This window comes from Microbacterium oxydans (assembly GCF_006540085.1).
GTDB classification, from domain to species: domain Bacteria; phylum Actinomycetota; class Actinomycetes; order Actinomycetales; family Microbacteriaceae; genus Microbacterium; species Microbacterium oxydans.
Genome location: NZ_BJOG01000004.1, coordinates 54,033 through 282,582, shown reverse-complemented (window position 1 = coordinate 282,582; position 228,550 = coordinate 54,033). Strand labels below are relative to the sequence as shown.

The 228,550-nt window shown below is 67.4% G+C and carries 219 protein-coding genes and 3 tRNA genes (2 of these 222 only partly in view); 65 read left to right on the top strand and 157 right to left on the bottom strand.

Translation table 11 applies throughout. From position 1 onward, the window contains the following. Positions 1-1,007, bottom strand: the 5' portion of a protein-coding gene (locus MOX01_RS09295; protein ID WP_141369379.1) for a glycoside hydrolase family 1 protein. It extends 355 nt beyond the left edge of the window; the window shows 1,007 of its 1,362 coding nt (coding positions 1-1,007); it begins with the start codon at positions 1,005-1,007; its stop codon lies beyond the left edge, outside the window. A 222-nt stretch (positions 1,008-1,229) separates the two neighbouring features. On the opposite strand from MOX01_RS09295, the gene rpsT reads away from it, so the two are divergent. Next, a complete protein-coding gene (gene rpsT / locus MOX01_RS09290; RefSeq protein WP_017830351.1) occupies positions 1,230-1,490 on the top strand; it encodes a 30S ribosomal protein S20 in 261 nt (86 codons plus the stop codon). Between the two features lie 80 nt (positions 1,491-1,570). Here the strand turns inward: rpsT and holA are convergent, their stop codons facing one another. The 5 genes from holA to MOX01_RS09265 form a co-directional block, all read right to left on the bottom strand. Continuing rightward, positions 1,571-2,608 carry a DNA polymerase III subunit delta gene (holA, locus tag MOX01_RS09285; RefSeq protein ID WP_046749211.1) on the bottom strand — a complete coding sequence of 346 codons (1,038 nt, stop codon included), beginning with the start codon at positions 2,606-2,608 and terminating at the stop codon, positions 1,571-1,573. Between the two features lie 39 nt (positions 2,609-2,647). After that, complete coding sequence (locus tag MOX01_RS09280) at positions 2,648-4,945, bottom strand: ComEC/Rec2 family competence protein (RefSeq protein ID WP_230977905.1); 2,298 nt, start codon at positions 4,943-4,945, stop codon at positions 2,648-2,650. Between the two features lie 26 nt (positions 4,946-4,971). Continuing rightward, entirely contained in the window at positions 4,972-5,604 is a 633-nt protein-coding gene (locus tag MOX01_RS09275; RefSeq protein WP_058631395.1) for a ComEA family DNA-binding protein, read from the bottom strand. A 95-nt stretch (positions 5,605-5,699) separates the two neighbouring features. Then, entirely contained in the window at positions 5,700-8,276 is a 2,577-nt protein-coding gene (leuS, locus tag MOX01_RS09270) for a leucine--tRNA ligase (protein WP_058631417.1), read from the bottom strand. Positions 8,277-8,310: 34 nt separating this feature from the next. Continuing rightward, on the bottom strand, positions 8,311-9,636 hold the full coding sequence (locus MOX01_RS09265) for an anthranilate synthase component I family protein (RefSeq protein ID WP_230977906.1): 1,326 nt from the start codon (positions 9,634-9,636) through the stop codon (positions 8,311-8,313). A gap of 41 nt (positions 9,637-9,677) precedes the next feature. Between MOX01_RS09265 and MOX01_RS09260 the strand changes: the two genes are divergently transcribed. The 3 genes from MOX01_RS09260 to MOX01_RS09250 are packed head-to-tail and all read left to right on the top strand — an operon-like array spanning position 9,678 to position 12,244. Continuing rightward, positions 9,678-10,349, top strand: a complete 672-nt coding sequence (locus MOX01_RS09260; RefSeq protein ID WP_046749215.1) for a DedA family protein — start codon at positions 9,678-9,680, stop codon at positions 10,347-10,349. A 4-nt stretch (positions 10,350-10,353) separates the two neighbouring features. Next, a complete protein-coding gene (locus tag MOX01_RS09255) occupies positions 10,354-11,379 on the top strand; it encodes an App1 family protein phosphatidate phosphatase (RefSeq protein ID WP_141369375.1) in 1,026 nt (341 codons plus the stop codon). Between the two features lies 1 nt (position 11,380). Beyond that, positions 11,381-12,244, top strand: coding sequence for a 3-methyladenine DNA glycosylase (locus MOX01_RS09250; RefSeq protein WP_141369374.1), 864 nt, complete (start codon positions 11,381-11,383; stop codon positions 12,242-12,244). Between the two features lie 3 nt (positions 12,245-12,247). Here MOX01_RS09250 and MOX01_RS09245 read toward each other — a convergent pair whose 3' ends face one another. The 4 genes from MOX01_RS09245 to MOX01_RS09230 are packed head-to-tail and all read right to left on the bottom strand — an operon-like array spanning position 12,248 to position 15,484. Further along, positions 12,248-13,459, bottom strand: coding sequence for a glycoside hydrolase family 3 N-terminal domain-containing protein (locus tag MOX01_RS09245; protein WP_230977907.1), 1,212 nt, complete (start codon positions 13,457-13,459; stop codon positions 12,248-12,250). Positions 13,460-13,483: 24 nt separating this feature from the next. Then, on the bottom strand, positions 13,484-14,140 hold the full coding sequence (locus MOX01_RS09240) for an SDR family oxidoreductase (RefSeq protein WP_046749219.1): 657 nt from the start codon (positions 14,138-14,140) through the stop codon (positions 13,484-13,486). 28 nt (positions 14,141-14,168) lie between these two features. Beyond that, complete coding sequence (locus tag MOX01_RS09235; RefSeq protein ID WP_061015872.1) at positions 14,169-14,696, bottom strand: hypothetical protein; 528 nt, start codon at positions 14,694-14,696, stop codon at positions 14,169-14,171. Beyond that, positions 14,693-15,484 carry a hypothetical protein gene (locus MOX01_RS09230; RefSeq protein WP_141369372.1) on the bottom strand — a complete coding sequence of 264 codons (792 nt, stop codon included), beginning with the start codon at positions 15,482-15,484 and terminating at the stop codon, positions 14,693-14,695. Before MOX01_RS09230 ends, MOX01_RS09235 begins: the two co-directional genes overlap by 4 nt. A 124-nt stretch (positions 15,485-15,608) precedes the next feature. On the opposite strand from MOX01_RS09230, the gene MOX01_RS09225 reads away from it, so the two are divergent. Next, a complete protein-coding gene (locus MOX01_RS09225) occupies positions 15,609-16,631 on the top strand; it encodes a DUF2804 domain-containing protein (protein ID WP_141369370.1) in 1,023 nt (340 codons plus the stop codon). On the opposite strand, the gene MOX01_RS09220 is transcribed toward MOX01_RS09225, so the two are convergent. Next, positions 16,618-17,688 carry an NAD(P)-binding domain-containing protein gene (locus MOX01_RS09220; protein ID WP_141369368.1) on the bottom strand — a complete coding sequence of 357 codons (1,071 nt, stop codon included), beginning with the start codon at positions 17,686-17,688 and terminating at the stop codon, positions 16,618-16,620. The genes MOX01_RS09225 and MOX01_RS09220 overlap by 14 nt on opposite strands. A 160-nt stretch (positions 17,689-17,848) precedes the next feature. Here MOX01_RS09220 and MOX01_RS09215 point away from each other — a divergent pair. Beyond that, positions 17,849-17,921 (top strand) — tRNA-Ala (locus MOX01_RS09215). Between the two features lie 214 nt (positions 17,922-18,135). Here MOX01_RS09215 and MOX01_RS09210 read toward each other — a convergent pair. Further along, positions 18,136-18,534 carry a hypothetical protein gene (locus tag MOX01_RS09210; protein ID WP_141369366.1) on the bottom strand — a complete coding sequence of 133 codons (399 nt, stop codon included), beginning with the start codon at positions 18,532-18,534 and terminating at the stop codon, positions 18,136-18,138. A 286-nt stretch (positions 18,535-18,820) separates the two neighbouring features. Between MOX01_RS09210 and MOX01_RS09205 the strand changes: the two genes are divergently transcribed. The 5 genes from MOX01_RS09205 to MOX01_RS09185 all read left to right on the top strand — a co-directional run bounded on the left by MOX01_RS09205 (position 18,821) and on the right by MOX01_RS09185 (position 21,742). Then, positions 18,821-19,459 (top strand): acyl-ACP--UDP-N-acetylglucosamine O-acyltransferase family protein, encoded by a 639-nt coding sequence (locus MOX01_RS09205; RefSeq protein ID WP_141369364.1) that lies wholly within the window; start codon positions 18,821-18,823, stop codon positions 19,457-19,459. A 97-nt stretch (positions 19,460-19,556) separates the two neighbouring features. Continuing rightward, positions 19,557-19,739 carry a hypothetical protein gene (locus MOX01_RS09200; protein WP_046749225.1) on the top strand — a complete coding sequence of 61 codons (183 nt, stop codon included), beginning with the start codon at positions 19,557-19,559 and terminating at the stop codon, positions 19,737-19,739. Between the two features lie 82 nt (positions 19,740-19,821). Continuing rightward, complete coding sequence (locus MOX01_RS09195) at positions 19,822-20,301, top strand: DUF6153 family protein (RefSeq protein WP_230977908.1); 480 nt, start codon at positions 19,822-19,824, stop codon at positions 20,299-20,301. Between the two features lie 102 nt (positions 20,302-20,403). Then, the gene (locus tag MOX01_RS09190) at positions 20,404-20,997 is read left to right on the top strand and encodes a DUF305 domain-containing protein (protein WP_230977909.1); all 594 of its coding nucleotides are present in this window, start codon (positions 20,404-20,406) and stop codon (positions 20,995-20,997) included. A 70-nt stretch (positions 20,998-21,067) separates the two neighbouring features. After that, complete coding sequence (locus MOX01_RS09185; protein ID WP_230977910.1) at positions 21,068-21,742, top strand: CueP family metal-binding protein; 675 nt, start codon at positions 21,068-21,070, stop codon at positions 21,740-21,742. A gap of 103 nt (positions 21,743-21,845) precedes the next feature. On the opposite strand, the gene MOX01_RS09180 is transcribed toward MOX01_RS09185, so the two are convergent. From MOX01_RS09180 to MOX01_RS09145, 8 genes are all read right to left on the bottom strand, one after another. After that, positions 21,846-22,130, bottom strand: a complete 285-nt coding sequence (locus MOX01_RS09180) for a hypothetical protein (protein WP_046749229.1) — start codon at positions 22,128-22,130, stop codon at positions 21,846-21,848. Positions 22,131-22,229: 99 nt separating this feature from the next. After that, positions 22,230-23,264 (bottom strand): Lrp/AsnC family transcriptional regulator, encoded by a 1,035-nt coding sequence (locus MOX01_RS09175; RefSeq protein WP_058631419.1) that lies wholly within the window; start codon positions 23,262-23,264, stop codon positions 22,230-22,232. Further along, entirely contained in the window at positions 23,261-24,160 is a 900-nt protein-coding gene (locus MOX01_RS09170; protein ID WP_061015862.1) for an alpha/beta fold hydrolase, read from the bottom strand. The genes MOX01_RS09175 and MOX01_RS09170 overlap by 4 nt, the downstream gene beginning before the upstream one ends. 28 nt (positions 24,161-24,188) lie before the next feature. After that, on the bottom strand, positions 24,189-25,367 hold the full coding sequence (locus tag MOX01_RS09165) for a M24 family metallopeptidase (protein ID WP_046749231.1): 1,179 nt from the start codon (positions 25,365-25,367) through the stop codon (positions 24,189-24,191). A gap of 9 nt (positions 25,368-25,376) precedes the next feature. Then, entirely contained in the window at positions 25,377-26,276 is a 900-nt protein-coding gene (locus tag MOX01_RS09160) for an ABC transporter permease (RefSeq protein WP_174799766.1), read from the bottom strand. After that, positions 26,273-27,235: an ABC transporter permease gene (locus MOX01_RS09155; RefSeq protein WP_141369362.1), complete on the bottom strand. Its 963-nt coding sequence runs from the start codon at positions 27,233-27,235 to the stop codon at positions 26,273-26,275. Before MOX01_RS09155 ends, MOX01_RS09160 begins: the two co-directional genes overlap by 4 nt. Before the next feature lie 32 nt (positions 27,236-27,267). Beyond that, positions 27,268-28,887 carry an ABC transporter substrate-binding protein gene (locus MOX01_RS09150; RefSeq protein WP_061015860.1) on the bottom strand — a complete coding sequence of 540 codons (1,620 nt, stop codon included), beginning with the start codon at positions 28,885-28,887 and terminating at the stop codon, positions 27,268-27,270. Further along, entirely contained in the window at positions 28,887-30,092 is a 1,206-nt protein-coding gene (locus MOX01_RS09145) for a dipeptidase (protein ID WP_046749234.1), read from the bottom strand. The genes MOX01_RS09150 and MOX01_RS09145 overlap by 1 nt, the downstream gene beginning before the upstream one ends. A 169-nt stretch (positions 30,093-30,261) precedes the next feature. Between MOX01_RS09145 and MOX01_RS09140 the strand changes: the two genes are divergently transcribed. Further along, positions 30,262-31,917: a dipeptide ABC transporter ATP-binding protein gene (locus tag MOX01_RS09140; protein WP_170224185.1), complete on the top strand. Its 1,656-nt coding sequence runs from the start codon at positions 30,262-30,264 to the stop codon at positions 31,915-31,917. Between the two features lie 18 nt (positions 31,918-31,935). Here the strand turns inward: MOX01_RS09140 and MOX01_RS09135 are convergent, their stop codons facing one another. The 10 genes from MOX01_RS09135 to rplU form a co-directional block, all read right to left on the bottom strand. Then, a complete protein-coding gene (locus MOX01_RS09135) occupies positions 31,936-32,625 on the bottom strand; it encodes an SDR family oxidoreductase (protein ID WP_141369358.1) in 690 nt (229 codons plus the stop codon). 1 nt (position 32,626) lies between these two features. Further along, a complete protein-coding gene (gene rsfS / locus MOX01_RS09130) occupies positions 32,627-33,010 on the bottom strand; it encodes a ribosome silencing factor (protein WP_046749236.1) in 384 nt (127 codons plus the stop codon). Then, on the bottom strand, positions 33,010-34,173 hold the full coding sequence (locus tag MOX01_RS09125) for a hypothetical protein (RefSeq protein WP_141369356.1): 1,164 nt from the start codon (positions 34,171-34,173) through the stop codon (positions 33,010-33,012). The genes rsfS and MOX01_RS09125 overlap by 1 nt, the downstream gene beginning before the upstream one ends. Beyond that, positions 34,170-34,775, bottom strand: coding sequence for a nicotinate-nucleotide adenylyltransferase (nadD, locus tag MOX01_RS09120; protein ID WP_021198523.1), 606 nt, complete (start codon positions 34,773-34,775; stop codon positions 34,170-34,172). Before nadD ends, MOX01_RS09125 begins: the two co-directional genes overlap by 4 nt. 6 nt (positions 34,776-34,781) lie before the next feature. After that, positions 34,782-35,006, bottom strand: coding sequence for a hypothetical protein (locus tag MOX01_RS09115; protein WP_021198522.1), 225 nt, complete (start codon positions 35,004-35,006; stop codon positions 34,782-34,784). 65 nt (positions 35,007-35,071) lie between these two features. Next, positions 35,072-36,325 (bottom strand): glutamate-5-semialdehyde dehydrogenase, encoded by a 1,254-nt coding sequence (locus tag MOX01_RS09110; RefSeq protein WP_141369354.1) that lies wholly within the window; start codon positions 36,323-36,325, stop codon positions 35,072-35,074. Between the two features lie 9 nt (positions 36,326-36,334). Further along, positions 36,335-37,120, bottom strand: coding sequence for a glutamate 5-kinase (gene proB / locus MOX01_RS09105; RefSeq protein ID WP_046749239.1), 786 nt, complete (start codon positions 37,118-37,120; stop codon positions 36,335-36,337). Continuing rightward, complete coding sequence (gene obgE, locus MOX01_RS09100; RefSeq protein ID WP_046749240.1) at positions 37,117-38,616, bottom strand: GTPase ObgE; 1,500 nt, start codon at positions 38,614-38,616, stop codon at positions 37,117-37,119. The genes proB and obgE overlap by 4 nt, the downstream gene beginning before the upstream one ends. A gap of 101 nt (positions 38,617-38,717) precedes the next feature. Continuing rightward, positions 38,718-38,975 (bottom strand): 50S ribosomal protein L27, encoded by a 258-nt coding sequence (gene rpmA / locus MOX01_RS09095; RefSeq protein WP_028501603.1) that lies wholly within the window; start codon positions 38,973-38,975, stop codon positions 38,718-38,720. Positions 38,976-38,993: 18 nt separating this feature from the next. Then, a complete protein-coding gene (gene rplU, locus MOX01_RS09090; protein ID WP_028501602.1) occupies positions 38,994-39,302 on the bottom strand; it encodes a 50S ribosomal protein L21 in 309 nt (102 codons plus the stop codon). A gap of 246 nt (positions 39,303-39,548) precedes the next feature. Between rplU and MOX01_RS09085 the strand changes: the two genes are divergently transcribed. Then, positions 39,549-39,815 (top strand): DUF4031 domain-containing protein, encoded by a 267-nt coding sequence (locus tag MOX01_RS09085; protein ID WP_113681811.1) that lies wholly within the window; start codon positions 39,549-39,551, stop codon positions 39,813-39,815. Here the strand turns inward: MOX01_RS09085 and MOX01_RS09080 are convergent. Beyond that, a complete protein-coding gene (locus MOX01_RS09080; RefSeq protein WP_230977912.1) occupies positions 39,780-42,386 on the bottom strand; it encodes an Rne/Rng family ribonuclease in 2,607 nt (868 codons plus the stop codon). The genes MOX01_RS09085 and MOX01_RS09080 overlap by 36 nt on opposite strands. A 283-nt stretch (positions 42,387-42,669) precedes the next feature. Between MOX01_RS09080 and MOX01_RS09075 the strand changes: the two genes are divergently transcribed. Next, on the top strand, positions 42,670-43,287 hold the full coding sequence (locus MOX01_RS09075) for a vitamin K epoxide reductase family protein (RefSeq protein WP_046749244.1): 618 nt from the start codon (positions 42,670-42,672) through the stop codon (positions 43,285-43,287). A 68-nt stretch (positions 43,288-43,355) separates the two neighbouring features. Here MOX01_RS09075 and ndk read toward each other — a convergent pair whose 3' ends face one another. The 4 genes from ndk to ileS are packed head-to-tail and all read right to left on the bottom strand — an operon-like array spanning position 43,356 to position 48,940. Next, complete coding sequence (gene ndk, locus MOX01_RS09070) at positions 43,356-43,772, bottom strand: nucleoside-diphosphate kinase (protein ID WP_141369352.1); 417 nt, start codon at positions 43,770-43,772, stop codon at positions 43,356-43,358. A 1-nt stretch (position 43,773) separates the two neighbouring features. Next, complete coding sequence (locus MOX01_RS09065; RefSeq protein ID WP_230977913.1) at positions 43,774-44,205, bottom strand: DUF4233 domain-containing protein; 432 nt, start codon at positions 44,203-44,205, stop codon at positions 43,774-43,776. Further along, entirely contained in the window at positions 44,202-45,554 is a 1,353-nt protein-coding gene (locus MOX01_RS09060) for a bifunctional folylpolyglutamate synthase/dihydrofolate synthase (RefSeq protein ID WP_141369348.1), read from the bottom strand. The genes MOX01_RS09065 and MOX01_RS09060 overlap by 4 nt, the downstream gene beginning before the upstream one ends. Continuing rightward, entirely contained in the window at positions 45,551-48,940 is a 3,390-nt protein-coding gene (gene ileS / locus MOX01_RS09055; RefSeq protein WP_141369346.1) for an isoleucine--tRNA ligase, read from the bottom strand. Before ileS ends, MOX01_RS09060 begins: the two co-directional genes overlap by 4 nt. Positions 48,941-49,250: 310 nt before the next feature. Here ileS and MOX01_RS09045 point away from each other — a divergent pair, with 310 nt between their 5' ends. Next, positions 49,251-49,901, top strand: a complete 651-nt coding sequence (locus MOX01_RS09045; RefSeq protein ID WP_141369342.1) for a pentapeptide repeat-containing protein — start codon at positions 49,251-49,253, stop codon at positions 49,899-49,901. On the opposite strand, the gene MOX01_RS09040 is transcribed toward MOX01_RS09045, so the two are convergent. From MOX01_RS09040 to MOX01_RS09025, 4 genes are read right to left on the bottom strand one after another with little or no spacing between them, the layout of a single operon-like run. Beyond that, positions 49,891-51,399 (bottom strand): ATP-binding cassette domain-containing protein, encoded by a 1,509-nt coding sequence (locus MOX01_RS09040; RefSeq protein ID WP_141369340.1) that lies wholly within the window; start codon positions 51,397-51,399, stop codon positions 49,891-49,893. The genes MOX01_RS09045 and MOX01_RS09040 overlap by 11 nt on opposite strands. Beyond that, positions 51,396-52,208 carry an ABC transporter permease gene (locus tag MOX01_RS09035; RefSeq protein WP_046749250.1) on the bottom strand — a complete coding sequence of 271 codons (813 nt, stop codon included), beginning with the start codon at positions 52,206-52,208 and terminating at the stop codon, positions 51,396-51,398. The genes MOX01_RS09040 and MOX01_RS09035 overlap by 4 nt, the downstream gene beginning before the upstream one ends. Continuing rightward, complete coding sequence (locus MOX01_RS09030) at positions 52,205-53,152, bottom strand: ABC transporter permease (RefSeq protein WP_127012100.1); 948 nt, start codon at positions 53,150-53,152, stop codon at positions 52,205-52,207. Before MOX01_RS09030 ends, MOX01_RS09035 begins: the two co-directional genes overlap by 4 nt. A 25-nt stretch (positions 53,153-53,177) precedes the next feature. After that, on the bottom strand, positions 53,178-54,788 hold the full coding sequence (locus MOX01_RS09025) for an ABC transporter substrate-binding protein (RefSeq protein WP_061016398.1): 1,611 nt from the start codon (positions 54,786-54,788) through the stop codon (positions 53,178-53,180). Positions 54,789-54,958: 170 nt separating this feature from the next. Here MOX01_RS09025 and valS point away from each other — a divergent pair, with 170 nt between their 5' ends. Both valS and MOX01_RS09015 read left to right on the top strand, forming a co-directional pair. Continuing rightward, a complete protein-coding gene (gene valS, locus MOX01_RS09020) occupies positions 54,959-57,574 on the top strand; it encodes a valine--tRNA ligase (RefSeq protein WP_141369338.1) in 2,616 nt (871 codons plus the stop codon). After that, complete coding sequence (locus MOX01_RS09015) at positions 57,574-57,789, top strand: hypothetical protein (protein ID WP_046749254.1); 216 nt, start codon at positions 57,574-57,576, stop codon at positions 57,787-57,789. The genes valS and MOX01_RS09015 overlap by 1 nt, the downstream gene beginning before the upstream one ends. An 82-nt stretch (positions 57,790-57,871) precedes the next feature. Here MOX01_RS09015 and MOX01_RS09010 read toward each other — a convergent pair whose 3' ends face one another. From MOX01_RS09010 to tdh, 4 genes are read right to left on the bottom strand one after another with little or no spacing between them, the layout of a single operon-like run. Next, positions 57,872-58,090: a hypothetical protein gene (locus tag MOX01_RS09010; RefSeq protein ID WP_058632262.1), complete on the bottom strand. Its 219-nt coding sequence runs from the start codon at positions 58,088-58,090 to the stop codon at positions 57,872-57,874. Beyond that, entirely contained in the window at positions 58,087-58,704 is a 618-nt protein-coding gene (locus tag MOX01_RS09005; RefSeq protein WP_046749256.1) for an ArsR/SmtB family transcription factor, read from the bottom strand. Before MOX01_RS09005 ends, MOX01_RS09010 begins: the two co-directional genes overlap by 4 nt. Positions 58,705-58,758: 54 nt before the next feature. Continuing rightward, complete coding sequence (locus tag MOX01_RS09000; protein ID WP_141369336.1) at positions 58,759-59,937, bottom strand: glycine C-acetyltransferase; 1,179 nt, start codon at positions 59,935-59,937, stop codon at positions 58,759-58,761. Next, entirely contained in the window at positions 59,937-60,980 is a 1,044-nt protein-coding gene (gene tdh / locus MOX01_RS08995) for an L-threonine 3-dehydrogenase (RefSeq protein ID WP_141369334.1), read from the bottom strand. The genes MOX01_RS09000 and tdh overlap by 1 nt, the downstream gene beginning before the upstream one ends. A 99-nt stretch (positions 60,981-61,079) precedes the next feature. Here tdh and MOX01_RS08990 point away from each other — a divergent pair, with 99 nt between their 5' ends. The 3 genes from MOX01_RS08990 to MOX01_RS08980 are packed head-to-tail and all read left to right on the top strand — an operon-like array spanning position 61,080 to position 64,597. Further along, entirely contained in the window at positions 61,080-61,997 is a 918-nt protein-coding gene (locus MOX01_RS08990; RefSeq protein WP_046749259.1) for a LysR family transcriptional regulator, read from the top strand. Positions 61,998-62,028: 31 nt separating this feature from the next. Continuing rightward, positions 62,029-64,080, top strand: a complete 2,052-nt coding sequence (locus MOX01_RS08985; protein WP_141369332.1) for a M3 family metallopeptidase — start codon at positions 62,029-62,031, stop codon at positions 64,078-64,080. 19 nt (positions 64,081-64,099) lie between these two features. Continuing rightward, a complete protein-coding gene (locus tag MOX01_RS08980) occupies positions 64,100-64,597 on the top strand; it encodes a GyrI-like domain-containing protein (RefSeq protein ID WP_141369330.1) in 498 nt (165 codons plus the stop codon). Positions 64,598-64,630: 33 nt separating this feature from the next. Here the strand turns inward: MOX01_RS08980 and MOX01_RS08975 are convergent, their stop codons facing one another. The 11 genes from MOX01_RS08975 to MOX01_RS08925 all read right to left on the bottom strand — a co-directional run bounded on the left by MOX01_RS08975 (position 64,631) and on the right by MOX01_RS08925 (position 74,544). Next, on the bottom strand, positions 64,631-65,167 hold the full coding sequence (locus MOX01_RS08975) for an NUDIX hydrolase (RefSeq protein ID WP_141369328.1): 537 nt from the start codon (positions 65,165-65,167) through the stop codon (positions 64,631-64,633). Next, a complete protein-coding gene (clpX, locus tag MOX01_RS08970; protein ID WP_046749262.1) occupies positions 65,164-66,432 on the bottom strand; it encodes an ATP-dependent Clp protease ATP-binding subunit ClpX in 1,269 nt (422 codons plus the stop codon). The genes MOX01_RS08975 and clpX overlap by 4 nt, the downstream gene beginning before the upstream one ends. Positions 66,433-66,608: 176 nt before the next feature. Next, positions 66,609-67,460, bottom strand: a complete 852-nt coding sequence (locus MOX01_RS08965; protein WP_046749263.1) for an aldehyde dehydrogenase family protein — start codon at positions 67,458-67,460, stop codon at positions 66,609-66,611. Then, complete coding sequence (locus tag MOX01_RS08960; protein WP_058632256.1) at positions 67,457-68,899, bottom strand: aldehyde dehydrogenase family protein; 1,443 nt, start codon at positions 68,897-68,899, stop codon at positions 67,457-67,459. Before MOX01_RS08960 ends, MOX01_RS08965 begins: the two co-directional genes overlap by 4 nt. Positions 68,900-68,912: 13 nt before the next feature. Next, positions 68,913-69,914, bottom strand: a complete 1,002-nt coding sequence (gene deoC, locus MOX01_RS08955; RefSeq protein ID WP_141369326.1) for a deoxyribose-phosphate aldolase — start codon at positions 69,912-69,914, stop codon at positions 68,913-68,915. After that, on the bottom strand, positions 69,911-70,846 hold the full coding sequence (locus MOX01_RS08950; RefSeq protein WP_230977914.1) for a sugar-binding transcriptional regulator: 936 nt from the start codon (positions 70,844-70,846) through the stop codon (positions 69,911-69,913). Before MOX01_RS08950 ends, deoC begins: the two co-directional genes overlap by 4 nt. 148 nt (positions 70,847-70,994) lie before the next feature. Further along, positions 70,995-71,636 (bottom strand): ATP-dependent Clp protease proteolytic subunit, encoded by a 642-nt coding sequence (locus MOX01_RS08945; RefSeq protein ID WP_046749265.1) that lies wholly within the window; start codon positions 71,634-71,636, stop codon positions 70,995-70,997. A gap of 20 nt (positions 71,637-71,656) precedes the next feature. Beyond that, on the bottom strand, positions 71,657-72,253 hold the full coding sequence (locus tag MOX01_RS08940) for an ATP-dependent Clp protease proteolytic subunit (protein ID WP_017830295.1): 597 nt from the start codon (positions 72,251-72,253) through the stop codon (positions 71,657-71,659). Positions 72,254-72,334: 81 nt separating this feature from the next. Then, positions 72,335-72,829, bottom strand: a complete 495-nt coding sequence (locus tag MOX01_RS08935) for a tetratricopeptide repeat protein (RefSeq protein WP_058632255.1) — start codon at positions 72,827-72,829, stop codon at positions 72,335-72,337. Between the two features lie 72 nt (positions 72,830-72,901). Then, the gene (gene tig, locus MOX01_RS08930) at positions 72,902-74,407 is read right to left on the bottom strand and encodes a trigger factor (RefSeq protein WP_058632254.1); all 1,506 of its coding nucleotides are present in this window, start codon (positions 74,405-74,407) and stop codon (positions 72,902-72,904) included. Between the two features lie 63 nt (positions 74,408-74,470). Beyond that, positions 74,471-74,544, bottom strand: a tRNA-Pro gene (locus MOX01_RS08925). 109 nt (positions 74,545-74,653) lie between these two features. Between MOX01_RS08925 and MOX01_RS08920 the strand changes: the two genes are divergently transcribed. Both MOX01_RS08920 and MOX01_RS08915 read left to right on the top strand, forming a co-directional pair. Then, positions 74,654-74,727, top strand: a tRNA-Gly gene (locus MOX01_RS08920). A 109-nt stretch (positions 74,728-74,836) separates the two neighbouring features. Beyond that, positions 74,837-76,039 carry a hypothetical protein gene (locus tag MOX01_RS08915; RefSeq protein ID WP_141369324.1) on the top strand — a complete coding sequence of 401 codons (1,203 nt, stop codon included), beginning with the start codon at positions 74,837-74,839 and terminating at the stop codon, positions 76,037-76,039. A 67-nt stretch (positions 76,040-76,106) separates the two neighbouring features. Here the strand turns inward: MOX01_RS08915 and MOX01_RS08910 are convergent, their stop codons facing one another. The 16 genes from MOX01_RS08910 to MOX01_RS08835 form a co-directional block, all read right to left on the bottom strand. Beyond that, entirely contained in the window at positions 76,107-76,460 is a 354-nt protein-coding gene (locus tag MOX01_RS08910) for an RNA polymerase-binding protein RbpA (RefSeq protein WP_017830291.1), read from the bottom strand. Further along, on the bottom strand, positions 76,460-76,708 hold the full coding sequence (gene secG / locus MOX01_RS08905) for a preprotein translocase subunit SecG (protein WP_017202783.1): 249 nt from the start codon (positions 76,706-76,708) through the stop codon (positions 76,460-76,462). The genes MOX01_RS08910 and secG overlap by 1 nt, the downstream gene beginning before the upstream one ends. Positions 76,709-76,789: 81 nt before the next feature. Beyond that, positions 76,790-77,581 (bottom strand): triose-phosphate isomerase, encoded by a 792-nt coding sequence (gene tpiA, locus MOX01_RS08900; RefSeq protein WP_046749268.1) that lies wholly within the window; start codon positions 77,579-77,581, stop codon positions 76,790-76,792. After that, positions 77,572-78,786, bottom strand: a complete 1,215-nt coding sequence (locus MOX01_RS08895) for a phosphoglycerate kinase (RefSeq protein ID WP_141369322.1) — start codon at positions 78,784-78,786, stop codon at positions 77,572-77,574. The genes tpiA and MOX01_RS08895 overlap by 10 nt, the downstream gene beginning before the upstream one ends. A gap of 10 nt (positions 78,787-78,796) precedes the next feature. After that, positions 78,797-79,807: a type I glyceraldehyde-3-phosphate dehydrogenase gene (gene gap, locus MOX01_RS08890; RefSeq protein WP_046749270.1), complete on the bottom strand. Its 1,011-nt coding sequence runs from the start codon at positions 79,805-79,807 to the stop codon at positions 78,797-78,799. Between the two features lie 115 nt (positions 79,808-79,922). Continuing rightward, positions 79,923-80,549 (bottom strand): superoxide dismutase, encoded by a 627-nt coding sequence (locus tag MOX01_RS08885; RefSeq protein WP_025105027.1) that lies wholly within the window; start codon positions 80,547-80,549, stop codon positions 79,923-79,925. Between the two features lie 185 nt (positions 80,550-80,734). Continuing rightward, complete coding sequence (gene whiA / locus MOX01_RS08880) at positions 80,735-81,712, bottom strand: DNA-binding protein WhiA (protein WP_017830285.1); 978 nt, start codon at positions 81,710-81,712, stop codon at positions 80,735-80,737. A gap of 67 nt (positions 81,713-81,779) precedes the next feature. Continuing rightward, positions 81,780-82,652 (bottom strand): RNase adapter RapZ, encoded by an 873-nt coding sequence (gene rapZ, locus MOX01_RS08875; RefSeq protein ID WP_141369320.1) that lies wholly within the window; start codon positions 82,650-82,652, stop codon positions 81,780-81,782. Positions 82,653-82,686: 34 nt separating this feature from the next. Beyond that, positions 82,687-84,591 carry an excinuclease ABC subunit UvrC gene (gene uvrC, locus MOX01_RS08870; RefSeq protein ID WP_141369318.1) on the bottom strand — a complete coding sequence of 635 codons (1,905 nt, stop codon included), beginning with the start codon at positions 84,589-84,591 and terminating at the stop codon, positions 82,687-82,689. Continuing rightward, the gene (uvrA, locus tag MOX01_RS08865; RefSeq protein WP_113680975.1) at positions 84,591-87,479 is read right to left on the bottom strand and encodes an excinuclease ABC subunit UvrA; all 2,889 of its coding nucleotides are present in this window, start codon (positions 87,477-87,479) and stop codon (positions 84,591-84,593) included. Before uvrA ends, uvrC begins: the two co-directional genes overlap by 1 nt. A 9-nt stretch (positions 87,480-87,488) precedes the next feature. After that, on the bottom strand, positions 87,489-88,085 hold the full coding sequence (locus MOX01_RS08860; RefSeq protein ID WP_141369316.1) for a hypothetical protein: 597 nt from the start codon (positions 88,083-88,085) through the stop codon (positions 87,489-87,491). Then, a complete protein-coding gene (locus MOX01_RS08855) occupies positions 88,082-89,395 on the bottom strand; it encodes a DUF58 domain-containing protein (protein WP_230977915.1) in 1,314 nt (437 codons plus the stop codon). Before MOX01_RS08855 ends, MOX01_RS08860 begins: the two co-directional genes overlap by 4 nt. After that, positions 89,392-90,363: an AAA family ATPase gene (locus MOX01_RS08850; protein WP_141369314.1), complete on the bottom strand. Its 972-nt coding sequence runs from the start codon at positions 90,361-90,363 to the stop codon at positions 89,392-89,394. Before MOX01_RS08850 ends, MOX01_RS08855 begins: the two co-directional genes overlap by 4 nt. Then, positions 90,360-90,833: a YeaH/YhbH family protein gene (locus MOX01_RS08845; protein WP_227750954.1), complete on the bottom strand. Its 474-nt coding sequence runs from the start codon at positions 90,831-90,833 to the stop codon at positions 90,360-90,362. The genes MOX01_RS08850 and MOX01_RS08845 overlap by 4 nt, the downstream gene beginning before the upstream one ends. Next, entirely contained in the window at positions 90,830-91,585 is a 756-nt protein-coding gene (locus MOX01_RS08840) for a DUF4129 domain-containing protein (protein WP_141369310.1), read from the bottom strand. The genes MOX01_RS08845 and MOX01_RS08840 overlap by 4 nt, the downstream gene beginning before the upstream one ends. Positions 91,586-91,656: 71 nt before the next feature. Continuing rightward, entirely contained in the window at positions 91,657-92,100 is a 444-nt protein-coding gene (locus MOX01_RS08835) for a MarR family winged helix-turn-helix transcriptional regulator (RefSeq protein ID WP_058632243.1), read from the bottom strand. Between the two features lie 45 nt (positions 92,101-92,145). Between MOX01_RS08835 and MOX01_RS08830 the strand changes: the two genes are divergently transcribed. Next, a complete protein-coding gene (locus MOX01_RS08830) occupies positions 92,146-92,388 on the top strand; it encodes a hypothetical protein (RefSeq protein ID WP_105724504.1) in 243 nt (80 codons plus the stop codon). Between the two features lie 55 nt (positions 92,389-92,443). Here MOX01_RS08830 and MOX01_RS08825 read toward each other — a convergent pair whose 3' ends face one another. The 12 genes from MOX01_RS08825 to rpsA form a co-directional block, all read right to left on the bottom strand. Further along, positions 92,444-92,794, bottom strand: coding sequence for a TfoX/Sxy family protein (locus MOX01_RS08825; protein ID WP_218867902.1), 351 nt, complete (start codon positions 92,792-92,794; stop codon positions 92,444-92,446). Between the two features lie 13 nt (positions 92,795-92,807). Then, entirely contained in the window at positions 92,808-94,880 is a 2,073-nt protein-coding gene (gene uvrB, locus MOX01_RS08820) for an excinuclease ABC subunit UvrB (RefSeq protein WP_046749425.1), read from the bottom strand. A 47-nt stretch (positions 94,881-94,927) separates the two neighbouring features. Next, positions 94,928-95,719 carry a GNAT family N-acetyltransferase gene (locus MOX01_RS08815; RefSeq protein ID WP_141369308.1) on the bottom strand — a complete coding sequence of 264 codons (792 nt, stop codon included), beginning with the start codon at positions 95,717-95,719 and terminating at the stop codon, positions 94,928-94,930. Positions 95,720-95,731: 12 nt separating this feature from the next. Next, complete coding sequence (locus MOX01_RS08810) at positions 95,732-96,949, bottom strand: MFS transporter (protein ID WP_141369306.1); 1,218 nt, start codon at positions 96,947-96,949, stop codon at positions 95,732-95,734. Next, complete coding sequence (coaE, locus tag MOX01_RS08805; RefSeq protein ID WP_058632240.1) at positions 96,946-97,545, bottom strand: dephospho-CoA kinase; 600 nt, start codon at positions 97,543-97,545, stop codon at positions 96,946-96,948. The genes MOX01_RS08810 and coaE overlap by 4 nt, the downstream gene beginning before the upstream one ends. 31 nt (positions 97,546-97,576) lie before the next feature. After that, complete coding sequence (locus MOX01_RS08800) at positions 97,577-98,164, bottom strand: CoA-binding protein (protein WP_141369304.1); 588 nt, start codon at positions 98,162-98,164, stop codon at positions 97,577-97,579. Next, on the bottom strand, positions 98,161-99,465 hold the full coding sequence (locus MOX01_RS08795; RefSeq protein ID WP_141369302.1) for an O-acetylhomoserine aminocarboxypropyltransferase/cysteine synthase family protein: 1,305 nt from the start codon (positions 99,463-99,465) through the stop codon (positions 98,161-98,163). Before MOX01_RS08795 ends, MOX01_RS08800 begins: the two co-directional genes overlap by 4 nt. Before the next feature lie 25 nt (positions 99,466-99,490). Further along, positions 99,491-101,491: an acetate--CoA ligase gene (acs, locus tag MOX01_RS08790; protein ID WP_371861850.1), complete on the bottom strand. Its 2,001-nt coding sequence runs from the start codon at positions 101,489-101,491 to the stop codon at positions 99,491-99,493. Further along, positions 101,488-102,348 (bottom strand): ABC transporter permease, encoded by an 861-nt coding sequence (locus tag MOX01_RS08785; protein ID WP_046749286.1) that lies wholly within the window; start codon positions 102,346-102,348, stop codon positions 101,488-101,490. The genes acs and MOX01_RS08785 overlap by 4 nt, the downstream gene beginning before the upstream one ends. Further along, complete coding sequence (locus MOX01_RS08780) at positions 102,345-103,385, bottom strand: aliphatic sulfonate ABC transporter substrate-binding protein (RefSeq protein ID WP_141369298.1); 1,041 nt, start codon at positions 103,383-103,385, stop codon at positions 102,345-102,347. Before MOX01_RS08780 ends, MOX01_RS08785 begins: the two co-directional genes overlap by 4 nt. Continuing rightward, the gene (locus MOX01_RS08775) at positions 103,382-104,230 is read right to left on the bottom strand and encodes an ABC transporter ATP-binding protein (protein ID WP_046749288.1); all 849 of its coding nucleotides are present in this window, start codon (positions 104,228-104,230) and stop codon (positions 103,382-103,384) included. Before MOX01_RS08775 ends, MOX01_RS08780 begins: the two co-directional genes overlap by 4 nt. Before the next feature lie 142 nt (positions 104,231-104,372). Continuing rightward, positions 104,373-105,827, bottom strand: coding sequence for a 30S ribosomal protein S1 (rpsA, locus tag MOX01_RS08770; protein WP_046749289.1), 1,455 nt, complete (start codon positions 105,825-105,827; stop codon positions 104,373-104,375). A 239-nt stretch (positions 105,828-106,066) separates the two neighbouring features. On the opposite strand from rpsA, the gene MOX01_RS08765 reads away from it, so the two are divergent. Both MOX01_RS08765 and MOX01_RS08760 read left to right on the top strand, forming a co-directional pair. Continuing rightward, a complete protein-coding gene (locus MOX01_RS08765; RefSeq protein ID WP_141369297.1) occupies positions 106,067-106,624 on the top strand; it encodes a hypothetical protein in 558 nt (185 codons plus the stop codon). 197 nt (positions 106,625-106,821) lie between these two features. Beyond that, positions 106,822-107,421 carry a hypothetical protein gene (locus tag MOX01_RS08760; RefSeq protein ID WP_230977919.1) on the top strand — a complete coding sequence of 200 codons (600 nt, stop codon included), beginning with the start codon at positions 106,822-106,824 and terminating at the stop codon, positions 107,419-107,421. A gap of 18 nt (positions 107,422-107,439) precedes the next feature. Here the strand turns inward: MOX01_RS08760 and MOX01_RS08755 are convergent, their stop codons facing one another. After that, positions 107,440-108,165, bottom strand: a complete 726-nt coding sequence (locus MOX01_RS08755; protein ID WP_141369295.1) for a hypothetical protein — start codon at positions 108,163-108,165, stop codon at positions 107,440-107,442. Between the two features lie 107 nt (positions 108,166-108,272). Here MOX01_RS08755 and MOX01_RS08750 point away from each other — a divergent pair, with 107 nt between their 5' ends. Then, complete coding sequence (locus tag MOX01_RS08750; RefSeq protein ID WP_058632820.1) at positions 108,273-109,208, top strand: 5'-3' exonuclease; 936 nt, start codon at positions 108,273-108,275, stop codon at positions 109,206-109,208. Between the two features lie 21 nt (positions 109,209-109,229). Here MOX01_RS08750 and MOX01_RS08745 read toward each other — a convergent pair whose 3' ends face one another. Together MOX01_RS08745 and trpD are read right to left on the bottom strand one after the other, a co-directional pair. Further along, a complete protein-coding gene (locus MOX01_RS08745) occupies positions 109,230-110,216 on the bottom strand; it encodes a PHP domain-containing protein (protein WP_174799765.1) in 987 nt (328 codons plus the stop codon). A 2-nt stretch (positions 110,217-110,218) separates the two neighbouring features. Further along, positions 110,219-111,289 carry an anthranilate phosphoribosyltransferase gene (gene trpD, locus MOX01_RS08740; protein ID WP_046749293.1) on the bottom strand — a complete coding sequence of 357 codons (1,071 nt, stop codon included), beginning with the start codon at positions 111,287-111,289 and terminating at the stop codon, positions 110,219-110,221. 192 nt (positions 111,290-111,481) lie between these two features. Between trpD and ctaE the strand changes: the two genes are divergently transcribed. The 7 genes from ctaE to MOX01_RS08705 all read left to right on the top strand — a co-directional run bounded on the left by ctaE (position 111,482) and on the right by MOX01_RS08705 (position 117,445). Further along, entirely contained in the window at positions 111,482-112,135 is a 654-nt protein-coding gene (gene ctaE, locus MOX01_RS08735) for an aa3-type cytochrome oxidase subunit III (protein ID WP_031206006.1), read from the top strand. A gap of 20 nt (positions 112,136-112,155) precedes the next feature. Continuing rightward, positions 112,156-112,959 carry a cytochrome bc1 complex diheme cytochrome c subunit gene (gene qcrC, locus MOX01_RS08730; RefSeq protein ID WP_058632814.1) on the top strand — a complete coding sequence of 268 codons (804 nt, stop codon included), beginning with the start codon at positions 112,156-112,158 and terminating at the stop codon, positions 112,957-112,959. A gap of 36 nt (positions 112,960-112,995) precedes the next feature. Then, positions 112,996-114,072 (top strand): cytochrome bc1 complex Rieske iron-sulfur subunit, encoded by a 1,077-nt coding sequence (gene qcrA, locus MOX01_RS08725; protein ID WP_046749295.1) that lies wholly within the window; start codon positions 112,996-112,998, stop codon positions 114,070-114,072. After that, entirely contained in the window at positions 114,069-115,880 is a 1,812-nt protein-coding gene (gene qcrB / locus MOX01_RS08720; protein WP_058632813.1) for a cytochrome bc1 complex cytochrome b subunit, read from the top strand. Before qcrA ends, qcrB begins: the two co-directional genes overlap by 4 nt. Before the next feature lie 79 nt (positions 115,881-115,959). Then, complete coding sequence (locus tag MOX01_RS08715; RefSeq protein WP_046749297.1) at positions 115,960-116,364, top strand: RidA family protein; 405 nt, start codon at positions 115,960-115,962, stop codon at positions 116,362-116,364. Between the two features lie 30 nt (positions 116,365-116,394). Then, complete coding sequence (locus MOX01_RS08710; protein ID WP_141369651.1) at positions 116,395-116,910, top strand: GNAT family N-acetyltransferase; 516 nt, start codon at positions 116,395-116,397, stop codon at positions 116,908-116,910. A 115-nt stretch (positions 116,911-117,025) separates the two neighbouring features. Further along, on the top strand, positions 117,026-117,445 hold the full coding sequence (locus MOX01_RS08705; RefSeq protein ID WP_141369293.1) for a rhodanese-like domain-containing protein: 420 nt from the start codon (positions 117,026-117,028) through the stop codon (positions 117,443-117,445). 68 nt (positions 117,446-117,513) lie between these two features. On the opposite strand, the gene ctaF is transcribed toward MOX01_RS08705, so the two are convergent. From ctaF to MOX01_RS08680, 5 genes are all read right to left on the bottom strand, one after another. Further along, positions 117,514-117,948 (bottom strand): aa3-type cytochrome oxidase subunit IV, encoded by a 435-nt coding sequence (gene ctaF / locus MOX01_RS08700; protein ID WP_046749300.1) that lies wholly within the window; start codon positions 117,946-117,948, stop codon positions 117,514-117,516. 3 nt (positions 117,949-117,951) lie between these two features. Then, entirely contained in the window at positions 117,952-119,685 is a 1,734-nt protein-coding gene (ctaD, locus tag MOX01_RS08695) for an aa3-type cytochrome oxidase subunit I (protein ID WP_171011008.1), read from the bottom strand. A 3-nt stretch (positions 119,686-119,688) separates the two neighbouring features. Continuing rightward, entirely contained in the window at positions 119,689-120,591 is a 903-nt protein-coding gene (gene ctaC / locus MOX01_RS08690) for an aa3-type cytochrome oxidase subunit II (RefSeq protein ID WP_046749301.1), read from the bottom strand. A gap of 139 nt (positions 120,592-120,730) precedes the next feature. After that, positions 120,731-121,093, bottom strand: coding sequence for an iron-sulfur cluster insertion protein ErpA (erpA, locus tag MOX01_RS08685; RefSeq protein WP_017830247.1), 363 nt, complete (start codon positions 121,091-121,093; stop codon positions 120,731-120,733). A 61-nt stretch (positions 121,094-121,154) separates the two neighbouring features. Beyond that, positions 121,155-122,567, bottom strand: coding sequence for a dipeptidase (locus MOX01_RS08680; protein ID WP_141369291.1), 1,413 nt, complete (start codon positions 122,565-122,567; stop codon positions 121,155-121,157). Between the two features lie 46 nt (positions 122,568-122,613). Here MOX01_RS08680 and MOX01_RS08675 point away from each other — a divergent pair, with 46 nt between their 5' ends. Continuing rightward, positions 122,614-123,186 carry a DUF3043 domain-containing protein gene (locus MOX01_RS08675; protein WP_141369289.1) on the top strand — a complete coding sequence of 191 codons (573 nt, stop codon included), beginning with the start codon at positions 122,614-122,616 and terminating at the stop codon, positions 123,184-123,186. Here MOX01_RS08675 and MOX01_RS08670 read toward each other — a convergent pair. From MOX01_RS08670 to MOX01_RS08540, 27 genes are all read right to left on the bottom strand, one after another. Continuing rightward, complete coding sequence (locus tag MOX01_RS08670; protein ID WP_141369287.1) at positions 123,161-124,198, bottom strand: quinone-dependent dihydroorotate dehydrogenase; 1,038 nt, start codon at positions 124,196-124,198, stop codon at positions 123,161-123,163. The genes MOX01_RS08675 and MOX01_RS08670 overlap by 26 nt on opposite strands. 10 nt (positions 124,199-124,208) lie before the next feature. Then, a complete protein-coding gene (nrdR, locus tag MOX01_RS08665) occupies positions 124,209-124,679 on the bottom strand; it encodes a transcriptional regulator NrdR (protein WP_046749305.1) in 471 nt (156 codons plus the stop codon). 10 nt (positions 124,680-124,689) lie between these two features. Next, entirely contained in the window at positions 124,690-125,994 is a 1,305-nt protein-coding gene (gene hisD, locus MOX01_RS08660) for a histidinol dehydrogenase (RefSeq protein ID WP_141369286.1), read from the bottom strand. A 2-nt stretch (positions 125,995-125,996) separates the two neighbouring features. Continuing rightward, on the bottom strand, positions 125,997-127,226 hold the full coding sequence (locus MOX01_RS08655; protein ID WP_141369284.1) for a hypothetical protein: 1,230 nt from the start codon (positions 127,224-127,226) through the stop codon (positions 125,997-125,999). A 72-nt stretch (positions 127,227-127,298) separates the two neighbouring features. Next, complete coding sequence (dnaE, locus tag MOX01_RS08650; RefSeq protein WP_058632806.1) at positions 127,299-130,817, bottom strand: DNA polymerase III subunit alpha; 3,519 nt, start codon at positions 130,815-130,817, stop codon at positions 127,299-127,301. Between the two features lie 63 nt (positions 130,818-130,880). Beyond that, the gene (locus tag MOX01_RS08645) at positions 130,881-132,011 is read right to left on the bottom strand and encodes a hypothetical protein (RefSeq protein ID WP_141369282.1); all 1,131 of its coding nucleotides are present in this window, start codon (positions 132,009-132,011) and stop codon (positions 130,881-130,883) included. Beyond that, complete coding sequence (locus MOX01_RS08640) at positions 132,004-132,591, bottom strand: RNA polymerase sigma factor (protein ID WP_141369280.1); 588 nt, start codon at positions 132,589-132,591, stop codon at positions 132,004-132,006. The genes MOX01_RS08645 and MOX01_RS08640 overlap by 8 nt, the downstream gene beginning before the upstream one ends. Positions 132,592-132,622: 31 nt before the next feature. Further along, positions 132,623-133,222: a GNAT family N-acetyltransferase gene (locus MOX01_RS08635; RefSeq protein ID WP_141369278.1), complete on the bottom strand. Its 600-nt coding sequence runs from the start codon at positions 133,220-133,222 to the stop codon at positions 132,623-132,625. 50 nt (positions 133,223-133,272) lie between these two features. Continuing rightward, positions 133,273-134,193 (bottom strand): RluA family pseudouridine synthase, encoded by a 921-nt coding sequence (locus MOX01_RS08630; RefSeq protein WP_046749314.1) that lies wholly within the window; start codon positions 134,191-134,193, stop codon positions 133,273-133,275. A gap of 2 nt (positions 134,194-134,195) precedes the next feature. Beyond that, positions 134,196-134,870, bottom strand: a complete 675-nt coding sequence (lspA, locus tag MOX01_RS08625; protein WP_082682713.1) for a signal peptidase II — start codon at positions 134,868-134,870, stop codon at positions 134,196-134,198. A gap of 9 nt (positions 134,871-134,879) precedes the next feature. Next, complete coding sequence (locus MOX01_RS08620) at positions 134,880-135,470, bottom strand: DivIVA domain-containing protein (protein WP_058632802.1); 591 nt, start codon at positions 135,468-135,470, stop codon at positions 134,880-134,882. 181 nt (positions 135,471-135,651) lie between these two features. After that, the gene (locus MOX01_RS08615) at positions 135,652-135,951 is read right to left on the bottom strand and encodes a YggT family protein (protein WP_046749317.1); all 300 of its coding nucleotides are present in this window, start codon (positions 135,949-135,951) and stop codon (positions 135,652-135,654) included. Positions 135,952-135,954: 3 nt separating this feature from the next. Continuing rightward, entirely contained in the window at positions 135,955-136,428 is a 474-nt protein-coding gene (locus MOX01_RS08610; protein ID WP_046749318.1) for a cell division protein SepF, read from the bottom strand. 43 nt (positions 136,429-136,471) lie between these two features. Continuing rightward, positions 136,472-137,179 carry a YggS family pyridoxal phosphate-dependent enzyme gene (locus MOX01_RS08605; RefSeq protein ID WP_082682712.1) on the bottom strand — a complete coding sequence of 236 codons (708 nt, stop codon included), beginning with the start codon at positions 137,177-137,179 and terminating at the stop codon, positions 136,472-136,474. Then, complete coding sequence (ftsZ, locus tag MOX01_RS08600; protein ID WP_046749319.1) at positions 137,176-138,318, bottom strand: cell division protein FtsZ; 1,143 nt, start codon at positions 138,316-138,318, stop codon at positions 137,176-137,178. Before ftsZ ends, MOX01_RS08605 begins: the two co-directional genes overlap by 4 nt. A 164-nt stretch (positions 138,319-138,482) precedes the next feature. Next, a complete protein-coding gene (locus tag MOX01_RS08595; RefSeq protein ID WP_141369276.1) occupies positions 138,483-139,415 on the bottom strand; it encodes a cell division protein FtsQ/DivIB in 933 nt (310 codons plus the stop codon). Positions 139,416-139,418: 3 nt separating this feature from the next. Continuing rightward, a complete protein-coding gene (gene murC / locus MOX01_RS08590) occupies positions 139,419-140,819 on the bottom strand; it encodes a UDP-N-acetylmuramate--L-alanine ligase (RefSeq protein ID WP_058632800.1) in 1,401 nt (466 codons plus the stop codon). Positions 140,820-140,858: 39 nt separating this feature from the next. Next, the gene (locus tag MOX01_RS08585; protein WP_141369274.1) at positions 140,859-141,935 is read right to left on the bottom strand and encodes a UDP-N-acetylglucosamine--N-acetylmuramyl-(pentapeptide) pyrophosphoryl-undecaprenol N-acetylglucosamine transferase; all 1,077 of its coding nucleotides are present in this window, start codon (positions 141,933-141,935) and stop codon (positions 140,859-140,861) included. Beyond that, on the bottom strand, positions 141,932-143,137 hold the full coding sequence (gene ftsW / locus MOX01_RS08580; protein WP_046749429.1) for a putative lipid II flippase FtsW: 1,206 nt from the start codon (positions 143,135-143,137) through the stop codon (positions 141,932-141,934). Before ftsW ends, MOX01_RS08585 begins: the two co-directional genes overlap by 4 nt. Beyond that, positions 143,106-144,641 carry a UDP-N-acetylmuramoyl-L-alanine--D-glutamate ligase gene (gene murD / locus MOX01_RS08575; RefSeq protein ID WP_141369272.1) on the bottom strand — a complete coding sequence of 512 codons (1,536 nt, stop codon included), beginning with the start codon at positions 144,639-144,641 and terminating at the stop codon, positions 143,106-143,108. Before murD ends, ftsW begins: the two co-directional genes overlap by 32 nt. Next, on the bottom strand, positions 144,631-145,737 hold the full coding sequence (mraY, locus tag MOX01_RS08570) for a phospho-N-acetylmuramoyl-pentapeptide-transferase (protein WP_046749324.1): 1,107 nt from the start codon (positions 145,735-145,737) through the stop codon (positions 144,631-144,633). The genes murD and mraY overlap by 11 nt, the downstream gene beginning before the upstream one ends. Then, positions 145,734-147,146: a UDP-N-acetylmuramoyl-tripeptide--D-alanyl-D-alanine ligase gene (locus MOX01_RS08565; RefSeq protein WP_141369270.1), complete on the bottom strand. Its 1,413-nt coding sequence runs from the start codon at positions 147,144-147,146 to the stop codon at positions 145,734-145,736. Before MOX01_RS08565 ends, mraY begins: the two co-directional genes overlap by 4 nt. A gap of 27 nt (positions 147,147-147,173) precedes the next feature. After that, positions 147,174-148,943 (bottom strand): peptidoglycan D,D-transpeptidase FtsI family protein, encoded by a 1,770-nt coding sequence (locus MOX01_RS08560; protein ID WP_058632795.1) that lies wholly within the window; start codon positions 148,941-148,943, stop codon positions 147,174-147,176. Between the two features lie 25 nt (positions 148,944-148,968). Continuing rightward, positions 148,969-149,535 carry a cell division protein FtsL gene (gene ftsL / locus MOX01_RS08555; protein WP_046749327.1) on the bottom strand — a complete coding sequence of 189 codons (567 nt, stop codon included), beginning with the start codon at positions 149,533-149,535 and terminating at the stop codon, positions 148,969-148,971. Continuing rightward, a complete protein-coding gene (rsmH, locus tag MOX01_RS08550; protein ID WP_046749328.1) occupies positions 149,532-150,470 on the bottom strand; it encodes a 16S rRNA (cytosine(1402)-N(4))-methyltransferase RsmH in 939 nt (312 codons plus the stop codon). Before rsmH ends, ftsL begins: the two co-directional genes overlap by 4 nt. Before the next feature lie 102 nt (positions 150,471-150,572). Continuing rightward, entirely contained in the window at positions 150,573-151,004 is a 432-nt protein-coding gene (gene mraZ / locus MOX01_RS08545; RefSeq protein ID WP_017830220.1) for a division/cell wall cluster transcriptional repressor MraZ, read from the bottom strand. Positions 151,005-151,269: 265 nt separating this feature from the next. Continuing rightward, positions 151,270-151,644 (bottom strand): SCO2097 family morphological protein, encoded by a 375-nt coding sequence (locus MOX01_RS08540; RefSeq protein ID WP_046749329.1) that lies wholly within the window; start codon positions 151,642-151,644, stop codon positions 151,270-151,272. Positions 151,645-151,741: 97 nt separating this feature from the next. Here MOX01_RS08540 and MOX01_RS08535 point away from each other — a divergent pair, with 97 nt between their 5' ends. Then, positions 151,742-152,830, top strand: coding sequence for a polyprenyl synthetase family protein (locus MOX01_RS08535; RefSeq protein ID WP_230977921.1), 1,089 nt, complete (start codon positions 151,742-151,744; stop codon positions 152,828-152,830). A gap of 4 nt (positions 152,831-152,834) precedes the next feature. On the opposite strand, the gene MOX01_RS08530 is transcribed toward MOX01_RS08535, so the two are convergent. Further along, positions 152,835-153,197: an Rv2175c family DNA-binding protein gene (locus MOX01_RS08530; protein ID WP_371861849.1), complete on the bottom strand. Its 363-nt coding sequence runs from the start codon at positions 153,195-153,197 to the stop codon at positions 152,835-152,837. A gap of 122 nt (positions 153,198-153,319) precedes the next feature. Here MOX01_RS08530 and MOX01_RS08525 point away from each other — a divergent pair, with 122 nt between their 5' ends. Further along, a complete protein-coding gene (locus MOX01_RS08525; protein ID WP_141369268.1) occupies positions 153,320-154,546 on the top strand; it encodes a LysM peptidoglycan-binding domain-containing protein in 1,227 nt (408 codons plus the stop codon). Positions 154,547-154,624: 78 nt separating this feature from the next. Continuing rightward, complete coding sequence (pknB, locus tag MOX01_RS08520) at positions 154,625-156,571, top strand: Stk1 family PASTA domain-containing Ser/Thr kinase (RefSeq protein WP_141369266.1); 1,947 nt, start codon at positions 154,625-154,627, stop codon at positions 156,569-156,571. Positions 156,572-156,681: 110 nt separating this feature from the next. Here the strand turns inward: pknB and MOX01_RS08515 are convergent, their stop codons facing one another. Continuing rightward, complete coding sequence (locus tag MOX01_RS08515) at positions 156,682-158,022, bottom strand: class II 3-deoxy-7-phosphoheptulonate synthase (protein ID WP_046749332.1); 1,341 nt, start codon at positions 158,020-158,022, stop codon at positions 156,682-156,684. Between the two features lie 47 nt (positions 158,023-158,069). After that, positions 158,070-158,759 (bottom strand): lysophospholipid acyltransferase family protein, encoded by a 690-nt coding sequence (locus tag MOX01_RS08510; protein ID WP_046749333.1) that lies wholly within the window; start codon positions 158,757-158,759, stop codon positions 158,070-158,072. A 151-nt stretch (positions 158,760-158,910) separates the two neighbouring features. Here MOX01_RS08510 and MOX01_RS08505 point away from each other — a divergent pair, with 151 nt between their 5' ends. Then, positions 158,911-160,743 carry an AMP-dependent synthetase/ligase gene (locus MOX01_RS08505; protein ID WP_058632789.1) on the top strand — a complete coding sequence of 611 codons (1,833 nt, stop codon included), beginning with the start codon at positions 158,911-158,913 and terminating at the stop codon, positions 160,741-160,743. Positions 160,744-160,798: 55 nt separating this feature from the next. Here the strand turns inward: MOX01_RS08505 and def are convergent, their stop codons facing one another. The 3 genes from def to MOX01_RS08490 all read right to left on the bottom strand — a co-directional run bounded on the left by def (position 160,799) and on the right by MOX01_RS08490 (position 166,454). After that, positions 160,799-161,290 (bottom strand): peptide deformylase, encoded by a 492-nt coding sequence (gene def / locus MOX01_RS08500; RefSeq protein ID WP_046749335.1) that lies wholly within the window; start codon positions 161,288-161,290, stop codon positions 160,799-160,801. Next, entirely contained in the window at positions 161,290-162,981 is a 1,692-nt protein-coding gene (locus MOX01_RS08495) for a MinD/ParA family ATP-binding protein (protein WP_141369264.1), read from the bottom strand. The genes def and MOX01_RS08495 overlap by 1 nt, the downstream gene beginning before the upstream one ends. 65 nt (positions 162,982-163,046) lie before the next feature. After that, positions 163,047-166,454: a pyruvate carboxylase gene (locus MOX01_RS08490; protein WP_058632787.1), complete on the bottom strand. Its 3,408-nt coding sequence runs from the start codon at positions 166,452-166,454 to the stop codon at positions 163,047-163,049. A gap of 93 nt (positions 166,455-166,547) precedes the next feature. On the opposite strand from MOX01_RS08490, the gene MOX01_RS08485 reads away from it, so the two are divergent. Beyond that, on the top strand, positions 166,548-167,360 hold the full coding sequence (locus MOX01_RS08485) for a ParA family protein (RefSeq protein ID WP_046749338.1): 813 nt from the start codon (positions 166,548-166,550) through the stop codon (positions 167,358-167,360). A gap of 75 nt (positions 167,361-167,435) precedes the next feature. On the opposite strand, the gene MOX01_RS08480 is transcribed toward MOX01_RS08485, so the two are convergent. From MOX01_RS08480 to MOX01_RS08470, 3 genes are all read right to left on the bottom strand, one after another. Further along, positions 167,436-167,981 carry a MerR family transcriptional regulator gene (locus MOX01_RS08480; protein WP_046749339.1) on the bottom strand — a complete coding sequence of 182 codons (546 nt, stop codon included), beginning with the start codon at positions 167,979-167,981 and terminating at the stop codon, positions 167,436-167,438. A 99-nt stretch (positions 167,982-168,080) separates the two neighbouring features. After that, positions 168,081-168,767 carry a transcriptional regulator FtsR gene (gene ftsR / locus MOX01_RS08475; RefSeq protein WP_046749340.1) on the bottom strand — a complete coding sequence of 229 codons (687 nt, stop codon included), beginning with the start codon at positions 168,765-168,767 and terminating at the stop codon, positions 168,081-168,083. After that, entirely contained in the window at positions 168,767-169,252 is a 486-nt protein-coding gene (locus MOX01_RS08470) for an FHA domain-containing protein (protein WP_046749341.1), read from the bottom strand. The genes ftsR and MOX01_RS08470 overlap by 1 nt, the downstream gene beginning before the upstream one ends. A 100-nt stretch (positions 169,253-169,352) precedes the next feature. Between MOX01_RS08470 and MOX01_RS08465 the strand changes: the two genes are divergently transcribed. After that, entirely contained in the window at positions 169,353-170,003 is a 651-nt protein-coding gene (locus MOX01_RS08465; RefSeq protein WP_141369262.1) for a copper resistance CopC family protein, read from the top strand. Positions 170,004-170,012: 9 nt separating this feature from the next. After that, positions 170,013-171,410 carry a dihydrolipoyl dehydrogenase gene (gene lpdA, locus MOX01_RS08460; protein ID WP_046749343.1) on the top strand — a complete coding sequence of 466 codons (1,398 nt, stop codon included), beginning with the start codon at positions 170,013-170,015 and terminating at the stop codon, positions 171,408-171,410. Positions 171,411-171,477: 67 nt separating this feature from the next. On the opposite strand, the gene MOX01_RS08455 is transcribed toward lpdA, so the two are convergent. The 6 genes from MOX01_RS08455 to MOX01_RS08430 form a co-directional block, all read right to left on the bottom strand. Continuing rightward, entirely contained in the window at positions 171,478-172,596 is a 1,119-nt protein-coding gene (locus MOX01_RS08455; protein WP_141369260.1) for an FAD-dependent oxidoreductase, read from the bottom strand. Next, complete coding sequence (locus tag MOX01_RS08450; protein ID WP_141369258.1) at positions 172,583-173,320, bottom strand: methyltransferase domain-containing protein; 738 nt, start codon at positions 173,318-173,320, stop codon at positions 172,583-172,585. Before MOX01_RS08450 ends, MOX01_RS08455 begins: the two co-directional genes overlap by 14 nt. Continuing rightward, a complete protein-coding gene (locus MOX01_RS08445) occupies positions 173,317-174,477 on the bottom strand; it encodes a type III polyketide synthase (RefSeq protein WP_046749346.1) in 1,161 nt (386 codons plus the stop codon). The genes MOX01_RS08450 and MOX01_RS08445 overlap by 4 nt, the downstream gene beginning before the upstream one ends. 62 nt (positions 174,478-174,539) lie before the next feature. After that, positions 174,540-175,154, bottom strand: coding sequence for a CYTH domain-containing protein (locus MOX01_RS08440; protein WP_141369256.1), 615 nt, complete (start codon positions 175,152-175,154; stop codon positions 174,540-174,542). Continuing rightward, positions 175,147-175,359 (bottom strand): hypothetical protein, encoded by a 213-nt coding sequence (locus MOX01_RS08435; protein WP_046749348.1) that lies wholly within the window; start codon positions 175,357-175,359, stop codon positions 175,147-175,149. The genes MOX01_RS08440 and MOX01_RS08435 overlap by 8 nt, the downstream gene beginning before the upstream one ends. A 49-nt stretch (positions 175,360-175,408) precedes the next feature. Continuing rightward, the gene (locus MOX01_RS08430) at positions 175,409-175,879 is read right to left on the bottom strand and encodes a prepilin peptidase (RefSeq protein ID WP_127012057.1); all 471 of its coding nucleotides are present in this window, start codon (positions 175,877-175,879) and stop codon (positions 175,409-175,411) included. A gap of 127 nt (positions 175,880-176,006) precedes the next feature. Between MOX01_RS08430 and imuA' the strand changes: the two genes are divergently transcribed. Genes imuA' through MOX01_RS08415 form a run of 3 tightly spaced genes read left to right on the top strand, consistent with a single transcriptional unit; the run spans position 176,007 to position 181,806 of the window. Next, a complete protein-coding gene (imuA', locus tag MOX01_RS08425; RefSeq protein WP_141369254.1) occupies positions 176,007-176,813 on the top strand; it encodes a DnaE2-dependent mutagenesis accessory factor ImuA' in 807 nt (268 codons plus the stop codon). Then, complete coding sequence (locus MOX01_RS08420; protein ID WP_061018618.1) at positions 176,810-178,348, top strand: DNA polymerase Y family protein; 1,539 nt, start codon at positions 176,810-176,812, stop codon at positions 178,346-178,348. The genes imuA' and MOX01_RS08420 overlap by 4 nt, the downstream gene beginning before the upstream one ends. Then, positions 178,348-181,806, top strand: a complete 3,459-nt coding sequence (locus tag MOX01_RS08415; RefSeq protein ID WP_141369252.1) for an error-prone DNA polymerase — start codon at positions 178,348-178,350, stop codon at positions 181,804-181,806. The genes MOX01_RS08420 and MOX01_RS08415 overlap by 1 nt, the downstream gene beginning before the upstream one ends. A 15-nt stretch (positions 181,807-181,821) precedes the next feature. On the opposite strand, the gene MOX01_RS08410 is transcribed toward MOX01_RS08415, so the two are convergent. Then, positions 181,822-182,205, bottom strand: coding sequence for a hypothetical protein (locus MOX01_RS08410; RefSeq protein ID WP_046749353.1), 384 nt, complete (start codon positions 182,203-182,205; stop codon positions 181,822-181,824). Between the two features lie 330 nt (positions 182,206-182,535). After that, entirely contained in the window at positions 182,536-183,138 is a 603-nt protein-coding gene (locus MOX01_RS08405) for a TetR/AcrR family transcriptional regulator C-terminal domain-containing protein (RefSeq protein ID WP_061017096.1), read from the bottom strand. A 188-nt stretch (positions 183,139-183,326) separates the two neighbouring features. Here MOX01_RS08405 and MOX01_RS08400 point away from each other — a divergent pair, with 188 nt between their 5' ends. From MOX01_RS08400 to helR, 3 genes are all read left to right on the top strand, one after another. Beyond that, positions 183,327-184,562: an MFS transporter gene (locus MOX01_RS08400; protein WP_141369250.1), complete on the top strand. Its 1,236-nt coding sequence runs from the start codon at positions 183,327-183,329 to the stop codon at positions 184,560-184,562. Beyond that, positions 184,559-186,148, top strand: coding sequence for an amidohydrolase (locus tag MOX01_RS08395; protein ID WP_141369248.1), 1,590 nt, complete (start codon positions 184,559-184,561; stop codon positions 186,146-186,148). The genes MOX01_RS08400 and MOX01_RS08395 overlap by 4 nt, the downstream gene beginning before the upstream one ends. 125 nt (positions 186,149-186,273) lie before the next feature. Continuing rightward, positions 186,274-188,418 (top strand): RNA polymerase recycling motor ATPase HelR, encoded by a 2,145-nt coding sequence (gene helR / locus MOX01_RS08390; RefSeq protein WP_141369246.1) that lies wholly within the window; start codon positions 186,274-186,276, stop codon positions 188,416-188,418. Between the two features lie 16 nt (positions 188,419-188,434). Here the strand turns inward: helR and MOX01_RS08385 are convergent, their stop codons facing one another. Both MOX01_RS08385 and MOX01_RS08380 read right to left on the bottom strand, forming a co-directional pair. Then, positions 188,435-189,259 carry an ABC transporter ATP-binding protein gene (locus MOX01_RS08385; RefSeq protein WP_141369649.1) on the bottom strand — a complete coding sequence of 275 codons (825 nt, stop codon included), beginning with the start codon at positions 189,257-189,259 and terminating at the stop codon, positions 188,435-188,437. After that, positions 189,259-189,927, bottom strand: a complete 669-nt coding sequence (locus MOX01_RS08380; protein WP_141369244.1) for a FadR/GntR family transcriptional regulator — start codon at positions 189,925-189,927, stop codon at positions 189,259-189,261. Before MOX01_RS08380 ends, MOX01_RS08385 begins: the two co-directional genes overlap by 1 nt. 167 nt (positions 189,928-190,094) lie before the next feature. Here MOX01_RS08380 and MOX01_RS08375 point away from each other — a divergent pair, with 167 nt between their 5' ends. Beyond that, positions 190,095-191,867, top strand: a complete 1,773-nt coding sequence (locus MOX01_RS08375; protein WP_211368752.1) for a 2-isopropylmalate synthase — start codon at positions 190,095-190,097, stop codon at positions 191,865-191,867. Positions 191,868-191,882: 15 nt separating this feature from the next. Here the strand turns inward: MOX01_RS08375 and MOX01_RS08370 are convergent, their stop codons facing one another. Continuing rightward, positions 191,883-192,467: an NADPH-dependent FMN reductase gene (locus tag MOX01_RS08370; RefSeq protein WP_061017084.1), complete on the bottom strand. Its 585-nt coding sequence runs from the start codon at positions 192,465-192,467 to the stop codon at positions 191,883-191,885. Positions 192,468-192,680: 213 nt separating this feature from the next. Between MOX01_RS08370 and MOX01_RS19140 the strand changes: the two genes are divergently transcribed. The 3 genes from MOX01_RS19140 to MOX01_RS08360 all read left to right on the top strand — a co-directional run bounded on the left by MOX01_RS19140 (position 192,681) and on the right by MOX01_RS08360 (position 195,155). Further along, complete coding sequence (locus MOX01_RS19140) at positions 192,681-193,175, top strand: hypothetical protein (RefSeq protein WP_170224183.1); 495 nt, start codon at positions 192,681-192,683, stop codon at positions 193,173-193,175. A gap of 104 nt (positions 193,176-193,279) precedes the next feature. Continuing rightward, complete coding sequence (locus tag MOX01_RS19135) at positions 193,280-194,188, top strand: M23 family metallopeptidase (RefSeq protein WP_170224181.1); 909 nt, start codon at positions 193,280-193,282, stop codon at positions 194,186-194,188. Between the two features lie 229 nt (positions 194,189-194,417). Continuing rightward, positions 194,418-195,155 (top strand): M23 family metallopeptidase, encoded by a 738-nt coding sequence (locus MOX01_RS08360; protein WP_170224179.1) that lies wholly within the window; start codon positions 194,418-194,420, stop codon positions 195,153-195,155. 308 nt (positions 195,156-195,463) lie between these two features. Here MOX01_RS08360 and MOX01_RS08355 read toward each other — a convergent pair whose 3' ends face one another. The 11 genes from MOX01_RS08355 to MOX01_RS08305 form a co-directional block, all read right to left on the bottom strand. Next, positions 195,464-196,255 (bottom strand): hypothetical protein, encoded by a 792-nt coding sequence (locus MOX01_RS08355; protein WP_067115804.1) that lies wholly within the window; start codon positions 196,253-196,255, stop codon positions 195,464-195,466. A gap of 110 nt (positions 196,256-196,365) precedes the next feature. Further along, complete coding sequence (locus MOX01_RS08350) at positions 196,366-196,953, bottom strand: hypothetical protein (RefSeq protein WP_067115801.1); 588 nt, start codon at positions 196,951-196,953, stop codon at positions 196,366-196,368. A gap of 163 nt (positions 196,954-197,116) precedes the next feature. Next, positions 197,117-199,570, bottom strand: coding sequence for an AAA family ATPase (locus MOX01_RS08345; protein ID WP_141369238.1), 2,454 nt, complete (start codon positions 199,568-199,570; stop codon positions 197,117-197,119). Beyond that, on the bottom strand, positions 199,567-199,746 hold the full coding sequence (locus MOX01_RS08340) for a hypothetical protein (RefSeq protein ID WP_141369236.1): 180 nt from the start codon (positions 199,744-199,746) through the stop codon (positions 199,567-199,569). The genes MOX01_RS08345 and MOX01_RS08340 overlap by 4 nt, the downstream gene beginning before the upstream one ends. A 178-nt stretch (positions 199,747-199,924) precedes the next feature. Further along, on the bottom strand, positions 199,925-201,532 hold the full coding sequence (locus MOX01_RS08335; RefSeq protein ID WP_082914220.1) for a GmrSD restriction endonuclease domain-containing protein: 1,608 nt from the start codon (positions 201,530-201,532) through the stop codon (positions 199,925-199,927). Positions 201,533-201,535: 3 nt separating this feature from the next. Beyond that, positions 201,536-202,354: a hypothetical protein gene (locus MOX01_RS08330; RefSeq protein WP_141369234.1), complete on the bottom strand. Its 819-nt coding sequence runs from the start codon at positions 202,352-202,354 to the stop codon at positions 201,536-201,538. Between the two features lie 42 nt (positions 202,355-202,396). After that, a complete protein-coding gene (locus tag MOX01_RS08325) occupies positions 202,397-203,437 on the bottom strand; it encodes a hypothetical protein (RefSeq protein ID WP_067115790.1) in 1,041 nt (346 codons plus the stop codon). Next, complete coding sequence (locus MOX01_RS08320; protein ID WP_067115787.1) at positions 203,427-205,094, bottom strand: HsdM family class I SAM-dependent methyltransferase; 1,668 nt, start codon at positions 205,092-205,094, stop codon at positions 203,427-203,429. The genes MOX01_RS08325 and MOX01_RS08320 overlap by 11 nt, the downstream gene beginning before the upstream one ends. Positions 205,095-205,277: 183 nt before the next feature. Continuing rightward, positions 205,278-206,459 carry a tyrosine-type recombinase/integrase gene (locus MOX01_RS08315; RefSeq protein ID WP_067115784.1) on the bottom strand — a complete coding sequence of 394 codons (1,182 nt, stop codon included), beginning with the start codon at positions 206,457-206,459 and terminating at the stop codon, positions 205,278-205,280. Then, the gene (locus tag MOX01_RS08310) at positions 206,452-206,700 is read right to left on the bottom strand and encodes a helix-turn-helix transcriptional regulator (protein ID WP_067115781.1); all 249 of its coding nucleotides are present in this window, start codon (positions 206,698-206,700) and stop codon (positions 206,452-206,454) included. Before MOX01_RS08310 ends, MOX01_RS08315 begins: the two co-directional genes overlap by 8 nt. 143 nt (positions 206,701-206,843) lie before the next feature. Then, complete coding sequence (locus tag MOX01_RS08305; RefSeq protein WP_067115778.1) at positions 206,844-207,218, bottom strand: sulfate permease; 375 nt, start codon at positions 207,216-207,218, stop codon at positions 206,844-206,846. A 201-nt stretch (positions 207,219-207,419) separates the two neighbouring features. Between MOX01_RS08305 and MOX01_RS08300 the strand changes: the two genes are divergently transcribed. Then, the gene (locus tag MOX01_RS08300; RefSeq protein WP_067115775.1) at positions 207,420-208,415 is read left to right on the top strand and encodes a DNA-processing protein DprA; all 996 of its coding nucleotides are present in this window, start codon (positions 207,420-207,422) and stop codon (positions 208,413-208,415) included. A gap of 57 nt (positions 208,416-208,472) precedes the next feature. Beyond that, positions 208,473-209,720, top strand: coding sequence for an AlbA family DNA-binding domain-containing protein (locus MOX01_RS08295; RefSeq protein ID WP_067115772.1), 1,248 nt, complete (start codon positions 208,473-208,475; stop codon positions 209,718-209,720). 8 nt (positions 209,721-209,728) lie between these two features. Here the strand turns inward: MOX01_RS08295 and mobF are convergent, their stop codons facing one another. Both mobF and MOX01_RS08285 read right to left on the bottom strand, forming a co-directional pair. Next, positions 209,729-213,271 carry a MobF family relaxase gene (mobF, locus tag MOX01_RS08290; RefSeq protein WP_141369232.1) on the bottom strand — a complete coding sequence of 1,181 codons (3,543 nt, stop codon included), beginning with the start codon at positions 213,269-213,271 and terminating at the stop codon, positions 209,729-209,731. Positions 213,272-213,326: 55 nt separating this feature from the next. Further along, complete coding sequence (locus MOX01_RS08285; protein ID WP_082914219.1) at positions 213,327-214,205, bottom strand: hypothetical protein; 879 nt, start codon at positions 214,203-214,205, stop codon at positions 213,327-213,329. A 516-nt stretch (positions 214,206-214,721) separates the two neighbouring features. Between MOX01_RS08285 and acuR the strand changes: the two genes are divergently transcribed. The 5 genes from acuR to MOX01_RS08260 are packed head-to-tail and all read left to right on the top strand — an operon-like array spanning position 214,722 to position 218,530. Further along, positions 214,722-215,369 carry an acrylate utilization transcriptional regulator AcuR gene (gene acuR / locus MOX01_RS08280; protein ID WP_076624041.1) on the top strand — a complete coding sequence of 216 codons (648 nt, stop codon included), beginning with the start codon at positions 214,722-214,724 and terminating at the stop codon, positions 215,367-215,369. Continuing rightward, positions 215,369-216,352 (top strand): acrylyl-CoA reductase (NADPH), encoded by a 984-nt coding sequence (gene acuI, locus MOX01_RS08275; RefSeq protein ID WP_024357659.1) that lies wholly within the window; start codon positions 215,369-215,371, stop codon positions 216,350-216,352. Before acuR ends, acuI begins: the two co-directional genes overlap by 1 nt. A gap of 37 nt (positions 216,353-216,389) precedes the next feature. Beyond that, positions 216,390-217,031 (top strand): SDR family oxidoreductase, encoded by a 642-nt coding sequence (locus tag MOX01_RS08270; protein ID WP_024357658.1) that lies wholly within the window; start codon positions 216,390-216,392, stop codon positions 217,029-217,031. 12 nt (positions 217,032-217,043) lie between these two features. Then, the gene (locus MOX01_RS08265; protein WP_024357657.1) at positions 217,044-217,997 is read left to right on the top strand and encodes a TIGR03571 family LLM class oxidoreductase; all 954 of its coding nucleotides are present in this window, start codon (positions 217,044-217,046) and stop codon (positions 217,995-217,997) included. Between the two features lie 47 nt (positions 217,998-218,044). After that, the gene (locus tag MOX01_RS08260) at positions 218,045-218,530 is read left to right on the top strand and encodes a Dps family protein (protein ID WP_024357656.1); all 486 of its coding nucleotides are present in this window, start codon (positions 218,045-218,047) and stop codon (positions 218,528-218,530) included. A gap of 77 nt (positions 218,531-218,607) precedes the next feature. On the opposite strand, the gene MOX01_RS08255 is transcribed toward MOX01_RS08260, so the two are convergent. Further along, positions 218,608-219,018 carry a RidA family protein gene (locus tag MOX01_RS08255; RefSeq protein ID WP_024357655.1) on the bottom strand — a complete coding sequence of 137 codons (411 nt, stop codon included), beginning with the start codon at positions 219,016-219,018 and terminating at the stop codon, positions 218,608-218,610. A 73-nt stretch (positions 219,019-219,091) separates the two neighbouring features. On the opposite strand from MOX01_RS08255, the gene MOX01_RS08250 reads away from it, so the two are divergent. Next, positions 219,092-219,469: a winged helix-turn-helix transcriptional regulator gene (locus tag MOX01_RS08250; protein ID WP_020622155.1), complete on the top strand. Its 378-nt coding sequence runs from the start codon at positions 219,092-219,094 to the stop codon at positions 219,467-219,469. A gap of 43 nt (positions 219,470-219,512) precedes the next feature. Here the strand turns inward: MOX01_RS08250 and MOX01_RS08245 are convergent, their stop codons facing one another. The 4 genes from MOX01_RS08245 to modA are packed head-to-tail and all read right to left on the bottom strand — an operon-like array spanning position 219,513 to position 222,378. Continuing rightward, a complete protein-coding gene (locus tag MOX01_RS08245; RefSeq protein WP_024357654.1) occupies positions 219,513-220,088 on the bottom strand; it encodes a hypothetical protein in 576 nt (191 codons plus the stop codon). Then, the gene (locus MOX01_RS08240; RefSeq protein WP_067115767.1) at positions 220,072-220,809 is read right to left on the bottom strand and encodes an ABC transporter ATP-binding protein; all 738 of its coding nucleotides are present in this window, start codon (positions 220,807-220,809) and stop codon (positions 220,072-220,074) included. The genes MOX01_RS08245 and MOX01_RS08240 overlap by 17 nt, the downstream gene beginning before the upstream one ends. Further along, a complete protein-coding gene (locus tag MOX01_RS08235) occupies positions 220,806-221,612 on the bottom strand; it encodes an ABC transporter permease (RefSeq protein WP_024357652.1) in 807 nt (268 codons plus the stop codon). The genes MOX01_RS08240 and MOX01_RS08235 overlap by 4 nt, the downstream gene beginning before the upstream one ends. Continuing rightward, positions 221,590-222,378 carry a molybdate ABC transporter substrate-binding protein gene (modA, locus tag MOX01_RS08230; RefSeq protein WP_067115765.1) on the bottom strand — a complete coding sequence of 263 codons (789 nt, stop codon included), beginning with the start codon at positions 222,376-222,378 and terminating at the stop codon, positions 221,590-221,592. Before modA ends, MOX01_RS08235 begins: the two co-directional genes overlap by 23 nt. Positions 222,379-222,551: 173 nt before the next feature. Here modA and MOX01_RS08225 point away from each other — a divergent pair, with 173 nt between their 5' ends. The 6 genes from MOX01_RS08225 to MOX01_RS08200 all read left to right on the top strand — a co-directional run bounded on the left by MOX01_RS08225 (position 222,552) and on the right by MOX01_RS08200 (position 227,519). Beyond that, positions 222,552-223,643 carry a ThiF family adenylyltransferase gene (locus tag MOX01_RS08225; RefSeq protein WP_024357650.1) on the top strand — a complete coding sequence of 364 codons (1,092 nt, stop codon included), beginning with the start codon at positions 222,552-222,554 and terminating at the stop codon, positions 223,641-223,643. Then, positions 223,573-224,835 (top strand): molybdopterin molybdotransferase MoeA, encoded by a 1,263-nt coding sequence (locus MOX01_RS08220; protein ID WP_307723497.1) that lies wholly within the window; start codon positions 223,573-223,575, stop codon positions 224,833-224,835. The genes MOX01_RS08225 and MOX01_RS08220 overlap by 71 nt, the downstream gene beginning before the upstream one ends. After that, positions 224,832-225,788 (top strand): bifunctional molybdenum cofactor biosynthesis protein MoaC/MoaB, encoded by a 957-nt coding sequence (gene moaCB, locus MOX01_RS08215; RefSeq protein WP_067115762.1) that lies wholly within the window; start codon positions 224,832-224,834, stop codon positions 225,786-225,788. The genes MOX01_RS08220 and moaCB overlap by 4 nt, the downstream gene beginning before the upstream one ends. Next, positions 225,781-226,194, top strand: a complete 414-nt coding sequence (locus MOX01_RS08210) for a molybdenum cofactor biosynthesis protein MoaE (protein ID WP_020628091.1) — start codon at positions 225,781-225,783, stop codon at positions 226,192-226,194. The genes moaCB and MOX01_RS08210 overlap by 8 nt, the downstream gene beginning before the upstream one ends. Positions 226,195-226,378: 184 nt before the next feature. Beyond that, entirely contained in the window at positions 226,379-226,882 is a 504-nt protein-coding gene (locus MOX01_RS08205; protein ID WP_024357647.1) for a redoxin domain-containing protein, read from the top strand. A 124-nt stretch (positions 226,883-227,006) separates the two neighbouring features. Next, positions 227,007-227,519 (top strand): nucleoside/nucleotide kinase family protein, encoded by a 513-nt coding sequence (locus MOX01_RS08200; RefSeq protein WP_024357646.1) that lies wholly within the window; start codon positions 227,007-227,009, stop codon positions 227,517-227,519. A 122-nt stretch (positions 227,520-227,641) separates the two neighbouring features. On the opposite strand, the gene MOX01_RS08195 is transcribed toward MOX01_RS08200, so the two are convergent. Together MOX01_RS08195 and moaA are read right to left on the bottom strand one after the other, a co-directional pair. Continuing rightward, entirely contained in the window at positions 227,642-227,878 is a 237-nt protein-coding gene (locus tag MOX01_RS08195) for a MoaD/ThiS family protein (protein WP_020625377.1), read from the bottom strand. Positions 227,879-227,880: 2 nt separating this feature from the next. Further along, positions 227,881-228,550, bottom strand: partial view of a GTP 3',8-cyclase MoaA gene (gene moaA / locus MOX01_RS08190; protein ID WP_141369645.1) — the 3' portion only. Its footprint extends 389 nt past the window's final position; only the last 670 of its 1,059 coding nucleotides appear in the window; its start codon lies beyond the right edge, outside the window; its stop codon occupies positions 227,881-227,883.

Genomic DNA, 228,550 nt, shown 5'->3' with positions numbered 1-228,550 from the left:
CGCAGTGCGCCGGGCATGATCGGCCATTCGGGACCGAATCCGGTGACCGGAACGCCGGGCGTCGGCACGATGTCGAAGGGGATCGGGCTTCCCTCTTCGGCGTTCGTGACCGTCGTCGGATTGTAGAAGTTGACGCCGTAGAAGTCGATCGAGTGGCCGATGGCTTCGAGGTCGCCTTCCTGCACGGGCATCGGGGGCAGGCCGAGTGCTTCCAGGTCGGGGTAGGTGCCGGCGAGGAGCGGCTCGCTGAAGACCCTGTTGTGGATCAGGTCGTAGATCGCCGCGGCCTCATGGTCTTCGGCGGTGTCACCCAGCGGCAGGACCCAGGTGTGGTTGTTGACCAAACCCACCGCGACAGCACCGCGATCTCGGAGCACCGCCGCTGCGCGGGCGTGCGCCAGCAGTTGATGATGGGCGGTAGGCAGGGCACCGAACAGGAGTTGCTTGCCTGGCGCCAATGCGCCGACCGCATACCCCTGGAGGGTCGTCATCGCGGGTTCGTTGAGGGTGTACCAGTTCTGCACCCGATCGCCGAGGCGATCAGCCACAAGCGCCGCATAGTCGGCGAAGCGCTCGGCGGTGTCGCGCTCGAGCCACCCGCCGTCGGCTTCGACGCTGCTCGGCATCTCCCAGTGGTACAGGGTGGGGAACGGCTGGATCCCGGCGTCGAGAAGCATATCCACGACGCGCGAGTAGTGGTCGAGCGCTGTGCTGTCTCCCGGACCCAGGCCGTCGGGCTGGACGCGAGCCCACGGGATCGAGAACCGGTATCGGTCGAGTCCGAGACCGGACGCGAGAGCGACGTCGCGTTCGGGGCGCCGGTAGCTGTCGCACGCGGGGTCGGCCATGGATCCGTCGAGGACGGCACCCGGCCTCTCGAGGAAGTCGTCCCAGATTGATCGCCCGGATGCACCGGTGGGCCGGGAGCCCTCGATCTGGAAGGCGGACGTCGCTGCGGACCAGCGGAGCCCGGAGGGCATGGGCGAACGGGAGGGCTCGAGGGTCATGTGGCTCCTAGACATCAGTGTCGGGATAATGATGATTCTGCACCCGGTACCGTCGAATCCGCGACTGAGTCTCGCGTTCTCGCCGCCGTTTCGCGTCAACGGCCCGTCTGCTGGTAGACTCGACTCTTGGCTTGCGTGTGGGTTCTTCCCTCACGACCGCTGTGCAGCAGCCCTCTTCTGCTGCCGGCATTCCGAACACTCCTGTACAGAAAGCGTCCACACGTGGCAAACATCAAGTCGCAGATCAAGCGCAACAAGACCAACGAGAAGGCTCGCGAGCGCAACAAGGCCGTGAAGAGCGAGCTCAAGACGGTCATCCGTACCACTCGTACGGCCGTCTCCGCCGGCGACAAGGCAGCCGCAGAGGCCGCCCTGAAGAAGGCCGCCGTCAAGCTCGACAAGGCCGTCAGCAAGGGTGTCCTGCACAAGAACCAGGCGTCGAACCGCAAGTCGGCTCTCGCCAAGCAGGTCGCTTCCCTCTGAACCGACGCTTCTGAGAAAGGCCCGTCCCGATATCGGGGCGGGCCTTCTTCGTGTTCGGGGTGAGCGCACCCGGCGATGGACTATTCGCCGAAAGGCTGTCGTGTGGCGATGACCGTCACCATGCGCTCCAAGGCGAAGATCGGATCGCGCGCGGCACCCTTCACCTCGCCGTCGGCTCTGGCCGTGGCCTGGATCGCCATCCCGAGCGAGCGCTCGTTCCAGCCCGCCAGATCGCGACGGGCACGGTCGACCTGCCAATCCTTCATCCCCAGGCGCTGCGCGAGTTGACGGCTCGGCTCGCGGTTGCCGGCCACGCGGGCCATGGTGCGCAGCTTCATCGCGAAGGCTGCGACCATCGGGACCGGGTCGGCCCCCGAGGAAAGTGCGTGGCGGAGGGCCATGAGCGCCTCGCCGTAGCGGCCGGCGATCGCGGTGTCGGCCACGACGAACGCCGAGACCTCGACTCGTCCGCCGTAGTACTTGGTGACGACCTCCTCGGTGATGTCGCCGTCGACATCGCCGATGAGCTGCTGGCAGGCTGCGGCCAGCTCTGTGAGGTCGTCGGCGAACGCCGAAACCAGGGCGCGCAAGGCCGGAGGAGCGATGCGCTTCTTCGCCGCGCGGAACTCACCGGCTGCGAAATCGACCCGATCGCCGTCGCGCTTGATCGCCGGGCAGGCGATCTCGATGCCGCCACCGGAACCACCGCGAAGAGCGTCGAGGAGCTTCTTGCCCCGCACGCTGGCTCCGGTGTGCCGGAGAATGACCGTCGCCCCCTCCTGCGGGTGGTCGAGGTACGACACCGCCTCCTGGATGAACGCATCCGAGCACTTCTCCACGCCGGAGACGCGCACCAGACGCGGTTCTCCGAACAGGGACGGCGACGTGAGCGACAGGAGCGTCCCTGGTGCGTAGTCGTCGGCGCGTACGTCACTGACTTCGAGCGCAGGGTCTTCGGCGCGGAGGTAGTCGCGCACACCGGCGATGGCCCGCTCGGCGCAGACCTCTTCCGGACCGGAGACCAGCACGACCGGGGCCGGGCGCGGCTCGCGCCAGGAGACCTGGGGGATCTTGGTGGGCTTCGCGCCGCCGCGGGAAGGGGTACGCGAAGCTGCCATGGAACCAGCCTACCGGCGGTCGCCGACATGGCTCCGCCGTCACGGTGGCGTCTTCTCGGTCCAGATCTGCAACTCCCCGTCATCGAGTGCGAGCAGGATGCGCCCGTGCACGTCGGTACGGAGCACGCGTGCACAGGCGTCGGTCAGAGCATCGATCGTCTCGGCGCGGGGGTGCCCGTAGTCGTTGTCCGCTCCGACGCTGAACAACGCCACGCGCGGCCGGATCCGCCCATACAGCTCTGGATCCTGATCCGCGCTGCCGTGGTGAGCCACCTTCACGACCGCGTACGGAGCGAGTCCTCCTGTCCTCTGCAGCATGCGCTGTGGTGCGGCGGAGAGATCGCCGAGGTAGAGGGAGCGCGGCACACCTCCCCCGGCGAATTCCAGCACGACGCTCGCGTCGTTGCCGGAGGGGAACGCCGGTGACCGGCGTGGCGGCCAGAGCACGCGCCAGGCGGCATCGCCGAGCATGCCGCGCCGTCCCGCCGATGCCTGCTCGACCTCGGCTCCCTCATCGGCGAGGTCGTCGATGAGGCGTCGATCGGGCGGATCAGCCATCGGACCGTGAAGGACCGTCGACACCCGCGCCTGCACAGCTGCGGTCCCGCCGACGTGATCGAGGTCGAAGTGCGTGAGCACCAGAAGATCGATGTGCTCGATGCCGAGCGACCGCAGACAGGTGGACAGCAGATCCGGATCGGGCCCCGTGTCGATCAGCGCCACCCGGCCTGCCGAGCGCACGAGCACCGCGTCGCCCTGCCCGACGTCGCACACCGCGATCGCCCAGCCATCCGGAGCCGCCGCGGTCGCCAGCGGTCCATCGAGGAGTACACGTGATCCGGCGAGCGAGAGCACCACCACGAGCACCAGTGCCGCAACCCGCCTCAACCAGCGAGAGATCCGCCCGGCTGGAGTCGCCTCCGTCGAGCTCGGGGCGCGTATGAGGACTGCGGCGATGGCCGCGCTCAGCAGAGCAACCAGGAGCGCACTGCCGAGGCCCGCCGGCACGGTGACCTGCGCGCTCGGAAGCTCCGCCGTGGTGGTGGCGGTCGTCGCGATCCAGGCAGCGGGGAGCCACGCCGAGGCCGCAAGGAGATCGGCGAGCATGGGCAGCGGTGCGGCCAGGCACGCGAGGAGTCCGATCACCGTCGCGACCGGCGCCGCGGGCGCGGCTATCAGATTCGCAGCGACTCCGACCAGGGACTGCTGCTCAGCGAACAGCGCGATGACGGGGCCGCACGCGAGCTGCGCGGCGAGCGGGACCGCCAGAGCCAGCGCGACGGGTCCTGGCACGGCTCGTCTCAACCCGTGGGCGAGAGACGGGGCGAGCAGGATCAACGCCCCCGAGGCGACGACCGACAGCGCGAATCCTGGCGTCGCCGCCAGCCACGGATCCGCGACGAGTATCCCCGTCGCGGACAGAGAGAGCACTCCCGCCCCGGCGCTCGGCCTCCCGCACAGGATGGTCAGCATCCCCGCCGCTGCCATCACCCCAGCCCGGACGACGCTCGGCTCCGGAGTCACCAGCACGACGAAACCCGCCAGGCCCGCAAGCGACAGCAGGACGCGCAGCCAACGGCCGCCCCCGCAGAGGGCCGTGAGCCAGAAGATCGCGCCGACGACGATCGCGCAGTTCGCACCGCTGACGGCGGTGAGGTGGCTGAGCCCACTCGCGCGCATGTCGTCGTTCAAGGCCGTCGTCACCGCGCGGGTGTCGCCCACCGCAAGGCCGGGCAGGAGGCCTGCTCCGGGCTCCGGCAGGCGTAGCGCCCTCTCGACGAACGTGCTCTTGATCGCGGCTGCCGCGGCGAACACACCGGATGCGGGGTCGACGATCTCGGCCTCGCTCGCGAAGATCACGAGAGCCGAGCGCTCCCCGGCCTCCGTGATCGATGACTCGCCCACCACCCGTATCCGCGCACCGAGATCGAACCCGTCGGCGGGGTCCACTCCGACGCGGACCGGGACCGTGGAAGGGGCTGCCCGGCCAGGCGGCCCGAGTGTCGTAGCCGCCGCCTCGAACCACAGCCGCCCGTCCCGTCCGAGCGATGCCGAGGAGGTGACCTCGGCCGACGACTCGATGACGCGCCCGCCCCATGCGCGGGCCTCATCCCGCGCGGGAAGAGCGAACCCGACGGACACGGCCGCACCTGCCATCGCCGACAGCACGACGATCGTGACACCGGCCTCGGCGCGCTGAGTGTTCTTGGCTCGCAGCCCGGAGCGGCTGAACACCAGCACACCTGCCGCGGCTGCCGTACACGTGCCGGCACACACCCACGCGAGTTCAGGCAACAGCACGCACAGCAGCGCGGCACCCCATACGGCTGCCGCCACAGGGAGTAAGCGCAGATCGCGCGCCCTCACACCCTGACCCCGTCGCGCAGTCCCTCGAGGAGCTTCTCGCCGATGCCGGGCACGGCCAGAAGGTCGTCGATGGAGGCGAAGCGACCGTTCTCCTCTCGCCAGGCGACGATCCGCTCCGCCAGCGCGGGTCCGATACGCGGAAGCGTCTCGAGTGCTGTCTGATCCGCCGTGTTGAGATCTATCCGCGCGTCGCCCGGTGGCGCTGCCGCCCCGCCGGGTGCATCCGTCATCGCGCCTGTCGCCGGCACGACGATCTGCTCCCCGTCTTCGACCACCCGTGCGAGGTTTACGGCGCTCAGGTCCGCATCGGTGGTCGTTCCACCGGCAGCGGCCACCGCATCGACGACTCGCGCGTCGAGATCGAGCACGTAGAGCCCCGGCCTCTCGACAGAGCCGAGCACGTGCACGTACAGCTCACCGGTCGACGAGGGCCCCGGGCTCGCACCTGCTCCGGCGCCGGTGTCCGTGCCGGTGTCCGTGAGTGACACGGTTTCGACAGGCGCAGACTGACCACGCAGAATGCCGACCCCGACGGCAGCCGACAGCACGACGAGTGCCAGCACCACCGCCGCTCCCACGCTCAGGCGCAGACGGCGCCGGTGCGGAAGAGGTGCCTGGGGAGAAGCCATCCGGCCACGCTAGGAGACAACGATCCCCCGGTGGTGCGCAGTAGACGCCCACAGTGGACAACCCGAGTGGATCCTCCTCAGTGGAGAAGAGACGATCAGCCCTTGACGACGAAGCTCACGATCTTCGGTGCGCGTACGACGACCTTGACGATCTCGCGGTCACCGATCGATCGGATCACACGCTCATCGGCCCGGGCCAGGGCCTCGAGCTCCGACTCGCCGATCCGAGCGGACACCTCGAGCTGCGCACGCACCTTGCCGCCCACCTGCACGACGGCGGTGATGGTGTCCTCGATCAGCAGTGCGGGATCGGCGGAGCGCCAGGTCACCAGCCCGACGGAAGGCTCATGGCCGAGGATCTCCCACATCTCCTCCGCGGTGTGCGGGGCGATGAGGTCGAGCATCACGGCGATCGTCTCCGCGGCCTCGCGCACGGCGGGGTCGCCGGCACCAGCGGCGCTGTCGATCGTCTTGCGCGTGACGTTCACCAGCTCCATCAGGCGCGCGACCAGCACGTTGAACTTCGTCTGCTCGACGAGCGCCGGCGCCTCGGAGAGGAGCTTGTGCGTCGCGCGGCGGAGAGCGGCGTCACCACCGTCGAAGACCACATCGACCGGGCTCGACACCTCCCCCGCGATGCGCATGGCACGCGCCAGGAACTTCTGGGCACCGGTCGTCGAGACGTCCGCCCAGTCCTTGTCGTCCTCCACAGGACCGGCGAAAGCGAGGCCGACACGCAGCGCGTCGGCACCGTGCGCGTCGAGCTCTTCCTGGAACAGCACCAGGTTGCCCTTGCTCTTGGACATCTTCTGTCCGTCGAGCAGGACCATGCCCTGGTTGATGAGATTCGAGAACGGCTCGGTGAAGTCGATCAGGCCCATGTCGAACAGGACCTTCGTGATGAAGCGCGCGTACAGCAGGTGCAGGATCGCGTGCTCCACGCCGCCGATGTACGAGTCGACCGGCGCCCAACGAGCCGCCTGAGCAGGGTCGAACGCGACGGTCTCGCTGTTCGGCGACAGGAAACGCAGGAAGTACCACGAGCTGTCGACGAACGTGTCCATCGTGTCGGGGTCGCGCAGCACGGGGTCGCCGGTCTCGGGATCGGTCGTGCGCACCCAGTTCTCCGCACCACCCAGCGGCGAGGTGCCCTTGGGCTTCAGGTCCAGCCCTTCGACACTCGGCAGCTTCACGGGGAGCTTGTCCTCGGGAACCGGGATGATCGTGCCGTCCTCGCCGTGCAGCATCGGGATCGGGGTACCCCAGAAACGCTGACGGGAGATGAGCCAATCACGCAGACGGTAGTTCTTCGCGGCACGACCGGTACCGGAAGCCTCCAGCTGCTCGATCGCACGCGCGATCGCATTGCGCTTGGAGAGCCCGTTCAGCGCACCGGAGTTGATCATCCGACCCTCACCCGTGAGCGCGATGCCGGTGGTGGCCGGACTCTGCTCCTCGAGCGCCGCACCGGTGTCGATCGGCACGCCCTCGTCATCGACCTCGATCACGGGCATCGCACCCGTGACAGGAGCCGTGGTGTCGACGACCACTTTGACCGGCAGGTCGAAGGCTCGGGCGAAATCGAGGTCGCGCTGGTCGTGCGCCGGCACGGCCATGACCGCGCCATGGCCGTAGTCGGCCAGCACGTAGTCCGCCGCCCACACCGGCAACTTCTCGCCGTTGACGGGGTTGATCGCGTAGCGCTCCAGGAAGACACCCGTCTTCGGACGGTCCGTGGACTGCCGATCGATGTCGGTCTCCTTCTGCACCTGCTCCAGATACGTCTGGAAACGCTCACGCACCTCGTCAGGCGCTCCGGCCGCGAGCTCCGCCGCCAGGTCGGAATCCGGAGCGACCACGAAGAACGTGGCCCCGTGCAGGGTGTCGGGTCGCGTCGAGAACACCGTGACCGGCTCCTCGCGCCCCTCGATGAGGAAGTCGACATCGGCTCCCACCGAGCGGCCGATCCAGTTGCGCTGCATCTGCAGCACCTTGTGCGGCCAGAAGCCCTCGAGCTGGTTCAGGTCGTCCAGCAGTCGATCCGCGTAATCCGTGATCCGGAAGTACCACTGCGTCAGCTTCTTCTTGACGACCTCGTAGCCGCAGCGCTCGCAGCGCCCGTCGACGACCTGCTCGTTCGCGAGCACCGTCTGATCGTTCGGGCACCAGTTGACGGGGCTCTTCTTGCGATACGCCAGGCCGCGCTCGTACAGCTTCAGGAACAGCCACTGGTTCCAGCGGTAGTACTCGGGGTCGGACGTGTGCAGTACGCGGCTCCAGTCGAACGAGACGCCGTACTGCTCGAATCCGACCTTCTGCTGCGCGATGTTCTGGTAGGTCCACTCACGCGGATCGGCACCCTGACGGATCGCCGCGTTCTCCGCCGGCAGACCGAAGGAGTCCCAGCCGATCGGGTTCAGCACGTTGTGTCCGCGGTGACGCCAGAACCGAGCCACGATGTCGGAGTAGAGGTAGTTCTCCGCGTGTCCCATGTGCAGGTCACCGGAGGGATACGGGAACATCGCGAGCACGTACCGACGCGGCCGGGTGTCGTCATCGCCACCCGTGAGGAACGTGCCGTTGTCCGCCCAGTACTTCTGCCACTTGTTCTGGATGGCGTGCGCCGACGGGGTCTCGTCGTCGGCAGGAGCGGTGGACAGGTTCTCAGACAACGAACGCACGACCAATCTGGTGGAAAAAGCGGGATCAGTTCAGGATATCGGAACGCCAGAGGGCAGGCATTCCGGCGCCGAGTGCGGCGAGCGGCGCCCGAGCCTTGGTCGCGACCTCGGCCACCTCGGATGTGGCGACGGACCCCCAGGTGATTCCTCCGCCGGCACCGACGATGGCCTGCTCCTCATCGATCAGGATGCTGCGGATCACCATCGCCAGGTCGAGGGCGCCGTCGACGCCGACGTATCCGAAGCACCCGGCGTACACGCCGCGTGGCCCGCCCTCCAGCTCGTGGAGGCGAGTCATCGCGGAGAGCTTCGGGGCTCCGGTCATGCTCCCCGCGGGGAAGGCCGCACCGAGCAGATCCCCGACTGTCGTCCCCTCGACCGCGACGCCGCTGACCGTGCTCACCAGCTGATGCACGGCGGGATAGCTCTCCACCACCCAGAGTCCCTCGACACGGATGCTCCCCGCCGCGCACACCTGCGAGAGGTCATTGCGCATCAGGTCGACGATCATCACGTTCTCGGCACGTTCCTTGGGATCTGCGGCCAGTTCTGCGGCGAGCGCGGCGTCTGCGACGGGCTCGGCGCCTCGGGGTCTGGTGCCCTTGATGGGTCTGGTGCGGATGATGCCGCCCGCTGCGTGGAGGAACTGCTCCGGGCTCGCACTCAAGAGGGTGCGTCCGCCGATCCGCACGAAGCCCCCGTGGTGCGCGGGGGTCGAGGTGCGGAGGCGGTCGTAGACCTCGACGGCATCATGCGTGCCGGACACAGTGAAGCGGGTGGTCAAGCACAGCTGGTAGGCGATGCCCTCGCGGATGAGCTCTCGGCAGCGTTCGATGAGTGCGATGTACTCGCGCGGGTCGTGCCGTGCTTCGGCGACGCGCGTCAGGGGCCCGGTCGCCGTGCGGAACCGATCCTGGTTCTGGCTCTCCCTCGTGTACGCGGTGACCGCCGCTTCCCAGCTCTCCAGTTCGCTCTCAGCGCTGAGCGCCCAGACCTGTCGGTGCGAATGGTCGAAGGCGATGAGTCGCTCGGCGCTCAGCCATGCCCCATCTGTCTCGTCGCCCGTAGGGGACACGGGTGCCCCTGCAGCCGCGGCGCCGCTCTCGTAGTCGAGCCAGCCCACCCAGCCCCCGGTGAACGGCGGCTGCCCCGGCGTCGGGGCTGCAACGTCGAGGCGGACGTCGCGCGGAAGCGTCGAACGCTCCCCTGTGCCGATGAAGCTCCATCCCGTCGTCGCATCCGCGCCCGCGTCGAGCCAGAAGACATCGGCGTTCCCCGTTTCGAGCATCGGGAACACCGACGACGGCTCCGTCCACTCGGGAAGGGGTCTGGCGCTCAGCAGTACAGGCACCTTGCCAGCCTAGGACCGGGCGGCTCCCGTATTCTCGTGGGGTGGACGACCTCCTGATCTGGCTCCTCGACACCGTGCAGTCGATCGACCCGGTCGCACGCACGCTCATCGCCGGGCTCGCCGTGATGCTGGAGACGAGCATCCTGATCGGTCTCATCGTCCCCGGTGACACGATCGTGATCATCGCCTCGATGGGTGTCGCCACTCCCCTGGAGGGCATCGCGATGGGCGTCGCCGTCGTGATCGGCGCCCTCATCGGCGAGAGCATCGGCTTCTGGCTGGGCCGCTGGCTCGGACCACGAATCCGCGTGTCCTGGTTGGGGCGCAAGATCGGCGAGCACAACTGGGTGCGCGCCGAGAACTACCTCGAGCGCCGAGGGGGCATCGCGATCTTCCTCTCCCGGTTCCTCCCCGTGCTGCACTCGCTCGTCCCCCTGACCGTCGGCATGAGCGAGTACCCGTACCGCAGGTTCCTGGCGTGGACGGCTCCCGCCTGCGCGCTCTGGGCAACCGCATACGTGAGCGTCACATCGCTCGCGGCCGGCAGCTTCCGCGAGCTCGTCGATCGCGTGCACTTCGCGGGATACATCTTCGTCGGCGTCATCGCACTGTTCCTGCTCCTGGCGTTCCTCGGAAAGAAGCTGCTGCAGCGCCTCGAGGCCCGTCACCTGGAGGGGCCCGAAGCGGAGGCCGACGCCGACGTGAAAGACTGAGTCAATGGCATCGGCTCCCCCAGCCCCCCGGATCCACTGGTTCGCCCGACTCGAACACCGCCTCCACGTCTGGCGTGAAGGTCGTGCGCGCCGTCGTGGTCGTGTCGCGACGATCCTGCCCTTCCCCGGCTACGGCGGCCCCGGGTGGGTGCGCGTGGTCGGACGTGTGCTGATCGTGCCCCCGCAGCGCCGCACACGTCACGGCGAGCCGGCGAGTGTACGCGGGTGGCGCAGCTTCGTCGGCATCCCCGTGGGCTTCGCATCCGTCAGCGTGCATCTCGGTGACACCACCCATCAGGTGGCGGCCGACCGCGGTGGCGTGGTGGATGCCATGATCCGCGTCGACCTCGAACCCGGCTGGCAGACCTTCACCTTCTCCGTCGAGGGGCAAGCCCCCGTGGAGGCGAGAGCGTTCATCGTCGCCGAGGAGACCACGTTCGGTGTGGTCTCCGATGTCGACGACACCGTGATGGTGACGGCGCTGCCTCGTCCGTTCATCGCGTTCTGGAACTCCTTCGTACTCGACGAGCACGCCCGACTCCCCGTACCCGGGATGGCCGTGCTCCTCGACCAGTTGCTGCGACAGCACCCCGGCGCCCCCATGGTGTATCTCTCCACCGGCGCCTGGAACGTCGCCCCCACGCTGTGGCGCTTCCTCGGTCGCCATCTCTTCCCCGCCGGCTCCATGCTCCTGACCGACTGGGGACCGACGCATGAACGCTGGTTCCGCAGCGGCCGCGAACACAAGCTGACCAACCTGCGGAGACTGGCGACCGAGTTCCCGCACGTGAAGTGGCTCCTGATCGGCGACGACGGGCAGCACGACGAGGCCATCTACAGTCAGTTCATGGACGAGTACCCCGACTCTGTCGCCGGTGTCGCCATCCGTCGCCTGCTTCCTGCCGAGGCCGTGCTCGCCGGTGGGCGCGCCGGACACGAGCCGCACTCCGAGGACACCGCCCCCTGGGTCAGCGCCGAGGACGGCGCGGGCCTTCGCGACCTGCTGGGCGAAGCCGGCATCCTGCACTGACATGCCCATCGCCCGCCAGGAGTGGCTCCTCCGCGAAGAGAAGCACCGTGAACGTGCCGACGAGCTCACCGCCGCGCACCGTGACAGGGCGACCAGGGCCGAGAAGCACCCGGTGTGGGACTTCCTCTTCACCTACTACTCGTACAAACCGGCTCAGCTGCGTCGCTGGCACCCCGGCGCCGGTGTCGAGCTCGCGGAGGCCGTCGAGCGACTCGAGTGGCGGTGGTACACGACAGGCAGCAGCGCGGACAGCGCAGTTCCCGATGCGGCGGCTTTCGGCACGGAGAAGGCAGAGCTGGCAGCGCTCATCGAGAGGATGCTCCGCCGCACGGCGTCGCGTCCCGGACAGTTCGGATGCTTCGGACTGCACGAGTGGGCCATGGTGTACCGCGCGGACGAGACCCGTCACTCGGTTCCGTTGCGCCTCGGGCGGGATGGAACCGACGCTGTGGTCGAGAACCACGACCTTCGCTGCACCCACTTCGACGCCTTCCGCTTCTTCACTCCCGAGGCCGTGCCCCGCAACCGCACCTCGTTGAGCAGGGACGAGCAGCCGCTGTTCGAGCAACCGGGCTGCCTGCACGCCGGCATGGATCTGTACAAGTGGGCCACCAAGCTGGGACCCCTCATCCCGGGTGAGCTGCTCCTCGATTCGTTCGAGCTGGCCCGAGACATCCGCCTCCTCGACATGGAGGCCGCGCCCTACGACCTCTCGCCCTGGGGCATCGTGCCCGTGCCCATCGAGACACCGGAGGGCAAGGCCGAGTACGTCCGCCGGCAGCGAGGGTTCGCAGACCGTGGTGCGGCACTCCGGTCGGCCCTGCTGGATGCCTGGCTCGGCGAGGGAGCCCGCGAGGCGGCCTGAGCGTCAGCCGACGGGCTCGCAGTCGTCGCAGGTCGCCCATCGAGCCGTCGCGGCAGCCATCTGAATGCGCAGCGCCACCACCCGCGTCGCTGCTTCTTCGAGCCTCTCGGCCGGAAGCGCGCCCGCATCGACCGCCGCCCCGATGCCTGCCGCCATCGCCCCGGCAGTCTGCGCGTCGGAACCTGCGATCATCAGCACCAGGTCGTTCCCTGCGGCGATCGCCGCCACGCCGTTCGCGACCGGATCGGCATAGGCGGGGTCTCCCGACGACAGCAGCATCCCCAGGTCATCTGTCACCGCCACCCCCGTGAAGCCGAGCTCTTCTCTGGCGATGTCGTGCCAGACCGGCGAGAGCGACGCGGGAAGCGGGTCGATCTCGGTGTAGGCGAGGTGACCGTACATGAGCAGGGAGGCCCCGGCGTCGATGCCCGCCTCGAAAGGCACGGCTTCCGTGGCACGCCATTCCTCCCGACCCATCGTGGAACTCGGGATCGCCCGGTGCGAGTCGCCGGGCGCGGCGCCGTGGCCGGGGAAGTGCTTCAGCGCCGAGGCGACGAACTGCTCCTGTGCGGTGGTCGCCGCCGCGACGCGCTCGGCGGCGGACGCGGGGTCGATTCCGAGTGCCCGGCCGTGGATGAACGAAGCGGGATCGGACGTGTAGTCCGCCACCGTGCCGAAGTTCACCGTGATCCCGGCGCGTGCCACCAGGGCGCCCCGTGCGGAGAACGCCGTCGACGTCTCCGCGACCGGGAGCCCCTTCAGCGAGGTCGAAGCGGGGAAGCCGTCGCCGTGCAGTCGGGACACGAAGCCGCCTTCCTGGTCCACGGCGATGAGCGGTGGAAGGGCGGGATCGACGGTGAGCGCGGCCGTGAGAGCCTGCAGCTCCGCTTCCGTCGCGGGGATGTTGGCGCCCATAAGGATGAATCCGCCCAGCCCCGATGCCATGTAGGCATGCAGGGCCGCCGGATCGGTTCCCGCGACGTGTCCCATGACCACCGTCGATGCCTGCTCCGCGACCGACATCTCCGCCACCCGCTCTTCAGCGCGTTCCACGAACTCCTCGGAGGAGACGCCAGACGAAGTCTCGGCCGCCGCCGCGCGTATTGGCGTGTCCGTGAAGGTGGAGGAGGCTGTGGCCGGCGTCGCTGCGCACAGCCCCGCCATCGCGGCGAGCGCCAGGGCACCCACCCCGTACCTGCGGACCCGAGACGTCATGCTCGTCGCGGTGATGCAGAGGCGTCAGCAGGACAGCGCATCGGCGATGGGGTCTGCCGAGTCGGCGTCGCCGTTGCCGAAGCGGATCGTCCGGCCGACCGTACACGGTTCCTGCAGGGATGCCGCGATCACAGCTGCGACGTCGGCACGGGAAACGGCTCCCCGCCCCTCGGGATCGATCTGGATGCGTCCGGTCGGATCGTCGAACGTGAGAGTCCCCGGAGCGAGGATCGTGCCTTCGAGGCCGGTACCGCGCAGGTGCTCGTCGGCAGCCCACTTGGCATCGGCGTAGGGGAAGAACGAGTCGTCCCGCGGGACACCGTGGTCGGCGGTGGAGCCGAGCCACGACACCATCACGTACCGCCGGACACCTGCGCGCTCCGCCGCGTCCATGGAGCGCTGCGCAGCGTCACGGTCGACGGCATAGGTGCGCTCGGGTGACCCCCCACCCGCGCCGGCCGACCAGACGACGGCATCGTGCCCGCGGATGATCTCGGCGAGCGCGTCGACGTCCATGCTCTCGACGTCGGCGACCAGGGCTCTCGCCCCACCGGCTTCGACCTCGGAGGAATGCTCCGGGTTCCGGATCACCCCCGTGACCTCGTCTCCCCGTGCGGCGAGGAGCGGCGCGAGCAGCAGGGCGATGCGGCCGTGGCCGCCGAAGACGATGATTCGCGACATACCTTCACCCTACGCGCCCTCTCCGACCTCAGCGCGGGGTCTGGTCGCTGTCGATGACGAATGCCTGCGGATGGTCGGGGAGGTAACGCACCACGATCAGCTGGCCACCGGGGATGTAGGCGTCGCGGTCCGGGTACACGGCCGGGGTGAAGAAATTGCTCTCCAGCGTGTACTCGACGCCCTCGGCTGTCGTGAACGTCACCCAGTCGCCGTCGAGGGTCGCCGCCGTCGGCCGTCCGTTGTCGTAGATGTACGCGCGGGTCACCGGAACTCCGATGAGGCTGAGGATGCCGATCACCAGGCAGGCGAGCATGAGGAAAGCCAGGATCCGCGCCCCGATGCGTACGATCGCAGCCCCGGCCCGCCCGCGCGGACGCTGATCGGGGCGCAGCAGCCCTTCCCTCTGGCGGATAGCCCGCAACTCACCACCCGGCGCGGTTCCGCCGGCGGAGAGCGCGAACAGGCCGAGGATGGAGAAACCGGCGATGAACACCATCGCGTATCCGTGCGACGCCGGGAAGTTCACGAGCCAGATGAGGGTGTCCATCGGGTTCATCGTCCCGCCTCCTTCTCGATCGTCACCGCGACCGTATGCGGGTCCTCCCGCCGGTAGTACGCCCAGACCGGAGCGCCGACCTGCAGATGCGGGATGGCCTGCGGATACACGAACACGGTGGTGTCCGCCTCCCAGGTCGCCACGCCTTCCGGTGCCATCAGCACACGGAGCGCGAGCTCGCTCTGCCCTTCGCGACGTCGCCCCGTCGGACGGACCTCGAGCACGGAGGCCGTCACCGCGGTCCCGCTCGTGCGGGCGCGCACCTGTGACGGGTCGATCAGCCCCCGTTCGATCCTCCACTGGAGCATGGCGTCACGCACCGCGGGATCGGTGAGGTCTGCGAGCACCACGGTGTCCTGGTCGATGAGGCTGTATCGCACCGGCACGGGAAGTCCGACCTGCAGGGCGGACATGTCAGAGGCGTCGACCAGCATCCGCATCTGGGCGACGAACTCTTCCCCGCTGTTCGGGGTCACGCGGATGAACAGGTCGTACTGCGGCACATCGTTGACGGTCAGACCGGTCCGGCTGACCTCGACGATCGTGCCGACACCGATCTGCGTCTCTCCGCGCACCGTCTTGCGACGCCCGAGGCCGGACAGCATGCCGCCGAAGGTCAGCAGCAGCCCCCAGGCGACGCCGATGAGGATCGGGGCGCCCAGGGTGTCCTCTCCGGCGAAGGGAAGGATCGAGTGTCGTTGATCGACTCCGAACAGGCCCTCGCCGACCCACACGACGAGCCAGGCGGAGAGCAGCAGCCAGACGACGAGGAACACGATGCGGAGCATGCTCTCAGCGTATCCAGAGTCCGATCCCCTCCCCGCCCGGAGGGTGTTCCTCGTGCGGAACACCGTCCTCTACACTCGGGGCAACGACACCGCCCCGAGGTGTCCTCCGGACAGCAGGACGACGATGCCCACACCGCTGATCGAGCGCGAGATCACCGCGCCTGTGTCTCTCACCACCCCGGACGGGGAACTGAACCGGGATGCGCTGGGATGGTCGCGCACCCCTGTCCACGACACCTCCGGCATCCCCGGGCGCGGACATTGGGGCCGCAACAAGCGGTGGGAGTACTGGAACGTGATGACACCGTCCCACATCATCGCGTTCACGGTGTCGTGCGTCGACTACATGTCGCTCCACGAGGTGTGGGTGCTCGATCGCGCGACCGGGCATGACATCGGCGCCACGGTGATCTCACCCGGGAGCCGAAGTGCGACGCTGCCTGCGTCGATCGGCGATGGGCCCGCGAGGGCGCGCACCCGTCGGATCACGGTGGACGTCGATGAGAGCTTCGACGGCACCCGCCTGCGCGGGAGTGCACCTCGCGTCTCATTCGACCTGCTCGCCGGTCGTCCCGCAGGGCATGAGGCGCTGGGGGTCGTCGTGCCGTGGCGTCGGGGCGACGACATCCCCCGGTTCCAGTACACGGTGAAAGACGTCGCCCGTCCGGCCAGCGGCACGGTGACGGTGGACGGCATCGCGCACGACGTACCCGCGGGAAGCTGGGCGGTGCTCGATCACGGTCGCGGACGCTGGCCGTACCGGGTGCAGTGGAACTGGGCGGCCGCGAGCGGGGTCGTCGACGGACGCGTGATCGGACTGCAACTCGGCGCGAAGTGGACCGACGGTTCCGGGGCGACCGAGAATGCGCTGCTCGTCGACGGGCGACTGTCGAAGATCAGCGAGGAACTCGTGTGGGACTACGACCCCGGACACTTCATGCGCCCGTGGCACGTGCACGGAGTGAAGGCCGATCTCACCTTCACACCGTTCTACGACAAGCGCTCTCGCACCAATGCCGTGGTGATCGCCAGCTCCACGGACCAGTTGTTCGGCGTCTGGTCGGGCTGGGTGCTCGACGACACCGGGAAACGGGTGCGCGTGGACGGCATCGAGGGGTTCGCTGAAGAGGTGCTCAACCGCTGGTGACGCGCGATTCTGCGGACTTCAGCGCGCGCTGCACGCCCTTCGCCGCGGAGCGACCGGCCCGATTCGCGCCGATCGTGCTCGCAGACGGCCCGTAGCCGACCAGCTGCACGCGAGGATCGCGGACGGCGGTCGTTCCGCGTCCGTTCCGGTCGAGCTGGATGCCTCCGGCAGCGCTGCGCAGATGCAATGGTGCCAGATGACCGATCGCGGGTCGGAAGCCGGTCGCCCACAGGATCGCATCGACCCGCTCGAAGCTGCCGTCGGACCAGCGCACACCGTCGGGTTCGATGCGCTCGAACAGCGGACGCCGGTCCGCGTAGGCGCCCAGACGCTCTGCTTCCCGCTCCTGCGGGCGGAGCATGAGTCCCGTGACACTGACCACGCTCTGCGGAGGAAGCCCTGCCGCGACGCGCTGCTCGACGAGCGCGACCGCTGCAGCTCCCGCCTCCGGGGTGAAGTCGTCGTCGCGCCAGACCGGCTCACGGCGTGTGACCCACAGCGTCTCGGTGATCGGGGCCAGCGCGCCGAGGAACTGCACGGCTGAGGCGCCGCCGCCCACGACCAGCACCCGCTTGCCGATGAAGTGCTCCGGTCCCGGATAGTCGACGGTGTGCAGCTGCTCTCCGACGAACGTCTCCATGCCGGGGAAATGCGGGAGGAACGGATGGGACCAGGTACCGGTCGCATTCACGATGGTGCGGGTCGTCCACTCCCCCTCCGCGGCTCGCACGGCCAGGAGACCGTCGCGGTCCTCCACCCGATCCACATGGACGGGGCGCAGCACGGGAAGTGCGTGCCTCCGCTCGTACGACGCGAAGTACGCCGGCACAGCCTCATTGGCGCGAGCACCGTCGCGGGCAGGAGGCGTGTCTCCCGGCAGCTCTGCAACGCCGTGCACGTCTCGCATCGTCAACGCGTCCCACCGATGCTGCCATGCGCCACCCGGGCGCTCGTCCGCATCGAGGACCACGTGCGAGATACCCAGCCGGGACAGGTGGAACGATGCCGAGAGACCGGCCTGTCCTGCGCCGATCACCAGACTGTCGAGGATGCTCACGCCGGATCCAACACGCGACGCCGCGTGCTTGTTCCTCCGCGCCTTCTCATCCGCGCCCTCATCCGTCGTGACGCGCCCGGGATGCCCCCACCGATTGGTGCTCCCGTCGATTCGTGTAGTACTCTTTTCAAGTTGCTCCGGCTGGTTCGGAACAGCGTCTGGGCCTGTGGCGCAGCTGGTAGCGCACCTGCATGGCATGCAGGGGGTCAGGGGTTCGAGTCCCCTCAGGTCCACGAAAAACCCCTGGTTATCCAGGGGTTTTTGCGTTTCTGAGTGGCACCTTCTCGAGGTCACTCACGACTTGCTCACGTTATTTCGATCATCTCGGTGATGACGGATGGGTCATCGCACGCGTGACCGACGCTCCCGGATGCCCAGTGGCATTCAGTGTCGATCCGGGATACATCCCCAAATCCTGCTCATCGCCCTGCTGGATTCAGCCGACGCTCACGAGGTCACCGCGTGCTGTTGAACCCGAAGGGCCGAGTGCAGGTAAAACGCGGCTATCACCAGCGCCACCACGCCGCCGACCAGCGCCAAGGTCCGATCAGGCACGCCGAAGGCACCCAATGACGAGGCGACTCCCTGGATCAAGAAGAAGGCACTGAGCAGAAGCGCACTGCCACGCGTGCTGGTCATCTTCCACCACGGACGCGGGGCATCGGATTCGCCGGCGCCCCTAAAGGTGCGCGCTGCGACGACGACGGCTGCCACGAGAGCCACGGTCGCCCACGCGAATCCGAGTTCGTAGCCGATGGCTGCGAGTGGAACCGCGGTGAGCGTGATCCCGACGACGAAGACGAGCAGGTACCCGACCTTTGCGGCCGGTGTCTTGATACGCATCATTTCCCTCCTGACTTACGGTACTGCCGTGTACGTCGTGCAGCTGCAGTAGTTGAACCCGCAGTTGTAGTACGTCACCTTGAGGCGCCACTTGTTCCAATACGCCTTCTCGACCTGGGCTGCGGGAGCGAGGTGACGAGCAGTGGCGCAGATTCTGACGTGGCGACCCGTGGGAGCCAGCTGATGAAGGTTGGGAGGTCACGAGCTGCTCCCGCTGAATAGCCGAACCTGCGGGGTTCTTCTTCGTCTCACGGGACGGTGTGACATGATCGGCACGACAGGAGGCCCGATGACGGAGACACCCCTCGCCTACACCGACCGGGTGCGTGCGGATCGCGGATATCTGACCGTGAGCGAGCTCATCGCGGACGCGCGAAACGTCTTCCTCGACCCGTACTCCACGCTGGTGTCGGCACACGTTCGCATGGGCACGGGGAACGTGTTCTTCCCGCACGTCCGATTCGACGCCGGCCCCGACTCTCTTCTCATCGGTGACCGCAATCACTTCTTCGAAGGGACCAGGATCGATGCCGGCGCCGGCGGACGGATCGACATCGGCGAGGAGAACGAGTTCGGCCCGCATGCGGTGACGCTGCTCGGCAATCGCCCCGACTCGACGGTCACCGTCGGCGACCGGGTCCGTCTTCGCGGGAAGATCGATGTCGGCGGAGCCTCTCGTCTGGGAGACGGCTGCCAGATCCTCGGCGATGTCAGCGCGATAAGCGTCGACCTCGGCGGCGGAGGCAGCTATCGAGACGTCGATCCTGATCTGCGCGGCGCCGTGCTCAAAGGCCGAGGCCACGCCAGCCGCATCGTGCTGCACCAAGGGCACGTCATCAACGGCGACGGCGATTTCGCGGCGGCCGCCATCGAACGACAGGCGGTCTACCACCCCCGTCCCGACCCCACACGCGATTCGGGTCGCTGAGGGTCGCCCCTAGCGCGCCCCTCCCCGAGCGTCAACCCGATTCTGCGTCGTCGACGCCCGTCCTACCGTGAAGCCATCTCCACGAAAGGACGCGACCATGTCGAACCCCATCATTCCTCCCCTGCCTCCGATACTCCACGATGACGAGGCCGACGTTCCGACGAAAGACGTCGACGGCGAGCGTGTCCTCGACCCCGATGCCGACGACGCGCTGGTCGACAGCGCCGAAGCGGACCGCATCGCCGCCGGGGCCGACGAAGACGACACCCACGACGACTGAGCGCCGCGGGAACCGCCCCGCCACTGCTCTCCTCGACTCCGCCGACCCCGTCGACTCCCACCGCTCCGCCTAGACTTGCCTCATGGCACCGGTGGTGGCGACGTGGTCAGGAAGAGGCTCATCGAGCGTCTTCCGCGGTGTGCTGTCCGCCGTTCTCCTCGTAGCCGCGATCATCCTCGGACTCCTGGGGATGCACACCCTGAATCTGCACGGGACGCCATCCGCCGAGGCACCGGCAGCAGTCGCGATGCCGGTGAGCGACACCGCCACGACGCCCGCTCACCATGCGGCGGCTCCGCACGGCGCGGCGCAGGCTCACCCCTCCGGGAACTCGACCAACGCCGGCGACATGTCCTGTGCAGGTTGCGGCAGTGACGACCACGCCGGCATGGCGATGATGTGCGTACTCGCTCTGCTGCTCGCACTCGCGCTGGTCATCGCTCCCAGTGCGCTCCGGGCCTGGGCAACCACCGTCTTCCGGTCCTCTCCGACCGGGGCCCTCACCTCCCGCGCGCTCCCCCAAGCCCCTTCGCTTCACGTTCTCTGCATCAGTCGCACCTGAGCGGCCGTCGAGCCCGCACCCCTCGTGCCCGGCTCCACACCACTCACCTTGCGCGCGCCGTCATCCGCGTGCGCGCGACGACTATGCGTATTGGAGAACACCATGAAGAAGATCCGTGCTGCGGTCACGACCGCACTCGCCCTGTCCACGGTCCTGCTGCTGTCCGGCTGCGCGACCGGCGACACTGACGGCTCGATGCCGGGGATGGACCACGGCTCGTCGTCGGCACCCGCCGGCGTCGACGAGGCGGACATCATGTTCACCTCGATGATGATCGTCCACCACCAGCAGGCCATCGAGATGAGCGACATCGTGCTCGCGACTCCCGGGGCCGACCCAGGCGTCACCGCTCTCGCCCAGCGGATCAAGGCCGCTCAGGGACCGGAGATCGAACAGCTCGAAGGCTGGCTCGACGAGTGGGGCGTCGGCCCCGACGATCGCGACGCGGGTGCGATGGATCACGGGAACGGGATGATGAGCGACGACGACCTCGCGGCCCTCCGCGAGGCCGACGGCGCCGAGGCCTCCCGACTGTTCCTCGAGCAGATGATCGCGCACCATGAGGGGGCCGTCGAGATGGCGCAGACCCAGGTCGACGAAGGAAGCGACCAGGAAGCGGTCGAGCTCGCCCAGACGATCATCGACGCGCAGACGGAGGAGATCCAGGAGATGAAGGACCTCCTCTCCTCTCTCTGACCCATCCCCGGGCCGGTGTCGGCGCCGCGCAGTGCGGCACCGGCCCTCCTCCGCACGAAGGAACCACGCCATGAACCTCCCCACCATGCCCGCCGTCGCCCACACGCTCCAGCGGCGTCGGCTGTCCGTCACGCTCGCCGCCCTCGCAGCCACCGGTATCGCCCTGACCGGATGCTCGGCCGGCGTGCAGACGACGCCCTCGCAGACCTCACCCTCGCAATCGGCCTCCACGCCATCGACGGACGCCGGCTCGGCGGCAGTGGCACAAGAGCTGCTCGCCGTACACGATCTGGCGGAGCTCGATGTCCGCGAGGTGATCGCACGGCTCGAGGCGACGGCCCTCGTGGATCGTCCTGATGACCTCCTCGCCTCGGTGCAACCCGACACGCTCGTGCTTCGGGACGCCGGTGGCAGGGAGGGCAGACTTCCCCTGCCCGACGACGCCGTCTACGTCTCGATCGCGCCGTTCCGCGATCAGACCCACGAGTGCCACTTCCACAGCCTCACGACGTGCGTGGGCGAGCTCGCCGACACGGAGGTCCGTGTCACCCTGACGACCGACGACGGGAGCATGGTGGTCGACGAGACCCGACGAACCCAGGACAACGGCTTCGTCGGCGTATGGGTGCCCCGCGGCCTCGAGACGACGCTGACCGTCGAGAGCCAGGGGCTGATCGGCTCCGTGCCACTGTCGACGACTTCTCCCGACGACCGCACCTGCATCACGGATCTCCAGCTGCGGTGAGCCGACCGACGACGCTCTGAGCTCGTCCTGCCGCCGCGTGGCATGAAGAAGCGCACCCCTCCGTGTACGGAGGGGTGCGCTTCTGCTGTCGACGTGCGGCCTGCTAGGTCGCGAGCAGCGGCGGCACGTGCGAGATCGAGATCGGACGCGTGGCCCTGCTCGACCCGCGCATCCTCTCGACGTCCTCCAGCACTTCGAAGGCCGTACCGTATCGGGACGCGAGGGGAAGGTCGCGAAGCCACGTGACCTCGACCTCGGTCTCGGCCAGTTCGTACACGCACGCCACCACATGGCGCGGATCGTTCGGCGAGTAACGGAGGTCGTTGATCACCCACTCCGACGCCGTGATGCGATTCAGTATGAAACGTGGATCCGGAAGTTCAGACATATGCGGGCCCTCCAGGACTCTCTCTTCCTCAAAGAGTGCGCCACGGTTCGGCTCGCGCAAAGCCCCTTGACACTGCTCGCGAAGGATGCCGCCGCGGGGTCAGGAGGCGTTGTCGGCGGCCTCGGCCGAGGCGACCTGCGCGCGCCACCAGGGTGTCTCGATGAATCCTCGCTTCATGAACACCAGTTCCATGGCCGCGTTCCATCCTCTGACTCCCTTGAGGTGCGCGATGGTCCCGGTGAGGAAGTCGTGGAGCGTCTCGGTGCTCGGCAGGATGATCTCGCAGTAGAGGGAGTTCTCCTCGAGCGCTGCGGCCAGGAAGCGCACCGAGACGTGCTGGGCGAGGGTGCGTGCCACCGAGGCGATCCGAGAGGGTTCCACCCGAAGGATGAGAAGTGTCTCGGCGCTCATGCCGAGTGCGGACGCCGGAACCATGGTCACGGTCGTCAAGCACCCGCCGTTGCGCATGCGTTCGTACCGGCGACGGACGCTGCTCTCGTTCATGTCCAGCTTGTCGCCGATCGACTGGAAGGAGGCACGACCGTTGTGTCGAAGCTCCTCGACGATCGCGCGGTCCGCGTCATCGAAGTGCGTGGGATCGCAGGTGTTCGGCGCGGGCATGTACGACTGCGGATCGCTCGCGGCTTCGGCGTGCGCGTCGTAGAGCTGCCTCCCCCAGTCGAAGCTCACCTTGTAGGTGTGCACGACCAGGTCGCTGCGCCAACGCTCGACACCCGGTATCGCCTGCAGGTCCGTGAGGACGTGCGCGTAGGTGGCGGAATCCCCCGGGATGACGACCTCGGCGAACACGTCGAACTTGCCGGTGACCAGCGTCACGAACCGCACGTAGGGCGAACCGATCAGAGCCTGCGCGACGCTCAGCTGGGAACCGGGCGTGCAGTTGATCCGGACGAAGAAGGTCTCGACATGGCCTTCACTGCCCAGCGTCGGAACGATCCCGACCCGCACCAGCCCCTCGGCGAGCAGCTGCTGTCCGCGTCGGGTGACCGTGGAGACGGCGGCTCCGGCGAACTCGGCGATCGACGTCCAACTCGCTCGGCCGTCCTGCTGCAGCGCGACGACGATCCGTCGGTCGAGGTCGCTCACTTCCCTCGTGAGATCGACGCTGCTCATCGGGTAGGCGGATACACCCGGTGCAGGAACGTGCGCACGGTCTTCGTCCACGCCTCTGCCTCCTCGATCTGCGGGGAGTGCCCCGACTTCTCGAACACCACCATCTCGGAGTCCGGGATGAGATCGGCGATCGTCTGGCTACACGATACTGGCGTGATCCAGTCCGTCCGGCCCACGGTGATGAGTGTCGGCACACCGATCTCGGGCAGGCGCGGTTTGAGGTCGTAGTTCGGGAGGTTCACCGAGAAGGCGTAGTTGTGCGCGCGATAGCGGTACGGCGTCGCCTGCACCTTGCGCTCGGTCGCTTCCGGGTCGTACACGAAGTCGTACAGGGGCAGGATCTCGCGCCAGCAGTCCTTCAGGTCCTCGTCGTCGTGGACCTGTCCGACGTCGATGCGGTCGAACTTCTCCATGTCGATCGTGACACGGTCCGAGGCGAGGGCGTTCTCACGCGCCAGGTGAGCGTTGGAGTTGTCCGGAGAGGTGTCACGCAGCACGATCGCCTGTACGTGCTCCGGGTATCGCAGTGCGTACTCCATGGCCATGAAACCGCCGTACGAGCCACCGGCGATCACGATCCTCTCCGCACCGATCCACTCCCGCAGACCGTCGATGTCCGCCGCCCACTGCTCGTGGCTGTAGGTGCCGAGGCCCTCGCTCGCTCCGCTGCCGCGCGCATCGAACACCACGACGCGGTATTCGTCGGCGAGTCGGCCGAAACTGGCTCGCGGTTCGGCGCGGGACCCGAGGCCGGGGGCTCCGTGATGGGTGATGATGACCGGAGCGCCCTCGGGACCGAGGACCTCGACGGCCAGGTGGTTCCCGTTGATCTCGACCCATTCGTGGTCACTGGTGGCTGCGGCGAACTCCGGGGATACCGGCGGGGTGGATGTCATGTTCTCTGCTTCTCTCGGATTCCGTGGGTCAGAGCGCGATCGTGCACTCGTCGAGGCTGCGCGGGAAGGTGGTCAGGGGTTCGGCGCCGGTGGCGGTCACGAGCATGCTGTCGCTGATCCGGTAGCCGGCGTGGCCCGGCACATAGATACCGGGTTCATTCGAGACGACCATTCCCGCCTCGAGCTGCGTGGCGTCTCCGTCTTCCAGCCATGGCGCCTCGTGCATGCCGAGACCGATGCCGTGCCCCTGCCGGTGCCGGATGTACTCTCCGAGTCCGGCGTCGCGGATCACATCGAGGCACAGGCGGTTGGCCTCACGGCACTCGAGCCCCGCACGGATGGTCTCGCGACCGCGCAGCTGTGCCGCGTGGATCGCGTCGTGGTACCGCCGCTGCTGCGCGGTGGGTTCGCCCAGCACGAAGGTGCGCTCCCCCTCGATGAACCGACCGCCGACCGCGCAGCCCAGGGAGAGCATGAAGGTGTCGCCGGCCTTGAGACGGTTCACCGAGGGGAGCCCGTGCGGGAAGGCGGAATTGGGCCCTGAATAGACCAGTCCCCCGGCCAGCAGTGACGCGACGACGACATTGCGGTGCTCGGCGTACATGATGCCGGTGCCGGTCGCGGTGACGTGTCGCTCGAGCTCGGCCTCGGTCGGAAGATCTCCCCCGGCCGCGACCGCCGCCTGCACCAGCTGCACGCCGGCGTCGAGCATCCGGTCGGTGACACGGGCCGCTTCACGGTGCAGCTCCACCTCCTCGGGGAACTTCACGTAGCGGGCGCGGGTGAGCAGCCCCGAGGCGACGAGATCGGCATCGGGCATCGCCTCCCTCGCCGCAGACAGGCGGGCGGACGGCATCGACGCCGCGAACCCGACCCGCCCGCGAGGTGAGACCGCACGGGCGAGCACTTCGAAGGGCGCGACGACGCCGGGATACTCGAAGAACGCGACCAGTTCCGCACGGGAAGACTGCGATTCGGCGTACTCGCGTTCCAGCTCGGGCAGCAGCATGACCACGCGGCCTCCCGCCTCGAGCCAGATCGCCACCGGACGCTCGGACGGGTGGTGGAAGAAACCGGTGAGGTACGCGATGTCCTCGGGGTGATCGGTGAGGAAGGCATCGAAACCCGCTTCGGCCATCCGCTCGCGCACCCTGGTCTGTACCCGGTCGAAGAACTCGGGCGCGAGACGCTGGTCGAACTCGGTCATCACGGACTCCTATCGGGCGAGGTGGCGCGGGTTGCGCGCGTCGTTGTAGGCGATCGAGAGCAGTGTCGCGGAGAGCACCAGGATGAGGATCGCGATCGAGGGGAAGAGCGTCAGCCACCAGGCGCTGACCATCGCACCGGCCTGCTGCGCCTCGTAGAGGATGCGCCCCCAGGACCAGGTCGTCGGGTCGCCGAGGCCGAGGAAGGCCAGTCCCGCGGCCGAGAGCACAGCCCGTGAGGCCGTCACCACCACGGAGACGACGACCACCGGGGTCACAGCGGGCAGCACGTGCTTGGTGATGATCCACACCGGAGACGTGGTCATCAGCCGCGACGCGTCGACGTAGGGCAGACCGACCACCGTGAGCGCTTGAGAACGCACGAGGCGGGTGACCTCCGGCCAGGAGAACGCGGCGACCACGAAGATGATGGTCGATGTGCTCGGCCCCACCAACGCGGCGATCAGGATCATGAGCGGCAGCACGGGGAGCGAGAGCGTCATGTCGACGATCACGCTGATGAAGCTGTCGAGCTTGCGGAAGTACGCTCCGAGGACCGCGATGATCGTGCCGAAGACGATCGCGATCAGCGAGGCCGCCACGGCCACCAGCACACTCTGCTGCGTGCCCCAGATCACCTCGGAGAACACGTCCCGCCCGAGAGCATCGGTGCCGAACCAGTGGTCACCGCTCGGCGGACGCAGTACGTCGGGTCCGTAGCTGGCCGGATACGGAGCGATCAGAGGCGCGGCGAGAGCCACGATCACGAGCAGGATCAGCAGTCCGAGGGAGATCATGCCGAGCGGGTCACGGCGGAACGCACGCCAGGTGTGGGCGCTCGCCCGCTCGCTGCCTGCAGCGGTCGGCTCACTCGGGGTCAGGGCCTCTGCGGAGGGCATCGGAGCGGTCATGAGGTCTTCACTCTCGGGTCCAGGTAGCCGTAGATGATGTCGGTGATGGTGTTCGCCACGACCACCGTGACGGCGAGCATGAGGAACGCACCCTGCAGGACGGGGAAGTCGAGCTGGGTGACTGCTTCGTAGATGCCACGGCCGATGCCGGGGTAGGCGAACACCGTCTCCGTGAGCACGGCGCCGCCGACCAGGAAGCCGAGCTGCAGTCCGATCAGGGTGGTGGTCGGGAGCAGGGCGTTGCGCAACGCATGCTTCCAGAGGATGCGGCTGCCGCGGATGCCGTTCGCCTTGGCGAGGAGGATGTAGTCCTCGCCGAGCGTCTCGATCAACGTCGATCGCATCGTCAGGACGTAGGAGCCCACCTGGATGAGCATGAGCGACACCGCCGGCAGGACGAGGTGCTGCGCGACGCTCAGATACCACTCGAAGCCGTAGGTGTTGTTGGTGTAGGCCCCACCGATCGGGAACCACCCCAGATTCCGACCGAACACGAACAGCAGCAGGATCGCGACGCTCGGCACGAACAGCGACTGCCCGGTGACTCCGAGCACCTGCACCGCCCTATCGACGAACCGTCCCTTGTGGGAAGCCGCGGCCACACCCAGCGGTACTCCGATGAGGATCGTGAGCACCAGCGCCGTGATGGTCAGCAGGAGCGTCCACGGCAACCGCTGCAGCAGGACGTCCGTGACCGGGATCGACTGTGTGAAAGAGATGCCGAGGTTCCCCTGCAGCAGCTGCCACATGTAGAGCCCGTACTGCACGATCAGGGGCTGGTCCAGACCGTACTGCTCGAGGATGGTCGCCCGGATGTCGTCCGTCATGTTCGGACTCGCCAGCGCCAGCGCCGGGTCGCCGGGAAGCAGACGCAGCAGCAGGAACGTCACGGTCACGGCGAACCAGATCGTGAGCAGACCGCGACCGGCGCGACGGAGAATGAACGATGCTCGGGACACCCGGGCGACCTTCCTCGAGATTTCGGTGGTTGTTACTCGACCGGGTGCGCGCTCGCGAGCGAGAGCGGGTTCACGATCGAGAGCAGCTCGCTCGGCTTCGCGATGAAGCCGGCCCACTCGTCGCTGGCTGCGAAGAACAGGTTCTGCGTGTACATGATGTTGTCGTAGACCTGCTCATGGACGATCTTGTTCGCCTTGCGCATGATCGAGATCTTCTCGTCCTGGTCGAAGGTGACCATTCCCTCCTCGATCAGGGCGTTGAGGTCGGGATCGTCCACGTGCGTGTAGTTGATCGCCCCGCCGGGGAGATACGACAGCGAGAAGTTCGTCACCGGGTCGTCCATGATGGCGAAGTTGCCCGCATAGATGTCGTAGTCGCCCTCGCTTGTCATGGAGAGGTAGGTGTTGCGCTCGGTGCCCTGCAGCTCGATCGTGATGCCGGCTTCTGCCGCGCTGTCCTTCACCATCTGGGCCCACTGGCTGGTGACGCTGTCCTGCAGCGAGTAGATCAGCCGGAACGAGACCGGGAACTTCCCGCTCGCGTCCGCCGCGTAGCCGGCCTTCTCCATGAGCGAGCGCGACTTCTCGGGGTCGAACTCGTACTCCTTGACCGACTTGTCGTAGTACTTCGCGAGCACCGGCATCAGCGCACTGGAGCCCGTCGAGACGGCCTGCCCTTGCAGCACGACAGTGCGGATCGCGTCGTAGTCGACGGCATGGGCGAGTGCCTGACGGACCTCGGTCTTCGCGAGGTCCGGCCTGTCCATGTTGTAGACCAGGTGGGCGTAGCCGAGCCCCGGAGCCTCGATGACCTGCAGACCGTCGGTGTTGCCGAGCTGCTCGACCTGTGCCGGCGGCAGCGCGTTCGCGATCACATCGATCTCGCCGCTCTGCAGTGCCAGGATCTCGGTGTTCACGTCCGGATACACGCGATACACGACCTCGGCGGGTCCGGGGACGCCGCCCTTGACGAGCGGGTAGTCCTCGACGCGCTTCAGCGTGTAGTGCTGACCCACCTGGAAGTCGCTCATGATGAACGGGCCCATGCCCACCCATCCCCCGTCGCTGCCGTCGTTCGCGAACTCGGCGATCGATCCCTTCGGCTCGAAGACGTGCTGCGGGACGACGACACCCCAGAACCCGATCTCCTCGACGATGGACGAGTCCGGCTGGGTGAGAGTGAGCTCGACACGGGTGTCCGACACGGCTGTCGCGGTGTCGAGGTTGCCGAGCTGTCCGTAGAACGTGCCGGGGGCCTGATCGCGCTTGACCGCGTTCAGGGTCCACGCCACGTCTTCGGCGGTGAGGGGCTCGCCGTCGCTCCAGGTGAGGTCGTCGCGGATCTCGTAGAAGCCCGTGGTGTCATCCACGTAGCCCCAATCCGTGGCCACGTGGGCTTCCTTGCTGCCGTCGTCGCTGATGCTCAGCAGGTGCGGATACATCAGGTTCGTGATCCACGAATCCGTTCTGCTGTTGCCGAGCACCGGGTTGAAGTTCACGACATCCGTCGTCGTGCCGATGCTGATCGTCTCGTCGCTCGGACCGGTGGAGCCGGACGACTCCCCCGGTTCCGGCGCGGACGGGGCGCACGCGGCGAGACCGACAGCGAGAGCCGCGGCCGCACCGAGGGCGAGGAACTTGCTGTACTTCATCAGACCCAGACCTCCTCGAGTACGCGCATGGTGTTCCCTCCGACGACGGCGCGAATCTCGTCGTCGGAGTAGTCGTGCTTCACAAGCCAGCCGATGATGTTGTAGAAGGCTTCGGCCGGGTTCTCGATGCCGTCGACGTACGGCTGCTTCTCGTAGTCGACGTTGGCGTGCGCCTGCCCTAGCGACAGGTTCGAGGAGAACGCGTCGTGAAGGCCGACGTGGTCCCCGAACAGCGTGTCCGGTCCGAAGCTCACGTGCTCCAGGCCCACCAGGTCGACGCAGTACTGGAAGTGATCCATCACCGACTCCAGCGAGTGCTTCGGGTGCTGGGGCGAGATGGTGGTGTGCGGAGCCGCCTCGATGCCGATCACACCGCCGCGCTTGGCGCACTCGATGATCGTCTCGTCGGTCTTCATGCGGTTGGTCGGCCACAGCCCACGAGCACCGGCGTGCGTGATGAAGACCGGCTTCGTCGAGTGGGCGATCACATCGAGGCACGTCTGGTCCCCGGAGTGGGAGATGTCGATCGCGATGCCGAGCTTGTTCATCCGCTCGACCGCGCGCTCGCCGAAGTATGTCAGTCCGCCGTCGCCCCGCTCCTTCAGTCCGCCTCCGAGCATGTTGGCCTCGGAGTAGGCGATGCCCATCTGACGCACGCCGAAGCCGTACAGCACGTCGAGGCGGTCGACCTCGTTCTCGATCATGGTCGACGCCTCGAGCGCGAAGATGTGCGCGACTCGGCCGGTCTCCGCCGCGTGGCGGATGTCCTTGATCGACTCGGCCTTGATCACGAAGTCCTGGTGCGCGAGGTCGGCCATGCGAACACCGAGGTCGAACAGCACGTCCTGGTACTTCCACCCTGCGTCGCTCGAGATGCAGCAGGTGCCGTCCATACCGTTGTCGAACACGGCCGTGAGTCCGGAACGGGCGAGACCCTGGTAGCCGGTGGGTTCGCGACCCTGGCGGATGTGGTCGCGTAGCTCGCCCATGTCCTCGGGGAAGACCTGCACGTGCTCGTGCAGGGAGATCACGGTCTCCTCGCGGAGCAGGCGCTCGGTGCGTTCGCGCTGCGCATCGCTCAGGCCGAGATCGTAAGCCGGGACGCGGCCGATCTGCTTGGCGTAGCGGAATTCGCGGTAGTCCTTGCCGGCTTCCAGATAGTCGTACGCGGTGTAGCCGGTGTACCGGCCAGCTTGTTCGAGCACGGATGCGCTCCTTCGGTTCGATGATGCGGGTGGCCCACTCGGTCACCAAGCGGGAGTTTCCTCGAATCTGGAGGATTTCGGCATAGATGTCAACAGCTGTGATTATTTCCAGACGAAATGTTTCCTGTTCGAAACAATTCAGAGGCTGGAAGCTGGCATGATGGCACCCATGGAGAACGCACCCGCCCCCCGGAACACCGTCGTCCTGGACGTCAAGGGACTCACCGTCACCCTCACCGGCGAAGGCCGGCGCAACCGCGTGGTCGATGGCATCGACATCACCGTGCGCCGGGGCGAGGTCTTCGCGCTGCTGGGCGAGTCCGGATCAGGAAAGTCCATGACCGCCCGCGCGATCATGGGCCTCATCGACAACGGGGATGTGGAGGCGGACACCCTGACGCTCAGCGGGACCGATCTCCTCTCCCTCTCCGCCGAACAGCACAGGCGCCTGCGGGGTGTGCACGTCAGCCTGGTCATGCAGGACGCCCTTTCCGCGTTGAATCCGGTCCTCAGCATCGGCGATCAGATCATCGATCTGATCCGTGCTCACCGCAGCATCGGCCGGAGCGCCGCCCAGGCGCGCGCGGTCGAGCTGCTGGCCCTCGTCGGTATCCCCTCCCCCGACAGGCGTGTGCACGATTACCCGCACCAGTTCTCCGGCGGCCAGCGCCAGCGCATCCTGATCGCCATGGCGATCGCGCTGGACCCTGATCTCATCATCGCGGATGAGCCGACGACCGCGCTCGATGTGACGGTGCAGGCCCAGATCCTCGATCTGCTGCTCTCCCTGCGTGATCGACTCGGAATGGGGATCCTGCTCATCACGCACGACCTCGGTGTCGTGATGGAGGTCGCGGATCAGGTCGCCGTCATGCGCACCGGTCGCATCGTCGAAACGGGATCCGCCGACGTCGTGCTCACCGAGCCGCAGCATCCGTACACGGTGCAGCTGCTGAACTCGATGCCGCGAGATGTGAGCCCGGCGGCGCAGGATGCCGACACCCCGCCGATCCTGGAGGGACGCGGCCTCGAGCGCACCTTCCGTTCGGGAAGCGGGCGCCGTGCGCACCGGGTCGCCGCGGTAGCCGACGTCGACCTCGACCTCCGCCAGGGCGAGATCCTGGCGATCGTCGGCGAGTCCGGAAGCGGCAAGTCGACTCTGGCGCGGATGCTGGTCGGGCTCGACTCCCCCGATGCGGGAACCCTGCGCTACCGCGACCAGGATGTGACGAGAGGGCGGCTCCGCGATCGGAAGATCCTGCGGCGTGGGGTGCAGATGGTGTTCCAGGACCCCTACATGTCACTCAACCCTCGGATGACCGTGCAGCAGATCATCGCCGAACCGCTCGCCGCGACGCACTCGGGAACGCCGTCGAGCAGGCGCGAGCGCGTCGCCGAGCTGCTGGAACTCGTCGGCCTCACCGCCGAGATGGGTTCGCGTTTCCCGCACCAGTTCTCCGGCGGACAGCGTCAGCGCATCGGCATCGCTCGGGCACTCGCACTCGACCCGGACGTCCTGGTGTGCGACGAACCCGTCTCTGCGCTGGATGTGTCGATCCGCGCACAGATCATCGACCTACTGTGCGAGCTGCGGGAGCGACTGGGAATGTCGATCGTCTTCATCGCGCACGATCTCTCCCTCGTGCGGCACATCGCCGACCGCGTCGCGGTCATGTACCTGGGCGAGATGGTCGAGATCGGTGAGACCGAAGACGTCTACCTTCGCGCAGAGCACCCCTACACCCGGTCGTTGCTCTCGGCCATTCCTCCCCAGACACGCGCCGACCGGGGCATGCTCGCGCGCCGCACCCGAATGAGCGCGTGAACGCGGAGCAGCGCGGAGTCAGCGCCCCGGTCGCACCGTGAGGTCGGTGATCTCCGCATCGCGTGGAAGATCGAGCGCCGTGAGGATGGTCGTGGCGACCGCGTCCGGCGTGATGAACCGCTCGGCGTCGTAGTCCTGGCCCTCCTGCTGGTGCACGCGCTCCTGCATGGGAGTGGCTGTGCGGCCGGGATAGATCGACGTCACCCGCACTCCGTGCGCGGCCTCCTCGGCGCGCAGCGCATCGGCAAGCGCACGGAGACCGTGCTTCGACGCCGCATACGCCGACCACCCGGCGTTGGCGCGGAGGCCCGCTCCCGAGTTGACGAACACGATCTGCCCCTGTGACACGCGCAGGACGGGCAGAAGCAGGCGCGTGAGCTCGGCAGGGGCGATGAGATTCACGGCGAGCTGCTGCTCCCACAGCGCGGGAGCGAGATCAGCCACATCGCCGAGGTCGACGACGCCGGCGACGTGGACGAGCGCATCGATCCGCTCGGGCAGGTGCTGCTTCGACAGCGCCCACGACAGTCGCCCCGGCTGGGAGAGGTCTCCGACGAGGACGGAAGCTCCGGGAAGCGTCTCCGCGATCTGTCTGGCACGCCCGGCATCGCGGGCGAGCGCCACGACGTCGTCGCCGCGATCCAGGAGCCGTCCAGCGAGAACAGCCCCTATGCCGGAACCCGCACCGGTGACGAGGTGCGTTGACACGTCAGCCCTGGTCGGTGGCGGCAGGCACCGCCACGTCGATCGGAACGACGGGGCAGTCCTTCCACAGACGCTCCAGCCCGTAGTACACGCGCTCCTCCTGGTGGAACACGTGCACGATCAGGTCACCGAAATCGAGCAGCACCCAGCGAGCCTCCGCCCGACCCTCTCGGCGGACGCGCTTGTGCCCGGACTCGATCAGGCGGTCTTCGATCTCGTCGGCGATCGCGGCGACATTGCGCTCGCTGTTTCCGGTGACGAGCAGGAAGATGTCGACGAGCGGAAGCGGCTCGGAGACGTTGAGTGCGACGAGATCCTCTCCGCCCTTGTCGACGGCGGCCTGTGCTGCCAGACGCAGCATCTCTTCGGCGGTTTCAGGTGATTGCATCAGAACACATTCGTGGTGATGGCGATGATGACGACGACACCGACAGCGAGGGCAAGCCCTCCGGCGACGATCGCCAGGGTGATCATCAGCCGGTTGCCCTTCTCAGGCGCCGGCGGACGGATCACCTCGCCGGCGGGCTTGATGGTGCTGACCGCCGAGCTGGCGGCGATCGGCGTAGGCGACGACGCGGGGGGAAGCTCGCCGTCGATGAGAACGGCGTCGACATCCTTGCCGTCGGTGGTTCCGAGTGCGTGGCCCTGCGAACCCATGCCCTGCGGCAGTTCATACGACCCCGTCACGAGGATCTCGCCGGTCGATGCGACGGGACCGGAGAGCGATCCCTCTCCGGGAGAGGGTGTGAAGATCAGCGCATTCGGCGCGGAGTGCTGGGAGCCGGTCGAGTCGCCGACCGTGAGCAGCTCATCGAAAGACGGGCGGAAGGGCGCGTGCGGGTCGGGAGCGTCTGCGAGCAGCCCCTCGCCGAAAGCGGAGTTGACGGTCGGGCGTGCGTCGCCGACGACCTCATCCCCGGCGTCGTCGACATCGGCGAGCACGTCGTCAGGATCCTGCTCGCCGGCGTCCTCTGCCTGGGCGGGAAGCCCGAGGGCCGCAGCCACATCGTCCTCATCGCCCGTGGACGCCGCCGTGGTCTCCAGCGGGACCTCGCCCACCGCGTCTGCGGCGACCGATGCCCGGACGGGCTCTACGGCGACGTCATCATCATCGTCGTCGTCGTCGGCATCGCCCGGCTCTTCGTTGCGGGTGAAGTCAGGAACGCCCGACACGATCTCCGCGGGCGCGGCAGCGGCGTCTGAGGGGCCCGCTTCGGCGGGCTGCTCCGCTTCCCCGTCGCCGGCAGCAGCGACGCCGTCTTCCGAGGTGCCTTCCGGTGTGACCACCGGCACGGAGGCCGTGCGGACCTTCTCGAGCTCGCGCACCTGACGACGCGTGAGCGGTGCGTCACCGTTCGCGGCGTCGACGACCGGTGCCGGTGCGACCTCCACGGGGTCGGCGGCCCGAGGCAGTGGCGGCGCGGGGGGCGCGGCTTCCGCCGCGGCGGCGGCCTCCTCGCTGGTGATGACGGGGGTCGAACCCGTCAGACGGATCTCCCGCAGCTGCTTGCGCGTCAGCGGACCCTGCTCCTGGCGATCCGATGTACTCATGCCTTGCTCCGATACAGATGATGCTTCGCTATGTACTGAACGACCCCATCAGGGACCAGATACCAGACCGGCTGATCGTCGCGAACGCGTTCACGGCAGTCCGTCGATGAGATCGACAGCGCCGGCACTTCCAGTTGGCTGACGTTGTCGCTCGGGAGGCCGTCGGTGCTCAGGACGTGTCCCGGGCGCGAGACCGCGACGAAGTGGGCCAACTCCCACAACTCATCATGGTCCCTCCAACTGAGAATTTGCGCCACGGCGTCGGCTCCGGTGATGAAGAAGAGGTCCGCATCCGGGCGATCACGCTTCAGATCGCGCAGCGTGTCGATCGTGTAGGTGGGCCCCTCACGGTCGATGTCGACCCGGCTCACGGTGAACTGCGGATTCGACGCGGTGGCGATCACCGTCATGAGGTAGCGATGCTCGCTCGGCGAGACGCCCGACTTCTGCCACGGGTGACCGGTGGGAACGAACACCACCTCGTCGAGGCCGAAGGAGTTCGCCACCTCGCTGGCTGCGACCAGGTGGCCATGGTGGATGGGGTCGAACGTGCCGCCCATCACACCTATGCGCGGGGGGCGCGTGGTCGCAGCGTCGTTCATGGGGGCCTAGTGGCCGTGTCCCGCCTCGTGGCCGTCCTTGCCGTGCTGTGCGGCCCAGGCCTCGGCCTTGGCCGAGTGGCGGTTGGCGACGTTCTTGTAGGAGAAGGTCACCAGTCCGAGGAAGGCGAACACGACCGCAGCGATGGCTCCGAAGATCACCGTTTCGAGCGCGACGTTGCCGTGGTGCTCTGTTTCGGCAGCGGCCATCGCGATCTGTGCGACGAGGTTCATCCTGACTCCGTTTCGTGGCGTGCTGTTCGGGATCCTGTGAGGTACAGCGTCCCCCAGTCTAGCCCTCAGCCGCGGGTCTGCCCCGACCCACGCGCGAGCCATTTCGTGCTGGTCAGCTCTGCGACGCCCATCGGCCCTCGAGCGTGCAGCTTCTGGGTCGAGATGCCGACCTCCGCGCCGAAGCCGAACTCGCCGCCGTCCGTAAATCGGGTGGACGTGTTCACCATCACGACGGCGGAATCCACCTCGGCCAGGAAGCGCTCCGCATTGCGCGTGTCGGTCGTGATGATCGACTCCGTGTGACCCGTGCTGTAGCGGCGGATGTGGTCGAGCGCCTCGTCCAGGGACTCCACGACCTTGATCGCGATGTCGAGGCTGAGGTACTCGGTCTTCCAGTCCTCCTCTGTGGCGGGGATCACGTTCGACATGAGGCCGACGACCATGTCATCGCCGTGGATCGCGACGCCCTCGCTCTGCAGCGCGCTGGCCACCAGCGGGATCAGACGCGGTGCCGCCTGTCGATGCACGAGCACGGTCTCCACCGCATTGCACACGCTCGGCCGCTGCACCTTGGCGTTCACGACGATGTCGCTCGCCCAGTCGTCCGGGGCGGTCTCATCCAAGAAGATGTGAACGTTGCCTGCCCCGGTCTCGATCACAGGCACGGTCGATTCGGTGACGACGGTCTCGATGAGGCCGGCACTTCCCCGCGGCACCAGGACGTCGATGAACCCTCGCCCGTGCATGAGCGCCTTCGCGCCGTCCCGGCCGAAGTCGTCAACCGTCTGGATCGCCTCGGCTGTGAGCCCTGCACTCTCCACCGCCCGCCGCATCACGTCGACGAGCACGGTGTTCGACTCACGGGCGGCGCTCCCGCCACGCAGCACGACGGCGTTGCCCGACTGCAGCGCCAGAGCGGCGATGTCGACCGTCACGTTGGGGCGGGCTTCGTAGATCGCGCCGACGACGCCGAAAGGTACGCGCACCTGCTCGAGGGCGACACCGTTGGGCATCCGGTGGCCGCCGACGACGCGCCCGACCGGGTCACCGAGAGCGGCGACCTCACGCACGGCGGCCGCCAGTGCCGCGACACGCTTCTCGTCGAGACGCAACCGATCGATGAGTGACTCCCCGATGCCCTCCGCGCGTCCGCGGGCGATGTCACGACCGTTCGCCTCGATGATCTGCACAGCGGAATCGCTCAGCGCCACAGCGATCGCTTCGAGCACTCGCGCCTTCTCATCGCTCGTGAGCGCAGCCGTGGCGCGAGAGGCCTCTTTGGCGCGCTCCAGGCGCACCTGCGGGGTCTGGTCGGTCATCCGCCCAGTTTATGAGGTGGCCGGCTCGAACCAGGTCCCTATTTCGGCGCCGGCCAGGGCCTGCGCTACGAGGTCGGCGCTGGTGACCAGCACACCGATGCCAGACGCCGCGGCAAGACGGGCGGCGGAGACCTTGGTCGCCGCTCCCCCGGTGCCCACGCTGTTGACGACGGTCGCCCCGAACTCCAGGCCGGTGAGATCGGCGTTCGGCGCGACCACGTCGATCGGCTCGGCGCCGGGATCGGTCGGAGGCTTCGTGTACAGCGACTCGATGTCGCTGAGCAGGATGAGGGCGTCCGCCTCGATCAGCTGAGCGACCAGCGCACCGAGCCGGTCGTTGTCACCGAAGCGGATCTCCTGTGTCGCGACCGTGTCGTTCTCGTTGACGATCGGAAGCGTGCGCAGGCCGAGCAGGCGCTCCATCGCGCGACGGGCGTTGGAACGCGACGTCGGGTTCTCGAGGTCACCGGTCGTCAGGAGCACCTGGCCCGCGACGATGTCGAACGGACGCAGCGACTCCTGATAGCGGTACATCAGGATGTTCTGGCCGACGGCGGCCGCGGCCTGCTGGGTCGCGAGGTCGGTCGGACGAGCATCCAGCCGCAGGAAGGGGATGCCGGACGCGATGGCACCCGACGACACCAGCACGACCTCGATCCCCCGCGCGTGCGCCGCAGCCAGGGCTTCGACGATGACGGGGATCCGCCATGAGGAGTCCCCGCTGATCGAGGACGACCCGACCTTGACGACGATGCGGGACGCGGTGGCGAGGTCCGCGCGGGTGCGTGCTGTCACTCGCCGTCCTCGCGGTACGCGGCGAGACGCTGCGTCTCCACCTCGGCGCGGGCTTCGGCCTTCGCGTCCATGCGCTCGTAGTACTGCTCACGGCGCTCGGAGGTGGTCCGGCGTGCGTTCGGAGCCAGACGCGGGTCGGTTCCGCGCGGCGCGGCCATCGCCTCGGCGGCGGACGTCATGGTGGGCTCCCAGTCGAACACGATGCTGTCGCCCTCGCCGATCACGACGGTCGACCCCTGCACGGCGCCGAGTCGGAACAGCTCGTCCTCCACTCCGAGCTTCTCGAGTCGATCCGCGAGGTAGCCCACGGCCTCCTCGTTCTGGAAGTCGGTCTGCTGCACCCAGCGGACCGGCTTCTCGCCAAGGATGCGGTACACGTTGCCGTAGGTGCCGCCCTCGACCCGGATGGTGAAGTCCTTCTTGGAACCACGCGGGCGGATCACGACGCGCTCCGGCGGTGTCTCGAGCGCCGCTTCGGCGCGGGCCTTCTCCACCAGCTCACCCAGTGCGAAGGTGAGCGGGCGCAGCCCCTCGTGCGAGACGGTGGAGATCTCGAACACGCGGAACCCACGAGCCTCGAGATCGGGGCGGACGAGGTCGGCGAGGTCGCGCGCCTCCGGCACATCGATCTTGTTCAGCGCGATGAGCTGCGGGCGCTCCAGCAGCGGAGTCTGTCCCTCGGGGACCTCGTACGCGCCGAGCTCGGCGAGGATGACGTCGAGATCGGAGATCGGATCGCGTCCCGGCTCGAGAGTCGCGCAGTCGAGCACGTGCAGCAGTGCGGAGCAGCGCTCGACGTGGCGGAGGAACTCGAGACCGAGCCCGCGGCCCTCGCTGGCGCCCTCGATGAGACCGGGCACGTCCGCGACGGTGTAGCGGAAGTCGCCCTGCTGAACGACGCCGAGGTTCGGGTGCAGGGTCGTGAAGGGGTAGTCGGCGATCTTGGGCCGCGCGGCCGAGATCGCGCCGATCAGGCTCGACTTGCCGGCGGACGGGTAGCCGACGAGAGCGATATCGGCGACCGTCTTCAGTTCGAGGACCACGTCGCCCTCGTATCCGGGCGTGCCGAGCAGGGCGAAGCCCGGTGCTTTGCGCTTGGGGGTGGCGAGAGCGGCGTTACCGAGCCCGCCCATCCCGCCCTTCGCGACGACGAACCGCTCGCCGGGGATGATCATGTCGATGAGGACTTCACCCGCGGTGTTCTTCACCACGGTGCCGACCGGCACGGGGAGCTCGAGCGTCTCACCCAGGAAGCCGGAACGGTGATCGCCCATGCCGGGACCGCCGTTGCCGGAGGACCGGTGCGGCGAGTGATGGTACGACAGCAGCGTTCCGGTCTGCGGGTCCGCCACGAGGACGACGTCTCCGCCGTCGCCGCCGTTGCCTCCATCGGGACCACCCAGCGGCTTGAACTTCTCGCGGTGCACGGAAACGCAGCCGTTGCCGCCCTTACCCGCACGAAGGTGCAGTGTGACGGTGTCGACGAACGTGACCATGTGCGGATTCCCCTGTATGTGAGTGGTGTTTCGGTGTGCAGATACACGGACGGGGCGAGCCGAAGCCCGCCCCGAACCGGATAACTAGTGTCGCGCTGTGATCACTCAGCTGCGGCGACGATGTTGACGACCTTGCGGCCGCCCTTCGCGCCGAACTGGACCGCACCGGCGGCCAGAGCGAACAGCGTGTCGTCGCCGCCACGGCCGACGTTGACGCCGGGGTGGAAGTGCGTGCCGCGCTGGCGGACGATGATCTCGCCGGCGAGGACCTGCTGACCGCCGAAGCGCTTCACGCCGAGGCGCTGAGCGTTGGAGTCACGACCGTTACGGGTTGAGCTTGCGCCCTTTTTATGTGCCATGTCCTAGTCCCCTCTGGCTTACTTGATGCCGGTGATCTTGACGCGCGTGAGCTCCTGACGGTGGCCCTGGCGCTTCTTGTAGCCGGTCTTGTTCTTGTACTTCTGGATGATGATCTTCGGGCCGCGGAGGTTGCCGATGACCTCAGCCGTGACCTTGACCTTGGCCAGCGAGTCAGCGTCGGTGGTCACCGTGGCGCCGTCGACGAGCAGCACAGCGGCCAGCTCGATCTTCTCGCCCTGGGCAGCCTTGACACGGTCGAGCTGAACGATCGTGCCGACCTCGACCTTCTCCTGCCGCCCACCGGCGCGCACTACTGCGTAAACCACTTCATACCTGTTTCGTTGGGGAGCTCGCGGCTCCGAGATCTCACGGGAAGACTGTTGCTTGCATGCACCGTGGAACGGCGGGCGCGAACGCAAGGCTCTCCGCTTCGACCGACGAGGACGACGCGGCATACGCACCAAGGGACTACTTTACCGGATGCGGGTCGGTGTCGCAAAGCGAGGTGGGTCCGTACATCGCGGCTCGCTCCAGCAGCCCCTGCCCCACCGGCGCGGACCTAGGCTGAAAGGGTGACCGTACTCGTCGACGACCCGCTCTGGCCCGCCCACGGACGCCTGTGGGCGCACCTCGTGAGCGACGAGAGCCTCGACGAGCTGCACGCGTTCGCGCGCGAGAACGACGTCGCCGCACGCGCTTTCGATCTCGACCACTACGACGTGCCGGAGGAGACCATCCCCCGGCTCGTCGCCGCCGGCGCCCAGCACGTCACGGGCAAGGAGCTGGTGCGCCGACTGATCGCCTCAGGACTCCGAGTCCGCAGCCGCGACCGGCGCTGAAGGCTCGTTGTTCACCGAGACGGGCGTGCCGGTGAGCGCCGCTGTGCTCACCCGACGACGTCCTCGCCCCTGACCCGGCGCCTTCGGCTCCGGGAGAGCGTCGAGGACGGAGTCGAGCAGCGCCTCGGCGGGAGACTTCGGGCCCTTGCGGTCGCCGCCCCGCTTCTTGCGAGCCTTCTTCGGACGATCGGCACCTGCGGGCGCTTCCGACGTGACGTCGGCCGCCTCGGCTTCCGGCGCCCCATCCGCCGCCGGAGCGATGGTGGAGGCGGCGATCTGCGCGAGGGCCGACTTCGCCCCCTCCGTGATGCTGTGGGTGACCGCGGAGGCAGCCGGAGCGCTCTGGTTCTGACCGTTCCCGTTGCCACCGCCGCCGCGCTGACGACGCCCGCTCTGCCCGTTGCCGCCGTTGCCGCCGCCGTTGTTGTTGCCGTTGGAGCGGTGCTTCACGACCGGGTCGTGGTGCACGATGACGCCGCGACCTGCGCAGACCTCGCAGGCCTCGCTGAAGGTCTCGAGCAGGCCGAGCCCCAGCTTCTTGCGCGTCATCTGCACGAGCCCGAGCGAGGTGACCTCGGCGACCTGGTGCTTGGTCCGGTCGCGGCTCAGGCATTCGATCAGGCGCCGCAGCACGAGATCGCGGTTGGACTCCAGGACCATGTCGATGAAGTCGACGACGATGATGCCGCCGATGTCACGCAGGCGCAGCTGGCGGACGATCTCCTCCGCTGCCTCGAGGTTGTTCTTGGTGACCGTCTCCTCGAGGTTTCCGCCCGAGCCGACGAACTTGCCGGTGTTGACGTCGACGACCGTCATGGCCTCGGTGCGGTCGATCACGAGCGAGCCACCAGAGGGCAGCCACACCTTGCGATCGAGAGCCTTCTCGATCTGCTCCGTGATGCGGAACGCATCGAACGGATCGGTCTCGTCCTCATACGCCTCGACGCGCTCGAGCAGGTCGGGAGCCACGCTCTCCAGGTAGGCGCGGATGGTCTGCTGCGCATCCTCACCCTGGATGAGCATCTTGGTGAAGTCCTCGTTGAAGACGTCGCGGACGATCTTCACGAGAAGGTCGGGCTCCGCGTGCAGGAGCGCGGGCGCCTGCTGGTTCTCGACCTGCTTCTGGATGTGCTCCCACTGCGAGGTGAGACGCTGCACGTCACGCGTGAGCTGGTCCTCGGTGGCACCCTCGGCCGCCGTGCGGACGATCACCCCGGAGGACTCCGGCAGCACCTCCTTGAGGATGCGCTTGAGGCGTGCCCGCTCGTTGTCGGGAAGCTTGCGGCTGATGCCGTTCATGGAACCGCCCGGCACGTAGACCAGGTAGCGGCCGGGCAGGGAGATCTGGCTGGTGAGACGAGCACCCTTGTGTCCGACCGGGTCCTTGGTGACCTGGACGAGCACGCGATCGCCGGGCTTGAGCGCCAGTTCGATGCGGCGCGGCTGGTTGCCCGTCTCGACGCCGTCCCAGTCGACCTCGCCGGAGTACAGCACGGCGTTGCGTCCACGACCGATGTCGACGAACGCGGCCTCCATGCTGGGAAGCACGTTCTGCACGCGTCCGAGGTAGACGTTGCCGATCAACGACGCGTCCTGGTTCCGGGCGACGTAGTGCTCGACCAGCACGCCGTCTTCGAGGACACCGATCTGCGTGCGGCCGTTCTTGGAGCGCACGACCATCTTGCGGTCGACGGACTCGCGACGTGCGAGGAACTCGGCCTCGGTCACGACGGGGCGACGACGACCAGCGTCACGCCCGTCCCGGCGACGCTGCTTCTTCGCCTCGAGGCGGGTGGATCCCTTGATGGCCTTCGGCTCGGTGATGTACTCGACGACGCGCTGACGCTGACGCGGCTCTTCGCGCTGGTCGTCACCCTCGGAACCGCCACGGCGGCGACGGCCGCGGCCACGACCCGCGGGCTCGTCCTGCGACTGCTCGCGCTCGGCGATCCGGTCGAAGATGCGCTCGCGCCCCGGCTGCGCGGGGAGCGGGACGATCTCAGGCGCGTAGAAGTGCAGCTGTGTGGAGACCTGCGAGACGAACACCTCGGGAAGCAGACCGAGCGACACAGCAGTCACCGGACCCGGAGCTTCGGGAGCGGCCGGAGCTTCCTCCTCGGTGACGGTCGCCTCGACGGCGGTCGTCGACTGCGCGACCGACTCCTCTGCGGTGGCTTCCTCGACGACTCCGGCTTCCGAGGGCTTCTCCGCGACGGCGGACTCCCCCTCCGGCACCTCGAGCGCCTCAGCAGCAGCCTGGGCCTCGGCAGCCGCTTCCGCGTCAGCGGCAGCTTCGGCTTCCGCCTCAGCCACGGCATCAGCGACGGAATCGGCCGCAGCAGCGGCATCGTCGGCAGCAGCCGCGGCATCGTCCGCTGCGGCGTAGCCGGCGGCGACAGCATCGGCAGCGGCGTCCTCGGCCCGTTCAGCGGCGTCGGAGTTCTCGTCACCCTCGATCGACGCCTCTGCAGGGCCGTCGACATCCGGAGCGGTGGGCTCCGTCAGCTCTCCCGCGGCGTCAGCCGGGAAGTCGAGGGTGGGGGCGTTGTTGTCATTGTTCTCATCGGCCATCTCTGGCTTACTCCCTGCACGGGACACTAGGTTCCCCGTGAAATCTCATGCGGTACCCGCGGGTTCCGCGAACTCACTCGGTCTGCGACCGGCTCATGGCTCTGATCGCGTGGGGCATTGGACCCCGAAGTCTTCTCGACGCGTGTCGCGGCAAACGCCGTTCATCGCATCACAGGCCATTATCGCACCAAGTGGGTCGGTTCGCGGTATCCCGTCGTCCGCAGCGAGTTTTGTCCGGCCTGTTCTCGCCCCATCCATAGCAGGCGCTGGGATAATCCCCAGTATGAGCGAGCAGCGCACCCGCCCCGTCGTCTACGCCGTCTGGCTGATCATCGCGAGTGTGGTGGGCTGGTTCGCCGCATTCCAGCTGACGGTCGAGAAGTTCGTCCTCGCGGCCAACCCCGACGCCGTGCTGAGCTGCAACGTCAGCGTGATGATCCAGTGCGGGAAGAACCTCGAGTCGTGGCAGGGAGAGGTCTTCGGCTTCCCCAACCCGATCCTCGGTATCGCCGGGTGGATGGCACCCCTCTTCGTCGGCGTCGCACTGCTCGCCGGCTCACGGTTCCCCCGGTGGTTCTGGCTGACCTTCGGCGCCGGCGTGACCTTCGCCTTCGGCCTCGTCTGCTGGCTGATCTGGCAGAGCATCTACGCCCCCAACCTCGGTGTGCTCTGCCCGTGGTGCATGCTCACCTGGTCCGTCACCATCCCGACCTTCTTCGCCACCATGCTGCACCTGACACGAAACGGCAGCTTCACCGGCAACGAGAAGGTGCAGGAGCGCGCGAACCGGCTGATGGCCTGGGTCCCGCTCGCCACGATCCTCGCGTACGCCGTCGTGATCCTCCTCGCTCAGCTGCGCGGCCTCGACCTCCTCGGCGAGGTCATCGGCATGATCTTCTGAGGCTGCAGCACGGAAAGAGCCCGTCCACCGAGATTCGGTGGACGGGCTCTTCGCATGTGGACGGGTTCTCAGTCGAACCAGATTCCCAGCTCGCGCGCGGCGGACTCGGGGCTGTCGGAGCCGTGCACCAGGTTCTGCTGCACCTTGAGGCCCCAGTCGCGACCGAAGTCGCCACGGATCGTGCCCGGTGCGGCGGTCGTGGGGTCGGTCGTGCCTGCGAGCGAGCGGAAGCCCTCGATCACGCGGTTGCCCGCGAGCCGGATCGCGACAGACGGGCCGGAGAGCATGAACTCGAGCAGCGGCTCGTAGAACGGCTTGCCCTCGTGCTCGGCATAGTGCTCGGCGAGCAGGTCACGGTCGGGCTCCACCAGGCGGATGTCGACGAGGCCGTAGCCCTTCGCCTCGATGCGGGCGAGGATCGCGCCGGTGAGGCCGCGAGCGACGCCATCGGGCTTGACGAGGACGAGGGTTTCTTCGGTGGCCATGTCATTCACTCTCTGTGTCTGAGATCTGCGTGGTCTGAGTCTCGGTCGAGGGCTCGACGGGGCGTCGTGCGTCCAGTCGGGCCCCTCCGATGGTCGCATACGCCCACATCCCGCCGAAAATCAGGACGACGAGCAGGATGGAGGGGACGAAGAACGCCGACAGCGCGACGAGGGCCTGGACGACCCACCCGGCGGTGAGTGCCCAGGGCTTCGCGATCATCCCCGCGATCACGATGCACGCGAGGGCGAGCACCGCCCCGGCGACGATCGCCCACCACTGCTCGACGCCATCGGGGAGCTGACGCAAGCCGAAGATCGTGAGTCCGACGAGGAAGACCACGATCGCCTCGAACCCCAGCACGACGGGTGCGAGCTTCTGCACGAGGGTGCGCGGCGGGCGCGGACGACGCGCTGGTGCGGCATCGGCGCTCATGCGCGCCACCCCGCCTTCCAGTCCTCGTCCTGCGACAGCGCGATCGCCTCTCCGGCGAGCACCACCGAGCCCGCGATGATCACCGCGCGGCGGTCGGAGGAGGCGGCCCACTCGCGCGCGGCGTCGGCGGCGTCGGCGAGAGAGTGGTGCACGGTCGCCCGCTGGCCGCTCTGCTCCACGAGATCGGCGATCGCATCAGCATCGCTCGCTCGATCCGAATCCGGAGCGGTGGCGAAGACGTGTGCAGCCCTCGGGGCCAGCTCGGCGACGATGCCCGCGGCATCCTTGTCGGCGAGCACACCGAGCACCAGACCCCACTCGTCGAAGTCGAAGCTGTCGTCCAGTGCCTGCGCGAGCGCCTTGGCGCCGTGCGGGTTGTGCGCCGCGTCGACGATCACGGTCGGCGCGATGCCGAGCAGCTGCAGTCGGCCGGGAGAAGTGCTCTCCTGCAGGCCCGCGGTGACGATGTCGGCCGCGATGCGCTGCGTGGCGCCCCCGATCAGCGACTCCACCGCGGCGACAGCGAGGGCGGCGTTGTGCCCCTGATGCGCCCCGTACAGCGGGAGGTACTCCTCGGTGTAGTCCCCCGCCAGGCCACGGATCGTGAGCAGTTGCCCACCGACCGCGAGTTTCTGCTCGGCGAGACCGAACTCCTCGCCCTCGAAGGCGATGGTGGCGTTGCGCTCCGCAGCCACCCGGCGCAGCACCTCGGCGGCCTCCGCGGGCTGCTGAGCGGACACCACGGCGGCGCCCTCCTTGATGATGCCCGCCTTGACCTCGGCGATCTCGGCGATCGTGCTGCCGAGGCGGTCGGCGTGGTCGATGTCGATCGGCGCGAACACCGCGACGTCGCCGTCGGCCGTGTTGGTGGAGTCCCATTCGCCGCCCATGCCCACCTCGAGCACGAGCACATCGATCGGAGCGTCGGCGACCGCGACGAATGCCAGCACGGTCAGCAGTTCGAAGAAGGTCAACGGAGCGTCACCGGCTGCCTCGAGCTCGGCGTCGACGATGTCCACGAACGGCTCGATCTCGTCCCACGCGTCCGCGACGGCCTCGTCGGCGATGGGCTCGCCGTCGATCATTATGCGCTCGGTGAAGCGCTCCAGGTGTGGACTCGTGAACAGCCCGGTACGCAGATCGTGCGCACGCAGAAGGCTCTCGATCATCCGGGCCGTCGACGTCTTGCCGTTGGTGCCCGTGATGTGCACGACGCGGTAGGTGCGCTGCGGGTCGTCGAGGAAGGCCAGGATCCGGGCGGTGCGCTCCTTGCGCGGCTGCACCCAGCGCTCTCCCGCTCGGCTCAGCAGCGCCTCGTAGACGGCATCCGCCCTGTCAGCAGCACTCATGCTCCCGCTCCCCTCCTGGTCACGTCGATCGTGAAGTCGCCGATGTTCGCATACGTCCCGGCGGAGATCACAGCGGAGAACTCCGGCGTCGCGCTTCCTGCACCGGCGAGGACCGCACCGTGACCGAAGATCGAGTCGCCCTGCGCGTCGATCACGAAGTACTCCTCGGCGAGGGTCTCCGCAGCGATGCCTGCCAGCTCGAACGCCGAGACCACGGCCGCGGTGTCCGCATCGTCCTGGAATCGGAGCACCAGCCGGATGCGGTCGCTCACGTCGAAGTCGGCGTTCTTGCGCGTCTCCTGCACGGCGCGGATCACATCTCGGGCGAGCCCCTCCGCCTCGAGCTCGGGGGTCGTCCTGGTGTCCAGCAGCACGAAACCCCCGCTCGGCACGATGGCCAGAGCCTCCCCCTCCGGACGGCCGGTCGTCTCGAGCACGAGCTCGTACTCCGACGGCTCCAGCGCGATGCCGCCGGCTGTGATGACACCGGCCTCCTCGCTCCAGTCGCCAGAGCGTGCGGCCTGGATCGCCTTCTGCACGTCCTTGCCCAGACGCGGACCCGCCGCGCGGGCGTTGACGCTGAGGCGGTGCGCGATGCCGTACTCCGCTGCGGTGTCATCGGCGAGCGCGACGAGTTCGACCGACTTCACGTTGAGCTCCTCGCGGAGGATGTCCTCGAACTGCCCGAGCGACGCCGCGAGAGGCGAGACCACGGTGAAGCGGGCGAGCGGAAGACGCACACGCAGCTTCTCCTTCTTCCGCAGTGCGTTGCCCACGCTCGACAGCTCGCGCACGGCGTCCATGGCGTCGCGGATCTCGTCCGCTGCGGGGAACTGCGCCTCGTCCGGCCAGTCGGTCAGGTGCACGCTGCGCCCACCGGTCAGGCCCTGCCACACGCGCTCGCTGATGAGGGGCACGAGAGGCGCTGCGACGCGGGTGAGCGTCTCGAGCACGGTGTAGAGGGTGTCGAACGCCTCACGGCTCTTCGGGTCTTCCGTCACGCCTGTCCAGAAGCGATCGCGCGAACGTCGGATGTACCAGTTCGTCAGCACCTCGGCGAAGTCACGCAACCGCGCGGACGCCGTCGTGGAGTCGAGACCCTCCAGGTCGGCACGCACCTCGCGGACGAGGTCGCCCAGACGAGCGAGGATGTAGCGATCGAGCACATCAGTGGAATCGGTGCTCCACTGCGCCTCGTAGCCGGCGGCGCCCGATGCGTTCGCGTAGGTGGCGAAGAAGTACCACGAGTTCCACAGTGGCAGCAGGAACTCGCGGACGCCGGAGCGGATGCCCTCCTCGGTGACCGCGAGGTTTCCACCACGCAGCACCGAGCTCGACATCAGGAACCAGCGCATCGCATCGGAACCGTCGCGGTCGAGCACCTCGGACACGTCGGGGTAGTTCCGCAGCGACTTCGACATCTTGTAGCCGTCGCTGCCGAGGACGATGCCGTGGCAGCTGACGCCCGTGAACGCCGGGCGGTCGAAGAGCGCGGTCGAGAGCACGTGCATCACGTAGAACCAGCCGCGGGTCTGTCCGATGTACTCGACGATGAAGTCCGCCGGGGAGTGCGAGTCGAACCACTCCTGGTTCTCGAAGGGATAGTGCACCTGGGCGTAGGGCATCGAACCGGAGTCGAACCACACGTCGAAGACGTCTTCGATGCGGCGCATCGTGCTCTTGCCGGTGGGATCGTCCGGGTTCGGACGCGTCAAGTCGTCGATGTACGGGCGGTGCAGGTCGATCTCGCCCTCAGGGTTGCGCGGAAGCGTGCCGAAGTCGCGCTCGAGGTCCTCCAGCGAGCCGTAGGTGTCGACGCGCGGGTACTCGGGGTCGTCGCTCTTCCAGACCGGGATCGGCGATCCCCAGTAGCGGTTGCGGCTGATCGACCAGTCGCGCGCGCCCTCGAGCCACTTGCCGAACTGTCCGTGCTTGACGTTCTCCGGCACCCAGGTGATCTGCTCGTTGTTGGCGAGCATGTCGTCCTTGATGTCCGTGACGCGGATGAACCAGCTCGACACCGCCTTGTAGATCAGCGGGTTCCGGCAGCGCCAGCAGTGCGGGTACGAGTGCTCGTAGCTCTGCAGGCGGATCAGACGGCCGTTCTCGCGGATCAGCCGCACGAGGGGCGTGTTCGCGTCCATCCACAGCTGGCCGGCGACATCGGTGACGTTCGGGAGGAAGCGTCCGCCGTCGTCGAGCGACAGGATCGTCGGGATCCCCGCAGCACCGGCGACCCGCTGGTCGTCCTCACCGTAGGCCGGAGCCTGGTGGACGATGCCGGTTCCATCGCTGACGGTGACGTAGTCGTCCACCAGGATGCGCCAGGCGTTCTCGGTGCCGTAGGTCTCGGTGTCGGCGTAGTAGTCGAACAGGCGGTCGTAGGTCACATCCTGCAGCTCGGCACCGCGGACCGTCGCGTCGACGGCGGCGAGCGCGTCATCGGCGCTCTCGTACCCGAGGTCCTTCGCGTATCCGCCGACGAGCTGACGGGCGAGCAGGTATCGGTGCGCCGAGGCCTCGATCGCGGCATCCGTCGTCCCTGCGGCCTGGTGCACGTCCGCTGCGCCGTTCGGGCCTGCCGGCAGTACCACGTACTCGATGTCCGGCCCCACGGCGAGCGCGAGGTTGGTCGGGAGCGTCCAGGGGGTGGTCGTCCAGGCGAGGGCGCGCACGCCGGTGAGCCCGAGCGCCTCGGCCTTGGCTCCGGTCAGCGGGAAGGTCACCGTCACGGAGGGGTCCTGACGCATCTGGTACACGTCGTCGTCCATACGCAGCTCGTGGGCGCTGAGCGGGGTCTCGTCACGCCAGCAGTACGGGAGCACCCGGTATCCCTCATAGGCGAGGCCCTTGTCGTACAGCGTCTTGAACGCCCAGAGCACGCTCTCCATGTAGCCCAGGTCGAGCGTCTTGTAGCCACGGTCGAAGTCGACCCAACGCGCCTGACGGGTGACGTAGTCCTGCCACTCGTGCGTGTAGGCCAGGACCGAGCTCTTCGCCTTCGCGTTGAAGACGTCGATGCCCATCTCCTCGATCTCGGCCTTCTCGGTGATGCCGAGCTGCTTCATCGCCTCGAGCTCGGCGGGAAGTCCGTGCGTGTCCCAGCCGAAGACGCGATCGACCTTGTGGCCGGTCATCGTCTGGAAGCGCGGGAACACGTCCTTCGCGTACCCCGTGAGCAGGTGGCCGTAGTGCGGAAGGCCGTTCGCGAAGGGCGGGCCGTCGTAGAACACCCACTCCGGCGACCCCTCGCGCTGCGCGATCGACGCGCGGAAGGTGTCATCCGCCTCCCAGAACGCGAGCACCTCCTCCTCGATCTGCGGGAAGCGAGGGCTGGGCGCGACGGAGTCGGCGGCGGGGCCGAAGGCGGAACGGGGGTAGGTCATCGTGGCTCGCAGTGGTCGTCGTGGCGGATGCTCATGCGAGGACGACCCTCACGGACCGCGGTACCACCTCGCGTGCCGCGCCCTGCGGCGCGACCACTCTCACTGCGGCTGTGACGGGCCTGCCCCGCTCGGTTCTACTGAGCGCGGCCCGAAGGTCACGCCGTTCTTCCGAGAGCTCCCCGGTGATGGCCGGATCGATGCTCGTCCCACCAGTGTACGCGTGCCCACTGCTCCCCGGCGCATGGTCCTTCCCGAATGGCGACCGCGCACGACCGCGCACGATGTCGTCGGCCCGCCCTACGCTCGGAACATGGCCCGCACCTCCGACTCCCCCGCGTCTCCCCGCGTCACGGCGCCCGATCTGCCGCCGGTGCTCGAACCGGCTCGGGCTGCCCGCAGTGCCGACCTCGTCGCCGCTCGACTCGATCTGGCCGGTACCGTCGACCTCGCCTATTCGACGGTCGAGCAGTGCGTCGTGAGCGCAGACGCCGATGCCGTCGACCTCACCGGGGCATCGGTCGTCGACGTCGACATGTCGGGGGTGCGCATCGCCTCGCTGCGCATGCGCGACGCGGGTGTGCGGCGAGTGCGGATCAACGGCGGCCGCATCGGGACCCTCGACCTCAGTGAGGCGCATGTCTCGGAGTTCGACCTGCGCGATGTGCGCATCGACTACCTCAACCTCGGTGCGGCGAAGGTCACCGATCTCGAGATCACAGGGTGCGCCATCCGCACGATCGACATGCCGCGGGCCGAGCTCACGCGAGTGCGCTTCACGTCCACATCGAGTGACGAGGTGGACTCGCGGGGCATGCGGGCGAAAGACCTCGATCTGCGCGGGCTCGACGCTCTCGGCTACCTCGACGCCAACAGCCTGCGCGGTGCCACGCTCACCTCGTTCCAGGTGCAGCAACTGGCACCCGTGCTCGCCGCAGGAATCGGCATCCTCGTCAAGGACTGACGGCGCCGCTCGCGTCGATCAGCTCTCTCGTGAACGGGTGCTGCGGTGCCGCGAACACCTCCGACGTCGGCCCCTGCTCCACGATCCGGCCGTCCTGCATCACCAGCACGTCATCCGCGACCGATCCCACGACATCCAGATCATGGGAGACGAGGATCATCGTCAGCCGGCGTTCGCGCTGCAGCCCGTCGAGCAGACGCAGCACCCGCTCCCGCACCGAGGGGTCGAGCGCGGAGACGGGTTCGTCGAGCACCAGCACGTCAGGATCTGCGGCGAGGGCACGGGCGATGGCCGCCCGCTGCCTCTGTCCGCCGGAAAGGGCACTCGGACGTCTGCCTGCCAGTGCGGGAGCCAGGCCGACCTCGGCGAGAAGTTCGACCACCCGAGCAGGGCGCGCGGTGCGGGGCACACCACCGGCCTCCAGCGCTTCCCGCAGCGATCGACCGATCGTCCAGCGCGGGTCGAAGGCGCCGAGCGGATTCTGATGCACCAACTGCACCCGTCGCGGTGCGTTCCACTCCACGGCGCCGCTGTCCGGGGCGTCGACGCCGACGATCATGCGGGCGAGAGTGGTCTTGCCCGACCCCGACTCCCCCACGATGCCGAGCGTCCGCCCATCCCTCACGACGAACGAGGCATCGACGACCGCTGGCACGGTGCCGAAGCTCCGTGACACGCCGTCGACTCTCAGCACCGATGCGGAATCCGTCGGCGTAGCGGTTCGGGGTTCGTGGATCGTCGCGGCGATGAGCTGCTTCGTATACTCGTGTCGAGGGTTCTCGAGCACCTCGGCCACCGGACCGGACTCCACGACCACGCCGCTCCGCATCACCAGGACACGATCGGCGATCCTCCGGACCGCTGCGAAGTCGTGGCTGATGAACACGAGGGCCGTCCCCGCGTCCGCGATCTCACGCAGCAGTCCGAGGATCCGCGCCTGCACGGTGGCGTCGAGCGCGGTGGTCGGCTCGTCCGCCACGAGGACGGCCGGGTTCGCGGCGAGTGCGGACGCGATGAGCGCACGCTGCCGCAGACCTCCGGAGAGTTCGTGCGGGTGCTGTCGCGCGCGGCGCTCCGGTTCGGGCATCCACACGCGCTCCAGCAGCTCCCGCACACGTGTCGCTCGCGGCGCCCGCCCCCGGACGACCCTGTGGAGGAGGAGCGGCTCGGCGATCTCCGCCTCGATGCGCCGCAGGGGATCGAGGGAGACCAGCGCGTCCTGGGAGATGAGCGCGATTCCCGATCCGCGCACGCCCCTCCACGCCCGATCGGAGAGACCGGCGGCATCCCTCCCGTCCACCACGAGCCCGTCCAGGGTGACGTCAGCGGCTGCGGGAGTCAGCCCCAGCAGGGCACGCGCCGTGAGGGACTTGCCGGCGCCGGACTCCCCCACGATCGCGACGCACTCACCGCGGTCGACGGCGAAGGACACGTCATCCACGACCTGCTTCCCGTCGAACGAGATGCGGAGTCCTCGAACCTGCAGTGCAGCGTTCATCCTGTCCTCCCGTCTGCGCGAGCCCGAAGGATTCGCCCGATGACGGTGGCCGAGACCACGGTCAGCGTGATCGCGACGCCGGGGAAGAGGGAGATCCACCAGGCCTGGCCCAGCACATTGCGGCCCCCGGCGAGCATCAATCCCCACTCGGGCGTCGGCTCTGAGGGACCCAAGCCCAGGAAGCTGAGTCCCGCGGCCGCGAGGATGCTCGAGCCGATGCCGATGGTGGCGAGCACGCTCAGCGCACCGAGCACGCCCGGCAGCACGTGCCTGCGGAAAGCGCGCCAGCGCGGGACGCCGAGGATGCGCGCGGCTTCGACGTGCTCGGTGACGCGGAGCGTCTGGGTCTGCACGCGCGCCAACCGGATGTACACCGGCAGGGCGGCCAGGGTCACCGCGATCGCGATGTTCACGGGTCCCGGTCCCAGCACGGCGACGACGACCAGCGCGACCAGGAACTCGGGGAACGCCATCAGCACGTCGTTCACCCGCATCACGGTGGTGTCGACGCCCCGCGGTGCGACCCCGGCGAGCGCGCCGATCATGAGCCCGAGGACCAGAGCCACCCCGGTGGCGAAGAGCCCGATGCCCAGCGATCTCCCCGCGCCGTGGACCACCCGCGAGTAGACGTCGCGCCCGCTCTGATCGGTGCCGAAGAAGTGCTCCGCGCCGGGCGGCAGCAGGGCGGAGCGGACATCGGTCTGCAGTGGATCGTGCGTGGCGAGGACCCCGGGCCAGAGCGCCGCGAACACGATCACGGCGCTCACCACGATGGCCGACCAGAGGAGCACAGTCTGCGCGCGCCTCATCGGGTGCTCCGGTCACGTGCTGCCCTGATACGCGGGTCGATCAGGGGGTGCACGATCTCGACCAGCAGGTTCACGGTGACGAACACCACGGCGCTCAGGAGGATGATCCCCGTGATGACCGGAAGATCGCGGTCGCTGATCGCCGCGAGCGTCACGCGTCCGAGACCGGGTCGGGCGAACACGGTCTCGACCAGCACCGCTCCGCCGAGGACGGAGCCGGTCAGATAGGCGGCGAGCGTGACGGCGGAGGCTGCGCCGTGACGCAGTCCGTGCCGGAGCGTGAACCACGAAGGACTCGCCCCACGCGCGCGCACCGTCTCAGCGAACGGCATGCGCTCGGCTTGCACGAGGCCGTCCCGAAGCACCTGACTGAGCAGCGCGGCCACCGGCAGCGCGAGCGTCACCGCCGGGAGGACGATCGTGGCGGGGTTGCGGGCTCCGGAGACCGGAAACCACCCCAGTCCGAAGGCGAAGACGCTGAGGAGGACCAGTCCGATCCAGAACACCGGAGACGAGAGCACCACCAGCTCCACCGCCGCGGCGGCCGTGCGTCCTGCATCGCCGCGTACGAGGACGGCGACCCCGACGGCGAGCACGACGGCGATCACCAGTGCGAGCGCGGAGAGCTGTACCGTCGCTCCCAGCTGGCGTCCGATCACCTCTGTGACCGGCATCCGCAGCTGGTACGACTCCCCCAGGTCCCCGCGGGCCAGCTGGCCGATGAAACCGAGGTACTGCTCCCACGGCGGCCGGTCCAGTCCCAGGTCGGCGCGGATGCCGTCCTTGACCGCCTCACTCACCTGTGCCTGAGGTCCCAGCATCACCGACACGGGATCTCCGGGGATCACTCGGAACGCGAGGAATGCGACGGTGGCGGCGCCCCACAGGACGATGACGACGGAGGCGATCAGGCCGGCGATGCGGACGAGAGCAGCCTTCACCACCCGTGCCCTCCGCTCAGCCGGCGGTTCAGCCGACGGTCACATCGTAGAACAGCGGACGGCCGTACAGGTCGTACTCGACGCCCTCGACGCGGTCGCCGACGGCCGTGATCGCCGACGGGCTGTACAGCGGCACGATGGCGGTGTGCGTGGCGTTCCACTCCTGCAGCTGGGTGTAAAGCCCGTTCCGCGTGTCCTGATCGCTCGTCGCGACGGCCTGTTCCAGCAGCGCATCGATCTCGGGGTCGCTGACCTGTGAGGCGTTCTGGAACCCGTCGGTGTGCAGGTGACTGCGCAGCAGGTCGGGGTCGACACCGGAGAAGCCCCAGTCGGTCAGGTCGAACGTCTTCGGCTCGTACTGCTCGTTGTAGGCGCCCGGTTCGAGCACCTCGCGCTCGACCTCGAAGCCGATCCCCTTGAGGTCGGACTGGATCGCGTTGGCCAGCGCGGCACGGTCGTCGGGAACCGGAGTCCAGGCGATCCAGCGCACCGAGAGGCGCTTGCCGTCCTTCATGCGGATCCCGTCGGTGTCGCGGGCCGTCCAGCCGGCCTCGTCGAGGAGCGTGTTCGCCTCATCCTGGTCGAACGGCCAGCTGCCCTCGAGGGACGCGTCGTAGCCCGGAGTCGTCGACCCGAGGATGCTCCACGCCCGCGGGAACTGCCCGAAGTAGATCTCCTCCACCGCGGCGTCGATGTCGATGCCACGGGCGAACGCCTGACGCACCTTCTCGTCGGCGAAGACTCCGTACTTCTCGTTCAGATACAGCGAGTACGGCAGACCCGGGTACTCGATGGAGTCGACCGTGATGCCGTCGCCGAGGTCCTTCGCGAGGTTCGGCGGGATGTTGCTGGCCAGGTCGGCTTCACCGCTTTCGACGACGCCCGCGCGCACAGACGCCTCCGGCTGGATCTCGACGCGCAGGGTCTCGAACTTCGGAGCCTCAGCGTCGTGCGGGCCCCAGGCGTAGTCGTCGTTGCGGGTGTAGACGATCTCCTGGTCGGGTGTGTACTCGGTGAGCTCGAACGGGCCGGTGCCGACGGTGATCCCGGGGCCGCCCGCTTTGAGCTTGTCGGCCGACTTCTCCAGCACGGCAGGCGAGTAGAAGCCGAGCTGCGGCGTGCTCGCCGCCTGCAGGAACGGCGCGTAGGGCTGCGTGAAGGTCACCTTGACGGTGTGATCGTCGACGACCTCGGTGCCGTCGTAGAAATCGGCGCCGAGCATGCTGGCTGCCTGGGCCGACGCGGTCTCGGGGTCGACGATGCGGTCGAAGTTCGCCTTGACGGCGGCAGCGTCGAACTTCTCGCCGTCGGTGAAGGTCACGTCGTCGCGGAGCGTGAAGGTGTACTCCGTGCTGTCCGGTGAGACGTCCCAGCTCTTCGCGAGCCACGGGCTGAACGATCCGTCGTCCTCCTGGAAGACCAGGGAGTCGAGCACCGCCCGCTGCACCATGCCGGAGACATCGAGCTGGCTGACCTGCGGATCCATGTGCCCTGCGGACAGATTCGCGCCCTCGATCGACCACACGAGCTCCCCGCCCTCCCCATCGGCGCCGGGCGCAGCACACGCACTGAGTACCAGCGCAGCGGCAGCGGTGAGCGCCGCGAAGGGCAGGAGACGGCGCACAGATCTTGCGGGCATGACGGTTCCTCTGGACGAGCGGGTCGGGGTCCCTCCATCCTACGGCTGATTCTTGGACGGGGTCGATCTGCGCCGGCGACCCGTCACCGTGACGCTCGGTAGACTGTTCGGCACACCCCACACTCAGGCACGCTCACACAGTGCCGCATACATCGCTCGAGGAGACCTCCATGCCTGCTTCCGAAACGGCGCAGAACCCCATTCCCGACAAGCCAGCACTCGAAGGTCTCGAAGCGAAGTGGGACGCCGCCTGGGCTGAGCAGGGCACGTACCTGTTCGACCGTCTGCGCGCCACCGAGCTCGGCCGTGAGGGCGTCTACTCGATCGACACCCCGCCGCCGACCGCCTCCGGCAGCCTCCACATCGGCCACGTGTTCTCCTACACGCACACCGACGTCAAGGCGCGGTACGAGCGCATGCGCGGCAAGACCGTGTTCTACCCGATGGGCTGGGATGACAACGGCCTGCCCACCGAGCGCCGCGTGCAGAACTACTACGGCGTGCGCTGCGACCCGTCTCTCCCCTACGACGCCGGCTTCACCCCTCCCTTCGAGGGCGGCGACAACAAGTCGAGCCGGGCTGCCGACCAGCGGCCGATCAGCCGCCGCAACTTCATCGAGCTGTGCGAGCGCCTCACGATCGAGGACGAGAAGCAGTTCGAGGCCCTGTTCCGTCAGCTCGGGTTGAGCGTCGATTGGACGCAGACCTACCGCACCATCTCCGACGACACGATCCGGCAGAGCCAGCTCGCGTTCCTCCGCAACATCGAGCGCGGCGAGGCATACCAGGCCCTCGCGCCGACGCTGTGGGACATCGACTTCCGCTCCGCGATCGCGCAGGCCGAGCTCGAGGACCGCGACCAGCAGGCCGCGTACCACACGATCGAGTTCCCCTTCGCTGACGGCTCCGGCTCCATCGCGATCGACACCACGCGCCCGGAGCTCCTCCCGGCGTGCATCGCGATCGTGACCCACCCCGAGGGGCCGCACAAGCACCTCATCGGCACCAAGGTGCGCACGCCGTACTTCGGCGCCGAGATCGAGATCCACGGCCACCACCTCGCCCAGCCCGAGAAGGGCACCGGTGCGGCGATGGTCTGCACCTTCGGCGATGTGACCGACATCATCTGGTGGCGCGAGCTGCGCACCACCGCCGGCGAGTCCCTGCCGAACATGACGGCGATCGGTCTCGACGGCCGCTTCCTCGCCGAGGCGCCGTCGATCGTCACAGACCCCGACGCGCGTTCCTGGTACGTGGAGAACGTGGCGGGCAAGACCGTCTTCAGCGCCCGCAAGGCGATCGTGGAGAAGCTGCAGGAGACCGGCGACATGACCGCCGTCGGCAAGCCCTTCCAGCACGCCGTGAAGTTCTTCGAGAAGGGCGACCGCCCGCTCGAGATCGTCTCGACCCGGCAGTGGTACATCCGCAACGGCGCCCGCGACGGCGAGCTGCGCGACCAGCTCCTCGCGCACGGAACCGAGCTGGCGTGGCACCCCGACTTCATGCGGGTCCGCTACGAGAACTGGGTCGGCGGCCTCACCGGCGACTGGCTCGTGTCCCGGCAGCGGTTCTTCGGCGTGCCGATCCCGCTCTGGTACGCGTTGGACGAGAACGGCGAGCGCGACTACGACCGGGTGCTCACCCCGGATGCGGCCGCGCTGCCCATCGACCCGACCACGGATGTCCCGGCGGGCTACACCGAGCAGCAGCGCGGGGTGCCGGGCGGGTTCGATGCCGAGGCCGACATCCTCGACACCTGGGCGACGTCCTCCCTGACCCCGCAGCTCGCGGGCGGCTGGCAGCGCGACGAGGAGCTGTGGCAGCTCACTGCTCCGTTCGATCTGCGCCCGCAGGGACAGGACATCATCCGCACCTGGCTCTTCTCGACCATGCTGCGCTCCACGCTCGAAGACGGCCGCACCCCATGGAAGAACGCCGCCATCTCCGGCTTCATCGTCGACCCCGACCGCAAGAAGATGTCGAAGTCGAAGGGCAACGTCGTCACCCCGGCCGACGTGCTCGACACCCACGGCTCTGACGCGGTGCGGTACTGGGCGGCCTCGAGCCGACTCGGCATGGACGCGGCCTTCGACCCGCAGAACCCGACCCAGGTGAAGATCGGCAGGCGTCTCGCCATCAAGGTGCTCAACGCCGCGAAGTTCGTGCTGTCGTTCCCGGTGCCCGCGGGCGCGCAGGTGACGCACGCGCTCGACGCCTCGATGCTCACGGCGCTCGACGGGGTGGTGGCCGAGGCGACCGCCGCCTTCGACCGGTACGACGCGGCCAGGGCGCTGGAGTTGACCGAGGCGTTCTTCTGGACGTTCTGCGACGACTACCTGGAGCTCGTGAAGGAGCGCGCCTACAACCAGAACGACGTGGGCCAGGCCTCGGCCGCCCTCGCGCTGCGTCTGGCGCTGTCCACGCTTCTCCGCCTGCTCGCGCCGGTGCTCTCCTTCGCCACGGAGGAGGCCTGGTCGTGGTTCGAGGCGGGCTCCGTGCACACCGCAGCGTGGCCCGAGAAGCTCGGCATCGAGGGCGACCCGGCCGTGCTGGCCGCCGCGAGCGAGGCGCTCATCGGCATCCGGCGCGCGAAGACCGAGGCGAAGGCGTCGCAGAAGACCCCGGTCTCCCGTGCCGCCATCGCCGCTCCCGCAGCGAAGGTCGAGGCCCTGCGCGCCGCGGCGGACGACCTCCGCGCGGTCGGCCGCATCGCCGAGCTCGAGATCACCGAGGCGGAGGAGTTCGCGGTCACCGCGATCGAGCTCGCCCCGGTCGAGGCCTCCTGATGCAGCTCGGCACGCGCTGGGCCGCGGGTGCACAGCCGCCCGCCTCCGTCCCCGAAGCGCTGCGTCCCGCCATCGCCGAGGTCGAGTCCCAGGGCCTCACCGGCCACTGGACCCTCACCTGGCTGGAAGGGCGTGCGATCGCCGAGCTCGACGCCGGCTGGGAGGTCCTCCAGACCGCGTCCGGTGAGGTCGTCGCCCGCCCGTTCGCCGACTGAACCGCACCCGCCATCGGGACGAGACCCTCTGATACCCGTGCGGATATCAGGGGGTCTCGTCGCGCGGCCCCGGGCCATGGCGTCAGCGGCGGGTCACTCCCCGTTGCGCGAGGGCATGGTCGACGGCACGGGGGTCCTGCCGGCGGGTCTGTTGTTCGCGCAGCAGATCGAGCGAGAGCTCACGCCGCTCCGCGCGATGTGAGATCCGATTCTCGACGTACGCCGTCAGCCGATCGGCCAGTCGGAGCAGCCGACGCTCGGTTCGCGTCGGTGCGACGAGATGGAGAGTTGCCGCGGTCATGATGCCTCCTCGTTGTCGACGGCGGGCGAGGTCGTGCGCGGGGTCGGCAGATCGAAGAGCTCGGCGCGGAGCGAAACCCGCCGCACGTCCGGCCCCTCCTGGCCCCGGTACCGCTCGATGGCGCTCTCGACGATGGCTTCGAGTTCCTCGCGGAGCGACATCGCCTGCTCCGGTGTCATGTCGAGGTGCGTGGTGATCGTGATCCCGACGTCTCGCCACGCTTCGGGGACCTCGGCCTGCGGTCGGTTCAGGTAGCTCATGAGGGTCTCGTGGCGGACGCGGAAGAACTCCGAGGTGACGATCTGCGCCGCGGCGCGGTTCGCCGGCGAGGTCATCTCATCGGGGCCGGGCACGTCGATGCGCCCCTTGGGCCGTTCCCACCATCGCTCCCTCGCCGTGCCTCGCCCCTCCACCTCTCGGATCAGGTCGTGAGCTGCAAGCGCACGCAGGTGATAGCTGGTGGATCCCGATGTCTCTCCCACGAGGGCCGCAAGGGAGCTGGCGGTCTGCGGACCTCGCGCCGCGAGGATGTCGAAGATCTTGACCCGCAGTGGGTGTGCCAGCGCCTTGAGCGCGCTGGCGTCGAGCGTCCTGACCTGCGTCTCGTTCGTCATGAATGCAAAGATACCCTTGCAAAGAGTTCTTTGCAAGCTTTTCTTTGCATGTGCTCAGTCGATTGCGTCGCGCGCGGCGACGAAGGCGCCGACGCAATACTCGATCTGCTCCGCCGTGTGCACCGCCGACAGCTGCACGCGGATCCGTGCCAGGCCGCGCGGCACGACCGGGAAGCTGAACGCGGTCACGTAGATGCCACGCGCCTGCATCTCCTGAGCGATCCGCGCCGTCTTCGCCGCGTCCCCGAACATGACGGGGACGATGGGGTGTTCGCCCGGAAGCAGATCGAAGCCCTCCGCCGTCATGCGCTCGCGGAACAGCGACGCGTTCGCACGCAGCCGCGACCGAAGGTCCGCGGACCCTTCGACGAGATCGAGGGCGGTCAGCGTGCCGGCGACGATCGCGGGGGCGAGAGTGTTCGAGAACAGGTAGGGACGAGAACGCTGACGCAGCAGAGCCACGGTCTCGGCGTGCGAGGCGACGTACCCGCCCGATGCGCCCCCGAGCGCCTTGCCGAAGGTTCCGGTGTAGATGTCGACACGATCGGCTACTCCGCAGAGCTCCGGTGTGCCACGACCGTTCTCGCCGACGAAACCGACCGCATGGGAATCGTCGACGAAGACGAGAGCGTCGTAACGGTCGGCGAGATCGCAGATCTCGGCGAGAGGCGCGATGTAGCCGTCCATCGAGAACACGCCGTCCGTCACGATCACACGGAATCGGGCGTCCGTTGCCGCCTGCAGCTGCGCCTCGAGATCGGCCATGTCCCGGTTGCGGTAACGAAGCCGCCTCGCCTTCGAGAGTCGGATGCCGTCGATGATCGAGGCGTGGTTCAGCTCATCGGAGATGATGGCGTCCTCGGGTCCGAAGAGTGTCTCGAACACTCCCCCGTTCGCGTCGAAGCACGACGAGTACAGGATGGCCTCGTCTGTGCCGAGGAAGTCGGCGAGGCGGCGCTCCAACTCGAGGTGCTGCTCTTGCGTGCCGCAGATGAAGCGCACACTCGCGAGGCCGTAGCCCCACTCCTCCAGGGCCGTCGTCGCGGCCGAGAGGATGCGCGGATCGTCGGCGAGACCGAGGTAGTTGTTCGCGCAGAAGTTCAGCACGTCAGCGCCGTCAGCGGTGATCTCGGCGTTCTGCGGCCCGCGGATACCGCGCTCGCGCTTGGTCAGGCCGGCCTCCTCGATCGCCGCCAGCTCGTCCGACACATGCTTCTGAAAGGTCCCGTACATCACAACTCCGTCCAGTCGAGGATGATCTTGCCCGTTCCCGCCGATTCGGCGGCGGCGAATCCGCGTTCCCATTCACGAGCGGGGACGACTTCGGCGATCACTCGGCCGATGGCATCCCGCAGGGGCGCACTGGTCTGCAGCATCGCCCCCATGGCGTTCCACGTCTCGAACATCTCGCGTCCGTAGATCCCCTTGATCGTGAGCATGTGGGTGACGAGCTTGCCCCAGTCGATCCCGAACCCGGCACTCGGCAGACCCAGCATCGCGATACGCCCACCGTGGTTCATGTTGTCGATCATGGCGGGGAGGGCCGATGGCGCACCGCTCATCTCGAATCCGATGTCGAAACCCTCGCGCATTCCGAGCGCCTGCTGCGCCTCCCTGATATCGCGGACCGAGACGTCGACGATTTCGTCGGCGCCCATCCGACGAGCCATCTCCAGACGCGGTGCGCTGACATCCGTCGCGGTGATGAACCGCGCCCCGGCGTGCCTGGCGACGGCGATGGCCATGAGCCCGATCGGGCCGCAGCCGGTGACGAGCACGTCTTCTCCGACGAGCGGGTACGTGAGCGCCGTGTGGACCGCGTTGCCGAGCGGATCGAAGATCGCGCCGAGCTCGGGAGTCACCTCGGCGTGGTGCACCCACACGTTCGCCGCAGGGAGCGCGAGGTACTCCGCGAACGCACCGTCCCGCTGCAGACCGAGACCGATCGTCCGGATGCACATCTGCCGGCGCCCTGCCCGGCAGTTGCGACACGTCCCGCAGACGATGTGGCCTTCACCGGAGACGCGATCACCCACGGAGATGTCGTGCACGCCGGGTCCGACCTCCACCACTTCGCCGTAGAACTCGTGACCGGGGATCAGCGGGGCGGCGATCGCCGACGCCGCCCAGTCATCCCAGCGGAGGATGTGTAGATCGGTTCCGCAGATGCCGGTGCGCAGCACCCGGATGACGACCTCGTCGGCGCCGGCCTTCGGTTCGGGACGCTCGACCAGCTCGAGCCCCGCGCCAGGCGCGCCTTTGAACAGTGCTCTCATGCGGACAGTGCCTTCATGATCTCGATCACATCGCATCCACGGTTGTAGATCAATCGGCATCGTCTGCACCGTCCATGTAGCCGCCGCTAAACTGTTCTCGTGGAACTCCATCAGTTGCAGATCCTGAGAGAGCTCGGCGCCCTCGGCAGTGTGACCGCCGTGGCCGACGCGCTCCGAGTCACTCCTTCTGCCGTCTCCCAGCAGCTCGCAACCCTGCAGCGTGGTGTGCCGACACCGCTGACCCGCAGAGTCGGGCGCACGCTCGCCCTCACACCCGCCGGCGAAGTACTGGCGACTGCCGGCGCCGAGGCGATCGACGCCATGGCGGCGGCACGACACGCCCTGGACGACTTCGAGGGTTCTGCGACGGGAGTCGTGAGCATCAGCGGGTTCCACAGCGTCGGGCAGGCGCTGTTCGGAGCACTCGTGCGGGAGCTGTCGTCCGCAGCGAACGCGCCATCGGTGCAGCTCACGGACGAGGATGTCGCGCAGACGGATTTCCCTGCGCTCACAGCACGCTACGACCTCGTGCTCGCGCACCGCATGGAGCATTCCGAACCGTGGCCCGCGCAGGGTGTGCGCAGCCTCACCCTGATCCGCGAGCCCCTGGACGTGGCGGTAGCGGCCTCACATCCGCTCGCCGGTCGTGCCAGCCTCACACCGGCCGACGTCGCAGGAGAGCGATGGGTCACCAGTCGCATCGGCTACTCCCCCGACGACGTGCTCCGTGCCGTATCGGCGGTGGCCCATCGGCCCGTCGACATCCAACACCGCATCAACGACTACGGCGCGGTGTCGGCCGTCGTGGCCGCCGGAGGGGTGATCGGGATGCTACCGCGCTTCACCTCGCGCAGCGTCGACGACCGCGACCTCGTGCGCGTCCCTCTCGAAGGTGTGAGCACGCACCGGATGATCGACGTGCTCGCGCGGCCCGAGACACTTCGTCGTCGATCGGTCCGCGTGGTCGTGGAAGCCCTTCGCGGCGTGATGACGCGCCTGAGCGAGAGCGGGTCCTGAGCACGCCCGGCGCGGTGGATAGGCTCGGAGGATGACCGACGCCACCAATCCGCTGCTGCTGCCGTCGACGCTTCCCTACGGGCTCCCCGACTACGCCGCGATTCGGCCGGAGCACTATCTCCCCGCTTTCCAGGCGGGTTTCGAGGAGCAGCTCCGCGAGATCGAGCGCATCACCGTGGTGCGCTCGATGCCCACGTTCGAGAACACCCTTGAGGCGCTGGAGCGATCCGGCGAGCTGCTGGATCGTGTCGCGCACACCTTCTACACGGTGAGTTCGGCCGATGCGACGCCCGAGATCCAGGAGATCGACGAGCAGCTCGCGCCGCTCATGGCAGCGCATGAGGATGCGATCACGCTCGACAGCCGGCTCTACTGGCGTGTACAGCAGGTGTACGAGCAGCTCGACGCGCTGAACCTCGATCCGGAGCAGCGGTACCTCGTGGAGCGCCGTCATCGCGAGATGACCTTGGCCGGTGCGGGCCTCGACGACGAAGCGAAGGCGCGGCTGACCGCCATGAACCAGAAGCTGTCGACCCTGACCAACACGTTCGAGCGCAACCTGCTGAACGACACCAACGACCTGGCCGTGGTGTTCGACACGGCCGACGAGCTCGACGGATTGAGCGCGGGAGAGCTCTCCGCTGCCGCACGTGCCGCCACGGACAGGGACTTGGACGGAAAGCTCCTGATCACCCTCCCGCTCTTCACAGGCCACCCTGCTCTGGCGCAGTTGCGCCCGCGGGAATCGAGACGTCGCATCATGGCGGCCTCGCTCGCACGCGGGTCTCGCGACAACGCGAACGACAACCGTCCGGTCCTTCTCGCGATCGTGCGTCTGCGGGCGGAGCGTGCACAGTTGCTCGGCTACGACTCGCACGCTGCCGCCGTGACCGCGGATGAGACGGCAGGAAGCCCGGAGGCGGTCGAGCGGATGCTCCGACGCCTCGCCGGACCATCCGCGCGCAACGCCCTGGCCGAACGCGCAGCTCTGCAGACGATCGTCGACGAGACCGAGCAGATCCCGTTCCCGGTCGAGGCGCACGACTGGGCCTTTTACACCGAGCGGGTGCGCACTGCACGATACGACATCGACTCCAGCGCGCTTCGGCCCTGGTTCGAAGCGGAGCGCGTGCTCCAGGATGGCGTCTTCTTCGCGGCGACGCAGCTCTACGGCGTCACGTTCTCCGAGCGCGATGACCTCGCCGCGTATCACCCCGGCGCGCGCGTCTTCGAGGTGCGCGACGCCGACGGCTCGCCGGTCGGTCTCTACGTGCTCGATCTGTACACGCGCGATTCCAAGCGCGGCGGCGCGTGGATGAATGCGATCGTCAGCCAGTCGCGACTCCGCGGCACCGCTCCGGTCGTGGTCAACAACCTGAACGTGCCGCTTCCCGGAGAAGGGGAGCCGACGCTCCTGACGCTCGACGAGGTGACCACGCTGTTCCACGAGTTCGGACACGCTCTGCACGGCCTCTTCGCGACTGTCACCTACCCACACTTCGCGGGGACGAACGTGTTCCGCGACTTCGTCGAGTTCCCGAGCCAGGTGAACGAGATGTGGATCCTGTGGCCGGAGGTCCTCGAGAACTACGCGCGTCACCACGAGACCGGCGCTCCACTCGATCCCTCGATCGTCGAGCGCCTGCGAGCGACCGAGACGTTCGATCAGGGGCACGCGACCAGCGAGTATCTGGCTGCCGCATGGTTGGACCAGGCCTGGCATCGTCTCGGCACGGATGCCGAGGTCGACGACGTCGCCGCTTTCGAGGCCGCCGCTCTGGCGGACATCGGCCTGAAAGACCCGACCGTGCCGACGCGGTACTCATCCACCTACTTCGCCCACGTGTTCGCCGGCGGCTACAGCGCGGGGTACTACTCGTACATCTGGAGCGAGGTGCTCGACGCCGACACGGTCGACTGGTTCCGAGAGAACGGTGGTCTCACCCGGGCGAACGGCGACAGATTCCGCGCACGACTCCTCGGCGTGGGAGGTTCCAAGGATCCTCTCGAGGCGTACCGCGACTTCCGGGGCCGCGATGCGGATATCGATCCGCTCCTGAAGAGGCGTGGACTGGGCGACTGAGGCGTGAGACGCTGAGCGCATGAACGCCTTTCGCGACGCCCCGTTCGGTCCTGCGGACCGCCTCGACCTCGAGTCCGTCCCCCTCGCCGTCATCCGCCACGAGGGCATCCGCCTCGCCGATCTCCCGGAGGCGTTCGACGCCGGCTACTCGGCGATCGCGCTCACCTTCGCCGGAGGCGTGCTCGTCCCGACCGGCCCGGCACTCGCGGTGTATCACGGCGATCCGATGGGCGTCTTCGACCTGGAACTCGGCTTCCCCGTGCAGACGGCACCGGCGAACCCCATCCCCACCGCGAGCGGCCGCGTCATCGTCGCTTCGACGCTGGCCTCAGGACCCGCGGTCGCGACCACGCTGTTCGGCTCCTATGAGGAACTGGGTGGCGCATGGGCCGCCCTCGTCGAGCGCGCGTCGGCGCAGGGGCTTCGTCCCGGGGGGATCTGGATCGAGATCTACGTGTCCGACCCGAGCGCTCCGGCACCAGAACTGCGTACGGACCTGATCATGCCGATCGGCTGACGAAACCCGTCACGCGCAGAGCCTCGTTCGGAGTCACCGTCCGAGCTGGTCCATGGCTTTGTACCAGGTGAGCTGGTGGTAGCTCTGCGGGAGGAGGTCGCCGAGTCCATCGAGCGACAACACATGTACGACGATCGACTCGCTGTCGTCGAGAGACTGCTCCGCGACGCGCGCACACCCGCGCGCGAGGAAATGATGCACCCGGTTCGTGTGGTTGCCGAAGTTCGCCCAGGTCGATCCGAGATCGATGAGATCGTCGGCGGCATACCCGGTCTCCTCGAGCAGCTCACGGCGCGCCGCAGCCTCCGGCGACTCACCAGGCTCTACTCCCCCGCCGATGGTGCCGACGGCCACGACGCCTGCACCGTGCCGATACTCTTCGACGACTATGGCGTCATCGTTCCGGTCGAGGGCGAGGACGGAGATCCAGTCCCCGTACTCCAGCACGTAGTACGGGGCGATCGACACACCGCTGCCATTCACGCACTCGTCGGCGTGGAGGCGGATCCGCCGGTCGGCGACGAGCGTCTCGCGCGCCACCGTCTTCCAGGGAGCCGGCTCCGCGCTCATGCGCTCTTGCGCTTGCGCTCCATCACGATGGTGGGCGGTGCGCCTTCGTCGACGGCAGCGCGGGTCACGATGACCTTCGCCACGTCCTCGGCGGAGGGGATCTCGAACATGATGGGTCCGAGCACGTCTTCCAGGATCGCCCGAAGACCGCGAGCACCGGTCTTGCGCTCGACGGCGAGGTCGGCGATGGAGCGCAGTGCCTCTTCTTCGAACTCGAGCTGCACGCCGTCGATCTCGAACATCCGCTGATACTGCTTCACCAGCGCGTTGCGCGGGCCCGTCAGGATGTCGATCAGCGCATCCTGGTCGAGCGGTGACACGTTGGTCACGACCGGCAGACGCCCGATGAACTCGGGGATCAGCCCGAACTTGTGCAGGTCTTCCGGAAGCACCTCGCTGAACAGGTCGAGGTCCTTGCCCTTGTCGTGCAGCGGAGCACCGAAGCCGATTCCATGCTTGCCGACGCGGGCCGACACGATGTCTTCGAGACCCGCGAAGGCTCCGGCGACGATGAACAGCACGTTGGACGTGTCGATCTGCAGGAACTCCTGGTGCGGGTGCTTGCGACCGCCCTGGGGCGGCACCGAGGCGACCGTGCCCTCGATGATCTTCAGGAGCGCCTGCTGGACGCCCTCGCCCGAGACGTCGCGCGTGATGGAGGGGTTCTCCGCCTTGCGGGCGATCTTGTCGACCTCGTCGATGTAGATGATGCCCTGCTCGGCGCGCTTGACGTCGTAGTCGGCGGCCTGGATGAGTTTGAGGAGGATGTTCTCGACGTCTTCGCCGACATAGCCGGCCTCGGTCAGAGCGGTGGCATCGGCAACGGCGAACGGGACGTTCAGCCGCTTCGCGAGCGTCTGTGCGAGATACGTCTTCCCACAGCCGGTCGGGCCGATGAGCAGGATGTTGCTCTTGGCGATCTCGACCTCTTCGGCCTTCTGCTCAGCGGTCTGAAGAGTGCCGTGGGCGCGAACGCGCTTGTAGTGGTTGTAGACGGCGACGGAAAGAGCGCGCTTGGCCGGCTCCTGGCCGACGACGTACTCCTCAAGGAAGGAGAAGATCTCACGCGGCTTGGGAAGCTCGAACTCGGCGACCCCGTCGGCAGACGACTCGGCCATGCGCTCTTCGATGATCTCGTTGCACAGTTCGACGCACTCGTCGCAGATGTACACACCGGGGCCGGCGATGAGCTGCTGCACCTGCTTCTGGCTCTTTCCACAGAAAGAGCATTTGAACAGGTCAGCGCTTTCACCGATGCGGGCCATGCGCGTCCTCCTAGGGGGGATCAGAGATCGTCCTTCGAGCCTAACCGCTGCTTACGACACCGGGCCGCATTGAGGGCACTCGACATCGCGCCCATTGGACGGCGAAGGGATCGACAGCCGTCTGGCGCCTTCTCCGGGCGACGGCTGCCGACCCCTTCGCGAGATCGACTGTTCGGTCAGACCATGCTCTTCGTGTGCCAGACGGTCTTCACCTCGGTGAAGGCGCCGATCCGTTCCGGCGAGGCGACGACCTCACCGGGGGTAAGCACACGCTTGAGCGTCTCCGCTGCGGCGATCTGCATGTCCACCCAATCCAAGGCGCCGGCACCCGCGAGGTCGAGGGCGTTCACGTCCTGGTGGGATGCCAGCCATGGAGCCATCTCCGCCGGCGAACCCGTCAGCACGTTGACGACGCCACCGGGGACATCGCTGGTGACGAGGACCTCGGCGAGGCTGATGGCCGAGAGCGGGTGCTGCTCACTCGCGATGACGACCACGGTGTTCCCGGCGACCAGCGCGGGAGCAACGACCGACACCAGGCCGAGCAGCGCCGAGTCCTGCGGTGCGATGATCGCGACGACGCCCGTCGGCTCCGGCACGGAGATGTTGAAGTACGGCCCGGAGACGGGGTTCGCGTTGCCCGCCACCTGGGCGTACTTGTCGCACCAGCCGGCGTACCAGACCCAGAGATCGATCGCCTCATCGACCTGCGCGGCCGCAGCGGCGGACGACACGCCCTCCTGCGCCGAGATCTCGTCGATGAACTGCGCACGGCGACCCTCGAGCACCTCTGCGACGCGGTACAACACCTGTCCGCGGTTGTAGGCGGTCGCCCCCGACCAGCCCTTCACCGCCGCGCGAGCGGCGACGACGGCGTCACGGGCATCCTTGCGAGAGCCCTTCGCGGCGTTCGCGAGGAAGGCCCCCTTGGAGGAGAGCACCTCGTACGTGCGGCCGGACTCGCTCCGCGGGAACGCTCCGCCGATCGCGAGCTTGTAGGTCTTCGGCACGGTCAGTCGCTTGCTCATGCTGCGGCTCCCTTGAGGTAGGCGGTGAGCCCCTGACGGCCGCCCTCGCGACCGTATCCGGACTCCTTGTAGCCGCCGAACGGGCTCGACGGGTCGAAGCGGTTGAAGGTGTTCGCCCAGATGACACCGGCACGCAGGCGATCGGCCACCGCGAGGATGCGCGATCCCTTGTCGGACCAGATCCCGGCCGAGAGGCCGTACGGCGTGTTGTTCGCCTTCGCGATCGCCTCGGCCGGTGTGCGGAAGGTGAGCACCGAGAGCACAGGCCCGAAGACCTCGTCGCGGGCGATGCGGTGCGACGCCTCGACGCCGGTGAAGATCGTCGGCGCGAACCAGAAGCCCTGCTCCGGGATCGCGCAGTCCGCCGTCCAGCGCTCTGCGCCCTCGGCCTCGCCGATGTCGCTCAGCTCACGGATGCGGGCGAGCTGCGCTGCGGAGTTGATCGCGCCGATGTCGGTGTTCTTGTCGAGAGGGTCGCCGAGGCGGAGGGTCGACAGGCGCGACTTGAGCCGATCGACGACCTCGTCGTGGATCGACTCCTGCACGAGCAGTCGGCTTCCGGCGCAGCAGACGTGGCCCTGGTTGAAGAAGATGCCGTTCACGATGCCTTCGACCGCCTGATCGATGGGGGCGTCGTCGAACACGATGTTCGCGGCCTTGCCGCCCAGTTCGAGCGTCAGCTTCTTCGGAGTGCCGGCGACAGCCCGGGCGATGTCCCGTCCGACACCGGTCGAACCGGTGAAGGCCACCTTGTCGACGTCGGGGTGACGCACGAGCGCAGAGCCCGTCGCTCCGGCACCCGTCACGATGTTGACGACACCGGCCGGAAGGTCGGCCTGCTGCAGGATCTCGGCGAAGATCAGCGCGGTGAGGGGCGTCGTCTCGGCCGGCTTGAGCACCACCGTGTTGCCGGCGGCGAGAGCGGGAGCGATCTTCCAGGCCAGCATCAGCAGCGGGAAGTTCCACGGGATGATCTGACCCGCGACGCCGAGAGCCCGCGGGTTCGCGCCCAGTCCCGCGTGATCGAGCTTGTCGGCCCAGCCCGCGTAGTAGAAGAACCAGGAGGCGACGAGCGGCACGTCGACGTCGCGGCTCTCCTTGATCGGCTTGCCGTTGTCGAGGCTCTCGGCGACGGCGAGCTCACGGGCGCGCTCCTGCACGAGGCGGGCGATGCGGAAGAGGTACTTCCCTCGGTCGCGACCGCTCATCTTCGACCAGGTCTTCTCGTAGGCGCGACGCGCGGCGGCGACCGCACGGTCGACGTCCTCATCACTCGCCGAAGCGATCTCGGCGATGTGCTTCTCGGTCGCCGGTGAGATGGTGTTGAACGGCGTGCCGGAGCCGTCGACGAACTCGCCGTCGATGAACAGCCCGTAGCTGTCCTTGAGGTTCAGGACCGCGGTGGACTCCGGTGCGGGAGCGTATTCCAGAAATGACATGTTCGTCTTCCCGTCAGTCGATCGTGACGTAGTCGGGGCCCGAGTAGTGGCCGGAGCTGAGCTTCTGTCGCTGCAGGAGCACGTCGTTGAGGAGGCTGGAGGCGCCGAAGCGGAAGAGGTGCGGCTGGAGCCACTCCTCGCCGACGGTCTCGGCGACGGTGACGAGATACTTCACCGCATCCTTCGACGAGCGGATGCCACCGGCCGGCTTCACACCGATCTTCTCTCCGGTGCCGCGGTACCAGTCGCGCACGGTCTCCAGCATGAGGAGCGTCGTCGGGAGGGTGGCTGCGGGCTGCACCTTGCCGGTCGAGGTCTTGATGAAGTCCCCTCCCGCCAGGATGCCCAGCCACGAGGCGCGCTTGATGTTGTCGTAGGTGTTCAGCTCGCCGGTCTCCAGGATCACCTTGAGCGAGGCGTACGAACCGTCCTCACGACGGCAGGCCTCCTTGACCTGGGCGATCTGGTCGAAGACCAGGCCGTACCGGCCGGACAGGAACGCTCCACGATCGATCACCATGTCGATCTCATCGGCGCCCGCAGCCACCGCCTCGGCGGTGTCGGCGAGCTTGATCGCAAGCGAGGAGCGTCCGCTGGGGAATGCCGTGGCGACGGCCGCGACGGAGATCAGGCCGTCATCGGGGTCACCGTGCATCCCGCCTAGCGCGGTCACCGCGTCGCCGACCATGTCACCGTACACGCAGACCGCTGCGACCCGCGGGGTCGAAGGATCCGCGGCGTCCGGATTCTTCGCCTTGGCCACGAGAGAGCGCACCTTTCCGGGAGTGTCAGCTCCCTCGAGCGTCGTGAGGTCGATCAGCTTGATGATCGTGTCGAGCGCCCACGCCTTCGAGGTGGTCTTGATCGACCGCGTGCCGAGCCCGGCAGCGCGCTGCTCCAGACCGACGGCATCCACGCCGGGAAGTCCGTGCAGGAATCGCCGGAGCGTGGCGTCGTCGGGCTCGCCGCCCAGAACGTCCACCGCCGCCCTGCGACTGAGTTCTTTGGTCGTCACTGTTCCTCCAACAATGCTCGTGCTGTGGTCTCATCGGTCACCAGAACGCCGCACAGGCCGCTGGTGACCACGGTGCGTGCGATGTCGTGCTTGGCGGGGCCCGCCGTCACGAAGATCGCACGAGCGGCTCCGCGCAGACGGTCGAGAGAGACTCCGACGGTCCGTGCATCGAGCTGCGAGTCGACGATGTTGCCCTCCGCGTCGACGTAGCGCCCGAGGACGTCGCCGACGGCGCCGCGTCGTGCGAGCTCTTCGACATCCTCCGCACTGAGGTAGCCGTTCTCGACATGGGCGGACGAGGCATCGCAGGGTCCGGCGGTGAAAAGGAACGCCTGGGCCTCGGCTGCCTCTTCGAGGACGGCGGCGACGGTGCGGTCGGACTCGATCGCCTGCTTCGTCTCCACGCGCTCGAGGATGGCCGGGCTCGGCAGCAGTGAGACTTGCCCCGAAGCGCGCTGGGCGATCGTGACGGCGAGGCCTGCTGCGCCTCCGGAGCGTCGGTTCAGGCTCACTCCCCCGTTGAGCTGCACCACGGTCACGCCGTTCGCCCAGCCGTCCGGAAGCGACTCGGCCACGGCACGGAGTGTACGGCCCCAGCTCACCCCGAGGGTGCGGGGAACGGGGCGCAGCGCGGTCAGGAAGTCGGCTGCGGCCTGAGCGACACGTTCGAGGGTGCCGTCATCGCCTTCCGGAGCCGGCACGACCACGGCATCGGTGAGGCCGAAGCGCTCGACGAGAAGCCGCTCCAGGCCGAGTCGGCGGGCGCGCGGGTGCACGATCTCGATGCGGACGATGCCGCGTTCGCGGGCCTGGGTCAGCAGACGGCCGACCTTCCAGCGCGAGATCTTGAGGAGTCCGCCGATCTCGTCCTGGGTCTTGTCCTCGTCGTAGTACAGCTCGGCGACGCGGACCATGAGCAGATCTTCTTCCACGGCTTCCTCCTTCCTCCTCCAGAGTAGGCCCTCATCAGCGTTCGCGCACCACAGTGCTCATATGCGCACTTTGTCGTCGGGTCGTGCACATCCGCCGGGCACGACGAAGGGCGCCCGTCGGATGACGGACGCCCTTCGATCGATCGGGTCAGACGCGCTTGCGCGTCGTGAGCACCTGGTCGACGATGCCGTACTCCAGCGCCTGTGCGGCGGAGAGGATGTTGTCACGATCGATGTCGCGGTTCACCTGCTCCGGGGTGCGGTTGGTATGTCCCGCGAGCGTCTCCTCCAGCCAGGTGCGCATGCGGAGGATCTCCGCGGCCTGGATCTCGATGTCGGACGCCTGGCCGTGGCCGGCCTCCCCCATCGCGGGCTGGTGGATGAGCACGCGGGCGTTCGGGAGCGCGAGACGCTTGCCCGGCGCACCGGCAGCGAGCAGCACGGCCGCAGCCGAAGCCGCCTGGCCGAGCACCACGGTCTGGATCTGCGGCGCGACGTACTGCATCGTGTCGTAGATCGCCGTCATCGCGGTGAACGAACCACCAGGCGAGTTGATGTACATCGTGATGTCGCGCTCGGCGTCCTGGCTCTCCAGAACGAGGAGCTGTGCCATCACGTCGTCGGCCGAGGCGTCGTCGACCTGCACGCCGAGGAAGATCACGCGGTCTTCGAACAGCTTGTTGTACGGGTCCTGGCGCTTGAAGCCGTAGGCGGTGCGCTCTTCGAACTGCGGCAGCACGTAGCGGCTGGAAGGCAGGTCACCGGCTGAGCGGAAGGTGGGTGTGTACATGAGCGTCCTTTCGCTTTCCGTTACTCGGTGTCCTGGTCGGTTCCGCCGCCGCCGATGACGTCGGAGGCCGATTCGCGGATGTGATCGACGAAGCCGTACTCGAGCGCTTCCTCGGCCGTGAACCAGCGGTCGCGGTCACCATCGGCGTTGATCTGCTCGACCGACTTGCCGGTCTGGGCAGCGGTGATCTCGGCGAGGCGGTTCTTCATCGACATGATGAGCTGCGCCTGCGTCTGGATGTCGCTCGACGTTCCGCCGAACCCGCCGTGGGGCTGGTGCAGCAGCACGCGTGCGTTGGGCGTGATGTACCGCTTGCCCTTGGTGCCGGCGGTCAACAGCAGCTGCCCCATGGAGGCGGCCATTCCGATGCCGACCGTGACGATGTCGTTCGGCACGAACTGCATCGTGTCGTAGATCGCCATGCCCGCGGTGATCGATCCGCCGGGCGAATTCACGTAGAGGTAGATGTCTCGCTCGGAGTCTTCTGCGGCGAGGAGAAGGATCTTCGCGCAGATCTCGTTCGCGTTCTCGTCGCGCACCTCCGACCCCAGCCAGATGATGCGGTCCTTCAGCAACCGGTCGAAGACGCTCGTTGCGAGGAGGGGTTCTGCAGCCATGTCAGCTCCTGATTCCGTGTTTCAGTGATTCGAATCTACCGGCGACAACGCAGCGCCCAGGCCGTGTTCGCCGTCGGCATATCAGGTGTCGGCGTCCGCGATCTCGTGGGCATAGGCCGTCATCGAACGGTGGTAGCGCGGCAGATGCGGGACGAGGGCGAGCAGTGCCACGGAGAGACCCTCTGCCGGGCGCCCGGCGCTGGCCAGGATGAGGGCATGCACGCAGGCGACGGCGTCGCGATAGGGGCCGTCGGGCGCGAGCTCCTCCTCGGCACGGATCACGGCGAGTGCTTCGTCGTACTCGCCGAGATTCCGGAGCGAACTGGCCATCTGGATCACGCACTGCGGACGATGCTCACCATCCAACCCCAGAGCCAGCGCGCGTCGATACAGGGCGACAGCCTCCGCCGGCCGGCCAGCGGAATCCCGTGCACCGCCGCGCTCGAACTCCGCGCGAGCGTCGTCAGGGCCGCGCTCAGCGGCGAGGGCGTCGATGCGGCTGATCGTGTCGTCACCCACCGCTTCGCCCGTCGCGTCGTCCCACACCTCGTCGATGCGCTCATCCCACGTCTTCATCGCTGCCCTCTCCTCGGATGGAAAAGAGGGCGGACGCCGCAGCACCCGCCCTCTTCACTGGATCGTGTTCGATCACTCGGCCTTGTCGGCCGCCTTCTTGGCCGGAGCCTTCTTGGCAGCAGGCTTCTTGGCCGGAGCCTTCTCGGCCGGAGCCTTCTCAGCGGCGGGCTTCTCGGCGTCGTCGGCCTCGGCGGCCTTCTTCGCCGGAGCCTTCTTGGCGGCGGGCTTCTTGGCAGGAGCCTTCTTCGCCGGCTTCTCCTCGGCTTCCGCGGAGTCCGCGTCCGCAGACTCGGCCTCGTCGTCGGTGACGATGAAGTCGGACAGATCGACGGGCTTGCCGTTGCTGTCGACGACCTTCACCTTGCCGAGCGCGATCGCGAGCGCCTTGTTCCGGGCGACCTCGCCGACGAGCGCCGGGAGCTGGTTCGAGGACTGCAGCGCCTCGACGAACTCCTGCGGGGCCATGCCGTACTGGGCAGCCGACTGGATGAGGTACTGCGAGAGCTCCTCCTGCGAGACCTGCACGTCGGCCTGCTCGGCGATCGTGTCGAGAAGAACCTGCGTGCGGAACTGCTTCTCGCTGGCCTCGGTGACCTCGGCGCGGTGCACGTCGTCCTCGAGACGGCCTTCGCCCTCGAGGTGGTTGTGCACCTCGTCCTCGATGAGCTGCGGCGGAACCGGGATCTCGATCTGCTCGAGCAGCACCTCGACGAGCTTGTCGCGTGCGGCGGAGCCCTGCGTGAACACGCCCTGCTGAGCGACGCGCTCCGCGAGGCTCTCACGGAGCTCGGCGATCGTGTCGAACTCGCTCGCGATCTGCGCGAAGTCGTCGTCGGCCTCGGGAAGCTCGCGCTCCTTGACCGCCTTGACCGTCACGGAGACCTCGGCCTCGGACCCGGCGTGGTCGCCACCGACGAGAGCGGAGCGGAACGTGGTGTCCTCACCCGCGGTGAGCGACTCGATCGCGTCGTCGATGCCCTCGAGCAGCTCGCCCGAGCCGATCTCGTAGGAGACGCCCTCGGCGCGGTCGATCTCGGCGCCGTCGATCGTGGCGACGAGGTCGAGCTCGACGAAGTCACCCTTCGCGGCAGGCCGGTCGACCGGCACGAGCGTGCCGAAGCGGGCGCGCATGTTGTCGAGCTCGGCGTCGAGCGCAGCGTCATCGGCCTCGACAGCGTCGACGGTCACGGTGATGCCGTCGTAAGAGGGCAGCTCGATGTCGGGACGGACGTCGACCTCGATGTCCACGAGCAGGTCACCCGAGAAGTCCTTCTCGTTCGGCCACTGCGTGATGTCGGCCGCCGGGCGCCCCACGACGCGCAGCTTGTGCTCGTTGGTCGCCTCGCGGAAGAACTTGTCCAGGCCTTCGTTCACGGCGTGCTCGATGACCGCGCCGCGACCGATGCGCTGGTCGATGATCGGTGCCGGGACCTTGCCCTTGCGGAAGCCGGGGATCTGGACGTCCTGAGCGATGTGCTCGTACGCGTGAGCGATGCTGGGCTTGAGGTCGTCCGGGGTGACCGTGATGGTGAGCTTGACCCGGGTCGGGGTCAGCTTCTCGACGGTGCTGTTCGCCATGCTGGTGTGTTCTCCTTGTGATTTCCGCTTCGAATCGCGGCTGTAAGGTCCGTGGGGGCCGTGTCGGGGCGACAGGAGTTGAACCTGCGACCTCCCGCTCCCAAAGCGGGCGCTCTACCAAACTGAGCTACGCCCCGGGGAATCCGCATGCGGATTCAGCCCCACCGAGTCTAACGGACAGGAGCATGCGTCAGAGTCCGGTATAGTCGATGAGTCGGTAACCGAACCTTTCGAGGCTCGGATTCCGGGGCTGTAGCTTAGTGGTAAAGCCTTAGTCTTCCAAACTAATGATGCGGGTTCGATTCCCGTCAGCCCCTCCACTCGAGAAGGCCCCCGCCATACGGCGGGGGCCTTCCGCATTTCCGGTCGCCTCGTCGAATACGCTGACAGCATCGCTGCACGCAGGCTCCGACCGGAAGGCATCATCGAATGGGTCAGTCGCCCCGCGACGGCGGGCATCAGCTTCCCGTCGTCTTCTCTTCCGGGGCCTCGTCCTCCACGCCGACACGGTCGCGTCGGAGGAGACGGCCTGGGCTCGTCATCGGCCTGCTCGGCGGCGCCGCGCTGATCGCGGCGTTGGCCATCGTCCAGGTGAGCGCGAACCTCGGTTACGACGATGCGGCGTCCCGCTACGAGAGCGCAGCACAGACGACAACGACCTCGAAGACGCAGCTCCGCGCCGACATCGCTGAACTGCGAACCGTCACCGACGCAGCGGGCCAGGTGGTTGCAGGGGGCGATCAGCCGATCTCCGTGCCCGACGAACTGCACGCGAGCTTGGCCTCTGCCGTCGAGGAGGGCACCGCTACCGCGTCAGACGCGGACGGCGTGGTCTCCGTGGCGATCGCTCCGCTGAGCGAGAAGCCCGACTGGTTCTGGGAACTGTTCGGTGCCACCTCGGAGCTCGAACAGCGACGTGACGAAGTGGAGGACCTGTCCGTCGACGTCGCCGGCGCGGCCGGCGACGTCTCGTCGGCGCACACGGCGATGACGGAGAGCGGCCTCGCAGTGATCACGACGGCCGGAGCGGCTGCGCCTGGATTCGAAGCGGCACATCTGTCGGCCCGCAACGACGCGGTGATCGCGCTACGCGACGCCGCCGCCGATGCCACCGCCGCGACGACGCTCGACGAAGGCACCGCAGCCGCCTACCTCGCCCTGCAGACCGCGGCGGCGCAGGTCGTCGCCACCGAGAGCGAAGAACTGGCGGAGAAGGCAGGCCCGCTCCTGAACTCCCGGCTCGAGATCGAAGCGTTCGCCCGCTCCCTCGCGCCCGGCGTGCTCCTGGACTTCGACTGGGCGCCGGTCGTCAGCGGCGCCGGTTACAACGGCAGCATGGGCGGCTACACGACCTGGTGGTGGGGCGAGTCGGGGCGGGCGACCATCGCGTTCTCGAACTCGGTCGCCGAGCAGTGGCCGGCCGTTCGCAGCAAGGCACTGATCGCGCACGAGGTGGGGCACGCGATCAGCGTGAGGTGCCAGAGCATGTACGACTCCTCCACGCAGGACAGCATCGAGAAGTGGGCGACGGCGTGGGCCATCAGCATGGGCTACACCGATGATGCGAACGGCGTCTGGGCGTACGGGTACCCGCCGCAGAGCTACATCGATGCGGCGGCGGGCTGCCGCTGACCGCCGCCTGATACGGAAGAAGCCGCCGCGATCGCTCGCGACGGCTTCTTCGATGTCAGCCTCGAGGTCACTGCCCCCGACGCTCGCGCAGCTGCGTGAGCGCGTCGTCGAGCAGCTGGACGGCTTCCTCGTCCGTACGGCGTTCCTTCACGTAAGCGAGGTGCGTCTTGTACGGCTCCGCCTTCGCGAGCGCAGGAGGATTCTCCTTGTCGCGACCGGCGGGGAGCCCGGACTGCGGGTGGTCGATCGTCTCCGGGATCTCCTCTTCGGGGAGACCAGCGGCGAAGTAGCGGACGGTCTCGTTGCCGAGACCATCCCAGTAGGAGACCGCGATGCGGTCGGCGTGATAGCCGTGGTCCTGCTCCCCCATGGGGCCGGAGCCCACGCGGGTGCCACGGATCGCGTTTCCACCGGTAGCCATCAGATGACCTCGAATTTCGTGATGAGGCCCAGCGCGACGATGGAGACGAACCATGTCAGAGCCAGGACGACGGTGAAGCGGTTGAGGTTCCGCTCCGCAAGCCCGGACGAGCCGACCGCAGAGGTCATGCCCCCGCCGAACATGTCGGAGAGGCCGCCACCGCGGCCCTTGTGCAGGAGGATGAGGAGGGTCAGCAGAACGCTGGTGATGCCCAGCACGACCTGCAGGACGAACTCGAGAATTGCCACGAGAAAGAGCCTTTCGCTGGGGCCGGAGCGCCCCCGTAACGGTCAAGTATACGGTGCAGCGGGGCCGAAGCCCCGCCGCACTCACACGCCGACGTGCTTCTCGAAGCGGATGATCGCGGCGAACTCGTCCACGACGAGGCTCGCCCCGCCGACGAGTGCGCCGTCGACATCGGGCTCGCGCATGAAGCTGGCGATGTTCCCCGACTTCACGGAACCTCCGTAGAGGATCCGCGTGCGCGCTGCCGCCTCGTCGCCGAGCACCTTCGCGATGACGGCGCGCAGAGCGGCGCAGACGTCTTGCGCCTGCTGAGGCGTCGCCGCCTGACCGGAGCCGATCGCCCACACGGGCTCGTACGCCACGACGATGTCCGCCTTCGGCGAGACCCCCTCGAGCGCTGCCTCCAGCTGCGACACCGGAACCGCACTGGCACCGAACTTCTCGAGGTCGCCGGCCGTCTCGCCGACGCAGATGACCGGCACCAGGCCGTGCTTGAGCGCTGCCTTGACCTTGGCGGCCACGACATCGTCACCTTCGGAGTGGTACTCACGACGCTCGGAGTGGCCGATGATCACGTACTTCGCATCGAGCTTCGCCAGGAACGCTCCCGACACCTCGCCCGTGTATGCGCCCGAGTCGTGTGCCGACACATCCTGCGCTCCGAGCGCGAACGGGATCTTGTCCGCGTCGATGAGGGTCTGCACGCTGCGAATGTCGGTGAACGGCGGGAACACCGCGACCTCGACGGATCCGTCCTCGTGCTTCGCATCCTTCAACGTCCAGTGCAGCTTCTGCACGAACGCGACCGCCTGCAGGTGGTCCAGGTTCATCTTCCAGTTTCCCGCGATCAGCGGGGTACGAGAGTTCACACCCATCCGAGGACCTCCAGCCCAGGTAGTTTCTTGCCCTCGAGGAACTCGAGGCTCGCGCCGCCACCGGTCGAGATGTGACCGAACTGGTCGTCGCTGAAGCCGAGCTGGCGCACGGCTGCAGCGGAGTCTCCCCCGCCGACGACGCTGAGGCCGTCGACCTCGGTGAGCGCTTGCGCGACGGTCTTGGTGCCCGCTGCGAAGGCAGGGAACTCGAACACGCCCATGGGGCCGTTCCAGAACACGGTCTTCGACCCGCGGATGACCTCGGCGAAGCGTGCCGCCGTCTCCGGACCGATGTCGAGCCCGATGCCGGAGGCACCGAACGGCGTCGACTCGATCGCGTCGGCCGCGGCGACCTCGTGCGCGGCGTCGGCGCCGAAGGACGCGGCCACCACGACGTCGGTGGGGAGCACGAGCTCCACGCCGCGCTCAGCCGCTTCCGCGATGTAACCGCGCACCGTGTCGAGCTGATCCTCTTCCAGAAGGCTCGAGGCGACGGCGTGCCCCTGGGCCTTGAGGAAGGTGAAGAGCATTCCGCCACCCACCAGGATCTTGTCCACGCGCGGGAGCAGGTGCGAGATGACGCCGAGCTTGTCGCTGACCTTCGAGCCGCCGAGCACGACCGCATAGGGGCGTTCGGGGTTCTCGGTCAGGCGGTCCAGCACGTCGAGTTCCGCGGCGATCAGCAGACCGGCCGCCGACGGGAGCAGCTCGGCGAGCTCGTAGACGCTGGCCTGCTTGCGATGAACGACGCCGAAACCGTCGGAGACGAGCACGTCGCCGAGTTCTGCGAGCTCGGCCGCGAAGGCACCACGCTCGGCGGCGTCCTTCGAGGTCTCCCCCGGGTTGAACCGCAGGTTCTCGATCACGACGACCCCGCCGTCCTCGAGCGATGCCACGGCCACCTTGGCGGATTCGCCGACCGTGTCGCGCGCGAACGCGACCGGGGCGCCGAGCAGCTCGGAGAGCCGCTGAGCCACCGGCTCGAGGCTGTACTGCGGGTCGGGCGCACCGTCGGGTCGGCCGAGGTGCGAGCACACCACAACACGGGCGCCCGCGTTGATGAGTGCGTTGAGGGTCGGCAACGAGGCGCGGACACGGCCATCGTCCGTGATGATCCCATCCCGCAGGGGGACGTTGAGATCACAACGGACGATGACGCGCTTGCCCTCGAGCGACCCCAGGGTGTCCAGGGTGCGCAGAGTCATGTGTCTGAGCTTAGAGGCGCTCGGCCACGTACTCGGTCAGGTCGACGAGACGGTTGGAGTAGCCCCACTCGTTGTCGTACCAGCTGGACACCTTGATCAGGTTGCCGCTCACGTTGGTGAGCGTCGAGTCGAAGATCGAGGAGTGCGGGTTGTGCACGATGTCGCTCGACACGATCGGGTCCTCGTTGTACTGGAGGTAACCCGCGAGGCGGCCGTCGGCGGCGGCCTTCTTGTAGGCCTCGTTGACCTCGTCGACCGTCAGGTTCTCACGGTCGGTGATGAGGGTGAGGTCGACGATCGAGCCGGTGGGAACCGGCACGCGGTACGACGAGCCGCTCAGCTTGCCCTGGAGCTCAGGGAGCACCTCGCCGATGGCCTTGGCCGCACCGGTCGATGCCGGGGTGATGTTGATCGCGGCGGCGCGGGCACGACGGAGGTCGCTGTGCGGGCCGTCCTGCAGGTTCTGGTCGGCGGTGTACGCGTGCGCGGTCATCATGAAACCGCGGTCGATGCCGAACGCGTCGTTGAAGACCTGAGCCAGCGGCGCGAGGCAGTTCGTGGTGCAGGACGCGTTGGAGATGATGTGGTCGGTCTCCGGGTTGTACGTGTCCTCGTTCACGCCCATGACGAACGTGCCGTCGACGCCCGTACCGGGAGCCGAGATGAGGACCTTCTTCGCACCGGCCTCGATGTGCTTCTTGGCGAGCTCGGCCTTGGTGAAGAAGCCGGTCGACTCGATCACGATGTCGACGCCCAGCTCGCCCCACGGGAGGCCTGCGGGGTCGCGCTCGGCGAACGCCTTGATGGTCTTGCCGTTGACGGTGATGCTCTCGTCGTCGTAGCTGATCTCGGCGTCGAGGACGCCGCCCACCGAGTCGTACTTCAGCAGGTGCGCCAGGGTCTTGTTGTCGGTGAGGTCGTTGACGGCGACGATCTCAAGGTCTGCTCCCTGCGCGAGAGCCGCGCGGAAGTAGTTGCGTCCGATGCGGCCGAAGCCGTTGATACCGATCTTGACAGACACTCAGGTCTCCCTGTTTCTCGTGCATCGCACGCGGCTTTCCAGCGAGCGTGAGGTGCGGGGTTTTTTGGCTGAGAGGGCGTCCCGACGAGCCGTGGCCCGTCGGGACGCGACCCGATTACGACAGTACCAGCAGGCCGTTCGTCTGCTGACGGGCGACCTCGAGGCGCTGGGCGACGTTCTCCCAGTTGGCGATGTTCCACGCGGCCTTGACGTAGTCGGCCTTCACGTTGAGGTAGTCGAGGTAGAAGGCGTGCTCCCACATGTCGAGCTGGAACAGCGGGATGGTGCCCTGCGCCGTGTTCGACTGCTGGTCGAAGAGCTGCTGGATGATGAGGCGCGAGCCGATCGAGTCCCAGCTGAGCACCGCCCAGCCGGAGCCCTGGATTCCGGTGGCCGCGGCGGTGAAGTGCGCCTGGAACTTCTCGAACGAGCCGAAGTACTCATCGATCGCGGCCTTCAGCTCGCCCTCGGGCTGACCTCCGCCGTTCGGCGACAGGTTGGTCCAGAAGATCGAGTGGTTGACGTGACCGCCGAGGTTGAAGGCGAGGTCCTTCTCGAGCTTGTTCACGTTCGCGAGGTTGCCGCTCTCGCGAGCCTCGGCGAGCTGCTCGAGAGCGGTGTTCGCGCCGGCGACGTAGGTCGCGTGGTGCTTGTCATGGTGCAGCTCCATGATCTTGCCGCTGATGTGCGGCTCGAGGGCTGCGAAGTCGTAGGGAAGGTCGGGGAGCGTGTAGGTCGCCATATCGCTTTCATCCAATCCGCGCCGCGCCGCGGCGCTTGCCGATCCTCCGCGCCGCCGATGTGCGGCGTAGAGCGGACGTGATTCATCCTACTGACGACAACGCGGCCACGGCCCCGATCCTTCCGCCGTATGACGAAGACCCGCCGTCCGGATGCCGGACGACGGGCCTTGGTCGAGGATGCGGATCAGACGTCGAGTCCGACGGGGACGGCGGCTTCCGTTCCGGGAATGCCCTCCTGCTGCGCGCGCTTGTCCGCCATCGCCAGCAGGCGACGGATGCGACCGGCGACGGCGTCCTTCGTCAGTGGCGGGTCGGCATGGTGTCCCAGCTCGTCGAGGCTGGCATCACGGTGCGCGAGACGAAGCTCGCCCGCCACCTTCAGATGATCGGGGACCTCGTCGGCCAGGATCTCGAGGGCACGCTCGACACGCGCGCACGCGGCAACGGCGGCCTGTGCGGAACGGCGCAGGTTCGCGTCGTCGAAGTTCACCAGACGGTTGACGCCGGCCCTGACCTCGCGGCGCTGGCGGAGCTCCTCCCAGGCGATCGCGGTCTTCTGCGCTCCCATCTCGTTCAGGATGGTGCGGATGGCCTCGCCTTCGCGCACGACCACGCGCGGCATACCGCGCACCTCACGGGCCTTCGCGGCCACCCCGAGTCGATGCGCGGCGCCGACGAGAGCCATGGCCGCCTCCGAGGACGGGCAGACGACCTCGAGCATGGCGGAGCGTCCTGGCTCGCTCAGGCTGCCGGCCGCGAGGAACGCGCCGCGCCACAGGCCGGCGACCTCGGCCCGGGAACCGGTGGTGAGCCGGTTGGGAAGCCCACGGACGGGCCGTCGACGCTGATCGAGCAGACCCGTCTGACGGGCCAGGGTCTCCCCCTGCGCGATCACGCGCACAGCCCAGCGTGCACCGTCGTTCGCGGTGCTCGACTGCACCTGGGCGATCTCCGGGCGCACGCCGTAGATCTCGGCGAGGTCGCGGGCGACGCGTCGTGCGAGAGTCTCGGCATCCACCTCGGCCTCCACGGCCACACGGCCGGCAATCGAATGCAGACCACCGGCGAACCGGAGGATGGCGGTCACTTCCGCGACTCGCACCGTCGGGGGTGCGTTGCGGATGCTGACCAGCTCGGCCTTGACGTCGGTGGTTAGTGCCACGACACTCCTTCACGTTCACGCGCCGGATCGCGACGCAAACGTCCAGCTTACTCGGCCGGACGGCCCGCTACTCTCGGCTCAGGTCCCGGTGACGGACGTTCACGGCCACTCCGGGGATCGCAGCGAGGCGGCGCGCCAGCTCTTCCGACATCGCCACGGAACGGTGCTTCCCGCCGGTGCAGCCGATAGCGATCGTCGAGTGGCTCTTGTTCTCGCGCTGGTATCCCTCCAGCACGGGCACCAGCGCCTTCGAATAGGAGTCCAGGAACTCCATCGCGCCTTCGCGGGAGAGGACGTACTCGCGCACGGGCTCGTCCTGTCCCGTCTGACCGCGCAGCTCCTCGTTCCAGAACGGGTTCGGCAGGAATCGCATGTCTGCCACGATGTCGACGTCGGTCGGAAGCCCGTACTTGAATCCGAAGCTCAGCAACGTGACCCGATGCCGCGCCTCGCCCTCCGCCGAGAAGATGTCGGAGACGTGCGTGGCGAGCTGGTGGATGTTGAGCATCGAGGTGTCGATCACCAGGTCCGCGCCTTCGCGGATCGGGGCGAGGCGCTCACGCTCGGTGCGGATGCCGTCGAGCAGAGTCCCCTCCCCCTGCAACGGATGCGGTCTGCGCACGGACTCGAATCGACGCACCAGCACGTCGTCCGACGCGTCGAGGAACAGCACGCGGACGGAGCCACGGGAACGCAGCGCACGCGCCACACCGGGGAAGTCGTCGAAGAGGTTGCGTCCACGGACGTCCACGACGGCGGCGACCTTGGGCAGAGCCGTGCCACCCATGTCGGTCAGATCGAGCAAAGGACGCAGGATCTGCGGGGGCAGATTGTCGACCACGTACCAGCCGAGGTCCTCGAGTGCGTTCGCCACCGTCGTCCGACCCGCGCCGGACATTCCCGTGACGATGAGGAACTCGCCCTTTTCCCCGTCAGACATCTCTCAGTGCTCCCTCTCCCCCTCGACCTCCAGCCTAGCGAGTGGAGAGGTGCGTGTAGATGTTCTGGGCGAGCACGGGACCGATCCCCTGGACCTCTTCGATCTGCCCCGGTTCTGCCGCGCGAAGAGCGGTGACCGAGCCGAAGTGCTTGAGCAGCACCTTGATGCGCGCGGCACCCAGCCCGGGAACCTCGGCGAGGACGGAGCCGATGTCGTTCCGCCGCTTCTTGCGCTGATGCGTGATCGCGAACCGGTGTGCCTCGTCGCGAAGCCGCTGCAACAGGTAGAGGGCTTCGCTCGTGCGCGGGAGGATCACCGGGAAGTCCTCGCCGGGAAGCCAGACTTCTTCGAGTCGCTTCGCTATGCCGCACACCGCGATCTCGGTGTGTCCCGCATCACGGAGCGCCCTGGCCGCCGCTTCGACCTGAGGCTGTCCGCCGTCGACCAGAAGCAGCTGCGGTGGATACGCGAAGCGGGGCTTCCGACGTGCTGTCGCCTCGCCGACGTCTTCCCCGACGACCTCGTCTGTCGTCGGGTCGATGGCCTCCGGCTCTTCGGGTCGGTCGAGGTAGGCCAAGCGACGACGGAGCACCTGATACATCGAGTCGGTGTCATCCGTGGTCTCGGCGATGTTGAACGAGCGGTACTGGTCCTTGCGGGGAAGGCCGTCCTCGAACACCACCATCGAGGCGACGACATTGGTGCCGCCGAGGTGCGAGATGTCGAAGCACTCGATCCGCAGCGGCGCTTCGTCCATCCCGAGCGCCTCCTGCAGGTCAGTGAGAGCCTGCGTGCGGGCGACGTAGTCGGTCGTGCGCCGTGTCTTGTGACGGATCAACGCCTGCTGTGCGTTCAAGGTCGCCGTGCGCATGAGATCTGCGCGTTGGCCGCGTTGAGCCACCGCGATCTCGACCTTCTTGCCGCGGCGTTCACGCAGCCACAGCTCGAGCTCCGCGGCGTCGTCGGGCAGCGTGGGCACCAGGATACGCCGCGGCACGTCCTGCGCTTCGCCGTAGGCCTGCTGGAGAACCTGCTCGACGAGTTCGCCGCTGGAGATGTCGATCTCCTTCTCGATCGTCAGAGCACGCACACCACGGACCCTGCCGCCGCGGATGACGAAGTGCTGCACCGCCGCCGCCAACTCGTCCTCGGCGATGCCGAACAGGTCGGCGTCCTCATCACTGGGGAGCACGAGTGCACTCTTGCCCAGCACAGCTTCGATGGCCGAGAGCTTGTCCCGATACCTGGCTGCGGCCTCGTAGTCCATCGCCGCCGACGCGGCCAGCATCCGCTTCGTGAGCTCGCGCGTGAAGCGCTCATCACCACCGGCCATGAAGGCGACGAAGTCGTCGACCATGGCACGGTGCTCCTCGATGCTCACCGTCATCGAGCACGGACCACCGCACTTGCCGATCTGGCCGGGGAAACACGGCCTGCCCGTCTGCATGGCGCGACGGTAGCTGGAGTCACTGCAGGTGCGGATCGGGAACGCCTTGATCATCAGGTCGATCGTCTCGTGCACGGCCCACACCTTCGGGAAAGGGCCGAAGTAGCGAGCGCCGGGGATCTTCCGGTTGCGCGTGACGATCACACGCGGTGCTTCGTCTGCGAGCGTGACAGCCATGAAGGGATAGGACTTGTCGTCCTTGTACCGCACGTTGAAGGGCGGATCGAACTCCTTGATCCACATGTACTCGAGCTGGAGCGAGTCGACATCGGTCGGGACCACCGTCCACTCGACGGACGACGCCGTCGTGACCATGCGTCGGGTCCGCTCGTGCAGGGTCCGCAGCGGCGCGAAGTAGTTCGACAGCCGCTGCCGGAGGTTCTTCGCCTTCCCCACGTAGAGCACGCGACCGGCCGAGTCGCGGAACCGGTACACGCCGGGGTCGGTGGGTATCTCTCCGGCCCGCGGCTTGTACGGCAACACGTCGGCCATCAGCTGGCCTTCCGCGCGGAGCGCCCCTCACCCAGGATCTCGGCGAGGAAGAGACCGGTGTGGCTCTCCTCGACGCGCGCGATCTGCTCCGGGGTACCCGTGGCGACGATCTGTCCGCCGCCCGAACCGCCCTCAGGGCCGAGATCGATCACCCAGTCCGCGGACTTGATCACGTCGAGGTTGTGCTCGATCACGATGACCGTGTTGCCCTTGTCGACCAGTCCGTTGAGCACTTCGAGGAGCTTGCGGACGTCTTCGAAGTGCAGACCCGTCGTCGGCTCGTCGAGCACGTAGATGCTGCGTCCATTGCTGCGTCGCTGGAGCTCGGTCGCGAGCTTGACGCGCTGCGCCTCACCACCGGACAGGGTCGTCGCCGACTGGCCGAGTCGCACGTACCCGAGCCCGACGTCGACGAGCGTCTTCATGTAGCGGTGGATCGCCTGGATCGGCTCGAAGAACTCGGCTGCCTCCTCGATCGGCATCTCGAGCACCTCGGCGATGTTCTTGCCCTTGTAGTGCACGGCGAGCGTGTCGCGGTTGTAGCGCTTGCCGTGGCAGACCTCGCAGTCGACGTACACGTCGGGCAGGAAGTTCATCTCGATCTTGATCGTGCCGTCGCCCGAGCAGGCCTCGCACCGGCCGCCCTTGACGTTGAAGCTGAAGCGTCCGGGCTGGTAACCGCGGACCTTCGCTTCGGGCGTCTCGCTGAACAGGGTGCGGATGCGGTCGAACACTCCCGTGTACGTGGCCGGGTTCGACCTCGGGGTGCGACCGATCGGGGCTTGGTCGACGTGCACGACCTTGTCGAGGTTGTCGAGTCCGGTGACCCGCGTGTGCTTGCCGGGGACGGTTCTCGCACCGTTCAGCCGCGACGCCAGCACCTGATACAGGATGTCGTTGACGAGAGACGACTTCCCGGAGCCGCTGACCCCGGTGACTGCGGTGAGGACGCCGAGCGGGAAGTCTGCGGTGACATTGCGGAGGTTGTTCGCCCGAGCGCCCACGACGCTCAGCATCCGCTTCTTGTCGATCTTCCTGCGCTTCTTCGGCATGGGGATCTCACGACGGCCGGACAGGTACTCCCCGGTCATGGATTCCGTGTCGGCGAGCAGGGCGGAGTACGGTCCGGAGTGGACCACCGCACCGCCGTTGACGCCCGCGCCGGGGCCGATGTCGACGACCCAGTCCGCTGCTTCGATCGTCTCTTCGTCGTGCTCCACCACGATCAGCGTGTTGCCGAGGTCGCGCAGCGTGAGCAGCGTCTCGATCAGACGGCGGTTGTCGCGCTGATGCAGACCGATCGACGGCTCGTCCAGGACATAGAGGACTCCGGTCAGTCCGGAGCCGATCTGCGTCGCGAGACGGATGCGCTGCGCCTCACCACCGGACAGCGACCCCGCCGAGCGGCTGAGGTTGAGGTAGGACAGACCCACCTGCAGCAGGAAATCGAGACGAAGGCGGATCTCACGCAGCACCTGAGCCGCGATCTTGGCTTCACGCTCGGTGAGTGTGAGCGTCTCCATGAAGGCACGCGCGTCGGCCAGGCTCAGGTGCGAGACCTCGGCGATCGAGTGCCCGTGCACCTGCACCGCGAGGACCTCGGGCTTGAGCCTGTCGCCGTCGCACACGGGGCACGGCACCTCGCGGAGGTACTCGCCCCAGCGGTTGCGCTGGTTGTCCGATTCGGCCTGCAGGTACTGGCGCTCGATGTAGGGCACCACACCCTCGAAGCCCGAGGTGTAGCGCATCTCGCGACCGTAGCGGTTCTTCCACTTCACGGAGACCTTGTAGTTCTCGCCACGCAGCACAGCGTTCTGCACATCGGAATGCAGTTCACGCCACGGAGTGTCCAACGAGAAGTCGAGGTCGTTCGACAGTCCCTCGAGCAGCCGCTCGTAGTACTGGAACAGCCCCTTGCCCTGCGTGGTCCACGGGATGATGACGCCCTCGCGGATCGACAGGTCTTCGTCACCGAGCATCAGGTCGACGTCGACGGACATGCGCGTGCCGAGGCCGGAGCATGCGGGGCAGGCTCCGAACGGCGCGTTGAACGAGAACGTGCGCGGTTCGATCTCGGTGAGCGTGAGAGCGTGGCCGTTCGGACAGGCGAGCTTCTCGGAGAAGGTCTGCCAGGCGTCGTCGCCCTCGCCGTCGACGTAGTTGATCTGCACCACACCGCCGGCGAGTCCCAGCGCAGTCTCGACCGAGTCGGTCACGCGTCCGAGGATGTCGTCGGATGCGACCAGGCGGTCGACCACCACGGCGATGTCGTGCTTGTAGCTCTTCTTGAGCGTGGGAGGCTCGGCCAGCTGGATCAGGTCGCCGTCGACGATCGCGCGTGAGTACCCCTTCGCGCCCAGTTCCCGGAAAAGGTCGACGAACTCGCCCTTCTTCTGCGAGACGATCGGCGCGACCACCTGATACCGCGTGCGCTCGGGGAGCTCCATGAGCTGATCCGCGATCTGCTGCACCGTCTGACGCTGGATCCGCTCGCCGCACTCAGGGCAGTGCGGGATGCCGATGCGCGCCCAGAGCAGTCGCATGTAGTCGTAGATCTCGGTGATCGTGCCGACCGTGGACCGCGGGTTGCGGTTGGTCGACTTCTGGTCGATCGAGACGGCGGGGCTCAGCCCTTCGATGAAATCGACGTCGGGCCGATCGACCTGACCGAGGAACTGGCGCGCGTACGCGCTCAGCGATTCGACATAGCGGCGCTGCCCCTCGGCGAAGATCGTGTCGAACGCGAGGCTGGACTTTCCCGATCCGGACAGACCGGTGAACACGACGAGCGAGTCGCGGGGAATGTCGATGTCGACGTTCTTGAGATTGTGGACGCGGGCACCGCGGACACTGAGTTTTCCGGGGGAGGCAACAGGGACGATGGGCACCGGACAAGTCTACGAGGGGCCACGGACATTGGCTCCGTCGTGCCGCACCGCGATGCTCTCCCCCTCCACCCGTTCGGACTCTCGGGGGTGAGCGTCCGCTCTCCGGGCGGCGTGCAGGGCCAGCAGGACTCCGACGGCGAGCGCCGCGGCGGCGAGCGGTGCGAGCGGGGTGAGGCCGTGCACGACATCCGAAGGCGCGAGCAGCCACACGCCGAACACGACGGGCTGCGCCAGCAGCTGGATGACGAGGAGACGCGCGAGACTCGACCCCAGAACGGGAAGCGCGACACGCGAGGAGATCGGGATCACCAGGCTCAACGATCCGAGCACGTGGATCGCATGCACGAGCAGCACGGCCAGAGCGGTGCGCCCCGGATCCGGGTCCGTCAGGAGAATGCCGAACACGAGGCATGCGGCTGCCAGCCAGGCGGCCAGGGAACGTGGGAGCACGACGGCGAGCGCTGCGGCGATCACGGCGACGCCCTGCCACAACGGGAAGGGGACGAGCACGAGCGCCCCTCCCCACGCGATACCCACCACCAGCAGTCGGACGACGACCCCCGGAACGGCCGCCCGCACCCGGAACGATCGGAGTCGGCGCTTCACCTCCGTACCATCCGCATCCGTTGCTGGCGAAGAGCCGCGAGCCTCATCGCGACGTCGGCATCGGAATCCGTCCATCTGACGACCTCGACGCCGGCGTGCTCGAGCTCGACGAGGATGTCGGAGCGCTCCGCCAGCAGGGTGCGCAACGCGATGCGCTGTTCACGCGTGAGTCGGCTCTCCTCCGGTGCAGGGAGGACGTCGACGGCCACCACGGCGTGGCCTGACGCCCGCCAGCGAGTGACCAGCTGAGCGGCGGCGCCGTCGAAGAACGTCGAGAGCACGAAGATGATGGAACCCGGCGGCACGACCGGCGACCGGCGATACCGGGGGTCGCCCTCACTCTGACCCGTCGCCGCGATCACGTCGCGAAGGCGGGCGAGGTGACGCGGGCCGCCGCCGGCGGGAAGGCTCCGGCCGCCGGGCGACAGTGCGTGGTACGACACGCGATCGCCGACGCCGATCGCAGCGGTCGCGATCGACAGCGCGGCTTCGCGGGCGTGGTCCAGGGAGGTGACACCCGATCGGTCGGCGTCGTCCGTTCCCCAGGATGCGACGACCGTTCCCAGGTCCTCTGCGGTGTCGATCGCGATCACCACCGATGAGTCGCTGAGGGCGGCGGTGCGTCGCACGAGCAGGTCGCCGGGTCGACGGGCGGCGCGCGCGGTCGCCCGCCAGTCGACACGACGCAGCTCGTCACCGGGGGCGAACGGATGGATGTCTCGGAAATCGCCGCCCTGTCCGGGCCGAGACCCCTCGTGGGCGCCGTGCAGGCCCGTGAGCCGTGGCGCGACCGGCAGCTGCCCGATGCGCTCCTGCCTCGGTGGCGTGTGCCACTCCAGCGCGACGCGGGGTGCCGGCTCCGACACCCAGGCGCCGTCGAGAGCCACTCCTCGGGCCGTCACGCCGAGGAGCTCGACAGGACCAGAGTGCTGCAGCCGGTTGCGCGATGTCAGGATGGAGCGCCCCGGCAACACGTCGGCGACCCCGGACCGCCGTTCCTCCTGGTCGACCGCGACCTGGAGCCAGCCGGTGTCGAGGTCGGCGCCCACCGCCCCCACCACATCCGACGAAGGGGCGGAACCCTCCGGCCGTGCCCGCAGCTCGATCGACAGCACGCCGTCGTGGGGACGGCGCAGCAGTACCCACACCGTCGCCAGTGCGAGCGGGAGACCGATACCGACCACATCGGGCCGAGAGAACACGAGGCCGGCGGCTGCGACGATCGCGGAACCCGCGAGTCCTATCGCGATCACAGGCGTCCGACTCCAGCGCACATGCGAGCGCGCCGTGACGCGGACCGACTCTGTCACCGTACCGCAGCCGCTGTCGGAGGAACCGGAGTCACCTCGACCACCGTCGCGACGAGCGAACGAGGATCCACTCCCTGGGCCCAGGCCTGCGGCGTCAGCGTGAGTCGGTGAGCGAGGACGGACCCCGCGATGCGCTTGATGTCGTCCGGTCGGACGTAGTCGCGATCATCCAGGGCGGCGAGCGCTCGGCCGAGCAGGACGTGAGCCTGTGATCCCCGAGGAGAGGCGCCGACGGCGACGTGCGCCGCGTCCCGGGTGGCCCTCGTCAGCTCGACGCAGTACCTCGCGACATCGGCATCGACGTGGATCCGTTCGACCGCCGCCTGGATCGCGAGGAGCCCTGCTCCGTCGACGACGGACTCGACGGAGGCATCCGGGCTCTGCCGTCTCACGCGGTCGAGGATGATGCGGGTCTCGTCCTCCGGCACGGGGTAGCCGACCGCGAGCCGCACCATGAAGCGGTCGAGCTGCGCCTCGGGAAGCGCGTACGTTCCCTCGTACTCGATGGGATTCGACGTGGCGATCACATGGAAGGGACGCGGCAGGGCGAAGCTGTTGCCCTCGACCGTCACCTGACGCTCCGCCATCGCCTCCAGCATCGCCGACTGCGTCTTCGGCGTAGTGCGGTTCACCTCGTCGGCAAGGAGCAATCCGGTGAAGATCGGCCCCGGCCGGAACACGAACTCGCCGGTGGCCGGTGCGTAGACGTAGGAGCCCGTGACATCCCCGGGAAGCATGTCAGGGGTGCACTGCAGACGTCGGAAGTCGAGGCCGAGCGCCGAAGCCAGGCTCCGCGCGGCGAGTGTCTTGCCGAGGCCCGGGACGTCTTCGAACAGCACATGGCCGCCAGCGAGGATCGCGGCGAGGGCGATCGTGAGAGGCTCGTCCATCCCGACGACGGCTCCACGGACGCTGTCGAGCACCCGACGCCCGGTCTCGGCGATCTGCGTGGTCTCCTGGCTGGTCATCCGGGCTCCTCCATGTCGTTGGGGATTCTGTCGATCGCATCGAGCACCATCTCGATGTCGGTGCGCTGCACTTCGCGACGGTGCAGGGCGTCCCGCACCCCCTCGCCGAGGAGTGCGTCGATGCGTGCGTGCTGTGCGGGGTCCTCGAGGTCGAGACCGTGCAGGGCGAGGCGTCTTCGCAGCACCGCCTGCACGCGACGCACGACGACGTGGCCGGCGACCCCCGTGCGGGTGTTGATCGCCCATGCCATGCGGGAGACCTCAGAGCCGTGCGAACTGCGGCTCGGCGCTTCCGGAGGCCACTCGGGTCCGACCTCGATGAACTCCTGACGACAGGCGAAGACCACCGCGAGGGCGAGGATCATCCAGGCGAGCACGAACGGCTCGGGGAACCCCAGCTGTCCGAGCAGGAGGAGGACGCCCGCGGCGCCGATGACACCGACGCTCACGACGAGGACGCGTCTCTTCATCGCCACCCCTCCTGGATGCCGCGAAGACAGTCGGCAGCTCGGGCACGATCGTCTTCGTCGGCATCGTGACCGCCGAAGCGGACGCGTTCGTAGAGGCCCAGCAGGGTGACGACGTCGTCGGTGATCCCGGCGCGTCTGCCGATGATGCGCACGGTGAACTCTGAGGGCGTCTCGTTGACACCGCGCCCCGCACCGGCATCCGCCGCGGATTCCTCCAGCCCCACCCACGCCGCGATGATGCTGTCGCCGGGTCGGGACCGGTCATCGACCGTCCGCAGCGCCTCCGCGATGCCGCGCCGGATCGTCGCCTCGTCCGGGTCGCCCCCGGCTGCAGGCACTGCGACGACGTGTGCATCCAAGGCCGACGCCGTTCGGCGCGCGAGAGGACGGTCGCGCCAGAGGCCGACGAGGTAGCGGATCAGGAGGCGGGCGCCGAAGAACACCATCGCGAGCACGGCGGCGAGGACGAGCGCGGCGAGGACGTATCCGATGATCGCGAGCAGCGGAGAGTCCTCCGGTGGATCCCTCGGAGGGGGTGCGGTCTCCGCCGGCGCCGTCGGCCCCGTGCCCTCGCCGGCCCGTGGTTCGGCATCGGCGAGCCATCCCCCGAACTGCGGAAGCCCCTGCGCCGCTGCAGCGAACATGATCGTCGCGAAGAAGCCGGCGATCGCGACGAGCGGAAGCAGCAGCATCCGTGGGCGATTCGACCTGGCAGTCTCATGCACCGGGACCGAGGGCTCGGAGCGGGACATGCCCCCACCCTAGGGGCTGCGTCTCCCCCGGACCGCCATCACCTCCGGCAGAGCCGGACGCCGACGACAGGTCAGCCGAGGTCGGGACGGCGCCCGGCGAACGGGCCCAGACCGTCGCGGAGCGCCGCGATCTCGTCGATTCCCATACCGACCGCGGCCATCACCTGGTGCGGAACCTCCACCGCGCGCTCGCGCAGCGCAGCGCCCGCCGACGTCAGAGTGATCTCGAGTCGCCGCTCGTCCTCGGTGCTTCGCTGACGCGCGACCAGCCCGTCCGCCTCGAGCCTCTTCACCAGCGGGGATGCGGTCGCGGGCTCCATGGCCAGGTCGACGGCCAGGTCATTCAGCGTGCGAGGAGCTCGTTCCCAGAGCGCCAGCATGACGAGGTACTGCGGGTGCGTCAGGCCGAGTGGCTCGAGGATCGGTCGATACAGGGCGACGACGTTGCGCGCCGCTGTCACCAGGGCGAAGCAGAGCTGGTTCTCGAGCCGGAGCAGGTCGTCGGTGGGGGTCACAAGGGAGACTATACATCTGCACTAATAGTTAGTACACTAATCAACATGGCACAGGACTCCGACCGCCCGCCCCTCCGCACTCGCATCCGCGAAGCAGGAGGACTGTACTCCTGGGTGAACACGAACCTCATCCGGTTCGCAGGACCCGCCTCCGTCGGCCCGTACGAGAAGACGCCCCCACCCAGCGCGGCCGAGCGGGCCGAACGCGCCTGCCCTCTCTGCGGGGCTCCGATGACGCAGCACGAGATCGACCGCTCCGGACCCAAGACGCTGGTGCACTGCCCCTAGGGCGAGCGGCCGTCCGCGCCCTGGCACGCGATCGTTGAGAGCGCGGGGATCCGTGTCAGCCCTGCTCCGAGCTCTCCGCCCTCGAAACGGCGGACTCTCGAGCGACATCCAGCCAGAACATGAGCGCTGTGTCGTCTTCGATCGCCGTCTGCGAAACGTCGAGCCACCCCGAACTCATGGTGCGCGCCCCCATCACTGCGCGTGCCGCGCCTGGCTCGGTGAGCAGCGCGGCGCCGTCCTCATCCGCCACACGGACCAGCAGCACTCCCCCAGGACGCGCGCCCACCAGGATGTGCCCGTCGTCGAGGAACGCTCTCGTGCCGAACATGCGCCGCTCTTCGATCTCCGTGTCTGCTCCGAGCAACGCGCGCACACGATCCGCCAGCTCGTTCCCCGCAGCGTCCATCGTTGGTCCCCGCTTACGCGTGTCCGGCGCGCTCCATGGCGCGGAGTTCCTTCTTGAGATCCTGCACCTCGTCGCGCAGACGCCCGGCGAGCTCGAACTTGAGCTCCGCCGCAGCCGCGAGCATCTGGTCGGACAGATCCTGGATGGTGGCCTCGAGCTGCTGCGCGCCCTCGGCGGCGATCCCGGTACGACGCAGGTTGGGCGTCGGCGATTTGCCCTTGCCCGTCGCGCGGCCACGACCCGACAGCATCTCCGCCGTGTCTGCACCTTCACGGGCCAGCACCTCGGTGATGTCAGCGATGCGCTTGCGGAGCGGCTGCGGATCGATGCCGTTCTCCTTGTTGTACGCGACCTGCTTCTCCCGACGTCGGTCGGTCTCCTCGATCGCCTTCGTCATGGAGTCGGTCATCTTGTCGGCATACATGTGCACTTCACCGGACACGTTTCGTGCCGCACGGCCGATGGTCTGGATCAGAGACGTACCCGAGCGCAGGAACCCCTCCTTGTCGGCGTCGAGAATCGCCACAAGGGAGACCTCTGGAAGGTCGAGGCCCTCGCGCAGGAGGTTGATACCCACGAGAACGTCGTACACGCCAGCGCGCAGCTCACTGAGCAGCTCGACGCGGCGCAGCGTGTCGACATCGGAATGCAGGTAGCGGACACGCACACCGTGCTCGCCGAGGAAGTCGGTGAGCTCCTCGGCCATCTTCTTGGTGAGAGTCGTGACAAGCACACGCTCGTCGCGCTCGACCCGCACGCGGATCTCCTCGAGCAGGTCGTCGATCTGCCCCTTCGACGGCTTCACCACGATCTCCGGGTCGACGAGGCCGGTCGGGCGGATGATCTGCTCGACGACGCCGTCGGCGATCCCCATCTCGTACTTCCCGGGAGTGGCCGAGAGGTACACCGTCTGTCCGATGCGGTTCTTGAACTCGTCCCAGCGCAGCGGACGGTTGTCCATCGCGCTCGGAAGACGGAACCCGTGGTCGACCAGCGTCCGCTTGCGGGATGCGTCGCCCTCGTACATCGCGCCGATCTGCGGCACCGTCACGTGCGACTCGTCGATCACGAGCAGGAAGTCGTCGGGGAAGAAGTCGAGCAGCGTGTGCGGAGGCTCGCCCGGCATGCGACCGTCCATGTGACGCGAGTAGTTCTCGATGCCGGAGCAGAAGCCCAGCTGCTGGAGCATCTCCAGGTCGAAGGTCGTGCGCATGCGCAGACGCTGCGCCTCGAGGAGCTTGCCCTGACGTTCGAACTCGGCGAGGCGCTCTTCCAACTCGTGTTCGATCGTGCCGATGGAGCGCTGGATGACGTCGGTACCGGCCACATAGTGCGATGCCGGGAAGATCGGCACGGCGTCGAGCTTCTCGATGACCTCGCCGGTCAGCGGATGCAGCGAGTACAGCGCCTCGATCTCGTCACCGAACAGCTCGATGCGGATGGCGTGCTCTTCGTAGACGGGGATGATCTCGATGGTGTCTCCGCGCACACGGAAGTTGCCCCGCGAGAAGTCGACATCGTTGCGGTTGTACTGCATGGCGATGAACTGACGGATGAGCGCATCGCGGTCATAGCGCTCCCCCACCTGGAGGGCGACCATGGCCCGCAGATACTCTTCCGGCGCCCCGAGTCCGTAGATGCAGGACACTGTGGAGACCACGATGACATCGCGTCGGCTCAACAGCGAGTTGGTCGTCGAATGCCGCAGTCGCTCGACTTCGGAGTTGATCGAGGAGTCCTTCTCGATGAAGGTGTCGGTCTGCGGTACGTACGCCTCCGGCTGGTAGTAGTCGTAGTACGAGACGAAGTACTCGACCGCGTTGTTGGGCATGAGCTCGCGGAACTCGTTCGCGAGCTGGGCGGCGAGGGTCTTGTTGTGCGCGAGCACGAGCGTGGGACGCTGGACCTGTTCGACCAACCAGGCCGTCGTGGCGGACTTGCCGGTACCCGTCGCGCCGAGAAGCACCACGTCTGTCTCACCGGCATTGATGCGCGCCGCCAGATCGGCGATGGCCTTCGGCTGGTCTCCGGCCGGCTCATACTCGCTGATGACCTCGAAGGGGCGGACACTGCGCGTGGGTTGCATACCTCCAGGGTATGCCGCCCCTCCGACATCGAGGCCGTCGCGCAGGATCAGCCTCGCACGGGAGTCCACACGTACGGCGTTGTCGTCGACACCTTCACCAGTCCCGACCGCTCCAGGATCGGGCGCGAGAACTCAGTGGAATCGGAGTGGAGGTAGCGGACCCCACGCGCGAGAGCCGAGCGCGCCCGCTCCGCCGTGAGAGCGCGGTAGATGCCGCGGCCTCGCCACTCCGGGAGCGTCGCACCGCCCCAGAGACCGGCGAACTCGGTGCCGGCCACCGGCTCGAGCGTCCCGGCGCTGATCACCTCGTCGTCCACGACAGCGATCCACAGCTCCGCCGAAGGGTCTTCGCGCAGGTGCACGACGAGCTCCTCCGACCTCGAACGCCAGTCGGGGTCATCGAAGACGCGGCCCTGCATCTCACCCGCCGCGAACACGTCGGCATCACTACGGCTCCGCCTGATCGTGACGTGCTCAGGAACGTCGACGTGCCGCGCGAGCGGGCGGGCCTCACCGATCATGATGGACTCCGGCTCCTCCGGCACGAAGTCGCGAGCGACAAGAGCGTCGTGCAGGCCGGGGGCACGATCGTGACCGCGGGTCTTCCACTCGACCGACCTCACCTCCGGACGCCCCGCGAAGTGGTCGGCCGCCGCGTCGACCAACAGCGCGACGTCGTCCGCATCCACGTCGCCGAGCTCGGCATACGTGACGAAGCCGCGTCCGCCGGGGAACGTCGCCATCAGGAGCGGTCCGTGCGCCACCGCGTTCGATGCCCCCGCGATCTCAGGATGTGTGCGGAGCTGACGGTCGTACGCTTCCAGGAACTGCAGCTGCATGATGAGATCCTCTCAGACGGCGGGGCGGCCGCTCTCGGCACCACGGAGAGCGGCGACCGCCGCGAGCGCGGCAGCACCGCACATCGCGACGATGACGGCGACGAACCAGCCCCAGGTCGTCGCACCGAACACGAGACCGAGCAGCCACCCGAACACACTCGACCCGGCGTAGTAGGCGAAGTAGTACAGCGAGGATGCCTGTGCCCTGCTGGCGGGGTCCGCCGCGACGGGCGTCCACCCCGAGGCGATGGCGTGCGCGCCGAAGAACCCCGCCGTGAACAGCACGAGCCCGGCCAGGACGACGCCGGCCACCGGAAGCAGCAGCAGTGCGGCACCCACGGCCATCACTCCGATCGAGGAGAGCAGGACCGGGAATCGCCCGGCCCGCGAGGCGAGCGCCCCGGCCCACGGCGACGACACCGTGCCAGCCAGGTATGCCAGGAACAGCAGGGTGACCAGCCAGGCGGGAAGGAGGAACGGTGCGGCCGAGAGATGGAACCCGAGGTAGTTGTACACCGCGACGAAGGCACCCATCAGCAGGAATCCCTGCGCGTACAGGGCCCACTGCAGAGGTGAACGCAGAGGCGCCAGGAGCTTCGCCAGGATGCCGGGCCCTCGATCGGCGCGCAGACGACCGGGGACGAATCCCCTGGCGCGGGGTGTGAGCCAGAGGAAAAGAACGGCGGCGAGCCCGCACATGACAGCGACCGAGAGGATGCCGGTCCGCCAGCCTCCCACTTCCCCGATGATCCCCGAGACGATGCGCCCGAGCAGTCCACCGACCGTGGTCCCGGCGATGTAGCTCCCCGCGGCAGCGGCGGTATGACGTACTTCGACCTCTTCGCTGAGATAGGCCAGTGCCACTGCGGGTACGGCCCCCAGCGCCATCCCCTCCGCGAATCGCAGGACCAGCAGCGCGGCGATCTCTCCGCTCAGCGGAGCGACGAGGCCGAGTCCCGTGGCGGTGAGCACCCCGGTGGCCATGGCAGGCACGCGACCGATGCGATCGGCCACCATCGACCAGGGGATGACGGCCAGCGCCAAGCCGAGCGTGGCAGCCGACACACTCAGCGCAGCCGTCGCCGGCGTGACCGAGAGCTCGGCCGAGATCTGCGGCAGCACGGCCTGTGCCGAATACAGCTGCGCGAAAGTCGCGACCCCGGCGAAGAACAGACCGACGAGGAGCCGGCGGTACTCGCGTGATCCCGGGGTGTGACCCGCGAACGTCACCGTGAGCTGATCCGCTGCCAGAGGGCGTCGGCCTGCTCGATCGTGCTCTCCACGGTGCCCGACGTATCGATCACGACGTCGGCGATCGCGAGACGGCGGTCGTCGGATACCTGGGCGTCGATACGCTCCTGCGCTGCACCCTCACCCATGCCGCGCAGCTCGACGAGACGCTCGCGGCGCACGTCAGCCGGCGCGTGCGCGACGACGATGAGATCCCAGGGATCGTCTACCCTCGCCTCGACCAAGAGCGGCACGTCGTAGACGACCACGGCATCCGCGTCGCCGCGGACGGCCGCATCGAAGCGCCGCTGGGATTCCTCACGGACCGCGGGGTGGACGATCGCGTTGAGCTGCGCGAGGAGACCCGCATCGCCGAACACCTTCGCACCGAGCGCCGCCCTGTCGAGGGAGCCGTCCGAGGAGATGACGTCGTCGCCGAAGGTCTCGGCGATCCTGACGAGCACCGGCGAACCGGGAGACTGCACATCGCGAACGATCTGATCGGCGTCGACGATGACGGCACCGTGCTCGGCCAGGCGGCGGGCGATGGTCGACTTCCCGGAAGCGATACCGCCGGTGAGTGCGATGAGAGGCATGCGGTCAGTCTAGGCTTCGCCCCGACGCGACTCATCTCGCGCGCAACTGGCGACGGGAGCTGATCACACCGGTATCGAAGCCGGCCAGGTGGAGTCCGCCATGGAACCGCGCGTGCTCGATCTTGATGCAACGGTCCATCACCACGGACAGTCCCGCGCCCTCGGCGATCGCCGCGGCATCCTCGTTCCACGAGCCCAGCTGCAGCCACAGCGTCTGCGCGCCCGCGTCGATGGCCTCCTGTGCCACGCCGGGGAGGTCGTCGTGGCGTCGGAACACGTCGACGATGTCGGGGACGACGGGCAGATCGCTCAGGGTCGCGTAGACGGGCTGCCCGAGGATCTCGGTCTCCCGCGGGTTCACCAGGTAGACGTCGTAGTTCGTGCTGGAGAGCAGGTAGGTCGCGACGAAGTAGGACGCGCGGGCGGGGTTGTTCGACGCCCCGACGATCGCGATCGACCTCGCGCGTCGCAGCAGGCCGAATCGCTCCTGCTGGTTCGGTCCGCTCCAGGTGCGCCCCGGCACCGCGACCGCGACGGGAGTCCCACCGGGCAGTGCACACGTCGCCGCATCGGTCACAGCCGGCAGCGCGCAGGCATCGCCCGAACTCGTCGTGCTCATCGGTTCGCTCCCGTCGCCGTGGTGAGGGCCTGGTCGAGGTCCCAGATGATGTCGTCGGCGTCTTCCAGACCGACTGAGATGCGGATGAGGTCGGGACGCACGCCCGCGGCGACCAGCTGATCCTCTGTGAGCTGCCGGTGCGTCGTCGAGGCCGGATGGATCACGAGCGTGCGCGCGTCGCCGATGTTCGCGAGGTGCGAGGCCAGTTGCAGATTCTCGATCAGGGTCTCCCCCGCCGCGCGACCGTCCGGCGCCGCGACCCCGAACGCGAAGACCGAGCCGGGACCGAGAGGCAGGTACTTGGCTGCGCGTGCGTGGTGCGGGTGTCCTTCGAGCCCGGCCCAGGTGACGTAGGCCACACGAGGGTCCGAGGCGAGCCAGTCCGCGACGACGCGGGCGTTCGCGAGGTGGGCGTCTATGCGCTGTGGAAGGGTCTCGATCCCCTGGAGGAGGTTGAACGCCGACTGCGGGCTGAGCGCGGGGCCGATGTCCCGCAGTTGCTCGGAACGGAGCTTGGTGAGGAAGCCGTACTCGCCGAAGTTGTCCCACCACTTGATGCCGCCGTACGACTCGACGGGTTCGGTCATCTGCGGGAACTTGCCGTTGCCCCAGTCGAAAGCGCCCTTCTCGATGACGACGCCGCCGAGGGTGGTGCCGTGTCCTCCGAGGAACTTCGTCACGGAGTGGATGACGATGTCGGCGCCGTGCTCGAGCGGACGGGCGAGGTAGGGCGTGGCGAGCGTCGCGTCGACCACGAGCGGGACACCGGCCGCGTGGGCGATCTCGGCGAGCCCTTCGATGTCGGCGATCTCCCCGGAGGGGTTGCCGATCATCTCGACGTAGACCACCTTCGTCTCCGGACGGATCGCGGCGGCGAAGTCCTCGGGATCGGTCGAGGCGACGAACGTGGTCTCGACTCCGAAGCGACGCAGCGTGACGTCGAGCTGCGTGACCGTGCCACCGTAGAGCTGGGCGGCGGCGACGACATGATCGCCTGCTCCGACCAGGGCCGCGAACGTGATGAACTCCGCGCTCATCCCGGAAGCCGTCGCAACGGCGCCGATTCCACCCTCCAGCGATGCGAGGCGCTCCTCGAGAGCCGCGACCGTCGGGTTTCCGATACGCGAGTAGATGTTGCCGTACTTCTGCAGGGCGAACAGGTTGCCGGCATCCGCGGCGTCGTCGAAGACGAACGAGGTGGTCTGGTAGATCGGCACCGCCCTGGCCCCGGTGGTGGCATCCGGCGTTCCCCCCGCATGGAGGGCTCTGGTGCGGAATCCGAAGCGGTGTTCTTCGGTCATGATGTCCTCGATTCAGAAGCGGAGTTCAAGAGCGCAGTTCCGCTGTGGAGAGCACGTCGGCGATGTCCGCGACGGCCCAGGGATTCTGCAACGACGTCGTGTCACCGAGCTGCAGGGCCTCGCGACCCTGCCTTCGTGCCTGCTCAGCCTCCCAGAGCTGCGCCAGGAGCCGGCGCATGATCTTGCCCGACCGGGTCTTGGGCAGGTCGGGGACCACGACGATGTGCTTCGGCTTGGCGACGGGGCCGATCGACCGCGCGACCTGAGCGCGGAGGTCGGCCGGCGTCACCTCGGCCCGGCCCGAAGCCGTCACGAACGCGACGACGGCCTGGCCGGTGACGGGATCGGAGACCCCGGCTGAACCGGCTTCGCCGACGGTGTCGTGAGCGACGAGGGCCGACTCGATCTCGATGGTGGAGAGTCGGTGACCCGAGACGTTGACGACGTCATCGAGTCGCCCGAGGATCCAGATGTACCCGTCGATGTCGACGGTCGCCCCGTCGCCGGCGACGTAGAAGCCGCCGAACTCTCCCCGACCGGCGTAGGCCGACCAGTACGAGTCGCGATAGCGCTCCGGATCACCCCAGACGGTGCGGGCCATGCCCGGCCAGGGTCGGCGCACGACGAGCGTCCCCGAACGTCCCGGTTCGACCGGATGCCCCTCGGCATCGACCACCGCGGCATCGATCCCCGGGAGCGGCACCGAGGCCGAGCCCGGCTTGAGGCGCGTGACGCCCGGCAGCGGGGCGATCATCGCGGCACCGGTCTCGGACTGCCACCAGGTGTCGATCACCGGCAGCGCATCCCGGCCGAAGTTCTTCCGGAACCATACCCACGCCTCGGGATTGATCGCCTCGCCCACCGTACCGAGCAGACGGAGCGTCGAGAGGTCGTGGCCCCCAGGGAGATCGGCGCCGAACCAGGTCATGAAGGTACGGATCAGCGTGGGCGCCGTGTAGTAGACGGTCACGCCGTAGCGCTCGATGATCTCGAGGTGCCGCTCCCGGTGCGGCGAGTCCGGCGTGCCTTCGTAGATGACCTGGGTCAGCCCGTTCGACAGCGGACCGTAGATCTCGTAGGTGTGCGCGGTCACCCAGGCCAGATCGGCCGTGCACCAGTGCACGTCGTCGGGCTTCGCGTCGAAATGCGCCCAGTGCGCCCAGCTCGCCTGCGTGAGGTATCCGCCCGACGTGTGGACGAGTCCCTTCGGCTTCCCGGTGGTGCCGGACGTGTAGATGATGAAGAGAGGATGCTCGGCATCGAACGCCGGGGCGTCGTGCGCCGGCGATGCCGTGTCGACCGCCTCGTGCCACCAGACGTCCCGACCTTCGGTCCACGGCACCTGCTGGCCCGTGCGTCGGAGCACGAGCACATGCTCGAGGTCGGGGAGGTCCGCGGCCGCCGCATCGGCCGTCGACTTCACCTCGGTGGCGGTGCCGCGTCGGAACTGTCCGTCGCTCGTCACCAGCAGCTTCGCTCCGGTGTCCTCGAGGCGGAAGCGCACGGCCTCCGCGGAGAATCCCCCGAACACCAGGGAGTGCACGGCTCCGATCCGGGCACAGGCGAGCGTGATGACGATCGTCTCCACGAGCACGGGCAGGTAGATCACCACACGATCACCCGGCTCGATGCCGAGCGCCACGAGAGCATTCGCGGCGCGTGCGACCCGCTGCTGCAGATCGGAGTACGTCACCGCGATGCGGTCGCCCGGCTCCCCTTCGAAGTACAGCGCCACCTCGGCTCCCCGACCGGCATCGACGTGCCGGTCCACGCAGTTGACGGCCACGTTGATCCGCCCTCCGACGAACCAGCGCGCGGCGGGAACCGCATCTCCGATCGGAGGCTCCCACTCGTGCGCGGTGTCCCACGGCTTCGCCCAGTCGAGGCGTCGAGCGGCGTCCTCCCAGAACGCGACGGGATCCGCTGCCGCGCGCGCATAGGCCTCACCGGAGACGTTCGCCTCCGGGAAGTCGTTCGACGGCGCGTAGACGCGTGTCTCCTGCAGCCGGGCCTCGGTCACGCTCACACCCACCGTCGCAGCAGGTACTTCTCTGCCAGAGCGAGGACTCCGTTGGTCACCGTACCGAGCAGTGCCAGCAGCACGATCGAGAGCAGGATCCGATCGACACGGCCACTGTTCTGGGAGTCGGTCAGCAGGAAGCCGAGGCCCATCGAGGAAGCGATGAGCTCTGCGGCCACCAGGAACAGCCACGCCTGTGCGAGCGCGAGGCGGAGCCCGGACACGACGGACGGTACGACCGCGGGCAGCTGCACGATGCGGAACAGTGACCATCCGCGCAGGCTGAACGAGCGCCCGGCCTCGACGAGCTGCGGATCCACGTGTCGGAGCGCCGAGGCGACGGTCGTGTAGACGGGGAAGAACGCTCCGATCGCGATCAGCGTGACCTTCGACTCCTCACCGATCTGCATCCAGAGGATGAGCAGCGGCACCCAGGCCAACGAGGGCACAGCCCTCACGGCGGCGAGCGTCGGGCTCAGCAGCACGTCCCCGAGCCGTGACAGGCCCACCACACCGGCCGCGGCGAGTCCGATCACCGAGCCGATCGCGAATCCGAGCAGTACGCGCTGCACCGAGATGGCGATGTGCGTCCAGAGCTGCCCGGTCTCGGCCAGCTCGATGCCTGCCTGGAGGACCGAGACGGGTGTGGGCAGACGGTAGGGCGGGACGAGTCCGTTCGTCGTCACCACCTGCCAGACGATCAGGATGATCGCCGGGAGCAGCAGCCCTGCCACGATCCGCACGACGGGGCGGTCCCAGGATCGTCGTGCGCCGCGGTTCGGACGTCGGAGCTCGCCCTTGGCGAAGTCGAGCGCGTCCCGCGAGTCCGCGGGCACGAGCACGCGCTGGTCGAGTTCGCTCACTCGCCGCCGACCGCCTTCTCGGCGAACGTCGCGTTCACGATCGAGGACAGTGCCTTGTCGACCGACTCCTTGCCGCCCTGCACGTCGCCGGACTCGACGAGCACGGGCGCGATCTTCTCCAGGACGCCGATCTGATCGTCACCCGGGATGCCGCTCACGTCGAGGTTCGAACGCTCCTGGATCACGGTGGTGGCGACGCCGATGTCGATGCCTGCCACCTCGGCGAGGAGCGCTGCCGTCTCGTCGGGGTTCGCCAGCGCCCACTCTCGTGCCTTCTCGTACGCATCCACGACCGCTTGCGCGAGGTCGGGGTGGTTCGTGATGAAGTCCTCGGTCGCGTTCAGGAACCCGTACGTGTTGAAGTCGACGTTGCGGTAGACGAGCTTGTCGCCCGACTCCGCCTCGGCGGCTGCCATGATCGGGTCGAGGCCGGACCACGCATCGACCGAACCGCCGTCGAGGGCGGCACGACCGTCCGCGTGCTGAAGGTTCTGCACCTCGACGTCCGACAGCGACAGGCCCCCCTCTTCGAGAGCCTGGAGCAGGAAGAAGTACGGATCGGTCCCCTTGGTCGCGGCGACGGACTTGCCCGTGAGGTCTTCGATCGACGTGATGTCGCTGTCCGGTCCGACGACGATCGCGGCCCACTCGGGCTGCGAGAAGATGTCGATGACCTGGATGGGCGAGCCGTTCGCTCGGGCCAGGAGCGCTGCGGAGCCGGCCGTCGAGCCGACGTCGACCGAACCGGACCGCAGCAGTTCGTTCGCCTTGTTCGAGCCGGCGGACTGTACCCACTCCACGGTGACGTCATCTCCGAGGATGTCCTCCAGGATGCCCTGGTCGCGGATCACCAGGCTCAACGGGTTGTATGTCGCGAAATCGATCGACAGCGTGTCGGACGACCATTCGGTCGTGCCGGATGTGGGCTTCGCGTCGGTGGCAGCAGCGTTCTCTCCGGCGACGCAGCCGGTGGCGACGAGCATCATCGTCCCCGCAATGGCGATCGCAGGGATGATTCGGCGGGTGGTGATGCTCATCGGGTCTCCTCGGCGGTGCGGTGGTGGGTGTCTACGCCGAGGCCCTCGAGGAGCTCGGCGCGCAGGTCGGCGAGACCACGATCGGCGCGGTCACGGGGACGGGCGCCTGGCACGGTGATCGTGCGGGCGATGGATGACTCGTCAGGCCGGGTCGCGCTCAGCGTGCGCAGGAGCAGGACGCGATCGGCGAGATAGAGCGCTTCCTCGACATCGTGCGTCACGAGGAGCACGGTGGTCGGCTCTGCGGCGTGGATCTTCAGCAGCAGATCGTGCATCCGCAGGCGCGTGAGCGCGTCGAGCGCCCCGAAAGGCTCATCGAGCAGCAGGACACCGGGGTTCCTGGCAAGGGCTCTGGCGAGGGATGCACGCTGCGCCATCCCGCCGGATACCTCTCGCGGTCGCTGATCGGCGGCATCGTCGAGGCCGACCAGGTGCAGAAGTTCTCGCACACGATCGCGTCCCGCGCGCCGCGCGGTGCCGCGCGGCAGGCCCAGTTCGACGTTCTGGGCGATCGTGCGCCACGGGAGCAGTCGTGGCTCCTGGAAGGCGACGGCGGTGCGGTCGTCGACCGCCGCTACGGGTGTGTCCTCGAGGCGGATGGCACCCCGTGTCGGGGAGTCCAGACCGCCGACCAGACGGAGGAGCGTCGACTTTCCGCAGCCGGAAGGCCCGACGACGGCGACGATCTCTCCGGCGGAGACCTCGAGGTCCACGCCGCGCAGGACGTCGCGGCGTCCCCGCGCGAGAGGGAAGGACCGTTCTACACCTTCGAGCCGCACTTCCTGCGCTGCACCGGCCGCCGCAGAGGCATCGGTCGTATGCGGCGCCGGCAGCAGGGTGGTCATATGCCCATGCTGGCCGAGCGCGTGGCCTGTTACGAATGCGGTCGTAATGTTGCGTCACGGGCGGGCAGCCGCAATCCGCACATGCGAAACGGGCCGCCACACCCGCCCGAAGGCGAGGTGACGACCCGTTTCAGAATGCTGCTTAAGCGTTGCCGCCCGAGAGCTTCTCGCGCAGAGCGGCGAGAGCCTCGTCGTCGGCGAGGGTGCCGGCGCCGGCAGCCTCGCTCGTGAAGGACTGGCCGCCGAAGTCTTCGCCGGCCGCAGCCTCGGCCTCGGCCGCCTTGACGACCTGAGCCTTGTGCGCCTCCCAGCGAGCCTGGGCTGCAGCGTACTCCTGCTCCCATGCCTCGCGCTGGGCGTCGAAGCCTTCCTTCCATGCACCGGTCTCGGCGTCGAAGCCCTCCGGGTACTTGTACTCGCCGTTCTCGTCGTACTCGGCGAGCATGCCGTACAGGGCCGGGTCGAACTCGGTGCCGTTGGGGTCGACCGACTCGTTGGCCTGCTTCAGCGACAGCGAGATGCGACGACGCTCGAGGTCGATGTCGATGACCTTGACGAAGACCTCTTCGCCGACGGAGACGACCTGCTCGGCCAGCTCGACGTGCTTGCTGGAGAGCTCGGAGATGTGGACGAGGCCCTCGATGCCGTCTGCGACGCGGACGAACGCACCGAACGGAACGAGCTTGGTGACCTTACCCGGCGTGACCTGACCGATCGCGTGGGTACGGGCGAAGACCTGCCACGGGTCCTCCTGCGTCGCCTTCAGCGACAGGGAGACGCGCTCGCGGTCGAGGTCGACCTCGAGGATCTCGACGGTGACCTCCTGGCCCACCTCGACGACCTCGGAGGCGTGCTCGATGTGCTTCCAGGACAGCTCGGAGACGTGCACGAGGCCGTCCACGCCACCCAGGTCGACGAACGCACCGAAGTTGACGATCGACGAGACGACACCCTTGCGGACCTGACCCTTGTGCAGGTTGTTCAGGAACGTGGTGCGCGACTCCGACTGCGTCTGCTCGAGCAGCGCGCGGCGGCTCAGGACGACGTTGTTGCGGTTCTTGTCGAGCTCGAGGATCTTGGCCTCGATCTCCTGGCCGAGGTACGGCGTGAGGTCGCGGACGCGGCGCAGCTCGATGAGCGAGGCCGGCAGGAAGCCGCGGAGTCCGATGTCGACGATGAGTCCACCCTTGACGACCTCGATGACCGTACCGGTGACGACGCCGTCGTTCTCCTTGATCTTCTCGACGTCTCCCCAGGCACGCTCGTACTGTGCGCGCTTCTTGGAGAGGATCAGACGGCCTTCCTTGTCCTCCTTCTGGAGAACGAGGGCCTCGACCAGATCGCCGACAGCGACGACCTCGTTGGGGTCGACGTCGTGCTTGATCGAGAGCTCACGCGAGGGGATGACACCCTCGGTCTTGTAGCCGACATCGAGGAGGACCTCATCGCGGTCGATCTTGACGATCGTGCCTTCGATGATGTCGCCGTCGTTGAAGAACTTCAGGGTCTTCTCGACCGCGGCCAGGAAGTCCTCAGCAGATCCGATGTCGTTGATGGCGACCTGCTTGGTGGCCGGGGCGGTCGTTGCGGTAGTCATGTAGTGGGTTGTCCTTGTTGAATGGAGACTCGGGCTGAGAGGCAAAGACCGCGCACGGCCGACAGCATGCTTCACAGCAGTTGGATTTTGGTTTTCTCGCCACGAGGGCATGCGCATGCACGCCACGAGTGACGGTTAAGGCTATCAGAAGTTCTGATACAGCAGGAGTCGGATTCGGCGGACCGACCGACTGTGGATAACTCCCGCGGGCTCGTGGCGCTTCCGACTACCGTGACGGGGTGATCTCGCCGACTCCCGCTCCCGCCACATCCCGCCGCTTCGGCGCCTTCACGATGGTTCTCGGCGTCATGGTCCTCGCCGGATGCACGCCGTCGCCAGCCCCGACGCCCACTCCGACCGCAGTGTTCGCCTCGGAAGAAGAAGCCTTTGCCGCCGCCGAGGAGACGTTCACCGAGTATGTCCTCGCTCTCAACGAGATCGACACTTCAGACCCGACAACGTTTGAGAGGCTTTTTGAACTTTCGAGCGGGAGTGTCGAGAGAGCAGATCGCGAGAATTTTTCGGCGATGCATGCAGAAGGACAAGTCGTTAGAGGCGACACGCGAGTGCTCTCCTTCAGCGGGGCGCACAGCGATGAACCGTTGACAGAGGTAACCGCCTCGGTCTGCTTAGACGTGAGCGCAGTTGAGATTGTTCGCCCTGACGGATCCTCAGCAGTCAGACCAGATCGTCCCGACGTGTACGGGCTTAGCGTCACTTTCTTAACCGCCGACTCAGGCGCACTGCTAGTCGATTCGGCCGTCTCAGACGAAGAAGTTCAGTGTCCCGCGTCGTAGCCGTGATTGGCCTCGTTGTCGCTCTCTTTCAGTTGAGCGAGACCGACAAACCTCCGGGTTTCTCGGACTTTATTGCTGGAACCGACGGCACCCACGTAACGACCACTGGCACCCAGACGCAACCCTCCTCCGGTACACCCCACAGCGGCTCGCCCCGAGGAGACGCTCCGCCCTCCCCCTCCGGCCCCGGATTCCCCGTGCACGAGTTCGACTTCGATTCCTGCCTCGACGACTGGAACAGCTCCCGCGGGTGCTTCCGCGCGGTGTCCGATGAGGAGCCGCCGACCGATCCCGCGCAGGACGCGACTGCCGCCCCGACCATCACCATCGACGACCTCGCACAGTTCGCGCCCGATCCCGTGGCGAATGTGGGAGAGCCCGACAACCTCGGCGTCGCCGGCATGCCGACGAACTTCGTCGCTGCAGCAGCGGTGCACACTCGCTCAGGATCGCTGTTCGGCAAGGTTCTCACCGTGCGGTTCACGCCTGTCGGGTATGAGTTCGTGCACGGCGACGGCACCTCCGCGACCTCGAGCACAGGCGGACAGACCTGGTCAGCGCTCGGCCAGGCACCGTTCACGCCCACCACGACGAGTCACACCTATGACGAGCGCGGCACCTACCGGGCCCGCGTCACCGTGCGCTACACCGCAGAGGTCGATCTCGGCGGGGGCTGGTTCCCGGTGACCGGGCAGCTCACGATTCCTGGTCCGGCTCGGGAGATACGCATCTTCGAAGCGCACACCGCCCTCGTGGCCCACACCTGCGAGCAGAGACCGACAGCACCGGGGTGCTGAGCCGGACCGACAGGCGCGCTATCGCACGGCAGTCACGACCGCCGCAGCACCGTCGGCATCGACGAAGCCCTCGAGGGTCAGGACGGCGTCGTCCTCGATGCCTTCCGCAGGCACGAAGGTGATCTGCGGGACCAGGTCCATCGTGCACACCTCGTTCGCACTCGGCTCCAGTCGGATGATCCCTTCCTTCGCATTCACGGTTTCCAGCGTTCCCGAGGCCGGCACGCAGGTGGACGAGCCCCATGTGAGGATCGCGAGCTCATGCGCGTCTATCCACGCCGCCGCCGGGGTCTGCCGCGACATCCGATCGGCTGGGATGATCTCCCCCGTTGCGAGTGCCGGCAGGGTGAGCTCGGCCTTCTCTCCCCCGACCTCGGTCACGGTCAGCTCGACAGGGCGGGAGGAGTCGAACCCGGCAGGGAGGCCGAGGTACAGGCCGTGCGCCGTCTGCACAGCGGCGCACGCCTGGTCCGGCCCGGCGACGAGCACGATCTCCAGCGACTGCTCCCCCGCCACGAGGTCGCCGATCTGCGGTGAGCATGCGTCGCCCCACGTCTTCAGCACGAACGACGTCGCATCAAGCCACGCCGCCCGCGGCGCGTACGAGGCATCGGATGCGTCGGGGCCGGATGTCGACTCCGGAGCCGGGGATGTGCCCGCAGATGCTGCACAGCCGGCCAGGACTCCGGCGAGCACCACCCCGCCCAGGATCACAGCGGACAGCGTTCGAGGGAGAGCATTCATACTCCTGTGTGTCACGACACCCAGGATCGTCTCATCCACGGCTGGTGGGCCACGCCGCCGACGCAGGGGGCCGGTGCCGGGTCGGAGACCCGTGTCAGACTGTGCTCGTGACCGATCGCCTCATGCTGCTCGACACCGCCAGCCTCTACTTCCGTGCGTTCTACGGCGTCCCCGACAAGGTGACCGCGCCGGACGGCTCTCCGATCAACGCGGCGCGGGGTCTGCTCGACATCGTCGCCAAGCTCGTCACGCTCTACGAGCCCACGCACGTCATCGCCTGCTGGGACGACGACTGGCGGCCGCAGTGGCGCGTAGATCTCATCCCGAGCTACAAGACGCACCGCGTCGTCGAGGTCATCGCGAATGGGCCCGATGTCGAAGAGGTACCCGACCCGCTCGAAGCGCAGATCCCCCTCATCCGCGAGACGCTCGCTGCGATCGGCATCCCCATCATCGGTGTCGCCGACCATGAGGCCGACGACGTCATCGGAACCCTGGCCACCGACGCCACGATGCCGGTAGACATCGTCACGGGCGACCGCGACCTCTTCCAGCTCGTCGACGATGCCCGCGATGTGCGTGTGATCTACACCGCGCGTGGCATGAGCAATCTCGAAGTCGTGACCGACGCGACGGTCGTCGCGAAGTACGGGGTACTCCCCTCCCAGTACGCCGACTTCGCCACGATGCGCGGCGATTCCTCCGACGGCCTCCCCGGCGTCCCCGGTGTCGGAGACAAGACCGCCGCGACGCTCCTGCAGGCGCACTCCGACCTCGAGGGTATCCGCGCCGCTGCCGAGACGGGAGAAGGCATGAGCGCCGGGGTACGCGCGAAGATCCTCGCAGCGACCGCCTACCTCGACGTGGCTCCGACGGTGGTCGCGGTGGCCAGGTCCCTCCCCATCACTGCGCCGGACGTTCCACTCCACGTGCTCGACCCCTCGGAGGTCGACGCGGCGAACACCCTGGCCGAGAAGTGGAATCTCGGCGGCTCCATGACGCGCGCGGTCGCCGCTGTGTCGAAGGCCGCCCTCGCGTCCTGATCGTTCTCGGGGCCGCTGCGTCTACTCCGCCCAGGCGAGCAGTCGGGAAAGCCCCCACGTCGTGACGATCCGCGAGGCGGGAACGCCTGCACGCTCTGCGCGCTCGGCGCCGTGATCGAGCAGAGAGAGCTGTCCTGGTGCGTGCGCATCCGAGTCGATGGAGAACAGGCATCCCGCCTCGAGGGCGATCGCGATCAGTTCGTCCGGTGGATCCTGCCGCTCGGGGCGGGAGTTGATCTCGACGGCGACGCCGTTCTCGGCGCACGCGGCGAAGACCGCAGTCGCATCGAACACCGACTGCGGGCGGGTCCCCCGCTCTCCTTGCACCAATCGCCCGGTGCAGTGGCCGAGCACGTTCACCCGCGGATGCGACACCGCGGCAATCATCCGCGCGGTCATCGGTCGTGCGTCCATGCGCAGCTTGGAATGCACGGACGCCACGACGATGTCGAGCTCGCCGAGCAAAGAGTCCTCCTGGTCCAGAGTGCCGTCTTCGAGGATGTCGACCTCGATACCGGCCAGAAGCGTGAAGCCCTCACCGGACTCATTGCGCACCAAGGGAATCTGCTCCCGCAGCCGTTCGGCGGAAAGCCCACGTGCCACGCGAAGTCGCGGCGAGTGATCGGTGATCGCCTGATACTCGTGCCCGAGCGCACGCGCTGCCGCGGCCATCACCGGGATGGGCGTGGTGCCGTCGGACCAGTCAGTGTGCGCATGGAGATCACCGCGCAGCTTCGATCGGAGCACGGATACCCGCTCCGGCTCGACATCGCCGCGCAGTTCGACCAGGTACTCCGGCACCTCCCCGGCCTGAGCCTGCCGGATCACCGCGAACGTCGACTCCCCGATCCCCTTCGCCGCGCGCAGCCGCGTGGGGTCGGCGCGGACGCCCTCGGGAAGGTCCTGCAGCGTCGCCGCCGCCTGCCGGAACGCCTTCGCCCGATACCGGGAGGCCCGCTCGCGCTCGAGCAGAGATGCGATCTCCAGTAGCGCGTCGACGGGATCCACGGTCACTCCTTCGGTGCAGCCAGCTCGCGACTCACCGAGATCCACTGGTCGAGCTTGGCCAGGGCGCGGCCGTCGTCCACCGCAGCCGCTGCCTTGTCGTATCCCTCACGAAGGCGTTCGAGGATCGGTCGCTGCACCTGTGTCGCGTCCTGGGAGAGCTCGAAGGCGACGATGCCCGCGGCGGCGTTGAGGAGCACGATGTCCCGCACCGCGCCCGTCTCGCCCGCGAGGGTTCGCCTGAGCACCTCTGCGTTGTGCTGCGGTGACCCTCCGATCAGGTCCGCGAGGTCGGCGATCGGGATGCCTAGATCACGCGGGTCGAGATCGTGCTCATGGATGTCTCCGCGCGTGACCTCCCAGATGCGACTGTGCCCCGTGGTGGTCAGCTCGTCGAGCCCGTCATCCCCTCGGAAGACGAGCGCCGTCGCGCCACGCGTTCGGAACACACCGGTGATGAGGGGAACGCGCTCGATCTGTGCGACGCCCACCGCATTGGCCTCCGCGCGGGCCGGGTTGCAGAGCGGTCCGAGCATGTTGAAGACCGTGGGAACGCCGAGCTCGGCGCGGACGGAACCGGCGTGCCTGAACCCGGGATGGAAGGCCCCCGCCCAGGCGAACGTGATCCCGGTGCGATCGAGGATGGAGGAGACCGACGACGGATCGAGCGACAGCTCGAGACCGAGAGCTCCGAGCACGTCGGAGGAGCCGGACGCCGAGCTCGCGGCACGGTTGCCGTGCTTGACCACCGGCACTCCGGTGGCGCCGATGATGATCGCCGCGGTGGTCGAGACGTTCACCGTACCGACGCGATCGCCGCCGGTACCGACGATGTCCAGCACGTCAGGAGAGACGGGAAGAGGCACCGCGGCCTCGAGGATCGCGTCACGGAATCCGACGATCTCGTCGATCGTCTCCCCCTTCGCCCGAAGTGCGACCAGGAAGCCGGCGAGCTGAGCCTCGGTGACACTCCCTTGCATGATCTGGCGCATCGCCCACGTCGACTCCCACACACTGAGATCGCGGCGCTCCAACAGAGAGGTGAGCACGTCGGACCAGGTCAGGGAATCAGCCATGTGTGCGATCCTATCGGCGCGGAGAAAACATGCAGATGCTTCCGGGCGGACGTGCGATCAGCGCCCATCCCTTGTTTCCCGCGGATTCACCGGCTATTCGCAGTGTTTTCTTAGGGTCCCCTAAGTCGAACTCAGGCAATCCTGGGCCCGCAGGTGCAAGAATCACGCCCGCGGATCGGCCATAATGGAGGGGTGACGACCTCAGCGACGTATGCCCCGGCGGCGAGAACGATTAAGCGGCCCAACCCGGTAGCTGTCGGCACCATTGTGTGGCTCGGCAGCGAGGTGATGTTCTTCGCGGGACTCTTCGCGATCTACTTCACCCTCCGCAGCACCTCTCCGGAGCTGTGGGCGGACCGGACCGAGCTGCTGAACGTCCCGTTCGCCGCAGTGAACACTGCGATCCTGGTGCTCTCCTCGTTCACGTGCCAGATGGGCGTGTTCGCGGCAGAAGACCTGCAGCCCTACAAGATCGGCAAGGGACAGAAGAACGGCGCCGGCCGCCGTCGTCTGTTCGGCTGGGGAATGGTCGAGTGGTTCTTCCTCACCTTCGCCCTCGGCGCCATCTTCGTCTCCGGCCAGGTCTGGGAGTACGCGCAGCTGGTGGCTGAAGGCATGCCGATCAGCGCCGACTCGTACGCCTCCGCGTTCTACCTGACCACGGGCTTCCACGCCCTGCACGTCACGGGTGGCCTGGTCGCGTTCCTGCTCGTCATCGGCCGCGCCTACGCGGTCAAGAACTTCCGGCACAAGGAGGCGACCTCCTCGATCGTGGTGTCCTACTACTGGCACTTCGTCGACGTCGTCTGGATCGTGCTGTTCCTCGTTATCTACTTCCTGAAATAAGAGCGGAGCTGATCCCCGAGATGGCACGAGAGAAGAAGCGCCGTTCCAGCGGTCGTCGCAGCCCTTTGGCGGCGGCCGCGCTCATCGGAGCAGGCCTCATGATCACCGGCGCTGTGTACGCCGGAGCGACCGCCGCGTTCGCCGCGACCGACACCCAGTCGGCTGCGACCTCGCAGCTGACGGTGGAAGACGGCAAGAAGCTGTTCACCGCCAACTGCGCCACCTGCCACGGTCTCGACCTGCAGGGAACCGCCAACGGCCCCAGCCTGTACGGCGTGGGTGAGCTGGCCACCGAATTCCAGCTGTCGACCGGCCGCATGCCGCTGCAGATGCAGGGCCCGCAGGCTCCGCAGAAGGCACCGCAGTTCACCGAGGACCAGATCCTCGCCATGGCCGCCTTCGTCCAGTCCGAGGCTCCTGGCCCGACGTTCCCGTCGGACCACATCCTCGACGGCAAGGGCGATGTCTCCAACGGTGCGGAGCTCTTCCGCGTCAACTGCGCGATGTGCCACAACGTGGCCGCAGCCGGTGGAGCGCTCACCGAGGGCAAGTACGCTCCCGGTCTCGGCGAGACCAGCGCACTGCACATGTACGCGGCAATGGTCACCGGCCCGCAGAACATGCCGGTCTTCGGCGACATGAACCTGTCCGACGAGGACAAGCGCGACATCATCTCGGCACTGCTCTTCCAGCAGCAGTCCGTGCAGATCGGTGGATTCTCGCTCGGCTCGCTCGGACCGGTCTCCGAGGGCCTGTTCGTGTGGATCTTCGGTATCGGCGCGCTCGTCGCCGTCACCGTGTGGATCACGGCGAAGTCCAACTGACGCTTAATCATCGAAGAGGAACGTACGAGGAGCACCATGGCACACGACGACGACTCGCAGGCTCTTGACAGGGCCTACCAGCCCTCTCCAGGGCTGGGTGTCGCAGTCAGCGATCCCGTGCAGAACCCCGGGCTTCCGCCGCACCGCGAGCGGATGACCGACAAGGACCCGCGCGCAGAGAAGGCCGCTGTCCGCACTGTCTACACGCTGTTCTACCTCTCGCTCGCCGGGAGCATCTGGGCGGTCGCCGCCTACATGCTGTTCCCGATCGAGAGCGGCGCGCTCATCGACATCCGTCAGAACAACCTCTTCATCGGTCTCGGCATCGCTCTCGCGCTGCTGGCCCTCGGCATCGGTGCGATCCACTGGTCCAAGGCGCTCATGTCCGACAAGGAGTTCATCGAGCACCGCCACCCGACCCGCGGCAAGGACTCCACGCGTGAGGCGGCCATCAAGGCCTTCTCGGACGCGAACGAGGAGTCCGGTTTCGGCCGTCGCACCATGATCCGCAACTCGCTGTTCGCCGCGATCGTCGCCTCGATCATCCCTGGCGTGACGCTCTTCCGCGGACTGGCTCCGCACTCCACACCGGATGACCCCACTGCGGGAGATCCGGTCGTGCTTCTCAAGCACACCATGTGGGAAGAGGGAGCACGCCTGGTGCGCGACCCCGACGGCACACCGATCCGCGCGGCCGACGTCACGCTCGGCTCCGCTTTCCACGTGATCCCGGAAGAGCTCGCCACCCTCAGCCACAGCGACGGTTACCTCGAGGAGAAGGCCAAGGCCATCGTGCTGATGATGCGCCTGCGTCCCGAGCAGCTGATCGAGGCCGAGGACCGCAAGGACTGGTCGTACGACGGCATCGTCGCCTACTCCAAGGTCTGCACGCACGTCGGCTGCCCTGTGGCACTGTACGAGCAGCAGACACATCACCTGCTGTGCCCGTGCCACCAGTCGCAGTTCGACGTCACGGACCACGCAAAGGTCATCTTCGGCCCGGCGGCACGTCCGCTGCCGCAGCTGCCCATCACCGTCGATGACGAGGGCTACCTGGTCGCACGCAGCGACTTCACGGAACCCGTCGGCCCGAGCTTCTGGGAGCGCCATTGAGCACCGCAACGCTGTCCAAAGAGGACAAGGACACCAAGGCGCCCCTCGGCGGTCGCTTCGTCGGTGCCGCGTCGAACTACATCGATGAGCGCACCAGCCTCTCCGGCTTCGTCAAGGAGCTGGGACGCAAGATCTTCCCCGACCACTGGTCGTTCATGCTCGGCGAGATCGCCCTGTGGAGCTTCGTCGTCGTGTTCCTCTCCGGAACCTTCCTGACGTTCTTCTTCCAGGCGTCGATGGTCGAGACCCACTACACCGGCGCCTACGCGCCGATGCGTGGAATCGAGATGTCCGCGGCTCTCGAGTCGTCACTGCACATCTCCTTCGACCTGCGCGGTGGCCTTCTGGTCCGCCAGATCCACCACTGGGCGGCTCTGGTGTTCATCGCCGGCATCGGCGTGCACATGCTCCGCGTGTTCTTCACCGGTGCGTTCCGCAAGCCGCGCGAGCTGAACTGGGTGATCGGTTTCATCCTCTTCATCCTCGCGATGGCCGAGGGCTTCACCGGCTACTCGCTGCCCGACGACCTGCTCTCGGGTAACGGTCTCCGCATCATCGACGGAATGATCAAGGGCCTCCCCCTGATCGGCACGTGGACCTCCTTCCTCCTGTTCGGCGGAGAGTTCCCGGGCACCGACATCGTCGGCCGCCTCTACACGCTGCACATCCTGCTGCTGCCGATGCTGGTGATCGCGCTGATCGTCGTGCACCTCATGCTGATGATCATCAACAAGCACACGCAGTTCGCCGGCCCCGGCCGCACGAACGACAACGTCGTGGGCTACCCGATGATGCCGGTCTACATGTCCAAGATGGGCGGCTACCTGTTCATCGTCTTCGGCACCATCGTGTTGATCGCGACCTTCTTCCAGATCAACCCGATCTGGAACTACGGCCCGTACGACCCCTCCCCCGTCTCCGCCGGCACGCAGCCGGACTGGTACATCGGCTTCGCGGATGGCGCCCTGCGTCTCGCTCCGTCGAACTGGGACATCGTCTTCTTGAACCACACCTGGTCCTTCGGAATCATCGCGCCGGTTCTGGTCCTCGGTCTGTTCATCGTGGCCGTGGCGATCTACCCCTTCATCGAGGCGTGGGTCACCGGCGACAAGCGCGAGCACCACATCGCGCAGCGTCCGCGCAACGCCGCGACCCGCACCGCGATCGGTGTCGCCGGTGTGGTCTTCTACGCCGTACTGTGGGCCGCTGCATCGTCCGACCTCATCGCGACGCACTTCATGCTCACGATGGAAGGCGTCATCCACACGCTGCAGGCGCTGCTCTTCCTCGGACCTATCCTCGGCTACTTCATCACCAAGCGCATCTGCATCGCGCTGCAGAAGAAGGACCGCGAGATCGTGTTGCACGGTTACGAGTCGGGCCGTATCGTCCGCCTCCCCGGCGGCGAGTTCATCGAGGTGCACCAGCCCGTCGACAAGTACGACCGCTGGAAGCTCATCGACGTCGACACCTACGAGCCGCTCGTGGTGCGTCCGAACGCGAAGGGTCGCATCCCGTGGACGGAGAACCTCCGTTCTTCGATCTCGCGCTGGTTCTTCGAGGACCGTCTGGCGCCGCTCACCCAGGCGGAGGTCGAGGCCGCGGATGCTCACCAGCACCACGTCACGGCTCAGAACGACGAGACCGAGGCTGCGGAGATCCAGGGCGCGCATGAGCGTGCAGGATTCCCCGACGCCCCGCTCACGGTCGACGAGACGCACGTCGACGAGACGCCCAACACCCCCAGCACGGTCATCGCGACCGAGCCGGTGAAGAAGCCCCGCAAGAAGTCGGAGGACGGCGAGTAGTCGCCGCTCCCCCACTGATGAAGGCCTCGTCCACGCGGACGGGGCCTTCATCGTTGTTGCCGAATGAGAGGATCGAACCATGTCTTCCGCCGTCCAACTGATCCGGGCCACTTCCCTCGCCGATGCTCCCTATGCCTACGCCGCGACAGCCCCGTCCGGATCACGTCTCATCTTCCTTGCGGGCGCGTGTCCGCTCAACGACGACGGCTCGACCGCCGCGCCCGGCGATTACGCGGCACAAGCAGCCAGGTGCGTGGAGACCCTCGAGGAAGCGCTCGACGTCGCCGGCGCGTCCCTCACCGATGTCATCAGCACACGAGTACTGGTAGCTTCCTCGTCCCAGGCTGACCTCGTCACCGCCTGGGATGTGGTCCACGCCGCCTTCGGCGCGCACGACGTCCCCAGCACCCTCCTCGGCGTCACGGTGCTCGGATACGACCACCAGCTCGTGGAGATCGAGGCCATCGCCGCCGTGGCCGACTGACCTCGGCCAACTGATCCTGGCTGCTTGAACATGGAGATCGTCATCCGTCCGGCCACCCCTGACGACGACACCGCCACCGAACGCATCGAGATCGCCGCGGATGCGCTGCTGGTCGACCGTTTCGGCGCGGTCGACTGGCCTCCCCCTACGCCCGCGGTCGAACGCACGTCGTCGCCGGGGTTCGTGCTGGTCGCCGAGCACACCGACGACACAGCAGTCGAGCCCCCTGTCGTCGGGTTCGCCCACGTGCTGGAGATCGATGGTCATGCGCACCTCGAACAGCTTTCCGTGCTTCCGTCATACGGGCGCCGGGGAATCGGTCGTGAGCTCGTCGAGGCTGCTCTCACGGAGGCACGGAACCGCGGGTACGCAGAGATCACGCTCCGCACGTATGTGGATGTGCCCTGGAATGCCCCCTTCTACAGCTCCTGTGGTTTCGTCGCGAGCGATCCGGACACTCCGCTGCTCCGGAAGCTCGTCGAGGTCGAATCCGCGCTCGGTCTCTTCGAGTATGGTCCGCGCGTGCAGATGACTGCATCACTCTGAATTGCGGGAGCGGAACAGGCCTCCTGCGATTCGTGGGGAGGATGTGACCGCATTCGCACGTCACGAGACGGGATTCCGCTGTCGACGTCTCGCATCGGCTCCTTAGGCTGAGGGAATGATCGATCGCACCGACTTCTATGAGGCCAAACTGACCTACGAGACCGACTCCAGCGACGTCCATGCCGCAATCAAGGCCGGTGAGAACCTGGTGGTGATCGACGTCCGTTCGGACGAGGCATGGGCTCAGGGGCGCGTCGCCGGCGCCGTACACATGCATTACAGCGAGATCGCCTCCCGTGCCCCGAGGGAGATCCCTGCGGACACCGATGTCGTGGTCTACTGCTGGAGCCCTGGGTGCAATGCGGGTGCGAAGGGTGCGCTCGAGTTCGCACGCCTCGGCTATCGGGTGCGCGAGATGATCGGCGGCTTCGAGTACTGGGTCAGGGAAGGGTACGCGGTGGAGGACGCCGATGGCGTGCATCATCGCCCGGTGGATCCGCTCACCGGAATCGCTCGGATCCGCACCCGCGCCTGAACACGGCTGTCGCTACACAGGAAGAAGGCCCCCGGACGGATCCGAGGGCCTTCTTTCGATACGCGGTATCAGCGGGCGAAGTTGCCGCGGTAGTACTCGTATACCCAACCGACGATCGCGACGACGAAGATCGCCAGCCCGATCGGGAGGAGGAAGTGGCCGACTGCCAGGCCCACCACGAAGACACCGGCTGATGCGGCCAGGACGATGGGCCACCACGACCACGGGCTGAACTCGCCGAGCTCCGGGTCACCGTCGTCGATGTCCGACGTCAGGATGTCCTCCGGCAGCTCGCCGCGCTGGGCCTTGTGGGTGCGGTCGAGGTAGAACGCGATCATCGCGGCCATGAAAGCGGCGAAGAACAGGGCGACCGTGCCGACCCACTCGACCCGCATGGCGAAGTCGTCGTTAGGCGTGGCGAGGATGTGCCAGCCGGTGTAGACGACTCCGACGAGGGCGAAGAACGCCGTCAGGATCCACCAGAGAATGACGTTGTCGCGCATGACTTAGTGGGCCTCTCGCTCGCCGGGAGCCGTCGTGGCGAACTCCGCAGCTTCCGGGTGATTCAGGTCGAACGCAGGACGCTCGCTGCGAATGCGCGGGATCGACGTGAAGTTGTGTCGCGGCGGCGGGCAGGACGTCGCCCACTCGAGCGATCCGCCGTAGCCCCACGGGTCGTTGACCGTGACCTTCGGAGCCTTGCGTGCCGTGATCCAGACGTTCAGGAAGAACGGCAGCATCGAGGCACCGAGGATGATGGCACCGATCGTCGACACCTGGTTCTGCCAGGTCCAGCCGTCGGCCTCCGAGTAGTCGGCGTAACGACGCACCATGCCGTCGACACCCAGCCAGTGCTGGATGAGGAACGTCATGTGGAAGCCGATGAACAGCAGCCAGAAGTGCACGTAGCCGAGACGCTCGTTCAGCATGCGTCCTGTCCACTTGGGCCACCAGAAGTAGAAGCCGGCGAACATGGCGAACACCACGGTTCCGAACACCACGTAGTGGAAGTGGGCGACGACGAAGTACGAGTCGGAAAGGGCGAAGTCCAGCGGCGGAGCCGCGAGGATGACACCCGTCAGACCACCGAAGACGAACGAGACGAGGAAGCCGAGTGCGAAGACCATCGGCGTCTCGAAGGTCACCGAACCTCGCCAGAGCGTACCGATCCAGTTGAAGATCTTCACACCCGTCGGCACAGCGATGAGCATGGTCATCAGAGCGAAGAACGGCAGCAGGACCGAGCCCGTCACGTACATGTGGTGAGCCCACACGGCGACGGACAGCGCCGCGATGGCGATCGTCGCGTAGACGAGGGTCTTGTATCCGAAGATCGGCTTGCGGCTGAACACCGGGAAGATCTCGGAGACGATGCCGAAGAACGGCAGCGCGATGATGTAGACCTCAGGGTGTCCGAAGAACCAGAACAGGTGCTGCCAGAGCAGGACTCCGCCGTTGGCCGGGTCGTAGATGTGCGCACCGAGGATACGGTCTGCAGCAGCAGCGAAGATGGCCGCGGCCAGCACCGGGAACGCCATCAGGATGAGCAGGCTCGTGATGAGCGTGTTCCACGAGAAGATCGGCATGCGCCACATGGTCATACCGGGCGCACGCATCGTGATGATCGTGGTGATGAAGTTGACGGCACCGAGGATGGTACCGAAACCGGAGATGCCGAGACCGACCATCCAGAGGTTTCCACCTGCGCCAGGCGAGAACGACGCTCCCGCCAGCGGCTGGTACGCGAACCATCCGAAGGAGGCCGCGCCCTGCGGGGTCAGGAAGCCGGCGACGGCGATCGTGGAGCCGAAGAGGAAGAGCCAGAAGGCGAAGGCGTTCAGACGCGGGAAGGCGACGTCAGGGGCACCGATCTGCAGCGGCAGGATGGCGTTGGCGAACCCGGCGAACAGCGGCGTCGCGAACATCAGCAGCATGATCGTGCCGTGCATCGTGAAGAGCTGGTTGTACTGCTCCTTCGTCGGGATGATCTGCATGCCCGGCGCGAACAGCTCTGCACGGATGACGAGAGCCATCACACCGCCGAGGAGGAAGAACATCACCGACGCGATCAGGTACATGTACCCGATCGTCTTGTGGTCGGTGGAGGTGATCCACTTGACGACGATGTTGCCCTTCTGCTCGACGCGCGAGGAGCTCATGAGAGCGGCCTGGCGTGCGGGCAGAGTGCTGGGACGCGAGCGGGGGGACTCGTCGGTACGGGGAGCTTCTGTGGTCGACATGGCTTACTCCCCTCCTTCCTCGGTGTCGGTCTTCGGGGTGGTCCCCGGCAGGTTCGCGAGACGGTCGTACGCACCGGTGATGTCGCCGGTGTTGCCCTTCTCCTCGAGCGATGCCACGTAGGCGTCGTAGTCGCTCTGGGAGACCACCTTCACGTTGAAGAGCATCATGGAGTGGTACTCACCGCAGAGCTCGGCGCACTTGCCGGCGTACTCGCCCTCTCGAGTCGGGATGAACGACCAGGAGTTGTCCTTCCCGATGAACATGTCCTTCTTGTACAGGAAGTCGATGATCCAGAAGGAGTGGATGACGTCGCGCGACTGAAGGTTGATCGTGACCTTCTTGTCGACGGGCAGCACCAGGGTCGGCAGCTGTGCCTGGTCGATGTTGCCGTCCTTGTCGGGCTGCGCCTGGACGCCCATCGTCCAGACGGCGTCGGAGTTGTCCTCCTCCTCGCCGTCGTACTGGAAGTCCCAGGCCCACTGCTTCGCGATCGCGGTGATCTCGACGTCGGGGTCGTCCCACTTCGCCTCGATCTCGGACTGGTCGCGAGCCGTGAAGAAGAACATGCCCAGCACGAGGATGAGCGGCACGATCGTGTAGAAGATCTCGATCGGCATGTTGTAGCGCATCTGCACCGGGAGGCCGGTCTGGCCCTTGCGGCGGCGGTAGGCGATCGCAGCCCAGGCCATCAGGCCCCAGGTGATGATGCCGACCGCGAGGAGCACGATCCAGGAGTTGACCCAGAGCGACGAGACGCGCTCGGTCTGGTTGGTGGCTGCGGGACCACCCTCCACGAAGCCCGGAAGAAAGCCGTTCAGCTCGGTGGGAGAGCATCCCGCCAGGGCCAAGGCTGCCGCAACTCCCACAGGGAGGGCGGCCCAACGAAGGCTGCGTTTCGAGGGCACGATGCACCTTTCAGATCGCGAACAGAGCACACCCAAGTCTAGGGCAACCTCACACCTGATTCATGCCATCCACGCAGGTAGTGAAACCAGAACGGCCGCCGTCACCAGCGGTGACGGCGGCCGTGTGCACGGCGCGGGATCAGTGGAAGCTGTCGCCGCAGGCGCAGCTTCCCGCCGCGTTGGGGTTGTCGATCGTGAAGCCCTGCTCGGAGATCGTGTCCTTGAAGTCGATCGCCGCACCGTCGAGGTACGGGACGCTCATGTTGTCGATGATGACCTCCACGCCGTCGAAGTCGACGGTCTCGTCACCCTCGAGGTAGCGCTCGTCGAAGTACAGCTGGTAGATCAGGCCCGAGCATCCGCCCGGCTGCACGGCAACGCGCAGCCGCAGATCGTCGCGGCCCTCCTGCTCCAGGAGGTTCTTCACCTTGGTGGCAGCAGCGTCGGTCAGGGTGACGCCGTGTGCGCGGGTGGTCTCTGGGGAGAGTGTGGTGTCGCTCATGTCGCTCCTTGTGACGGGCCGCGGGTGCACGGCTTCTCGGACGATTCTACCGCCGCTGATCTCAGACGGCTCCGCGTTCTTCGTCATTCATGCGGGCGAGCAGCAACGCCTCGGTCGCGATCGCATGGCGGAAGGTGTCGAGATGCAGCGACTCGTTGGGACTGTGTGCGCGCGAGTGCGGGTCCTCGACACCGGTGACCAGGATCTGCGCGTCGGGGAACTCCCGCACGAGGTCCGCGATGAACGGGATCGAGCCGCCCACTCCGAGGTCTACGGGAGGCACCCCGTAGCCGTCGCGCATGGCGTCGCGGGTGAGGGCGACAGCCCAGCCGCTGGTGTCGACGAGGAAGCCGTCACCGAGGTCGATGTCGGAGAAGGTGATGTCTGCTCCGAACGGCGCGTGCGCGCGGAGATGACTCTCGAGAGCGTCGTAGGCCTCCCTGCCGGTCTGGCCCGGTGCCACCCGCGCGCTGATGACCACCGTCACCTCGGGGAGCAGGGTGTTGGAGGCCGCCGCCACACTGGTGGCATCGATCCCGATGACCGTCACCGAGGGCTTGTTCCAGATCCGGCTGAGGATGGTGCCGCCGCCGATCGGCGTGGTGCCGGGCAGCAGGCCCGCCTCGTCTCGCAGCGTCGCCTCGGTGTATTCGGGAGTGGGAGCGTCCCGCTCGGTCATGCCCTCGACCGCGACCGAACCGTCGGCGTTCCACAGTGTGGAGAGCAGTGTGACAGTCGCCATCATCGCATCGGGCACGGCGCCGCCGAACATGCCGGAGTGCGAAGCGTGGTCGAGGGTGCGCACACGCATCGTGAAGCGCGCATTGCCACGGAGCGAGACCGTGAGCCCCGGGGTCACGGAGTCCCAGTTACCGGAGTCCGCCACGACGATCGCGTCCGCGCGGAGAGCGTCCTTGTTGTCGGAGAGGAACTGCGCGAACGAGCGGGAGCCGTACTCCTCCTCCCCCTCGATGAACATCGCGATGCCGAGGTCGAGATCGTCGCCCAGCACCTCGCTGACCGCGCGGATCGAGGCGATGTGCGACATGATGCCGGCCTTGTCGTCCGCCGCCCCACGGCCGTAGAGACGCCCGTCACGCACCGTCGGCTCGAACGGCGGAGTCTCCCACAGGGCATCATCCCCCGGAGGCTGCACGTCGTGGTGGGCGTAGAGCAGGATCGTCGGCTTGCCGTTGCGCGCGGCACGCGTGGCGAGCACAGCCGGCTGTCCCTGCTCGTCTGTCCCGGGGATCGCGGCGCGGAGCACGCGCACCTCGTCGAACACACCGGTGCCGGATGCCAGCGCGGCGACAGCCTCTGCGCTGCGTTCCAGCTGCGTCTGATCGAACGCCGGCCAGGCCATGCCGGGGATGCGCACCAGGTGGCCGAGATCCGACAGCGCAGAGGGGATCCCGGTCGCCACCGCCTCGAGGACGGCGGCGTCGGACTCACGGGGAGGAACAGGAGAGGTCATGCGAGTAATCTTAAGGTGATCCCCCACCGGCGAACCGAGGAACTCCGTGTCCACTACTCCTACCTCCCCTTCCACGAACGACGACGCACCCGAGACGACCTCCGTCGGCAAGGGGCGCGCGACGCCGAGCCGTGCGGAGCAGGAGGCAGCTCGTCGCCGGCCCCTCGTCGCCAACACCAAAGAGGCGAAGGCGGCGGCCAAGGCGGAGCTCAATGAGCGCCGTGCCCGCGCGCAGGCAGGCATGGCCGCCGGTGAGGAGAAGTACCTCCCGGTTCGCGACAAGGGCCCGCAGCGCCGCTGGGTCCGCGACTACGTGGACGCGGGGTGGCACCCGGCCGAGTTCGTGATGGGTGTGATGGTGCTGGTCATCCTCGCCTCGCTGGTGCCGGCGAACACGGCCATCTCCTTCTACGCCTACATCGTGATGATGGGCTACCTCGTGATCGCGATCGGCGGCATGGTCCTGCTCGGCATGCGGGTCAAGCGCAAGGCGGCCGCGAAGTTCGGCAAGGACCGACTCGAGCGCGGCCTCGGCTGGTACGCCGCGATGCGCGCGCTGCAGATGCGCTTCATGCGTCTGCCGAAGCCGCAGGTCAAGCGCGGCCAGTACCCCGCCTGAGCAGTCCCCTGTTGATCTCGCGACCCCAGAACGGGCCGCGGTAGAGGAACGCCGTATAGCCCTGCACGAGCGTCGCACCTGCGTCGATGCGCTCCTGCACGTCCGAAGCGGTCTCCACTCCCCCGACCGCGATGACGCAGAAATCTGCGGGAACCGCGTCGCGCACGACGCGCAGCACTTCGAGGGACCGCTTCTTCAGCGGCGCCCCGGAGAGCCCACCCGCTCCCGCGGCCTCGACGGTCGCCGCATCCGTACGCAGCCCGTCTCGACTGATCGTCGTGTTGTGGGCGATGATCCCCGCCAGCCCCTCGGCGACGGCCAACTGTGCGATCGCCGTGATCTCATCATCCGGGAGGTCAGGCGCGATCTTCACGAGAAGTGGCGTGCTGCCGGAGGCTTCCCTGACCGCGCGAAGAAGCGGCGAGAGCGTCTCGACAGCCTGCAGGCCGCGCAGCCCCGGCGTGTTCGGTGACGACACGTTGACGGCCAGATAGTCGGCGAGCGGAGCGAGGCGCGTCGCCGAAGCCACATAGTCGGCGGTCGCGTCTTCGACGTCGACGACACGGCTCTTGCCGATGTTGACGCCGATGATCGTGTCGGGCGCGCCACGCCGCAGGCGCGCGAGTCGACGAGCGGCGGCATCCGCTCCCGCGTTGTTGAAGCCCATCCGATTGATCACGGCCCGGTCTTCGACGAGACGGAACAGCCGCGGCTTGGGGTTTCCCTCCTGAGGGATCGCCGTCACGGTGCCCACTTCCACGTGCCCGAACCCCAGCGCGGCGAGTCCCCGCACGCCCACCGCGTTCTTGTCGAACCCCGCAGCGACACCGAACGGCGAGGGGAAGGTGAGACCGAGGGCTTCGACCTGAAGCGACGGATCCGGTCGAGTGAGAGCCCGCGTCGCCCAGGAGAACGGAGGCGCCCCGAGCACACGGATCACCGCCATGCCGGCGTGGTGGGCGAACTCGGGGTCGAAGCGCGACAGGACAGCGCGAAAGAGCAGCGGATACATCCCTGCCAGATTACCGCTCCGCGGACTCCCGCTTCGTGTGGTCGGCGCGCAGGTCGGTGATGGCGGACTCGAAGTCCTCGAGCGAATCGAACGCCTGATAGACGCTGGCGAACCGCAGGAACGCGACCTCGTCAAGCTCGCGCAACGGTCCCAGGATGGCCAGACCGATCTCGTTCGTGTCGAGCTGCGAGACGCCGGTCTGCCGCACGGCCTCTTCCACGCGTTGAGCGAGCACCGCGAGGTCTCCCTCGGTGACCGGACGTCCCTGGCACGCCTTGCGCACGCCCGTGATGACCTTCTCCCGACTGAACGGCTCCATCACCCCGGAACGCTTGATGACGTTGAGGCTCGCCGTCTCCGTCGTGGTGAACCTGCCACCGCACTCCGGGCACTGTCGACGACGCCTGATCGAGAGTCCGTCATCGCTGGTGCGTGAATCGATGACGCGGGAATCGGGGTGTCGACAGAAGGGGCAGTGCATCTGACCGATCCTACGCGGTGAAACGCGCCTCGATCGCTTCGCCGTGGGCAGGAAGCACCTCGGTTTCGGCCAGGGCGACGACTCCAGCCCGCACAGCCGCCAGGGCAGCTCTGTCGTAGGAGATCACCTGCTGCGGGCGAAGGAAGGTGTACGAGCCGAGACCCGGGGCATAGCGCGCCTGCCCTCCAGTCGGCAGGACGTGATTGCTGCCTGCCATGTAGTCCCCGAGGCTGACGGGGGTCTGGTCGCCGACGAACACGGCCCCGGCGCTGGTGAAGGCCGCGGCAGCCTGCTCGGCGTCGACGAGGTGGAGTTCGAGGTGCTCCGGTGCGTAGGCGTTGCTGAAGGCGGTGGCCATGTCGCGATCGTCGACGACGACGATCGCGGACTGCGGCCCCGACAGCGCGGCCGCGACACGTTCGCTGTGGCGCGTGCCGGCGGCGATGCGCTCCACTTCGGCGGCCACCTTCTCGGCCAGATCCGCCGCGTCAGTCACGAGCACCGCCGATGCCTGCTCGTCGTGCTCCGCCTGGCTGACGAGGTCTGCGGCGATGAGCCGAGGATCCGCGTAGGCGTCGGCGACGACGAGGATCTCCGTGGCCCCGGCTTCCGAGTCCGTTCCGACGACGCCGGCGACGGCGCGCTTGGCGGAAGCGACGTAATTGTTCCCCGGACCCGAGACGACGTCGACAGGGTCGAGGTCGAGCGACGGCACTCCGTGGGCCAGCGCGCCGATCGCGCCGGCGCCACCCATCGCGTACACCTCGGTCACACCCAGCAACGCGGCCGCCGCGAGGATCGTCGGGTGGATTCGTCCGCCCTGGTCCGACTGCGGCGGCGATGCCAGGGCGATCTCCTGGACACCGGCGACCTGTGCCGGCACGACGTTCATGACCACGCTCGACGGATACACGGCTTTGCCGCCGGGGATGTAGACCCCCACGCGGTGCACCGGCTGCCAGCGCTGCGTGATGACGGCCCCTTCCCCGATGTGCGTCACCTGCGTCGCGGGAACCTGGGCTGCCGACGCGAGGCGCACGCGACGGATCGCCTCCTCGAGCGCACTCCGCACCTCCGGCGCGAGCTCTTCCAACGCCGTGATGAGGTGATCGGCGGGCACGCGCACTGCGTGTTCCGTGACTCCGTCGAATCGTTCGGCCTGCTCCCGAAGAGCCGCCTCACCGCGCTCGCGCACGTCGTCGACGATGCGCGCTGCGGTGTCCAGCGCTTCGGCTCTGGCCTGCGTTGCCCTGGGGACGGCGGCGAGCATGCCCGCGGGCGAGAGCTCGCGCCCTCGCAGATCGATCGTGCGCATTGTCAACCCTTCGTGATGTCGGAGATGTCGTGGAGGTAGCCGATCCGTCCGTCGTCATGTCGGACGACGAACGCACCCCCACGGTCCTCGATCACGAGAGCCCACGCGCTCGGGCCGATGCGGAAGAGCGGCTCTCCACGCTCGTCGTGGACGTCGCGCTCGGACGGCGCGAGGATCCAGAACGGCTGGGCTGCGGGCGCCGTCGCTCGGGGATTCGTCGCCTCGAGGTCGGCGTCCGTGACGCCCTCCAGGATCAGCGGCTCCGGCTCTTCCTCGGCCGTGCTCGTCTCATACGTCGCCGCTGTCTCGAGCAGCGACTCGATGCTCCCGGTATCCGAGACGATCTCCGGCTCCTGGTTGCGGGAGCGACGTGAGTACGAGGGAACGTAGTCCTCGTCGGACTCCTCCGGCGTGGTGCCGATCCCGCCACCGGACGCGTGTGCCGTGAGCGGCACCTGCTCGGCGAGGTCGAAGCGAGCGATCTCGTCCGTGGCCTGGTGGCCCGACAGCTCGACATCGCGGTCGATGACGAGAGGAAGAGCCGAGCTGTCGACGATGACGTCGGTCTGCGTCTCGGACTCCTCAGACACCTCGAGCTCGTCGGAGGTCGCAGGTCCGCGCGACGGCTCTTCGACCGTGTCGGTGATCGCGGGCTCGGGACGCGGTCGCGCGATCACGGGACGAACGGGGTTCGCATTGCGGTGTGCGAGCGTCACGAGACGCCCGTGGAAGTCTTCCTTGAGACCCGGGATGATCGGGGCGAACACCGTGAGGACGACGAGCGCCACAGAGGTGATGGCCAGGGCGACTCCGTTCCACGGAAGGGTCCAGACGCCACCGGAGACGAGCGCGGAGATCGCGAGCCACAGGCTGCCGATCCAGACCACGGCGGACACGGAGAACGCGACAGAGGCGAACTGATCGATGCCGAGTGAGCCGACCCGGCGGATGCCGTCGGGCGAGAATCGGCGGAGCACCAGAAGGAACACGGCGACGGTGGGCAGCGCGATCGGAAGCACCCACTGGATTCCGACGCCCCAGAGCGAGAGGTCGCCGATGAGCGGGAAGAACGAGAACACGAACGAAAGCAGCCACACGCCCACGATCAGCAGCTCGCGCAGCGTGAACCCGAGGATTCCGAACTCCGGCGTGACCTCTTCGTCGTAGAGGACACCGTCGTCGTCGCTGAAGACCTCGTCCTCAGGATCCGTTTCGGGGAGATCCGTGCTCATGCGTGGTCCTTTCGTCACGGGGCTCGACGGGTGGTTTCGTCGTGCTGCCGACGGCTCACGATCCTACCCCGCTCACCCCAGACAGGTGGGCCCGAGCAGCGACTTGAGGTCACCGAACAGATCCGCGGACACCTTGACGGGCATCGGCACCTCGAAGACCTTCGCCGTGCCGCCCCGGTGCACGCGGAGCACCACCTCGGTGTCTCCGTTGTGGCGCCGGAGCACCTCCGCGAGTTCCATCATCACCCGCTCGGTCGCCCGCTGCTCGGCGAGGACGAGTGCCAACGGACCGGCCGCGTCGAAAGAGCCCACGTCGGGAGCGAACGCCGACTGCGCGTGCAGGTTGAGCCCGTCGTCGCGCCTGGACACGCGCCCGCGCACGGCGAGGATCGCGTCCTGCTGCAGCGTGTGCTGGAACTCGGTGTACGTCTTTCCCATGAACATCACGGTGACCTCACCGTTGAAGTCCTCTACGGTGATCATGCCGTACGGGTTTCCGCTCGCCTTGGCCACGCGGTGCTGCACGCTGGTCACGAGTCCGGCCACCGTCACCTGGTCGCCGTCCTGCAGGTCTTCGGAGTTGTTCAGATCGTTGATCGAGATCGACGCATGCTTCGCGAGCGGTACCTCGAGTCCGGCGAGAGGGTGGTCCGACACGTAGAGCCCGAGCATCTCCCGCTCGAACGCGAGCTTGTCCTTCTTGACCCACTCGGGTCTGGCCGGGACCTTCGCCGGCGCGACCTCTTCGGTCCCGTCGTACAGGCTGTCGAAGTCGAAGCCGATCGCCCCCTGGGCCTCGTTGCGCTTGCGGTCGACCGCCGCCTCGACCGCATCTTCGTGCACCTCGTACAGCGCGCGACGGGTGTCTCCCATGGAGTCGAACGCGCCCGCCTTGATCAGGGACTCGACGGTGCGCTTGTTCGAGACGTGCAGAGGAACCTTCTCGAGGAAGTGATGGAACGAGGTGAAGCGCTCGTCCTTGCGGGCCTTGACGATGCCCTCGACGACGTTGCTGCCGACGTTGCGCACGGCTCCGAGGCCGAAGCGGATGTCGTCGCCCACGGCGGCGAAGAAGTTGATCGAGTCGGAGACGTCGGGCGGGAGCACCTTGATGCCCATCCGACGGCACTCGTTCAGGTACAGCGCCATCTTGTCCTTGGAGTCGCCGACGCTGGTGAGCAGCGCCGCCATGTACTCGGCGGGATAGTGCGCCTTGAGGTATGCGGTCCAGTACGACACCAGGCCGTACGCGGCGGAGTGCGCTTTGTTGAACGCGTAGTCCGAGAAGGGCAGCAGGATGTCCCACAGGGCCTTGATCGCCGCCTCGCCGAAGCCGCGTTCCTTCATACCGCCGGCGAAACCCTCGTACTGCTTGTCCAGCTCGGACTTCTTCTTCTTGCCCATGGCACGACGGAGGATGTCTGCCTGTCCGAGGCTGAAGCCGGCGACCGCCTGAGCGATGGCCATGACCTGCTCCTGGTAGATGATGAGCCCGTAGGACTCCTGCAGGATCTCGGCGAGAGGCGCTTCCAGTTCGGGATGGATCGGAGTGATCTCCTGCAGGCCGTTCTTGCGCAGGGCGTAGTTCGTGTGCGAGTTGGCGCCCATGGGCCCCGGACGATACAGGGCGATGAGTGCCGAGATGTCGCCGAAGTTGTCGGGCTTCATCAGCCGCATCAAGGAACGCAGAGGCGGACTGTCGAGCTGGAACACACCGAGGGTGTCTCCGCGGGCGAGCAGCTGGTACACGCCGGGGTCGTCGAGGCCGAGGTGCTCGAGGTCGAGTTCCTCACCTCGGTTGGTGCGGATGTTGTCGAGCGCGTCGGAGATGATCGTGAGGTTGCGGAGCCCCAGGAAGTCCATCTTGATCAGACCGAGCGACTCGCACGACGGGTAGTCGAACTGCGTGACGATCTGGCCGTCCTGCTCACGGCGCATGATCGGGATGATGTCGAGCAACGGGTCGGACGACATGATCACACCGGCGGCGTGCACGCCCCACTGACGCTTCAGGCCCTCGAGACCCAGCGCACGGTCGAAGACGGTCTTCGCCTCCGGATCGGTCTCGATCAGGGTGCGGAACTCGCTCGCCTCCTTGTACCGCGGGTGCGCCGAGTCGAACATGCCGTCGAGGGGCATGTCCTTGCCCATCACGGGCGGCGGCATCGCCTTGGTGAGACGCTCTCCCATGCTGAACGGGAACCCGAGCACGCGCCCGGCGTCCTTCAGCGCCTGCTTGGACTTGATGGTGCCGTACGTGACGATCTGCGCGACGCGCTCGGAGCCGTACTTCTCGGTGACGTAGTCGATGACCTCGCCACGGCGCCGGTCATCGAAGTCGACGTCGAAGTCGGGCATCGATACACGGTCGGGGTTGAGGAATCGCTCGAAGATCAGTCCGTGCTCGAGCGGATCGAGGTCGGTGATCCTCATCGCGTACGCGACCATCGATCCGGCACCGGAGCCACGGCCGGGACCGACCCGGATGCCGTTGTCCTTCGCCCAGTTGATGAAGTCGGCGACGACCAGGAAGTACCCGGGGAACCCCATCTGCAGGATGATGCCGGTCTCGTACTCGGCCTGCTTGCGCACCTTGTCGGGGATGCCACCCGGGTAGCGGTAGTGGAGCCCCGCCTCGACCTCTTTGATGAGCCAGCTGTCCTCGGTCTCGCCGTCCGGCACCGGGAATCGCGGCATGTAGTTCGCGGAGGTGTTGAACTCCACCTCGCACCGCTCGGCGATCAGCAGCGTGTTGTCGCATGCTTCCGGGTGGTCTCGGAAGAGCTGCCGCATCTCGGCCGCTGTCTTGATGTAGTAGCCGTCGCCGTCGAACTTGAACCGGTTGGGGTCGTCCATCGTCGACCCAGACTGCACGCACAGGAGAGCCTCGTGCGCGTCGGCCTCGTGCTGGTGCGTGTAGTGCGAGTCGTTGGTGGCGACCAGGGGGATGTTCAGGTCCTTCGACAGACGGAGCAGGTCGGTCATGACACGCCGCTCGATCGACAGGCCGTGGTCCATGATCTCGGCGAAGTAGTTCTCCTTGCCGAAGATGTCCTGGAACTCGGCCGCCGCCGCGCGCGCCGCGTCGTACTGTCCCAGTCGCAGACGTGTCTGGATCTCCCCCGAAGGGCAGCCTGTCGTGGCGATGAGTCCCTTGCCGTAGGTCTGGAGCAGCTCGCGGTCCATACGCGGCTTGAAGTAGTACCCCTCCATGCTCGATCTCGAGCTGATGCGGAAGAGGTTGTGCATGCCCTCGGTGCTCTGGCTCCACATCGTCATGTGGGTGTACGCGCCGGAACCCGAGACATCATCGCTCTTCTGGTCGGGCGAGCCCCACTGCACGCGAGTCTTGTCGCTGCGGTGGGTACCGGGGGTCATGTACGCCTCGAGCCCGATGATGGGCTTGATGCCGGCGTTTCGTGCGGCGTTGTAGAACTCGAAGGCCGCGAAGGTGTTGCCGTGATCGGTGACGGCGATCGCGGGCATGCCGTATTCGGCAGCCGCCTGGGTCATCGCATTGATCTTCGCCGCACCGTCGAGCATCGAGTATTCGCTGTGCACGTGCAGGTGGACGAAAGAGTCGGATGCCATGCCTTCGAGTCTACGGCGGGGCCCCGACACCGGAGGTCGGTGTCGGGGCCCCGTCGAGACTCGTCACGGCAAGGTATCGACCACACTCGTCTCGAAGGTCATCCGGACGTCCGGCACGTCACTCGGGATCACCCCTTCGCCGACCGAACTTGTGTCGGTGATCTCGGTCACGAGCCCCGTCGCCATCTCGATCGTCACCGTGAAGCGCCTCAGCGATGTCTCCGCAGTCGCGGACGAGCCGAGCTGCGAGTCGAACGTGACCACCCGTTCGCCGTTGAGTTCGGCACCCACCGTCGACCCGGGGAGCAAGCTGAGTGCGCGGTACATCGACGCCCGCAGCTCCGGGTCCCCGACGTTGTGCGAGAGCAGTCCGATGATCAGCCACCCGACCTTTCCATCGGCCCAGCCCTGCTCGTCCGGGCCCAGGTGGTCGCGGATCCAGCCGATCATGGCGTCGGGGTCACGTGGCATCGACTCGAAGAACCACAGGACGTCTTCGACGCCGCCCTCGGACAACCGGGGGGCGGCCGAGGCGAACAACGAGACGGCCGGCCCGTAGCCCTGCATCGCCGCACTCTGCTCCGCATGCCCCTGCGTCTGATCGCCGTAGACGCTGCCTGCGACCGGAGCGCCCCACTCTCCGTACCACTGCGAACGCAGATCTGCAGGCGAGTAGTCGGCGCCACTGCGACTGATCACCCAGCCACTCGACGCCGCAGCTCGCGAGACACTGTAGCCAGGTTGCCCGGCTGTATCGAGATCGGCGTCGAACACGCCCAACGACTCCGTCGTCCAAGCACGGCGCTGATACTGCCCGGGAGCAAGCTGGGGCGGCGCGAATCCCGCCGCGGAGTTCGCAGCTCCCAGCAGCGCCTCAGGCCCTGTCATCGGAGTGGCTGTGGGGGTCGGCACCCGGCTCGGCACGAGCTCGGAACCAGGCGCACGTGTCGGCACCGCTTCCACCGTCGGTGCGGGGGCTGGCGCGGCGATGCCGCTCATCACGAGCACCCCGGTGGTGACCGCAGCCACCGCGCCGAGCGAGGCTGCGGCTATCAGCCACGACCTTCGCGCTCCTCGAGCACGTGCCGGCCTGCGCTCACCTTCGATCGCGGTCAGGAGAACGGCTCGCGCGGCCGCGATGTTCTCCTCAGCGCCGTCGATGTCGGGCCTGGTCTGCTGGGCCTTCTCAAACATGTCCAAGGGTCTCCCCCTTCTGCTGCTGCTCGAATGCCTGGATCCTTCGGGTGGAGTCCAGCCGTGTGCGGACCCTGTTCAGGCGCGATCGCACCGTTCCCACCGGTACGGCGAGTGCGACGGCGATCTCCTCGTATGTCAGCCCCTGCCACGCGTAGAGCAGGAGCGTCTCCCTGTCCTTTGGGGCGAGTGCCGCGATCCGCGTTTTCAAGGATTGGACTTCGCGCTCGGCGTCGACCCGCGACATCGCGTCGTCCAGACCTCCGAGCGACGAATGATCCTGCTGAGAGACGGACGCTGCGAAAGACCTCCAGTGTTTCGCTTCCACTGCACGATGGCGGCGGATCAGGCGCGAGGCTATGCCGAGGAGCCACGGCGCCGCCGACTCGACGTCCGTGTCGAAATCGGCTCGGCGGCGGAATGCGACGAGGAACGTCTCGCTCAGGACGTCTTCCGCCGCGTGCCCGCCGATGCGATACGTGGCGAAGGCGTTGACGGCGCGCGCGTGTCTGTCGAAGAGCTCGGCGAACACCGCCGGATGCTGAAGAGATCGCTGGATGATCTCGCTGTCTGTGGTCACGCTATGTATTGGCCGTGCGCCGCAGAGCGGTTCACGGTTTCTTCGACGACGTCGACGATGCTCCGAGTTCGAGCCGCATCAGGACTCGGGGGAACCCGTCCAGTACGGACCGGGTGTCGGCGGCCCTCTCGAACCCCGCGCTTTCGAACAGCGACCGAGTGCCGACGTATGCCATCGTCAAGTTCACCTTCTCGTCGCCGTTGTCGACGGGGTACCCCTCGATCGCCGGGGCTCCGCGCTCCCTCGCGTAGGCGACTGCGCCCTCGACGAGTGCATGCGTGATCCCCTGCTTCCGGTACCCAGGGCGAACCCGGAAGCACCACAGCGACCAGACGTCGAGGTCGTCGACGTGCGGGATCAGCCGGTTTCGGGCGAAGCTCGTCTCACGACGCGGCTGGAGGGCCGCCCATCCGACCGGTTCCCCGTCCAGGTACGCGATCACTCCGGGAGGAGGATCCTGATGGCAGAGTTCACGCACGCGATCGGCACGGGCCTGACCCCTCAGCGCAACATTCTCCTTGTTTCCGATGCGATAGCTCAGGCAGAAGCACACGTTCGATGTCGGCTTCCTCGGCCCGACGAGTGTGGCGACGTCGTCGAAATCGGTCGCGGGACGAACCTCGATGGTCATGCGCCCAGTGTCGCGCACCTCACGGACACACGTCCGGCGAGACACGGGGATCATTCCCCGCGCAGCACATCCAGAGCGTGCTCGAAATCCGCGGGATAGGGAGACTCGAACTGCACCCAGTCACCCGTCGTCGGGTGCGCGAAAGCGAGCTGATGCGCATGCAGCCACTGGCGGGTGAGCCCCAGCCGCGCCGACAGCGTCGGGTCGGCGCCGTACAGGGGGTCGCCGACGCACGGGTGCCGGTGCGCAGCCATGTGCACGCGGATCTGATGCGTGCGGCCGGTCTCGAGGTGGATCTCGAGCAGCGATGCGCCGGGAAAAGCCTCGAGGGTCTCGTAGTGCGTGACGGACGGCTTCCCATCCGGGACGACGGCGAACTTCCAGGAGTGATTGGGGTGGCGCCCGATCGGAGCGTCGATCGTGCCGGCGAGCGGGTCCGGGTGCCCCTGGACGACCGCGTGATAGATCTTCTCGACCGTGCGGTCCTTGAACGCCTGCTTCAGCACCGTGTAGGCGTGCTCCGACTTCGCCACGACCATCAGGCCGCTCGTGCCCACGTCCAGCCGGTGCACCACGCCCTGGCGCTCCGGCGCTCCGCTGGTCGAGACACGGAAGCCCGCCGCGGCGAGGGCACCGACGACGGTGGGCCCCTCCCAGCCGAGGGAAGGATGAGCGGCGACGCCCGTCGGCTTGTCGACGACGACGATGTCGTCATCGTCGTAGACGATGCCGAGCTCCGGCACCGCGATCGGGACGATCTTCGGCGCCTCCTTCGGCTGCCATTCGATGTCGAGCCAGCCGCCTCCTCGCAAGCGATCGGACTTGTCGAGCGTGACGCCGTCGAGACGCACTCCCCCGGCGGCGGCGACGTCAGCAGCGAAGGTGCGGGAGAAACCCATCAGCTTCGCCAGGGCCGCATCGACACGCGAGCCGTCGAGACCGTCGGGTACAGGCAGTGACCGCGACTCCACGGTCAACGTCCCTCCGCCGCGGGTGCCGCGCCCTCCGAAGGCGTGTCGTCATCGACCTTTCGCAGGGGCGCCGCGTCGGCTGCGTCGACCATGTCGTCATCGGTGTCGGTCGCCTCGACCGCCGCTGCAGCCTCGGCCTCGGCCTCCGTCTGCACGAGCTGGTGATCGCGTTCCCGCGTCCCGTCGAAGCGCAGGCCGACCACGACGAGCAGCGCCACGGAGATCATCCCCGTCACGATGAAGACGTCCGCGACGTTGAAGATCGCCGGCATCATCCACGGCATCGAGATCATGTCGACGACATGTCCCATAGGGAAGCCGGGCTCGCGGAAAAGACGGTCGCTGAGATTGCCGAGCACTCCGCCGAGAAGGCAACCGAGAACGACAGCCCACAGCCGGGACTTCAGACCGAATGCCTTCCAGACGATCACGCCTGCCACGACCGCGAGGGCGATGGTGAAGATCCACGTGACTTCGGACCCGAGCGAGAAAGCAGCTCCGGGATTGCGCACGTAATACAGCTGAAGGAACTCGCCGAGCACGGGGACCGGCTCCTGATAGGGCAGGTTCTCGATGGTGAGGTACTTCACAAACTGATCGGCGGCCAGCACGAGCGCTGCGAGAATCGCAACGATCGCGCCGGCCGCCGACCGAGGAAGGGGACGGCGTCCTGACAAGAGGGCGCCTTACAGACCGATCGCGGAGACGGGGGTCGAGTCCGTGGAGGTCGACTTCTCGTCGAGCTCGCGGAGCTGGCCCTCGATGTAGCCGCGCAGCTGCGAGCGGTAGTCGCGCTCGAAGTTGCGGAGCTCGGTGATCCGAGCCTCGAGCGTGTTGCGCTCGCGCTCGAGACGTGCGGTCTCTTCGCGCTGCTTGGCCTCGGCCTCGGTGCGGATGCGAGCCACCTCGGTCTCAGCCTCGGAGATGAGCTGGTTGCGCTTGGCCTCGCCCTCGGCCACGTGCTCGTCGTGCAGACGCTGCGCGAGCTCGATGATGCCGGCGGTGGCGGTCGCGGATCCGGTCGGAGCCGGCTCTGCCGGAGCCTCGGCGACAGGAGCGGCGGCGGGGGCCTCGGCAGCGGGAGCGGCGGCCTCAGGGGCAGCACCGGACTCGTACGCGGCCAGCTTGGCCTTCAGCTCGACGTTCTCCTCGAGAGCCTTGCGCCACTCGATGACGATCTCGTCGAGGAAGTCGTCCACCTCGTCCGGGTCGAAGCCGTCCTTGAAGCGGACGTGCTGGAACTGCTTGGTGACGACGTCATCCGGGGTAAGTGCCATGGGTGGCTCCTCTTTCGATGAGTTCGATTGCCAGTATCGATGTATGGCGTGGTCGTGATGTGGCGCGAACCCGGGGCGCGCACCTGGGTGCCAGCATAGCCCCCGCGCATCGGTGCCGCGATGTCACGACACTCAGAGAGCGGGAACTCACCGCAGCCGGAACACGGGACACGCCGGAGATTCAGCGGACGAACAGTCGGACGATGTTCATCAGAATCAGGACGATCAGCAGTGTGAGTGCGAACCCGAAGTCGAGCGACAGCGAGCCGATCCGCAGCGGTGGGATGATCCGTCGGAAGAACCGGATGGGGGGATCGGTGAGCGTGTAGACCGCCTCGGCGGCGACGAGGCCGAAGCCCTTGGGCCTCCATTCCCGATTGAACATCGGGATGTAGTCCAGGATCAGCCGTGCGAAGAGCACGATGACGTACAGGAGGAGCACCAGATGAACGATGCTCGCGAGGACCGAGACCAGCTGCACGGGCTACGACTGGTCGAAGCTCGCAGACTCGGCGTCTGCGTGTGCGATGCCCCCGTGACCCGAGACCGCGATGTTCTCCGGCGACAGCAGGAACACCTTCGAGGTCACGCGCTCGATCCGGCCGTAGAGGCCGAGCGAGAGCCCACTCGCGAAGTCGATGAGGCGACGCGCATCGGCATCGCTCATCTGCGAGAGGTTGATGATGACCGGGACACCCTCGCGGAAGCTCTCCGCGATCAACTGGGCGTCACGGTACTGCTTCGGGTGGACGGTGAGGATCTCGTTCACGGCTCCTGCAGACGGCTGGCGGACGGCGACGGGGCGGCGAAGCGGCGTGACGGGGGCCGGTGCCGGCTCCTCGCGGTCACGATCGCGTTCGCGGTGAGCGCGGGCGGGCGCCTGCGCTTCTTCTTCGTAGACCTCTTCCTCGTCGGCGAGGCCGAGATACACCATGGTCTTCTTCAGTGGGTTACCCATCGTGTCCTCCGGTTCGAACGTGTCGGGCTGGTCTGTTCACAGGTTAACCCCGGTCAGGCCGGGGGCCGGTGATTGCGGAACCGATCCGCAGGTGTGTCGCGCCGGCGGCGATCGCCTCGACGAAGTCCCCCGTCATCCCGGCAGAGATCCACGATGCCGAAGGGTCGATCGCACGGACGCTCTCCGCGATGCCGTGCAATCGTGCGAAGGCGGAGGCAGGCTCCTCGTCGAGCGGCGCCACCGCCATCACGCCGCGCAGGCGCAACGACGGCAGCGAGAGGACGTGCTCCGCGAGAGCGACCGCCTGCGCCGGCGCCGCTCCCCCGCGGCCGGGATCGTCGGTGAGGTTGATCTGCACCAGCACATCGAGCTGATCGTCATCATCGGCCGCGCGGTGCAGGGCGTCGGCGAAGCGGTCGCGATCGACCGAATGCACGACTGACGCGCTCCGTCGGATCGCACTCGCCTTGTTGGTCTGGCCCTGGCCGATGAAATGCCATCGCAGATCCAGCTCGGTGAGCTCGCTCTCCTTCGCCGACAGCTCCTGCTGACGGTTCTCGCCGACGTCGCGCACTCCGAGCTCGTGCAGATCACGCACCAGCGACGCCGGATGGAACTTCGTCACCACGATCCTGGTGATCTCGTCGTGATTGCGTCCCACGGCTTGCGCGGCTGCGGCGATCCTGTCATCGATCGCCGACAGCCGCGCAGCTAGAGGCGCGAGCCCAGGGCCGTCGACCGGAGAGGTCACTTCAGGAATTCAGGGATGTCGATGTCGTCGTCCGCGAAAGCCGGCTCGATGCTGGTGGTCGGGACGCGCTGCTGGATCGGCTCGGGCTTGACCGGCTCAGGCTTGTTGTCCGTCTCCTCGTCGAGCGCCACCTCGGGGAGCGGAGTCGTCGAGGGCCGGGAGACGACCATCGGGTCCAGCCGCAGCGAGGGCTCACCGCCGTCGAAGCCTGCTGCGATCACGGTCACGCGCACCTCGTCGCCGAGCGTGTCGTCGATGACGGTACCGAAGATGATGTTTGCCTCGGGGTGAGCGGCTTCCTTGACGAGGTCTGCCGCGTCATGGATCTCGAAGATACCGAGGTTGGAACCACCCTGGATCGACAGCAGAACGCCGTGCGCACCCTCGATGCTCGCTTCGAGGAGCGGGGACTCCACAGCCAGCTCTGCGGCCTTGATCGCGCGATCTGCACCGCGAGCGGAGCCGATGCCCATGAGCGCGGAGCCTGCTCCCTGCATCACGGACTTGACGTCGGCGAAGTCGAGGTTGATGAGACCGGGGGTCGTGATGAGATCCGTGATGCCCTGCACACCGGCGAGGAGTACCTGGTCGGCCGTGGCGAACGCCTCGATCATCGAGATACCGCGGTCGCTGATCTCGAGGAGACGGTCGTTCGGCACCACGATGAGGGTGTCGACCTCTTCCTTGAGCTTGGAGACGCCGGCCTCAGCCTGGCTCTGGCGACGGCGACCCTCGAAGGAGAACGGCTTGGTCACGACACCGATGGTGAGGGCGCCGATGGACTTCGCGATGCGTGCCACGACGGGCGCACCGCCGGTTCCGGTACCGCCACCCTCTCCCGCCGTCACGAAGACCATGTCGGCCCCGGTCAGCGCCTGCTCGATCTCCTCGGCGTGGTCCTCGGCGGCACGACGCCCCACCTCGGGATCGGCACCTGCACCGAGACCGCGGGTGAGTTCACGGCCGACGTCGAGCTTGACGTCGGCGTCGCTCATGAGCAGCGCCTGCGCATCGGTGTTCACGGCGATGAACTCGACTCCGCGGAGGCCGAGATCGATCATGCGGTTCACGGCGTTGACGCCGCCACCGCCGACGCCGACGACCTTGATCACGGCGAGGTAGTTCTGGTTCTGGCTCATGGCCGGCCTCCGATTATTCGAGCCTGGAAGTGGGTGAACCTTAAACCTCAACTAGAGGTGTAAAGTATTTCCCGGTATTGCGTTCTCTTTGATCGAAGGTAAGCGCCGCCCGGCCGTGCACGCGCGAAGACACGGGCGTGTCGCCCCATTCCCGACGAAAGCACTCAGCCGACGACGGCGACTTCGGGAGACGTCACGTCGATCGAGCCCGCCGCCGGATTCGCCGCCATCGTCTTCGAGAGCACGACGGCCTTCAGCGCCGACTCCTCCGCACTCCCCCAGACCACCGTCAGCCCGCCGTTGAGGGTGAGGGTCACGTCGTCCGCCGTCGTCGCGCGGACGCCGGTCAGAGCGGCGCGGACGTCCGCGGGAAGGGTGCGCACGACGAGGCCAGCGCTCCGGAACGCCGCCGATTCGACACCCCCGACGACGTCGAGCACCGGCTGCCCTGCCGGCTGATCGGAGGTGGTCGAAAGGACCACGCCGGCGGCGTCCACCAGTGTGTAACCGGCGTCGGAGCGGAGCACGCCGACGGGAGTGCGCTCGACTATCCGCACGGTGAGGTCATGCGGCGGGCGCGCTTCGAGGGCGTATGTCTCGATGAGAGGGAAGCCCAGCAACGCGGCCTTCACCTTGCTGGAGTCGACCAGTGCGAGTGGAGTGCCGAGCTGATCCCCCAGTGCCGCCTCGATCGCGGCGGGATCGAGACTCGTGGCACCTTCGACGGTGATCTTCTGCACGGCGAACAGCGGACTGTACGCCGCGGCGACGCTGCCCCCGACCAGCAGCAGTGCGGCGCCGATGCTGCTCAACCAGACGATCCTCCGCCGCCGCGACCTCTGCGTGAAACGCCGGATCTCCGCACGAAGAGCCTTTCGACGCGCACGTGCCGCGCGCCAGACATCCATCGTCGACGTCGGCTGCGGGTCGCCGACCGAGGTGCTGTCCGGCTCCTCGCCGGGTGCCGGGTCAGGAGTCGACGGAGTGTCCTGACCGGCTCCGGGATCGCGTCGCCGCCGACGGGACCTCTCCTCCGGCGCGGCGTCCTTCTCGTCCGGAGACTCCGGGCTGGTCGGAAGCGGTGCGGGCCGGCGCATCGGCTACTCCTCGTCGGTCCGGCGCAGAGAGTCCAGGACCTGCGGGATGATCTGGTAGACGTTGCCGCACCCGAGCGTGACGACGAAGTCGCCGTCTCGCGCGACCGAGGCGGTGTAGTCGGCGGCCTGCTGCCAGTCTGCGACATAGTGGACGTGCGACGGGTCACGGAAGGCACCGCTGACGAGCTCGCCCGTGACACCGGGAACGGGGTCTTCTCTGGCCCCGTAGACGTCGAGCATCACGGTGTGGTCGGCGAACTGCTCCAGGACGTCGGCGAACTCCTGGTACATGTGCTGCGTGCGCGAGTAGGTGTGAGGCTGCTGGATCGCGATGATCCGACCGGACCCGGCGATGCTGCGCATGGCTTCGAGCGCTGCTCGCACCTCCGTGGGGTGGTGCGAGTAGTCGTCGTACACGGTGACCCCACGCTCGACGCCGTGCTGCTCGAGGCGACGCACCGTACCGGCGAAGCCCTCCACCGCGCGAACGGCGTCGGCGAGCGGATAGCCGAGGGCGCGGAGAACGGCGACGGCGCCGGCCGCATTGATCGCGTTGTGGATGCCGGGGACGGCGAGCTGCATGCGGGCGTGCTCGTCGCCGTGCGTCAGCGTGGCGGCGACCGGTCCCGCAGCCACGATGTCGGTGACGCGCACATCCGCGCCGTCTGCCTGCCCGAAGGTGAGCACGTTCGGGTGCGAAAGGCCCGCACCGACGCGCAGTGCGCCGGCGTCGTCGCTCGAGATCACCACGGCCTCGGTCGCGGCGTCCGCGAACTGCACGAACGCCTGATGGAAGGCTTCGTCGGAGCCGTAGTGGTCGAGGTGGTCGGGGTCGACGTTCGTGATGAGCGCCACAGCCGTGTCGTACAGGAGGAAGGTGCCATCGGACTCGTCTGCCTCGATGACGAAGAGGTCGCCGCTCCCGGTGGCGCTGGACACGCCGAGCTGCTCGATCACGCCGCCGTTGACGAAGTGCGGGTCGGCGTCGAGGTCGCGCAACGCCGTGACGATCATGCCCGTCGAGGTGGTCTTGCCGTGCGCACCCGCCACCGAGACGAGGCGCCGCGTGCCGATCAGCCAGTGCAGAGCCTGGGACCGGTGGATGACGTGGAGGCCCCGCTCCTTGGCGGTGACGAACTCGGGGTTCTCCGGCCAGATGGCGCCGGTGTGCACGACCGTGTCGGCATCACCGAGGTGGGCGGCATCATGACCGACGTGGACCGTCGCCCCCGCGGCGGCCAGCGCCCGCAGGTTGTCGCTGTCTGCGCGGTCGCTGCCGGACACGCGGATGCCCGCGTCGAGGAACATCTTGGCGAGTCCGCTCATCCCGGATCCACCGATGCCGATGAAGTGCGCGGAGGTGATCGTCTCAGGAATGGGGAGGGAGAGGTCGGGTCTGATCATGTCCGCTTCAGTCTACTTTTCTTCCGCTTCGTGGACGCGTCAGGCAGCCGCGAGTGCACGGTCGATGAGGGTGATGACGTTCTCGGTTCCTGCGCGGGTTCCGGCCGTCTGGGCAGCCGCAGCCATCTCCGCGATCCGCGCCCGGTCTTCGAGCAGCGGCACCACGATGCGCCGCACGGCATCGCCGTCGAAGGTCGCATCGTCGAGCAGCTCGGCAGCTCCGGCAGCGACGGCCGATGCGGCGTTCAGGCGCTGCTCGCCGTTTCCCACGGAGTACGGGACGTAGAGCGCGGGTATCCCCAGCGCGCTCACCTCGCTCACCGTCGCCGCACCGGAACGGGAGACGATCAGATCCGCGACGGCGAAGGCAAGATCCATGCGGTCGACGTAGCGGCGCAGCACGTAGCCGCCCGTACCGGGATCTGCCAGATCACTGCGCTCACCGGTCACGTGCAGCAGCTGCCATCCGGCGTCGAGGACGTCTCGCCATGAATCAGCGAGCGCCTCATTGAGTCGCTGCGCGCCCAGCGAGCCGCCGAAGACCAGGAGGACGGGCCGTTCGAGGTCGAGACCGAAGTAGTCCGCCGCTTCAGCGCGCGACGCCGCGCGGTCCAGAGCGATGACCTCTTGGCGCAGAGGCATGCCGACGACCTCGCCACCACGAAGCGGGGTCCCCTCGAACGCGACGCCGACGGCAGCTGCCCGCCGCGCACCGAGCACGTTCGCCAACCCCGGCTTGGCATTGGCCTCGTGCACGACGAACGGCACGCGCTCACGGCGAGCGGCGACATAGGCAGGCGCGGAAGCGTATCCCCCGAAGCCGACGACCACGTCGATGCCGTGCTGACGGATATGGGCGCGCACCTGGGAGACGGCGCGACGGAACCGTGCGGGGAACGACATCGCCTGCTTGTTCGGTCGGCGCGGGAACGGCACCTTGTCGACGATGAGGAGCTCGTAGCCGCGTGCAGGGACCAGACGGGATTCGAGCCCCTCGGCAGTGCCGAGCACGAGAACGGTGGCCTCGGGATCGCGGGCGCGGAGGCCATCGGCGACCGCGAGCAGGGGATTGACGTGACCGGCGGTGCCACCGCCGGCGAGGAGATACGAAGTCACCTGGTGACCCTACCCCGCTCAGCTGGTCGCTTCTCGGTCACAGGGATCGTGCGCGCGAATGCGAGCAGCACACCGCACGCGATCAGCACGGCGAGCAGAGCGGTACCGCCCTGCGACATGAATGGGAGCGGGACACCCATGACGGGGAAGACGCCGATGACGACGCCGACGTTCATGACGGCCTGACCGACGATCCACACGGTGATGCCGCCGGCCGCCACCCGGATGAAGGGGTCGGAGGTCTTGCGGATGATGTGGAACGCGCCGATCGTGAAGAACGTGAAGAGGGCGAGAACGACGATGCACCCGATCAGTCCCAGCTCCTCGCCGACGATGGCGAAGATGAAGTCGTTGCCCGCCGCAGGGAGCCACCCGTACTTCTCCTGCGAGTTGCCGAGACCGAGACCGAAGATGCCACCGGTCGCCATTCCCCAGATCCCGTGGATCGACTGGTAGCAATCGGTGTAGTAGAGCGCCATGTTGTCGCACGTCGCGGTGATGCGCCGCATGCGATCCTCGCTGGACAGCGCATAGGCGAGCACGGCGACGACGCCGAGGATCAGCGGGATAATGAACAGCCGGAGCTTGACCCCCGAGAAGAACAGACAGCCGAGCAGGATGAGCACCAGGACCATCGCCGTGCCGAGGTCCTTCCCCGCGAGGACGGTGCCGATCGCCAGTGCCCCGACCGGGATCACCGGGATGAAGACGTGATGCCAGGTGCCGAGCATCGCGCGCTTGCGCAGCAGCACGGCCGCGATCCACAGGGCGAGAGCGAGCTTGAGGAACTCGGACGGCTGGAGCGTGAAGCCGGCGATCCGGATCCAGTTCCGGTTTCCGCCGTCTTCGATCCCGAGCGGGGTGAACACCAGCATCTGTAGGGCCACGGCGCCGAAGAGTGCCGGCCACGCCATCCGCTTGAGGAACTCGATCGGCAGGCGGCTGATCAGGAACATCAGCGGGATGCCGAGGAGTGCGAAAACCCCTTGACGAAGCACACCGTCCAGCGGATTGACGCCCTTGGACACGGCGGTGGCGCTGGTCGCCGACAACACCATCACGAGGCCGAACAGAGTGAGCAGCAGGGCGGTGGACGCGATCAGCAGGAACTCGGTCGACACCGGGGTGAACCGGCGTCCCAGCGAGACCCTGGCAGCGAGACCGCCGGCTTCAGAGCGCGGAGGGCGGGATACCTGTGTCATCGGCACTCCCCCGGTCGATCCAGTCCCGCACCGCCTCGGCGAAGCGATGGCCCCGTTCCGCGTAGCCGGAGAACTGATCGAAGGATGCCGCCGCCGGGGCCAGCAGGACTGTTCCCTCGTCGTCGACGATTCCCGCGGCGATCTCCACGACACGGTTCATGACCTGTCCAGTGTCACCAGCATCGACCTCGAACACCGGCACCCCGGGCGCGTGTCGCCGGAATGCCGTGACCACGGCAGAGCGCTCGACGCCGATCACGACGGCCGCCCGGGCTGTCGTCCCGACGTCGGCGACGAGGTCGGAGATGTCGACCCCCTTCAGATCCCCGCCGAGCACCCATACGGCTCCCGGGTACGCGCGCAATGATGACGCGGCCGCATGCGGGTTGGTGGCCTTGGAGTCGTCGATCCACGTGATGCCGCGATGCCGCGCGATCACCTGGATGCGGTGAGGATCGAGGCGGAAGGACTGCAGGGCCGTGTGGATGGCCTCGGGCTCGACGCCGAGCGACCGCGCCAAGGCGCTCGCTGCGAGGATGTTCTGCACGATATGGGGAGCGGCGAGACCCGCAGCCTCGAGGTCGGCGACGGTCGTCAGCTCGAGAGCGCTGCGAGACCGGTCGTCGAGGAAGGCCCTGTCGACGAGAAGGCCCTCAACCACGCCGAGGTCGCTCGGACCGGGGATCCCCAGGTCGAAGCCGATCGCCCTGGCGCCTTCGACGACCTCCGCCTCCTCGACCATCTGCCGTGTGGCCTCGTCCGCCTTGTTGTAGACGCACGCGATCCGGGTGTTGCGGTAGACCACGGCCTTCGCGTCGCGGTAGGCCTGAGCACTACCGTGCCAGACGAGATGATCGTCGGCGAGGTTGAGGCACACGGACGCGTAGGGGAAGAGCTCCCCCTCGGCCCGCGACTGCCCCAGGTACCAGAGCTGATGGCTGGAGAGTTCGACCACGAGGACGTCGAACCCTGCGGGGTCGCGTACCGCGTCGAGCACCGGCACACCGATGTTGCCGCACGGAGCCGCACGCAGTCCTCCCTCGACGAGGAGGGTGGCTGTCAGCTGGGTCGTCGTGGTCTTGCCGTTCGTGCCCGTGATGAGCACCCAGTCCGCCGGTGTGCCGTCGGAGCGCAGGACCTTGTCACGGACGCGCCAGGCGAGTTCGACGTCTCCCCAGATCGCGACATCCGAATCCTGCGCCCATCGGATGACCGGGTGCGACGGCGAGAACCCCGGCGAGGCGACGATGACCTCGGGGGCGAACTCGACCAGCACGGCAGGGACTTCTGCAAGCGGACCCAGCTCGAGCCGGGCGCCGATGACAGGAAGCAGACGCTCGTACTCCTCTTCGGCGGCTTCGCTCAGCACGAGCACGTCCGCGCCGAGTTCGGCCAGCGTGTCGGCGACCGAGAACCCGGTCATGGAGAGGCCGAGCACGGCGACCCGCAGGCCGCTCCAGTCGGCGTTCCAGCTGGTGAGGCCTGCCAGCCGATCAGTCGACACGGGTCAGCCATTCGACGTAGAACAGACCGACGGCAGAGACGGCGAGCAGCCCGGCGATGATCCACATGCGGACCACGATCGTGACCTCGGACCAGCCGCGCATCTCGAGGTGGTGGTGGAACGGGCTCATCAGGAACAGCCGCTTGCCGCGCGTGATCTTGAAGTATGCGCGCTGCAGGATGACCGAACCGGAGGACAGGACGAAGACACCGGCGATCACGAGCAGGAGCAGCTCGGTCCGGGTCAGGATGGCCATCGCGGTGATGACACCTCCGATCGCCATGGATCCGACGTCGCCCATGAAGACCTTCGCCTTGGGGGCGTTCCACCACAGGAATCCGATCAGGCTGGCGGCGAAGGACGCGGCGATGATCGCCAGGTTGAACGGGTCGCGCACTTCGTAGCATCCGCCCAGGGCATCGGGGTCTCCGCCGATGCAGGGCTGCTTGAACTGCCAGAAGGCGATGAGGCTGTACGCGCCGACGACGATGACGCCGGCTCCGGCCGCGAGACCGTCGAGACCGTCCGTCAGGTTCACGCTGTTCGAGGTGGCGACCCCGATGATCGAGATCCACACGAGATAGAGGATCCACCCGAGGATCACGCCGAAGGCGAAGAGGTTGAGCCAGGTGATGTCGCGGAACAGGGAGATCGCGGAACTCGCCGGCGTCTGGCCCCACTTGTTCGGGAAATTCAGCGCGACGATGCCGAAGGGGATCATGACCAGCAGCTGACCGATCACCTTGCGCCAGCCCGACAGTCCGAGACTGCGCTGGCTGCGCACCTTCATGTAGTCGTCGATGAACCCGACGGCACCGAAACCGACCATCAGCCAGATCACGAGCAGCGCCGAGAGCGCCGGCACCTCTCCGCTGACCAGAACACCGGTGAAGTAGCCCACCATCGAGCCGACGATGAAGATGACGCCGCCCATCGTCGGCGTTCCGCGTTTCGCTTCGTGGCTCGGGTTGTGGACGGACTCCGGGGTGCGGATCACCTGCCCCCAGCCCCACTTCCGGAAGAGCCGGAGGAAGACGGGGGTCAGGAACAGGGTGAAGGCGAGCGAGATCGCCGCCGACATGATGAGAGACCTCACGAGAACAATTCTCCCAGACGATCGCCGAGATGCCGGAGGCCCACGGAGTTGGATGACTTCACGAGCACGCGATCGCCGTCGCGGAGCTCGGTGCGCAGATACTCGAACGCCGCGTCCTGGTCGGGCAGATGCACAGCCTCGCTGTCCCACGAGCCCTCTCCGACGGCGGCGAGATACAGCCGTCGCGCCTCAGCGCCGACGACCACGATCCGCTGGATGTTCAGACGCACGGCGAGCAGCCCGATCCGGTCGTGCTCCTCCCCCGCGCTCTCCCCGAGCTCGCTCATGGCACCGAGGACGGCGACCGTGCGCTCTTCGGGGCCGGTGATCTGCGCGAGAGTGCGCAAGGCAGCGGCCATGGAATCCGGGCTGGCGTTGTAGGCGTCGTTGATGATCCGCACGCGGTCGTTGCCCAGGGGCTGCATCCGCCACCGTTCGGCGATCTCGACGGTCTCCAGACGAGCCACGGCATCGACGGGCGAGACGCCGAGGACCAGCGCCGAGGCGATCGCTGCCAGAGCGTTGGAGATGTGGTGAGCCCCGAGGACCCGGAGCCGCAGGGGCAGGCTCTGCCCGCCGACCTCGACGATGCAGGCGGTGCCGGAGGCCGACACCTCGATGTCGCGGGCCCGCACATCGGCCGTCGGGCCCTGGCCGAAGCCGACCGTGCGCAGCCCGCGGGAGTCCGCGAGCTCTCGCATCGCCGCGACTCTGGGGTCGTCGACGTTCAGGACGGCAGTCCCCGGCACCCGGGCCGCCGCGACGAGCTCGGCCTTGGCCTTCGCCGTCGCTTCGATTCCGCCGAAGCCGCCGGCGTGCGCCATGCCGACCATCAGCACCACGGCGATGTCGGGCTCCACGAGACCGGCGAGGTGGGCGATGCTCCCCGGAGCCGCCGCTCCGAACTCGCTCACGAGGTACCGCGTGCTCTCCGTGACGCGAAGCATGGTGACGGGAGCGCCGACTTCGTTGTTGAACGACTTCACGGGCGCGACGGTCTCGCCCTCGTCCTCGAGGATGCGTGCGAGGAAGTTCTTGGTGGTGGTCTTGCCGTTGGATCCCGTGATGCCGACGATGCGGAGCCGACCCGCGGCTCGGACCCGAGCGACGACCTCGCTGGCGAGTGCGCCGAGTGCGGTGACGGCATCCGCGACGATGATCTGGCTCACCGCGATGTCGACGGGATGCTCGACGATGGCCAGCACGGCGCCCGCCTCGACGGCGGATCCGACGAATCGGTGGCCGTCGGTCTCGGTTCCGGGTTTGGCCACGAAGATCGAGCCGGGGCCCATCATCCGCGAATCCGTGTCGACCAGGCCATCGACCACGGTCTCGGGTGTGTCTGGTGCGACCACGCGAAGATCACCGCCGACTGCGGCGGCGATCTCAGCGAGCGTCAGGGCGATCATGTCATCTCCATGCGCGGCTCTCGCCGACTATCCGAACTTGGGGAGGAGCTCGTCCATCGGGACAGAGGACGGCATCACGCGATAGGTTTTCATCACCTGCGTCATCGCCTTCTGGAAGGCGGATGCGGTGGCCGCGGACGATACAACCTTAGTCGGCTCGTCGAGGGTGACCACGACGACGTACTGCGGATCGTCGACCGGTGCGAAGCCCACCATGCTGGTGTAGTACACCCCGGACTTGTATCCGCCGTTGCCGTCGGAGACCTGGGCAGTACCCGTCTTGCTGGTCACGCGGTAGCCCGGCACCTGGATGCGCTCCGCATTGCCGCCCTGCACCGCGACGTTCTCCAGCATCCGGGTGAGCTCGCCTGCCGTCTGCTCCTTGATGATCTGCTCGTGCTTCGGATCTGCCGGTGTGGTGACCTTGCCGTCGGATCCCGTGCACGACTCGACGAGCGAGAGATCGATCTTCTCTCCTCCGTTGGCGATCGCCTGGTAGGCGCCGGCGAGCTGGGCTGCCGTCACCGTGAAGTACTGACCGAACGTGGTCGTGTACAGCGACTGGCTGTCCCAGTCCTTGACGGGGTGCAGGATGCCGCCGACCTCGGACGGGAAGTCGAGTGTCTTGTCGCCGACCCCGAACCGCTCGAGGTAGTCGTAGCGGACCTCGGGACTCACCATGGTGCCGAACTTCGACAGTGCGACGTTCGACGAGTCGATGAGTCCGCCGGCGAGGGTGTAGTTGTAGGCGGGGTGGGTGAAGGCGTCGTTGACGACGGCGCCGTTCGGGAACTTCTCGCGAGAGGCCGCGCTGACGGTGCTGTAGGGGGTGAGGCCGGCGCCCTCGATGGCTGCAGCCGCGGTGATCGCCTTGAACGTCGAGCCCGGCTCGAAGTCCCTGTGGAAGATCTGGCTGGCCCTCGTCGCCGGTGTCGAAGCATCGAGATCGTTGGGGTCAAGCGCGGGCCATTCGGCCGCCGCCCTGATCTTGCCGGTCTTCACCTCGACCACCGTGACCGTGCCGCCCTTGGCGCCCTGGGTCTGCGCCTCCTCGGCGATCATCTGCTGCAGGTACCAGTTGAGGTCGCTGTTGATGGTCAACTGCACGGAGCCGCCGTTCACGGCGTCGACCGTGCGCTCGCTCCCGGGGATCACGACCCCGTCCTTGCCGATGCGATAGCTCTCCTCGCCGTCGACGGGCGCGAGGCAGGAGTCGTCCAGCTGCTCCACGCCGGCCTGCGCCTCGCCGGAGCTGTCGAGGTAGCCGAGGAGGTTCCCGGCGACCGCGCCGTTCGGGTAGACCCGGGTCTCGCGCGCCTTGAGTGCGAGATAGGAGCCGACTCCCAAGTCCCTCAGCTTCATGTACTGCTCGGTGTTCAGCCCCTTCTTGAGGGGTGCGTACTGGCTGTTCGGGTTCTCGGCGAGGGCGTTCGACACCAGCGCACGCACTTCCTCCCCGGTCTGCCCGGTGATGGCCGCGATCTTCTCGGAAGCCTCGGCCCACGGCAGCTTGGGGTCGTTCTCCTCCATGAGCATGATGACCTGGGGGCTGAGCTGAGCGTCGTAGACCATCACGCTGGAGGCGAGCACTGTCCCGGAGGAGTCGACGATCGATCCGCGCTGTCCGGAGATGGCCGAACTCGCCCCGATGTGCTCGAGAGAGTCGGAGACATGCTCGTCGGCGCTGACCACCTGGATGTCGACCAGCCGCACGACGAAGGCGCACAGCACCGAGAGGATGACGGCGAGGGCGACGACTGTGCGTCGCCGCGGTCCGCGGGTGGCTCGTGTCGTCATGGGATCTCTCCGTCGATCGTGGGTGTCAGTGCGTCGTGGGGCTCGGCAGGCCGTCGGTGATCGACGGCGGAAGCTCTTGTGTCGGCTGCTCGGTCGTCGCTGCGCCGTCCGTCTCCTGTGCAGGAGGGGGCGGCGGTTCCACGATGAGCGAGTTGCTCACGGCTCCGACGCCGTCAGGGTTGACCGTAGAGGTCCAATCGGCGCCGTCGCCGGTACCGAAGACGGCTCCATCGCTGAGGCGCAGATACGACGGCGATCCGGCGACCACCATTCCGAGTCCGGCCGCGCTGCTCGCGAGCACCTGCGGGGAGCTGACCCCGGTCAGTTCCTCCTGGAGAGCGTGCGTCTTGAGGTTGAGTTCGCGCTGCTGCGACGAGAGACTGGCGAGGGTGAACGAGTCCTGGGTGATCGCGAGCGAGAGCGCGATCTGCGCGGCGCCGATCGCGAGCGCTCCCCCCAGCGCGACGAGCGCATAGGCGAGCTTGGGCTTGCGGCGGGCGGCGGGATGCGTGACCGGCTGCAGCTTCCGCTGCGGAGTCTTCTCCGGCGCGACCGGCTGTACCGGCTTCCGGACGACGGCGTTCAGGCTCATGCGCTCTCCCGCAGCTTCTCGGCGGCGCGCAGACGCACCGGGATCGCCCGCGGGTTGCGCGCGCGCTCATCATCGTCGGCGAGTTCTGCGCCCTTGGTCAGGATGCGGAATCGCGGGGCGTGTTCGGGGAGTTCGACCGGAAGACCGGCAGGTGCGGATGAGGCGGCCGCGGCGGCGAACGCCTGCTTCACGAGGCGGTCTTCGAGCGACTGATACGACATCACGACGATGCGTCCTCCGACGCTGAGCGCATCCATGGCCGAGGGGATCGCGTCGGCCAGCACATTGAGTTCCGTGTTGACCTCGATGCGCAGCGCCTGGAAGACGCGCTTGGCGGGGTGGCCCGCTCGTTGCGCGGCAGCGGGAGTAGCCGCGATGAGGATGTCGACGAGCTCGCCCGACCGCGTGATGGGCTGCTTCTGACGTGCCTCGATGATGAAGCGGGCGTAGCGGCCGGCGAGCTTCTCCTCGCCGTACCGCTCGAAGATGCGACGGAGGTTGCCTTCGCTGTACGTGGCGATGACATCGGCGGCGGTGACGCCCTTGGTCTGGTCCATCCGCATGTCGAGCGGAGCGTCCTTGGAGTACGCGAAGCCGCGCTCGGCCTCGTCGAGCTGCAGGGAGGACACCCCGAGATCGAACAGGATGCCGGACGCGCCCTGCGCATGCAGGCCGATCTCGTCATACACCGTGTGTACGAGAGTCACACGGTCGCGGAAGCGGGCCAGCCGCTCCCCCGCGATGCGCAGCGCATCGGTGTCGCGGTCGAGCCCGACCAGACGGATGTTCGGGAAGCGTTCGAGCAGCGCCTCTGAGTGGCCGCCCATGCCGAGGGTGGCGTCGACGAGGACCGCACCGTCCGCGTGAAGGGAAGGAGCGAGCAGCTCGACACAGCGGTCGAGCAGGACGGGGGTGTGGATGTCTCGGAGGTTCATGATCTTTCTCGGGGTGACCTTCGGCTCTGATCCCCCTCCGCTTCTCGACCCGGCACCGGGGAAGTGTGTCGGGGCGGGAGCGGCGGGGCATCACAGCCGTGGTCAGAAGAGTCCCGGAATCACCTCCTGCTCGAGGTCGGAGTAGGTCTCCTCGCCGGCGGCGAGGTAGGCGTTCCAGCTCTCCGCGTCCCAGATCTCGGCGTGGGCGCCGACTCCGGTGACGATGAGTTCCTTCTGCAGACCTGCGTACTGACGCAGGTGCGCCGGGATGGTGATGCGGTTCTGGCTGTCTGGCATCTCCGCGCTGGCTCCGGAGAGGAACAGGCGCATGAAGTCACGCGCCTGCTTGTTGGCGAGCGGTGCCTGCCGGATCCGCTCGTGCATCGCCTCGAACTCGGCCGTGCTGAACACGTAGAGGCACCGTTCCTGCCCTCGGGTGACGACGATGCCGCCGCCGAGGTCTTCGCGGAACTTCGCAGGAAGGATGACCCGTCCTTTGTCGTCCAGCTTCGGAGAGTGCGTACCCAGCAACATCGGCCACCACCCCCTCTGCGTCCGGCCAACTCGAGGTGCGCCCCACTTTACTCCACTTTCCTCCACATACCTACGACCAATCCGCAGACGATCGCGGTCAGTGCGAGCGGGCACGCCAAAAAACCGCGAGATTCCGCGGTGGAGGAAGGTGGAGGATGAGTGGAGGGATCTGCCGGGTCAGCGGCCGACCCTCCCCCGCCCGGCGTTAACGACCGAAGCCCGGATGCTGAGCATCCGGGCTTCGGTGGTGAAGATGTGAGAGAGGTCAGTGACCGTCTTGGCGTCGATCCCATCGATCGTTCATACGATCCATGAACGACGCGGATTCCTGTCGCTTCGGTGCGGAGTGCTCTCGCGGTGCCGTCGCGGTCGTCCGCCGAACGGGCGTCACGGCCACCATGACTCCGGCGAGCATCGCCGCGAAACCGACGACGCCGACGACGATTCCCCAGACACCGCCGAGGATGACTCCGGCGACCAGACCACCGACACCGGCGAGCAGCAGGAGCGCACCGTAGACGAGATTTCGGTAGCTCAGAGCTCGGTCACCGGACGGCGCGGTCACGACGTCGGCATCATTGTGAAGGAGATGGCGTTCCATCTCGTCGAGCAGACGCTGCTCCTGTTCGGAGAGTGGCATTTCGTCCCCCTCGGGTATCGTGCCTTCCATTCTACGCGCGCGAAGGCGTCCGGGGCTAGCAGTTCGACCCACCCTTGCTTTACGTATGCTGGGAGTCGTGCCGTCCTCCTCCCCCGTCCCCGACGCCGTCGCCGCACACCTCGACCGCTTCCTCTCGCGGATGCGGGACGAAGCGACGGACTACGGTCCGGACGCGGCGGCGTTCCTCGACGCGGCCGCCGGCACCCTCGACGGCGGCAAACGCCTGCGTGCGCGCTTCTGCCATGCGGGTTGGCGTGCCGTCTCGGCTTTCAGAGACCGCGACGCGACAGAGCCCGATGCACTGTGGGACATCTGCACCGCGCTGGAGATCTTCCAGTCCGCGGCGCTCGTCCACGATGACCTGATCGACAACTCGGACACACGCCGTGGCCGTCCGGCCGCGCACCGTGCCCTCGAGGCCTCACACCGCGCCGCGGGATGGGCGGGCGACGCAGACGCCTTCGGCCGCGCCTCAGCGATCCTCCTCGGCGATCTCCTCGTCGCCTGGAGCGATGACCTGCTGGAATCGGCCCTCGACGGGCAGCCGCACGCACGCGCCGTGCGTTCCGAATACGCGAGGATGCGGAGGGATGTCACGACCGGTCAGTTCCTCGACATCGCCGAGGAATCGGCGTGGAGCGTGAACGACGGGAGCCTGCACGCGGAACGGGCGTTGCGCGTGGCATCGCTCAAGTCCGCGAGGTACAGCATCGAGCAACCTCTGGTTCTCGGCGGCGCGTTCGCCGGGGCCGAGCCTGATCAGACGGAGGCGCTGCGCCGCTTCGGACATCCCGTCGGCATGGCCTTCCAGCTGCGCGACGATGTGCTCGGAGTGTTCGGCGACCCGTCCGTCACGGGCAAGCCGACCGGGGACGACCTCCGGGAGGGCAAGCGAACCGTCCTGATCGCTCTCACCAGGCAGACGCTGGACGCGTCCGCGCGGAACCTGCTGGACGAGATGCTGGGCGACCCGGAGCTCACGCCGCAGCAGGTGACGTTCCTCCAGGCCACCATCCGCGACTCGGGGGCCGTGGATCAGCTGGAGGCGATGATCACCGGCTATGCCCGCGACGCCGATCGCGCCCTGTCAGGCGCCCGACTGGACAACGCCGCGGTCGGTGAGCTGCGTGATCTCGCACGAGCGGCGACGGTGCGCTCGGCCTGACGGATCAGGCGAGCGTGCGCGCCAAGCGCCGCACGGAACTCTTGTGCCCGGCCAGCAGGGCGTCGATCGGGGAACGCCCCAGGCTCTCCTCCTCCGCGAGGAGCCAGTCGATCAGCTCGTCGTCGGTGAACCCGGCGTCCTGAAGCACGATCACGGTGCCACGCAGTGAGCTCAGCGGGTGTCCGTCGACGATGAAGACGGACGGCACCGCGAATGCTCCGTTGCGACGAGAGCCGACGAGATAGTGCTCATCGATCAGACGGCGCACACGGCCGAGGGGTTCGTCGAGCACCTCGACGAGGTCGGGCATCGTCAGCCACTCGACGGCGGCAGGGGTTCCGGCAACGTTCTCAGACACGTCGCCCACTATCTCACCTCCGGATGATCTGCGCATGTCGGCACTCCAGCCACACTGTTCACTTGCGTCACTTCTGTTGACTTCTGTTTACATCCGTGTCAGCGTGAAAAGCTCGAAAAAGGGGGCAGACCTTGACTCTGAAGACCGCCACACGGCGAACGCGACACCTGCAGATCGGAGTGCCTGCAGCGGTGCTCGGAGCACTGGCGACCACTCTCACCGCTGCGCCGGCCGGAGCGACTGTGCACGCGGACACGACTGCCGTCGAGCGGCCTCGCCTTCTTCCGGCACGCGTCGCACCCGCCGAGGCCGCACCATCGACCTACCGCGTCCAGCCCGGCGACACGGTTTCGGCGATCGCCTCGCGCTTCGGATTGCGCACGGTCGATGTCCTGACCTGGAACGGACTCTCCTGGCGCTCGGTGATCCACCCCGGCCAGACACTCACGCTCGCGCCCTCGCCCGCGCCGGCAGCCCCTGCGACGCCCCAAGCCCCTGCTCCCGCGGCCGCCGCGACGCATCAGGTCGTCTCCGGCGACACCGTGTACGCCATCGCCCGGAAGTACGGGACCTCCGTCGATGCCGTCCTCGCGGCGAACGGGCTCACACGCGCCTCGGTGATCTACCCCGGCCAGAACCTCGTCATCAGCGGCTCGGTCGGCGCGCCGACTGCTGCCGCTCCCATAGCGGCCGCGGCGCCGACCCCGGCTCCGGCCCCGGCTCCGGCCCCGGCGTCCGCCGCGTCCCATACCGTCGTCGCAGGCGACACCCTGTTCGGCATCGCGCAGAAGTACGGCACCACCACGCAGGCGCTGTACGCCGCGAACGGTCTCGGGCCGTCGTCGATCATCTACCCGGGCCAGGCCCTCTCCCTCCAGGGCACGCCGCCGACAGCGCCTGCACCGGCCCCGTCGGCGACCCCCTCGGCGGCGAGTGGCCCGCAGACAGCGGTGCTGACGGCCGAGCAGGCCTCGAACGCCGCGCTCATCATCCGCGTCGGCCGCGAGATCGGGGTGTCCGATCGGGCGATCGCGATCGCTCTCGCCACCGGCATGGTCGAGTCGGGTCTGCGAAACCTCGACTGGGGCGACCGCGACTCACTCGGCATCTTCCAGCAGCGTCCGAGCACCGGCTGGGGAACGTCGGCGCAGATCATGGACGCCGATCGGAGCACTCGCGTGTTCTACGGAGGGCAGAGCGACCCCAACGGCCAGGTGACCCGCGGGCTTCTCGACATCCCCGGCTGGGAGAACATGACCTTCACCGACGCTGCTCAGGCGGTCCAGATCTCGGCCTATCCCGAGAGGTACGGACAGTGGGAGGCGCAAGCATATGCCTGGCTCGCGCTCCACGGTTGACGACATCCGGGAAAACCCGCAGGCGCGAGGGGTGAGCCGCTCCCCTGTCTTTCAGGCAGTTCTCCATAGAATTCTGACGTGACGACCAATCAGCAGGCCGACCCCCTCATCGGGCGGCTTGTCGACGGCCGGTACCGCGTCCGCGCTCGCATCGCTCGGGGCGGCATGGCGACGGTGTACGTCGCGACCGACCTCCGCCTCGAACGACGCATCGCTCTCAAGGTGATGCACGCGCACCTCAGCGACGACTCCGCTTTCCAGAGCCGCTTCATCCAGGAGGCGAGAGCCGCTGCCCGCCTGGCCGACCCCCATGTCGTGAATGTGTTCGACCAGGGGCAGGATGGCGAACTCGCCTATCTCGTGATGGAGTACCTCCCCGGCATCACGCTGCGTGAGCTCCTCCGCGAGCAGAAACGTCTGACGATCCCGCAGACCATCACGATCATGGACGCGATCCTGGCGGGCCTCTCTGCGGCGCACCGCGCGGGGATCGTGCATCGCGATGTGAAGCCGGAGAACGTCCTCCTCGCGGAAGACGGTCGCATCAAGATCGGCGACTTCGGATTGGCACGGGCGACCACCGCGAACACCGCGACCGGACAGCAGCTGCTCGGGACGATCGCCTACCTCGCCCCAGAACTCGTCACGCGCGGCACCGCCGATGCCCGCAGCGACATCTACGCCCTCGGCATCATGCTCTACGAGATGCTGGTCGGCGAACAGCCGTACAAGGGCGAGCAGCCGATGCAGATCGCGTTCCAGCACGCCACGGAATCGGTACCGCGTCCCAGCGTGCGCAATCCTGCCGTGCCGGAGCAGCTCGACGAGCTCGTGCTCTGGGCCACCGAGAAGTCACCGGACGATCGACCGGACGATGCCCAGCAGATGCTCGAGCGCCTGCGGGAGATCGAGCGCGACCTCGGCATCGCCCCGACCGCGGCCAGAGCCACCGCCCCGCAGCACAGCCACGGTGATTCCGGAGACCTCACCAAGGTGATGCCGGGCACCATGCCCCTCGCCGACCCCACGGCTCCCGTCCCTGCGACACTGGACAACGCGACGCTCCTGCGCAGACGCGCATCCAAACGTCGCGCCCGCGGTGCCTTCCTGCTCGCTCTCGTCCTGCTGCTCGCGGTGCTCGCCGGCGGGGTCGGCTGGTGGTTCGGTTCCGGCCCTGGTTCGCTCATCGCCGTACCAGCCGTCGCCGGCGGCACGTACGACGCGGCAGCAGCGACCCTGACCGAAGCCGGGTTCGTCCCCACGCAGAAGGACGAGTTCTCCATCGATGTCCCCGCCGGAACGGTGATCGAGACCGATCCGGCCGAGGGCGTGCGCCTCGACAAGGGCGCCTCGGTCTCCGTGATCGTCTCCGCAGGACCGGCGTCCCACACCCTCGATCCGCTGAACGGACGCGCCGAGCAGGATGCGCGCGACTACCTGGCCGGACTCAACGTCAATGTCACGGACACCTCGCTGCGGCTCTTCTCCGACGCCGACGCCGGTATCGTCATCAACGCCTCCGTCACGCCCAGGGCGGGCGGGGAGTCATACATCTGCGGCGACGGGTGCGAGATCTTCGAGGACGACACCGTCGAGCTGTTCGTCTCGGCCGGCGAGTTCCCCGACGTCGCCGGCATGTCGGTCGACAAGGCGACGTCCACCCTCACGGACAAGGGACTCACCGTCACCGCCGACCCGCAGTACGTCTTCAGCGACAGCGTGTCCAAGGATGTGGTGATCGGTGTCGCCGATCGCGCAGAAGAGGGCAACTGGCGGCCGGGAGACAGCGTGCAGCTGATCGTCTCGAAGGGCCCGGAGCTCTTCCCCGTGCCCGACGTCTCGGGCAAGACCCTGAATGAGGCGAAGAAGATCCTCTCGGACAAGGGTTTCAAGTCGACCTACGCCGCCTGGGGAGACCTGCCCGGTTTCGCCGAGATGGCCAAGGTCACCGGCCAGGATCCGGGCTCGGACAAGTCCCTCCCGCGTGGCGGCACCGTGAACCTCTCGATTCAGCTCAGCGGCTGAGAGGCCCTACCCGTTCGGTCGAGCGCTCGCGTGTGCGACGAAGAACGAAAAGGAGCCGCCCTCCCCGATGGTCCCGGGGAGGGCGGCTCCTTTTCATCCCGTGTGGGAGGTCAGCGCTTCTCGAGCTCCTCCGCCACCAGGAAGGCGAGCTCGAGCGACTGCATGTGATTCAGACGCGGGTCGCACAGGCTCTCGTAGCGAGTGGCCAGGGCCGCCTCGTCGATCTGCTCGGACCCGCCGAGGCACTCGGTGACGTCGTCGCCGGTCAGCTCGACGTGGATGCCGCCGGGGAACGTGCCGACCGCGCGGTGCGCTTCGAAGAAGCCCCGCACCTCGTCGACGACGTCGTCGAAGCGACGCGTCTTGTAGCCGGTCGGCGTGGTGATGCCGTTGCCGTGCATCGGGTCGGTGACCCACAACGGCTGGGCGCCGGAGTCACGGACCGCTTCGAGCAGCGGCGGCAGGGCGTCGCGGATCTTGCCCGCTCCCATGCGCGTGATGAAGGTCAGGCGCCCGGGCTCGCGCTCGGGGTCGAGCTTGTCGATCAGCGCGAGGGCGGTCTCGGGCGACGTGGTCGGTCCGAGCTTCACTCCGATGGGATTGCGGATCTTGGAGAAGTAGTCAACGTGCGCACCGTCGAGCTCACGCGTGCGCTCTCCGATCCAGAGGAAGTGGGCGGAGGTGTTGTACGGCGTGTCCGTGCGCGAGTCGATGCGCGTCATCGGACGCTCGTAGTCCATCAGCAGACCCTCGTGCCCGGTGAAGAACTCGACGCGCTTGAGTTCGTCGAAGTCGGCTCCCGCCGCTTCCATGAACTTGATCGCGCGGTCGATCTCCGCCGCCATGCGCTCGTACCGCTGGTTGGCCGGGTTCTGCGCGAAGCCCTTGTTCCAGGAGTGCACCTCGCGGAGATCGGCGAACCCGCCCTGCGTGAAGGCACGGATCAGGTTCAGCGTCGATGCCGCCGTGTGGTAGCCCTGCAGCAGTCGACCGGGATCGGCCGTGCGGGAGCCCTCGGTGAAGTCGTAGCCGTTCACGATGTCGCCGCGGTACGCGGGCAGCGTGACGTCGCCACGGGTCTCGGAGTCGCTCGAGCGCGGCTTCGCGAACTGCCCCGCCATGCGGCCCATCTTGACGATGGGCATCGAGGCGCCGTACGTGAGCACGACCGCCATCTGCAGCACCGTCTTGATGCGGTTGCGGATCTGCTCGGCAGTCGCTCCGGCGAAGGTCTCGGCGCAGTCGCCGCCCTGGAGCAGGAACGCCTGGCCGGACGCCGCGCGCGCGAGCCGGTCGCGAAGGTTGTCGACCTCGCCGGCGAAGACCAGCGGCGGGAGGGTCGCGATCTGCTGGGAGACGTCGGCGACGCGGTCCGCGTCGGGCCACTGCGGCTGCTGCTTGATGGGAAGCGAGCGCCATGCATCAAGGGCTTCGATGTGGTGCGGGAGCATGCGTTCCAGCCTAGTGGTCGCCGGTACCACCGAGATCCGCGTCGGGCCTATGTGACGCGGGTCGGGATCCGGTCCTTGACCGTCGACGCGTAGACGTCTTCGTACTTCTGCTCACCGAGACGCTGGAGCGCCACCATGATCTCGTCCGTGACCGAGCGGAGGATGTACCTATCGTTCTCCATGCCGGCGTATCGGGAGAAGTCGAGCGGCTCCCCGATCACGATTCCGACCCGCACGATGCGGGGCAGTCGCCTTCCGATGGGCATCGCTGTGTCGGTGTCGACCATGATCACCGGCACGACGGGGACCTTCGCCTCGAGCGCCATCCTGGCGATGCCGGTCCGGCCCCGGTACAGCTTGCCGTCGGGGCTACGCGTCCCCTCGGGGTAGATCCCGAGCAGATCGCCCCCGCCCAGCACCTGGAGCCCCGTGTTGAGTGACGCCTCGGAAGCCTTGCCACCCGATCGGTCGATGGGGATCTGCCCGGTGGCCTTCATGAAGAACTTCGTCGCCCACCCTTTGAGGCCCCGACCGGTGAAGTAGTCGCTCTTGGCGAGGAAGGACATCGACCGGTCGATGACCAGTGGAAGGAAGATGGAGTCTGCGAACGAGAGATGATTGCTCGCCAGGATCGCCGCCCCGTTCGCGGGCACGTTGTTCCTCCCCACGATCCACGGGCGGAACACCGCCTTGACCACGGGGCCGATCACCACGTACTTCATCAGCCAGTAGAACATCGTGGTGAAGTCTAGCGCCGCGCCCGGGCTCCGACCGAGCGGTCTCTTCGGCTCTCCCGCTTCCGCGACCCAGTTCCACCTGGAGAGCGACTGGGTTCCATGCCCTAGACTCGATGGAAGTCCGTGCCCGACCGGTACCGAAGGAGCTGCCGTGGTCCAGTTTGAAGTCCCCGCGATCGTCCCCGCCGATCCCGACGCGAACGTCGCCGACCTCCTGGTGAAGCGCGTGGAGGCGACGCCGGATCGGGCGTTGTTCTCCGTCCCGGAGGGAGACGGGTGGCGCGACATCTCCGCCGCCGACTTCCAGACCGCGGTGATCGCCCTCGCGAAGGGCTTCGCCGCAGCAGGCATCCAGCCCGGAGAGAAGGTCGGCTTCCTGGCGCGCACCACATACGAGTGGACCCTCGTCGACTTCGCGTTGTTCTACACCGGCGCCGTGATGGTGCCGATCTATGAGACCAGCTCCCCCTCGCAGATCCAGTGGATCCTCGAAGACTCCGGTGCGATCGCGCTCATCGTGGAGTCGCCGGAGCATTTCGCCCGCGTCGACGAGGTGCGCGGCGACCTGCCTCTGCTCCGCGAAGTCTGGCAGCTGCACCTCGGAGCGATCGACACTCTGACGGCCCAGGGCGCGTCGGTGAGCGACTCCGAGATCGAGCGCCGGCGAAACCTCGCTGTCGGTTCCGACATCGCGACGCTCATCTACACCTCGGGGTCCACAGGCCGCCCGAAGGGATGCGTCCTCACGCACAGCAACTTCGTCGAGCTGTCGCGCAACTCGGCGAAGGCACTGGACGAAGTCGTCCAGACGCCCGGCGCATCCACACTCCTCTTCATCACCACCGCGCACGTGTTCGCGCGATTCATCTCGATCCTCGATGTCCACGCCGGAGTGCGCACCGGGCACCAGCCCGACACGCGCCAGCTCCTGCCTGCACTCGGGTCGTTCAAGCCGACCTTCCTCCTCGCCGTGCCGCGCGTCTTCGAGAAGGTCTACAACTCGGCGGAGCAAAAGGCGGAAGCCGGGGGCAAGGGGAAGATCTTCCGCGCCGCCGCCGAGGTCGCGGTCGAGCACTCGAAGCTGCTCGAGGAGGGCAAGCCGATCCCGTTCGGCATGAAGCTCAAGTTCGCGCTGTTCAACAAGCTCGTCTACAGCAAGCTCCGTGAGGCCATGGGCGGCAACGTCGTCTACGCGGTGTCCGGCTCCGCTCCCTTGGGCTCACGACTCGGACACTTCTTCCACAGCCTCGGTGTGGTGATCCTCGAGGGCTACGGCCTGACGGAGACGACGGCCCCCGCGACGGTGAACCTGGCGGACAAGTCGAAGATCGGCACCGTCGGTCCCGCTCTCCCCGGCGTCGGTGTGCGTCTCGCCGACGACGGCGAGATCGAGGTCCGCGGCATCAACGTGTTCAAGGAGTACTGGAACAACCCGGAGGCGACGGCCGACGCCTTCAGCGAAGGCGGCTGGTTCCACACGGGCGACATCGGCAGCTTCGACTCCGAGGGATTCCTGACGATCACCGGCCGCAAGAAGGAGATCATCGTCACCGCCGGCGGCAAGAACGTCGCACCCGCCGCGCTCGAGGACCCGATCCGCGCGAACCCGATCATCGGCCAGGTCGTCGTGGTCGGCGACCAGCGTCCGTTCATCTCGGCCCTGGTGACGCTCGACCCCGAAATGCTCCCGACATGGCTCGCGAACAACGGACTCGAGGGCACGATGTCGCTCGCCGATGCTTCGAAGAACGCGGCGGTGCGCGCGGAGGTGCAGCGTGCGGTCGATGCCGCGAACGGCCGTGTCTCGCGCGCGGAGTCGATCCGCAAGTTCACGATCCTCGACTCCGAGTGGACGGAAGCCTCCGGTCACCTGACGCCGAAGCTCTCGATCAAGCGCAACATCATCATGAACGACTTCGCCGACGAGATCGCCGCGATCTATGACGAGCCCGTCGCCACCACGAACGTGCCGATCGGCGGCTGACCCTGAGGACACGAAGAAGGGCCCCGCAGGTGCGGGGCCCTTCTTCGTGTGCTCATCAGAACCAGGAACTCTCCCGCACCTCCCGCATCGCGATCTTGCGCGTTTCCGGGTCGAGGCGAGTCAGGAAGAGCTTGCCGTCCAGGTGATCGGTCTCGTGCTGCAGAGCCTGGGCGAGGAGGCCCTCGCCTTCGAGGACCACCGGGTTGCCGTCGAGGTCGATTCCCTCCACGCGTGCCCATGGATGGCGCTGCGCGTCGTGCCACAGGCCGGGAACCGAGAGGCAGCCCTCCCCCGTCGGCTCGGGCTCGCCGCGGACTTCGGTCAGCACGGGGTTGAGGACATATCCGATGTCACCGTCGATGTTGTAGCTGAACGCGCGCAGGGCGACGCCGATCTGAGGCGCGGCCACGCCTGCGCGCCCGGGGAGCTCGACGGTATCGACCAGGTCTGCGACGAGGGCGCGCACTCCGTCGTCGATCTCCTCGATCGGGGCGCAGACCGTGCGCAGGACGGGGTCGCCGAAGATGCGGATCTCGCGGACGGCCATCAGGCGGCCTTCGCCCGGAGGCCCTCGACGAGCAACGCGGCGAGTTCGCGGGCGGCGATCCGTGTCTCCGGCAGGAGGTTGGCGAACACGATCGCCCCTCCCCCGGCGATCTGCGGGTCGTACGGCACGCGGACGACACTCCGGGCCCGCGTGGCGAAGTGCGCCTGCAGTTCGTTCAGACGCACGAGCGGAGCGCCTGGCGTGGACTGATTGAGGACGACGATCGCCTCCCGCGCCTGCTCCGCGTACCCGTTGGTCTCGAGCCACGTGAGCGTCTCGGATGCGAGTCTCGCCTCGTCCACGCTGAGCCCCGAGACGATGACGATCTGATCCGCCAGGTCGAGGGTCGCCGACATCACCGAGTGGACGATCCCCGTCCCCGTGTCGGTGAGGACGAGCGAGTAGTAGTGAGCGGCGACGTCCGCGACGTCGCGGTAGTCGCTGTCGCTGAAGGCCTCAGCGATGCGCGGGTCGGCATCGGAGGCCAGGACGTCGAGGCGTGTCGCGTCACGCGCAACGATCGCGGAGATGTCGTGGTAACCCCTGACGTCGTCGTGGATCCGGACGAGGTCGCGCACCGACTTGCTGTGGTTCGGTCGCACGATCCGCTCCGCGAGCGTGCCACGGTCGGGGTTCGCGTCGACCGCGATCACCCGGTCCTCACGCGCATCGGCCAGGGCCATGCCCAGGAGCGCGGTGATCGTGGTCTTGCCCACCCCTCCCTTGCGGGAGAGCACCGGCACGAAGCGCGCTCCGCCCGCGATCGGCGCCGCGATCCGCGCGGAGAGGGCTTTGCGCTCCCGCGCGCGGCGCCCGTCGCCGATGTTGATCCGCCGGCCGGAGACCGCGTACAGCAGATGACTCCACGCTCCCTCAGGCTCGGGCTTGGTGATCTGATGCGGATCGAGCAGTCGGTCTGCCGTCAGCAGATCAGCGGATTCGCGTGAGGATTCGCCCAGCTCATCCAGGCGTTTCGACGTGAGTGTCACGTCCTCGCGACCCGCCGGGCGTGCCGGCTGGGCCACGACGGGCCTCTCTTCGGGGATGGACACGGTGGTCTCCTTCTCAGCGGGTGTCCGCACGGCGGGTGCCGGTGCAGATGCCGTCGTCTCGGTCCGGGCCTGAGCGAGGAAACGCGCCGCAGCCTCTTCCTCGGCAGCCTCTTCCTCGGCAGTCTCTTCTGCGGCAGCCGCTTCCTCGGCAGCACGCTCACGAACGGCGTCGGGATCGTCGGCGATCGAGTCGCCGGGCTCCTCGTCATCGACGATCACGGCATCGATGACGGCGTCCGCATGCGGACGCGAACCGATCGCTGTCGCATCGATCGCGATCGGCTCGATCACGGGCGAATCGATCACACCGGTGACGGCATCGGGCTCTGCGGGCGGCTCCTCCGCCGACGCCGCATCGATCGAGGGTACCTCGGGCAACGGCTTCGTCTTCGTCTTCGTCTTCGCCGGAAACGCCGTCTCCTGTTCGACGGCAGGCACCGGATCGATCACGAGGTCTCCGATGACCTCGCCGTCGATCACCTCGTCGTCGGCGAGATCGTCGTCCTCGTTCATGGGCAGGGTCACACGGACCTGGGCCGTCCCGCCGAGGATGCCGATACCGGCCGTGTCGAGAGACGCGGCTTCGTCGAGCACCCCCAGCGAGTCATCCTCGGGGTCGGTGGTGTTCTTCGGTGTCACGATGTCGCTCCAAGCCTGCGCGAGCCCCGGGTGCGCACGGATGCGCGGCCCTCGCCCGCACAAGATTAGTGCGCCGGGCGGATCACGACCAAAAGATCTCCGGCGTCCACCTGCTGCGTCTCGGCGATGGCGTGCCGCTCGATGACACCGTCGACGGGTGCGGTGATGGCCGCCTCCATCTTCATCGCCTCGATGGATGCGACGGGTTCACCGGCGTGCACGGTGGCCCCCACCTCGGCCTTCAACGTGACGACACCGGAGAACGGTGCGGCGACCTGGCCGGGAACCGAGGTGTCCGCCTTCTCCACCTCGATCGCATCGACCTTGACCGCGCGATCACGGACGAACACCGGACGAAGCTGCCCGTTGAGGGTGGTCATGACCGTGCGCATGCCCTTGTCATCCGCGTCGCCGATGGCCTCGAGTCCCACGTAGAGCCGCACGCCCCGGTCGATCTCGACCTGATGCTCCTGGCCGGCGACGAGGCCATAGAGGTAGTCGCTGGTGTCGAGCACCGAGAGGTCGCCGAACAGTTCACGGCGCTCGGCGAACTCCGCACTCGGCGCAGGGAACAGCAGGGTGTTGAGCCGCGCTCTGCGCTCAGAGCTGGTGCCACCGAGCGCTGCTTCATCGTCCGCGGTGATCGCCGTAATCCCGGTGCGCACCGACCGTCCTGCGAGGACCTTGGTACGGAACGGCTCTGGCCATCCGCCGGGAAGGTCGCCGAGTTCACCAGCCATGAATCCGACGACCGAGTCCGGCACGTCGTACTTCTCGGGGTTGGCCTCGAAGTCGGCCGGATCGGCTTTCACCGCCGCGAGATGGAGCGCGAGGTCTCCGACGACCTTCGACGACGGCGTGACCTTGGGCACCCGCCCGAGGATGCGGTCCGCGGCGGCGTACATGTCCTCGATGAGTTCGAAGTCGTCGGCCAGACCGAGTGCCTTCGCCTGCTGCCGGAGGTTGGAGAGCTGGCCGCCGGGGATCTCGTGGTGGTAGACACGGCCCGTGGGTCCGGGCAGTCCCGACTCGAAAGGCGCATACTGTCGACGGACCGCCTCCCAGTACGGCTCCAGGTCGGAGACCGCTCCCAGGGAGATGCCGCTGTCGCGCTCCGTGTGGGCGAGCGCAGCCACCAGGGACGACAGCGAGGGCTGGCTCGTGCTCCCCGAGAGGGGTGCCGATGCGGCGTCCACCGCGTCGACGCCGGCCGCGCTGGCGGCGAGAAGCGTGGCGAGCTGGCCTCCGGGGGTGTCGTGCGTGTGCAGATGCACGGGCAGGTCGAAGCGCTCGCGCAGCGCCGTCACCAGCTTGGCCGCCGCCGCGGGTCGCAGCAGACCAGCCATGTCCTTGATGGCGATGATGTGCGCGCCAGCTTCGACGATCTGATCCGCCAGGCCCAGGTAGTAGTCGAGCGTGTAGAGGTCTTCTGCCGGATCGAGCAGGTCACCGGTGTAGCAGAGCGCGACCTCGGCGACGGCGGTCCCCGTGTTGCGGACGGCCTCGATCGCCGGACGCATCTGCTCGACGTCGTTGAGGGCGTCGAAGATGCGGAAGATGTCCACCCCGCTGGCGGCCGCCTCGGCGACGAACGCCTCGGTCACCGCGGTGGGGTACGGGGTGTATCCGACCGTGTTGCGCCCGCGCAGCAGCATCTGGATCGCCACGTTCGGGAGCGCAGCCCTGAGCTTGTCGAGTCTCTCCCAGGGGTCTTCGCCGAGGAAGCGCAGCGCGACGTCGTATGTCGCCCCTCCCCACGCCTCGACCGACAGCAACTCGGGAGTCAGCCGTGCGAGATAAGGAGCCGCGGCGACGAGGTCCTTCGTGCGCACACGCGTGGCGAGGAGCGACTGATGCGCGTCGCGGAAGGTGGTGTCGGTGATCGCCAGCGCCGTCTGCGCACGGAGACTGCGTGCGAAACCCTCCGGTCCCCGTTCGAGAAGCCTCTGGCGAGAGCCCGGAGCCGGCTCGGTCGTCAGATCGACGGAAGGAAGCTTGGCGACCGGATCGATGACGCCGGGGTGCGCACCGTGCGGCTTGTTCACCGTGACGTCGACCAGCCAGTTGAGCAGCTTCGTTCCACGGTCCTTCGAAACCCGGCCACGCAGCAGCTCTGGACGCTCATCGATGAAGGACGTGCTGACGTCACCAGCGATGAACGCGTCATCTTCCAGGAGAGCCTGGAGGAAGGGGATGTTGGTGGAGACACCCCGGATGCGGAACTCCGCGAGCGCTCGACGTGCGCGGGCGACCGCCGCAGGGAAGTCACGACCGCGGCACGTGAGCTTCGCGAGCATCGAGTCGAAGTGAGGGCTGATCTGTGCGCCCTGGTGCACCGTGCCGCCGTCGAGACGGATGCCGGCGCCTCCCGGCGAGCGGTAGGTGGTGATCTTGCCGGTGTCAGGACGGAATCCCTGAGTGGGATCCTCCGTCGTGATCCGGCATTGGAGCGCCGCTCCGCGCAGGTGCAGATTCTGCTGCTGCAGACCGAGGTCGGCGAGGGTCTGGCCGGAGGCGATGCGCATCTGGCTCTGCACGAGGTCGACGTCGGTGACCTCCTCTGTGACCGTGTGCTCGACCTGGATGCGCGGATTCATCTCGATGAAGACGACCTCGCCCGTGCGCTCCCCCGCGGTCTCCAGCAGGAACTCGACGGTTCCCGCGTTCTCGTAGCCGATCGACCGGGCGAAGGCCACGGCGTAGCCGTGCAGCGCCGTCCGCACGCTGTCGTCGAGGTTCGGCGCCGGAGCGATCTCCACGACCTTCTGGTGGCGCCGCTGCACCGAACAGTCGCGCTCGAACAGGTGGACCGTCTCACCCGTCTTGTCGGCGAGGATCTGCACCTCGATGTGCCGAGGGCGCACGACCGCCTGCTCGAGGAACATCCGGGCGTCGCCGAACGCGCTCGCAGCTTCCCGCATCGCCTCCGCGAGAGCGGGCGCGAGATCACCTGCCGTCTCGACACGACGCATCCCGCGGCCTCCACCACCGGCCACGGCCTTGGCGAACAGCGGGAAGCCGATCTCCGCCGACTGGGCGACGAGTGCATCGACGTCGTCGGAGGCTTCTGTGGATCGCAGCACCGGTACTCCGGCCTCGACCGCGTGCCGCTTCGCCTCGACCTTGTTCCCCGCCATCTCGAGCACATTCGAGGGTGGGCCGATGAACACGATGCCGTTCGCTGCGGCCTTCTCGGCGAGCTCCGGGTTCTCGGAGAGGAACCCGTACCCGGGGTAGATCGCATCGGCGCCGGACTCCAGCGCGACCCGGATGATCTCGTCGACATCGAGGTAGGCGCGGACGGGATGACCGCGTTCGCCGATCTCATAGGCCTCATCGGCCTTCAGCCGATGCACGGAGCCGCGATCTTCGTAAGGGAACACCGCGACGGTGCGCGCTCCCACTTCGACTGCCGCACGGAAGGCGCGGATCGCGATCTCGCCGCGATTCGCCACAAGGATCTTCTGGAACATGCACACCTCTGGAAGCTCGATGCGCAGCTTTTTCGATGCGCATGGGGCGGGGCTGAGTGTTCCCCCAGCCTAGGGGAAGGTAACGTTGTCTCCGTGCACGTACTCAGCGTCAGCTCTCTCAAGGGAGGCGTCGGCAAGACGACCGTGACACTCGGGCTGGCCTCAGCGGCTTTCGCCCGAGGAGTCCGGACGCTCGTCGTCGACCTCGACCCGCAGTCCGACGTCTCCACCGGGATGGACATCCAGGTGGCCGGACGACTCAACATCGCCGATGTCCTGGCGAACCCGAAGGAGAAGGTCGTCCGTCAGGCGATCACGTCCAGCGGGTGGGCGAAGGTGCACCCCGGGACGATCGATGTCCTCATCGGCAGTCCCTCCGCGATCAATTTCGACGGCCCGCACCCGAGCGTGCGCGACGTGTGGAAGCTGGAGGAGGCGCTCGCATCCGTCGAGTCCGAGTACGACCTCGTGCTCGTCGACTGCGCACCGTCGCTGAATGCCCTGACCCGCACGGCGTGGGCGGCGAGCGACCGCGTCATGGTCGTCACCGAGCCCGGCCTCTTCTCCGTCGCCGCAGCCGACCGTGCCCTCCGCGCGATCGAGGAGATCCGCCGCGGTCTCTCGCCGCGACTCCAGCCGCTCGGCATCGTGGTGAACCGCGTGCGTCCGCAGTCCATCGAGCACCAGTTCCGCATCAAGGAGCTCCGCGACATGTTCGGCCCTCTCGTGCTCTCCCCCCAGCTTCCGGAACGCACGTCTCTGCAGCAGGCGCAGGGCGCCGCCAAGCCCCTGCACATCTGGCCGGGCGACTCCGCTCAGGAACTCGCCGCCGACTTCGACCAGCTGCTCGACCGCATCATCCGCACCGGACGCATCGCCGTGCCCGAGAGCGGTCAGCAGAGCTGACACGTCCGACGCATACAGCGAAACGGCCGCCCTCTTCGAGGACGGCCGTTTTCTGTCTGTGGGTGAGGCGCTGTATCACGCCGAGCGCTTGGTCCGGCGCGCGGACAGCTCGTCGACCGGGTCGGGCGCCGTCGCGTCGAAGGAGACGAGCGTCGACTCCACCTCGCGGAGGACCTTGCCGACGGCGATGCCGAACACACCCTGCCCGCGGCTGACGAGGTCGATGACCTCGTCGTTCGACGTGCAGAGGTAGACCGAGGCTCCGTCGCTCATGAGCGTGGTTCCGGCCAGGTCGCGGATACCGGCACGCCGGAGCTCTTCGACGGCCGTGCGGATCTGCTGCAGCGAGATGCCGGTGTCGAGAAGGCTCTTCACCAGCTTGAGGACGAGGATGTCACGGAAGCCGTAGAGACGCTGCGAGCCGGAGCCGTTCGCGCCGCGCACGGTGGGCTCGACCAGCTCGGTGCGCGCCCAGTAGTCGAGCTGACGGTAGGTGATACCGGCGGCACGCGCTGCGACCGCACCACGGTAGCCGACCTCGTCATCCATGGCCGGGAGTCCGTCGGTGAAGAGGAGTTCGGGTACGAACCGCGGGTCGCCTGCGAGCTCATCCGCATTCATCTGAAATCCTCTCTGGAACGGTTTCTTCCACGGTAGAGCAGTGCCAGGGCACCGGCAATCACATCCGTGTGGCCGCGAAGGTGTGTCGCAATCAGTTCGTTACGAAAGCACGCGCGAGAGCGCATCCTTGACGAAGAGCGATCGCACCTCATCGATGCGCGAGGCCAGTTCGGGGGCGAGTTCGCTGGCCTTCGCCCGTGACGCGGCGTCGGTCCGGCGCAGCAGCGCGGACATGGCGGATTCGATCAGGGCGACCTCACGTTCGGCGCCCTGACGCAGCGAGCGCAGGTGCCGTGGCTCGATGCCGTGGCGGTCGAGCGCGACCAGGCCGCGCAGCAGCGTCACGGTCGCCTCGGGATAGCTCTCCTGCGCGGTGATGACCCCTGTGCTGATCGCGTCGTTGAGAAGCTGCGGTCCCGCTCCCGCCGCGGCGAGGAGTTCGTCTCGGCGATAGCGACGGGGCGACGGGGCGATCGACGGCGGTGGCAGCAGCGGAGTCGAGTCCCCGGCGGCATCGGCCTCATCGAGTTGCTCGCGGATCACGCTCAACGGAAGGTAGTGATCGCGCTGCAGGGTGAGCCCGAGACGGAGACGCTCGATGTCGGACGCCGAGAACTTCCGGTAGCCGGAGTCCGTGCGAGAAGGACTGACGATGCCCTGCACCTCGAGGAACCGCAGTTTGCTGGAGGTCAGGTCGGGAAACTCCGGGGTGAGCCTCGCGAGCACCTGACCGATACTCAGCAGGCCCGCGGACGCAGAGCGTTCGCGGGCGGGAGAGGCCGCCATCAGGCGTTCGCCGCCTGGCGGTCCTGCGGGGAGGCGAAGAAGTTCAGACGGAACTTGCCGACGCGGAGTTCGGAGCCGTCAGCCAGAGTGCTGCGGTCGACGCGCTCACCGTTGACATAGGTGCCGTTGAGCGAGCGCTGGTCGATGATCTCGAACGTCGATCCCGTGCGGGTGATCTCCGCATGCCGACGGGAGACGGTCACATCGTCGAAGAAGATGTCGGCCTCGGGGTGGCGACCCACGGTCGTCACATCGGTGTCGAGGAGGTACCGTGCCCCGGCGAGAGCGCCGGAACGGACCAGCAGAAGAGCCGATCCTGCAGGCAGCGCGGCGATGGCCGTCTGCTCGACGTCGGTGAGCTCCACACCGAACGGCACGAAGGACAGATCGGAATCGTGTCCGAACGTCTGCGTCACGTCGTGTCTCTGCTCACCGGAACGGTGGATCGCGGCTTCTCCGGCCGGTCGGCTGTCGCTGTCAGTCACTGTGCCCTCCTGGTTGTCCAGACTAACGGATGCCGAGGGGCTCGCGGGAGGGCGCATCCACACTCAGCCGTCCCATACCGAGGATTCATAGGCTGTACTCGTGAAGACCAAAGCTCTGAGCCGCTCGGCCGCACCGATCGCCCTCGCCGCGACCCTGCTCGCCGCCCTCCTCGTGTTCCTCTCCCCGCTATCGGCCTCGGCGCACGACGCGCTCGTCTCGTCGTCACCGGCAGCCGACGAGTCGGTCGAGACGGTCCCCGACACGCTGACCCTCACCTTCAGCGCGAAGCTGATCGGCGGCGAGGGCGCGACCGAGGTCGTCGTGACCGACCCCGCGGGGAACCCGATCACGGACGGGCCGGCGACGGTCGACGGTGCGATCGTCACGCAGCCCCTGCAGGGCGCGGGACCGGCCGGTGCCTATCACGTGATCTGGAAGGTCGTGTCGAGCGACGGGCACCCCACCTCCGGCGAGTACTCCTTCACCGTGACCGTGGGGGACGAAGGAGCCGCCACGGAGGAGCCCAGCGCCGCACCGACGACGGCCGCGCCGACCGCGGAGCAGACGGCATCCCCCGAGGTGACGAGCACGCCGACCGCGAACGCGGATGACGAGGCGGGTGGATCGGCGGCGATCTGGATCGTCGCGATCCTCGCTGTGCTCGTGGTCGCCGGCGTGGTCGTCTGGATCGTCATGAGCCGCCGCCGAGGCGCGGCCGCGACCGATTCCGACACCCCCTCGGAGCGATAGGCTTAAGGCATGCCACACTACGACGTCGTCATCCTTGGTGCAGGTCCTGGCGGATACGTCGCTGCGGTTCGCAGCGCGCAGCTCGGTCTCTCCACCGCCATCATCGAGGAGAAGTACTGGGGTGGTGTCTGCCTCAACGTCGGCTGCATCCCCTCCAAGGCGCTCCTGAAGAACGCGGAGCTCGCGCACACCCTGAACCACAAGGCCGACTTCTTCGGGATCTCCGGCGAGTTCACGATCGACTTCGGCAAGGCGTTCGACCGCAGCCGGGAGGTCGCGGAGGGTCGCGTCAAGGGCATCCACTTCCTGATGAAGAAGAACAAGGTGACCGAGTACAACGGTCGCGGCACCTTCACCGGCCCCAAGGCGATCTCGGTCGCCAAGGCCGACGGCTCCACCGAAGAGGTCACGTTCGACAACGTGATCATCGCCACCGGCTCCAAGGTGCGTCTGCTCCCCGGTGTCACGCTCAGCGAGAACGTCGTCACCTACGAAGAGCAGATCATGACCCGGGACCTGCCCGAGTCGATCGTCATCGTCGGCGCCGGCGCCATCGGCATGGAGTTCGCCTACGTCCTGACGAACTACGGCGTCAAGGTGACCATCATCGAGTTCCTCGACCGCGCACTCCCCAACGAGGATGCGGACGTGTCGAAGGAGATCACGAAGCAGTACAAGAACTACGGCGTCGACATCCTCACCTCGACCAAGGTCGAGTCGGTCGTCGACAACGGCTCGTCCGTCACCGTCACCTACACCGGCAAGGACGGACAGCAGTCGTCGATCGAGGCCGGCAAGGTTCTCATGTCGGTCGGGTTCGCCCCGAACATCGAGGGCTTCGGCCTGGAGAAGACCGGCGTGAAGCTGACCGAGCGCGGCGCGATCGACATCGACGACCACATGCGCACCAATGTGGAGGGCATCTACGCGATCGGCGATGTGACCGCCAAGCTGCAGCTCGCCCACGTGGCCGAGGCCCAGGGTGTGGTCGCGGCCGAGACCATCGGCGGCGCCGAGACCCAGACGCTGGGCGACTACCGCATGATGCCGCGTGCGACGTTCTGCTCCCCGCAGGTCGCCTCGTTCGGCCTCACCGAGCAGCAGGCCAAGGACGAGGGACGCGAGATCAAGGTCGCGACCTTCCCGTTCATGGCGAACGGCAAGGCACACGGCCTCGGCGAGCCGGTCGGCTTCGTCAAGCTGATCGCCGACGCCGAGCACCTCGAGCTCATCGGCGCGCACATGATCGGCCCCGATGTGTCGGAGCTCCTCCCCGAGCTGACGCTCGCACAGAAGTGGGACCTCACGGCTCTCGAGCTGGCCCGCAACGTGCACACGCACCCGACGCTGTCGGAGGCGCTGCAGGAGGGCTTCCACGGCCTCGCAGGCCACATGATCAACTTCTGATCGAGACTCCGCAGAAGGCCCGGTCCGCGCACAGCGGACCCGGGCCTTCTGCATCCCGGAGCCGGCGTCAGATCCCGCGCATCGTGAGCAGACCCGTCGTCCAGCCCCGCAACGGCGCCGAACCGAGGGCGCGCATCACCAGCTCCCTGCCCTGCACGACCGCAGCCGGCGCCGGCGCGCCCATCGACATATAGAACCTCGAGCGTCGTCCGGCCATGGCGGCAGCCCGGCGCACGCGATGGTCGTAGGCGGCGAGGTCGGGAACCCGTGTCGGGAGGGAACGGACGAGCTGCTCGGCGAGGCGCACGGCGTCGGCCCACCCCAGGTTCATCCCCTGCCCTCCGATCGGGCTGACCTCGTGCGCGGCATCACCCAGGAGCACGGCCCTCCCCCGATGCACCCGTGTGGCCATGTGCTGCGCGGCGACGAACGACGCCGGTTGCGCGCCCACCGGGAGCTCGAGGTCGATCCCGGTGCGCTGCCGGACGGCCGTGCGGAAGCCCGCTGCGGAACCGACCCCCTCGTCCCCCTCCCTCACCACCCATCGGCGCCGCCCAGCCGGCAGCGGGAAGCACTCGACGAGTCCATCCGGCTCGCAGTGCAGGATCGCGCGGTCACCCGGAGTCTCGTCGTGCACGTCGAGCATCGAATACGACCCGCACCCCGGCCGAGGACGCCAGCCGATCCGCAGGTCACCGCGCAGTCGGCTCCGCACCCCGTCGGCGACCACCACCATCGATGCGGTGACCTCGCGTGATCCTTCGATCGTCTCCGTCGCGACGACGACCTCGTCATTGGTCTGGCGCACCTCGCGCACCTCGCAGCCGACGACCAGAGCGTCGGGAGCGAGCGCGCGCAGACGGGCGCGCAGCACCGCATCCGTGTGAGGTTGCGGAAGCACCAGGACCGGGCGGTCGCGGTCGAAGGTCAGCGTCGCCAGAGTCCGCCGACGGCTACGCACCTCGCCGCCCGCGAGTCGCAGCGCGTCCGCCCGCACCTCGCCGCCGACCCCTGCCGCGTCCAGGGCATCCAGGCCGGGACGGTGGATGCCGATGGCTCTGGTCCGGTCGTCGGTCCCCGTCCGCCGCTCGCAGATCGTCACCCGCAGCCCCTCCTGCGCCAACAGACAGGCCAGCAGCAGACCGACAGGACCCGCACCGACGATCAGGACGTCATGTTCGGGCATGCGCTCCCACCCACCGCAGCTCCAGTCGAGAGGGCACGCTGCCGCGGACGACCCATCCGGGAGGAGCGATCGCCCTGAGCTCGGCCGTCGTGTACGAGCGGCGGATGCTGATGAGACCGTCCTCACGGATGAACGAGTCCGCGAGGAGGGTGCTCGAGATCGTCCAGGTGGCCGCGGAGAACAGCGCATGAGCGGTGCGGCTCCGGGCGATGTCACGGTGCGAGACCATCCCGCCGGGAGCGACGAGCCGCACGGAGTCGTCGAGCACCGTCCGCAGCTCGGCATCGTCGAGATGATGCAGCACGTGATTGGACAGCACCATGTCGTAGATCTCTCCCGCAGCCACCAGCTCGGTCGTGAGGGCACGACGGTAGCGGATGCCCGCGCCGCGATCGTGCGCCGATGCCCAGCGGATCGCCCGCACGTCGGCGTCGAGCGCGGTGACCTCTGCATCGAAGCCGTCCCGACGCAGTCTCCAGGCGAGCAGCCGACAGAGATCTCCCCCACCCGCACCGACGTCGAGGATACGCAAGGCGCGCGACTGCTCCCTGGCGTGCGCGGCCCGTGGCCGGACGTCACGCCGGTAGAGGCTACCCGGGCGGGAGACCAGAGCGTTCACGAACCCGAACCGCCCATAGGTCCGGGCCAGCATCCGCGCATCGGCGTCCGGGTCGTCCATCAACTCGCGGGTGTCGACGTCCCGCGTCGTGAGAGGCCGGGTCATGAACGAGGCGGTGCCACGACGGTCATCAGCGCGCTCTCGGCGGTCAGCCCCGGCCCGAAAGCCATCGCGGAGACGCGGTCACCGGCACGGGCACCCTCCTCCTCGAGGATCCGTTTCAGGATGAACAGCACGGTCGCGCTGGACATGTTGCCGTTGTTCCGTAGCACCTCCCTGGCCGGGTGCAGTTGAGCGTCGCTGAGGTTCAGCCGCTCCTGCACCTTGTCGAGGATGCTGCGTCCGCCCGGATGGATGGCCCAATGCTGCACGGCTTCCCCCACGCCGCCGCCTTCGAAGGCCTGCCCGAGGTCCTCTTCCGGACTGTACAGCGGCCGGAGCGCACCGATGATGGTCTCGCCGATGATCTGCGGGACGGCCGTGGAGAGGATCATCTCGAAACCGGTGTCTCCGATCGTCCAGGCCATGTCCTTCTCGCCTTCCGGCGCGATCGCGGTGTGGAAGCGATCCAGGCGCAGTGCGGGAACCGGGGAGGGGAGGTCGCGTGCCGTGACGATTCCGGCGGCCGCACCGTCGGCGAACAGCGAAGACGCGACGATCGTGTCGGGGTTCTCCGAGGTGCGAAGGTGAAGGGTGCACAGTTCGACGCTCACGACCAGGACGACCGCGTTCTCGTCCGCGGCGCAGAACTGACTCGCGGCCCGGAGCGCCGGCATCGACGCATAGCAGCCCATGAATCCGAAGTGGAAGCGCTGCACGGCATCGGAGAGGCCGAGCGCGCGCACGATCTCGTACTCGGGACCAGGGGCGTGGAACCCGGTGCAGGAGACCGTGATGACGTGTGTCACATCGGCGGGGCGGAGGTCGGGGTCGGCGTCGATCGCCCGCCGCGCGGCCTCGACGAAGAGCACGGTGGCCTCACGGGTGTAGAAGTCGTTGCGCGCTTTCGTGCCCGGAGCGAGCAGCATGCCCGTTCGGCGGTCGAAGAAGACGGGGTCGGTGACGTCCGAATCGGGTGACAGCTCATCGATCACCGTGTGGCGGGTGTCGATGCCCGAGACGTTGAACGAGGTCGTGACGATCCGTTGCGCGAGTCTTCCCAGGTCGGGCTGCTGTGCGAAAACGTCACGCACCTGCTCCTGCACGAGAACGGTGTCGGGGACGATCGTCTGCAGCGATCGAAGCACAGGCGTTCGGCTCATGGTGTCACTCAAGCACTGCGCACCGCTCGGGGGGAAGGGGTTGCGCCCGAGCGCTGTCCGCCCTAGACGCCGAGAGCTCTGGCGAGCTTCGACCCCGACGCCGACTCCGTGCCTCCGGCAGCAGCCACCGCCTGCTCCACCGCGTCGAAGAACGCGGTGCGTCCCGCCTCATCGGAGGGCGCGGCGAGACCGAGTTCCATCTCCCACTCACGCCATTCGCGCGTCACGTTCCCGCGCAGATCGGTCGCTCGCACCCGATCGTCGACGAACTCGGCGACCACCCCGTGCGGGCCGCTGAGCAGATAGGCGGTGCGGTCGTTCTCGATCCGGGCGAGCGGGGTGAGCGGAGCTGTCGTCCATTCGGAGATGGTCTCGGCCACGGCGGGAGGGAGCGTGTCGCCCTCTCCCAGCGGCCAGCCGAGTTCGAGTCGACCGTCTCCCTGTCGCGGGCCCTTCACGTGCCAGCCCTCGTCGGGGCCGCCGGTGCGACGACGCAGCGCCACTCCGGCACGCGAGAGAGTGCCGTCAGCGGTGTCGAAGTACCGGGCGTCCAGGGCGCGGACCTCTCCGGTGCTGACCGCCTCGACGCCGGGGATCCTCTCCCACCGGGGCAACGGGGTCTCGAGGTCGACGTCGTACTTGCGCTCGACCTCGACCGTGCGGGACGGCTCAGTCATCCTCGAGGGTGAGGTCCTCGAGCGACTCCTCGAACCAGTAGTCGACCTCGGTGGGACCGTCGCCCTCTCCGGTGTTCTGCGGTTCGCCGCGGCGGTTGTACACCACCTGCGTCTCGCTGTAGGGGACGATCAGCTTGTCGTCCGCGTCGCCGAGGGGGATGATCTGCCCGTCGAGCGGGCCGCCGTGAAGTCGTGCGAGTGCCATGTGCTCAGGGTAGCCCCGTCGTCGCAGAATGCGGGCGAGGCGTGCGGGTTCAGCCGAAGGCGACTCCGAGCAGGGCGCCGGCGATCATCCAGGGCCCGAAGGCGATGCGGGTCGCTCCGTCGGCTCTGCGCAGCAGGATGAGCACCAGCGCATAGAGCGCGCCCAGCACGAATGCCGAGGCCGCCCCGATCATCAGCGCCTGCCAGCCGTGCCATCCCAGCACCAGGCCGATGACGGCGGCGAGCTTCACGTCTCCCCCGCCCATCCCCGCGCGGCTGACCATCCGCAGCACGGCATAGAAACCACCGAGGACCACAAGGCCGATAGCGGCGCGCACGGACGACGCCCACTGCCCTGCGGCGAGAGCATCGATCGACACGAGCACCAGGAGGACACCGAGCGTCGGCAGCACGATCCGATCGGGGAGACGGTGAGTGCGGGCGTCGATCACGATGAGCCAGCCTCCGACACCGATCAAGGCAGCATGCACGAGCGCGATGAGCGTGAGCCGGATGTCCATCCCGGCAGGTTAGGAGATCGAGGGAGCACTCTTCGACAGCCTGTGGACAACCCCCTGGCGGATGTCCGATGTACGAACTATCGTCGATCAGACGACTTGTTATATTAGAATATATCTTCGAGAAAGGATGCAGGTGATCGGGCTCGACGCAATCGCCTCGCTCTCCCCCACGGGCGACTCCCGTGCGGGAGAAGTGCTGCGGCTGCGTCGCGAGATCAGCCGGATGCAACGACGGCGCAGCGAACAGGCGCTGCTGCCCCTCGACCCTGCTTTCGCCTCACTCCTTCCGGAAGGGGGACTGCAGACCGGCACCTCCTACTCCGTGTCCCCTTCGCCGAGCCTCGTCCTCGCGCTGCTCGGCGCCGCGTCGCAGAAGGGGCTGTGGTGCGCCGTGGTCGGCATGCCGACCCTCGGCGCGGAAGCCGCAGCCGCATTCGGCATCGACCTCGCCCGCCTGATCCTCGTACCGACGCCGGGAGATCGCTGGCTCGCCGCGACATCCGCTCTGGCCGAGGTCGTGCCCCTGATCGTCGTCTCCCCCGGCTCACGCGCACGAGACGCCGATGTCGCCCGGTTGAGCGCTCGTCTGCGCGATCGCGGTTGCACACTCCTCGTCACCGAGACACCGGGGGCGGAGCGCTGGCCACAGAGCGAAGGAACCATACGCCTGCATGACCCGCACTGGCACGGACTCGGCGCCGGATGGGGACTGCTCTCGGACTGCACGGTCACGGTGACCGCCCGGACACGGCACAGCCCTCGTCCGTCGAGCGTGCGCGTGCAGCTGCCAGGAGGACATGGTGCGGTCGAGACCGTCGGAGCCGAGCTCACCGCGCTGCCGGCGCTCGCTCCGGAGACCGCTTTCGTTCCGGAGACCGCCATATCGAGCGGATCCCCGCCACCTGAGCTCCTGCGATGGGCGGAAGCCGGATGAACAGCCCGCTCCGTGTGCTGGTGCTGTGGTTCCCCGATTGGCCGATGCGGGCGGCGCTCGGCATCGCTCCCCCGCACCCGCCCACCGCCCTGGTGCAGGCGAACACGATCGTCGCCTGCACCGCGTCCGCCAGGGAGCACGGTGTGCGCACCGGTCAGCGCCGCAGGATCGCGCAGGGGCACCTCGCCTCTTTGCGCGTGCTCTCCCACGACCCCGACCGCGACGAGCGGGCCTTCCTGCCGGTGCTGCACCTGATCGAGAAGCATGCGCCAGGGGTCACGCTGCTGCGACCGGGACTCGCGATCCTCCGCGCCAGAGGCATCTCCCGCTATCACGGAGGAGAGGCGGAAGCCGCCGAAGCCCTCACCGCCGTCCTGGCCGATGCAGGGTTCCCCGAGGTGCGGGTCGGCGTCGCCGACGGCCCGTTCACGGCTGAGATCGCGGCGCGCGGCACCGCACCATGCACAGTGGTGCCGCCGGGGGCGTCCGGAGAGTTCCTGGCACCGTATCCCGTCCAGGTGCTGCGCGACGAGCAGATCGCCGGACTCCTCGTCAGGCTCGGCGTGCGCACGCTCGGTGAATTCGCATCCCTCACCGCGCTCGACGTGCGCGACCGTTTCGGCGAGCACGGCGCCCGCTTGCACGCCCTCGCCGCCGGTGCCGACTCCCGTCCGCTGACGCCGCGCCCGCCCGATCCGGAGCTGGTGCGGGCCATCGAGTTCGACTCCCCGCTGGGGGGAACGGACCAGGTGGCCTTCGCGGTGCGTCAGACGGCGGACGCGGTGATGCTCGCTCTGGGCGACGCCTCCCTCGTCTGCACGGAGGTGCGGATCGATCTGACCGACGACAACGGCGCCGTCTTCTCCCGGTCCTGGCTGCATCCGACCTGTTTCGACGCCTCCGACCTCGTCGACCGGGTGCGCTGGCAGCTGGAATCCCTGGCCGCGCAGTCCGCGAAGGAGCCGGTCGACGAGGCGCGGGCGTTCGGCGGCATCGTGGCGGTGCGGATCGTTCCCGCGGCCGTGGACGATGCCGCGCACCACCAGCCGGGGCTCTTCGGCTCCGGCACGGATGAACGTCTGCACCATGCGGTCTCGCGCGTGCAGACCATGCTGGGCCATCAGGGTGTGGTCACCGCCGCCGTCGCCGGTGGTCGCTGGCTCGCGGATCGCCAGGTGCTCACCCCGTGGGGAGAGCGCACCGTCCCGCCCCGCGACCCCGGCTCCCCGTGGCCGGGGAGCCTTCCCGACCCCCTGCCGGCCGAGGTCTTCCGACCGCCGAGACCCATCGGCGTGTTCGCTGCGGACGAGAGCACCATCAGCGTCGATGAGCGGGGTTCGCTCTCGAACGACCCCGCCCGCATCGACGGATCCGCCGTGCAGGCCTGGGCAGGACCCTGGCCCGTGCACGAACGACGCTGGGCGCCAGGGGGCGGGAAGCGGGGACACCGGCTCCAGATCGTCGACGACGACGACCGTGCGTGGTTGGTGTTCTGCACCGGCGAGCGCTGGTGGGCCGAGGGGAGGTACCGCTGATGGGCTGGCACAATCCGCCGCTGTCCTGGAACGATCTGGAGCGCACCCTCAGCGGCGAGGAGTCGCGCCCCCCGGTCGCCGAGCCCCGAGGGCAGCGGACGGATCCGGGACCGGTGAGCCGCCGACGCAAGCGCACTCCCCCCGTCGCCGTCCCCCGCCCCGCGGACGCGGTCCCCTACGCCGAGCTGCACGCTCATTCGTCGTACTCGTTCCTCGACGGGGCGTCGTCCCCCGAAGACCTCCTCGCCGAGGCCGAGCGACTCGGCCTGACCGCTCTCGCCCTCACCGACCACGACGGCTTCTACGGAGCCGCGCGCTTCGCCGAGGTGGCCGATCTCATGGAGAGCCCGCTGCAGACGGTGTTCGGGGCAGAGCTGTCGCTCGACCTGCCGGCGCCGCAACGGGGTTCCGCGGATCCCGCAGGCGAGCACCTGCTGGTCCTCGCCCGAGGCATGGAGGGATACCACCGACTCTCGGGGGCGATCACTTCTGCGCAGCTGCGGGGAGGTGAGAAGGGGCGCCCGGTCTACGACCTGGACGATCTCGTGGCACGCGCGGACGGGCACTGGACGATCCTGACCGGATGTCGGAAGGGCGCCGTGCGTCGCGGACTCGAAGCGGGGGACGCGGGCACGCCGCTGGGGTCGCTCGTCGACCTGTTCGGAAGCGACAACGTCGTCGTCGAGCTCTTCGATCACGGCGACCCCCTCGACACTCGACGCAACGACGCTCTCGCCGACCTGGCGCGTCGGATGCGGCTGCCGGTGGTCGCGACCAACAACGTGCACTACGCCACACCGGCACAGGCGCCGCTCGCCGAGGCCGTGGCCGCGGTCCGCGCGGTGCGCAGCATGGACGAGCTCGACGGCTGGCTGCCCGCGCACGGAGGGGCGCATCTGCGCAGCGGTGCGGAGATGGCGGCGCGCTTCCAGCGGCACCCCGGGGCGATCTCGTACGGGCTCGAGCTGGCCGCGGCCTCGGCCTTCCCGCTTCGCCTGGCTCGACCGGCCCTGCCGCAGCAGAAGGTTCCGGAGGGGCACACTCCGATGACCTGGCTGCGTCACCTGGTGTGGGAGGCCGTGCCGTCGAAGTATCCACGACTGGACGATGACGGCCGGCACCGGATCGCCCGCGAGCTCGACGTGATCGAGGAGAAGGACTTCCCCGGGTACTTCCTGATCGTGCACGGCATCGTCGCGGAGGCCCGGAGGCGCGGCATCCTCTGCCAGGGCAGGGGGTCGGCTGCGGCGAGCGCGGTCTGCTACCTGCTGGGCATCACCGCGGTCGATCCGATCCTCTACCGTCTGCCCTTCGAGCGGTTCCTCGCGACCACGCGGACGGAGGAGCCGGACATCGACGTCGACTTCGACTCCGACCGCCGTGAGGAGATCATCCAGTGGGTGTACGAGGAGTACGGGAGGGAGCGGGCTGCCCAGGTGGCGAACGTCATCCAGTACCGCCCCAAGAATGCGGTGCGCGACATGGCCAGGGCTCTCGGCCACTCCCCGGGCCAGCAGGATGCCTGGTCCCGCCAGGTCGACGGCTGGGGAGCGGGACTGGAACCCGCAGAGGGGCACGACATCCCCGAGAACGTGCTCGCCTACGCCGGAGAGCTGCTGAAGGCGCCTCGACATCTCGGCATCCATTCCGGGGGCATGGTGCTCACCGCGCGCCCCGTCGGAGAGGTCGTCCCTGTGGAGCACGCCCGCATGGAGAACCGCACGATCATCCAGTGGGACAAGGACGATGCCGCCTTCATGGGGTTGGTGAAGTTCGATCTGCTGGGACTCGGGATGCTCGCCGCCCTCCAGCACTGCTTCGACCTGATCCGGGAGACCACGGGTGAGGAGTGGACGCTCGAGACGATCCCGAAGGAGGAGGCCGGCGTCTACGACATGCTCTGCCACGCGGACTCGATCGGCGTCTTCCAGGTGGAATCCCGTGCTCAGATAGGGCTGCTCCCCCGCCTGCAACCGCGGAGCTTCTACGACCTCGCCATCCAGATCGCCCTCATCCGGCCCGGCCCCATCCAGGGCGGGGCCGTGCACCCGTTCGTCCGGCGCAAGATGGCGAAGGACCGCGTCGACGAGGAGAACCGGGAACGGGTGTCTCGGGGAGAACCGCCGGTGGAGTTCACCATCCCCTACCCGCACAGCGATCTTGAGGACATCCTGAAGCGCACGCTGGGCATCCCGATCTTCCAGGAACAGCTCATCCAGATGGCCACCGCCGTGGGCGACTGCACAGCGGACGAAGCCGATCTGCTGCGCCGGGCCATGGGCTCCAAACGGGGCCTCGAGAGGATCGAGAAGGTCAGGGACAAGCTTTATGCGGGGATGGCGAGGCGCGGGCTCGTCGACGAGGCGGCGGATCGTATCTATGCGCAGATCCAGGCGTTCTCCAACTTCGGTTTCGCCGAATCGCACTCGCTGTCGTTCGCACTCCTCGTCTATGCCAGCTCCTGGTTGAAGCTGCACTACCCCGCCGCGTTCCTCGCGGGACTCCTGCGCTCGCAGCCCATGGGCTTCTACTCCGCCGCGACCCTGACCGCGGATGCCCGGCGGCACGGAGTGGAGGTGCGCCGCCCCGATCTGCATCTCTCCGGTGCGATGGAGCTGCTGGAGCCGCTCTCCTCGGACACCCCGAGAGGGCCGACCGGCCAGGATCCGTGCCTGAGCGTCCCTCAGCCGCCGGTCCTGCGCTTCGACAGGTCTGCCGCGGATGAATCCGCCGCGCACCGCAGAGACGGCGGGTCCGCTGTGCGGCTGGGACTCGGCGGCATCCGTGGGATCGGCATGGCGATGGCCGAGAAGATCGTCGCCGAGCGCGAAGCGAACGGCCTCTATCGGGACCTGAACGACCTGGTCAGACGCACGGATGCCACGTCCGCCCAGCTGGAGGCGCTCGCCACCGCCGGGGCCTTCGACTGTCTGGGCCTGGAACGCCGGGAGGCCATCTGGATGGCGGGAGCCGCCGCCGAGGATCGCTCCCGTTTCCTCCCCGGGACCACGGTCGCGGTGCAGCCGCCCCTGTTCGCCGATCAGAGCAGCTACGAGCGGCTCTCCGCCGACCTGTGGGCGACCGGGGTGTCGACCGACGACCATCCCCTGACGCACTTCCGGGAGGCTCTGCGCGCTCGCGGCGTGCTGACAGCGGTCGACCTGCAGAGGCACGAGGCGGGTCGACGCATCGAGGTCGCCGGGCTCGTCACCCATCGTCAACGACCGGCCACGGCTTCCGGGATCACCTTCGTGAACCTCGAGGATGAGAGCGGGCTGGTGAACGTCGTCTGCTCGGCCGGGGTCTGGAACCGCTACCGCCGCGTGGCCCGAGACTCACCGGCGCTCATCATCCGCGGCATCCTGGAACGATCGGCCGAGGGCGTGGTCAATGTGCTGGCCGATGGGTTCGAGGATCTGCGCACCGGTCTCACCCATCGCTCCAGAGACTTCCGGTGACGCTGCGCGCCGGGTTCACCAGAAGCGCTCCGGCTCCTCTGCCGGCGGGCGATCGGCTCCGCCCCACCGGTCCGCCTCGGCCTTGGCGGCATCGGCAGCCGCGTCGGCTTCGTGGAGAGCCACCTTGGCACCGGTGTACCCGGGACCGAGGGGATCGACGAGCAGCGTGGTGTGGGCTCCTGCGCCTCCGATGGTGACCGTGCACCTCAGCACCCGCCCGATCCAGCGGGAGAAGTCCCCACTCGGGTCCTCTTCGCGTCGGTAGCGGATGCCGGTGTCGAGGTCGACGATGGCCAGGACCACCGGCTCATCGGTGAGCGGATCGACCTGCTCCGTCACGTCGATGCGATGGCCGTGAGGGATGGCGACCTGAGCGGTGAGCACGAGCAGTCTGTCCATGAGTCCACCCTAGAGAAGCACCAGAGGAAGACAACAGCGAGTCCCCGCTACCCGAATTCGAAAATTTCTTTGTCCCCCAAATGGCGGACAAGCCGATTAAGCGATATTCTGCTCTCGTAGCGGGGGCTACGAGGCTGATGACCTGGGGAAATCAGCCGTGAGCGCAGCGAGATCTTCGCCGCCTCCCCTACCGTCCGGGAAGGGCGGTGAGCCCTCTCGGCGGCACCGTCTGGGGCGGGTCATCGAGAGGGCAAATCTCCCCACTGCACTGCACTGGACTCGATCCACGGCCTCCTTCGCATCGCCGCAGCGATCGTGCACCTCCGACGATCACCGCGCGAGACGTGTGCGCAGGGATTCCAGGAGAAGGTCGGCCCCGAGCTCGAAGGTGCGATCGGAGCGGGCGCTCCCCCGCTCGGCCCCGTCGATGAGGCGTCCGAGCGTGCGGGTCGGCTCCCCCGGCTGCCAGATCTCGTCAGGCGACGCGAGATCGAGACCGAAGCCGATCGCGAAGGCGTCGATGACGGCGATCACCGAGAGCACCTCGTCCTCGGGAAAACCGCCGTCGACGAGCGCCGAGGCGAGGTCGTCATATGCGGCGATGACGGCCGGATGCGTGATCGTCTTCCCCACGAGCAATGGAACGAGCTGCGGATGGTCGGCATACATCCGGCGCTGGGTTCGCAGCACCGCGAGCACGAAGACATCCCAGGGCTCGCCGTCCCACTGCACGAGGTATCCCTGCACGAGCTGCCCGCGGATGAGTTCGAGTATCCCGTCCATGCCGTCGACATGGTTGTACAGCGACGAGGGGCGCACGCCGAGCTCGCGGGCTATGGCATTGACCCCGAAGGGCCGGCCGCCTCTCGCGAGAGCGAGGCCCGCGGCGCCGATGATCTCCGGAGACAGGAGCGGTGTGGAGGGCCTCGGCATCGGGGGCTCGCTTTCTCCGGCGGACCGGTCGTGAGTTCGGGGGTTCCGCAAGAACCCCCTCCTGTGCATAATAATGAACACCATTCGTTTACGAACACCATTCGTTTATGAACTCGTGCCCCATCCGACGCACACCCGTTGTCTCCCCTTCCCGCGCACAATGCCGTGCCGACTCCCCTTGGAGCTCCATGACCACGCTCGATCTCCGCACCAGAATCCCTCTCCGCTTCCCGACAGCGGCCGCGACCTTCGCGATCGGCATCGCCGGGTACCTGGGCGTCAACCTGTCGCCGTACATGATCACGGCCGCCCAGACCGGCCTCGGCCTCGACGTGCTCGCCGCCAGCTGGCTCGTGACCGCGACACTCCTGCTCACCGCCGTGACCGGACTGGCGATCGCTCCGCTGTGCGCCGGCACGCATCGCCGAACCGTGGCCCGCGCGGGACTAGGTCTCGCCGTCGTCGGCTTCGCGACCGCCGCACTCGCACCCGCCGCCATGCTCCCCGGCCTCCTCCTCGGCGGCGCCGGAGCGGGCGGAGCGGTCGCCGCGTCGGGCGCAGCGCTCGCCGCGTTCCGCAACCCGGACCGGGTCGCCGGCTTCAACGGACTCGCGAACCGGGGCGTCATCACCGTGGTGCTCGCCGTCATCCCCCTGATCGGCCTCGCGCCGATCGATGTGTTCGGCGCGCTCGCCCTGTTCTCCCTGATCGGGCTCGTCGCCACCGCCTGGCTGCCCGCCGCCCCCGTCGTCGCCCCGCAGGCCGGAGCAGCCGTCGCCGAGGCGATGCCGATCGAGGTGCCGCCGACCGGGACGGTCAGGACGTCCCCCACCCGCACACGGACCGTCACCGCGGCCGGCTTCGGCCTCCTGCTGGTGTTCGCGCTGTGGGCGGCCAGCGAGGACTCGCTGTGGGCCATGGCGGGCGTGATGGGTGCGGAACAGGCCGGATTGACGCCGGAGGGACTCGGCATCGCGCTGAGCGGCGCGACGGCCGGCGGACTGCTCGGTTCGCTGCTCCTCATGATCGTGGGGGCACGTCTCGGGCGCGCGGTACCGCTCGTGATCCTGCTCGTCGCCGGCGGCGCGCTCAAGATCGTGGAGGGCTTCGTGACCGATCCCACCACGTTCATCGTGATCTTCATCGCCTGGAACTCGGTGTACGCGATCGCCTTCATGTACTTCGTGTCGACATCGGCGGCCCTGGATGCCGACGGCCGCTGGTCGGGCCCCCTGCTCGCGGTGTACCTCGTCGGGTCGGCCCTCACCCCCGTCATCGGCGCAGCCCTCGTCGGCGTTCTCGGCTATCAGGGATTCGGGGTCGCCCTCGGCATCGCGAGCTTCGTCCTCGCCGTACCCGCCGGGGCGATCGCCCTCCTATCGACGCGTCTGGAACGCATGACCTCTCAGGAGACCACCGCATGACCCGCACCCTCTATCGCAACGCCCGGATCTTCACGGGAGACGAGTCCCGCTGGGCGGAGGCCATCGTCGTCGACGGCGAGGAGTTCATCCACGTGGGCTCCGAGGCGGAAGCCCCGCACGCCGACGCGGAGGTCGATCTCGGAGGACGCGTCGTCCTTCCGGGGTTCACCGACGCGCACACCCACCTGCTCATGATGGGCGAGGCGCTCGGACAGGTCGGACTCACCGACGCCGCATCGCTCGAGGAGATCCAACGCCGGTTGGACGAGGCCCGCCGCACCACGTCGGGAGTACTGCGCGGACGCGGCTGGCTGTTCGACGCGATCCCCGACGGGGAGCCGACCGCGACGATGATCGATGCCGTCGTCGCCGATATCCCCGTCTACCTCGATGCCAACGACTACCACTCCTGTTGGGTGAACACGGCGGCGCTGCGCGAGCTGGGGATCACGCGGGACACCCCCGACCCGCTCGGCGGACGCATCGCCCGCGACGCGTCCGGCGAGCCGACGGGGATGCTCTATGAGACCGCCGCACAGCAGTACGCGTGGGCGCAGCGCGACGCCTCCACGACGGACGCTCAGCGGGATGCGGCAGTCGCACGGGTCGTGTCCGCCTACCTCTCCGCCGGCGTGACGGGGGCCGTCGACATGGCGTTCGACGAGCTCGGACTCGCTGCGCTCGAAAGGGCAGCCGAACGCGGCGAGCTGCCCCTGCGCGTCGCCGCGCACTGGTTCGTCGCGAACAGCGGAGACGATGCGGCGAACCTCGCGCAGGTCGCTCAGGCGTCGGCGCACGCATCGGCGTCGACGGCGGGTGTTCGCGTCGTCGGGATAAAGCTCGTGCTCGACGGCACGATCGACGCGTGCACTGCCGCCATGGGAGCTGCCTACGCCGACGGCTCGAACGCCGAGCCGATCTGGCCGGCCGCGCGGCTGCTGCCGGTGGTCGCGGCGGCGGACGCGGCGGGACTTCAGATCGCGATGCACGCGATCGGCGACGCCGCGAGCGCACTCGCCCTCGATGCGATCGAGCACGCCGTCGCGGTGAACGGCGACCGCCCGCGTCGGCACCGCATCGAGCACCTCGAGTACGCCGCGCCGGGAACCGCCGGGCGGATGGCGCGGCTCGGGGTGACGGCCTCCATGCAGCCCGTGCACGCCGACCCCGCGATCTTCGCGAACTGGGCGGCGCAGATCGGCGACGATCGCGTCGCCCGCGCGTTCGCATGGTCGGAGTACGACGAAGCAGGAGCACTCCTCGCCTTCTCGACCGATGCGCCGACCGCCCCCTACGAGGCGCTCGCGAACATGTACGTCGCCGCCACACGTGCCTCGGCGCTGGTTCCGGGTGTGCCGGCCGTCGACCCGACTCAGGCACTTCCGCTGGAACGGGCCATCGCGCACGCCACCAGGGACGCCGCGGCATCGATCGGCGACGGCACCTGGCGCGGCCGCATCGCGGTCGGATACGCCGCTGACTTCGTGGTGCTCGACGCCGACCCGTTCGCGGGCGATCCTGCCCTCCTGCTGGGGACACGCATATCGCAGACCGTGATCGCCGGACGCACCGTGTACGAGAGCTAGCGCGAAGAGCACCTCTCCTGCGCATTTCCAGGATATCGCCGAGGTGGGGGCTTGCCGCAAGGCCCCCACCCTGGGGCAGAATCGACCCTCGCTCGTGCGAATGACGCCCGGCGTGAAGGAGATCCATGCCTTTCGACCCGTTCCACCTCGCGGATGATCTGCGCGCGAAAGCCGCTCCGGAACTGATCGCCGATGACCGCGAGCATCTCCGGAGGATCGCCGACGCTCTCGAGCTGCAGCGCGCAGATGTGATCTCGCGACTGACGCAAGCGCGCCGCCGGGAAGCGGACCTCGGAGATGCCGTCGTCGACCGGGACCTGGAGATCCGCCGACTGAGCGGACGCCTTCGCGTGCTCGAGTGCTTCGGCCTCGACATCTGCCTCGGCCGGATGACCCTCGACGATGGCGAACATCGGTACATCGGCCGCACCGGCCTCGCGGACGCGGACGGGTTCCGGCTCCTCGTCGACTGGCGTACTCCTGCCGCAGAGCCGTACTTCGCGGCGACCCTCGAGCATCCGCGCGGTGTGATCTCCCGACGTCGCTACCGCTGGACCGACGGACGCATCCGTGACTACTGGGATGAGGCGCTGAGCGACGCGGCGTTCGACGGCGCGGCCTCCCTCGACGATCAATCTGCGTTCATCGCCAGCCTCGGAACTCATCGCACGGCCAGGATGCGCGACGTGCTCGCGACCATCCAGGCCGACCAGGATGCGATCATCCGCACCTCGTCCAGGGGAGCTCTCGTCGTCGACGGCGGCCCGGGCACGGGCAAGACGGTCGTGGCACTGCACCGCGCCGCCCAACTCCTCTACGCGGAGCCGCGCCTCACGCAGAGTGCGGGCGGCATGCTGCTGATCGGCCCTCATGCGCACTATCTCGCATACGTCGAGGACGTGCTTCCCAGCCTCGGCGAGGACACCGTGCGACTGGCGACCATCCGCGACCTCGTCCCGGAGGGAGCCTCGGCCTCCGACGAGCGGAGCACCGAACACGACGCCCGAGTGGCGCGGCTGAAGGGCACGCTCGACCCCGTCTCGCTGCTCGACGCTGCCGCGAGGTGGTTCGAGCGCCCGCCGCATCACGCCATGCGTCTGGAATCGCCGTGGGCCGACCTGTGGCTGAGTCGCGACGAATGGGCTGAACTGTTCTCGAACGCCGACCCTGCCATCTCGCACAACGAGGCACGCGACGAGGTGTGGGAGGAGATCCTCGAGCTGCTGACGGACCAGGTGGACGACGAGGATGCGCCGCCCCACATGGTGCGGAGGTGGCTGCGTCAGGACGAGGAACTCACCGGGACGTTCATGCGCGCCTGGCCGATGCTGTCCCCGACATCGGTCGTCGCACGACTGTGGAGCTCACCCGAATTCCTGCGGCACTGTGCGCCGGGGCTTTCACCGGAGGAGATCGCACTCCTGCAGCGGGACGGGTCGACGGCATGGACCGTGTCGGACCTCCCGTTCCTGGACGCCGCGCGCCGCCGCATCGGCGACCCCGATACCGTCCGCGACGAGCACCGACGCCAGGCCGTGATCGCTTCCGCCCAGGAGCAGATCTCCCATGTGGTCGACCACCTCATCGAGGACGACGACAGCGAGATGAAGGTGATGTCGATCCTGCGGGGCCAGGACGCAAGGAATGTGCTGCTCGGTGTCGACGCTCCCCCCGCGCTGCGACCCGACGAGCTGTCCGGACCGTTCGGACACATCGTCGTCGACGAGGCACAGGAGCTCACCGACGCGGAGTGGCGGATGCTCATCGCCCGCTGCCCTTCGAGGAGCTTCACGATCGTGGGAGACCGCGCGCAGGCACGTCACGGATTCACCGAGAGCTGGGAGGCCCGACTCGCCCGCGTCGGACTCCGCGACGTCAGGATCTCTCATCTGGGGGTGAACTACCGGACGCCGACGGAGGTGATGGAGGCCGCTGCTCCAGAGATCCTCGCGGCGATCCCCGATGCGAACGTCCCGTCCTCGGTGCGCGAGAGCGGAATGCCGGTGCGTCATGACGTCGTCGCCGCACTCCCGCGCCTGCTGGAGGCTTGGGTCGACGCGCATCCGGACGGTGTGGCGTGCGTGATCGGCGCCCCCGACTTCGCCGCGACCGCGCGCGTGCGATCCCTGGCGCCCGAGGGTGCGAAGGGCCTGGAGTTCGACCTGGTCGTGCTGGTCCATCCCGATCAGTTCGGACATGACGTGACCGGCGCCGTGGACCGCTACGTGTCCATGACCCGATCCACCAGCGAGCTCATCGTGCTCCGGTGAAGCGACGCTCGCGACCTCACCCGACGAGGACGCGACCGGTGAGGGCCTGCCAGCGCTCCTCGCGCCGCTCGATCCGTATGGGGTATGCGAACGCCGCCGTCACCAGGGGTGTCGTGAGCACGGCGTCGGCCTGCCCCTTGGCAACGATCTCCCCCTTCGCGATCAGTGCCGCATGCGTGGTCGACCGGGGCAGCTCCTCCAGGTGATGCGTCACGAGGACGGTGGCGAGTTCGGGCTGCGTGCTGTGCAGCAGATCGAGCGTCTCGAGGAACTGCTCCCTCGCCGCGACGTCCAGACCCGTCGAGGGCTCGTCGAGGAGAAGGAGCGCGGGGTCGGCAAGCAACGCGCGAGCGATGAGGGCTCTTCCGCGCTCTCCCTGGGACATGGTGGGCCACGTTGCGGCCTCGATCGCCTCGAGACCCAGCAGCGCCATGAGGTGCTCGACGCGCGCCAGGATCGCCGGGGAGGGCTCCCATCTGTTCATCATCTCCGTGGTCCCCGTCGCTCCGGTGAGCACGACCTCTCGCACCGTCAGCGGCGAGCGCAGTGGGTGACGCGGATTCACGTGACCGATGGACTCCCGCAGCTGTCGGATCTCGACGCGTCCGAGCTGCTGTCCGAGCACGTGGACAGAGCCTCTGGTCGGGTGCGCCTGCGCACCGCACATGCTCAGGATCGTGCTCTTACCCGCTCCGTTCGGCCCGATGACGGCCCAGTGCTCGCCCTGCCTGACGGTGAGGTCGATGCCGGTCAGGATCTGCCGCGCGTTGCGGACGACGTCGACGCCCCTCAGCGCGAGGACGTCGCGGGGGACGGAGCCGTCGAGACCCTTCGCCGACATCACGACAGCGCCTCGCGAAGGGTGAGGAGATGAGCCCGACTGCGTTCGGCTGCGGCAGCTTCGTCGTGGTCGGCGATGGCTTCCACCTGCTCGGCGTGCGCGTCCTGGTCGGTGTCGTCCCCGAACGACCGCCGAATGCGGAGCATCTCGACCATGGCTTCACGCAACCGCGGGGTGAAGCTGTCGAACAGGTCGAGGAGCACCGGGTTGTGCGCGGCGGCCACGATCGTCCGATGAAAGGCGGTGTCGGCGTCGACGTGTGCCTCGATATGGGAGCGGTGCGCGGCGCGATCGGCGAGAGCACGGCGGATGCTGCGCAGATCCGCGGGAGTGCGTCTCGCGGCGGCGAGCGCGGCGGCCTCCGTCTCGATTGCGATGCGTGCCTCGATCACCGCGACGATGTCGGCCTTGCGCAGGACGGCATCCCAGTCCTCCGGGGCTTCGAGCGCGGTCACATAGACTCCAGCCCCCTGTCGCGAAGCCAGCACTCCGCGCCCGGCGAGCTGCCGGATCGCCTCGCGCACGGTGGATCGACCGACACCGAGCTGCAGGGCGAGCGTCGTCTCGCCGGGGAGCTTCTCCCCCAGCGCCCATTCCCCGCCCGTGATGCGTTGCCACAGCAGCTCGGCCGCCTGGTCCGCCAGCGGCGCCCGTCTCACCTGTGCCATTCGCGCGGCCTCTCGTCTACTTGTCTGAGGGGTTCTGCTACAGTCTAGCCATGTTCTCGTCAGAGCACCTCCTTCTTCGCCGCCACGGCGGGGCGTAGCCGGACCGGCACCCCGCCGTGGGGTCGAGTGTGCCGGTCTCCCCTCTCCGAGAAGGACGCCGCATCACCATGACCACGACATCGCCCATCCATGACTCCGCCGCCGGCATCGACGGCGCTCCCGCCTGGAACCGGCAGAAGAACTCGCCGATGCCCTCGCACCGCTACCGCGACGTCTACTCACGCGTCGAGGTGCCGCTTACCGAGCGGGACTGGCCCGCCCATCGACTCACGGCCGCCCCGCTGTGGGTGCCGGTCGACCTGCGCGATGGCAACCAGGCTCTCGCCGAACCGATGGATCCAGCCCGCAAGCGCCGGTTCTTCGAGCTGATGGTGCGGATGGGGTACAAGGAGATCGAAGTGGGATACCCGTCGGCGTCACAGACCGACTACGACTTCGTGCGGCTGATCGCGGACAGCGACATCGCACCGGAGGACGTGACGATCGTGGTGTTCACCCCCGCGCGCCGCGATCTCATCGAGCGGACGGTGGAGTCCGTCCGCGGCATCGCCAACCAGGTCGTGATCCACATGTACACCGCGACAGCCCCCGCGTGGCGCAGCCTGGTGCTGGGGCACGAGCGCGAGGAGCTGAAGCAGCTCATCCTCTCCGGCGGCCGCGACGTGTGGGAGCTCGCCGGGCATCTGCCGAACGTGCGCTTCGAGTTCTCCCCCGAGGTGTTCAACCTGACCGAACCCGACTACGTGATCGACATCTGCGATGCGATGACCGAGCTGTGGCAGGCCACCCCCGAGCGGCCGGTGATCCTCAATCTGCCGGCGACGGTCGAGATCGCCACCCCGAACGTGTACGCGGATCAGATCGAGTACATGCACAAGAACCTCGCACGCCGTGACTCCGTGGTCCTCTCCGTGCATCCCCACAACGACCGCGGGACGGGTATCGCCTGCGCCGAGCTCGCGGTGCTGGCCGGAGCGCAGCGGGTGGAGGGCTGCATCTTCGGAAACGGCGAGCGCACGGGCAACGTCGACATCGCGACGCTCGCGCTGAACCTCCACGCGCAGGGCGTGGATCCCATGATCGACTTCTCCGACATCGACGAGATCCGCCGCACCGTCGAGCACTGCAACCGGATCGAGGTGCACGCCCGCCACCCCTACGTCGGCGATCTGGTGCACACGGCGTTCAGCGGCACGCACCAGGATGCGATCAAGAAGGGCTTCGCCGAGCACCGCGCCCGCGCCGCCGCGGAGGACCGCGATGAGAGGGAGATCGAGTGGCGGGTCCCCTATCTGCCGATCGACCCCGCGGACATCGGTCGCGGCTACGACGCCGTGATCCGCGTCAACTCGCAGTCGGGCAAGGGAGGTATCGCATATCTGCTGGAGAGCGAGTACGGGGTCGAGCTGCCTCGGCGCCTGCAGATCGACTTCGCCCGGCACGTGCAGCGGCACACCGACGCGACCGGAGCCGAGGTCACGGCGGCAGAGCTGTGGGACGTCTTCGAGGCGGTCTATCTCCGCCCCGTTTCGGGCAGTGATTCCGGGACCCGTCTCGTCTCCTACGACTCCGCCGACGGCGAGGGGAACCCACGCACGCGCATCACACTCCAGGTCGAGGGCCGCGAGCACACGACGGTTCACCGTGAAGGCGGCCCTATCGAGGCTCTCTCTGCGGCACTCTCCGCCCATGGCGTGCGCCTGGACATCGTCGGGCTCCACCAGACGAGCGTCGGATCGGGGGCGGAGAGCGATGCTCTGACGCTCCTCGAACACCGCACCGCGGCGGGGAGCTCGTGGTCGGCCGGCCGCGGACGATCCGTACTCTCCGCGAGTCTGTCCGCAGTCATGGCGGCGGCGGTCGCCCGCTCTGGAAGCTGACTCCTGCCTAGAAGTTCAGTCCTGGTCGCCGACGTGCCCGGGCGCCGTGAGGGAGAGCACGCGTTCGACGAAGGCGGCGTACTCCTCCATGTAGTGCTCGAGGAACTTCTTCGTGCCGGCATCCTCGACCGTGCCGTCGGGGCCGAACATCTCAGGACGGTAGGTCAGATACGCCTCGGGGGCGTTCAGCTGAGGGGCGTTGAGGAAGCTCAGCACACTGCGCATCGAGGACTGCATCACCGCGGTGCCGATGGCGCCGGTGGAGGCTCCGATGATGCCGGTGGGCTTGCGGGCGAACGAGTTGTGGCCCCACGGCCGCGACCCCCAGTCGATCGCGTTCTTCAGGGCGCCGGGGATCGAGCGGTTGTACTCCGGCGACACGATCAGGAGGCCTTCGGCGCGCTCGACCGCGTGCTTGAACGTGGTCACGGCGGCGACCGGATCGAGTTCGTCGTCACGGTTGTACAGCGGCAGATCGCGGATCGGGATCTCGACCATCTCCAGGCTGGGCGGGGCCAGCTTCACGAGCGCGGTCGCGACGACGCGGTTGATCGAGTCATGGGCGAGGCTTCCGATGAGGTAGCCGATCCGGTGTGCCATGCGGATACTCCCTTGCTTGTTCGGATGTGCTTGTCGGACGTGTTCGCGTTCAGGCTAGCCCCGTGTCCCGGCATAGCAAGCCCCTTCCATTGCCCCGCCGCCCGTGCACCGAGGCTTGAGCACGAGGAACAGAGCCCGCGATTCTTCGCCCGGATTCGCCTCAGGCCGTCGAGGCACCCCGGCACCGCGCGATGCCGCTGCTATTTTCGGACCATGAGATCTCCCCGCCTCGAACGCTTCGCCCTGGGAGCCGCGTTGGCTCTCGGAGCAGTCACCCTCGCTGGATGTGCCTCCGGCTCAGCCCCCACCTCCAGCGCTGTCCCCACCTCCACCCCCGCTCCCGCCGTCAGCCCGAGCACGACATCGGAGCCTGCCCCCACTCCGACCCCCAGCTCCAGCTCCGGAGACTTCGGGGACTTCACCGCCACCCAGCTGGTCGAGATCTGCGTCGACTCGACGCGATCGGGTTTCGCCGGCGACGTGCAGTTCGACTCGGCCGCCAGCCGCATCGAGCACCGCAGCGTGACCCCGGAGTGGCTCGTGATCGTCCCGGCGCAGACCTCCGGCTTCCAAGGAGAGGCGCAGTGCACGATCGGTGGTTCTCCGTCGAATCCGGACATCGGGCTGTCGTCCGCGTCGATCGAGCGCCTCCCCGAGGATCAGATCCAGAAGTTGATCGACGGGAAGAACGAGGGCGGCGACCGCTGATGTGCGGCTCAGAACCGACGGTGGAGTCGTCGAGCCCGCCGGCGCCTCCCCTTCTCTCTCGAAGATCGGCCCTGATCGCCTCCGGAGTCGCAGGTGGCGCCGCGATGTTCGGGCTGAACGTCGTGGCCCCCGGAGAAAGAGCGGCTGCAGCCGGGACGTACATCCGGCCGTGTGGCTACGCACCGATCTCCGACTCCTGGCAGGGGCACCGCAACCGCAACTCCGCGGAGCCGGGCACCGACTACTCCGTGCCGAGGGGCATGCCCGTCATGGCCGTGACGAATGGCCTCATCGTCGATCGCAAGGACACCACGTCCACGGCGACGGGCCGCTACCTGGCGCTCCGCGGGGACGACGGCAACTACATCCGTTATCTGCACCTCGACTCGAGTGTGGTCCGAGTGGGCACGCGCGTGACGCAGGGAACGGTCATCGCCTACTCGGGAGCGTCCGGTTTCGACAGCGAGACCGGCTACGGAGCACACGTCCACGTCTCACTCTGGATCGGCGGCTCACCGAACCAGCTCGGATTCAGGAACACCGTCGACTTCGAGAACTACGTCATCGACAACTCACCCAGTCAACCCCCCGCCTCGGAGGATCCCGTGCCCACCCATCAGTCCACCACCTACGCATGGAACACCGTCATCCCTGCGAACTCCTGGATGCCCGTGCGCGTCGGGGCAACCGAGTTCTATCTCGCGGTACTCGCCGCCGGACGGCGTGAGACCGGAGACGTCGTCGTCAACCTGCGGGCATCCGGCGTCGCTTCCGCCCTCCAGCTCCGTGTGGTCGCGGAGGCTCTGAACTCCGCTGGCGCCGTCGCACAGTCGTTCGTGCAGCCCACCGTCGAGATCCCGAAGACCGTCTCCAGTGACGGGATCACCCACGCGCAGTACGTGATGCCGTACACCCTGGTCGGTCCGGTCCGGCTCTACGCGCATGTGCGGTCGGTCGGCGGCACCGCGAAGATCGAAGAAGTCACGGTCAAGAAGAACTACTGGCCGGCGTGACGCCGCGCCTGCTGTTACGGTCCCGCTTCCAGACGCGATGACCGTCAGATCGTCCGGCCCGCCTTCGGGGGCCGGACGATCTGCATGTACTGTTCAGCGGTCTACCTCGCCCGAGCGTCTATCGGACCACGGCACGTTGATCTGGGGACAGCCCGCTACTGTCACTGACATGCACCCCAACGAACCGAAACCCCCTTCAGTGCTGCCCGGAGTAGGTCGCAGAACGTTCATGACGGCCGCTGCGATCACGGCGGCGGTCACTGCTGCCGGCGTGGGCGCGGTCGGTCGCCCGCAATCAGCGGCCGCTGCCGTGACCTGGGGTTACCCGTTCACGTTCCGTTCCGGGCGCTCGCGCGGCTTCGTCGGACAGTACCCGGCGCACGCCGGAATCGACTACACCCCTGGTTTGGGGACGCCGATCCACGCAGTCGCCGATGGGACGATCGTCATCAGCGGTATCACCGGGAACAAGGGCGCCTACGGCGAGAGCATTCACATTCAGCACGCCGACGGCTATCGCACCGTCTATGCGCACATGCTCGAGGGCACGCGCATCGGCACAGGGCCGGTTTCGCGAGGGCAGTTCATCGGCAAAGTCGGTGACACCGGCCAGTCCACCGGTCCGCACCTGCACATCGAAGTCCAGCGCAACGGCGTGGCACTCAACCCCGATCCCTACATCGACGACGCGCCGCTCGCAGGGAGCGGACCGACGACACCTCAACAGGAGACAGCAATGGAAGCAATCGTGAAGGTCCCGACCGGAGCCGTGGTTCACCTCAGGTACGGCGGGAAGACCGACTTCGCCAGCCAGCAGCAGTACAACGACTTCCGCATGCAGGTCGACACCCTGCGCAGCCTCGGAGCAACCGATCTCATGCCTCTGCCCGAGCTCTCGAAGGTGCCCGGAGTTTCCTGGGACACCTTCACCTTCCTCGCCGGCTATATCGGGGCGCCGACGGCGTAGTCGCGAGCGAGTGACGGAAGGCTCCCACCATGCCGAGTGCTCGGTGGGAGCCCTCCGCACGGCGCCGGAGACGGAAAAAGCCCCGGAGTTCCGCGTTTTTCAGCGGTTCTCCGGGGCTTTTATGGTCGGGCTGACAGGATTTGAACCTGCGACCCCTTGACCCCCAGGCGTCCAGACGGCGTCGTCAAGGCTGAATCCCGCGTGACGCCGGGGCTCAGATCATGCAGGACGCTTCGTGCGATGCATGATTTGCATGATTCTGGTCCCCTTCTGGTCCCCCCCTCCCCGCTGATTGAAGTGTCTGGTGGTTACGAAGGCACCTGTCGCCCAGGGTCGAAGCCCAGTGACGTTGCGAGGGCGCTACTCCCCCATCCCTCGTCTGTGATCTTCCAGATTGAAGCGATGTGAAGCGACTCCAAGTATCGTGCGTGCTCGTCGCCAATCGGCTCGGAGAACACGGCCAACAAGTGCGGCTGCCGAGTGTCGTTCCGGTACCAGAAATAGCGGTACTCCAAAAGCTGTGCGGTCGCTTCGCGCACTGCTTTGGTTGCGTTGCCGCGATATACCTGTTTCACCTCAACAAGACAAACCTCGCCGACCCGGGTCAGTTCCATGTCTCGAGGATGGACATTGGTCGCGGGTTTCCAGCCGCGCGCCGCGGCAGCGATACCGAAGGTCCTCAGCGTCTCTTCATGATCTCGTCGTTTCGTCAGCACCTGACCTTGCAGTCGAGCAATGTACTCGCCGCTGTCTTTGGGTTTGAAGTCGGCGAGAAGCTCGGCTTCAGTATCATCACGCAGGCCCGCGCGGTATCGCTGCGCCTCGGCAATCGAAAGCGGACTGAGTCGCCACGGACCTCCGCGCGTCGACGGCAGCATCTCTCCTCGATGCTTGAGCTGGTCGTATAGGGAGTCGACGTTGTTCTGCCACGCGGCTTCGCCTCGTCTACCAACGCGCGGCCGCATGTCCTCGGCGCTGAACTCGTCCCCAAAGAGGTGCGTGATTCGCGCATGCACCTGCCGCCGGTATGCCTGCTCGCCGAGGTCCACGACCGCAGTGAACAACCAGCGCCGCACAATGGCACGAGACGATTCGGTCATGTGTCAACCGTAGCTTTCAGCCATGTCCACACAGCCGCCAGTTCCGGTGCGTCTTCCGGCTCGGAGAACTCTGTCCGACCCGGATGCCCGTACGTATACGAGGACTCTCGCTAGAACCAAAGTCGCCAAAGTTCGACCACACCCCAAACGAGCGCGGTTCCAAGAGCAGCGGCCACCGCGCCGACGAGCACCTGTCCGACGACTCCCAGGGCACCCGCGGCGGTACGCTGGCTCCAACTCGGTCCGACAGCTTCACGTAGCGTCTGCGGCCAGCGGAGGAAGCTCGCGATCACGCCGACAAGTCCGCGCTCATGCTGAAGCGCGTTCTCGTACCGAGTACGCGCCTGACCGATTGCGAGATCGACCGCTGACACCACCATCTGGGGCTTGAGCTCGTCAGGACGTTCTAGCGCGAAATGCCAGTTCGCGATGGGGTTGACGGTCGTCATGTAGGCAGCATTGCGCATCGTGAACGTGCCACCGCCGTTGGCGCTGTATGCCTCCTGCGCAGCACCCGCCGCGATTGCGGTGTCCCTCTGGAGCTGGGACCACTTGTCGTCCGAAACGGCGGGAACTAGCCTCGGTAGATCCCAGTCGCCACCCACAGGCTTCGAGGCGTTCATCAACTCGATGAAGGCGTGACGGAACTCATTCAGCCGTTCACCCTGCTGCTCAATTCGAGTCGACGGTTTCCCCATAGTTCCATCCTTGTCAGCAGTACCGACTCTGCTCGACCGACACGCTCTAGGGCTGCCTCCGCCGGGTCTTCCAAGAACGTCCGCGCATTCCGCGCTGGTCGTCGATCGGACCCGCCTCAACGGAAGCCGCAAGCCTGCGCTGATCGCGGTGCTGGGCGTGCGGCTATTGCTTCTTCTTCGTGAGGTTGAGGTTGTATGTCTGGCAGGCGCAGCGAAGCGACTCTTCGGCTCCGGTCCTTCCGCTCACGGCGATCCATGATTCGCAGTCAGCGTTCTCGCACCGGAAAAGCGAGAGGAAGTCCTGTGCCGCAGCGAGCACAGGGCGGAAGTCGGCCGCGGTGCCATTGGCCCAGTCGTTGTTGTGGACGAGCTTATTGAGAAGCCACGACTCGGCATCTTGCTCTGGGACGACGGCGTTCCGGCGCTGCTTGAGCTGTTCAACTCGTTGGGTCTGCGGCTGGTTTCCCCAGGATTGCGCCGAGCTCGCGGCCAAGCCCAAAAGCTTTCCGTGGCGGCCTTTGATGGAGTCCAGGAACGCCGAGAGGTCGTAGGTGCCGTCGCTGCGGTAGGGCACCGACCCCCCGATGCTCTCGGCGATATCGGACGTGCTCGCTTCGAGTGCTCGTCGGAGCTTGTGGGCAGCACCGGCTACGTCTTCTTTTTCGAGGTCGGCTTCGATTGAGGCCCACGCATCGCTCACGCCGTAGGCGGGGCCGGCGTCGACTGTCCAGCCGTAGAATCGTGCCATCGAGGCGGACTTGACGAGTCCGGATGCGCGCATCTGACGAGCCCAAACCTCGTCATGCGTGGTGATGATGAACTGGACGCCAGCGAACTCGGTCTTTAAGAGTTCAGCGAAGCGGCGCCGGTGGTTGGAGTCGACGGACATCACGACGTCATCGAGTACCGCGTACTTGAAATCTGGGCCGAGAAGCTGCTTCACCAGGGCGAGGTACAGGCAGACACCCATCCCGTCCTGATGACCTTCGCTGTGATAGGCCACGGGCGGGAACATGCCGAGCTGGTAGAAATCGACCTTTAGGTCGAGGCTTCCCGAGCTGGGGACGAGCTCAGCGCGAAAAGCCTCCTCATCGTCTGCATTGACGAACTGGTAGTAGCGGCTGAAGTCGTGTTCGACAGTGGCGTACAGGGTCGACAGTGCTTCGTCGGCGGACGCACAGTAGAGGTCATAGGCTTCCTGGGCGGCCTTCTTCACAGCGTCGGACTTCTTGGCGTCTACGCGCGCGAGCCGAACGCGGGTCCATCGGTCCTTGGCGAGATCAAGGAAGGTGCGCGCAGCGTCCTCGTCAGACTCATCAGGGGCATCTTCGAGCGCGGTGCGGAGCGCGTCGAAGGCCTCCGTCAACAGCTTCGGAGGAACGTGAGCCGTCACAGAATGCGAGGCGTCGTGGGCGGTCACAGCCTCGAAGGTGCCGACCGTTCCTTCCAAGACGGCAAGCGAGTCCGTCCAAGACTTCAGAAGATGCGGAAGATCCTCTGATCCGAAGTTGCGTGCGGACGGAACAATCCGCTCTGCCTGCTCGCGCAAGCCTCGGAGCGCCGTCCTGTATGAAGCGGCCGCCGTGGTGACTTCACCGCGTAGCTTCTGCGCTGCCTCGGTGGCGGCGATGCGCTCGGCGATGTGTGCTTCGAGGCTCTCCTGGGACTCCCAAGCTAGATCGCAGAGCGGGCAGGTGGCGGCCTCGACCGCCGCGAGCCCCAGATCGAGTAGCTCTCGGTGCCGGATCGCGTCCATCATGGATGGGTTGGCCACGAAGGTCGCGACCTTGCCTTGAAGTTCCTCGCAGGCCATCTTGATCGCATCGTCTTCGGTGATCACTGTGCGCAGCGTGGCGAGTTCGCGTCGAGCGCTATCCAGGTTGATCGAGCTGGACTTCCGCCGTTCACCCGATCCCTGCAGGACGTCAGTATCAACGGTGAGCTCGATCAGGGCCGCCAGCCCAAGAATCTCGCGACGCTTGTTGATTTCGCGCAAGACCTCGGCAGACAACAGCGAAGTCAGGCCAAGATGCTGTTGGAAGGACCGTTCGGCGAGCGCGCGCTCCGACGCGCCCGTCTTGGCGTCCGTTGCGGCCTTGAACGAGGCCGCTTTAAGCGACTTTCGCAAGGCTTCGACGCGATCGAGCTTCAGGAGCGCCTGCACTTCGGCGGCGCGCTGCCCGGGCTTGGCGACAATGTATTTGATCAGCTCGCGGCGCGAGAGGGTGAGTTCGGGATGATCCGCCGCCGCTTGGAGTGCCCTGCGCATAGCGGGCGTGTCCGGAGTGAGCGTAAAGGTGGCGGCAGTCTTCACGCTGCGCGTGATCGTGGCCACCTCGCCCGATTCGGTGTCCCTCACGCGGAGCACGACCTTAGCGGCGGCGGGGTCGTCGCGCCGGTGGACATGCGGTCCGTGACGTAGAAGCGTCACGCCCGCGGTTCCGTCGCCGGCTAGGCGCGCGATGCTACCCGTGAGGCCGAAGTCGATGGCGTCGACGACACCGCTCTTGCCAGACCCGTTCGGCCCGTATACAACGAACGACTTGGCGGCCAGGTTCAGATCGATGGAACGGATGCCTCGGAGCTCCTCGACGTGGAGGTGTTCAAGCTGGATCATACGGGCTGGTCTCCCACGTTCGTCTTGGTCGCCTCGAGGAGAGATTCTGCTGTAGGCACGCGATCGCTGCGGACGAGTTCCATCAACTTCGCGGCCAGCTCGACCGAGATCGCGTCTGATGCCGCTAGACGGTTCTCGAAGTCGCTTAGAATCTGGCCTTCAAGAGGTGTGGGCACTGTGGCCTCCTACTGACATTGTGACGAAGAAGAGGACTGGTGAAGGTCTTGGTAGGGGCGTGGATGTAATGATGACCGAGTATCCGAGGGCAGAGGGAAGCGGATCGATGATTAGCCGGTCTGGCTCAAGTGGATGCCTCTTTAGATTCGAGTAGCGCGTCGATTGGCTTTCGGTGGTCTACTCATCTCGTCCGTCGAACCACCGAATGGGAACATCGGAGTATCCGCTGACGCGTTGCTCCAAGAGGTCTGCGCGACGGCGCAAGAAAACGTCCGGGTCCGCCAACGATTCCAGCAGTGGTCCACCCGGAAGTAGTTGCGATTCAAGGGCAGCTTCCGGGACCGTGCTCAGGAAGCTGCCGCGTTCCCGTCGCACTTGGCGAGCTGACGCACGCGTCATCAGAACCATCCCGAGGACGCGCAGATGAAGATCCCCCTCGCCGCGCGGAAACAGGCTGACGACAACTGCGTCTTCAGCAGGACTAACGATCACTTCGCCAGTCAGGAAATCACGCGGTTCCTCTGCCGCGAGGAGCGAAGTAAACGCCGACCACAGGGCTGACTGTTGTCGGCGGGTTGCACTTTGAAGCAGTCGACGATCAATCGCGAAAGAAGCTGAGGACCAGTCCGGGTTCACCTCAGACAGTAGTCGAGAGTCCAACGCTATTCGGGTACTCGAACCGACCCCATAGTCCATCCCCAGTGAACGGGCCCAGAACCAGGTAGAGAGCTCAGCGTTATCCTCAAGCGAGTCCCGTCCCAAACGCATCGCCCGATCAGCGAGCGGCAGCAACAGACCGCGGTATGGCATCCAGGAAGGCGCAGGGATCCCAATGTTGCGGAGCTTCAAGACAGCCGCTTCAGTTGCGGCCACTGCCGGGTCCCACGAGCCACGAATGTCCCGCGCTTTGAGGCCGAGGAGCGCGGGCTGACGAACGTCACCCTCAAGATTGAGCGAGATCGTTTGGATCACCGGAAGTCCATCGTCTCCGAGCCAGTGCGCAATCGGCTCGCTCTCGCGACGCGCTGTTTCCCACCTATCCCGCAGATTCCATTCCGGCTCGTATACCCGCGCGACGAGCAAGTCGAACGTGTTTAGCCGCAAGCCGGTCAAATTGATCCGTTCGAAAATCCGAGCAACGGCTGCCGGTGGTAGGTCGTTGTCAAGCAATACAGCCGGGAACGCATATGTATTCAGTCGTCCAAGGTGAGACCGGTAGACATCCGCCAAGAGTCTGCCGACCTCTCCGCGCTCCCTCTCCGGTGTCGCTTCGATCACGCGGTCGCGCCAGGCGAAAAAGTCTGACGCGGTTCGAAGTTCATGCAACGGCACCAGGCGTTCTCGACTTTGCCGCTCAAGCGGGTACTCGCGTTTCCACTTCCCGCGTGGGACAAGCTCGATGAGTTCCTCAATCGCCTCGGCGCTCCCGTCGGAGTTGGCCAAGTCCTGCGCGCGAAGGATGAAAGCAACGTCTCCGCGCCCCCGGATCGCGTGAAATAGGGCGGTGAGACGCTGCTGCCCGTCGAGGACGACATACCGCACATCGTTAGCGAGATCTGGACCGTCCTCAAACTTCCGAACTTCAAAAAACTTCGGCGCTCCACTCATCAGTAGGAGGCTCCCCGCGGGCCAATCGGAGAGCAGAGTCGCAAGCAAGCTGACGACGTCCGAGTCCGACCAGTCGAAGTCACGCTGAAACGCGGGAAGTACGGCCGTGCCTTCTTCCACCGAGTCAAGCAAATCCTCAAGGCGAATCTGCTTCGCATCAACAGCTAGTGCGCTCATTACCTAGACCTCATCCAATCGGTTCATGCCGGCCAGGAGCGGCTTATAAGCCGTGAAGAAGTTCGTCGGATACTCCTCCGGGCTCTGGTTGTACACGAACGCAACACGATCGCGAAGTTCGTCCGAGTCTCCGGGAGCCGCGAGGGTCACAATCGTCGTTCGATCGATCGTGACAACCTCATAGCCGAGGTCGAGATCATGCTCTACAACGCTAAGTTTGCTTCCTCGGTGCAACTGTTCAGAACCCTGCTTTGCGTCGCGCCACAGTCGAGCAGCTCGCGCGACCACGTCGCCAATATTGTCGGCGAGCCTTTCGGCAGTAACCCCGCGCAACTCGGCTTCCCGCGCGAGATAGGCTCCGCCATTCACCGGCACTGCGATGGTCACCGACAGAGGCCGCTCACGTGCGACGTCTCGAATCACGTAGGCGTTTCTGTCGAGCCAATCTCCGTTGTAGGTAAGTACGGTGATGTCATTCGCGGACGCGAGCAAATGCTGCCAGTCCAATTTTGAACGAGGAGACACATCCTGCAACCCCGACTTCGCGATACTCGATCCGAGCCGAAGATAGTGCCGGAGATCCGTGCTGTGATCGCGGCGAACAAAAAACTCCCAGATGAGCGAAACGACTGCCAGACCGAAAAGAACTCCCAGCACATTGGTGGCCGCCGCGTACAACCACGGCCAGAGATTGTCGCGGAAAAGCTCCAGAAGGACTAGTGCCGCGAGCGTTAGGACACCACCGATAACCGCGAGGGTGAGGACACTTCGGCGTGTCGCCGCGAAGGCCTTATCCATAAGGGTGCTCTCGCCCATTGCCAAGGAGCGCGTCTACGCGTGACTGCTCGGCGAGACTAACGCTATTCATCGCTCGACCGCCAGGACTGGCTGCGACCGTCGCCGACGCGCTTCTTTGTGCAAGTTCACTGGGGTGGCGTCGATTACTCGCCGCACCATTTCGGCGATGAAGTACCCCGGCTGGAGGTCAGCGGGGACAAGCTCGACACGGATCGCAACGTGAGGCAGGTTTGCCAATGCTTCCTCAACCGCTGAGAGTTCGACGCTTTCCTCGGCGACCTCGTCGTCTTCGAGTGGCGTGATACCTGCCTCGGCAAGGGGGTCTTCCCCGTCGCCAGGGTCATCGTTGCCCTCGTCGACGGCCAGGTGCGCTCCGTATTCAATGATAATGAGAGCAACAGCGTGATAGGCATCGTCTTCCCTGCCAAGCTTCTGGAGCAGATCAATTAGCCATTCGGCTTTGTCAGGTGACTCGTCGAAGATCGTGGAACGAAGCCCGTACGCGAAGCCGAGCGCTGCGAGGGGATGTCGGAGACGAAGGTTCTTGGCGTCGCCGTAGGATTCTTCTACACGGTTGGCGGCGTTCTTGCCGAAGCTGGAGTCCATTCGTTTCGTGCTGATGAGCAACTCGGGTCCGGCAACCCAGTTCGACATGACCACATCGACCTGTTTGAGGTAGTTCTTACCCAGAATGCTGGCGCTCGATGCTGCTGCGCCGGCCGGTGGGGTCTTAGCGCGGAGTCGTTTCCAGAGCGCTTCGCGCTCCTTAACGGTGACCTTCTCAAGCAGGCTGACCACGGGTCCAGGAAGGATTCGCGGTGCGGTCGGTCGGGGCCACACTGCGTCCGCATCAAAGCCCGCGCGGCGGAGTTCGTACGAGAGCCACACATCGAGTGCAAGTGCCGGGACACCCGTTGTCGTTGGGGCCTTCAAGTAGAGAGGCACCCCAAGAAGGCGGGTAAGTGTTGCGTAGTCAGGTTCGTAGACCAGGTTGCCGTCGGGGCCCTTCGTCCACGGGTTGCTGTGGACGCCTTCGGGTGCCGCGTCGGCGACGATGCGGTCAAAAATGGCCCAGGCTTTGGCCTTCGTTGACGGTTCAGCGGCCACTTCGTCCCCTCGCTGTGCGTCGGTGTGTCATAGCCGCGTGAGCTACCCGTACTCGAGCCAAGTCAGCTTCCGAGACAATGCCCGCGCCTGTGAGCAGGACGCGGTCCACAAGTTCAACGGCCTGGGCGAGCTTTCCGTGCTGCAGCAGCGTCGCGACCCTCGGTTTGATAGCGCGGAGTGCGTCGGCGTGCGCCTGAATGTGTTCGGTCGAAGGCATGGCCCAGACATCGGCTTCGCGAGGTTCGAGCTTGAGAATCCCGCCCCCGTACGAACGACCGACCATTTCAGCATTCAGAAGGGTGACGGAGTTCAGACTGGCGAGAGGCAGCAACTCTCGCCCCAGCGCCCGAACACCGTCCTTGAGGTAAACGCCGTGGACAGAATTCAAGTGCCCAGCCTGCGCGCTGTTGGTGGTCAGGCGTGGGGTATCGGCGTTCATGCAGGTCAGCAGCAGGTCCGCTGGCGGCAGGAGCGGGACTCGATACCAGGGCTTACGGACCCGGCACTTGTATGCCTCGTCGACGCCGGCGAGATGACCGGTCGCAATGTATGCCTGAGCCGCGGGAGATGGGGTCTCGGACGGGCGGAACAGCCAGGTCGCCTTGCCCTTCTGCCCGAGTCGGGTCATGGCATCACTGGAGAGCTCCAGTCCACGGAGATGCGAGCTGCCGGGCGGGGAGAGCCGGATCAGGTCTTTGCGAGTGAGACCGAGCTCTTTCACCCGTGCGGGCGAGAGGGCAAAGTACCGGTTGTTGCCGGTCACCATCCCGAGCGTGGTGTCACCCCAGGCCTCGAGGTTGGTGAAGTGTCCGCTAGCTTTCAGGGTGCGGAGCGGCTCGATCGCGTCCGGGTCGACGAGTAGGCCAGTCCACTTGGCCGCCGGGTCCGGTGGCGTCCAGGTCAGCGGGCCGCTGAGCGTGGAGAGAGCTTCGGCGTCTTGTGCCTGATAGATGGTGGCGTGATCGGTCGGCCCTTCGTCAAACCCGTCGGCGAGGAGAAGGACCACGTCAGCCTCGGCCTCGGGGAACACCTGCTCGGTGAACAGCACGAGCTCTACGCTGCGGAAGCGATCGAAGAGGAACTGTCTGACGGCGGCGGCGTAGTTCACGCTGAGCAGTTCGGCGGGCAGCACAAGTCCCATCCGGCCGCCGGGTTTGAGGAACAGGGCGGAGTGGATGGTGAAGGCTGCCCAGCTGGAGGCGAGCGCCGTCAGTGCGACGCCTGCTTTGAGCGCGGCGGCGCGGGAGCGTGTGCGGGACTCTCCGGTGAAGTCCTGGTAGCGGATATACGGCGGGTTTCCGATCACCACGGAGTAGCGGGGCTCGGGTTCGACGAGGAAGAAGTCGCTAACGATCAGGTTGGGGTCTCCCCCGGCCTCCTTGACCCGGGTGCGGGCGATACGGGCGCTGTGCGGGTGGATCTCCACCCCGTCCACGCGGGGCGCTGCGGTGTCGCCGTTGGCTAGCTCTTGGAGACGCCGGACGGCTTGCACAAGGAACGCGGCATCGCCGGCTGACGGCTCCAGCACCGTATCCTCTGAGGTGCGGACTGCCCAGTTCGTGATGTAGCGGGTGATCGCGTCCGGGGTGAAGAACGCGCCGCGAGCCTTCCGCAGCTCAGCCGTGTCGACAGCGGCGGGTGCAGAGGAATCGAACATGTCTTCATTCTGGCGCACGCATCTGACAATCGTCGTGAGGCCGCGCTCAACATCACGGCGCGAGTTGTCCCGCCGATCGTTGGACTTCGTTCCGCCAGGAGCGAGGACACGGTCGTTGTGGCCAGATCGACAGGAAGTGTGCCAGATCACATCTCGCGGGCACGCTTCCTGTCGATCCCGCACTTAGCTTGCTTGGGCGAACACTTTGTCGAGCAGTTCCGCGGTGACCGGGTTCACGGTCTCGTTACGCTGGATGTAGTGCTGCATCGTGATCCTCGGGTCGGTGTGCCCGAGGAGCTCGGAGGCGAGGAGCGCGCCCCGGGCGTCGTTGACGACGGTCGCGACGGTCCGGCGGAATCGGTGCGGGGTAACGTTCTCGATCCCGGCCGCGTCCATCACGTCGCGCAGGAGCCGGCGGACGTTGTTCGTCGTGTGCGGCGTCCCAACCCGCGTACTAAACAGGAGCGCACACGGTTCTGTGTCTCCTGTACGGAGAAGTCGCAAGCGGATCGCCTGCAGCGCGAACGACGGCAGTGCGACGCGGCGGACAGAGCGATCCGTCTTCGGATGATCCTGCCGGTGGGTCGGCTCACCCTTGCGGCTGATGATCGTCCCGGCAATCCTTGCCGTCGGGATCGGACCATCCAGGTCGAGATCCTGGACTCGGATGGCGAGGACTTCACCGATGCGGGCGGAGGTGCCGAGCATGACCTCGACGATCTGGCCGAGTTGCCGCTCCGGCCTCGGTCCCGCCAGTATCCGCCGGGACTCCCAGGCCTTGATCGCCGCCCGGATCTCATGCACCTCGCCGAGGGTGAACGCGTCCGGGATGGTCTTCTTCCGGTGCAGTCGAGAGACGTGGTCCATCGGGTTGCGGGGCAGGATCTCGTGTCGGACCGCGAGCGCGAGGGCGAGTCGAAGGACGACGCGGGCGTGCTTGGCACGGCTGTAACTGCGCTTGGCGAGTTGTTTGAGGAAGTAGTCGCAGCGGGCGACCCCGATCTCCCGGAGAGTGAGGTCTTTGAATGCAGGGAGCACGAGGGCGCGCATGTCACGCTCGTAGAGATTCCTCGTGGTTCGTGAGAGGCGGTCTTCGATCTCCATGTCTTCCAGCCAGTACGCGACGAGCTCCGGGAACGAACTGTCGGCGCTCATCCCGTTGAATCCGGGCTGGTAGAGGGAACGTTCGGCGAGCTTCTGCTTGAGCTTGCGCTCCGCGGCGGCCCGTGACGGGCCCGTGGCCTGGACGAGCCGGTTGCTGCCATCCCAGTCCCGGTACCGGGCGCGGGCCACATGGTTGCCGTTCGGCTGGGCGCGGGTGGCGATGATCCCGAAGGTGCCGATCGCTGTGCGGGGCCTACCCACGCGCGCCCTCCCCCGCTCCAGGAAAGGTGGCGGCGCCGGCGGGCTCGCGCATGGTGTCCATCCAGGCGCGGATGTCGGTTATGCCGAACATGATGCGCTTGCCGAAGCGGTAGGCGCGGGGGCCTTTGCCGTTAGTGCGCCAGTCGTAGATGGTGGAGACGGGCACGCCGAGGTAGTCGGCGAGTTCGTCGATGTTCAGGAGCGGTTCCAGGCCGTGCGGGCTGGACTGGTGTTGATTCATCCCTCCAGTCTCAAAGGACAGATGACCGGATCTGTTCTCCCGCCCTGCTCCCCCGTCGAGTTGCCCGCCGCCCGGCACGCGAATCAGCGCCTGCCGGGCGGCGTCGCTGTTCGAACAGTGCGGGCGAGGTCGCGATGCAGTTCCTATGGCATGCGCGCCGTTGTCGGTTCAGCAGGCTCAATCGGCCGACGTGTACGGCGGTCGCGGCGGCGGGTTGCCGATTCCTCAAGGCGAGCGCGGACGAGGAGGACAACGCTGATCGGCCCCATGATGAGGAACTTGAGCGCGTTCCAGCAGAACAGGAGCACGAGGAGGTTCAGCCAGCCGGGGCCGCCGTCCTCGATCAGGGTGAGGCAGTAGTTAGCGGCGAGGAAGTACGGCGCGGCGAGGAGCATCGCGGGGGTGCCCCATTTCAGGCCGCGGCGGGTGCGGATCGCGTCGAGCGCGATGTTGGTGGGCATGTAGCGCCGCAGGTAGTAGCGGGCGTGGGCGCTGAGCGCCCAAAGCAGCCGGATCATGGCATTGTCCTCTCGTGGCACGGTCAGATGACGAGACAGTGCGTAGAGAGCGGCCCGAGGGCCTGTCCGCAAGGACGCCAGATCAAGGAGGAATCTGCCTCGCTCCCAGGGTACGACCCCCCTGCGACATCCGTAAGAGGTGCGCCCGCTCGTTCGGGTGACACTCGCACACCTGTCTGGCACACACGGACGGGAGCCGGCATGGCCACGATCACTTCTCTCTCCAAGGACGAGCGCGCCGCACGGGTCGCTCTGGCTGCAACCTTGGAGCCAGACGACGCGGTGACCGGGCGACTCATCGCTGCGGTCGGCGCAGTCGAGACCGTCCGCCTGGCAACTGGCACCGGCGCGTTCCCGAAGAAGGTCGATGCGATCGAGGCCGGGCTGTGGCGTAACAAGGTCGCCCCGCGCTTGGATGTCCAGGCGGTCACACGGGTGCTGACAGAGACCGACCGCCTCGGGCTGCGCGTTCTCGTCCCTGGCGACAGCGACTGGCCGACCGCTCTGAATGACCTGGGCGAGCGCGCCCCGACTGCCTTGTGGCTGCGTGGTGCGACATCGTTTCTCACCGCTCCGCTGAGCGATCGCGTGACGATCACCGGAGCCCGCGCCGCCACAAGCTACGGCGAGCACGTCACGGGCGAGCTCGCCTCCGATCTGACACATGCCGAACGAATCATCGTGGCCGGCGGCGCCTACGGCATCGACGCCGCCGCACACCGAGCCGCGCTCGCCACAGGCGGGCAGACTCTCGCCGTGATGGTCAGCGGACTGGATCGGCTCTACCCCTCCGGCAACCGTGAGCTGCTGGAACGAGTCGGAGACCTCGGGCTGCTCGCCAGCGAGATGCCGCCCGGCGCGACACCGACCAAGTGGCGCTTCCTCGCCCGCAATCGCATCCTCGGTGCCCTCTCCGGTGCGACCGTCATCGCGGAGGCCGGCTACCGTTCCGGCTCCCTCAACCTCGCCGCCCGCGCCGCGCAGCTCGGGCGTCCGGTCGGCGCCGTGCCCGGCCCGGTGACCAGCGTTTCCAGTGCTGGGACGCACCGGCTCCTGCGCGAAGGCATCGCGTCACTCATCACCGATGCCACAGACGTCACGGCACTCCTCGACCCGCCCGCAGGCGTGAGCGGGAAGGCGCTCGCACGTGAGTCGGCCATCACCCCGTCCGCGCGCCGGGAGGGGCGCGCGCTGTAGGCGGCCTCCGGTCGGCGTCACCGCCAGTTGTCGCAGGTGATCCCTACGCTGGGGGTCATGACTTTCACCGCTCTGCATCGCGCCCTCGGGGTCGGTCCTGGACCGCTGACGGACGAGCTGCTGGATGCGGCGGTGAGCAGCGGAGTCGTGGAGACGAACGATCTGGACTGGAAGTCAGAGCTGCCGCCGGCGAAGGGCATACCGCAAACGGACTTCCCCAAGGACGTTGCAGCGATGGCGAACAGCGGCGGCGGCGTCATCGTGTTCGGAGTACGCGAGTCACAGAAGGCTGCGACAGAGCGCGTCGACGTCGGAGAGTTTGATGAAGCGTACGAGCGATCCCTGCGCTCCGCGGCGATCACCGCGATCTCCCCACCTGTCTTCGGCCTCAACGTGCACCGTCTCGGAGCTGATGGTGCCCGCGCTGTAGTCGTGGAAGTGCCGGCAAGCGTTGACGGACCGCACCTGATCTACCGCAACGACTACTTCGGCGCTCCGGTGCGCAACGACTCCGACACCGTATGGATGAAGGAACGCCAGATCGAGGCAATGTACCGAGCCCGCTTCGATGAACGCCGCCACGCCAGCGAAACGCTCGACAACCTGTATGCCGAGACTGCGGGCGGGCGCGCCACGAGCGAACGCGCCTGGTTGATCGCTGTCGCCCACCCGCGCGTCCCTCGACTCCACAACCGCCTGACACGCGACGGCGCGCGCGGCGTGCTGACCAAGGCGGAAGGCTTCGCCTTGCTCTACGCCGGACGTAGCGGTGTGCACCCGCTGGAAAACGTCGACCGGCACAATCCACGACCGGGGTTGCGCCGCCGGATCGCCGTCAACACCGCAACGGGCGACCGATCGCTGTGGAGGGAAGCATGGGCGAGCCTCCACCACGACGGATCAGTCACGCTCGCAGCCGCAATCGGCGGCCACCGCATGAGTAGCGACGGATACTTCGAGGGATGGCAGATCCAGTCAGACGCGGTCGAGTGCGGCGTCGCAGACCTGATGGCTCTCATCCGGGCGACCGCCGACGCGACGGGCAACGATGAGTACGACTTGCGCGTTGGGGTCGAGTGGACCGGTTCAGAGCCCTTGATGATCCTGACTGTGGACAACTTCGGCCGGTCCTACGGCGGTGTCTCCACGCCGTTGCACCGCTACATACCTGTCGAGAGCACCGTAAACGCGGCGGCTGCCGATCTTGACTTCTACTGGCGCGTTCACGACCTCGCTCAGGACTGCGTGAATCAGGGCGGTGTCTCGAACGTACGGATGATCCAACCACCAGATCGAACCGAGTAACCGAACCGCTACAGCGACGGACTGACGCTCTGCGGCCGGGTGCGCCGGGCGCGCTCCTGCTCTGGCTGTTCGGCCTGGGCGAGGTCTTGCACCCTGTCGAGCGCGGCACGGGCGCGGGCAGCGTCGAGCTTCTGCGTCTCGGTCTCGGCGCGTGCTCCGAGGGGTGCAGGCCCAGTGACGCCGTAGCGGTCACGGTAGGCAGCGAGGGTGCGAGCGGCGTTCCGCCATGCGTGGGCTGCTCGCGCCTGCTTCGGCTGGAGGCCGAGTTTCGTGATCCACTCGTGCTTCTCAGTGAGCGCGGTGTCGAGGAGCACATCGGCCCGGGTCTCGATAAGGTCGCGTCGCTCGGTCAGCGCCTGCCGCATCTCGGACGGCACTGTGCCAGTGGCTTCGGGGATGAGGCCGGCGATCAAGCGTGGTGCCTTCCGCGCGCGACCGGACCCCGCCGGCCGCGCGGTCGCCTTGGCGACGCGGTAGTGCAGGACGGCCGCGATGTCATCGGCGTCCCCGAACCCGCGTGCTCCCACGAGGCGCGGCAGTAGGGTCTCGACGTCGTGCTGGTTCGCCTCTGCCCGGCGGAGCTCTGCGGTCAATGCGCCGAATGCGGGTGAAGCGATCGCGTCGTCTGCGTCGTCGTCGCTGAGCCCCGACGAGCGGACGAGTGCGGCCCAGCGGTCGTGTTGTGCGGCAGCAGCCAGGGTCTCGTACTCGGCAGCGAGCTGCGCAATTGAGCCCCAGGCGTCCTGCTCGGCGGTGATCGTCTCGTGCGCCGACAGCTCGGCGCCGACGTGCTGCAGCATCCCGAACAACACCGACCGGGCGGTGGCCTCGGTGTTCTCACCGGGGTGCAGGCCGTCGTGGGCGGGGTCGGGCTTATCGACAGCGACGTAGGCGATGTTCTCTTCGCGGCCACGGGTCATAGCGACGTAGAACGTCTCTCTGGTCATCGACGCATCCGCCAGGACGTGCGAGGAGTCGACCGTGATGCCCTGCGCCCGGTAGGACGTGACGGCGTAGCCGAGGTCGAGATGTTCGGCCGCGTACTTGGCCGGGACCACGACCGATGCGCCCCATCGCTTGCCTGCGCGGCGGAGGGTGAGGGCGCCGTCGTCCCGAACCTCGGTGATGTTCCATCTGTCGCCGTTACGGACCCAGGACCGGCCGGCGCGCAGGCGACGGTCGTTGCGGCGGGTGATGACGGTATCCCCGGTCGCGGCTCTCGTGCCGTCGTGCAGCTCGACCTCGCGGCGGGCGTTCACGATGCCATCGAGGATCAGATCAGCCCGCGCCCTGTTGTTGAGCGCTCGGACGGACTCGTTGGAGTCGGTCACGAGGACGCTGGCTCGCCCGGCCAGGGTGTCCGTACGCCAGGCGGTGTAGGCGGCGTCGATCATCTCCTCGGTCTCCCCGCCGATCACGCGGCCGTGCTCGGCGTAGGTGTCAATGACGTCGGTGCGGCCGTACCGCAGAGCGAGGGATGCGGTCTTCTCCCACACGTTGACGAACCGGTGCACGTCGACCAGCTCCGGGGCGTCGTCGCGGTCGTGAACGAGGAGGGAAAACGCGCCCCCGGCAGAAACGGACTGTAGCTGGGCGTGATCCCCGACCAGCAGCACCTTCGCCCCGGCCTCCGCCGCCAAGGTGGTGATGCGGTCGAGGGAGAGCGTGCCCGCCAGCGACGCCTCATCGACGATGACGAGCTGACACTTGCGGAACGTCTCGCCGGTGCGGTCGTGGGTGTCGAGCCACTTCGCGGTGTTCTCGGTCTGGATGCCGAGGTCATCGGCCAGGACCTGCGCGGCGACCGCGGACGGCGCGAGCCCCACCACGCTGCCGCGCCCGTGCTCGTGCTCCCACGCCCGCCGCAACGCCGACATCGCCGTCGTCTTCCCCGCCCCCGCCGGGCCGACCAGCACATCGACCCTGCGCCCGGAGACCGCGATCTTCGTCAGCGCGGCCGCCTGGTCGTCTCCGAGCATCCGGCCCTTGCTGTCGGGGCGCTTCGTGATTCGTTCGACGGTGGTCAGCGGCACCGTCGGCGCCGTGGTGGTGCGGGCGCGCTCGAGGAGGCGGTCTTCGGCGGCCAGCAGCGCCTCGGAGGAGAACAGCGCGGAGTGCTTCGGACGGAACACGCTCGTGCCGTCCGGTCGGCGGAACTCCGCCGGGCTGGATGCGAGCTCCGGCGGGGTCAAGCGCAGCGAGGCCGCCTCGGCAGCGTCAACGACCATTCCGACGATGGCTTCGCGATCCTCGGTCGACGCGAACCGGTAGGCCATTGTCTGCCGAGCGGCCTCGGCGGTGAGGTTCCAGCGATGCCAAGTGGAGCGCTTTTCCGCAACCGCGGCCACGACGTCTGCCCCGAGCGAGTCGATCACGTCCAAAGGCACGTCGTCGGCACGCAACAGCAACGGCTCCTCGTTCGCCGTCACGCCGCGCGCCCACGAGGTCGCATCCGACCCGAGCACCCTCCCGGCCCGTTCCCGCCACGAAGCCGTGAGGGCGGCCAGCGACCGCACCTCCTTCTCCGGCCGAGTGGAGAGCGTGGCCTGGGCGCGGAGCTTCATGATCGTCGCCGGCGACGGCCGCCGCCCATGCGTCTCGACGTAGCGCTCGATGAGCCGGTCGCTCTCTGCGTCGATGTGCTGGGCACGCGTCGAGAACTCCTTGACCAGTGCCTCCGGCACCCCGGTGACCGCCCAGGCGGGGTTCCGGTCGCGGCCCATGTCGCGCGCCTCCCAAGAGACGCCGAGCATTCGGGTGAGGTGGTCCGCGAAGACCGCCTCGTGCAGTTCGGAGAGCGCGACCACTGCGGCGTGCATCGGCCGCCCATCCAGGCTGCGCCATTTCCCGTCGAGGACGGTCTGGACCTTGTTGCTGATGACGACGTGCGTGTGCAGATGGGGGTCGCCCGCCCGGCTGTCGTAGTGGTCGAACGCGGTGCCGATCAGACCTGCGACGTCGACCTGTGCAACCGCGCCGTCGCGGCCGGTTGCACCCGTGCGGGTCGCTGCAACCTCCCGCTCCATGAACGCAACCACCTCCGCAACCGCCGAGTGATGCGCGTCCGCGATAAGCGCCTGCGTCCCCGCATCGGCCACCGCCCAGAGCACACTGGCGGACTTCGGAATGGAGAAGGTGAAGTCGTAGCCCGCAACCGCCCGGCGCGTCCCGCGTGCGGCCTCCTCGGCCTCGATTGCTACGGTCGCCTCCGCACGGCTGGCCGGCCCGAGGTCGGGATCGAGCGCGGCGACGCGCTGCGCGATCCGCTCGGCCACGGACTTGTAGGCCGGATACTCCAGCCCGAGCGGAGCACCCGTAACCGGGTGCCGACCGAGACCGAGGAGGAGTTCGAGCTGGCCTTCGGTGACCTGATCGCCCTCCGCGATCACCCCGCCAAGCGCCGCGACGCCAGCGCCAAGCCACTGGCCCGGTGGAGTGCCAACCTCGGCGTAATAGCGCGTCAGCGGGGTCGAGAGCAATCTGTCGCCGTCGCCCGCAACGACCGTGCGTAATAGGTATCTGTAGCCGTAACCCGCGGACATCACTCGCATCGAGACCGTCACATGCAGCAGGTACGCCTCCCAGCGCTTGCCACGGCCGATCGCGTCAGGCGGGCAGCCTCTTGCAGGCGAACTCCCCGACCTGATCCTCGATGAGGAACTCGTCCCCAGTCAGGTCGGCGTACATTGCCGCGATGCCCTCCGGTTCACCCGCGGCTCGGAAACGGACGCGGTCAGAGTCCGTATGGATCAGATAGGCGCTGCACTCGCACGAAGCCATGAATGCGTAGAACCGTCCCTGGTGCGCTTCTCGCAAGAGCGCAACGGGGTAATAGATGTCGTGCTTGCGGCATAGCGCGGGGACTTTGACTGCACCATTTTCGAAGGCACTCCGCGGGAGGTGAGCTGCGTGGGACCAAGGTTGCAGTCGCACCTCACCGTCCAGTGCACGCAACGTACCCCCGTCTGCAAGTGCGAGCAGAGACTTCTCCGTGCATGTCCGTCCAGCTGGCCACGTCACCGACGTGTCTGATGGCCACAACTGTGGCATCCCGAGATCCGTCGTCGTGTCCGCCTGAAGACCCGGAGTGGTGAACCGCACACCGTGCAGCAGGAGCGCACCGACGACGACCGTCATCGCGTACCCCTGAGGCAGCGCCGGCTCGGGGAACCCCGGAATGCGAACCGTCAGCGGGGTAACACGTACAGCCGAGAACCCGTTGATTCCCTTGAATCTGCCGACCCAGAACTGACTGAACTCCAGCGGTTGCATCAACTCGCGACGTTCGTACAGTGCCCTGTACTCCGACGGAGAGAGCCCGTAGCCGTTCTCCCTCTGTTCCTTGCTGGACAGGAGCATCGCTGTCAGCGCGGTCTTCTGCACCCACGTCGCGATCGCTGCTTGATCTTCGAGCGTGATCGTTCCGGGCTCGTCCAGGATCAGCGGGGTCAACACCCGCTGCGCGACCGTTTCGAGATTGCTCATCCACCCGTTATTACACGGAGCACAGAAGCTCTTCACCGTTTGCCGGAATGGGGGCTGCTCCCCCATGTCGCGCGGCAGAGCATTCAACGGACCCGCATGATGACGCATCGGTGCGAGATCCAAACCAATCCTGCTCACCCACTGACCGAAAACGTGCTCGCGGGTCAGGGGCCCCGGCGACCCACAGAAGGCACAGGATTCAGGCATCCACCCATTCTCCGGCACGGATACCGTTCCTCGACCTGCAAGAGGCGTGGTGGCTCTGAGGTGACGTTGGAGAGGAACTCCAGCGAGTCCAACGCAAGGTTAGGGCGAGGCAGGCCGCAGGAAGTCTCCGCGGGCACACAGCGGGTGCGCAGCATCCATCGCCTGCGCCATGGATTCGATGACGACTCTCCCGTCTGACATTGAGCTAATGACAAGCGCACTGGCCGATTACTGCATCAGATGGCCGATCTCTGCATGCTCTGCGCGCACTTGTAGTTATTTAGAGACGGTCGGTCTAAATTCGCTGTCATGACCGACATCGCAGCTCGACCACGCCGGGGACGGCCCCCGAAGATCCCTCGCGAGCACGGAGACACGCGGGAAGCGCTGTTGCGCTGCGGCATGGAAGTCCTCACAACGCAGGGCATGAGCGCGACCGGCATCGACGCGGTCCTGAAGCGTGTCGGCGTGCCGAAGGGCTCCTTCTACCACTACTTCGACAGCAAGGACGCGTTCGGATTCGAGGTGCTGCAACGGTATGCGGACTACTTCGCTCGCAAGCTCGACCGATGGCTGCTCGAAGAGGGGCCGTCGCCGCTGGAACGCCTGACGCGGTTCGTGGACGATGCCAAGGCCGGCATGGTGCGACATGACTTCGAACGAGGGTGCCTAGTCGGCAACCTCGGCCAAGAGGTCTCCTCCCTCCCCGACGGCTACCGTGAAGCGCTCGAAGACGTGCTTCGCGACTGGGAACGTCGCGTCGCGGCGTGCCTGCGACTGGCCGCAGACGCAGACGAGATCCCGCCCGGCTCCGACTGCGACGAACTGGCGTCGTTCTTCTGGGTGGGTTGGGAAGGCGCGATCCTTCGCGCCCGCCTGACCCGCGACGTCCGACCGATGGAAGTGTTCTTCGCCGGTTACCTCGCATCTGTCCGCATCCATCCCGGGAGAGCATGATGTTCAGCGCAATCTCCATCGACAAGACCGACGCCGGACACCAGGCAGCGCTGCGCGAACTCGACGAGAGCGAGCTACCTGACGGTGACGTCACGGTGCGCGTGTCGTACAGCGGCCTGAACTACAAAGATGCCCTCGCGATCACGGGAAAGGCGCCAGTCGTGCGTCGCTTCCCGATGGTGCCCGGGATCGACCTCGCCGGTGTCGTGGAACACAGCGACAGCCCCTCTTATGCGCCTGGTGACCGGGTGCTGGTGAATGGATGGGGCATCGGCGAGACGCACTGGGGCGGCCTCACCCAGCGGGCTCGCGTGAGCGCGGACTGGCTCGTGCCGGTTCCTGACGCGATCTCGGAGCGGCAGGCCATGTCGATCGGCACGGCCGGATACACGGCGATGCTCTCCCTCATGGCCCTCGAATCGCACGGCCTCAGCCCTGATGCGGGTGACGTCCTCGTCACGGGCGCGAACGGCGGAGTCGGCGGGTTCGCGATCGCGCTACTGGCAAGCGGCGGCTACTCGGTCGTTGCGTCGACCGGCCGTCCCGCTGAAGCCGACTACCTGCGCCGCCTCGGCGCGATGACGATCATCGACCGGACAGAGCTGTCGGAGCCCGGCCGGCCGCTCGGCAAGGAACGCTGGGCGGCTGCGATCGACTCCGTCGGCAGCCATACCCTTGCGAATGCCTGTGCCGGGACGAAGGCGGGCGGCGCCGTCGCCGCATGCGGGAACGCACAGGGCATGGATCTGCCCGCCACCGTCGCACCGTTCATCCTGCGCGGGGTGAGCCTGCTCGGCCTCAACAGCGTCACCCAGCCCCACGACAAGCGCGTCGCAGCATGGAACCGCCTGGCCGACGAGCTCGACCTGGACTTGCTGCCCGCTATGAGCCGCGAGGTCGGCCTGAGCGAGGCCCTCTCCGTTGCCGATGACCTTCTGGACGGCCGCATCCGCGGCCGGATCGTCGTCGACGTGAACCGCTGACCATCCCCCAAGACCACACAAACGAAAGAGGAAGTCCATGACGAAGATCACCGTGCTCGGAGCCGGCGGACGCATCGCAAAACACGCCATCGCCGCGCTCCTCGAGGAGCCTGCCAACGAGCTGACCCTCTACCTGCGTCGCCCCCAGAGCCTGCCGGATGTTCCCAGCGTCCGCGTGCAGGTCGTCGAGGGTGACGTGCTCGACAAAGATCTCCTCACACGCACTGTCACGGGACAGGACATCGTCTACGCGAACCTCGGCGGAAGCGACATCGAAGCTCAAGCCCGCGCCGTCGTCGCAGCGCTGACCGCCGCGGGAACGCGACGTTTGATCTGGATCTCGACCCTCGGCATCTACGACGAGGTTCCCGGCGAGTACGGCAAGTGGAATCACCAGATGCTCGACGGCGGATACCTGCAGACGTACAGCGCCGCCGCGAAAGTGATCGAGGAGTCCGACCTCGACTACACGATCATCCGTCCCGCCTGGCTGTCCGACGATGATGAGGTCGACTACGAGCTGACCCAGAAGGGCGAGCCCTTCCAGGGCACCGAGGTGTCCCGCAAGAGCGTCGGCGCGCTCGTCGCCGAACTCGTCAAGAACCCGGCCGACAGCATCGGCGCCTCGCTTGGCGTGAACAAGCCCGGCACCGACGGCGACAAGCCGTCCTGGTACTGAACGGAGCATGCCATGACCGCTTTGGACACGCTCACCGAGAACGGCTTGTCCCTCGGGATCGAGCTGCCCCTGGACAACGATCTCGCCCGACGAGACGTCTCCGGTCACGGGCTCTTCCCTGACCTGACCCGGCATCAGGAGCGTGCGCAGCTCGCCGACAGGCTCGGGTTCCGGGCGCTCTGGCTGCGGGACGTGCCGATGTGGCGACCGCGTGACTTCGGCGACGCCGGACAGGTCTTCGACCCCATCCCCTACCTCGGCTACCTCGCCGCATCGACCGAACACATCCTGCTCGGAACAGCGGGGATCGTGCTCCCCTTGCGGCATCCAGTTGCGCTCGCGAAGGAAGCTGCAACCGTCGATGTCCTCTCCGGTGGGCGGCTGCTGCTCGGCCTCGCCTCGGGCGACAGGCCGGGTGAGTACCCGTTCTTCGGAGTCGATTTCGATCGTCGGGGAGAGACCTATCGCGACGGTGTGCGCGTGCTGCGTGAGATCTGGGCGCAGGCGGCGCTGGGCCGGATCGATCAGGACTCATTCCTGCCCGCCCCTGCGGACGGGACGATTCCACTGATCGGGATCGGTGGCGCGCAGCAGTCGCCTGCGTGGGCGGCAGAGTACCTCGACGCGCACATGACCTACCACCGTGCAGGTCCGCAGATGCGCGCCGTCGCTGCGCAATGGCGGGCGATATCGCTCAAGCCGTTCATGACGAACCTCTACCTCGACCTCGCTGAAAACCCGGATGCTCCCTTCGAGCCGATCCGCCTCGGTGCACGAGTCGGCACCACCGGTCTCACCGATTACCTCACCGGACTGGCAGCGGCAGGGGTCGCGCACGTCAACCTCGTGCTGCGGCCGGGACGACGAGACGTCGAAGACGTCATGGAGGAGATCGGACAAGACGTCATCCCCGCCCTCCGAGCCCGAACCGCATCAGAGCCAGCCGGCGCAGACATCCGATCGTGACCGAATCCACCGAATCAAGAAACCAACGAGCAGGGAGAACGATTGAAATGAGCAGCACAGACACCGTCGCCACGACCGCGAGCGACCCGACAGCGGTTGTCGCGACCGCGCAGTTCCTCACCCCCGTCGTACTCGGCCTTCAGGCGCTGACCATCAACGCCAAGCAGGCGCACTGGCACGTGCGTGGCGCGAACTTCGTCGGCGTCCACGAGTTGCTGGACACCATCGCAGGCAACGCCGGCGAGTTCGCCGACGCGGCAGCGGAACGCATCGTCGCCCTCGGCCTTCCGCTCGACGCCCGCGTCAGCGCGGTCGCCGAGAAGAGCTCCGTGACAAGCGTTCCGGTCGGCTTCGCGAAATCAGACGACCTCGTGCACGCGGTGATCGCAGACATCGACAGGCTCCTCGCGGACGTCCGCGCAGCGGTCGATGGCCTCGACGGGATCGACCTCACCAGTCAGGACGTCGCGATCGAGATCCAGCGAGGTCTCGACAAGGACCGCTGGTTCCTCGTGTCTCACATCGCAGCCTGACCGACCTGCCAAGGCGCCTCTCACCGGTCCGGTGAGAGGCGCCGCGCGCACTACGTCGTGCAGTCGGACAACACGGGCTAATCGAGAATCGCGGTGACTTCGAGCTCAACGAGAACGTCCGGCTCGAAGAGGTAGTCGACCCCGATCAGGGACGCGGGCGGCAAGGGCTGAGGCAGCTTCAGCTCCTCAGCCACCCGAGCGATCCCGTCCATGAAAGGTGCGATCTTTTCGGGCTCCCATTCGGTGACGTAGAAGGTCAACCGAAGCGCATCGTCGAAGGATGCACCCGCGCCTGCGAGCGCACGAGCTGTGTTGCGGAGAACCTCCGCGACCTGACCCGCGAGATCGTTGATCGCGATGGGCTTTCCTTCCGCACTACGGGCGATCTGGCCGCTGATATGCACGTGACGCGTGCCGGTGCCAATGGCGACGTGATCATACGGCGTTCCTGGCTGGAGACCGGCAGGACTGAAGCGTGTGACTGGCATAGAAGGTCCTCTTCGTTGGTGGTTTACTATTGATACTTGGTAGTTGAAGGACACTTCAAGGAGACCTGGTTTCATGGCCGATACCGACGCCGTATGCGAAAGCGAGCTGCGTATCGCGACGCCGCATCGCGAGCTGCTCGACCAGGTGCTCGACAAGTGGTCACTCAGCGTGCTCAACGAACTGTGCGAGCGACCCTGTCGGTTCAACGAGTTACGGCGTGCGATTCCGGGAGTGACGCAGAAGTCCCTCACGGCGACGTTGCGTCGGCTGGAGCGAAACGGAGTCGTGCAACGCCGAGTCATCAGCACGCGGCCGGTGGCCGTCGAGTACGGGATCACCGCCTTGGGCAAGACGTTGCGCGGGCCGATTGACGCGCTCGTCGCCTGGGCAGATGAGCAACTGCCGAACATTGAACGCGCACGCATCGCCTTCGACGAAGACGAACAGTAGACGTCGGGACATCTTTCCCCTCGCGACCAAGCAAGAGCGCGGCTCAGCTCTCTGTCGGATGTTCAGGCTTTGCGCCTTCTCTGTCTCCCATGACGGCGTCCACCATGCCCATCGTCGCGTCGAACTGCGTCATGACCAGCGCCGCTGTGCTCGCGAAGCCGCACGCGAGAAGGATGAGCAGCGAGGGGACGAACTCAGTCGGATCGGGCACCCAGCCTCCCAATGTCCATGGCAGGACCATGGCGATGACGATGCCGGCGCTCGAGAGCCATTCGTTCACGAATAGAGCGCGTGAGGAGCCGGACCCGCCCCTCGCGAGGATACGACGTCCTGTTTCCACTGTCATCGCTACCAGGAGGATGCCGAGGACGATGAAGCTCAGCGCGCCCCAGAGCGGATCAAGCGACGCGAGCACGAGCGGAACAAGGAGCGGAATGGAGTAGGCGGTGAAGACCCAGCGGACCGACGAACGGAGATACCGGTCCGCAGCCTCCGACGCTGCGAGTCGGCGGTGCATCTCCGAGTCGATGTAGAAGAACACGCCCACGATGAACGTGCCGAGCATCGTTCCCGATACTCCGGCGAGCCCCAAGAGGAAGTCATCATCCGTACCTGACATCGTCTGCGTCCCTTCTTCCCTGGGCACCTGTGAAGCGGGCAATCCATGCGGTCGCAGGATTTCGTGCCAGATCGGCGAGGCTTCCTCGCTGCGTGATGCGCCCTGTCTCAAGGACGATCACCTCGTCAGCGAGCACCTCGACGTCTTCACGGTCATGTGTGACGAGGATCGTCGGACCGGCGAACTGGCGGAGACGCAGACCGAGGTCGGCACGCACCTCATCCCGGAACTCCACGTCCAGCGCCGCGAGCGGCTCGTCGAGGAGCAGTGCCTTCGGCTCGGATGCGAGGGCACGGGCTAGCGCTACACGCTGAGCTTGCCCGCCGGAGAGTGCACTGGGGTATCTCTCTGCCAGGTCCGCCATTCCGAAGCGAGACAGCCAGGGGTATGCGCTGCGCCGGGCGGCGGACCAACGCCCACCGCGGACTTTGGCTGAGAAGGCGACGTTCTCGCGCACCGTGAGGTGAGGGAAGAGGAGCAGGTCTTGGAACATGACGCCGATCCTTCGCTGGTCAGCAGGAAGACCGGCCAGATCCTTGTCCCCCAGTCGAATCGTGCCGTGGGACTCGGTGAAGCCTGCGATCGCCGCGATGGCGCTGGACTTTCCGGCACCGTTCGGTCCGACGACGGCGAGCACACTTCCGGGATCCGCTTTCAGCTCCACGACTACGTCGAAGGCGGGGCGTGGGATACGTGCGGAGACGGTGAGCTCGAAGGTCATGCGGTGCCTGGCAGCCATCGGTCGCGGAGTGCGAGGAGCACACCCAGTGATACCGCGAGCAGGACGAGTGCGAGGGCGATCGCGGTGTCGGGGTCCGAGTTCATCGCGAGGTACGACGCGATCGGGAGTGTGCGCGTCACGCCGGGGAAGGAGCCGGCGAACGTGATCGTCGCGCCGAACTCGCCGAGCGCGCGGGCGAAGCACAGCACGGCGCCCGCGGCGATTCCAGGCGCGGTCAGCGGAACCGTCACGAGGCGGAAGATCTGCCACGGGCTGGCGCCCAGGGAGGCGGCGGCTAGTTCGCTGCGGCGGTCCGCTGATCGCAGCGCGCCTTCGACGGCGAAGACGAGGAAGGGCATCGCGACGAAGGTTTGCGCGAGCACAACGGCACCGGTGGTGAAAGGAATAGTGATGCCGACCTGCGTGAGCCATTGCCCGAGGATGCCTCGCCGTCCCAGCAGGAGAAGCAACGCAATGCCGCCGACAACGGGAGGCAGTACCAGCGGGATAGTGATCGCCGCCCGCAAGAGGCGGCGCGGCAGGACCTTCCAGTGAACGGAATGGCTCAGCAGGACGGCTAGCGGGATACCGAGGACGAGACTCAGGCCGGTAGATAACGTCGCTGTGAGTAACGAGAGCCCGAGCGCCTGCAGTACCTCTTGCCGAACGAAGAGTTCGCCCAGCTGGCCCCATGGTGCACGCAGGATGAGTCCGAGCAGCGGGAGAACGAGCAGCGCGAGACCGATCACCCCGAGGGCGAGGATGACCGGCTGCCGGCGTTCACGGGGTCGCGAAGCCTGCATGCTCGAAGACCTGACGTGCCTCATCGGAGCGGAGGTAGTCGATGAACGCCTGTCCTGCGTCGGGGTTCGGTGCCTCGGCAAGAAGGGCGACCGGATAGTTGTTGATCACCTGCTGCGCCTCAGGCACATCGATGCCTTCCACCGCGCTCCCTACTGCGACGACGTCGGTCACGTAGACCAGTGCGGCGTCGGCCTCACCCAGAGAGACTTTCGTCAGTGCGGCACGCACGTCCTCCTCAAGTGTGTCCGGTTGGGCCTGAACACCAGCAAGGTCGAGCAGGGACTGCGCTGCGGCTCCACACGGCACCGCGGTGTCGCACAATGCGATTGTCAGCTCAGGCCGTGCGAAGTCGGCGAGACCGGTGATCCCTGCAGGGTTCCCGGCGGGAACCGCGATCTGCAGCGTGTTCGTGACGAGCACTTCCGGATCGGCAGCCAGGCCTGCGTCGACGACAGACTGCATCGTCGCCTCATTCGCTGAGAAGAACACGTCCACCGGGGCACCGGAGACGATCTGCTCGGCGAGCGCCGACGATCCGCCATAGCTGGCGACCACGTCGACATCTGCGTTCGCGTCCTCGAACCTCTCGGCGAGGACGTCGATCACGTCGGTCAAGGAGGCTGCGGCCAACACTGTCACCGTTCCGGAGGTCATGTCGTCCTTGCTTGCCCCGACATCCGATTCGTCGCTTCCCGTGCCGGGCGATGAGCATCCAGCGAGCAGAAGGAGCGCTGCGGCTGCCGCAAGGAGGGAGGGGGCACGCACGACAGGAACTCCTCTGAAAGACGGTCGGTCAGGCGAACGAAGTTGCCGACCTGTCTCAAGCCTCCCGTAGCCGAGGTCGTGAGAATGGCCTGCGACTGCTGGGCTTTGTCTGCTCTCTGCTGTCTCGCCGCTTCCGACCTCACCCGCTGGGACCGGCTCCCTAGCCTGAAGGCATGCCGGTCAATCCGCTCTCTCCGACCTTTCAGAGGCAGCGCGTCCTCACGGGCTTCGGCGTTCCCGCTCAGGAGCGTCTTTCGAGAGCGCATGTGCTCGTGATCGGCGCGGGTGGGCTGGCCAGCACCCTGTTGCCGGTCCTTGCTGCCGCAGGCGTCGGCAGCCTCACGATCGTCGATGACGACACTGTCGCCGAATCGAACCTGCACCGGCAGACGATGCACACGCCCGGCGACATCGGTCGCAGCAAAGCGGTCTCAGCCACCATAAGGCTCGCGTCGCTCGCTCCTGATGCTGAGCTCCGCGCCGTCGAGGGGCGTTTCGACGCCGTGACAGCCGAGGGTCTGCTGCACGGTGTGGACGTGCTCGTCGATGCCAGCGACAACCCGGCAACAGTGATGCTGGCAGACCGTGTTGCTGCCGAACGCGGCATTCCGCTCGTGTGGGGGTCAGCACTGGGGTACGCCGGCCAAGCAGGCGTGGCATGGGATGCCAGAGGCACCGACTACCGCGACTTGTTCCCGCATGGTCCGGACTCCAGTGCGGACACCTGCGACATGATCGGCGTGCTGCCGAGCGTATGCGCCGTCATCGGGGCGTTCATGGCGACCGAGGCACTCAAGCTCCTCACCGGCATCGGAGAGCCGTTGATCGGCCGGGTCGCCGCGTACGACGCACGCACCGGCCGCACCCGCGAGATCGCCTACCGGCGCGACGAGTCCGCCCGTGCCGCAGCGCAGAGCATCGAGACCACTCCGCTGTCATCCGACGATCAGAACGCCGTCTCGCCCGAGGAACTGCGCGACCTGCTCACAGCTTCCTTCCCGCCGCTGCTGATCGACGTACGCGAACCGTGGGAGGCCGACATCGCAGCGATCCCGGGAAACGTGCTGATCCCCTTGACCGAACTCCCTCGCCGGGCACCAGAACTCGACACCGGTCACCCCATCGTGCTGTACTGCCACCGCGGCACACGCTCACGCCAAGCGCTCGATCAGCTCCTCCAACTCGGATTCTCCGATGTGCGGCACCTCACCGGAGGCATCGATGCCTGGGCTGTCCGCATCGACCCCACGGCGAGCAGGTACTGACATGCCCCGCACATCGGTCGCTGAGCACACGGCCCGAGTCCGCACCCTCCTGAACGCCGTGAGCCAGCGCCCCGTCGAGCAGGTCGCCCTGTCTGACGCGCTAGATCGGGTGCTTGCCCACCCCATACGGACTCCGATAGATCTGCCCCCGTTCCGGAACTCACAGATGGACGGCTTCGCCGTCCGTACGGTCGACCTCGCGCGGACGCCAAGCAATCTGCCGCTGCGCGGTGCGATCCCCGCTGCTCCTGGCACACCTGGGCCGCTTCGCCCTGGCCATACCGTCCGGGTCATGACCGGTGCGCCGATCCCCGACGACGCCGATGCGGTCGTCCCTGTCGAACACGCCACCGTCCAGGGAACGACAGTGACGTTCACGCGGAAGCCGGACGTCGGAGAGTTCGTGCGTGAAGCCGGCTCTGACCTCGCGGGCAGTGAGCCTCTGTTGTCTGATGGCTTCCGGCTCGCTCCTCGCCACCTGGCGGCGCTCGCAGCTGCGGGAGTGGCGTCCGTCCCCGTTCGCTCACAGGTACGTGTCGCAGTGATCTCGACCGGAAGCGAGCTGGCCGCTCCCGGTGAGCTTCTGGCTCCCGGCCAGATCTACGACGCCAACGGCCCCGCACTCGCCGCAGCGGTACGAACCGCCGACGCCCTCTTGGTCGATGAGCATCGTGTCGTCGATGACACGGCCGCGTTCGCGCGCGCTCTCGACGCGTCGTGTGCGGCGGGAGCCGAGATCTTGCTCACCAGCGGGGGCATCTCGGCAGGCAACTACGAAGTCGTGAGGGAGCTTCTGGAGCCGCTCGGGGCGCACGTCGATACTCTCGCGATGCAGCCGGGCGGCCCCCAAGCCACTGCCATCTACAAAGGCGTTCCCGTGGTGTGCTTCCCAGGCAATCCCGTGTCCGCGCAGCTGTCGTTCATGCTCTTCATCGAGCCGGTCCTCCGTGAGGCAGCAGGACTGCACGCGCGACAGCCCGAGCCGCGGACCCTGGCCGAGCCTCTCACCTCTGTCGCCGGGAAACGGCAGTTCCGCCGTGGTGTGGGGTTGCCTGGAGGCCGGGTGGCACCGGTTGGCGGCCCTTCCTCGCACCTTGTCGCCGCCATGGCGGCATCCGACATGCTCATCGATGTCCCGATCGATGCCGTCACCCTCGACATCGGGACACGCGTGGAGACCTGGAATCTATGAACGAACTGCCGCACCTCGACGATCACGGCCGGTCGCGGATGATCGACATCGGCGGGAAGGCGATCACTCGGCGCACGGCGATCGCGACCGGCCGCCTCGACACGACACCGGCGGTGCTGGAACTGCTCGCCGCCAACCAGCTGCGCAAAGCAGACGCGCTCCCGACAGCGCGGGTCGCGGGCATCCAGGGCGCCAAGCGCACCAGCGAACTCGTACCCCTCGCGCACACATTGCCCCTGGAGTCCGTCACCGTGGACTTCGAGCTCAGCACCTCATCGGTGGAGATCCGGGCCACGGTCGCAGCGACGGCGAAGACTGGGGCCGAGATGGAAGCCCTCACCGCCGTCGCCATCGCCGGTCTCGCTCTGCACGACATGATCAAGTCCGTCGATCCGGCCGCCGTGCTCGGAGACATCCACCTCATCGAGAAGACCGGAGGAAAGCGCGGGCACTGGGTTGCAGACGCATCCGTGCCCGCAGAACACGGACAGGCGGTCGTGATCGTCTCCTCAACGAGCACCGCGGCCGGTACGCGCGAGGATCTCACCGGTCCGGCAATCGCAGACTGGCTTCGCGACCACGGGTATCGGCCAGACGAGCCCGTCGTTGTCGCTGACGCGGATATCTATCAGGCGCTCACGGATGCTCTCACCAGCGAGCCGGTATTGATCGTCACGACCGGCGGCACCGGGGTGCATCCCGAGGACCGCACCCCCGAGGCGACGAGCGCGGTGATCGAGAGAGCACTTCCCGGCATCGCCGAGGCCATCCGTGCAGCGGGCCGCGCGGCGACGCCGACAGCCTCGCTCAGCAGGGCGCTTGCAGGGATCGCCGGACGCACGATCGTCATCAACCTGCCTGGATCGCCACGCGGCGTGGAAGACGGCCTCATCGCACTGGAGCCGCTCTTGCCACACCTGCACGACCAGCTGGCCGGTGGCGGACATGCCTGACCCGATCGGTTTCGTCACCGCTGCTCCGCTGGACAAGACGCAGCTGGAAACACGGATACGCAGTAGGAAGAACGGGGCGGTGGTCACCTTCGAAGGCATCGTGCGCGACCATGATCACGGAGAGGACGTCGGCTCTCTCGACTACGAGGCGCACCCCGACGCGGAACGAATCCTCATCGACGTGTGCACGAGGATCGCTCAAACCACGGACTGCGATGTCGTCGCCGCTCACCGCATCGGGCACCTCGAGATCGGCGACGTCGCACTGGTCACGGTCGTCGCCGCCCCGCACCGGGCAGAGGCGTTCGCCGTCTGCGGGAACCTCGTCGACGCGATCAAGGCAGAGGTTCCGATCTGGAAGCACCAGCACTTCACCGACGGCAGATCGGAGTGGGTGGGGTTGTAGATACACCGCACGACCTAGCGAACCCGCCGGGTGAACGATGGTGCAATCACCGAGGAAAGAGGCGCCAGATGACTGGCATTGAGACTGAAGCACACAACTTTCATGGCAACCGACTTCCCCCGTCAGAAGCCGCCCGCGTCGCACCCACCGATGCGGCCGCTCGGACCGTTCTTGCGAGCCTCTGATGTCGTTGCTGCGTGGTGGTGATGCGTTCCCCGCCCTCGAGCTGCTCGAGGTGGGAGGCACACGCCGAACGATCCCGGCCGTATTCGCCGGGCAGTACGGCGTGGTTCTCTTCTCTCGCGGAGCAGGCTGCCGGTCTTGCGTGGAGCAGCTGCGTGCGTTCCAGCGCGGCCTACGACGCTTGTCCGCCGCGGGTATCGCTGTCGTCGCGGTGACTGCGGACGAGGAGCCGATAACCGCGGAGCTCGTGGCGCGCTATGGGCTGACTTTTCCGATCGGACACAGCGTGGACGTGGAGCAGATCACCGCCGCGACTGGAGCGTTCGTCACCGTGGACCCGCCGCAGTTGCAGACGACCGGATTCGTGCTGGATCCCGATGGGACGGTCGTGATCAGCGTGTACTCCTGCGGAACGTTGGGACAACTCGTTCCCGACGATGTCCTCGAACTCATCCGGGAGTTGCCTCAGCATGCGGATGCGAATCGGAAGCAGGCAGACCGATGAAAACCATCGATGCCATCTCGAGAGCGCGGATGCAGACCGCTGCGAGAGCAGTCGGCAAGGATGTGCGCAACCAGAACAGGATGCAGACACATCCTCTCTTGATCGTTCCGCCGGAGAAGCGACGTTGACCTCGTCTCCGAACGCCTCAGGTGCCACTGGGACAGCCGTCTGGGAGGAGCTCGCTCAGGAGGTCCTCAGCAGAAACCCACGCGGCCGGATACTCGTCGCCATCGACGGCGTGGACGCTGCAGCCCGCATGCACTTCGCCGACGCCCTGGCGGCAGCGCTGCGTGCAGTGGGACGTCACGCGACTCGTCTCAGCGCGGCCCCGTTCACGGACGATGACGCCGTCCGAACCATACTGCGCATGTTCCGCCACAACGGACCTGAGAGCGAGCTCGCTGCCGCGCCTGAGGACAGGATGCTGATTGTCGACGGTTGGTCACTGCTGCGCTCTAGCCTGCGCTCGGCGTGGCACTTCACCGTCTTCCTCGACGGCGGTGAGCCGGCGCACCCAGACACCCATGAACGGCATCTCCGCTACATGCGCGAGGACATTCCACGCGAATCATCCGATGCCGTGTACGAGGTGAGCGACAGCATGCATCCCCAGCGCTTGTACTCCGATTCCTGCTGAGACAAGGATCTGGGCAGCACCGCGGTCGTCTCACGTAAGAGGATGGCAGCGCAGGAGACGAATGCAGTTCACGACACGTGGACCCCCGCGGTGGATCGGACCTCAGCCGCTTGTGGTTTGGCTCAGCCGCCGGAGAACGGGGGCAGCACGTCCACCTGCGCGGAGACCGGTCGCGCGGGATCGCGTGAGGCGATGCCGTCGACGAGGAATGTCCCCTTTGCGATCACCGGCTCGAGTGCCGGGTGAGCTGTGAGGAGCGCGTCCTTCGCCTCTCCGAGGGTCGTCGCCTCGACGTGCTCTTCTTCGCAGCCAGCCGCTTCAGCGGCGGCTGCGAAGTATCGGACGAGTATGCGTGACATCGTCAGCCTCCGATCGCTCCCATGGAACGGGCCGGTCGACGAAAGCTCTTCTCTTCCATCCCGTGCCCAGCCTGTTTGTCCCACATCGTCGCCCGCCAGGCGTCGGCGATAGCGGCATCGTCTGCTCCACTTCGCAGCATCGTGCGCAGGTCTGTCTCGTCGTCTCCGAACAGACAGGAACGTACCGAGCCTTCGGCTGTCAGCCTGGTTCGGTCGCACGCGTCGCAGAAGCTGCGTGTGACGGACCCGATGATGCCGACGGTGGCCGGGCCTCCGTCGACGAGCCACTCCTCTGCGGGAGCGGACGGGTCTTCACGCCCGGCCGGGGTCAGCCGGTATCGGCGTCCGAGCACAGACAGAAATTCTTCGGCGGAGACGAGGTGGTCTCTGCGCCATGTCTGATCTGCATCCAGCGGCATCTGTTCGATGAACCGCAACCGCACGCCGTTGGCAAGCGCCCACGCCAGCAGGTCGGGCGCATCCGCGAGGGTCTCGCGCAGCGCCACCGCGTTGATCTTGATCGGGCTGAGCCCTGCGTACTGTGCCGCCTCGATCCCCTTGAGCACGGCAGGCAGGCGATCGCGTCGGGTGACAGCGGCGAAATGCTCGCGGTCGATCGTGTCCAGCGACACGTTGATCCGCGTCAGTCCAGCCTCCACAAGCTGCGGCGCC

Bases quoted from the DNA above. Each gene is read 5' to 3' on its own strand.
- MOX01_RS08405 (WP_061017096.1), bottom strand. From the start codon at position 183,138: ATGCCGAGGCCCTCCACACCGCTCCTGTCTCCGGAGATCATCGGCGCC.
- MOX01_RS08255 (WP_024357655.1), bottom strand. From the start codon at position 219,018: ATGCCAGTCACACGCTTCAGTCCTGCCGGTCTCCAGCCAGGAACGCCG.
- rapZ (WP_141369320.1), bottom strand. From the start codon at position 82,652: ATGTCTGACGGGGAAAAGGGCGAGTTCCTCATCGTCACGGGAATGTCC.
- MOX01_RS09205 (WP_141369364.1), top strand. From the start codon at position 18,821: ATGACGGAGACACCCCTCGCCTACACCGACCGGGTGCGTGCGGATCGC.
- rpsA (WP_046749289.1), bottom strand. From the start codon at position 105,827: ATGACTACCGCAACGACCGCCCCGGCCACCAAGCAGGTCGCCATCAAC.
- MOX01_RS09195 (WP_230977908.1), top strand. From the start codon at position 19,822: ATGGCACCGGTGGTGGCGACGTGGTCAGGAAGAGGCTCATCGAGCGTC.
- MOX01_RS08410 (WP_046749353.1), bottom strand. From the start codon at position 182,205: ATGGACAGACTGCTCGTGCTCACCGCTCAGGTCGCCATCCCTCACGGC.
- MOX01_RS08300 (WP_067115775.1), top strand. From the start codon at position 207,420: ATGGCCACGATCACTTCTCTCTCCAAGGACGAGCGCGCCGCACGGGTC.
- MOX01_RS08620 (WP_058632802.1), bottom strand. From the start codon at position 135,470: ATGGCACTTACCCCGGATGACGTCGTCACCAAGCAGTTCCAGCACGTC.
- MOX01_RS08830 (WP_105724504.1), top strand. From the start codon at position 92,146: ATGGCACAGGACTCCGACCGCCCGCCCCTCCGCACTCGCATCCGCGAA.
- MOX01_RS09210 (WP_141369366.1), bottom strand. From the start codon at position 18,534: ATGATGCGTATCAAGACACCGGCCGCAAAGGTCGGGTACCTGCTCGTC.
- MOX01_RS08815 (WP_141369308.1), bottom strand. From the start codon at position 95,719: ATGCAGCTGCAGTTCCTGGAAGCGTACGACCGTCAGCTCCGCACACAT.
- uvrB (WP_046749425.1), bottom strand. From the start codon at position 94,880: ATGCAACCCACGCGCAGTGTCCGCCCCTTCGAGGTCATCAGCGAGTAT.
- helR (WP_141369246.1), top strand. From the start codon at position 186,274: ATGCCTTTCGACCCGTTCCACCTCGCGGATGATCTGCGCGCGAAAGCC.
- rsmH (WP_046749328.1), bottom strand. From the start codon at position 150,470: ATGAACCTCCGAGACATCCACACCCCCGTCCTGCTCGACCGCTGTGTC.
- MOX01_RS09250 (WP_141369374.1), top strand. From the start codon at position 11,381: ATGCCCATCGCCCGCCAGGAGTGGCTCCTCCGCGAAGAGAAGCACCGT.
- MOX01_RS08775 (WP_046749288.1), bottom strand. From the start codon at position 104,230: ATGACCACCCTGCTGCCGGCGCCGCATACGACCGATGCCTCTGCGGCG.
- MOX01_RS08610 (WP_046749318.1), bottom strand. From the start codon at position 136,428: ATGGGTAACCCACTGAAGAAGACCATGGTGTATCTCGGCCTCGCCGAC.
- MOX01_RS08260 (WP_024357656.1), top strand. From the start codon at position 218,045: ATGAGCAGCACAGACACCGTCGCCACGACCGCGAGCGACCCGACAGCG.
- MOX01_RS08895 (WP_141369322.1), bottom strand. From the start codon at position 78,786: ATGACTCTGCGCACCCTGGACACCCTGGGGTCGCTCGAGGGCAAGCGC.
- MOX01_RS09000 (WP_141369336.1), bottom strand. From the start codon at position 59,937: ATGTACGGGACCTTTCAGAAGCATGTGTCGGACGAGCTGGCGGCGATC.
- MOX01_RS08480 (WP_046749339.1), bottom strand. From the start codon at position 167,981: ATGAATGCGGATGAGCTCGCAGGCGACCCGCGGTTCGTACCCGAACTC.
- MOX01_RS08355 (WP_067115804.1), bottom strand. From the start codon at position 196,255: ATGACCGAATCGTCTCGTGCCATTGTGCGGCGCTGGTTGTTCACTGCG.
- coaE (WP_058632240.1), bottom strand. From the start codon at position 97,545: ATGCCTCTCATCGCACTCACCGGCGGTATCGCTTCCGGGAAGTCGACC.
- murC (WP_058632800.1), bottom strand. From the start codon at position 140,819: ATGATCAGACCCGACCTCTCCCTCCCCATTCCTGAGACGATCACCTCC.
- MOX01_RS09165 (WP_046749231.1), bottom strand. From the start codon at position 25,367: ATGACCGAGTTCGACCAGCGTCTCGCGCCCGAGTTCTTCGACCGGGTA.
- ctaF (WP_046749300.1), bottom strand. From the start codon at position 117,948: ATGCGCGACAACGTCATTCTCTGGTGGATCCTGACGGCGTTCTTCGCC.
- MOX01_RS08540 (WP_046749329.1), bottom strand. From the start codon at position 151,644: ATGCCACTCTCCGAACAGGAGCAGCGTCTGCTCGACGAGATGGAACGC.
- MOX01_RS09045 (WP_141369342.1), top strand. From the start codon at position 49,251: ATGGCCCGCACCTCCGACTCCCCCGCGTCTCCCCGCGTCACGGCGCCC.
- MOX01_RS08360 (WP_170224179.1), top strand. From the start codon at position 194,418: ATGACGGCCGCTGCGATCACGGCGGCGGTCACTGCTGCCGGCGTGGGC.
- MOX01_RS08885 (WP_025105027.1), bottom strand. From the start codon at position 80,549: ATGGCGACCTACACGCTCCCCGACCTTCCCTACGACTTCGCAGCCCTC.
- MOX01_RS08440 (WP_141369256.1), bottom strand. From the start codon at position 175,154: ATGACTGAGCCGTCCCGCACGGTCGAGGTCGAGCGCAAGTACGACGTC.
- ftsL (WP_046749327.1), bottom strand. From the start codon at position 149,535: ATGAGCCTGAACGCCGTCGTCCGGAAGCCGGTACAGCCGGTCGCGCCG.
- MOX01_RS08915 (WP_141369324.1), top strand. From the start codon at position 74,837: ATGGGTCAGTCGCCCCGCGACGGCGGGCATCAGCTTCCCGTCGTCTTC.
- MOX01_RS09060 (WP_141369348.1), bottom strand. From the start codon at position 45,554: ATGAGTGCTGCTGACAGGGCGGATGCCGTCTACGAGGCGCTGCTGAGC.
- MOX01_RS09225 (WP_141369370.1), top strand. From the start codon at position 15,609: ATGCCCACACCGCTGATCGAGCGCGAGATCACCGCGCCTGTGTCTCTC.
- MOX01_RS19135 (WP_170224181.1), top strand. From the start codon at position 193,280: ATGTTCGGGCTGAACGTCGTGGCCCCCGGAGAAAGAGCGGCTGCAGCC.
- MOX01_RS09170 (WP_061015862.1), bottom strand. From the start codon at position 24,160: ATGACATCCACCCCGCCGGTATCCCCGGAGTTCGCCGCAGCCACCAGT.
- MOX01_RS08320 (WP_067115787.1), bottom strand. From the start codon at position 205,094: ATGTTCGATTCCTCTGCACCCGCCGCTGTCGACACGGCTGAGCTGCGG.
- MOX01_RS08825 (WP_218867902.1), bottom strand. From the start codon at position 92,794: ATGGACGCTGCGGGGAACGAGCTGGCGGATCGTGTGCGCGCGTTGCTC.
- ctaD (WP_171011008.1), bottom strand. From the start codon at position 119,685: ATGTCGACCACAGAAGCTCCCCGTACCGACGAGTCCCCCCGCTCGCGT.
- MOX01_RS08240 (WP_067115767.1), bottom strand. From the start codon at position 220,809: ATGACCTTCGAGCTCACCGTCTCCGCACGTATCCCACGCCCCGCCTTC.
- rsfS (WP_046749236.1), bottom strand. From the start codon at position 33,010: ATGCAATCACCTGAAACCGCCGAAGAGATGCTGCGTCTGGCAGCACAG.
- MOX01_RS08205 (WP_024357647.1), top strand. From the start codon at position 226,379: ATGTCGTTGCTGCGTGGTGGTGATGCGTTCCCCGCCCTCGAGCTGCTC.
- def (WP_046749335.1), bottom strand. From the start codon at position 161,290: ATGGCCGTCCGCGAGATCCGCATCTTCGGCGACCCCGTCCTGCGCACG.
- MOX01_RS08635 (WP_141369278.1), bottom strand. From the start codon at position 133,222: ATGACCATCGAGGTTCGTCCCGCGACCGATTTCGACGACGTCGCCACA.
- MOX01_RS08670 (WP_141369287.1), bottom strand. From the start codon at position 124,198: ATGTATCCGCTGCTCTTTCGCGCTGTCCTGTCGCGCTTCGACCCCGAG.
- imuA' (WP_141369254.1), top strand. From the start codon at position 176,007: ATGCAGGTGATCGGGCTCGACGCAATCGCCTCGCTCTCCCCCACGGGC.
- valS (WP_141369338.1), top strand. From the start codon at position 54,959: ATGCCTGCTTCCGAAACGGCGCAGAACCCCATTCCCGACAAGCCAGCA.
- MOX01_RS08265 (WP_024357657.1), top strand. From the start codon at position 217,044: ATGACCGCTTTGGACACGCTCACCGAGAACGGCTTGTCCCTCGGGATC.
- MOX01_RS09010 (WP_058632262.1), bottom strand. From the start codon at position 58,090: ATGACCGCGGCAACTCTCCATCTCGTCGCACCGACGCGAACCGAGCGT.
- qcrA (WP_046749295.1), top strand. From the start codon at position 112,996: ATGGCACACGACGACGACTCGCAGGCTCTTGACAGGGCCTACCAGCCC.
- MOX01_RS08250 (WP_020622155.1), top strand. From the start codon at position 219,092: ATGGCCGATACCGACGCCGTATGCGAAAGCGAGCTGCGTATCGCGACG.
- holA (WP_046749211.1), bottom strand. From the start codon at position 2,608: ATGGCAGCTTCGCGTACCCCTTCCCGCGGCGGCGCGAAGCCCACCAAG.
- MOX01_RS08420 (WP_061018618.1), top strand. From the start codon at position 176,810: ATGAACAGCCCGCTCCGTGTGCTGGTGCTGTGGTTCCCCGATTGGCCG.
- MOX01_RS09110 (WP_141369354.1), bottom strand. From the start codon at position 36,325: ATGACCGACCAGACCCCGCAGGTGCGCCTGGAGCGCGCCAAAGAGGCC.
- MOX01_RS09190 (WP_230977909.1), top strand. From the start codon at position 20,404: ATGAAGAAGATCCGTGCTGCGGTCACGACCGCACTCGCCCTGTCCACG.
- acuR (WP_076624041.1), top strand. From the start codon at position 214,722: ATGACCGACATCGCAGCTCGACCACGCCGGGGACGGCCCCCGAAGATC.
- mraZ (WP_017830220.1), bottom strand. From the start codon at position 151,004: ATGTTGCTGGGTACGCACTCTCCGAAGCTGGACGACAAAGGACGGGTC.
- MOX01_RS09160 (WP_174799766.1), bottom strand. From the start codon at position 26,276: ATGACCGCTCCGATGCCCTCCGCAGAGGCCCTGACCCCGAGTGAGCCG.
- MOX01_RS08945 (WP_046749265.1), bottom strand. From the start codon at position 71,636: ATGTACACACCCACCTTCCGCTCAGCCGGTGACCTGCCTTCCAGCCGC.
- MOX01_RS09065 (WP_230977913.1), bottom strand. From the start codon at position 44,205: ATGAGCGCCGATGCCGCACCAGCGCGTCGTCCGCGCCCGCCGCGCACC.
- MOX01_RS09245 (WP_230977907.1), bottom strand. From the start codon at position 13,459: ATGACGTCTCGGGTCCGCAGGTACGGGGTGGGTGCCCTGGCGCTCGCC.
- MOX01_RS08985 (WP_141369332.1), top strand. From the start codon at position 62,029: ATGACCGACGCCACCAATCCGCTGCTGCTGCCGTCGACGCTTCCCTAC.
- acuI (WP_024357659.1), top strand. From the start codon at position 215,369: ATGTTCAGCGCAATCTCCATCGACAAGACCGACGCCGGACACCAGGCA.
- ftsR (WP_046749340.1), bottom strand. From the start codon at position 168,767: ATGGCGGCCTCTCCCGCCCGCGAACGCTCTGCGTCCGCGGGCCTGCTG.
- dnaE (WP_058632806.1), bottom strand. From the start codon at position 130,817: ATGGCATCCGACTCTTTCGTCCACCTGCACGTGCACAGCGAATACTCG.
- MOX01_RS09185 (WP_230977910.1), top strand. From the start codon at position 21,068: ATGAACCTCCCCACCATGCCCGCCGTCGCCCACACGCTCCAGCGGCGT.
- MOX01_RS08840 (WP_141369310.1), bottom strand. From the start codon at position 91,585: ATGTCCCGCTCCGAGCCCTCGGTCCCGGTGCATGAGACTGCCAGGTCG.
- MOX01_RS09040 (WP_141369340.1), bottom strand. From the start codon at position 51,399: ATGAACGCTGCACTGCAGGTTCGAGGACTCCGCATCTCGTTCGACGGG.
- MOX01_RS08680 (WP_141369291.1), bottom strand. From the start codon at position 122,567: ATGACCTCTCCTGTTCCTCCCCGTGAGTCCGACGCCGCCGTCCTCGAG.
- MOX01_RS08515 (WP_046749332.1), bottom strand. From the start codon at position 158,022: ATGCTCCCGCACCACATCGAAGCCCTTGATGCATGGCGCTCGCTTCCC.
- MOX01_RS09180 (WP_046749229.1), bottom strand. From the start codon at position 22,130: ATGTCTGAACTTCCGGATCCACGTTTCATACTGAATCGCATCACGGCG.
- MOX01_RS19140 (WP_170224183.1), top strand. From the start codon at position 192,681: ATGAGATCTCCCCGCCTCGAACGCTTCGCCCTGGGAGCCGCGTTGGCT.
- MOX01_RS09080 (WP_230977912.1), bottom strand. From the start codon at position 42,386: ATGGCCGATGAGAACAATGACAACAACGCCCCCACCCTCGACTTCCCG.
- MOX01_RS09230 (WP_141369372.1), bottom strand. From the start codon at position 15,484: ATGCTCCGCATCGTGTTCCTCGTCGTCTGGCTGCTGCTCTCCGCCTGG.
- MOX01_RS08235 (WP_024357652.1), bottom strand. From the start codon at position 221,612: ATGCAGGCTTCGCGACCCCGTGAACGCCGGCAGCCGGTCATCCTCGCC.
- MOX01_RS09240 (WP_046749219.1), bottom strand. From the start codon at position 14,140: ATGTCGCGAATCATCGTCTTCGGCGGCCACGGCCGCATCGCCCTGCTG.
- tpiA (WP_046749268.1), bottom strand. From the start codon at position 77,581: ATGGGTGTGAACTCTCGTACCCCGCTGATCGCGGGAAACTGGAAGATG.
- MOX01_RS08975 (WP_141369328.1), bottom strand. From the start codon at position 65,167: ATGAGCGCGGAGCCGGCTCCCTGGAAGACGGTGGCGCGCGAGACGCTC.
- MOX01_RS08710 (WP_141369651.1), top strand. From the start codon at position 116,395: ATGGAGATCGTCATCCGTCCGGCCACCCCTGACGACGACACCGCCACC.
- MOX01_RS08450 (WP_141369258.1), bottom strand. From the start codon at position 173,320: ATGACCCGGCCTCTCACGACGCGGGACGTCGACACCCGCGAGTTGATG.
- MOX01_RS08940 (WP_017830295.1), bottom strand. From the start codon at position 72,253: ATGGCTGCAGAACCCCTCCTCGCAACGAGCGTCTTCGACCGGTTGCTG.
- MOX01_RS09025 (WP_061016398.1), bottom strand. From the start codon at position 54,788: ATGCCCGCAAGATCTGTGCGCCGTCTCCTGCCCTTCGCGGCGCTCACC.
- MOX01_RS09125 (WP_141369356.1), bottom strand. From the start codon at position 34,173: ATGAGTACATCGGATCGCCAGGAGCAGGGTCCGCTGACGCGCAAGCAG.
- MOX01_RS08980 (WP_141369330.1), top strand. From the start codon at position 64,100: ATGAACGCCTTTCGCGACGCCCCGTTCGGTCCTGCGGACCGCCTCGAC.
- MOX01_RS08560 (WP_058632795.1), bottom strand. From the start codon at position 148,943: ATGACGACACGAGCCACCCGCGGACCGCGGCGACGCACAGTCGTCGCC.
- rpmA (WP_028501603.1), bottom strand. From the start codon at position 38,975: ATGGCACATAAAAAGGGCGCAAGCTCAACCCGTAACGGTCGTGACTCC.
- MOX01_RS08310 (WP_067115781.1), bottom strand. From the start codon at position 206,700: ATGAATCAACACCAGTCCAGCCCGCACGGCCTGGAACCGCTCCTGAAC.
- MOX01_RS08305 (WP_067115778.1), bottom strand. From the start codon at position 207,218: ATGATCCGGCTGCTTTGGGCGCTCAGCGCCCACGCCCGCTACTACCTG.
- MOX01_RS08225 (WP_024357650.1), top strand. From the start codon at position 222,552: ATGCCGGTCAATCCGCTCTCTCCGACCTTTCAGAGGCAGCGCGTCCTC.
- MOX01_RS08965 (WP_046749263.1), bottom strand. From the start codon at position 67,460: ATGAGCAAGCGACTGACCGTGCCGAAGACCTACAAGCTCGCGATCGGC.
- mobF (WP_141369232.1), bottom strand. From the start codon at position 213,271: ATGCGAGTGATGTCCGCGGGTTACGGCTACAGATACCTATTACGCACG.
- ftsW (WP_046749429.1), bottom strand. From the start codon at position 143,137: ATGACACAGGTATCCCGCCCTCCGCGCTCTGAAGCCGGCGGTCTCGCT.
- MOX01_RS08455 (WP_141369260.1), bottom strand. From the start codon at position 172,596: ATGCCCGAACATGACGTCCTGATCGTCGGTGCGGGTCCTGTCGGTCTG.
- MOX01_RS08850 (WP_141369314.1), bottom strand. From the start codon at position 90,363: ATGACCAGCCAGGAGACCACGCAGATCGCCGAGACCGGGCGTCGGGTG.
- MOX01_RS08935 (WP_058632255.1), bottom strand. From the start codon at position 72,829: ATGAAGACGTGGGATGAGCGCATCGACGAGGTGTGGGACGACGCGACG.
- MOX01_RS09275 (WP_058631395.1), bottom strand. From the start codon at position 5,604: ATGGCTTCTCCCCAGGCACCTCTTCCGCACCGGCGCCGTCTGCGCCTG.
- MOX01_RS08195 (WP_020625377.1), bottom strand. From the start codon at position 227,878: ATGTCACGCATACTCGTCCGATACTTCGCAGCCGCCGCTGAAGCGGCT.
- MOX01_RS09005 (WP_046749256.1), bottom strand. From the start codon at position 58,704: ATGACGAACGAGACGCAGGTCAGGACGCTCGACGCCAGCGCGCTCAAG.
- MOX01_RS08220 (WP_307723497.1), top strand. From the start codon at position 223,573: ATGTGCGGCACCTCACCGGAGGCATCGATGCCTGGGCTGTCCGCATCG.
- MOX01_RS08755 (WP_141369295.1), bottom strand. From the start codon at position 108,165: ATGAATGCTCTCCCTCGAACGCTGTCCGCTGTGATCCTGGGCGGGGTG.
- ftsZ (WP_046749319.1), bottom strand. From the start codon at position 138,318: ATGAGCCAGAACCAGAACTACCTCGCCGTGATCAAGGTCGTCGGCGTC.
- MOX01_RS08780 (WP_141369298.1), bottom strand. From the start codon at position 103,385: ATGAGCATCACCACCCGCCGAATCATCCCTGCGATCGCCATTGCGGGG.
- MOX01_RS08715 (WP_046749297.1), top strand. From the start codon at position 115,960: ATGTCTTCCGCCGTCCAACTGATCCGGGCCACTTCCCTCGCCGATGCT.
- MOX01_RS08645 (WP_141369282.1), bottom strand. From the start codon at position 132,011: ATGTTTGAGAAGGCCCAGCAGACCAGGCCCGACATCGACGGCGCTGAG.
- MOX01_RS09115 (WP_021198522.1), bottom strand. From the start codon at position 35,006: ATGAACCTCGTCGCACAGATCGCGATGGCCGCTGCCGAAACAGAGCAC.
- obgE (WP_046749240.1), bottom strand. From the start codon at position 38,616: ATGGTCACGTTCGTCGACACCGTCACACTGCACCTTCGTGCGGGTAAG.
- tdh (WP_141369334.1), bottom strand. From the start codon at position 60,980: ATGAGAGCACTGTTCAAAGGCGCGCCTGGCGCGGGGCTCGAGCTGGTC.
- MOX01_RS08375 (WP_211368752.1), top strand. From the start codon at position 190,095: ATGACCACGACATCGCCCATCCATGACTCCGCCGCCGGCATCGACGGC.
- moaCB (WP_067115762.1), top strand. From the start codon at position 224,832: ATGAACGAACTGCCGCACCTCGACGATCACGGCCGGTCGCGGATGATC.
- MOX01_RS08910 (WP_017830291.1), bottom strand. From the start codon at position 76,460: ATGGCTACCGGTGGAAACGCGATCCGTGGCACCCGCGTGGGCTCCGGC.
- lpdA (WP_046749343.1), top strand. From the start codon at position 170,013: ATGCCACACTACGACGTCGTCATCCTTGGTGCAGGTCCTGGCGGATAC.
- MOX01_RS08565 (WP_141369270.1), bottom strand. From the start codon at position 147,146: ATGATCGCCCTGACGCTCGCTGAGATCGCCGCCGCAGTCGGCGGTGAT.
- nadD (WP_021198523.1), bottom strand. From the start codon at position 34,775: ATGAACGACGCTGCGACCACGCGCCCCCCGCGCATAGGTGTGATGGGC.
- MOX01_RS08435 (WP_046749348.1), bottom strand. From the start codon at position 175,359: ATGGCACTCGCACGACTTCACGGCGGCCCGCTCGACGGGCAGATCATC.
- erpA (WP_017830247.1), bottom strand. From the start codon at position 121,093: ATGAGCGACACCACACTCTCCCCAGAGACCACCCGCGCACACGGCGTC.
- uvrC (WP_141369318.1), bottom strand. From the start codon at position 84,591: ATGGCCGACGTGTTGCCGTACAAGCCGCGGGCCGGAGAGATACCCACC.
- MOX01_RS09075 (WP_046749244.1), top strand. From the start codon at position 42,670: ATGAGCGAGCAGCGCACCCGCCCCGTCGTCTACGCCGTCTGGCTGATC.
- MOX01_RS08245 (WP_024357654.1), bottom strand. From the start codon at position 220,088: ATGTCAGGTACGGATGATGACTTCCTCTTGGGGCTCGCCGGAGTATCG.
- MOX01_RS09175 (WP_058631419.1), bottom strand. From the start codon at position 23,264: ATGAGCAGCGTCGATCTCACGAGGGAAGTGAGCGACCTCGACCGACGG.
- MOX01_RS08705 (WP_141369293.1), top strand. From the start codon at position 117,026: ATGATCGATCGCACCGACTTCTATGAGGCCAAACTGACCTACGAGACC.
- MOX01_RS09035 (WP_046749250.1), bottom strand. From the start codon at position 52,208: ATGAGGCGCGCGCAGACTGTGCTCCTCTGGTCGGCCATCGTGGTGAGC.
- MOX01_RS08400 (WP_141369250.1), top strand. From the start codon at position 183,327: ATGACCACGCTCGATCTCCGCACCAGAATCCCTCTCCGCTTCCCGACA.
- trpD (WP_046749293.1), bottom strand. From the start codon at position 111,289: ATGGCTGATTCCCTGACCTGGTCCGACGTGCTCACCTCTCTGTTGGAG.
- MOX01_RS08295 (WP_067115772.1), top strand. From the start codon at position 208,473: ATGACTTTCACCGCTCTGCATCGCGCCCTCGGGGTCGGTCCTGGACCG.
- MOX01_RS08395 (WP_141369248.1), top strand. From the start codon at position 184,559: ATGACCCGCACCCTCTATCGCAACGCCCGGATCTTCACGGGAGACGAG.
- MOX01_RS08655 (WP_141369284.1), bottom strand. From the start codon at position 127,226: ATGAGCACGGATCTCCCCGAAACGGATCCTGAGGACGAGGTCTTCAGC.
- nrdR (WP_046749305.1), bottom strand. From the start codon at position 124,679: ATGCACTGCCCCTTCTGTCGACACCCCGATTCCCGCGTCATCGATTCA.
- MOX01_RS09255 (WP_141369375.1), top strand. From the start codon at position 10,354: ATGGCATCGGCTCCCCCAGCCCCCCGGATCCACTGGTTCGCCCGACTC.
- ndk (WP_141369352.1), bottom strand. From the start codon at position 43,772: ATGGCCACCGAAGAAACCCTCGTCCTCGTCAAGCCCGATGGCGTCGCT.
- MOX01_RS08445 (WP_046749346.1), bottom strand. From the start codon at position 174,477: ATGAGCCGAACGCCTGTGCTTCGATCGCTGCAGACGATCGTCCCCGAC.
- MOX01_RS08270 (WP_024357658.1), top strand. From the start codon at position 216,390: ATGACGAAGATCACCGTGCTCGGAGCCGGCGGACGCATCGCAAAACAC.
- MOX01_RS08380 (WP_141369244.1), bottom strand. From the start codon at position 189,927: ATGGCACAGGTGAGACGGGCGCCGCTGGCGGACCAGGCGGCCGAGCTG.
- MOX01_RS08345 (WP_141369238.1), bottom strand. From the start codon at position 199,570: ATGATCCAGCTTGAACACCTCCACGTCGAGGAGCTCCGAGGCATCCGT.
- MOX01_RS08510 (WP_046749333.1), bottom strand. From the start codon at position 158,759: ATGTTCTACTGGCTGATGAAGTACGTGGTGATCGGCCCCGTGGTCAAG.
- MOX01_RS08285 (WP_082914219.1), bottom strand. From the start codon at position 214,205: ATGAGCAATCTCGAAACGGTCGCGCAGCGGGTGTTGACCCCGCTGATC.
- ileS (WP_141369346.1), bottom strand. From the start codon at position 48,940: ATGACCTACCCCCGTTCCGCCTTCGGCCCCGCCGCCGACTCCGTCGCG.
- MOX01_RS08845 (WP_227750954.1), bottom strand. From the start codon at position 90,833: ATGAAGAGACGCGTCCTCGTCGTGAGCGTCGGTGTCATCGGCGCCGCG.
- MOX01_RS09200 (WP_046749225.1), top strand. From the start codon at position 19,557: ATGTCGAACCCCATCATTCCTCCCCTGCCTCCGATACTCCACGATGAC.
- MOX01_RS08385 (WP_141369649.1), bottom strand. From the start codon at position 189,259: ATGTCGGCGAAGGGTCTCGACGGCTCCGTCCCCCGCGACGTCCTCGCG.
- MOX01_RS09150 (WP_061015860.1), bottom strand. From the start codon at position 28,887: ATGAAGTACAGCAAGTTCCTCGCCCTCGGTGCGGCCGCGGCTCTCGCT.
- MOX01_RS08490 (WP_058632787.1), bottom strand. From the start codon at position 166,454: ATGTTCCAGAAGATCCTTGTGGCGAATCGCGGCGAGATCGCGATCCGC.
- MOX01_RS08960 (WP_058632256.1), bottom strand. From the start codon at position 68,899: ATGTCATTTCTGGAATACGCTCCCGCACCGGAGTCCACCGCGGTCCTG.
- MOX01_RS08210 (WP_020628091.1), top strand. From the start codon at position 225,781: ATGCCTGACCCGATCGGTTTCGTCACCGCTGCTCCGCTGGACAAGACG.
- MOX01_RS08415 (WP_141369252.1), top strand. From the start codon at position 178,348: ATGGGCTGGCACAATCCGCCGCTGTCCTGGAACGATCTGGAGCGCACC.
- hisD (WP_141369286.1), bottom strand. From the start codon at position 125,994: ATGCGCACGATCGATCTGCGAGGGCGCGAGCTCTCGCCCGCGGGCATG.
- clpX (WP_046749262.1), bottom strand. From the start codon at position 66,432: ATGGCCCGCATCGGTGAAAGCGCTGACCTGTTCAAATGCTCTTTCTGT.
- MOX01_RS08335 (WP_082914220.1), bottom strand. From the start codon at position 201,532: ATGAGCGCACTAGCTGTTGATGCGAAGCAGATTCGCCTTGAGGATTTG.
- tig (WP_058632254.1), bottom strand. From the start codon at position 74,407: ATGGCGAACAGCACCGTCGAGAAGCTGACCCCGACCCGGGTCAAGCTC.
- qcrC (WP_058632814.1), top strand. From the start codon at position 112,156: ATGGCACGAGAGAAGAAGCGCCGTTCCAGCGGTCGTCGCAGCCCTTTG.
- MOX01_RS08795 (WP_141369302.1), bottom strand. From the start codon at position 99,465: ATGACCGAAGAACACCGCTTCGGATTCCGCACCAGAGCCCTCCATGCG.
- MOX01_RS09140 (WP_170224185.1), top strand. From the start codon at position 30,262: ATGGAGAACGCACCCGCCCCCCGGAACACCGTCGTCCTGGACGTCAAG.
- MOX01_RS08350 (WP_067115801.1), bottom strand. From the start codon at position 196,953: ATGGGGAAACCGTCGACTCGAATTGAGCAGCAGGGTGAACGGCTGAAT.
- MOX01_RS08370 (WP_061017084.1), bottom strand. From the start codon at position 192,467: ATGGCACACCGGATCGGCTACCTCATCGGAAGCCTCGCCCATGACTCG.
- MOX01_RS08800 (WP_141369304.1), bottom strand. From the start codon at position 98,164: ATGAGCACGACGAGTTCGGGCGATGCCTGCGCGCTGCCGGCTGTGACC.
- MOX01_RS08430 (WP_127012057.1), bottom strand. From the start codon at position 175,879: ATGGACATCCGGCTCACGCTCATCGCGCTCGTGCATGCTGCCTTGATC.
- MOX01_RS09235 (WP_061015872.1), bottom strand. From the start codon at position 14,696: ATGAACCCGATGGACACCCTCATCTGGCTCGTGAACTTCCCGGCGTCG.
- MOX01_RS08595 (WP_141369276.1), bottom strand. From the start codon at position 139,415: ATGCGCCGGCCCGCACCGCTTCCGACCAGCCCGGAGTCTCCGGACGAG.
- MOX01_RS09015 (WP_046749254.1), top strand. From the start codon at position 57,574: ATGCAGCTCGGCACGCGCTGGGCCGCGGGTGCACAGCCGCCCGCCTCC.